Genomic DNA, 230,686 nt, shown 5'->3' with positions numbered 1-230,686 from the left:
AAAGACTGGGTGGAGAGAACCTCCACCGATCTTTCCCGCCGGTTCGACGTCATCCGGGTGGAAGATCTCCGCATCACGAACATGACCCGGTCGGCCCGAGGCACTGTCGACCAGCCGGGCCGGAATGTTCGACAGAAAGCCGGACTGAACCGGGGAATCCTCGCCAACGGCTGGGGTCTCCTTGCCCGGCGGTTGGAACAGAAAGCACCCGGCCGGGTGGAGAAGATCCCGGCCGCCTACACCAGTCAGTGTTGCTCGTCCTGCGGGCATGTGGCGCCCGGAAACCGCGAGAGCCAAGCGGTGTTCCGGTGCGTCGCCTGCGGACACACGACCAACGCGGACGTGAACGCGGCATGCAACATCGCGGCTGGACGGGCCGTGACCACGCGGGGAGGGGCGGCGTCGGTCACGCCCGCGAACCGCGAACCTCAACATTCCACACCTCCTCTGGTGGGTGTGTAGGAGTTGGAATCCCTCGCGTTCACGCGGGGGAGGACGTCAAGCGTGCGGGCTCCTTCTTCTGCTCGGGCTGCTCAGGCGGACAGGACGGGCTGCTGGACACGGGCGCAGGCCCGCGACGAGCCGGGGCGCGGCTGGTGGGTCACTGGGCGAGCAGCCGGCCGCGTGCGGGCCGGTCGCCGTCCGCCCGCCGGCCCCGCAGGTAGGTCGCCAGAACGAGGCCGTCAAGCGTTCGCCCAGCGTAGGGCGTGAGCGGATGGCGGTGGTGCAGCAGGGACGGCTCGACGACGAACGTGGCGTCAGGGTCGAAGATCACAAGGTCGGCGTCGGCGCCGACGGCGATGCGTCCCTTGGTGCCGCTCGGTGCGGCGCCCGCCCCGCCGGTGCCGAGCCCCGGCGCGCCCAGCCCGACCAGGTCGGCGGGGCCGGAGCACATCCACCGGACGACGTCGACGAGGCCGTGCCCGCGGCGGCGTGCCTGGGTCCACACCGCGGCCAGGCCCAGCTGGACGGAGGCGATGCCACCCCAGGCCGTCCCGAAGTCACCGGTCTCGACGGATTTCAGCGCCGGGGTGGCTGGCGAGTGGTCGGTGACGACGCCGGCGAACAGGCCGGCGGCCAGGCCGTCCCAGAGCCGGTCCAGGTTCGCGCGTTCCCGGATGGGCGGCGCGCACTTGAAGACGGTCGCGCCGTCGGGGACCTCCTCGGCGGTGAAGGTCAGGTAGTGCGGGCAGGTCTCGACGGTCATGGGCAGGCCGGCCTCGCGGGCGGAGACGACGTCGTCGAGCGCCTGGGCCGCCGCCAGGTGCAGGACGTGCAGACGCGCGCCCGTCGAGGCGGTGAGCGCCGCGAGCGAGGCCACCGCGGCCTTCTCGGCGGCCGGCGGGCGGGAGCGCAGCCAGCTGGCGAACGTGCGGCCGGCCGCCTCAGGCGCCTCTGCGAGCACGGAGGGCGACTCGGCGTGGACGACGGTGAGGGCGTCCATCCGGGCGGCGTGCCGGGAGGCGGCGGCGAGCACGTCGAGGCTCACGTGCGGGAACTCCTCGACCCCTGAGGGTGCCAGGAACGCCTTGAACCCGAACACGCCGGCGTCGTGCAGCGCGGCGAGGTCGTCGAGCCGGCGGGCGTCGGCGCCGATGATCCCGCCCCAGAAACCGACGTCGACGGCGACCCGGCCCTCGGCCGCCGCCCGCTTGGCGGCCAGCGCGTCCAGCGAGGTGGTGGGGGGGATCGAGTTCAGCGGCATGTCGATGATCGTCGTCACGCCGCCGGCCGCCGCGGCCCGGGTGGCGCTGGCGAAGCCCTCCCACTCGGTCCGGCCGGGTTCGTTGACGTGGACATGCGTGTCGACCACGCCGGGCATGAGCACGAGGTCGCCGAGATCGGTGACGGCGACGCCGGATGGCACCTCGCCCGGCGCGGTGACCGCGGTGATCCGGCCGTCGACGACGTGGACGGCCGCGGGGCACTCGCCGTCGGGCAGTACGACCCGACGCGACCGGATCACCTCGACGGCGTCCGGCGGCGTCGCGATACCGGCCTGCCCACCACTCATCCGCTCATCCGCGTTCCATCTCCCCAGGCTGCCCCCAGGCTGCCTTATTCCCCAGATACGGAGCACCGCCCAGCGGATCGACCGGATCCGCGAGATCGACGAGGTCCACCGGGCGGACCGGTACCCGGCGCAGGTCCCGCCCGACCGCCGCCCGGACGGCGGCGAGGACCGCGGCGGTCGCCGTGCAGGTCGGGGTCTCCCCGACGCCCTTCACCCCGTAAGGCGCGTCCGGCTGCGGGTGGGTGAGTGCCACGAAGTCCAGCGCGGGGACGTCCGCCGTGGTGGGCAGCAGGTAGTCGTGCAGCGTCGGGTTGGTCACCACGCCGCCCACGGTCACCAGCTCCTCCATCACGGCCAGGCCGAGTCCCTGGGCGGTGCCGCCCTCGACCTGCCCGCGCAGCGACAGCGGGTTCAGCACGGTGCCGCAGTCCTGCGCGAGCGCCATCGACACGACGCGGACGAGCCCGAGGTCGAGGTCGACGTCCACCACGGCCCGGTGCGCCGCCGCGGCGAAGGCCACGTGCGGATCGCCCTGACCGTGCGCGTCCAGCGCGGTGGTGCGCCGGTGGTGGAAGGTGTGCTCGGCTTCGACCGGTCCCGCGGCGAGCGCCTCGGCCAGCGTGAGCCGGGTCCCCGTCTCGGCGCCGACGATCTCACCCCCGGTGATCACCAGGGCGCGCCGGGGTGCCTCGACGACCTCCGGCGGCAGGCCCAGCCGACGTGCCACCCGGGCCAGCAGCCGGTCGACCACCGCCACGCACGCACCGCGCACGGCGCCGCCGCTCATCCAGGTCTGGCGGGACGCGCTCGTCGACCCGGCGCTGCCCACCCCGGTGTCGGCGGGGCGCAGCACGACCTCGTCGACACCGAGCTCGGTCCGCGCGATCTGCCCGGCGACCGTGACGAACCCCTGGCCGACCTCGGCACACGCACTGTGGATCGTGGCGACCGGCCGGCCGTCCGCGCCAAGCTCGAGCCGCGCCCGCGCGGTGGAGGAGTCGTCGAAGCCCTCGGAGAACAGAAGGTTCTTGTAGGCCAAGGCGTATCCGACGCCGCGGCGGACGCGGGCGAGGTCCGCGTGCGCGCCGCGCCCCCCGGGACGGGCCGTCACCGGCGAGGCGGCGGTGAGCGCCGCCGGCAGCGGGCGCGCCGCGACCGCCTCGATCGCCTCCCGCGCCGGCAGCGGCGGCCCGAGGACCTGACCGGTGGGCAGGACGTCGCCGGGCCGCAGTGCGTTGCGCACCCGCAGCTCGACCGGGTCCATCCGGAGGCGGTCCGCGAGCCGGTCCATCTGCGCCTCGTGTCCGATCGTGACCTGCGGGACCCCGAACCCGCGCATCGCCCCGCACGGCGGGTTGTTGGTGCGCACGACGAGCCCGTCCAGCCGCGTGTTCGGCACCCGGTACGGCCCGGCGGCGTGCGTGACGGCGTTGGCGATCACCGCGGGGGACGACGACGCGTACGCCCCGCCGTCCATGATGATCCGCGCGTGCACGCTGACCAGGTCACCCGCCTCGGTCGCGGTGTGGCGGAACCACATCCGGGCGGGATGGCGATGCGGATGGCCCAGGAAGGACTCGACCCGGTCGTAGGCGATGCGGACCGGCGTCCCGGTGGCCCGGGCGAGCAGCGCGCCGTGGACCTGCAGCGTGACGTCCTCGCGGCCGCCGAACGCGCCGCCGACGCCGGCGAGCTCGAGCCGGACCAGCTCCTCGGGCAGCCCCAGGCAGGCGGCGATCTGTTCGCGGTCGGAGTGCAGCCACTGGGTGGCCAGCCACATGTCGACGCCCCCGTCGGCGGCCGGCACGACCAGCGCCGCCTCCGGCGCGAGGAAGGCCTGGTCCTGCATGCCGACGAGGTAGCTGTCCTCGACGACCACCGGGCCGGCGGCGTCGGGATCGCCGTGTCTCAGGGTGATCTCACGGAACACGTTGCCGTCCGGGTGGAGCGGTTCGGCACCCGGCCCGGCGGCCACCTCGGGATCGACGAGGGGCGGCAGCGGCTCGTACTCGACCTCGACGGCCGCCAGCGCGCGCCGGGCGGTCGGCGCGTCGACCGCGGCGACGGCGGCGACCGGCTCGCCGGCGTAACGGGTCTCGGTGGCGGCGAAGACCGGCTGGTCGGCCACGATGAGGCCGTAGGTCGCCACACCGGGGACGTCCACCGCCGTCACCACCGCGGCGACTCCCGGGATGCGCAGGGCCGCGGCGGTGTCGACCCGCCGGATGCGCGCCCGCGGGTGGGGCGAGCGCAGGGTCCGGGCGTGCAGCATGCCGGGGGCGCTGAGGTCGCCGGCGTAGACGAACGTCCCGCCGGCCTTGGCCAACCCGTCGGGACGGAGCACCGACCCCCCGACGCCTCGCGCCCGGCCGGTCATGCCCACCCGGGCGGGCCGCCCCGCCCCGCCTGGACGGCGCGGACCGCCGCGAGGATGCGGCCGTACCCGGTGCACCGGCAGATGTTGCCCGCCAGTGTCTCCTGAATCTCATCCTCGTCGGCGCCCGGTCGGCGGGCGAGCAGGTCGGTGACCGCCACGACCAGGCCTGGGGTGCAGAAGCCGCACTGGACCGCCCCGTGCGCGACGAAGGCGGCGCGCACCGCGGCGGCCGGCCCACCCGGGCCCAGCCCGGCCACGGTGACCACGCGGGCGTCGGCGGCGTCGGCGGCGAGGACGGTGCAGGCCGTGACCAGCCGGCCGTCCAGCAGCACCGAGCAGGCCCCGCACCGGCCCTGCTCGCAGGCGTCCTTCACGGAGGTGACGTCGAGCCGCTCCCGCAGGACCGTCAGCAGCGACTCCTCGAGCCGCGCCCCGGTAACGGCGCGCCGGGCGCCGTCGATGCTCAGGTGGTAGGAAAGCCGGCGCTCCCCGCCCAGAGGACCAGGCACGCCGCCGCTCACGGGGCGCTCTCACGCCGCGGCGCCGACCGGGCCGTGAGGCATCGAGCGAAGGCCCGGGCGGCCAGCACGCCGGCCGCGTGCACCCGGTACTCCAGGGGATGGCGCGGGTCCTCTCCCAGCGGCGGCGCCGCGCGGACACCGGCCGCGGCCAGCTCACCGAAGCGCCGTGCCAGGGCGGCCGGGGCCGTCCCGGTGGACCAGTCGACGTCGGCGGCGGCCAGCCGCTCGGCCTCGGCCACCCGCCACGGCCGGGCAGCCACGCCGCCCACGGCGCAGCAGACCCGCTCGCGGACCCGGTCGACGAGCAACGCGCAGGACACCAGCGACGGGAACGCGGCCTGCCGGCCACCGATCTTGAGGTAGGTCTGCGGGCCGCTCGGGCGGGGCACCCGGACCGCCGTCACCAGCTCGCCCGGCAGGCGGCCGGCGCTCAGGAAGTCGTCCAGGCCCGCGGCACGCGACCCGTCCTCGGAGGTGAGCAGTACCTCGGCCTGGGCCGCGGTGAGGAACGTGAGGAGGTCGCCGCGCGGGTTGGCGGAGCCGAGCGCCCCGCCGACCGTCCCGCAGTTGCGGATCTGGACGGACCCGACCACCCGGGACGTCGCCGCCAGGCCGGGCGAGAGTGACCATCCGGCCAGCTCGGTGTAGGTGACCCCGGCGCCGATCGTGAGGGTGTCCGCGCCTGCCCCGCGCACCCGCAGCTCCAGCACCCGGCGCAGCGCGACGATCGCCGCCGGCGGGCGCGTCCCGGTGCGCAGCGCGGGCACCAGATCGGTGCCGCCGGCCAGCAGCTCGACCGGCCGGCCCGCCCGTGCCTCGGCGGCGAGGGCGGCGACGGCCTCGCCGACCGTCCCGGGCCGGTGCAGAGCGGTGGACGGACCGCCGGGCGTCGTCATGGGCCCGACGATAGTGGTGGGACGTTACGTCGATGTTCAACGAACACTGCTCTACGTATCTTTGTGTTCACTGTTGAGAGTCGCCGGAGGCGACCCGGTACGCACGGACGACGACCACCCCTCGAAATGTCACGGAGTGACACACATCGGGCGCCCGCCCGAAACCCCGGATCGCTTCGGTGATGGGATGGCGCCGAGAACCGGAGCCGACCGGAGCCGAGACCGGAGCGAAGACAGGGACGGATACCGGAGCGGGAGATCTGACCGCCGGGAGGCAAACTCGATGACCGGTCGCCTGACCAACACCGACCCGGCGCTGCGGCACGGCTGGCACCCGGTCGCCCGGTCGTCCGAGCTCGCCGACGAGCCGATCGCCGTCCGGCTGCTCGGCGAGCCGTGGGTGCTGGCCCGGCTCGACGACCAGGTGGCAGCCTTCGCCGACCGGTGCCCGCACCGGCTCGCCCCGCTGTCGGCGGGACGGGTCGAGGGCCACGAGATCATCTGCGGCTACCACGGATGGCGGTTCGTCGCGTCCGGGGAGTGCACCGCGGTACCGGCGCTCGGCCCGGGGATACCGGCGCCGCGGCGGGCCCGCGCCATCCCGCCGTGGGGGGTGACCGAGCGGCACGGGCTGGTGTGGATCGCGCCCGCGGAGCCGTTCGCCGACATCATCGAGCTGCCGGAGGCGGCCGAGGACGGGTTCGACGACGCCTGGCTGCCCGCCGCGCGCACGACGGCCTGCGCCGGCCTGCTCGCCGACAACTTCCTCGACACCGCTCACTTCCCGTTCGTGCACGCCGCCACCATCGGCGCCGGCGAGGAGACCGTCGTCGCGCCGTACCGGGTGGACGCCGACGGCGACGGCTTCCTGGTCCGGATGGATCAGGAGGTCGCCAACCCGGAGGATCCGGGGGTCGCGGCCGGGCTCCGCCCGCTCATCCAACGCCGCACGTCGACGTACGTGTACCGCCCGCCGTTCATGCTGCGGCTGCGGCTGGAGTACCCCGACGCCGGGATCACCAACACGATCCTGTTCTGCCTGCAGCCCGAGGACGCCGCCGCGACCCGCGTCTACACCCGCATCCTGCGCGACGACCTGGACGGTGATCCCGCCCGGCTGGCCGAGGCCGTCCGCTTCGAGCAGGCGGTGCTCGACGAGGACCTCGCCCTGCAGGAGCGCTTCACCGTCGACGGACTCCCGCTGATCTCCGGGGACGGGGGGACGGCCGCGGAGGTCAGCATCCGCGCGGACGCGGCTGGCGTGGCGCTGCGCCGGGTGCTGGCCGCTGTCGTCGCCAGGGCAGCCCGCGGCTCTCCCACCAGGGCAGCGGATATCCGACACTGAAGCCGGCACGGCGGACGACGGCACCGACCTACCATGTGATCAGGCAGGTGGCCGACGTGACAGTGGCCGACATGAAGGGGGCCTACGTGACAGTGGCCGACTTCGCCGCGAGCGTCTCGGCGGCGAGCTGGGACGACCTTGACCCACGCGAGTTCGACCGGTTGCGCCGGCTGGTCGGTGCCGCCGGGGGCCGCGGCGACAGCACGCTCGCCGCGATGTCGGACGAGCAGATCGCGCGGTCACTGGGCGTCGCGCTGGTCGAGGACGGCCGCACCCACCTCTGCGCGGGGGCGGTGCTGCTGTTCGGGCAGCCCGAGGCGCTGCGGGCGCACGTGCCGAACCACGAGGCCGCCATCCAGGTCATCGGGCCGGAGACCGGCGAGCCCACGGACGGGATGAACGACTTCTTCCGCTGGCCGCTGCTGCGTCTCACCGAGGAGCTGCTGGCCCGTTTCCGGGCCCGCAATCCCGAGCGCGAGATCCGTTACGAGCTGGTGCGCACCGGCGTGCCCGCCTACGCCGAGCAGGCGTTCCGCGAGCTGCTCGCCAACGCCTTCGTCCACCGCGACTACACCGCGGCCGGTGCCGTCCACGTGCAGTGGACCGGTGAGGGCGTCGAGATCTCCAGCCCCGGTGGCTACGCCGACGCGGTGCACGACCCCGCCGCTCGGCTGCTCGCGCGGCCCCCGCGGCCGCGCAGCCCGCTGCTGGCGGACGCGTTCCGCCGGGCGGGGATCACCGACCGCTCCGGACGGGGGATCCGCCGGGCGCACGCCGCCCAGCTCCGCAACGGCCTGGCCGCGCCGGACCACACCGGCTCGACCGCCGACACCGTGGTCGCCGTGTTGCCCAGGCAACCCGCGGATCTCGCGTTCGCGCTGTTCGCCGTCGGCCGCGAGTACGGCGGACGTCCGCTGGCGCTGCCGGACCTGCTGGTTCTCACCGCCGGGCTGGGCGGGCGCACGCTGCGGACGGCCGACGTCGCCGAGCTTCTCGGCACCGACAAGGACCGGGCACGCCGGCACCTGACGGACATGGTTCACAACGGCCTGATGGACGTCGCCAGCGGAGGCGGCGTGCGGATCTGGGTGCCGTCCGCCCAGGTACGCCGCGCGCTGCGGGATGACGCGAGCCAGCTGCACGCGCGTTCGCCGCGCCCCGCGCGGGGCGGCGAACGCGCCGGGTCCACGACGGCGGCCGCGGACGCGCCGCGCGGCTCCGCGACGGCGGCCAGCGCAGGCGCGCCGCGAGGGTCGGCAGCCGCGGCGCACCCCGCGCTGCGGGGCTGGGCCATCCCGGAGGGCGGCCCGGCGCTGCCGGCGCGGCGCGTCTCGGACGGCTGACCACCGCGTCAGGGCCGGACGTACAGCTCCCTGCCGAGCTGGGCGATCAGACGAAGCGGCGAGGCGAGCCGGCAGCCGAGGTCGCGGGCCGCGGTGTCGACGGCCGCGAGCTGGCCGAGCACCGCCTCCCAGGGGGCGTCGCTCATCAGGCCCGCCACCGGCAGCGGGCAGGCGGCCAGCACCCAGCCGCGCTCGACGACGACGAACCCGCCCCCCATCCCCTCCAGCGCCCGGGCCGCGGTCAGCATGTCCGCGTCGCCGGCACCGACGATCACCACGTCGCCGGGGGCGGCCCCGGCGGTCGTTCCCAGCGCCCCCCGGGTGAGCCCGAGGCCGCGAACCATCCCGACCCGCACGCGGTCGGCCCGGCCGGACCGGTCGAGCACCGCCGACTTGAGCAGGTCTCGGGACGGGTCGGCGACGACGACGCCGTCACGCAGGGTCGGTTCCACCCGGGTGACGGTCACCCGCGGCGGCTCCCCGCCCGCGCCGAGCGGCCCGAGCCCGACCGAGGACGCCGAGACCCTCGAAACCCCGATCGGGGCCGCCGGGCTGGTGGCGACGGCGGGGGCCCGCACGTCGACGATGGTGAGTCGGGTGTCGCGCCGGCCGCTCCAGTGCATGCAGGGTGAGGTGAACGAACCGGTGTAGAGGCCGGCGGGCAGGCGCACCGAGGATGACGCCCACATCGGGGCCACGTCGAAGTTGTCGAACAGCGCGCGGCCGCGCTCGGCCGCGATCCGCCCACCGGCCACCACGACGTCCGGGGGGAGCCGCGCGGTCAGGTCCTGCACGATCTGCAGGTCGGCGAGCCGGGCCGGAGCGATCGAGCCGAGCACGTGGTCGAGGCCGAAGGCGCGCGCGGGGGTGAGGGTGGCGTCCCGGACGACACGGACGGCGGCGCCGCCCGCTCGGATCTCCTCCCGTACCCGGTCGTCGAGGTGATCGGAGATCAGACCGCCGCCCACCGGCGGCATCTCGGCTCCGGCGGGCCCGCCGACGAGATGGGCGGCGCCCGGCAGGAACGCGGCGGGCCCGGCGCTCCCGATGAACGGGCCGGGCACCCCCGTCAGCGGGCTCACCTGCCGGGGGACGGCACGCGCGACGTCCACGGCCTCGACGGCGGCCTGGTGCGGCGCGGTGGCCTCGTACGGCGTGGTCGCTTCATATGGCCCGGTGGTGTCGTAGGGCGCGCTGCCCTCGTGCGGCGCGGCGGGACGGGACGGGCCGGCGAACCCGTCGCGGGTGCCGGCGGGGCCGCGGGGCAGGACACGCAGCGGTGTGCCGGTGCGCAGCACGAGCGAGCGGCCGCGCGGGCCGTGGATCTGCTCGATCTCGGCGAGGTCGGTCAGCACCGTCACCGTGCCGCGCGGGACGACGAGCCGGGCGAGCTCCCCCGGGCCGAGCAGCGTCCGCTCGACCGACGCGCGGGCGTCGACGTAGGCCGGGAGCACGAACCGGCCGGCCGCGTCCAGGCTGCGGCGGGCGCCCACGGCGCTCGGCCGGGTCACCGCGGCGATGTAGCGGCCGGCGATGAGAATGTCGCGCCGCATCATCTCGCCGGACTGGACGACGAAGACCACCCCGCCGCGGATCGCGAAGTCGGCCTCGGCGCGGCCGGTGGCGATGTCGCGCAGCCGCTCGAGCTCGTCCGGGGTGGGGGTGAGGGGCTCGCGCAGCGGAGTGGGCACCGTCACCGGGCGGGGGGCCCGGCTGCCGCGCGCGGCGCCGGCGCGGCCGGGGACGGGCGTCGCCCGGCGGCGGCCGGGCACCCGCGCCACCGCGGGCGCGGCGAGCGGCGGAAGCGACCGCAACGGCCCGGCAGGCACCACCCCCGGCGCGGCCGGCCCTGGTGTCACCGGCACGGGTGCGGCCGGGAGCGCGTGGGAGGGGACGGCGTCGACCGTACGGTCGACGTCCCGCTCAGCGGTCATGACGCCCTCCGGAACTCACCGGTCGACGCCGCCGACCGCCCGGCCACGGACCCGCGCAGCGAGCCCCGCGGCGGCCGGGCCGACCTCGACCCCGCCACGACGCGACCACACCCGCACGTTCCGACGCATTGCTGTACAACCGCATTCTCGTACGGGAGCGACACGTCGCGTGGTGGGGTGTCAGGAAGCAAGCAGTGCCAGGTGCGCCACATCACAGCCCGTGACCTGCGGTTGCGCACTCGGACGGCCGTTGGCTGCCCGCCGCGGGGTGCCACGCCGCTCACCCGCGCCGGGCCGGGCCGGGCCCGTACCGGGCGAGCACGACGGCCTCGGCGAGGCCCACCAGGGCGTGGACCGCGGCACTGGCGGCGGTGATCACGACCACCGAGGCCCACACCCCGCCGTAGTCGAACGTCTGTTGCGCGCGTTGCATGAAGTAGCCCAGGCCCTTGCCGGTGGCCAACCATTCCGCGAGCAGCGCGCCGATGATCGCGCCAGGTACCGAGATGCGCGCCGAGACGAACAGCGCGGGCAGGGAGCTCGGGAGCGCCACCTTGCGCAGCACCGTGAACGGCCCGCCGCCGTGGGCGACGACGAGGTCGGCGGCGGCCGCGGGCCCGGAGCGCAGCCCGAACACCAGGTTCACCAGGGACGGGAAGAACACGACGATCCCGGCGATCACCGAGACCGCCAGCAGGCCGCGGCCGAAGACGAGGGTGAGCAGCGGTGTCATCGCGACCAGGGGCACCGAGCGCAGCATCATCGCCACCGGCATCAGCGACTGCTCGACCGCGCGGTTCAGCACGAACGCGACGGCCACGCCGAGCGCGGCGAGGGTGCCGGCGACGTAGCCGACCGCGGCGTCGCCGAGGGTGTGCCACAGGCCGTCCAGGATGACGGAACGGTTCTGGGCGGCGTCCGGCTCGGTGAACAGGTACTTCCAGACCGCCCCGGGGTCCTTGGCGACGAGGGCGTTGAGGTCGAAGACCTCGATGAAGGCGTACCAGAGCCCGACGATCACCGCGGTGGACGCGACGACCGAGAGCAGGGTCCGCCCGGCCCGCGCGGCAATCGCCCCCGCCACCCGGCTGCCACGGCCGCCGGACGATGCGGTGTCCGGCGTCACGGTGCTCATCGGGCGCCTCCAGGGTTACCGCGGGGGGCCCAGGGCGTCAGCAGCCGGGCCAGCAGCGCGGTCAGGGCGTAGCCGAGACCGGCGATGGTGGAGGCGACCAGGGCCAGCGCCCAGGTGCGCGGCACCTCCAGTGCCTGCTGCGAGTTGACCATGGCGATCCCGAGGCCGCGGTCGGCGCCGAGGAACTCGCCGATGATCGCACCCAGGATCGCGGCCGGCGCGGCGATCTGCAGCGCCGCGAAGGTGCTCGGCAGGGCTGCGCGCAGCCGGACGTAGCGCATCTGGTGGACGACGCCGCCGCCGCTGGCCCGGATCACGTCGAGGCTGGCCGGGTCGGCCGCGCGCAGGCCGAGCAGGGTGCCGACCAGCGTCGTGAAGAACACCGAGATCCCGGCCAGCGCCTTCTGCGGCGTGCTGCCGTCGAAGACCGTGGTCAGGATCGGGCCGATCGCGATGATCGGCAGGCAGTAGGAGGCCACCCCGATCTGGAGCAGCACCCGCTCGACGACGGGGACGCCGAAGAACGGCACCGCGAGGCCGATCGCCAGGCCGTTGCCGACGAGCCAGCCCTGGGCCGCGATCGACACGGTCGACCGGGCGGACGTCCAGAGCAGGCGATGGTCGTCCCCCAGGGCACGGACGACCTCCCAGGGCGTGGGCACGACGCTTCCGCGGTCGAGCAGCGTGACGGCGAGCAGCCACCACACGGCGACCAGGCCGACGACGCCGATCGTCCCGCCGAGCCACGCGGGCCGGGTCATCCGGCCTCCCCTGCCGTCGGGCCGGTACCGGCGAACAGGAGCGTGGACAGCTCGTCGTGCAGCTCGTGGAACCGGGCGGTGCGCAGCATCTCCGGGGTGCGCGGGCGCGGCAGGTCGATGTCGACGCGCGCCGCGATGCGCCCGGGGCGGGCGGTCATCACCGCGACGGTGTCGGAGAGGATGACCGCCTCGGGGATCGAGTGGGTCACCAGGATGGTGGTCGTCGAGCGTTCACTCCAGATGCGCAGCAGCTCGAAGTTCAGGCGCTGGCGGGTCATGTCGTCGAGGGCGCCGAACGGCTCGTCGAGCAGCAGCACCTTGGGCTGCACGACGAGGGCGCGGGCGATCGCGACCCGCTGGCGCATGCCGCCGGAGAGCTGCGCGGGCCGGGCCCGCTCGAAGCCGGTCAGCCCGACGAGAGCGATCAGGTCGCTGATGACCTTGCGTTCGGCCTTCAGGCCGCTGACCTCCAGCGGCAGCCGGATGTTCGCCTCGACCGACCGCCAGGGCAGCAGGGCGGCGTCCTGGAAGGCGATGCCGAGGTGGTGCGCCCGGCGGGCCACCGACGGCGCCTCGCCGTGCACCAGCGCCGTCCCGGCCGTCGGGGCGTCCAGGTCCGCCAGGATCCGCAGCACGGTGGACTTGCCGCAGCCCGAGGGGCCGATCAGGGTCAGGAACGAGCCCTCCGCCGTCGCGAGGTTGACGTCGTCGAGGGCCACGACGCGACCGCGGCCCATGCGGAACTCCCTGCCGAGCCCGGTCACGCTCACACCGGACCCGTCGGGCGCGGCCGGCGGGGTCGGCGGGGTCGGGGCAGAGGCGGGTTCCGGTGTGGGCGTGGCCGATGTCGTCATACGAGATCAGGCTTCTCCTCGTAGAGCTCCTTGATGATGGACAGGTCGAACAGCTCCTCGGCGGTGATGCTCACGCCCGCGATCCCGAGGGTGTCGATGTTCTCCTCGACAAGCTTGTCGGTGACCGTGAACAGGCCGTTCGCCTTCGTGTCGGCGGTGAGGATGAGAGCGTTCTGGTCCTTGCTCTCCAGGATCTGCTCCTCCTCGTCCAGGCCGAGGTCCTTTCCGTAGACGGTCGCCGCCAGGTGCGCGCCGAGCGCGGGATCGGCCAGCGAGTCCTTCCATCCGCGGATCTCGGCGGTGAGTGCGGCCTTGATCTTGTCCCGTTCCTTGTCGATGGACTCGGTACGGACCATGTAGGTCTCGGAGACCAACGGGTAGTTGTGGTCTGCGAGCAGGAAGGTCGTCACCTCGAAACCCTTGACGCGCAGCAGGTTCGGTTCGTTCGTGACGAAGGAGAACCAGCCGTCCACGGTGCCCGTGGTGAGCGGGAGCGGGTCGAACTCGACCGGCACCTTTTCGATCGACTTCGGGTCGACCTTGTTCGCCTTGAGGAACGCCGTCCACACACTCTCATTGGTCGCCTGCACGCCGATCCTCTTGCCGATCATCTCCTGGGGGCCGGCGATGGGCTTGTCCGCCATGGAGACGATCGCGAACGGGTTCTTCTGGTATTGTGCGCCAACGATCTTGATCGGTGCGCCGTTGAGGATGGCGTTGCCGGTGATGTCGGGGGCGGAGATGCCGATGAACGCCTTGCCGGTCGCGACGTCGGTGTCCTGTGGCGTCGCGGACGGGCCGCCGGCGATCATGTTGACGCCGGAGAAGCCGGCCGCCTTGTAGTAGCCCTTCTGATCCGCGATGTAGGCACCGGCGAACTCGGTGTTCTTGATCCAGGAAAAGCGGATGTCGAGGACACCGAAACCGCTGCCGGACGAGCCGCCGTCACTGCTGTCATCACCGCACGCGGCGAGCAGGCCGCCGCCGCCGAGCGCGAGCAGCGCCGCCCCGGCCGTCGCCCCCATTCCCCCGCGCAGGAACCCGCGTCTGCCGAAACCCGTGCTGCTGCCTGTTGCCACCGAACCCCCATCGAACGCGCCCGCGACACCCCGTTCAGCCGTTCCCATCCGACCTGCCAGGCGGTTCCACGGACGCTAGAAAGCAGGAGTATCGGACCTATCGCGGTCACGTGAACAACCAGTTACCAGGCATCGGGACCCACGGTTCCCGGGACATCGGGCCATTTCACGATCCGGGCCACCGAATCCGAAAACGGGGAGATCACCGACGTCATCTCGGCGGCACCGGCGAGAAACACCGGCGAAAAGGGAAACCGGCGGGCGGGCGCACCGGCCGGTCGAAATGACGATGTCCGCAAACCGGCGGCCGGGCCCCGCGCGAAGACGGCACGAAGTGGGCGCGAAGGGACGTCGACAGGGCTGGCACGCGGCCGGGGCGCGGGTGGTTCGGGCCGGCGGGCGGGTGCGTGTAGGCTTCGCGCTCGTGCTGCTGAGCCCGCATGAACAGGAACGCCTGCTCATCCATGTGGCGGCCGGACTGGCCCGGGAACGCCGCGCACGCGGGCTGCGCCTCAACTATCCGGAGGCGACCGCGCTGCTCACCTCGTTCCTGCTCGAGGGCGCGCGGGACGGGCGTACCGTCGCCGATCTCATGGCGGCCGGGCGGGGCGTGCTGACCCGCGACGACGTCATGGAGGGCGTGCCGGAGATGCTGGCCGAGGTCCAGGTCGAGGCCACCTTCCCGGACGGCACGAAGCTCGTCACCGTCCACCAGCCGATCCCTTGATCCCCGGCGACCCCTTGATCCCCGGCGAGATCGTCACCGCGCCCGGCACGGTGCGGCTGAACCCGGGCCGGCCGACCCGGGTGCTGGTCGTGCGCAACACGGGCGACCGGCCCGTCCAGGTCGGGTCGCACTACCACTTCGCCGCCGCGAATCCGGCTCTCGACTTCGACCGCGAGGCCGCCTGGGGCTACCGGCTGGCCGTCGCGGCGGGCACCGCCGTCCGGTTCGAGCCCGGGGTCGAGCGCGAGGTCGAGCTGGTCGCCCTGGCCGGCGCCCGGGTCGTCCCGGGGCTGCGCCCGGAGTGGGCCGGCCCGCTCGACGGTGGCCGCGGTGACCGTAAGGGGAGCGGGGAGTGAGTGAGCTGGAGCGGTCCCGGTACGCCACCCTGTACGGGCCGACGGTGGGCGACCGGATCCGCCTCGCGGACACCGACCTGTTCATCGAGGTCACCGACGACCTCAGCCGCGGCCCGGGCGGCACGGCCACCGGCGACGAGGCGGTGTTCGGCGGCGGCAAGGTCATCCGCGAGTCGATGGGCCAGGCCCGCGCCACCCGCGCGCAGGGCGCACCCGACCTGGTGATCACCGGTGCGGTCGTGCTCGACCACTGGGGAGTCGTCAAGGCCGACGTCGGCATCCGGGACGGACGGATCAGCGCGCTGGGCAAGGCCGGCAACCCCGACACCATGGACGGCGTCCACCCGGATCTGGTGATCGGCCCCGGCACCGAGATCATCGCGGGCAACGGGAAGATCCTCACCGCGGGCGCGGTCGACACCCACGTCCACTTCATCTGCCCGCAACAGGTCCCCGAGGCCCTCGGCACGGGCGTCACCACGCTCATCGGCGGCGGCACCGGGCCGGCGGAGGGCACCAAGGCGACGACCGTCACCGCGTCGCCGTGGAACCTGCACCGGATGATGTCCGCGATGGACGGCTGGCCGGTCAACGTCGCCCTGCTCGGCAAGGGCAACACGGTCAGCGAGGACGCGATGTGGGAACAGCTGCGCGCCGGCGCGGCCGGCTTCAAGCTGCACGAGGACTGGGGCACCACCCCGGCGGCCATCGACGCCTGCCTGCGTGTCGCCGATGCCTCGGGGGTGCAGGTGGCGCTGCATTCCGACACCCTCAACGAGGCCGGATTCGTCGAGGACACCCTCGCCGCGATCGCCGGCCGGGCGATCCACGCCTACCACACCGAGGGTGCCGGCGGCGGGCACGCGCCGGACATCATCACCGTCGCGTCGTTCCCGAACATCCTGCCGTCGTCGACGAACCCCACCCGGCCGCACACGGTCAACACCCTCGACGAGCACCTCGACATGCTGATGGTCTGCCACCATCTGAACCCGTCGGTGCCCGAGGACCTGGCGTTCGCGGAGAGCCGCATCCGGCCGTCCACGATCGCGGCCGAGGACATCCTGCACGACCTGGGCGCGATCTCGATGATCGGCTCGGACTCGCAGGCGATGGGCCGCATCGGCGAGGTCGTCACGCGGACCTGGCAGACCGCGCACGTCATGAAACGCCGCCGCGGCGCGCTGCCCGGCGACACGGTCGCCGACAACAACCGGGCCCGGCGCTACGTCGCCAAGTACACGATCTGCCCGGCGGTGGCGCACGGCCTGGACACCGAGATCGGGTCGGTGGAGGCCGGGAAGCTGGCCGACCTGGTGCTCTACGAGCCGGCCTTCTTCGGGGTGCGGCCGTCGCTGGTCCTCAAGGGCGGTTTCATCGCGTGGGCGGCGATGGGCGACGCGAACGCCTCGATCCCGACCCCGCAGCCGGTGCTGCCGCGGCCCATGTTCGGCGCCGCCCCCGGCCCGGCCGCGGCGAGTTCGCTGATGTTCGTCGCGCCCGCGGCGCTGCAGGACGGCCTCAACGAGCGGCTGGGCCTGGCGAAGCCGATGGTCGCCACGGCGGACGTCCGCCGGCGGGGCAAGGCGGACCTGCCGGAGAACACCGCGACGCCGGACATCCGCGTCGACCCGGACACCTTCACCGTGCGCATCGACGGCGAGGCGGTGGAGGCGGCTCCGGCCGCCGAGCTGCCCATGGCCCAGCGGTACTTCCTCTTCTGATCCTGCCTCTCATCCAGGGCCGGCGGCGCCCGCCGGGGATGGCGCGCGGCCGGGTTTTCGGACCTCCGGGGGCTTGACCCACGGCCGCCGCCGTGCCCGCAGCCTGTAGTGGTCCCGTCTCGGCGTGTCGCCGCCGGAACGCGGGGCCGGTCGGGAATCATGTGCTGTGCCGCCCTGGCCCGGCTCACGAAAGGCACCCCGATGGACGCGACCACGCCCCGAAAAGCCCGGGCCCGGGCCACCGTGCCCATCGTCGCGCCGACCAACTACAACGACTTCTCCCAGCCGGTGGACCGCCTGCGCGACGGCATTCCCATGCTGGTGGATCTCGAGCACGGCGGCGAGACCCTGGAACGCCGGTTCCTCGACTTCGCCGCCGGCGCCGTCTACGCCCTGGCCGGGCACATCGAACGGATCGCCCCGCACGCCTACCTCGTCGTACCGGCGGGCGTGGAGCTGCCCGCCGAGGACGTCCACCACCTGCGGGAGACGTACCTCGGGCGCGGCCACAGCACCGCGCCCGGCATCAGCGTGCGGCGTTCTTGACGAACTGCGGGCGGTAGGACGACTCGTCCCCGGCGAAGTACGAGCCGCGCACGTGCCGGCGCACGGCCGAGTCGTCGGTCGCCCGTGCCGCCGCGTGCCAGGTGTAGGCGTCGTGGAGCAGGACGTCGCCCCGGTCGGCGTACACCGCGATCTCGCCGGGGACCTTCTCGAACCCGAGCGGCATCTCGAACGGCGGCGGCGTGTCGGTGTACCCGCCGGCCGGGCGGGCGTCGGCCGGGACAGCCACACCGTTGATGTTGCGGTACGGGGCGGGTGTGGCCCACTGGTGGCTGCCGGGCACCATCCGCAGGAAGCCGTTCGCCGGGCTCGTCGCGTCGATGTGGATGGTGAACGCCAGCCCGGGCCAGACGTCCAGGCTGGGCATCGCCTGCCAGTCGGAGTGCCACCCGATGCGGCTGTAGCCGGACTCGCGGCCCGGGCGGGCGTCCTGGTAGATGATGCCGGCCTTGTCCGAGTCGTTCAGCCAGATTCCGGGGCCCGCCCCGGGACCGATCAGGTTACGGACGACGTCCACCAGCACCGGATGGGCCGCCGCCGCGCGCACGGACGGCGCGAGCTCCTCGACGTGCTCGACGTAGTTGACGAAGCGCGCGGCCTTGCCGGCGTCGTCGAGGTACTGGGTGGAGCCGTGGCGGGCGGGAAGAGCACCGGAGAGCACACCGGCCTGGGCGGCGGCGCACTCGGTCTCGATCTGGGTGGTGAGCGGCTCGCCCAGGACGCCGCGGAGGATCACGAACCCGTACCGCCGGTAGAACGCCACGATCTTGTCCAGATCGAGCTGGCCCGGATCGAGCCCGGCGGCCGCCACCGGCGGGGCGGCGTCCGTGGGCCGAAAGGCCCCCAGCTCGGCGAACGGTGTGAGCACGGACGATCCCATCGATTGCCTCCAGCGGCACGTCGGACGGTGCCGGACAGATGTCGGGCGGATGACTGGCGGTGTGGCCAGGTGCCTGACGATGTGAGCGGATGCCTGACGGCGTGGTCAGCGACGACCGGACCGGTGCGAGCTGGAGCCGCCGGCGGTGCCGCTCGAGCTCGACGTCCGCCGCTCGCACTCCCACTCGTGGTCGTCATCATCCCATTCGGCCACGTAGCCGGCCCGGCAGCTCGGCTTCGGCGGGCGGTCCGAGCAGGCGGCCAGTCCTGAGGACAGTCCCAGGACCGTGACCAGGGTGAGCGCGACTCGGGCGCGGATGCCCCCGAGCCGCGCGGGTCGCCCCGAGCTCAGAACAGACACGGTCATCCCCCATCTCCGACGCGGCCGGACCGCTGCCGGCCGCACTTCAGGCCTGCCGCCGGCTCCGCGGCGACGGCCGCAAACGCTGCCATATCCGGGAGCTCACGATGGTGGATCTGTCGCCGACGTGACCTGCTGCCGGACCCGGTCCGGCGGTCGATTGCGACGGCGCGCGCGATCCGGACCGGCGGCCCGGGCCGGGAGCACAGGGCGTGGTGGGCAAAGATAGGTGGATGGACGCGGACCCACCAATGACAGGTCACGTGGAGGCACGGGCAGCGCTGCTGCTCCTGGCCGACGGGCGTCTACCCGCCGGCGGGCATGCCCACTCCGGAGGCGTCGAGGCCGCCGTGCTCGACGGGAGCATCACCGGGCTCAGGGACCTCGCCGAGTTCCTTCGCGGCCGCCTCGCGACGTCCGGGCTGCTCGCCGCGTCCTTCGCGGCGGCGGTGTGCTGGTCGGTCCGTGCGGCCGGCCCCGCTACCGAGTTGGCGGCGGACGTCCTCGCCGTCTTCGAGGCCGAGGTCGACGCCCGCACGCCCTCGCCCGCCCAGCGGGCCGCCAGCCGCGCGCAGGGCCGCACCCTGATGCGGGTGGCCCGCGCGGCCTGGGCGGTCCCGGCGCATCCGGCGGCGCCACACCACTGTGTGGCGCTCGGCATCGTCGCCGCCGCGGCCGGGCTCGAGCCGCGGGACGCGGCGCTGGCGGCCGCCCACGCGTCCGTCAACGGCCCGGCGACGGCGGCCGTCCGCCTGCTCGGGCTCGACCCGCTGGCCGTCACCGGTGTCCTCGCCGAGATCGCCGCCGAGGTCGACCGCATCGCGGCGGCCGCCGACACGGCGTCGGCGCTGCGCGCCCCGGAGCGCCTGCCCGCCGGGAGCGCGCCCCAGCTGGACCTGCTGGCCGAACGGCACCGCACCGCCGAGGTCCGGATGTTCACCTCCTGATGGAGCCACCGGGTCAGCGGGCGGCGGGCCGCGCGCTGGCGGCGAAGGCCGCCGCGGTCAGCTCCCGGAAGCAGCGCAGGGCGCCCTCGCCCTCCAGATGACCGGAGATCTCCAGGCTGACCGCGCCGTGGGCGGCGGCGTGCAGGAGACGGGCGACCGGCTCCGGATCGTCGCCGCCGAGCAGCCCGGCGGCCATCGCGTCCCGCACCGCGTCGACGAGGACGGCCAGGCTCGCGCGCGCCACCTTCAGCGACTCCGGGCCGGGCTCGTAACCGGGCACGGCCCGCTCGAACATGACGGCGTAGAACGACCGGTCGGTGAGCGCGCTGCGCCGGTAGGCGTGGGCCAGCTCGTGCAGGCGGACGAGCGGGTCGGCTGCCACGACGGCCTCGAGCCGGGCCCGCAGCCGCTCGAACCCCTCCCGGTAGAGCGCGTCGGCCACGCCGTCCTTGCCGCCGAAGACCGTGTAGAGCACGGTGGTCGACGCGCCGATCGCCGTGGCGACACGCCGCATCGTCAGCGCCTGCGGGCCGGCGCTGACCAGCAGCTCGGCGGCCGCCTCGATCGCCTCACGCCGCAGCGCCTCCCCCGCCACGGCACGGGAACGGCGGACGGCGCCGTCCGCGACGCTCACCGGTCCACCCGCGGGCGCCGGCCGCCACCGCAACCCGACCCGGCCGCTTCGACGGGCGGGGGCGGTGCGGCGCCGGTCTCCTCCGCCTGCCAGTCCGGGAGCGGGCGGTAGATCGGGACGCCGTTCGCCTCCAGCTCGGCCCGCAGGTCGAAGTACTCCTGGCCGAACGGGTCGGCGCCGCGCAGCCGCATCGTCCCGCGCCGGATCGCCACCTGGTGGGGCGCCAGCCGACCCGCCTTCTCGAGGTAGACCGCCGCTGCCTCGATCTGGCCGGCGCGGTACAGATGGATCCCGATGGCGGCGGCCAGCCGGGCGCGCTGGTCGTCATCGGACGGCGGGCGCAGGTGCCGACGGACGTCCTCGGCGCCGAGCCCCGGTCGCCCGGTCGTCACCCATCTGCGCAGCGCCGCGAGCGCGCGGGCGGAGTCGATGCCGTTCATGGACCGGAAGGTGTCCGTCGCGGTCTGCGTGTCGGGCGGCCGGACGAGGCGGCCGGCCTCGTCGATCCAGAACACGGTCGGGACGTTGGTCAGGTTGTAGCGCCCGGCCAGCACCCCGTCGGTGTCGATCAACGCGGGATGGTTTCCGCCGGCGGCGTCGATCCACTCCCTGGCGGCCGCCGGGTCCGCGTCCAGCGCGACCGTGACCAGGGTGAACCCCTGATCGGCGAGCTCGTCGTGCTGGGCCGCCCAGGCCGGCAGGTCGTAGCGGCAGCCGCACCAGGACGCCCAGGCGACGACGGCGACCTTGCGCCCCCGCAGGTCCGACAGCGCGGTCAGTCTGCCCTCCAGGTCGGGCAGCGCCACGTCAGGCGCGACACCGGCGTCAGGCGCGACACCGGCGTCGGGGGCTCCGCCGTCGAGCAGGCCGCGCAGCTCGTGGCTGGCCGCCGCCGGGCCGAGCGCGGCCACCCCCCGCGCCGCGTCGACCATGGCGAGCCGCCCGGTCAGCCCGGCGAACTCGGCGACGTCGATCCAGTCCTCCGCGCCGAGCCCCCGCTCCCCCGCGCCGAGCCGCCGCGCGGCGACGGACGCGGGGATGCAGACGTCGCCGCGGCACCACCCCTGTGGCCGCAGGCGCCACCCGAGCAGCCCGCCGCCCTCGGCCGGGCGGACGAGCACCCGCCCCGACCGGCCCGGGCCACCGGGCTCGACCCGCGCGTGCAGCAGGCTCGTTCGCCCGGCCTCCAGAACCGTCACATCCACTGTCTCGATCTCGTCCACCCATCGACCGTAACGCCGTTCCCAATAAAAAACAACGTTATCGATCTTCCGTTTCCATACTGTCGCAGCACGGGGCTACGCTGCGCAGGCCGGGCTGTGGTGCCAGCCCGGGGCGCGCGTGACTGCGCCGATCAGCACAGACCAGCGCCGACCAGCAAGACCCAGCGAGACGAGGAGCGACCGGTGCACCTGGAACACGATCGGCCTCTCGGCGGCGGGGGCGCGCCGGCCGCGTCCGGGGGCGCGGGCCCGCGCTGGCAGAGCCCGCCGGGCACGCCCGCCGGGCCGGCGCCCACCGACCGGGCCCTGCGGGTGGGGGTCGGCGGCCCGGTGGGAAGCGGGAAGACGGCCCTGGTGGCCGCGCTGTGCCGGGCGCTGGCCGGGCGGATCAGGCTCGGCGTGGTGACGAACGACATCTACACCACCGAGGACGCAGACTTCCTGCGCTCGGCCGGGGTCCTCGACCCGGGGCGCATCCGCGCGGTGGAGACGGGATGCTGCCCGCACACGGCGATCCGCGACGACATCACCGCCAACCTCGACGCGGTCGAGGATCTCGAGTCCGACCTCGGCCGGCTCGACCTCATCCTGGTCGAGAGCGGTGGCGACAACCTGACCGCGACGTTCAGCTACGGCCTCGTCGACCGGCAGATCTTCGTCATCGACGTCGCCGGCGGCGACAAGGTGCCCCGCAAGGGCGGGCCGGGCGTGGCCGGCAGCGACCTGCTGGTCGTCAACAAGACCGATCTCGCTCCGCTCGTCGGCGCCGACCTGGCCGTGATGGCCCGGGACGCGGCCGCGATGCGCGGCGGGCGCGCCGACCGCCCGGTGCTGTTCACCAGCCTCCGCTCCGACGCGGGAGCCTCGGACGTCGCCGACTGGGTCCTCGCCCAGCTGCCGTCGCCCGCCCGCCCGCAGTGAACTCGTCCGCAGCGAGCCCGCCCGCGGTCAGCCCGCACGTGGCGCCGTCCCGCACGACCGTTCGGGCGCGCGCCGCGCTCCAGGTCGAGCTGGACGGCGGCGGGACGGCCAGGATCACCGAGCTGCGCGCGGCGGTGCCCGTGCTGCCGCGGCGCACCGGCGGGTCGGGGCGCGTCGTGGTGGTCCACCTTGTGGGTGGTGCGGGTGGCCCGCTCGCCGGCGACGACCTGGGCCTGGACATCGTCGTCGGCGCCGGGGCGCACCTGGTGGTGCGGTCGGTGGCCGCGACCGTGGCCCTGCCCGGCCACGGCGCCGGGCCGTCGACGTTCGCGCTGCGGGCCCAGGTCGGGCCGGCCGCGACGCTGTCGTTCCTCCCGGAGCCGACGGTCGTCGCCCGGGGAGCCCGCCACCGGATGACCACCGAGATCATCCTGGCGGCGGACGCGCGGCTGCGGTACCGCGAGGAGATCATCCTTGGCCGCTTCGGCGAGCCGGGCGGCGACCTCGAGACCTCCCTCCGGGTGGACGTCGACCAGGCACCGGGCCCGGCGCCCACCACCGACGCCGGTACCGCCCCCGATCCCGCCCCCGGGCCGCGGAGACGGCCGCTGCTGCACCAGGAGCTGCGGCTGGGCCCGCACGTCCCGGGGGTGGCCGGGCCGGCGGTACTCGCCGGCGCCCGTGCCGTCGGGTCAGTCCTGGTCGCCGGGCCGGCGACCGGTCTCGAGCCGGTCACCGCCGCGGTAGGGGACAGTGTCGCCCTGATGCCCCTGGCCGGACCGGGGGTCCTCGTCTGCGCGCTGGCGGACGACGCCCTCGCCCTGCGCCGCCGTCTCGACTCCCTGGCCGGCGTCCTGACCGGCTCCCTGACCGACCCGCTTCCCGGCGGGAGCTGAGTAGGTGCGCCCCTTCCAGGCGGCGCCCCGGCCGGCGCGGTGCCGCCGGGCCGAGTCCATGGTCATGGCCAGGTAGAGGGCCGCGGTGAACGGCAGCGCGAGCGAGGAGAGCACGGGCTGGTCGTAGTACCGCAGCATCGGTCCGAACGTCGTGATCATGACCGACCAGGCGAGCAGCCCGGCGGCGGCCACCGCCACGTTTCCGGCGGCGATGCCGGCGATGGTCGCGACGACCGGGGCGACGAAGACCAGGCCGAGCCCGAGAACCGTGCCCACGAGTAGCAGCGGCGACCAGAACAACTGCGCGTAGGCGGTGCGCGCCACCATGTGCCACAGGTCCGCCAGCCGCGGGTACGGCCGGTGGCTGGAGACGTGGTCGGCGAGCCCGAGCCAGGTCCGCCCGCCGGACTTCTTGATCACGCGGGCCAGCGCGACGTCGTCGATCACCGCGTCCCGGATGGCGTCCAGCCCACCGGCGTCGGCGAGCGCCCGGCGGCGGACGAGCGAGCATCCCCCGGCGGCGGCGGCGACCCGCGAGTCCGGGTCGTTGGACCACCGGAACGGGTAGAGCATCGCGAAGAAGTAGACGAAGGATGGCACGATGAGGCGTTCCCATCCGGTGTTGACCCGCAGCCGCGCCATCTGCGAAACGAGATCAAGCCGGCGGGCCGTCGCCGCCCGGACGAGCTCGCGCACCGAGCTCGGATCGTGCGCGATGTCGGCGTCGGTCAGCAGCAGGAACTCGGGCGCGCCGGCCGCGGCGATGCCGTGCCGCAGCGCCCAGAGCTTGCCCGTCCAGCCGGCCGGCGGCTCGCTCGACCCGATGACGGTGAGCGCCACCGCCGCCTCGGGACGGGCCGCCGCCGCCCGCGCCGCCAGCTCCCGGGCCAGCTCGCCCGTCCCGTCGGTACTGGCGTCATCCACCAGAATGATGCTCAGGCACCCGGGATAGTCCTGCGCGAGCAGTGAGGGAAGCGTGTCGGGAAGGACGTCCGCCTCGTCACGCGCGGGGACCACGGCGACTACCGCCGGCCACTGTTCCGGTGGCGGTCCGTCGCCGGCGGGCAGCCTTTGATCGGTCCGCCAGAAGAATCCTCGGAACAGCGCCAGGAAAATCCAGGACGCGAGCGAGATCAGCGCAATCACCAGCAGTGGAAGCACGCCAGGGAGGATGCCACACAGCCGGCGCCGCCGGTATCCGAAGAAAGAATCGAGGGGTACCCGCCCGAATAATGTGGCAGGATGCGGCGAGCCGGGTCCGTCAGGCTTCCAGCCGATATCCCATCCCACGTACGGTGGTTATACAGTCCGCGCCGATCTTGCGGCGTAGATATCCGACGTAGACGTCCACGACGTTACTGCCCGGGTCGTAGTCGTAACCCCAGACCGCGGAGAGCAGCTGTTCGCGGGCCAGTACCTGGCCGGGGTGGCGCAGGAACGTCTCCGCGAGCACGAACTCCCGGGCCGTCAGGTCGACCGTCCGGCCGCCCACCTGGGCCCGGCGGGTACGCAGGTCGAGGCTGACCCCCCGGACCCGCAGGACGGTCGCCTCGGGCGCCCGGTCCGCCCGCAGCCGCAGCCGGATGCGCGCCAGCAGCTCCTCGAACCGGAACGGCTTGGACATGTAGTCGTCGGCACCGCCCTCGAGGGCGGCCACGGTGTCACGCACGCCGTCGCGCGCCGTCAGGACCACCACCGGCACGTCCACCCCGGCTCCGCGCAGCCGCCGCAGGACGGAGAAGCCGTCCATGTCGGGCAGGCCGAGGTCGAGGACGATCAGGTCGACCTCGCACCGCAGGGCGACCTCGAGCGCGGACGCGCCGTCACCGACGCAGACCGGCAGGAACCCGTTCGCACGCAGGCCCTTCTCGATGAACGAGGCGATCCGGTACTCGTCCTCGGCAATCAGCACCCGGTTGGCCATCTCAGTCCCGCCCCCCGGCCACAGCCCCGGCCCGGCCCGCGCCGCCTTGGCCGGCACCTGCCCGTCCCGCGCCGCTTTGGTCAGCCCGTCCCGCGCCACTCTGGCCGGCACCTGCCCGCGCCGTACCGGCCGGGCCACGGCGGGGCACCGTCAGCTCGAAGGTCGCTCCCTCGCCGGGCCCGCCGAGGACCTGGACGTCCCCGCCGTGTGCCACCGCGATCGCCCGCACGATCGCCAGGCCGAGCCCGGCGCCCTCGGACGTCCCGCGGCCCGGCCGGCCACGGGCGAACCGCTCGAAGATCCGGTCCCGGTCCTCGGGGGCGACCCCTGGACCCGAGTCGGCCACCCAGAAGCAGACCACGCCGGCACGCGGCCGGCAGCCGAGGCGCACCTCGTCACCCTCGCCCGTGTGCTGCACGGCGTTCTGCGCCAGTTGGACAAGCGCCTGCGTGATCCGGTGGCGGTCCATCACGGCCGTGCCCGAGCCGGCTTCCGCCAGCCGCCACCGCCGCGGCGCCAGCGCGCCGACCCTCGACAGCAGATCGTCGGTGAACGCGACAAGGTCGACATCCTCGACCCGCAGGAAGTCGGGCTGCCGGGCCTTCGCCAGGGTCAGCAGGTCGTCGACCATCCGGCTCATCCGGTCCAGCTCGTCGGTGACCAGGGCCACGGTCTCGATGCGCTCCGCCGGATCGTCGGAGAGCAGCTCCAGGTGCCCGCTGATGATCGTGATGGGGGTGCGAAGCTCATGGCCGGCATCATCGACGAACGCGCGCTGGGTCGCGAAGGCGTCCTCCAGGCGGTCGAGCATGCTGTTGAAGGTGCGCGCCAGTTCGGCGATCTCGTCCCGGCCCGCCACGGGGATGCGCCGGGAGAAGTCCGTGTCACTGATGGCCTGGGCGGTGCGCCGCAGCTCCCGCACCGGCGCGAGCACCCGGCCGGCCACCAGCCACCCGCCGGCACCGGCCAGAGCCAGGGCCGCGAACCCGGCGATCGCCAGCACCCGGACCACCTCCTGTACCTCGGCCCGCTCGCGGTCCACGAAGACGGCAGCGGCGAACACGCCCCGCTCCGGGGCCCCCGCCACCTGGACCGGGACGGTGGCGAACCGCACCTCACCCGCCGGCGTCGTGATCGTCCCGTACCGCGGCTGCGGGCCCGCGACGAAGGCCGCGACCACCCGCGGGTCGTTGTCCAGCCGATAGACAGGCTCCTCGGCGCTGCGCCGGAACGGCCGGCCGTCGACGAGCGCGAGCATGGTCTCGTTGGACCCCGGGATGGTGCGCTCCAGGTGCGCCTCGAGCAGCTCGCGCACGTCGGAGAAGGGCCGGGACGTCCGCGGGTCGACGCTGGCGGTCGCGAGGCGGCGCAGCTCGGCGACCTGGCGGGCCAGGCCCCGGTCGACCCGCTCGTCCGCCCTGGCGAGGAGTACCTCGCGCGAGACCAGCACCGACCCGGCGAGCGCGACCGCCACCAGCAGCACCTGCCAGCCGAGGATGTGCAGGCGTGCGGAGGTCGCGACATGGCGCACGACGCGGCGCGTCCGGGACAGCCTCACGACCTACCAGCCTGGTCGACGGATCCCCCGGCACGCATGTGCGCTGGATGAGAATCTCCTCATCTCGACGGCGACGGCGACGGCGTGGCCGGGGCGGACGGCGCCGGCCACGCCGTCGCCGGTACCGACGAGACCTCGGTGGTCACCGGCTCGCGCCCTGGGGCCGGCTCCGGCTCCGCGGCCTGCGCGGGGTCCGCGCTCGGTACGTCCGCCGGCAGCGGGCGGTACGTCACCGCGGGGACCCCGGTGGGGTCGGCGAACCCCTCCGCCCCGGGTCTGAGCCGGCCGGCCTCGACCATGGCCGCGAGCCGGCGCCGGGCAGCCAGGTCGCTCTCGACACGCGGCGCGGGCTCGGTGGGAACGGGCATCGCGGACGGCGGGCTGGGCGATGCCGAGACGCCCGCCGGCAGGAGGATCGGTCCGCCGAGGTCGGGTGGCGGCGGCAGGCTTCCGCCGGTCACGGCGACCCCGAACCCGGGCGCGGCGATCGCGGCCGCGACGACAACCGCCAGCACGACACCGGGGACGGCGACGAGCAGCCGGCGGACGACGTCCGCGGAGGTGACACGGGCGGGGGTGATCCGCCGGTGCCGCCGGTCCCGCCGGATGGGCCTCACGGTGACTAAGGCTAACGGGGGTCTCCGGCTCCCGGCGCGGGCCGGGCTCCACGGCCGATGAGAAGGGTCTCACCCGCGTCTCACCGCGAGCCCACGATCGGCGACGAGTGTCGCTTGCGCGCCGCGGGCTCGCCGCGGCGCGCAGGCACCGAAGCGAGGTCACAACTCCATGGGTCACATCGCTCACGATCACGCGGCGCGGGGACGCCAGGCCGCCACCCGCCCGGCCGCCACCCGCCGCACCGCGGCGCCCGGGTCCAGGCTGCTGGGCGCGGTCGGGCTGGCCGCCGCGCTCGCCGGCGCCGGCGCCACCGGCACAGCGTCCGCGGCCAGCACCCCGGCCGTGCCGACACCGGCACAGTCCACGCCGTCCGCGGCACCCGCGCCGTCCGAGACACCCGCGCCGGTCCCCGCTGTCCCGGGCGACCCGACGGCGCCGTCCGCCGTGCCCGATCCCACGCGGCCGGGTGCCTCCTCGGTGCAGGGGGCGCCCGTCCCCGACTGCGAGCACCTGCCGGCGACGGTGACCCGCGAGGAGCTGATCGAGCTGCGCCGGCGCTGTGACGCCGCGGCGGCCCGGGACGGCGACTCCGCCCTTCCCGCCGGCGGGATCGACACGGGGGCCGGCGGGACCGCGCGCACGGCCGCCGCGCTCGGCACCGGCGGGGCGGGCCAGGCCACCGCGGCCCGGGACGAGAGTGGGCAGGGGCCCGGACTCGCGCTCGCCGCGGGCGGCACCGGCATCGGGGCACTGGCCGGTCTCGGCGTGCTGACCGGCCTCGGCGCGCGGCGGCGCCGGGCGCGGGCCGAGATCTGACCAGGGCCCGGTCCGGAGACGGATACCGGATCGAGACCCGGGGCGGGACCGGGCCGTTCGGGCGGCGGGGTCGGCGGGGGCGACGCGCGTTGCTGCCGGCCGCGGCCCTCGTGCTGCTGTTCCCCTGGTCGGTGTCCTGCGGGCCACGACCGGACCGGCCTGCCTCGACGCCGGCGACCCCGCCCGCGGCCGCCGACCGGTCGACGCCGCCAGCGGTGACGTCGTCCACCGTGGGCACGGGCACCGGAGCCGGCACGGGCACCACGGCCGGCACGGGCGCGGGTTCGACCCAGGTCGCCGACCCGGTACGGGTCCGGATCCCGGCCATTGCCGTCTCGGCGCCCGTCGTGCCGTTGTCCCTCGACGGTGGCGGGCGGCTGCAGGCACCAGACGGGTTCAGCGAGACCGGGTGGAACGCCGCCGGTCCCGAACCGGGTGAGACGGGCACCGCGGTGATCGCCGGACACGTGGACTCGCGGACGGGCCCGGCGGTCTTCTTCCGCCTGCGGGAACTCGCCGCCGGCGATCGGGTGGAGGTCGACCGGGCCGACGGGTCGTCCGCGGTCTTCGTGGTACGCAGGCTGGCCCGCCTCCCGAAGGACGCAGTGCCCGCCGACGTCTACGGCTCCACGGGGGCGCCCGCGCTGCGGCTCATCACCTGCGGAGGTGTCTTCGACCAGGCCCGTTCCAGCTACCGGGACAACGTCGTGGTGTTCGCCGACCTGGCCTGACCAGCGGCCGGGCGGGAGTCGGGCGGCCCGCTGCCGACCGCTCCCACCCGGCCCCGGGAGCGCAAGCTCACACCCCTGCGGGGAGAAATCGGCGCGGGCCACTCCCCAGGACCCCCCACCTCATGCTTTACTAAAATTTAGTTGTAACAACCAATCAACAGGCGAACCAGTGACCAGGGGAGCAGGCCACGTCGACCTCGATGACGCCGCCCCCCGGCTTGCCGCCGGGCGGCCAACCGCACGCCGTGACCCGCGCACCGGGATCGGACCATGACTCAGCCGAGGAGCGGCGCCAGCGCCGGGCCAGCCCGGCAGGCCTGACCCACCGCGAGACCATGCGGGCCCTCTCCGGCCTGCTGCTGGCCCTGTTCGTATCGATGATCTCCTCCACCATCGTGACGAACGCGCTGCCCAGGATCATCTCCGACCTGCACGGCAGCTCGACCAGCTACACCTGGATGATCACGGCGACGCTGCTGGCGATGACCGCCACCACGCCGATCTGGGGCAAGCTGGCGGATCTGTTCAACCGTAAGGTGCTGGTCCAGACGGCCCTCGGGATCTTCGTGGGCGGATCCCTCCTGGCCGGGCTGTCGACGTCCACGAGCATGCTCATCGCGTTCCGCGTGGTGCAGGGCGTCGGCGTCGGCGGGCTGTCGGCGCTGGTCCAGATCGCGATAGCCGCGATGATCGCGCCGCGTGAACGCGGGCGCTACAACGGCTACCTGGGCGCGACCTTCGCCGTGTCGACCGTCAGCGGCCCGCTCATCGGCGGCGTGATCGTCGACATCCCAGGCCTGGGCTGGCGCGGCTGCTTCTACCTGAGCCTGCCGATCGCCATCGTCGCGTTCGTCATTCTCCAGCGGACGCTGCGGCTGCCCACCGTGCGCCGCGAGATCTCCATCGACTACGCGGGCGCGACCCTGATCGCCGCCGGCGTGAGCGCCCTGCTGATCTGGACGTCGCTGGCGGGGTCGAGCTTCCCGTGGGCGTCCGCGCAGACAGCACTGCTGCTCGGCGGGGGGCTGACGCTGCTCGCCGTGGCCGTCTGGGTCGAGACGCGCGCCACCGAGCCGATCGTCCCGCTGCGGCTGTTCCGTAACCGGACGATCGTGCTGGCCGTGGCCGCGAGCGCCTGCCTCGGCACCGTCATGTACAGCGCGAATCTGTTGTTCAGCCAGTACTTCCAGCTCGGCCGTGGGGAGAGCCCGGTGCTGTCGGGGCTGCTCACGGTGCCGATGGTGGGCGGCCTGGCCGTCTCGTCGCTGGTGGTGGGAGGTGCCATCAGCCGCACCGGCTACTGGAAGCGCTACCTGATCGCCGGCACGATCCTGATCGGGACGGGCCTCGTCCTGCTGAGCACAATCAGTGAGCACACGAACCTCGTCGCGGTGTCGGTGTTCGCGAGCCTGGTGGGAGCCGGACTGGGCATGACCCAGCAGAACCTGGTGCTCGCCGCGCAGAACTCCGCCGACGCCGCCGATCTCGGGGTGACCAGCTCCACAGTGGCGTTCTTCCGCAGCGTCGGCGGGACGAGCGGCGTCGCGGCACTCGGCGCGCTACTCGCCCATCGCGTCAGCGTGTCGTCCGTCTCCGGACTGCGCTCGCACGGCCTGCCGGCCGACACTCTTGGGGACGGCCGCTCCGTGCCCGATCCCACAGCGCTGCCCGGCCCGGTCGCCGACGTCGTGCACCACGCGTACGGGCTCGGAGTGTCCGACGTGTTCCTCGCCAGCGCGCCACTCGCGCTGCTCGCGCTGGTAGCGGTGCTGTTCGTGCCGGCCACACGGCTGCGTTCCAGCGCGGGGGTTGCGGGCGGCGAGCGTGTAACGCCCGAGCGCGCCCACCCCGGAGGGGCCGTGACGGACCTCGACGAGGATGTGGAACGGACCGCGTGGCGGGCAGCCGCCGGTGTCTCGGCCGAACCTGCACCATAATCAAGGGGTGACACGCAGCCGTCGGCCCGAACAGACGGCCGATACCCGACAGGCACTGCTGGCCGCGGCAAGGCGCCGGTTCGCCGAACAGGGCTATGCCGCGACCGGCACCGAAGAGATCGTCGCGGACGCGCGGGTCACCCGGGGAGCTCTTTACCATCACTTCCGCGACAAGGCTGACCTGTTCCGCACGGTCATGGAGCAGGTCGCGATGGAGGTCGCGGAGCAGCTGGTCGCGGGTGAACTGGCCCGCGGCGCGGAGCTGCCCAGCGACGCCTGGACGCAGCTGCGCACGGGCTTCCAGTCGCTGCTGGACATCTCCACCACCGACAGCGACTTCCAGCGCATCGTGCTCATCGACGGCCCGGCTGTCCTCGGCAACGACGCCTGGGACCAGCTCGTCGAGCAGCACGGCTACCGCCTGCTCTCGGAATGGCTCGAGCGGGCGGTGGCCGAGGGCCGCATCGACCCGTTGCCGGTGGCACCGCTGACCAGGCTCGTCGCGGCGCTGCTGTCCGAGGCGAGCCTGTACACCGCGCGGGCGGCGGATCCCGACCGGGCCCGCACCGATGTCGGGATCGTGCTCGACCGTCTCCTGCGCGGCCTGGGCCGGCGCGGCGGCGACCTGGCCGACCAGCCCGCCGTCAGCGCCGGCGCTCCTCCCGCGTCCGACTGACCGACCGACTGACCGACCGACCGACGGCGACAGCACGACGGACCGCCGAGATCCGGCGGCCGCTACGAAGACACCCGGCCGCCTACCGCTGTCCCGCGGGCACGTCCCGCGGGACAGCACGACGGCCCGCGGGACAGCACCGCAGTTCGGCATCGGGTGCGGTAGGTATCGGGTGCGGTTGGCCTCGGGTACGGAGAACGACAAACGCCGCCCCGACCCGTTTCCGGGTCGGGGCGGCGTTGTCGTCAACGCGCCGATCTGGGTGTCAGGCACCCATCCGCGCGGCCCGGATGGACTCCTTGAGCGAGCCCATCGTCGCCAGCACGGCGGACGTCTCGTAGCCGCAGTGCGCCATGCAGTTGGCGCAACGCGGGTCCTTGCCGCGACCGTAGGCGTCCCAGTCCGTCGTCTCGACGAGCTCCTTGTAGGACGTCACGTACCCGTCCGACATCAGGTAGCAGGGCTTCTGCCAGCCGAACAGCGAGTAGCTCGGAATCCCCCACGCGGTGCAGGAGAGCTCCTTCTTGCCCTCGAGGAAGTCCAGGAAGACCGGCGAGTGGTTGAGGCGCCACTTCTTGCGCCGACCGTCGCCGAACACCTTCGAGAACATCTGCCGGGTCTCCTCGACCGCGAGGAAGTGCTCCTGGTCAGGAGCCTTCTCGTAGGCGTAGCCCGGCGAGAGCTGGATCTGGTCGACCTTGAGGTCGTCGTTCAGGAAGTTGATGATGTCGATGACATCCTGCGGGCTGTCGTTGTTGAAGAAGGTCGAGTTGCTGCCGACCTGGAAGCCCGCGGCCTTGGCCGCCTTGAAGGCCTCGATGCACTCGTCGAACGTGCCAGGCTTCTCGACGATCGCGTCGTGACGCTCCTTCAGCCCGTCGATGTGCAGCACGAAGGTGAAGTACGGCGACGGAGTGAAGTTCTTCAGCTTCTTACGGAGCAGCAGCCCGTTGGTGCAGAGGATGACGAACTTCTTGCGCTTCACGAGGGCGTTGACGATCTCATGCATCTGAGGGTGCATCAACGGCTCGCCGCCCGCGATCGCGACGACGGGCGCGCCACACTCCTCGACTGCGGCGAGCGCGTCCTCGACGCTCATCCGCTGCTTGAGGACGGATGCGGGGTGCTGGATCTTGCCACAACCCGTGCAGGACAGGTTGCAGGCGAACAGTGGTTCGAGCTCCAGAACGAGCGGAAAGTGCTTCCGGCGGAGCAGCTTCTGCTTCGCCAGATACGTTCCAACGCGGAGTGAGTACCGCCAGGCGACAGCCACGGCTCACGCCCCCCTTTCGTCGGCCGCTCAGAGGCGACCCGAGGTCTTGGGAAGACCATACAGTGTGTACGTACAGGCTGCATGTGGATCAGCGAATGAGTTCTGGCACACACCACGGGCAAACAGGGGGCAGTCCCGGCGAGTGTGTCCTCGAGAAGTCCGGCAGCCGACATGGCGAACACCGGCCATAGACCGGGGATCTCGAACGCGCTACTGGCGGTAACCATGACCAGGGCATTTACCGGGCTCTGGTCACCCTGCGCGAATTGACTCCGGCACCCGGTCCGCTAATCCCGGAGGAGGCGGCGGGCCGTTCCCGGTGGGTCGCCGGATGAGTGGCTTCCGGCGCCGGCGGTCCACTCTCCGGGCTGACATTCACGCGACACGTACGCGGCCGAGCACATACCCGAACGGGCCGTCCGCCCCGTGGCGGTGTCAGGAATTGACCGCACGGCGCGCCCGATGTCAGGAACCGGCCGACAACGCCGGCGGCCCGGGTTCCGATGAACCCGGGCCGTCGGCGCTGGAACTGACGCGTGCCTGCCTGACCGCGCGTCATCTCCGTTCGGAGAGCGGTCGACGGACCTCCTTCGGCAGGTGGAAGGAGATCGACTCCGAGCCCACGGAACGGACCGACACCGACGCCGACCCCAGCCCCGACAGTGCCGCCGTCAGCTCCTCGACGAGCAGCGGCGGCGCGGAGGCCCCGGCGGAGATGCCGACGGTCCGCACCCCCTTGAGCCAGTCGAGCTGGACGTCCTCGACGCTCTCGACGAGGTGCGCGGCGACGCCGTCCCGCTCGCTGACCTCGACCAGCCGGCGCGAGTTCGAGCTGTTCTCCGACCCGACGACCAGGACGAGCTCCGCCTCGGCGGCCACCCGGCGAACCGCGTTCTGCCGGTTGGACGTCGCGTAGCAGATGTCGGCCGAGCCGGGGCCGACGACGGCCGGGAAGCGGTCGCGCAGCGCGTCGACGACCTCCTCGGCCTCGTCCACGGCGAGCGTGGTCTGCATGAGGTAGGTGACCCGCTCCGGGTCGGCGACCTCGAGGTCCTCGACCGCGGCGGCGGACTCGACCAGTTGGATCCGCCCCGGTGCCTCGCCGAGCGTCCCGTCCACCTCCTCGTGGCCGGAGTGCCCGATGAGCAGGACGGTGTCGCCGCGCGCGGTGAACCGCCGCGCCTCGGCATGCACCTTCTCCACCAGCGGGCAGGTGGCGTCGATGACCGCCAGGTCGCGCTCGCCCGCCTCGTCCCAGATCGCGGGGGCGACCCCGTGCGCGGAGAAGACCACGGTCGCGCCGGGCGGGACCTCGTCCAACTCCTCGACGAAGACCGCGCCGCGGCTGGCCAGGTCGGCCACGACGTGGGTGTTGTGCACGATCTGCTTGCGGACGTAGACCGGTGCGCCGTGGATCTCCAGCGCCCGTTCGACCACCTCGATGGCGCGCTCGACCCCGGCGCAGAAGGCGCGCGGCTCGGCGAGGAGCAGCCGACGGCTGCTGACCGCCTCCACCCACGCGCGGATCGCCGGGCCGAGCTGGTTGATCGTGCGCAGCCCGGCCACCCCGCGCCGGACCAGGTCAATCCGGCCCAGCGGCTGGTCGGGGGTGTCCACGATCACCCGGATCACCGCGAACGGGCGGGTGCCAGCACCGGGGGCGAGGGCGGCGGACTCCATGTCCACGGCGATGGCACCGGTCGCGGCCAGCTCGGCGCGGGCCGATCCGACCGCCACCTGGGCTACCGACACGACCGGTCCGACGTGCACCCGGAGGCCGGCACGGCGCAGTTCGCCGGCCAGCAGCGGGGCGGTCGGGCAGGTCCCCGTCACTGTGCCGTCGGCGAGGCGCACCTCGCTCGCGACGACCACGTCGCCGGGCTTCGTCTCGACGGTGAGCCCACCGGCGAGACCGACGACGGCCACCGCGTCCGGCCGGGCATCGCGGACCACGCGGTTCGCGCGATGCGCCTTGTCCGGGCCCATCCCGGTCCGCACGATCACGGTGCCGGGCGGCAGGTCGGCCCGGCCGATCGCGAATCCCTCGAGACGCAGCGGGGCGGCGACGACGAGACGCGGGGTGCGGGGTGCCGGCTGGACCGGCGACCCCTTCGCGCTCACCGTGCGTACCCGGGCCGCGGCCGCGGCCCCGTTCGGGGCCGGGCTCACCGCCGCGGGCACCGCCCGGGTCACCAGCGGGCTCGCGGCCGAAGCCGCCCCCCGCCGCGACCCGACCGACGGCAGCGCCGAACCGGCCCGCGACGGCCCGCCGGCCGGCGGCACCGCGCCGGCCTGCTCGGGGATGGCCGCCCTCGGCACCGCGGCCGCGGGCACCGCGGCACCCGCGGGCACCACCGGTGCCGCCGGTACCACAGGCACGACCGGCGACGCGGGCGCGACGGGCGACGCGGGCCGCACGGCGGCCGGGCCGAAGCCCGGCGATCCGAGGCTCGGCGCCGTGGCGTCGCGCGGGGTAACGGTGGGCGAACCGCCGTGGTCGGCGTCGCCCCCGTTGTCTGCTGCCGGGATGCTCATGACGTCGACCTGCCGGTGAGGGTCACGTACCGACCGAGTGCCGTCACGGGAAAGACCAGCCGGTACAGGTGATAGTTGATGGAGAAGTCCCAGGGGAAGCCCGTGCCGGTGAACTGCGGCTCGTCCCAGGTGCCGTCGGGGCGCTGGGTGTCGCAGAGCCAGCGCACGCCGCGTTCGACCGCCTCCCACTCGGCGGTCCCGGACGCCGGTTCGGCGGCCAGCAGCGCCAGCAGCGCCCAGGCGGTCTGCGAGGCCGTCGGCTCGCCGCGCCCGATCCACTCGTCGTCGCGGTAGGAGCGCAGGTCCTCGCCCCAGCCGCCCTCCGGCGTCTGGTGCTCGACGAGCCAGTGCATCGAGGAGACGATCGCCGGGTGCTCCGCGCTGACACCCGCGGAGATCAGCGCGGGCACGACCGCGCCGGTGCCGTAGACGTGGTTCACGCCCCAGCGGCCGAACCACGACCCGCCGGCCTCCTGGTTGTCCAGCAGCCAGCGGACCCCGCGCTGGGTGATCGGGTGGTCGGAGCGACCCAGCAGGGCGAGCATCTCGACCATGTGCGCGGTGACGTCCGCCGACGGTGGGTCGACCACCTCACCGAAGTCGCAGAACGGGATCTTCGTGACCAGGGTGCGCACGTTGTCGGCGTCGAACGCCGCCCAGGCACCGTTCGACGAGCGCATGCCCACCGACCAGTCGACGCCCCGCTCCGCGGCGGCGCGCAGCCGGGCGGCGAGCTCCGGGTCCGCGGCCGAGCCGGGGCCGGAGCCGTCGGAGTGGTCCACCGGGCCGTGACCGTCGCCGAGCAGGCGGCGGATGGCGATGACCACCTCGGCGGTGTCGTCGACGTCCGGGTAGAAGTCGTTGTCGAACTCGAACGCCCAGCCGCCCGGCGCGAGGGTGGGACGGCGCACCGCCCAGTCACCGGCGACGCGCACCTCCTCGTCGGCGAGCCAGCGACCGGCCCGGACCATAGCCGGGTGGTCACCGCCCAGACCGGCGTCCGCGAGCGCGACGACGGCCAGCGCCGTGTCCCAGACCGGCGACTGGCACGCCTCGATACGGCGCACCGTGCCCTCCGGTGTCTCCTCACGGATCGTGAACCGGTCGAGGGCGCGGAACGCCATCGAGATCACCGGGTGGTTCAGGGGGTAGCCCATGAGGTGCAGGGCCATGATCGAGTAGACCATCGGCGGCTGGATGCCACCCCAGCAGCCGTCCGCCTCCTGGCGGGCGATCACCCATTCGGCGGCGCGGCGCAGCGCGAGCCGGCGCAGCGGCTGGAAGGGCCGCTTCTCGTAGCGGTGCAGCACGGAGTCGAGCCGCTCGAACGCACCGGCCCAGCTCCGCAGCGGCGCCCTGGCCGCCTTGGGCGCCGGGACTCGCAGCTCGTCCAGGGTGAACCCGAACGAACGCACCGGCCGCAGCGAACCGACGATCGTCAGCGCCACCACGGTCTGGCGAGCCCAGCAGGCGAAGTCGTAGATGTTCAGCGGGAACCACGGCGGAAGGAAGGTCATCTCCGCCGGCAGCACCGGGACGTCGTCCCAGGACCACTCGCCGAACAGCGCCAGCCAGATCCGGGTGAACACCCGGGACGCGGCGATGCCGCCCGCGGAGCGCACCCACTCGGCGGCGGAGCGCATGTGCGGGGCGTCCGGGTCGTCCCCGGCGAGCCGCAGCGCGACGTAGGCCTCGATGGTGGTCGAAAGGTCGGACGGGCCGCCGTAGAAGGTGGCCCAGCCGCCGTCGGAGAGCTGTTGGGAACGGATCCAGCGTCCGGTCTCAGTGGCCGTCGACGGGGTCAGGATGCCGAGGAACTGCCGAAGCATGAGGTCCTCGGCGTCCATGGTGACGTTGGTCTCCAGCTCGCCCTTCCACCAGCCCTCCTCAGCCTGCAGGGAGAGCAGATGGTCGCGGCCACGGCGCATCGCGCCCACCACCGGGTCGACCGGCGTGCCGGTCGACACCGTGCCGGTCGACACCGAGTCGATCGACAGCGAGTCGGTTCGCACTGCGCCGGCGGTCTCGAAGGACCCGGCGTCCACCGACGGCCGTGCCACCGACGGGTTCGGGATCTTCGGGCTCTGCGCCGCGGCCGTCGGGGCAGCCGAGGACTGGTCCGAGGTCAGGCTCATCGACGACTCCCCTCGTCGTATATGTACTGGTCGTGCGGATGACCGCCGGGCGACCGGCGGGCGGGTACTGCCACCTCGCTCCCCCTCAGCGATCTCGTTCGGTCACGAACCGCGCCATCGCCAGCAGCTCCGCCTCGGCCGACGCCGGGATCGAGATCGAACGCAGCGCGTTCTCACACGCCTTGAGCTGGCGGTCCGCCTCGGCCGTGGTCCAGTCGCGGCCACCGGCCCGCTCGACCAGGGCCGCGATGCGGTGCAGGTCGTCCTCGGAGGCCTCACCCTCCTCGGTGAGGAAGGCCCGCAGCTCGTCGGCGTCGTCTCCGCCCGCCTCGAGCGCGACGACCACCGGCACCGACTTCTTCCGCGAGCGCAGGTCGTTGAGCACCGGCTTGCCGGTCACCGCCGGGTCGCCCCAGATGCCGAGCAGGTCGTCGATGAGCTGGAAGGCGGTGCCCAGCCGCGAGCCGTACTCGGCGAGGCCGTCGACCACCTCGTCGGGCGCGCCGGCGAGGACCGCGCCGAGGGAGGCCGAGCAGGCCAGCAGGGCACCGGTCTTGCCGTCCTCCATGTGCAGCGTCTCGGCCACCGAGACGTCCGAGCGGCTCTCGAAGAGGAGGTCCTCGGCCTGCCCGCGGACCAGGTCCTGGACGCCGGCGCCGAGGATCACCGCGGCGCGGCGGCCGGGCTCTCCCTCGACCTCGAGCAGGACCTGGGTGGCGAGGCCGAGCAGCGCGTCGCCGGCGAGGATGGCTCCGTCGGCGCCGAAGACCGTCCAGGCGGTGGCCCGGTGGCGGCGCTCGCGGTCGCCGTCCATCAGGTCGTCGTGCAGCAGCGAGAAGTCGTGCACCAGCTCGACCGCGACCGCGGCCGGCAGGCCGACCTCGGCCGGGGCGCCGGCCGCCTCGGCGGAGAGCAGGGCGAGCGCGGGCCGGACGAGCTTGCCGCCGTTGCCGGGCACCGGCTCACCGGCCGCGTCCACCCAGCCGCGGTGGTAGGCGACGACGTGGCGCAGCCGGGGGTGGAGCCGGTCCACCGTGGCGCGCAGCGCGGGCACCGCCAGGGCGCGCCCGCGCTCGATCGCTTCCGGAACCGTTGTGGTCATACCGGGAATCCCCCCGTGGACTTAGACGTCTCTGTCTGGGCCGTCGCTGTGTGTGGCGTCGCTGTGTGTGGCGCCGCCGGTTCAGCCGCTGTCGCCGCGGCGCTGACCGTCCGCACGTCCACGGTGCCTGCCTCCGTCGCGACGGCGGAGGCCGGGGTGAGACCTTCGATGTCCCCAGAACGGGTCGGTGCCTCGCCGCGCGACTCGCCGCGTTGCCCGGGCGGACCGTGACCGACCACAGACAGTGCGCTTCCAGCTACCCCCATGCCGGCGAGCGTCTCACGGGCCGCAGCGATCCCGCTACGCACAGCGCCTTCCATGGTCGCCGGCCACCCGGTGTCCGTCCACGTGCCGGCCAGCGCGAACCCGGGCAGGCTGGTCGCCTGACCCGGGCGCAACCCGAGCGAACCGGGCGCCTGCCGGAAGGTCGCGGTGCGCTCCCTGGTCACGAACACCTCGAGCAGCTCGGCGGCCCGGGCGGCCGGGAACAACCGACGCATCTCCTCGACGAACAGCTTTCGCAGGTCGTTCGCGGGCTGGTCGACCCATTCCTCCGCCGCCGACTGCGACAGCGCAAGGTACTGCGCCCCGGGCGGGCCCACCTCGGCCAGGCCGGAGGAGACCGTCCGGTCGAAGATCCACTGGATGGGTGAGCCGACGACCGCGAGCATCGGACCGTCGAGCACCGGCCGATCGAAGATCATGTGTACGTTGATGATGGGCGAGACGCCGAGCTCGCGCAGCTTCGCCGGGTCGACGCCGGAGCCCTCGGGCAGCAGGCCGGCGGCGGCCGGCGGCGGAACCGCCAGCACCACCCCGTCCGCGACCAGGACCTCGCCGCCGTCCAGAGTGACCTCCCAGCCGGCTGCCGACCGGGTGATGGCCCGGGCCTTGGTCGCCGTGCGGACCGTGCCGCCCACCGCCTCCAGTGCCCGCACCGCCGCGTCGCCGTGCAGTTGCTGCAACGGGGCCTCGGGCCAGCCCAGGTCACCCGCATCGGCCCCGTCGAGCAGGCCGGTGCGGACCACCTTGGCGGCCAGGCCGAGTGAAGCCTCGGACGCCGGCGCGTTGAGGGTCGCGACGGTCAGCAGCTCCCAGAGGGCCTCGGTGGCCGCGGCGCTCTGGCCGTGCCGGCCGAGCCAGCCGCCGAAGGAGTCGCCGTCCACCGAGGGGTCGCGCTGGTCGAGGCGGCCGATACGGAAGGCCGCCAGCGCCGCGCGGATCCGGTCGGCGGGCGGGATCGCCCGATACCCCAGCAGGGCCGGGGCGAGGTGCAGCGGAGCCGGCAACGGCACCCTGGTCCGGCGCAGCCTGGTCCGGGTCAGCGAGCCGGCGATCAGCACCTCGACGTCCAGCCGCGGCTGCAGCGTGGTGAGCTGCGTCACCCCCAGCCGGGCCAGCAGCCCGCGGTAGGCGGTGCAGCACCGCATGAACACGTGCTGACCGGTGTCGATCCACAGCGTGCCGTCCTGGAACTTGCGCTGGAACGAGGTCGTCGCCCCGCCCAGACGCGGCCGGGCCTCCAGCAGCACCGCCTCGGCGCCCTCGTCCGCCGCGACCAGCGCGGCGGCGATACCGGCGAGGCCGCCGCCGATGACGACCACCCGCCGTCCCCGCGCCGCCGCACCGGTCCCGGCCCGATCTCCCGGCCGGTGACCCGGCCGTGTGTCCCCCCCGGCGCTCATGCCGCTCTCGCCTCCGATCTGCCGGCGAGGCTGCGGGCGGCCACGACCGCCTTCTCCCAGCCCGGCAGTGACAGCCGGCGTTCCAGGACCGCGGTGGGGTCCTGCCGGATGCGCCGGTTCAGGCGCAGGTAGATCCCGGCCATGGCACCGCAGCAGGCGGCGCTGCGCCGGTCGAGCAGGCCGAGCAGCGCCAGGCCCCGCGTGTACCACTCGTCGGCGCGCGCGGCGCAGTCGCGCATGTAGTCCACCAGTGCGTCCTCCGGCCCACCGAGGCGCCCGGCCGGGCTCACCACCAGGGTGACGCCGGCCTTCTCCAACTCCGTCGAGGGCAGGTAGATGCGGCCGTTGAGGAGATCTTCGCGGACGTCGCGCAGGATGTTGGTCTGCTGGAGCGCCACGCCGAGCGCGTCGGCGATCTCGGCCGAGCGGGCGTCGCCGGCCGACCCGTCCACGCCGAAGATGCCCAGCGAGAGCCGGCCGATGGTGCCCGCCACCAGCCGGCAGTACCCGACCATGTCGTCGAACGTCTCGTAGGGGACCCCGTGAACGTCGCTCTCGACCCCGTCGGCGAGCTCGATGAAGGCTTCCATCGGGACGGGGAAGCGGCGGGCGGTGTCCGCGAGCGCCACCATCACCGGGTCGGAGCTGTTGATGTCCAGCGCGCGGACGTCGGCGCGGACCTTCTCCAGGCCGGCGAGCTTCTCCTCATCCGGCAGGTCGCCGTCGCCGATGTCGTCGAGGCGACGCGCCAGGGCGTACACCGCGGACAGCGCGCCCCGCTTCTCGGCCGGCAGCAGGCGGATGCCGTAGCTGAAGTTCCGCGCGGCCTCCCGCGTCAACGCCTCGCAGGAGGCGTAGGCCTCGGCGACGGTGGAGCTGCCCGGGACACCCGCGCTCATCTGGCACCCTCCGGGACGTCGACGTCGGATCCGGCGGGCGCCGGAGCCGGGACGGCACTCGCCACCGCGGCGCCCCCGCCGGGGGTGGTGGTGGGAATGGTGCCGCTGGGAACAGGGCCGCTGGAACCGGTGCCGCCAGCAGCGGCGGCACCGGGAGCGGTGGTGCTGGGAGCAGTGGTGCTGGGAGCGGTGGTGCTTGAAGCGGTGACGGCGGTGCCGGCGGCACGGGCGGCCGCGGCCTGCCCGGGCACCAGCGACCGGGCCCACGCGGCCGCGGCGAAGGCCGCCATCCGGGGCTTGGGGGCCTTGGGCGCGCCGCCGAGCATGTCGTAGTCGGCGCGGCGGATCGCGTCGAGCGCGGCCCGGCCGCCCCCCACGAATCCGGCCATCGCCAGTCGCAGCCGGCCACCGACCAGGTTCACCAGCGGTGCCCCCTGGTCCAGCAAGGTCCGGGCCCGGGCCACTTCGAAGGCCATCAGGTGCCGCACCGCGGGCGAGGCGACCGGCGCGGCCAGGTCGGCCTCGGTCACCCCGAACGCCTCCAGGTCCTCCAGCGGCACGTAGATCCGGCCGGCCGCGAGGTCCTCGGCGACGTCCTGGAAGTGCTCCGCGAGCTGCAGCGCGGTGCAGATGCGGTCGGACAGCGCGATCCGCGCCGGAGTCGCCAGACCGAACACCCCGAGCACCATGCGGCCGATCGGATCCGCCGAGAGGGTGCAGTACTGCACGAGGTCCTCGTAGGTGTCGTACCTGGTGACGATCTGGTCCTGCCGGTTGGCCTGCACGAGCCGCCGGAACGGCTCGGCCGGCAGGTCGCAGGCCCGCACGGTGTGCGCGAGCCGACGGTGGACGGGCAGCTTCGGCTCGCCGCCCGACCAGATCAGCTCAAGGTCGGCGGCAAGCTCGTCGAGCAGCGCCAGACGGTCGCCGGGGGCCTCGTCACCGATGTCGTCAACGAGACGTCCGAAGACGTACAGCGCGTTGAGGTGATCCCGGGTCGCGGCGGGCAGCAGCCGTGAGGCGACCGGGAAGTTCTCGGCGGGCGCGGCCAGCAACACCTGCTCGGTGGGCGTGGTGAGGTCGGTCGTGCCGGGGTGGGCAGACGGTCGCGGTGGGCCGGTTCGGGCGTCGATTGCGGTCATACGCCTCTCCTTAACGTGGCGGTCTGCGCTCCGGGTGCGCGGTGCGGTGTGCGTCGTGTGCGTCGTCCGTGCGGTGGTGGCACGTGCCGGTCATGGCGCGTGCTGCCGCCGGTACGCGCCGTGTCGCCGCCAGCCGCCTCCGGTGACCGGGCGGGCACCGGCCGGATGGGCACCGGCCGGGTTGCCGCCGCGAGGGCCGGAGAAGGCCCGGTCCCGATGGCGGAGCCCGGTCGTTGTGACGGAGTCCGGTCTCGGTAGCGTGACCGGGTCACCCGGTTCGGTGGCCCATCCCGGCTCCGCTCCGGATCCCGCCGCCGGCTCCCCGCCGCCGACGCACCCACTCGATCAGGTGACGACGCGACGAGCCACTCGACAGGCACCTCCGGGGACCTCCCAGGTTGTGTTCGACGGCGACCTGGTCAGCGTGTCGGTCAGGCGGAGCGCGAACCCGAGCGGTGGTCCACCCGGGCAGAGCACGCCATGGTCAGGGGCGCGGCGGGCGGCATTCCCGGAGTCGGGTGCCCGGGGCAACGGGCACACCTCCCGGTCCGCGGGCGGACCCGCCCCCACCGCCGGTGAGACGGCGGCGACGGGCCGCGCCGCGGCTGCCGCCTCGCCGCCGGTGGGGGTGCCACCGGCGGCGACTCAGTAGTCGACCTGCTCACTCACCTCCCGGGCCGGCCTCGGGCTCATCCGAAGACACCGGCCAGGCGGCGGTACAGAGAAGGAGCCGCGCCGTGCACGCGCGCGGCCGCGGACAACCACCGTGGCACCCATACTTCGGCGTCTCCCCGACCGGCGGCAGCGATCATGCGCTGCGCCACCAGACCGGCCGGGATGGGACGCGGCCACCGGCGCACATACGGTGCGCCACGCCGGTGGAAGAAGGGGGTGTCGACCACTCCCGGTAAACACAACGTCACGCTGATGCCACGTCCGGATACTTCGGAGCGAAGCGCATCAGCGAAGCCGATCATCGCCGCCTTCGTCGCCGAGTACACGACCTCACCCCGCACGCCGAGCGCACCGGCGACACTGCCGACCAGGAGGATTCGCCCCTCCCCGCGGTCGAGCATCGCCGGCAGCATCGCCCGGACCAGCATCATCGGGGCCAGGATGTTCACGGCGACGAGATCATTGATGGCGGACGGGGGCATCACGTCGAACGGCCCCGCGGCCCCCAGGCCCGCCGAGCAGATCACCAGGTCCACGTCGCCGAGCAGCTCCGCGGCGCGGGAGGCCACCGTGACCTCGGAGCCGGGACGTGCGAGGTCCACGGCGATCCGATGGCCCTGCGTAGCGGCCGCCACCTCGTCCAGGGCCGGGCCGTTCCGCCCGACCAGGAGCGATCGGCAGTTCTGGTCGGCCAGCAGGAGCGCCGCCTCCCGGCCGATGCCGGAGCTGGCTCCGGTCACCACGGCTGTCCGTGGCGGCCATCCCCCCGGCGAGGCGGATCGCGCACCGCTGGACACGACGGTCAGGCCCCCCTCGCGGGCAGCTGCGCGGGGCCGGGTGTTCACGGCCCACCACCTCGGGTCACACGGTCCCCCCCGTGGTCCCGTTCCGGCACAGGTTTCACGTCACCTACTGCTTCCGTTTATGTCGCCCTCCACCATCGGCGTTCCACGTGTGACGGGATCAGACCTGCGCTCCCGCCCACCGCCGGCTCGCTTCGAGCGGCTCCACCATTTCATCGTCCCGAGGCCGGGTCGTCCATCGTCAGATGGACGACATCGGACCTTGCTCCCTTACCACACATTCCTGAGACCAGCGGCAGACCAGATGCGGATTCACCTCACCGAAGCCACCAGTCAATTCCACCCTGGTTTTCGGCGTGGAATGACACAGCATTGACATCTACCGGACATCGAGACGTAGCTCACGCCCGCGGGAGCCACCACATCTGCCGACCATCGGCTACACCCTGCCGTCAGTCCGAACCGATCGCCACCGGATCACCGATGGCGACTCCGGCGAAGGTGTGTGCCGGCGCCTCCACTGCGTGTGTGTATGCCCCGCCCGGGTAGTAGACCGGGCAGGCCGACGGATCGTCGCCCGAACACGGCGTCATCTCCCGCACGCTGACAACCCTACCGTCTCGGACAAACATGATCGAAAGAGGCAGCAACGTCCGGAACATGTAGAAGCCGGACGTCGTCTCACCGCCAAAATCAAAGATCATGCCGTGGTCGGGCGGAAGCCAGGTTCGATACATCAGGCCACGGCGCCGCTCGTCGTCACTGTCGGCGACTTCTGCCGTGACCGTCCGGTCGCGAACCCGCACGGTGACGGTCTCGGTGACCGCCTCCGGTGCTCCCGCGCCCGCCGCGTTCCGGGCAGCCACCCCGGGGGGCTCGGGCACCGGCACGCTCCCGGCACCCGTGAGCCCGGCGCACGCCGCCACGGAGGCCGCCAGGGCGACCACCACCAGCACGCCGGCCGCCTGTCGTCCGGCCGACATCCGGCCAGCCGACGTCCCGCCGGCCGATCTTCCGCCGGCCGACGGCCCGCCGGGGTTGTGACGCGGGGGGACGACGCGCCCGGAGGGCACGTCGTCCCGCCTCCCGTCACCGCGCGGGCGGGTCCACGGGCTGCTCGGATCCGAGCGCGGCAAGAGCAGCCTCCACGATCACACGCTGAAGTTCTGTCGGCAGCAGCGGCGCGAGTGGGGACAGCGCACCGACGCCGCCCGGAGCGCGGACACCCCTGTCTCGTGCACGGGTGTCAGTCGCGGTGCGCACCGAGCGGGCGTCGCCGACTGTCTGGATGCCGTCCGCCGCGGGAGTGCCCGGCTGCGATGCCGGGTCCGCCGCGCCGTCCGGAACAGCCGCGCCGCCGCATCCAGTAAAGCTGCTCAGGGCCCGGATGCCACGCGCGATCCCCACGCCGGTGGTGGTGACGCTGGTGGCACGCCCGGCACCGGCGGCCTCGGGCCCGCCCGCGGCGCCCCGGACCCGCTCGACGGCGGTGCCGAGGACACCGCTCTGGATGCACCCGAGCGCGCAGCGGGCCCGCAGCATCCGAGCCGGGGTGGGATCCGGCCCGGCGATCGCCCGGACGATCACCTCCTGCTGGGAGGTGATGTCGTCCTTTCCGATTCGCCGGTGCAGCACCGACGGATCGTTCGCGAAGGCGCAGAGCACTCCCCCGGTCTCCACCAGCAGGGCGACCATGCCCTCGAGGATCGCCCGCGGCGGCGGTGCCGGATCCTGGCGGGCGAGCTCGACCAGTTGCTCCAACCTGGAGACGAACGGGGAGATCAGCGCGTCAAGGATCGTTTCCTTGGACGAGAAGTGGTAGTAAAGCGCGGCCTTCGTCACTCCGAGTCGCTCAGAGATGTCGCGGACCGAGGTGCCCGCATACCCTCGTTCCGCGAAGAGCTCCACAGCGGCCGACAGGATCCGCGCTCGAGTGTCCACCCCCTGCGGACGCACGTGCCCAGCGACCACCAGCTCTGCACCCCCAGAGGACGAGTCAGCCGCGAATGTTACTCTGACTCCTATTACTCTGACTCCTACCTACTGAACGATCGGTAAGTTGGCGGGCGGCCAGATCCCCCCGATCAGGTCCACGACGAACGCCGCCGCCGATCAGTAGGCCGAGTGGCAGACCAGCCACAGACCGGCACAACCAGCATCTCCGAGGGGAAATCGTGGCAACGCTCGCGCGCTGGTGCTTCCAGCACCGCCGGCTCGTCCTGTTCCTGTGGATCGCCGCCCTCGTGGGGCTGACGGCGCTCGGCCGGGTGACGGGCAGCGACTACAAGGACGCCTTCTCCCTGCCTGGGACCGACTCCCAGAAGGCCATCGACATCCTCGAACGCGACTTCCCGGCGCAGTCCGGCGACAGCGCGTCCATCGTGCTGCACGCCCGCACCGGTGCGCTGAGCGATCCCGCGGTCGAGCCCCGGGCGACGGAGATGTTGGCGAAGATCGCCGACCTGCCCCACGTCGCCGAGGTGGTCAGCCCGTTCACCGCCGACGGCGAGGGCCAGACCAACCCCGACGGCACCACCGCCTTCGCGACCGTCGCGCTCGACCTGCCCGGCAACGAGCTGCCCCTCGACGACATCGAGCGCCTGGTCGACACGGCCCGCTCCTATGACTCCGGCGCGCTGCAGGTCGAGCTCACCGGGCAGGTCGTCGCGATCGTCGAGCAGCCGCAGCAGAGCGCGAGCGAGCTCATCGGCGTTGTCGCCGCCGCGGTCATCCTCTTCCTCGCCTTCGGCTCCCTGCTCGCGGTGACCCTGCCCCTGATCACCGCCATCATGGCGCTCGGCGTCGGCATGGCCCTCATCGTCCAGGTCTCGCACCTGACGACCGTCGCCGAGTTCAGCACCATGCTCGCGACGTTGATCGGCCTCGGCGTCGGCATCGACTACGCGCTGTTCATCGTGAACCGCCACCGCATCGGCCTGCGCGCCGGCCGCACGCCGGAGGAGTCCGCGGTCACCGCGGTCAACACCTCCGGCCGCGCCGTGATCTTCGCCGGTATGACGGTCTGCATCGCGCTGCTGGGCCTGTTCGCACTGGGGGTGACCTTCCTCTACGGGGTCGCCCTCGCCGCGGCCCTGACCGTCGCGATGACGATGCTCGCCTCGGTCACCCTGCTGCCCGCCCTGCTCGGCTTCTACGGGTCGAAGGTGCTCAGCCGCTGGCAGCGGCGCCGGATGGCCGAGCACGGCCCCGAGCCGGAGCAGCCCTCAGGGTTCTGGTGGCGGTGGGCCAAGGGTGTGGAGCGCCGCCCGGCGGTGCTCGCGGTGCTCAGCGCCGGTGTGATCGTCCTGATCGCGATCCCGTTCCTGTCCCTGCGGCTCGGCTCGTCCGACCTCGGGAACGGCGCCGACACCAAGACCAGCAAGCGCGGCTACGACCTGCTCGCCGACGGCTTCGGCCCCGGCTTCAACGGGCCGTTCATGCTGGTCACCGAGATCAACTCGCCGGCTGACCTGCAGACCATGAACCAGGCTGTCGAGGCGGCCCGCAAGGCGGAGGGTGTCGCCTCGGTGACCCCGCCGCGCCAGAGCCCGAACGGCCACGCCGCGATCGCCACGCTCTACCCGACGACGAGCCCGCAGGCGGCCGAGACCGCCACCCTGCTCGACCGGTTGCGCGACGACGTCATCCCGGCGGCCACCGGGGGCGCCGCCTCGCCGGTCTACGTCGGCGGCATCACCGCGGTCTTCGAGGACTTCTCCGGAGTGCTGTCGAGCAAGCTGCCACTGTTCATCGGGATCGTCGTGGTCCTCGCGTTCCTGCTGCTGGTCGTGGTCTTCCGCAGCCTGCTCATTCCGCTGACGGCCTCGCTGATGAACCTGCTGGCGGTGGGCGCGGCCTTCGGCGCCGTGGTGGCCGTGTTCCAGTGGGGCTGGCTGTCGGACCTGCTCGGCATCAGCCCCGGGCCGATCGAGTCGTTCCTTCCGGTCATGCTCTTCGCGATCCTGTTCGGGCTTTCCATGGACTACGAGGTGTTCCTGGTCAGCCGCATGCACGAGGAGTGGACGGCCCGGCGGGACAACCGCATCGCGGTCTCCCTGGGCCAGGCCGAGACGGGCCGCGTCATTTCCGCCGCAGGCGCAATCATGACCCTGGTGTTCGCCTCGTTCATCCTCGGCGACGACCGGGTCATCAAACTGTTCGGCCTCGGCCTGGCGCTCGCCATCCTGCTGGACGCGTTCGTCATCCGCACGGTTCTGGTGCCGGCCCTCATGCACCTGTTCGGCCGTGCGAACTGGTGGCTGCCGAAGGGCCTCGACCGGGTCCTGCCACGGGTCTCCGTCGAATCCGCGGAGGACATCGAGGAGATCCGCCACACGCCGCTGCCCGCGGACGCGGTCGGTGACACCGTTCCCGCGCAGCCGCACGGCCCCGCCGACGGCCGGGACGCCACCGAGCCCGAGCGCGCCCACTAGGCGGTCGAGCCGACTCGCTGGTTCCGAGTCGGCTCGGTGGTCCTGATTCCCAGCCGGTGCCCGGTCTGGTTCGCCCTCCGACAGAGGCGGACCAGGCCGGGCATCCGCCGTTCAGAGCCCGGCCGGCTCCGCCTCCGTCCTCGGCCGACCGATGCCCCGGTCACCGGGCACCGGTCACCGGGCACCGGTCACCGGGCACCGGTCACCGGGCACCCGGTGTAGTAACCGTCCGCGACGGTCAGGGCCTCGTCCAGGATCGACAGACCGAGCGAGACGTCCTCGGGACCGGTGGTGCACGGCGGCACCACATGCACCCGGTTGAAATGGATGAACGGCCACAGGCCGCGTTCCCGGCAGGCCGCCGTCACAGCCGCCATCGGCGCGGCCGCGGCACCCGTCGCGTTGAACGGAACCAACGGTTCCCGGGTAACCCGGTCACGGACGAGCTCGACCGCCCAGAACACCCCGAGCCCGCGCACCTCACCCACGCTGGGATGCCGCTCGGCGATTTTCGCCAGCTGCGGCCCGATGACCTCGGACCCGAGCGCGCGGGCCCGACCGAGAACATCCTCGGATTCAAAGGATTTTATGGACGCCACCGCCGCCGCGCACGCGAGCAGATGCCCCGAATAGGTCAGCCCGCCGGGATACGGCCGCCGCGCGAACAGGTCCGCGATCCGCTGGGAGATAATCACCCCGCCGAGCGGCACATAACCCGAGTTGACGCCCTTCGCGAAGCAGATCAGATCAGGCACCACATTCCAGTGGTCGATCGCGAACCATTCCCCGCACCGCCCGAAACCCGACATAACCTCGTCGGCGATCAGCAGAATCCCGTGCGCGTCACACAGCTCCCGGACGCCGGCGAGATACCCGTCCGGCGGCACCAGGATCCCGTTCGTCCCGACGACCGGCTCGAGGATCACCGCGGCGATCGACGACGGCCCCTCCAGCTCGATCACCTCGGCGAGATGCGCGAGCGCCCGTTCCCCCTCCTGCGCCGCGTCGGCGGCGTGGAACGACGACCGGTACGGATAGGGGCCGAAGAAGTGCACCACACCCGGGATGCCCGGTTCGCTCGCCCAACGCCGGGGCTCCCCGGTCAGCGTGATCGAGCCGCCGGTCGAACCGTGGTACGACCGGTAGGCGGCGAGGATCTTGTTCCGCCCGGTGGCGAGCCGGGCCAGCCGCACGGCGTTCTCCGTGGCCTCCGCTCCACCGGTGGTGAAGAACACCTGGTCCAGATCGCCGGGAGCGCGCTCGGCGATCAGCCGCGCCGCCTCCGAGCGCACCGCGTGGGAGTGCTGTGGCCCGACCGTGGTCAGCTCCCGGGCCTGCGCCACGACCGCCTCGACCACCGCCGGATGCTGGTGACCGATGTTGGCGTTCACCAGCTGAGAGGAGAAGTCGAGGTACCGCTTGCCGCCCTCGTCCCAGAACCAGCTCCCCTCGGCCCCCGCGACCACGAGTGGGTGCATCGTCTCCTGCGCTGCCCAGGAGTAGAACACATGCCGCCGGTTCTCCGTGTTGGCCGTGCTCGCCTGCGTCATCATCGTCTCCCTGTCCGCGGACCGACTCGGCTGGCGGCGGTCGTCCCCCGCGCTCACCGCCTGGCAGTATGTCCCGCCACCAGGGCGGCCGGAACGGACCGCCCGCGGCAGGGCGAACACTGGTGCGAACCTCTCCCGGAGTCCCATGATCTCTCCATCCGGCGCGGCCGACCCTCCGCGCACCGCCTTGGCCGAGGCTGAGTCCACGGCCGCGGCCGTGGACCCGGTGGCCGCCGTTGTCGCTGCGGCTCCGGCGTCCGGCCCGGCGGAAGCGCCAGTGTCCGACTCTGCGGACTCCGGTGGTCCGCTGCGAATCGTCATCGCCCCCGATTCCTTCAAGGGTTCGGTCTCGGCGACCGAGGCCGCGGCGGCGCTGGCGCGCGGCTGGCGCGCGGCCCGTCCGGACGACGTCGTGCTCACCGTCCCGATCGCCGACGGCGGCGAAGGCACACTCGACGTCTTCGCCGCGGCCGCCCCGCAGGCCGTCAGGAACAACGTGGACGTCACCGGACCGGACGGCCGGCGAGTCACCGCCTCGTGGCTCGCCCTGCCCGACGGGACGGCCCTGGTCGAGCTTGCCCAGGCAAGCGGGCTTCCCCTGATGGCCGCACCGGATCCGCTGGGTGCCCACACCGTCGGGCTCGGCGAGACCATCGCCGCCGCCCTCGACGCGGGCAGCCGCCGGATCCTCGTGGCGCTCGGTGGCTCCGCCTCCACCGACGGCGGGACCGGACTGCTGACCGCCCTCGGCGCCCGCTTCCTCGACACCACCGGCCGGCCGTTGCCCCCCGGCGGCGGGAACCTCCTCTCGCTGGCCACCGTCGACCTGACCGGCCTGCGTACCCTCCCTCCGGACGGTGTGCGCTGTCTGGTGGACGTCGACGCCCCCCTGCTGGGCCCGACCGGAGCCGCGGCCGTGTTCGGACCGCAGAAGGGCGCCGGGGGCGCGGAGATCGCCCGCCTCGACGCGGGCCTGGCCCGCCTGGCCGAACGCATGGAGCACGCGGGCGCGCCGGCGGGCCTCACCGTGCTGCCCGGCGCCGGCGCGGCCGGCGGCACCGCCTACGGGCTCGCGGCGGCGTTGCGCGCCGCGCTGGTGCCCGGCGCGGCCACCATCGCCGACCAGGCCGGGCTGCCGGCGGCCCTCGCAGACGCGGACCTGCTGATCACCGGCGAGGGACGTTTCGACCAGACCTCCCTGGCCGGGAAGGTCGTCGGCGCGGTGTCGGTGCTGGCTGCCAGGGTCGGGCTGCCCGTGGCCGTGGTCGCCGGCCAGGTCACCGCCGACCCGCCGGCAGGGGGCGACGCGCTCGCGCTCGCCGATCTGGCGGGTGGGACGAGTGCGGCGATGGCCCACCCCGCCCACTGGCTGGAGCGGGCAGGCACTCTCCTTGCCCGGCGCAAGTCGGACGGCCTGGCGAGGGCTACCAGCCGGCAGCCGTAGGCTTCGTCGTGGCGCAGGGGACCCCCCGGACCAGGCGCGGTATCCACGTGATTCGAGCCGGAACGGACGGAAGCGAGCGAGACATGAGCGACGGACCGATCGAGATCGAGTCGGCACTGCCCGACCTCTCCGATCTTGATCTAGACGCTCTCGACGGGCTCAAGATCCCAGCCCTCACCCGCGCCACCGAACGGCTTCGGAAGGTGGCGGACGGCCCGGACACCTTCTGGGCCGGATTCCAATCCAGCGCCCAGCCGTAAGCCTGTTCGGTGCGAGCCGACATTGCGGCCGTGGCCCTCGGCGCAGATAGCGAGACCTCCCCGGCGCTCCGCCCGATGGAGGCCGCTCAGAAGGGAGGAGGATCGATGTCCAGGTCGACTCTTTGACCGTCCCGCAGCGCCAGGACAACGGGATGTTCGGCGCCCAGCCTTCCTCCGATCTGACGGAGGACGCCTAACCGCTGGGCCTGAGCGATCTCCGGATCCCCGCCGCGCTGCTCGTCCGCCGCCAGATTCACCGCTGCTATCAGCGTCGCCGGATGGTCCTCTCCCAGCTTGGCCTGCAGGAGATCCCAGGCCTGCTGGTCGAGTTCACGGGCGGCGACGATCCGCCCGGCGTCGACGCGGCAGTTCGCGACGTTCATCGAGCAGTAGACCGTGAACGGGTGCTCGGTGGAGAGCGCGGACCGCAGGCCGTCCAGCGCCTGCTGGCCCAGTGTCTCGGCGGCGGCCGGTTCGCCGCACCGGCGGAGGGCTATGACCAGGCTGTTGGCGGCAGCCAGCGTGTAGATATTCCTGTCGCCCAGCCTGGACCGGGCCCGCCGGTAAGTCTCGTCCGCCAGCCTCCGCGCCGCAGCGGTCTCACCCACCTGCAGGAGAACGCCGACCAGGCAGATGGCGACTGCGAGCGCGTCTGGCTGCCCGGAATCGGCGTGGGCGCGAAACCTCATGTGGGCGTCCTCCGCGATCTCCCGGGCACGATCCGGCTGGCCGGCCCAGCGGAGCGAGACGGCGTAGTTCGTCATTGTCCGCAGCCTGTCCGGGTGGTCGTCGCCCAGCGCTAGGCGAGACCATTCGAGTGAACCTTCGAGAAGAGCCAGCGAGGCGGGGTACCTACCGTTCTCTCGAAGGTCCCGAGCATAACTTTCCAGGTACACGAGCTTCGAGATGTCGTTGGTCTCAGGAAGCCTACGGTGGCGCTCGTAGACCTCCTCGCTCATCTCGAGCGCCAGCTTGAAGTCCCCCAGGAAACGCAGGGAAACGGCCAGGTTGTTCGCAGCCTTGAGCGTCTCCGGGTTGTCGAGACCGGCCGTCTCGCGATAGCGGGCGTAGGTGTCCTCGTCAAGCAGCCAGGCGGACTCGTAGTCGCCGATGCCCCGGTAGTCGCCGCCCAGCGCCATCGCGGCGCGCAGGGCGAGCGGATGGTTCGGGCCGAGGAGGGGGATCAGCCGCTCCCGCGCGCGCAGGTCGAGCACCCGAGCCTGTTCGGCGTCGCCGAGCGCCCGGTGGCTGTCCGCCAGGTCCAGGGCGAGCTCCAGGGTCCGCTCGTCGTCGTCCCCGAAGCGCTCTCGCCACAGAACGAGCGTCCTGCCGGCGAGATCACGGCAGCCGATGTGATCCCGTTGCATGTACAGACATCGCACCTGGTTGCGGACGAGACGGGCGACGTCCTCGCCGCGAGCGGTCGGCGCCCGGGTGGGTTCCAGGTGCGGCCGGATCAGCGCGTAGCGCTTCCAGTTCTCGGGATCGTCCGGGTTCCCTGGGTCGGCGGCCGCGAGGATCGCGTACACCCGCGCCCGGACGCCGGCCCGCTCGGTGGGGGTCAGCTCGTCGCGTATCGCGGTCTGCACGAGGCGGTGCATCACCAGGCTTCGATCCCTGGAGTCCACCCGCGCGAGCGCGTGCTCGCTGATCTGCCGTACGGCCTCGGCCAGCGTGAGGTCGTCCCGCAGCGTCTGGTCCGTGACGTCCGCCAGAACGGCCAGGCCGTCGCCCGCGAACAGGTCGAGGCTGATCGGTTCCGGCCCGAAGAAGGCGCACAGCTGCGCCAGCCGCGCCGACGTGGGAGCACGGGAACGCAGCCGCTCCATCGACAGCAGCCAGGTCATGGCGACCGGCCGCGGGTAGGTCGGGACCTCGCCCTCGAGCAGCAGCGGGCCGGGGCTGCTCTCGAGCAGCTGCAGGTAGCGCTCCGCCGGCATCCCGGTCTCCGCGTGCCAGGCGCCGGCGTGCTCGAGCGCGAGGGGAAGGTCACCCAGGGCCTCTGCGAGCCTGGTCGCGACCTCGGTCGTCAGCGCGGGCGAGCTCCGCTGGAGCAGCTCGACGCTCTCCTCCCGGTTGAACACGTCGATCTCCACCGGGGACTGCCGCCCCCGCCAGCGCTGGTTGCGAGAAGTGATCACCACGTGCCCGAAGCCGTTCGGGATCAGGGGAAGGATCTCGTCCGGGGTGTCCGCGTTGTCGAACACGAGAAGCCAGCGGCGGTACGGCACTCCCTTGCGCAGCGCGTCGACCAGGCTGTCCACCGGGTCCCGCCCCTGTCGGACGGGCAGGCCGAGAGTGTGGGCGAGTCGGGTCATGTCGCTGCGTGCCAGCGCCGCCTGATCGCAGCCGATCCAGCAGACGAGGTCGTAGGTGGGACCGAAACGGAAGACATACTCGGCGGCGACCTGGGTCTTGCCCACGCCGGCGAGTCCCTGCAGCACCAGGGCGTGGGCCGCGGGCTTGTCATCGCCCACGAACCGGTTCCGCATGTCCATCAGCAGCGCGTCACGACCGACGAACATCGGGTTGCGCGCGGGCACACCCTCCCAGATCCCCGGGGGGGAGCCGGGATAGCGGACATCCGTCGTGTCCGCGGGCCGCGGGCGCGCGGTGAGCGCCAGGCGTGACGGCCTGCCGGCCGCGGCCACCAGGGCACGGCGGGCCGGCGCCTCGGCGAGACCGACGAGATCCGCATGATCACGTGCGGCGCCCTCCGGCGGCATGCGGACCTCCTCGACCCGCACCGGGACGAGGAGCCGCTGGGCTCCGTCCGGGTCGAAGGTCAGGCTCCGCCGCCACCGTTCCATCGCCTCGGCCGACCGGAGATAGGCCGCCGACACGATCGCCACCGTACGGCGGATCGGATCCGCCTCCTCTCCGTCCTTCCACGCGGCCCCGGGCTGATCGACCTGTTCGAGGATCACCTGAAACCCGGCCGTCTCCAGCTCGGCGGCGACCCACTCCGCCCAGGGGCGGTCGGCCGAGGCGTGGCTGACGACCATGTCGGTCGGGATCGACACCCTCGAACGCTCGAAGACCGCGAGAGTGCGCCGGCGCCGCGACTCGTCCTGTGGGGGAAGCGCGGCGACCGCTCCGCCCGTCAGATAGGACGCGAGCCTCTCGTACGCGGCGAGCAGGGTGCCCTCCTGCAGCGGCCGGTCACCGAAAACCGCCAGGATCTCCTCGTACGCGTAATAGGGCTTGTAGGGGATCTCGACGTCGCCCCAGTAATGCTCCTTAGTACGCTCGTCAAAGCCGCGCAGGAACGGGTCGAACGCCACCCGCGCCACATCGCGGCCGAGCTCCAGTTTTCGCTGCTCACCGTCCTCGACCCGCATCGGGACGGGAAGCTGTCGAATTTCACGGCCCTCCTTCTGTGCCGCGATGGAGCGGGAGACCGCGACGGCCCCCTCAATGCTCTGCGTGCTGAGGGTAAAGCAGTTGACCACGATGTCGGGCAGCTGGACCGTGCAGATTCCGGCGGTGTCACTCAGCCCCGTCCGACTGTCGATCAGGATCCACTCGTACGAGGACCGCATGTCCTGGCGAAGCGCGTCAACGAAGTCACCCCCGCCCTTGTCCGCGTAGAAGGCGTTCCAGTCGAAGGTGCCGACGCGCTGGGCGTAGGCGGCGTCGTGCCGGCCGGAACAGACGAAGTCCACGGTTCCGCCGTCGGGGAAAGGCCAGTTCAGTGATGCCGCGTACGGCGTGATCGCGGTGGACCGGCTGAACCAGTCGGCGTCGTCCGGCCCCTGCGGCGACATGACCGTCACCGTGAACTCCCAGATCATGTCCATGATCCCAGGAGTCGAGCGAAGGTCGGGATCGTGCAGGAAGGGATGGAAGTAACGGTGGAGGCCGGGCGCCTCCAGATCCCAGTCCACGACCAGTACTCGGCAGCCGCTGCTCGCCAGCAGCCAGGCGGTGTTGGCGAGAGCCATGGAACGGCCGGTGCCACCCTTGTAGGAGTAGAAGGTGACGACGGTCCCGAAATCCGTACCAGACACCGACACCGCCTAGGGGCCGTTGAGCCGGGGAAACCGCCGGGGGTTGTCCCCGGTCGACCGCAGGGCCTGCCGGTACTCGAAGATCCGCGCCTGCGACTCGACGATGATCTGTACCAGGGCCAGATCGAACTCCTCACAGGACCGCACATTCATGCGAAACAGCTTGTCCCGGCGGACGAAGTTGTTCCGCAGCGCGGTCGCCAGGACCGCGATGAGCTGCGCGGAGTTCGCGTGGGTTTCCGTGTCGTGCGGGTTCGCCGGCACCAGGACACCCGACGTCGGCTCGTTGCGGACGTCGTACGTGACCAGCGCCTGGTGGACATTCGCCAGCTTGGCCGCCCACATGTCCACGATGAGGATCACGATTTCGTTGCGCTCTCTGGACCTCTCCAGCAGATCGGAGACGCCGTGGTCCAGAGGAACAATCTTGGAGATGAGCTTCTGTCTCGCCGCGACCATCTGCGCGATCACACACACCCGGTCGTGGTCACGGGGCTTGTACGGCGTCCACTCCTCGAACGTGTCGCCATAGCAGTCGAGCTGACGGCGCAACGCGGCGATCTCCTCGGCCGACGTCGAGGCGAGCACGAAAGTCACGTGGCCAGGCCCGCCCGCGACGGGCCCCGGCGTCGCCGGGGGAACGCTGGGCGGAGCCGGTGGCCGGGGCGGGTCCGGTGACGTTCGCGACTCACCGGACTCCCCGCTCCCGAGGACCTCGTCCTCGACCGGGTCGACCCGTAGCGGACCGGAGGCGACCGCCGCCGGAATCTCAGGCGGCGGATCTTCCTGGTCCGGTATGGTCGGCGGCCCGGCAAGCAGGCGGAATGCGTCGGGCACCTGGTGAAGAGCCGGGATCTCGGGCTCCGCGGTCAACGGCGAGTCGTCAGCGAGCTGGACGATCCGGGCCGCTAACGTCAGCACGAACTCCTGATACTCGTCATGATTGCGTTTCAGCTGCATGAGGTACCGCAGACCGAACTTCGTATACGCCTTCCCCAGTGCGCTGTGATCATACTGCAGCCGCGCGAGCGGCTCGGGCGGATCGCGTAAGGGAGTCCAGATCACGGGGAGCAGCGCCGCCGGAACCTGGCCCGACGCGGCGGCGGAGCGCAGCCGCCCGTCGAACATCCCCCATTCCCGGCCGCAGTACTCGCTGGCGAAGAACGAGGGCGAGCACATCGCCACGAAGGTTCTGCATCGGCAGAGCGCGGCGCCGAGCTCCGCCGACCAGGCCTCCCCCGGCTGGATGCTGCGCAGGTCGAGGAAGCCGACAGTGTTCGGGTCCGGATCGCCCACCCTGCGGCGCACCTCGTCTCTGAGGTCGCGGAAGAACTGCTCGAGCAGCGGGTCGTCACGGCTGTCCGCCCGCGCATAGCTGAAGAAGAAGTACAGCGGCCGCGCGCTCCAGGCCTCAGGCATGCCGGCCGGCGCCAGCCGATGTCTGCGCATGGGTGACCCGGCGAAACCCCTCGGGGTCGCCTCCCGTATGGGATCGGCCCTGGGCAGGCTCCCGCCCGACACTCTCCCCCGACACCGAGTGGCCCCTCTCCCGCGGCCCGCCGTGGCCCGCGCCCCGTAGGCCGGCTCAAGTAGGGTTCACTCGGCCGGATCATCCTCCCGACGGGCGAGAACAGATTCTACGTCGTCTTCCGGGTACAGACCGACCGCAGATTACCGATCGACACCGTTACGGAAGACGCAGTCCACCATGACCGGGAGCGAGCCTTCCCCGCGAGGCGGCAACGATAGGCTACGAAACCAGCAAAGGACGGGATCGCTTCCGTCATCCACAGGCCGCGGGAACCCGCCGTCGAAACGACGGACTTCGACATGAGCGAAGCGCCTGCGGGCGGCACCGGCTAGATTAGAGGATCGGGGACGGCCGAGGAGGACACCTGATGAACGACTCGTCTTCCGACATCGAGACGCGTCTGCCCGACCTGGGCACGTTCCGGCTCGACGAGGTGGTCGCGACGGCGAACCGCACCCTACGGCAAGTCGCCCGCCGCCTGACCAGAGAGGCTTCGGGATCTAATCCGCCGCTCGCTGGATTCAACTCCAGCGCCACGATTTTCAACGAAACCGGCACGCCGGGCAGTCGGATCCCGCGGACCGACCTTCGAACAGAGGAGGAATCCGCCGAAATCAAGCAGGCACCAACAGGGTTCTCGTCCTCTATCGCCGCAGCTTTCTAACGCCGGACAGCGAGACCGTGTGATCGACCTCCTCGACACGACCTACGGAGATCGGGCGGCCGAATGGCCGGCCAACGAGCTCGACTTCCACCGACTCTCCGCCACGGGATGGCGGCCAACACCCTTCCGCCAGATCGTCTTCAAGATCAACAGTAGATGCAATCTTTCGTGTACTTACTGCTACGTCTACCACCAAGCCGACCAGAGCTGGCGGGGGCAGCCCGTCACGATGAGCCCGGCGGTGGTGGAGGTCACCGCGCGCAGGCTCTCCGCGCACGCGAGGAAGCACGAGCTTCCGCGGATGCAGATCATCCTGCACGGCGGCGAACCGCTCCTGGCCGGTCCCGGCTACCTCAGGAACGTCGTGGAGCGCCTGCTCGCCGCGGTCGGCGCCGACACCACTCTGGAGTTCGCCCTCCAGACCAACGGCACCCTGATCGACGAGGTGTTCCTCGAGCTCTGTCGGGAGTTCGGCATCCAGGTCGGGGTCAGCGTCGACGGCGATCCGGCGGTCAACGACCGGCGACGGACCCGTCGCAACGGGACCGGAAGCCACGCCGAGGTCGCCCGGGGGCTGCGGCTACTCACCTCGGAACGTTTCCGCCCGATCTTCGCCGGGCTGCTCTGCGTCGTCGACCCCGTGAGCGATCCACGAGAGGTGTACGAGAGCCTGCTGGCGTGGCGACCGCCGAACGTCGACTTCCTGCTTCCTCACGGGAACTGGACGGCCCGTCCGCCCGCCCGGGGCGGCGACGAGACGTCGACGCCCTACGCCGACTGGCTCGGCGACGTGTTCGACCGCTGGTATCCAGCCCCCGAGCACGAGACAGACGTACGCGTGTTCCTGGAGATCATTGCGCTGATCCTCGGCGGCCACAGTCACATCGAGACGGTCGGGCTCTCGCCCTCGTCCGTCGTCGTCATCGAGACCGACGGCTCGATCGAACAGGTCGACGCGCTCAAGTCCGCCTATCATGGCGCGGCCTCCACCGGCCTCGCCGTGCAGCGGAACGACCTCGACGAGGCGCTCCGCCATCCGGGTATCGTCGCCCGGCAGATCGGTCTGGCCGCGCTCGGCCCCGAGTGCGCGCGATGTCCGGTGCGCCGTGTCTGCGGAGGGGGATATTACCCCCACCGGTATCAGGCCGGCAGCGGCTTTCGGAACAGATCCGTCTACTGTCCGGATCTGTTCGCACTGATCACGAAAATCGGCAGACAGATCCGGGCAGACGTCGAAAAGGCAAAAGCGCAGGGTGAACATTGACTTCCATCGGCTCGCACTGGCCGACTTCGACGACCTCGCGGCCGGTGGAGGTCGCACGGGGCTCGTGCTCGGCCTGCGCAGGACGCAGCTGAGCAAGCGGCTTCTCGCGCTCCACGCGGTGATGACGGACGCCGCCGAGCGTGCCCCGGAAGCCGTCGCCGCCAGTGGCCTGACGAACTCCTACGGAGTGCTGGCGGCATCCCAGCGGACGGTTCCGGAGCCGACGGAGGCGATCCTGCTGTCACCGGGCCTCGGCCTGTGGGCGATGCACTGCCTGCGCCGGCTGCACGGCAAGGCCAGCCCCTCGAACCCCCTCGAGGAGGATCTCGGGATCCTCGGTGGCTTCGCCGTCGCCGCCGCGCTTCGCGCCGGCCTGCACGCCACGGTGGCCGTCCCGCTCCAGGACGGAGACCTCCTCATACCGGCTGTCGGCCGGGTCCGGGTCGGCCGGACCGGCTGGGCCACGGTCCGCATCGAGAGGGCGTGCCTGCGTCTGACTGTCGGCGACGACGAGACAACGGTGCTGGAGGTGCCGAACGCCACCGCCACGACGCCGCATCTCCCGGCCGGGCCACAGGACAGCCGCTGGCGCATGGTCCCGGAGCTGGTCAGCGTCGTGAACGGCCGGCGCATAGCCCTCCTTCTCGACGACGTCGACCCGGCTCGACGACTGCTCGACCTGCCGATGGCGCGCGGCACCGTCACGGAGGACGTCGACGCCTGGCAGCAACGTCTCGACGGCGGCTGGCGCATCCTCGACGACTACGACCCGCTGATCGCGGAGGCCGTCTCGGCCGGACTGGCGACGATCTTTCCGCTGGCAGCCTCGTCGTGGGCCGAGGAGCTCAGCGCCTCCTCCGGCGAGGCCTTCGGCGCGGTAGCCCTCACCCTCCCCCGGGACGGGCTCTCCTTCGCCGCGGCGCTGGTCCATGAGTTCCAGCACACGAAGCTCTCGGCGCTGCTTGATCTGGTCGCCCTGCTCGAGCCGGCCGACGAACGGCTGTTCTACGCACCGTGGCGACGTGACCCACGGCCCCTTCCGGGATTACTGCAGGGTGCCTATGCCTATCTCGGGCTGACCGGCTTCTGGGATTACCGGCGACTCGCGGAGAGCGGGGACGACTTCGCGCACTTCGAGTTCGCGCGGTGGCGGGACGAGGTCTGGCGGGTCCTGAGCACCCTCCGTCTCTCCGGAACGATGACCCCGCTCGGCATGCGCTTTCTGGACGGCATGCGGACCGCCGTCTGGGCCCATCGGCAGAAGCCCGTTCCCAACGGACCCGGTGAACTCGCCCGCCAAGCCGCCGACGACACGCGAATAGCCTGGCGGCTCCGTAACGTCGAACCCGCACCGGCCCAGATCGCAGTGCTGGCCCAGGCCTGGATCGAGGGCGACCCGCCGCCGATCACGCGAATCCCGATCCGGATCATCCCGGGGCACCGTGGCCTGGTAACCAGCTCACGGCTTTTGCTCACCCATCTTCGCCTGCTGGACCCGAAGCGGTTCGAGGCCGCCCGGCAGGGCGTCCCCCACGTCCTCGACGCCAAAGTCTCCGCTGCCGATCAGGCTCTCGCCTTCGGCGATGCCCGTACCGCGGCACAGGCCTACAAGGAAGAACTGGAGCATGAGCCCGACCTGCTCGACTCCTGGGCCGGTCTGGCGTTGTGCCGGCGGCAGCGCCTCTCATCGGGATCGCGTGCCCTGGTCACCCGGCCGGAAGTCGTCCACCGACTGCACAGGAGAATCGAGGAGCTGTCCGGGATCCGCACCGACCCGGATGCTCTGGCCGCCTGGCTACCCGAGCTGGTGCCCTGACCAGAGCAGACCAGGCGGATCATCGCGGCCCACGGAAATCTCCGGCGACCTACAGGGGCGGCGGCTCGAAGTCGAAGTCGAGCCGCTCGCCCCGCTCACCGGCCCTGACATCAGGATGCTCCGGGCCCAGGACCCGGCGGTAACGGGTGACGGTGTCGGCGGAGAGCTTCTGGGCCTCGTCGTCCCGGCCGAGCTGAGCCAGGTCCAGCGCGACGTTGGTCGCGCAGACCAGGGTGTGAGGGTGATCAGGCCCCAGGAGGTCACGGAACGAGCTCAGCGTCTGTTCCCCGATCTCCAGGGCCTCGCCGACCGCGCCCTGTGCCGACCGTGCGGTGGCCAGGTTCGCCCGGCAGGTCAGCGTGAAGTGGTGATCCGGGCCGAGTCTGTTTTCCAGTCCCGCGAGCGCGTCCTTGAGCAGGCGCTCCGCCTCGTCGATCCGGCCGAGCTGGCGATGGACCAGGGCGAGGTTCAGATAACAACCGTAGGTATATGGATGGTCCACACCGAGAGCTTCTCGATACCGGCTGACAGTCTTCTCGATGCGCTCCGCCGCCTCGTTGGGATCGCCGGCGACCCGCTGCGCGTTCCCCAGGTTGATCGCGGCCGCGAGGGCTTCAGGGTGTTCCTTCTCGAACTGCCGGCTCTCCGTGTAGCGACCGTAGACCTGCTCGGCGAGCGTCAAGGCCTCGAGGAAGAGCCCCGCCTTCCGCCGGGCGACCGAGAGATCCTTCGCCTGCGCGAGGACGTGTGAATGATCGGCGGCGAGCTGCCCGCGGTCGACAAGATCTTCAAAAGCCCGGTAGGCGTGTTCCGCCGCATCCCTGGCCTTCAGATAGTGTCCCGCCTGCCGCAGATCGCGGGCAACAGCGGCGAGAGAGATAGCCACCCAGGGGTCCGTGTCACCGCCCGAAAGGTCCCTCCTGTTGGCGAGATTCTCCTGATCCCGCTGCAGCGCGAGCTCGTAGGAGCTGTTGAGGCTGTAGTCCACCGCGAGGTTGTTGACGCAGAGAGATGTTTCGTGGGCGTAGGGGCCGAAAACCCGTTCGTGCCGGGGAAGAGCGTCCTCGTCCAGTTCGAGCGCGGTCCGGAACTCGCCGCGGGCGCGTAGGTCGGCGCCGTGGCCGTTCAGGATGAGGAGGGTCTCCTCGTGGTCCGGCCCGAGGACCTCGGTGATCGCCGCCAGAGTCGGCCGCCGCAGGTCGTAGGCGTCCTGAGATCTGCCCAGCGACCAGAGGATGTTCGCCTTGATTCCCTTCAGCACGAGCACGTCCGGATCGCGCTCGCCGGAGTCCTTCTCCCACCGCCCCAGCGCGCGGTCCGCCTCGTTCAGGCCCGTGGTGAAGTCGCCGACGTTGTACAGGTACCCGATGAGGTGCTCGATGAGCTGGCGGGCCGGGACCTCTGTGGACTCGAAGACACCAGACGGCACGATGTGCGGGAGCAGGTTCTCAAACGCCGCGCGGTTCTTGGTTTCGGAGTCTCCGGGGTCTGCAGCAATGAGCAGCGCATGCACCTCATCCCGCATGCGTGCCTGTTCCTCGACGGGAAGCTCGTCGCGGATGAGCATCTGGACCAGGCGGTGGACCTGCACCGTCTTCCGGCTGGTGTCGATCTTCGCCAGCGCGTAGCGGCCGAGTTCCCGCATGGCGCGGCTCACCAGCAGCCGGTCCTGCATCAACCGGCCGAAGTCGGAGCTCAGGGTGTACTTGCCGCGGTCGAGCATCTCCAGCGAGATCGGCTCCGGGCCGAAGAAGGCACACCGCCGCAGCAGTTCGAGCGCGAAGGGCGCCTGATCGCGCAGCCGGGTCACCGACAGGCTCCACGCGGCCGCCACCGGCTTCGAGTAGTCGGATGGCGGGTTCTCCGCCAGCAGCCGACTCGACGCCTCCCCGAGCAGGTCCAGGTACTCCTCGACGCCCATCCCGGTTTCGAACTGCAGCGCCCCGGCCTGCTCCAGCGCCAGCGGCAGGTCCCCGAGCGCCTCGGCCAGCCGGTTGGCGTCGAACTCCCCGATGCCGGGAACCCGACGATCGAGGAACTCCAGGCTCTCGCGGCGAGCGAAGACGTCGACCTCGATCGTGTCGACGATGCTCTGCCATCGCCGGTTACGCGAAGTTACGAGTACATGGCCGGGGCCGTGGGGCATCAGGCTGCGGATCAGCTCGGGCTGGTCGGCGTTGTCGAAGATCAACAACCATCGGTGGTAGGGCTCGCCCCGGCGCAGGGCGTCGAGAACGGCGGCGACCGAGTCCTCGACCCGTAGCAGGCCGCCCTCGGACAAACCGAGCCGTGGCGCCAACGCCGCCAGGTTGGAGCGGACGAGCGCCGGCTGGTCGGCGGGGATCCACCAGATCAGGTCGTAGTGGGACTGGTACCGGTACGCGTACTCGATGGCGAGGTGAGTTTTCCCGACACCACCCAGGCCCTGGAGGGCGTGCGGCAGGACGGCGGTGACGTCGGTCTGCTCGGAGGAGACACGGCGACGGAGCTCGGCGAGCTGGCTTTCTCGCCCGGTGAAGTTCTTGTTCCGCTGGGGTACACCACCCCAAATCATCGGAACGCCTCGACTCGGCCCGCTCGCCGAGTCGAACTCCACCACCGAAGCCACCTTCGACCGCCCCCGCCCGACTGTCGGTACAGAACAGCCGCCGAGCATACGAGCCGCGCACACTGGCCCAGCACATGCGTCGACGGCGCGCCGCAAAATCTTCGTAGACTCTTCGATGATAACATCGGCTAGTGGCTCTGGCGCCATTCCGCAAGCCCGCCCGCGAGTCGGTCGGGCGATGCTCCCGGCCTTCTTCCGGCCCAGGCCAACCTACCAAAGCCCGGCCCGAATGTCGGGTGCACGACACCCCGGCTCCCAATGACGAACGAGCGGGGCAACGAGGGCCACGTGGTGACTCCCCGACGCGCACCTCCGTACACATCGGCCCACGACGGCCCGCCGTTCCACGGCATCTCCTGAACTGCGCGTTTTCGCAGGTCAGAAGCTATTTCCAGCATTGGGCGGCGAGCACCACACCGACGGTGGGCATCCACGCGGCCGGTTGGTGCGGGGTCAACGGGGTCTCCTTCCCTCCAGATTGGGTCTCGGGCCCTCGGCCGACGGAGTGGGCCGGCCAGGCGCCGGATACCGCGATCCCGCGCCGTACCGGCCGGCAGGTTCCGGCCAGTCCGGACTATGCCCACCGATCAGGAGGAGCGACTCCGGAACGAGGACAACGAAGCGCACACACTCGATCACCCGGACCGTGCCACCTCGACCGAGCCCGCGGCGGCGATGACTCCCCGTCCTGCGAAAATCTTGTCATGTGCAGAGGTCGGCTCACAGTGGCCGCCAAATGTCGGAGAATGATGCGGACGGTCCAGGAGCGCGCGGCGGCAGAGCCGGGCCGGGCCGGGTGGATACCATTCGCGGGCACGGTCGCGTCAACGCCGAGAGGCTATCAGTACTGTTGAATAACTACTATCCAACCCTCGCCACCAAATTTCCGCCGAAAGGCGCAGGAAACGCTCAGATCTCCCCAGGCCAGCCGGCAACAGCGGCAAACCCGCCGTCGGCCACCTCGACCGGAGACGAACCCGGTGCAGGTGGCGTACCCGCGCCCGCCCAGTGCGAAGTGCCCTCGCGGCCGGCATCTTCCACGACGACCTGCCCTCGGGACATGTCATCACGGCGCCAGTGGGGCCGGGCCGGCGGATGGTGACCCAGCTGCGGGCCGATCTCCCCTACGTCGGGCTGCGCCCGTTCGAGGAGGAGGAGGCCGGTTCGTTCTTCGGGCGGGACGCCGAGGCCCGCTCCCTGTCGGCCGCATGGCTGCGCAGCCGTCTCGTGATCGCGCACGGCCCGGCCGGTGCCGGCAAGACATCGCTGCTGCGGGCGGGCGTCCTGCCGGACCTGGCCAGGGCGGATGCCGACGTCCTCCCGGTCGGGCGGATCACCGGCCCCGGCCTCACGGCCGCGGGTCCTGACGGGCTCGAGCCGGTTGTCGGGCCTGGTAACCCATTCACCCGGGCGCTGCTGCGGTGCTGGTCCCACGACGACGAGTCGGCGTCCCTGCTGGACGCGCTCCGGGAGCGGGCCGAGCGGCGGCGGCCGCGCGGTGCGTCCCGGCCGGTTCTGCTGGCCATCGACCAGTTCGAGGAGTTCCTCACTCCGCGCTCGCCCCGGCTGGCCCCGCTGCGGTCGCAGTTCGTCGAGGCGCTCGCCCTCGCGGCCACGGCGCTGCCGAACCTGCGGATCCTGCTGGTGCTCCGTTCCGACCATCGCACGGCCCTGCTGCCGTACCGGCGGACCCTGCTCGCGGCCTGCGCCGATCAGGCCGGCTACGAATCAGCCGTGCCGGTCACCGAGGTCGCCGTCGCCCCGCTGAGCCCGGAGTGCGCCGTGACGGCCCTCGTCGAGCCGCTGCGCGCCGCCGGGATCCGGTTCGCCCCGGGCGCCGCCGCGGCCTGCGTCGACGATCTCACGACCAGCCGGACCGTCGACGCGACCGGCGCCGAGTCGCTGCTGGTCGCGGAGACCGTCCAGCCCGTGTTCCTGCAGCTCGTGGCGACGGCACTGTGGCGGTCCCGGCCCGTGGCGGACGCTCCGGTGACCGCTTCCTGGCTCGGCCCGGTCGGGAACGTCACCGCCGTCCTCGAGGACTACCTGACCCGGACGCTGGTCACGATCGCCCACGAGCACAATCTCGACGAGGACGAGCTGCGGGCCTGGCTCACCCGGACGTTCGTGACCGAGCGCGGGCGTCGCGGTGTGGTCGACGAGGGTCTCACCACAACCGCCGGCATGCCCACGCCGGTGCTCGACGCCCTGACCGAGCGCTATGTGCTGCGCTGCGAGCACCTGTCCGGCTCCCGCCGTTTCGAGCTTTTCGACGACCGGCTGCTCGAACCACTGCAGCGGACATCCACCCCGTGGGCGGGCGCCAGCGGACCGGCCGCCGAGGTCGGGGCGGACGACTACCTCCGCGCGGCGCAGGTGAGTTTCGCGGACGGCGACGTGGCCACCGCGTGCGCCCATGTCGAGGAGGCGCTGCGGCGCGACCCGGCGCCCTCGCTCACCCGGGCCGCGACCCAGGCGTTGCGGGCACAGCTCTTCCAGGCCGAGGGACGGCTGGAGCAGGCCGAGGCCTGCCACCGCGAGGCTGCCGAGATCTACGAGTCGCTGTCGGACACCGAGGCCTCCGGGCGGGTGCTGGCCGCTCTCGGCCGGCTCCTGCTGGACGCCGGCCAGGTCGGGCGGGCGGTGGAGGAGCTGCAGGCCGCCGGGGAACGTCTGCCGGGTGACGCGGACGTCCAGTCGGACCTCGCGCATGCGCTCTGGCGGGCCGGTCAGCCGTGGGCGGCCGCGGCCATCTTCTCGGCGGTGCTCACGATCGCCCCCGACGCGGTAGCGGCACTGGCCGGACGGGCCCAGCTGCGGGTCGAGCTGGCCGACGACACCGGGGCGATCGAGGACTTCGACCGGCTCGCCCGCACAACGTCCACGAAGGCGGGCAGGGTGTCAGCGGTAGGCGGGGTCTCAGCGGCGGGCGGGCTCTCGGCCGCGGCAGGCGCGGCGGAGCTGCGGGCGGCGCGGGCACTGTCGCTGGCCCGCCTCGGCCGGGTCACCGAGGCATCCGGCGAGTCGACGACGGCGCTGCGGGACGCCCCGGACAGCGGTCCCGTGTTGTGGCGGGTGGCGGAGGTGATCCGCGCTGCCGGGGACGAGCACGGCGCCGACGACCTGCTCCGCCGTTCCCTCGGTGCCTCGGAGCCCTCGCTCGCCCCGGACCAGCGGGCGCAGGTGTCCCGTCTGCTGCGGCGTTCCGGTGCCCTGACCTGACACACGGGTGCTCCGCCCGAGGCACCGGCGGCCGGCCGTGACCTGGCCGGCCGCCGTCGTCACAGCGGGCCGGCCGGGTGCCGGTCACCGCGGGCGGGGCTTCGGTTACCGCGTCTTCGCCTGGACGGCGTCGGTGATCGCCGGGATGACGGTCTCGCCGTAGGCCTCCAGGGTGGCGCGTTTCGCGTCGTGCTGGAGGTAGACCGCGAACTGGTCGACGCCGAGGCCGGCGAGCTCGGTGAGCCGCTCGATGTGCGCCGCGGGCGGGCCGAGCAGGCAGAACCGGTCGATGACCTCGTCGGGGACGAAGTCGGTGTGGGTGTTCCCGGCGCGACCGTGCTCGTTGTAGTCGTAGCCGTGGCGGCCGGTGATGTAACTCGTCAGGGCTGACGGCAGCGCCGTGCCGCCTGCCGGAACAGGGCCGGCCGCGGCCGGGGTGCCGTAGCGGGCGACGAGGTCGGCGACGTGGTTGCCGACCATCCCGCCGAACCAGCGGCACTGGTCGCGCTGGTGGGCGAGGGACAGTGGGTCGGCGTCGCCGACGTAGGCGGGCGCGGCGACGCAGAACCGCACCGACGCCGGGTCGCGGCCGGCCTTCTCGGCGGCCTCGCGCACCACCCGGATGGTCCATGCGGCGATGTCGGGGTCGGCGAGTTGCAGGATGAACCCGTCGCCGATCTCGCCGGCCAGCGCCAGGGCTTTCGGGCCGTAGGCGGCGATCCAGACGTCCAGCCGGCTGTCGGTGCCCCACGGGAAGCGCAGCTTCGCGCCGTTCACCTCCGCCTCCCGCCCGTTGGCGAGGGCGCGGACGACGGCGACGCACTCGCGCAGGGTGGCCAGTGTCGTCGGCCGGCCGTTGAGGACCCGGACGGCGCTGTCGCCACGGCCGATCCCGCAGATCGTGCGGTTGCCGAACATCTCGTTGAGCGTGGCGAACAGGGAGGCGGTGACCGTCCAGTCGCGGGTCGCCGGGTTGGTGACCATCGGGCCGACCTTGACCTTGCGGGTAGCCGCGAGGATCTGGCTGTAGATGACGAACGGCTCCTCCCACAGCAGGTGGGAGTCGAAGGTCCACACGTGGCTGAAGCCGAGCGTCTCGGCCTGCCGGGCGAGTTCGACCACCCGGGACGCGGGCGGGTTGGTCTGCAGCACCACTCCGACATCCATCAGGGACCTGCCTTCCGACTCGCCACCGACACGCCCGCCACCGGCGTTCTCATCGCAGGCACGCCCGCCACCGTCACGCTCATCGCAGGTACTGGGACAGGCCGCGGCGCAGGTAGCGCCCGTGCCCGGCCCGCCCGTGGAACTCCCCGCCGGCGACGACGACCGTGCCGCGGGAGAGGACGGTGTCGACCTTTCCCGCGACCTGGAAGCCCTCCCACGCGGAGTAGTCGAGGTTCATGTGGTGCGTCGACGCGGAGATGGTCGTGCTGGCCGCCGGGTCGTAGATGACGATGTCGGCGTCCGAGCCGGGGGCGACGATCCCCTTGCGGGGGTAGAGGCCGAACATCCGCGCCGGGGTGGTCGCGCAGGTCTCCACCCAGCGTGGCAGGGAGAGTCGCCCGCTGGCGACGCCCTGGTAGACGAGGTCGATGCGGTGCTCGACGGTGCCGATCCCGTTCGGGATCCTGGTGAAGTCGCCGCGGCCGAGCTCCTTCTGGTCCCGGAAGCAGAACGGGCAGTGGTCGGTGGAGACCACGGCGAGGTCGTCGGTACGCAGGCCGCGCCACAGGTCGTCGTGATGGCTGGCCGTGTTCGTCCGCAATGGTGGCGAGGCGACGTATTTCGCGCCTTCGAAGCCGGGGGCCCCGAGATGTTCCTCGAGGCTGAGGTACAGGTACTGCGGGCAGGTCTCGGCGAACACGTTGTGGCCGGCGCCGCGGGCCGCCGAAACGACCGCCAGCGCCTCGGACGCCGACATGTGCACGAAGTAGAGCGGGCAGTTTCCGGCGACCCGGGCCAGCACCGCCGCCCGGTTCGTCGCCTCCCCTTCCAGCTCGGGTGGACGGGTGTAACCGTGGTGAACAGGGCCCGTCCCGCCACGGGCGAGCGCCTGGGCGGCGAGGACGTCGATCGCGATGCCGTTCTCCGCGTGCATCATGACCATCGCGCCGGATTCGGCCGCCCGTTGCATGGCCCGCAGGATCTGGCCGTCGTCGCTGTAGAACACTCCGGGGTACGCCATGAACAGCTTGAAGCTGGAAATGCCCTCGTTGGCGACGAGGTAGTCCATCGCCTTGAGCGCCTGGTCGTCGACACCGCCGATAATCATGTGGAAGCCGTAGTCGATGGCGCACTGACCTTCAGCCTTCGCGTGCCAGGCGGCCAGCGACTCCTCGACCACCTCGCCGGTGCGCTGCACCGCGAAGTCGATGATCGTCGTGGTGCCGCCCCAGGCCGCGGCGGCCGTCCCGGTGGCGAAGGTGTCGGACGCCGAGGTGCCGCCGAAGGGCAGCTCCATGTGCGTGTGGACGTCGACGCCGCCCGGGATCACGTACTTCCCGGTGGCGTCGATGACCCGGTCGACCGAGGAGTCGGGGCCGTCGCGCAGGCTGCCGCGCAGGTCTTCTGGCAGGCTGCCGGGCACGAACAGAGCCGTGACGGTCTCGCCGTCGACCAGGATCTCGGTGGGCGTCGCGCCCAGCGGGCCGACCAGCGTCCCGCCGGTGATCAGCGTCCTCACGTCGTCTGCCCCTTCACCGGACCTGCTTCCCACCTGGCTGCCGACCCGGGTCGGGACGGCACGCGACCGGTCACGGCGCGGTGAGGTCGCCGTAGGTGTCCGGCCGTCGGTCACGATAGAACGCCCACCGGTCGCGCACCGTGGTCAACAGGCTCATGTCCAGGTCCCGGACCAGCAGCTCCGGTTCGTGCGCGTCCGCGGTGCCGTCGACGAACGTCCCCTCGGGGTCGACGAAGTAGGAGGTTCCGTAGAAGTCGTCGTCGCCCAGGTCCTCGACACCCACCCGGTTCACCGCGCCGACGTAGTACTCGTTGGCGACCGCGGCCGCGGGCTGCTCGAGCTTCCACAGGTAGTTCGACAGGCCGCGGGAGGTGGCGGACGGGTTGAACACCAGCTCGGCCCCGTTCAGGCCGAGCGCGCGCCAGCCCTCCGGAAAATGACGGTCGTAACAGATGTAGACCCCGATCCGGCCGACCGCCGTGTCGAAGACCGGATATCCGAGGTTCCCGGGCCGGAAGTAGAACTTCTCCCAGAATCCGGCCACGTGCGGGATGTGGGTCTTGCGGTACTTGCCGAGAAAGGAGCCGTCGGCGTCCACGACCGCCGCCGTGTTGTAGAGGATCCCGGGTTGCTCCTGCTCGTAGACCGGCAGAATCATCACTATCCCGAGCTCCGCGGCGAGCGCGGCGAACCGGTCGACGATCGGCCCCGGCACCGACTCCGCGTAGGAGTAGAAGGCGGCGTCCTGAACCTGGCAGAAATAGGGCCCGTAGAAGAGCTCCTGGAAGCAGATGACCTGTGCGCCCAGCGCGGCGGCCGACCGCGCGTGCTCCTCGTGAGCCTTGATCATCGTTTCTCGGTCGCCCGTCCACCGCGCCTGGACAAGCGCCGCTCGGATCGTCCTGGACATACGTCACCCCTGTCAGCCGCGCTGGCCGGGTGCAGACGACCGCCTGCCGACCGTCCGCGAGCTGGCCCGGTGCCCTGGGGGCCAGCTCGACAGCCGTCAGCCACGCGTGGCGAACGCCGTCCCGTGCCGGCATCATCGCCCCCCGCGGCCCGGCCGGCATCTCCGCGCGCGGAGGGACCGTCGCCGCGGATGCGGCTACTCCCCGGAGCCGTCCGCGGCGAGCGCCGGATCGGACGGCACCAGGTACCCGCGCTCGAGATAACCGGCGCCGTCGCCCTGCCCGCGCCGCTCGGCGGCGGCCCGGACCCGCCGGGCGTGCATGACGGGCAGGACGTCATCGACCTCGGAGATCGGGGTGAAGGCGCAGTTGATGATCTCGTCCATGTCCACCCGGATCCGCTCCCGCCACGGCTCCGGCAGCAGTCCGCCGTCGAACACGAACAGCAGCATGTCTCCGGCGATCTCGTCGGAGGCCCAGTCGACCGCCAGCAGCGGTCCGATCGGCGGGACGATGCCGATCTCCTCCTCGACCTCGCGGACGCACGCCGCGTACGGCGACTCGCCGGGTTCGATGAAGCCGCCGGGGATGTCCCACCCCGGCTTGTAGGACGGCTCGACCAGCAGGACCCGGCCCTCCTCGTCGAAGAAGAGCGCCCCGGCGGCGGCCCGTGGCCGCGCCATCGGCGGCACACCGCCCAGGATCCCGTTGCCGGCGGCCGGCGCGTGTGTGCTCCCCGTGACCTCACCGGGCCCGGCCGCCACTTCCGCGGGCCTGCCGCCCGGGCCGTCCTCGGCACGGCGCGCGCTTTCGGCGCCGCGCGCGCTCTCAGCGCTCCCCGCGCGCGTCCCCACCTCGGCGGGAATCCCGGTTCGGGCACGGGCCTCGCCTCCCCCGGACACGACCGACGGCTGGCGGGGCACCGCGGCGGTCTTCCCGGGCATGAACGTCGAGCCGGCTGCGGATGACGTGCGGTCAGGCTGACGGGGGCCGGCAGTCATGATGGTCCCTTCTGCTACGGGCGAAGTAGCTGGTACTGGGCTTATTACACGAAACAAGGAAGATTTCCGACGTCAGGTCGCGCACGGTCGGCCGGGTAGCCGGCCGCGGCGCCGATCCGGCCCGGCGATCGGCACCGGAGCCAGGCTCCCAGGGCCGCCTGGAAACATCGACAGGACGCCCGCGTCGGGCAGAGCGGGTCGCCTACCTCGGGAGGATCCCGTCCGCCGGCTCTCCGTGTGGCGAATACTTGAATTGTGAGCATCGGCACTGTGGGGGCGGGCGGTCTCGTGACGGAGTGGACAACGATCCGGGAGAGCCGGAAGATCTTCGAGGACGAGGCGGTGCTCGCACTCGACAAGCCGGTGGGCGTCTCGGTCATGGGCGAGCGCCACGACACCGACCTGGTGTCCATGGCACGGGACGCGGGTGAGGAGCTGTTCCCCGCGCACCGCATCGACAAGGTCACCTCCGGCGTCGTCCTGTTCGCGAAGGAGCTGCGCTTCCACGGCGACCTGACCCGGCAGTTCAACCGGCGCACGGTGGAGAAGACCTATCTGGCACTGACGCGCACCCGCGGGCTGCCGGCGCTGGCCACGATCGACCTCCCGCTGAGCGTCGGGCGCAAGAACCGGGTGCGGATCGCGGCCAACCGGGCCGACATCGTCGCCTGGCCCGGCCCCGCCGGAACACCCACCCCGGACGGCCCCGCCGGCCCGACCGGCCCCGCCGGCCCGACCGGCAGCGGCGGCCGCGGCCCCGCGAGCTGGACGGTGCCCGCCGCCCGGACGTTCCCGAACGTCCGGTCCTACCCGTCCGTCACCCGCATCGCCCGGGTGTGGGAGGGCGCGGAGCACACCCTGGTCGCCGCTTACCCGATCAGCGGACGGCGCCACCAGATCCGGGTCCACCTGGCCTGGGTCGGACATCCCATCGAAGGCGACCCGCTGTTCGACCGTGCGCCGGTGACCCGGACGTTCCTGCACTCCTGGCGGCTGTCCTTCGACGCGGCCTGGGCCGACGGCCGCAGGACACACGCCGAAGCCACACCGGGTGCGGACTTCTGGTCCTCGCTCGGCGCGGAGGAGGCCGCTGCCGCCGCGGCCGCCCTCACGGCGTCCGCCCTGGCGCCGACACCTACACCGGCGCCGGCGCCGGCGCCGTGACGATCTGACGGAACCGGCCCCGAGCCGGCCGGCCGCTCCTGACCGAGTGAGAGTGGAGTCTTCCGGGCATACTGGCCGGGGTCGCGACAACACCGCGACAGCGAAGACCCAGGAGACCACCAATCCCCTGCTTCGGGCCCGCGCCGTCCGGTGGAATGACGGTGTTCACCCCCTGGCCTCGGTGTGACGGCGTCCCCGGGCTGTTCCGAGGAGACGACCAGACGATGGCGTGGTGGCAGCGCCCGATGGCCGTGCTCGATTTCGAGACGACCGGAACCGACGTGGAGACCGACCGGGCTGTTCAGGTCGCGCTCCTGAAAGTCGGCCCGTCCGGGGTGCTGAACCAGCTCTGCCAGATCATCGATCCGGGCGTCGACGTCCCGGAGGCGGCGGCGCGCATACACGGGATCACAACGGAGCGTGCCCGCCGCGAGGGTCGTGATCCCGCCGAGGTGCTCGGCCGGGTCGGCCAGGTGCTGGAGGGCGTGTGGCGCGACGGCATCCCCGTCGTCATCATGAACAGCTCGTTCGACCTGACGCTCCTCGACCGTGAGCTGCGCCGCCACCACGGCCGCGGCCTCGCCGAGGTTGACATGCTCGTCCTCGACCCCATGGTGATCGACCGTGAGCTCGATCCGCGCCGGCCCGGCAAGCGCACGCTGACCGCGCTCGCCACCCACTACCGCGTCCGCCAGGACGGCGCCCACGACGCGCTCGCGGACTGCCTCACCACGGCCAGGATCGCCTGGCGTCTTCCCCGGCTGCATCCCGACTGGGCCGCGATGGGCCTGACCGCGCTCCAGAACTGGCAGGCCGACGCGCACCGCCGCTGGGCCGAGGACTACCAGTCGTACCTGCGCCGCCGCGGCGGGCGGCCGGACGCCGTCATCGACACCAGCTGGCCGTGGCGCCCACCGGGTGTCACCGCAGGGGTCTGATCGGACCCGGGCGCGGTCTACACCATCTCACTCGAGGCGGAAATGTTGGTCCAGGCCTTCACCACGCCGTCGGCGGTGACCGGATAGTCGTCCCGGCGGTCGCCGTCGATGTCGGCGAACCGAAAACTCGTCCCGCGACGGGTTTCGACCCTTGAGAGGCTTCGACAGACGTGCAGAACGAATCGAGTGTCCTCCCGGGCGCCGCCCGACAGTCATAGTGGCTCCATGTCCGATGAGTTGGTCTCGGCAATAGTCGATCTTCTGGATCGCGAGCAGCTACTTGCCGAGCCAGTGAGTCGGAGCCTGCTGCTCCGGTTGACTGACGCCGAACTCGGTTGCCAGCTGCAGGTGTCCCAGCTTCCGTTTCGGCGGCAGTGGCTGTTCGCCTTCGTCGGCGAATGCGCGGCGCAGGACGGCGGCCTCGCGGCGCTGGTCTCGGCCATCGGGAGGATGGACGGCCGTGGACGGGTCCACCGGGCTGTCGACCTGCTGGTTCGGGGCTCCGGTGCGACAGTTGCGGTCCCTGCTGAGGAAGCGGGGCCACCAGCTGGGCCCTCTCCGTTGACGGAGCTCGAGGCGACCGCGCTCGCCGAGGTGTACAGCGACCCCGCAGCCGCCAGGCGCCTGCTGCACCGTTCCGGTCTCCCCTACCACCGCCATCCCGTGGTCGAACAGGACAGCGCCGCTTTCTGGGCTGAGGTCAATCGGCTCCTCGCCGCCGGAGCTCTGCCCGACGGCCGGGTACGAATTCTTCGGGAGGCGGCGCGTGACTTCCCGGCGAATCGGCGGTTCTCCACTGGCTGAGCATCTCCGTCGCACCCTTGGATACCCAGCCGACGATGACACCCGCCGCGCGCCATCGGTCGTACCGAGGGATCGTTCGGACGAACAGCATCCAACGACGGTCGCTTCACCGGCCAGAAGCCCGGAAAGTATTGTGGAACCGGAGACGACTCGGGGTGGCCTCTTCGCGCACGCCGAGAACCGCGCGCTCGGGGGATCGGTGTCGGATCTGAATGCATGGGTGACGCGATGCGACAAGCTCCGGCTCGAGCTCGAGGACCAGATCGTCGATCTCCTTGACCGGACGCCGGCCTTCCGGTCGGAGTCGTCGAGGCGCCAGCTGGTCACGCGGACCGAGAGACATGCGGCGGTGCCCCTGCAGGTTCCGGAGAACCCGCTGCGCCGCCAGTGGTTTCACGGATTCATCGAGGAATGCTCCCGGTGCCCTCGGGGGCTGGCCGCGCTCCGCGACGGCGTGCGGGCGCTGGCGGACACCTCGAAGCTGACGGCACGGGTCACCCATCTCGTCGAGTGCTGGGACACCGCCGACACGGCCGCCACCGCATTCGTGCTGTGGCCGACCAAGGCCGGGGACACCCAGCCGGTCAATGTCTGGGACGTCCTGCACGACGCGCTCCAGCCCTGGCCAGCGAACGACGTCAAGGTGGAGTTCCAGCTGGCCACCGGGGACCGCGAGGCAGCCCCGCCGTGGCACTGCGCCACCGGGTGGCAGGTGTTCGTCCACCTCGTGAACAGGACCACGTCGCGCGGCCTGCCTGCGCCGTACCTGATCTTTCTGGACCAGTTGATCCACAACAACCGTCTCGATCGCACGCTCGAGCCGCTGGCCGAGGCATGGGTCCGGCAGGTCGCGACGGAGCACGGCTGCCTGGCCGAGCTCGACGGGTTGCGCCGGCGGCGCGCGGACCCGCTCGACGGCCGATCGCCCGTGCACATGGTGCTGCGCCTCGAGGGGGCCGGACCGGCCCGGGACCAGTTCGACCTCACCTGGCGGCTCGAGCGCTACCGGCCCGGGCAGATCGTCGATGCGGGGGAACAGCGCGAGCGGCTACCGCGCGACCAGCTCGAACGTGCCGTGAGCGGAGCTGTCCGCAAGGCGGAGCGCATCCTGTCGCACACGGCGGACGAGCTCTCACTTGAGTTCGTCCTGCCGTTCGACCTGCTCGACGCCGAGGTCGAGTGGTGGCGCAAGGAAGACAGGTTCGGACCTCCCAGGCCACTCGTCCTGGACTACTCCGTGACCTTACGGAGCCTCGAGCGGGTGGAGTCACCGGAGCTGCACCGGGTGCTGCGTGAGCGCTGGCGGTACGTCGACCAACCGGCGGACTCCGCGACGTACTGGTGTGCCGCCCACCCGCACGCGGGCGCGCTCAGCCTGGAGGCCGCCCTGCGTGCTGACAAACGGCTGATCGCACTCGTTCTCAGCGGGCCGCCGCACAGCGGGAGCCGCGCCATGGGCGAGCTCCTGGCCGGCCTGCGTACCGGTATCGCCGGCATCCTGTGGCGACGGACTCACGGCCTGGACAAGGCCGATCCTGACGAGAGTCTCCGCGCCGCCCTGGCCCACCAGCGCGCCGCGGACCTACCGCGGGCCACCCGCCACCTGCGGCTCGACGCGCAGCTGCTCCCGCCGGAGGAGCAGCTGCTGCACCTGGGCCGACAGGTCGCGCTGTTATGGGATGATCCTCACCGAATCGCTGACGTTCCAGGGGAGAACGGCCTGTGAGCACCGAAGACGACGCTGCGGCGCGCAGCCCGAAGTGGTGGCTCTTCCAGGGCACCGGTCGCCCGATGGATCCAGCGGAGCGGGACGCCCGCTGGCCCGCTCCCCCGCCGTGGCGAGCCTTCGACGGCGCGCCCTTGCTGACCCCGCCGACCGCTGACCTCCGGGAGACCGAACGGCGCCTCGGACGCGTCCCGTCCCGGCTCCTCGACCCGGTGCACATCTCGCTCGTGAACGCGGCGGTGTACCTTCGGCGTCCCCTGCTGGTCACCGGTCCGCCGGGTGTCGGCAAGTCCGGCCTGGCCTACCTGATCGCCAGCGAGCTCGGTCTCGGTAGGGTGCTGCGGTGGCCGATCACCAGCCGCACCACCATTCAGGAGGGGCTGTACGAGTACGACGCGATCGGGCGGGCGCAGGCCATGGTGCAGGCCCGGGGTTCGTCCCCCTACCGTCTGAGAGTCCGCTCGGAGGACGCCGTCCCCGGGGGCCGCGACTCGGGCGCCGCCTCGATCGGGGACTTCGTGCGGCTCGGCGCCCTGGGCACCGCTTTTCTCCCCCAGCGGCTGCCGCGAGTGCTGCTTGTCGACGAGCTCGACAAGAGCGAGTTCGCGTTCGCGAACGATCTGCTCAACATCTTCGAGGACGGCGAGTTCCTGCTCCCCGAGCTGGCGCGGCTGAGCGCCCAGACGCCCGAGGTGCAGGTGCACACCGCGGACCGGCATCGGACCGCTGTTCTCACGCAGGGCGTCGTGCGGTGCAACGCCTTTCCCATCGTCGTGATGACCAGCAACCGCGAGCGGGAGTTCTCACCCGCGTTCCGGCGTCGCTGCACGCTCCTGGATCTCCCCCACCCCGACACCGCCAGGCTGGCCTCATTGGTCGCCGCGCATTTCCCCGCGGAGTCGGCGGCGCGGGCGGAACTCATCGAGAAGTTCGAGCGGCGCCGCCAGCTGGTCGGCGGGCTGGCCGCCGACCAGCTGCTCAACGCGGCGCACCTGGCCGCAGCCGGCGCGTTCGACGGCGACGAGGAGACCTGGCATCACCTCCTGGACGCCGTCTGGCACGAGCTGTCGCCGCCGCTGGACACCTGGTGAGTGGGCTCGACCGGCACGGTTCCCCCGAGGACGGCGACGCAGGGCTCGGCGATCTCGCCCTGGGAGTCGCCGAGACACTATGGCTGTGGGACAGGGTGGACCCGGCCATCGCCGCGGACGGCGGAGAGGAGACGAGCCACCCGAAGCCGCCCGGATCAGGCCCACCCGGCCAGCCGGAAGCCGACCTTCCGCCGGACCCGGATCCGTCCCATCCACGGACGTCCACAGCGCGCACCGTGCGGGTGGAGCTTTCGGCGGCCCGCCACCAGCTACCCGGGCAGGCCGATCGGCCACGGTCGGGCACACAGCGTTACAAGGCCGAGGTGCGCGCCGAGCCGGCGGTGGCGGATCCGCTGTCCTTCCACCGGGCACTGCGCGGCCTGGACCGCCAGGTTCCCTCGGTCGACCGGTGGGAGCTGGACGAACTGGCCACCGCCGAGCGGTTCGCCATGGATGAGCTCGGTATTCCGGTCCGGCGGGCGGAGAGCGAGCCGTGTTACGAGATGCATCTGGTCGTGGACGACAGCCCCTCCATGACCCTGTGGCTCGACATGGTGCCCGGGCTGGCGAGGCTGCTGGAGCAGGCACGGTTCCGCGACGTCCGGGTCAGCTACCTCGACACCACGACGCAGCGTCCGGAGCAGGTGCTGCTGCGGGCGACCCGCACGGGCGAGGGCGCACCAGCGACGTCGAGCCATGTCCCGTCCGGCCGGCAGATCGTCTGGATCGTCACCGACACGCTCGCACCAGGCTGGCACGCCGACGCGATTGCCCCGGCCCTGCACCGCTGGGCCCGGTCCGGGCCGGTCGCGTTGATCAATCTGCTGCCGGAGCGAATGTGGCGCTGGGGCGGGCTGCGCACCCACCGTGTGCGGATGGTGCCCGCGAGAGGCGGCACCGCTGGTACCGCTCCCCGGTGGGTCTTCAGCCGGCCGTGGGGGCGCGCGTTGACAGGAGTGCCGGACCTGGAGCTGGCCCGTGCGCTGCCGGTGCCGATGATCGAGCTCGCTCCCGAGTGGCTCGCACCCTGGGCGGAGATGGTGGGTGCCGAGCCAGCCCGGCCGACCGAGCTGCCCGCGGTGCTGGCCGGGCCACTACCGCGGTCGCGGCCGGCCGACCAGCACCCACCATCGCGCACGGCTCGCCTGCAGCTGGACCGGTTCCGGCAGCTGGCCTCGCCGGTCGCGTTCGAGCTGGCTGTTCACCTGGCCGCCGCGCCACTTACGTGGCCGGTGCTGCGGCAGGTGCTGGACATGGTGCCGGCGGCCGGTCGCCGGCACCTCAGCGAGGTTCTCGCGAGCGGCGTCGTCATCCCGGTGCGCAGGCGCCGCGACGGCGCGAGCTCCGGGGTCACAGCCGGCGCACAGATCGCCCTCGAGTTCGCCGACGGATTACGCGAGGAGCTTCTGGCTCATGGTGACCGGGCGTCGGCGTTACGCGTCCTCCACACAGCCGCCAACACCCTGGGCGATGATGTGGATGCTTTCCGAGAGATCGATCTCGTGCTGACCAGCGAGCACCCGGAGGAGGTCGGCCTGCCGGCGGTCACCGAGGCCAATCGCCCCTTCCTGGCCGTGGAGGAGACGGTGCTGGCGAGCGTGGCGGGCCGTTTCCTACGGCGTTCCCGCCGGCTCGGCGCCCTCATCAGTCCCCTTGCGCAGGGCACCGCAGCGCCATCAACTACCGATAGTGTCCGGGGTATGACAATGAGTAGCGACACGCAAAGTGGGCACGCGCCCACACCTCGGCCTGATCCCGATGTTTCCATTACCCCCGGCCACAGGTCTGAGCCGGGCACCCAGAGCCGAGGAGGCAGGGAGTTCGTGACGTCGAGCACTGCGACGCCGCTGGTGGAGTCGCGCCGAGGCCAGACCACCTGGCCTATGGTGCTGGGAGGGGCTGTCCCGCAACGCAACCCGAACTTCACCGGCCGCGCCGACCTGCTGCGGGAACTGCATCGGCGGCTCGGTGAGGGTGCCACAGCCGTGTTGCCGGAGGCCCTGCACGGCATGGGGGGCGTCGGGAAGTCCCAGCTCGCCGTCGAGTACGTGTACCGGTACCAGGCCGAGTACGAGCTGATCTGGTGGATACCCGCGGAACGCAACGCGCAGATCGCGCAGGCCCTGGTCGACCTCGCCCCGTCGCTGCGGCTCGAGGTCGGTGGCGAGGTGAACGCCGCGCTTCCGCTCGTTCGCGAGGCGCTCCGGACGGGCCGCCCGTTCGGACGATGGCTGCTTGTGTTCGACAACGCGGAGGACCCGAGCAGGATCGTCGAATACTTCCCCACGGCCGGCGCCGAGGGCCGGGTGCTCGTGACCTCACGCGACGCGCGGTGGGCCAGCGTCGCCCGCCCTCTCGAGGTCGCCGTCTTCGCGCGGTCCGAGAGTACGGCACTGCTGCGGCGCCGGGACACGACACTCACCGAGGACGAGGCAGACCGACTTGCCGCCGCCCTGGGCGACCTGCCGCTCGCCGTCGACCAAGCGGCCACCTGGCGGGTCGAGACCGGCATGCCGGTCGACGAGTACCTCGAGCTGCTGGAAACCAAGACGAGCGAGCTGTTCCGGGAGGATGAGCCCGCCGAGCCCGGCCGTCGCGCCGAGCAGTCGGTGACGGCCGCGTGGAGCGTGTCGCTCGACCGGCTCGCGGAGAAGAACCCGGCCTCGCTGCGACTGCTGCAGGTCTGCGCCTTCCTCGCACCCGAGGGCATCTCGCGCCAGTTGTTCACCCGTGCCCGCAGCACGATGATCGTGCCCGAGCTCGACGCCGCCCTGCGCGACTCGGTCGCGCTCGGTCGCGCCATCCGTGAGGTCACGCGCTACTCACTGATGAAGCTGGACCACCGGACCAGTTCGTTCCAGATGCACCGGCTCGTCCAGAAGGTGCTGATCGACCGGATGCCCGAGGCCGAACGCGAGACGATGCGGCGAGGCGCGCAGGCACTGCTGGCGGCCAGCGATCCCGCCGACCCCGTCAGTCGGGAGAACTGGCCGCGCTACGGCGAGCTCTATCCGCACGTGCTCGCCTCGGAGACCGTCCGCAGCAGCGACACCTGGGTCCGCGAGCTGTATCTCAACGAGGTCAGATACCTGTACCAGTGGGGTGAGCACCAGGCAGCCCGAGCCCTCGCCCAGGATGGCTACGACATCTGGTCGCGGACCCTCGGCGCGGAGGACCGGCACACCCTCGACATCGGCGGATGGCTCAGCTTCGTGCTGTTCCTCATCGGCCGGTTCCAGGAGGCCGCCGCCCTGAACACCCAGCTGCTCGACATCTGCGAGCGGGCACTCGGCGAGGAGCACGAGGTCACCCTGGAAGCGCTGGGCGCGGTGGCGGCGGACAAGCGGGTCGAGGGTGACTTCGCGGCGGCGCTCACCCTCTCCCAGCAGGTGTACGAGCGATCGGTACGCACCCTCGGGCCGGACGAACCACAGACACTGGAGGCCGCACACAACGTCTCGGTCACGTACCGGCTGCTCGGCCGGTTCGGGGCCGCCCGCGACCTTGCCGTCGAGACCCTGGAGCGGCGGGAGGCCCAACTGGGGGTGGACGCCATCCCGTGTCTGATCTCCACCAGCGGAATCAACACCGACCACCGCGAGCTGGGGGACTACCCGGACGCCCGCGACAAGCAGGAGGAGGTCGTGCTCCGCTTCCGCCAGGCCTTCGGCGACCAGGGCGAGAGCAATCCCCAGCTTCTCCGAGCCCGCCGCAACCTGGCCGTCGCCCGCCGCAAGGCCGGTGATCACCAGGGCGCCCTCGAGGAGTCCCGAGACGTCCAGACCCGTCTGGCCACCCGGTACAACCTGGACTATCCCGACGCGCTGGCCGCCTCGCTGTGCCTGTCCATGGACCTGCGCCACACCGGCGAGCTGGCAGAAGCCCGGGACCTGTGTGAGGACACCCTCGAGCGTTACCGGGCAGTCCTGGGGCCGAAGCACCCCCATACGCTCGCGGCCGCAGTCAACCTCGCCGTGACGCACCGGCTGGGTGGGGACATCACGGCGGCGCACACCATCGACGTGGACGCGCTGGCGGGGCTGCGCGAGGTTCTGGGCGAGCAGCATCCGTCGACCCTCGTCGCGTTGACGAACCTCGCCAGCGACCATTACGCGCTCGGGGACGCCGAACGGGCACGGGAGCTGGATGTCGACGTAGCCGAGCAGTCGACGGCGGTGCTGGGCGACAGCCACCCGGCCACGCTGGCCGCACAGTCCAATCTCGCCATGGACCTGCGCCGCCTGGGGCAGACCCGGGAGGCCGAGAACCTGCACACCGAGACGGTGCGGCGGATGGGCCAGGTGCTCGGGGTGGAGCATCCAGCCACCAGGAACGCCGCCAGTTGGGTGCGGGCCGACTGCGACATCGACCCGATGCCGCTCTGATCGCTCGGCCGGCACGGGAGGGTCAGGCCCCCAGGCCCGCGCCGACCCAGCCGGCCAGCTCCCGCCTGCCTGGCGCGCGGCCGGCGTCGCTCAGCGCCCGGTGCACCGCACGGACGAGTTCCGGGCGCACCGCGAGCGCACGGGCGGCGCTGACGTCGCCGGCGTCACGGGCGGCCAGCCCGAGACCGCTCCAGGCATGCGGGTCACCTGGCGAGGTGTCGAGCGCCCGGTCGAACCCGATCGCGGCCGCGTGCGCGTCCCCCTCCAGCCAGGAGACGTCCGCCGGGATCGCGCCGCGGACCTGACGTCCCAGCTCCATCGCGGGCGGCCACTCGCCGGTCTGACGCCGGTCGTACAGCAGCATGCGGACCAGAGCCTCCCGCGCTTCCAGAGCGGCGACCGACGGATCGGCGGACATCCGCGGCGGGACGTGCAACGCGGCCGCCGGCGGAGGCTGGCCAGCGCTCCAGGCCTCGGTCAGCATCGCCACGGCGCCGGCATCAGGTCGAAGGTGGTGAAGTCGCCACCCGGACCGGTGATCGGCGCTCACGGCGCTCGCCCACCGCGCGGCGGTGCCCGGCACGGGCTCAGCGAGCCAGCCCGCCAGCACCACGGAGATGTTGAGCAGGCAGCGATGCCCCAGGGGAGTGAGGTCGGGGGCAGCGCGGACGTCCTCGATCGCCCGCCAGACGCCAGCGCGCCACAGCGCGAACTCGAAGTGCGCGGCGGTCGCGGCGCCACCCGCCACGACGGTGCGCTGCCGCCGCCAGAACCGGGTGACGCCGAAGAAGGCGAAGATCCCTTGGAGCAGGGCGGCGAGCGGTCGCGGGTCGTCACGCCACGGGGCGTAGAAGCGCTCGCCGTTCCCCGGCGTGTAGAGATCGACAAGATGTAACAGAGCGCCCAGCTTGGCGTGCTGCATCTCGTGGACGAGAGTCGCGGCCAGTTGCAGCTTGCTGTCCGGCATGGACAGGAGTGCGCCGCCGAAGCCATCGCCCGACGACGCGCTGCGGGGCAGGAAGCGCCGGGCACGAGCCGTCGGCACGACAGCCTGCAGAAGCTCGGCGACCTCCGTGGCCTGGTCCGGGTGTTCACGCACCAGGACGCGCCACGCCCCGTCGATCAGCTCCCGCCAGCGTTCCAACTCACGTCCGCGCAGTGGGACCGGCAACGCGGTGTGGACGACGTGCCGGTACGGATCCGCGTCCTCGACCGTCACCCGCAGCCTGCGGCCGCCGTGCTCGGCGCTGAGCACCGACAGCGGGGACCAGGCCCCGTGCGGCCCCCCGTCACGGCGGATGGTGACCACGCCCCAGGGCCCACGCAGGCGGGCCGGACCCTCGTCGACAACCAGTTCCGCGGCCTCCCACGGATCACCGCACGGGACTCGTGTGTGCCCCAGGGTGGGTAACGCCACGTTGCCTCGGCGCACCGGCAGGACGGCACGGAACGAGATCCCCGCCCGCATCGCGGCCGCGGCGGCGATGGCGTGGAAATATCCGACGTCAACCCAGAGAGGAGCATCGTCGTGGCGCAGTCCGCGCAGCCGCCGCAGCGTCAGCGCGGCCCACAGGCCGGTTGTCGGATAGTCGAGAACGGCGGCCACCTGCTCGGCGTCACTGTGCTCGGCCCGAACAAGCAGGTCCCAGGCATGGTCGGCGGTGGCCAACGGCCCGCGGGCGGCCGGCCGGCCGCGGGCCTCGTCGAGCAGGGCGCGGAGCAGCACGAGCCGCTGGCTATGCTCGGACGCCCACAACAGCCGGAGCACAGCGGCACCCGCATTCCCCGAGACGAGTGCGTCGAAGTCGCGTTCGGCAATACGGTGCGGGGTTAGAAGAGAACGATCCGGTGAACTGGAACGGACCGTTTCCGGACCCATCAGCGCTGACGCTGCTTGTTGTAACCGCCAAACCGGTTGTCCGGGTCATCGATATGGTCGATGAGGCGGGTAACCGCGTTACGCAGGCCGTCGCCGTCATGGTTGCGCAGGTCCGCGAGACTGGTCGAACCCAGGTCGACGAGCGGCGACTCGATCAATCGCTCGGGCATGAGACCTCACTTCACCACGGTCCCGCGCGACGAGCCCGCCCGCGGGCGTTTTTCGCGTTCCGGATAGCCAGCTGGCTCCGGCCGTCGATTCGACCCCTGACCGCCTGACAAGTGTCGCACATGTCCTGTCGTGATGCGCCGACTTGTCGTCCCGCTCCGCGCGGGCGCCGGGCCCGCCGGCTCTGCCGCGCAACGGTTGGCGGGTCACCGGAGCCCGCCGTGTCCGGAGGCGCCTCCTGCCCCACCCCGTCCCGGACCAATGGCGGGATCGAGCGACAGCGGTACCCGTTTAATCCGTCCCGGCCGGTCCCGGCGTTCGACCAAAGCCTTCCAGCGTGCCGCCGGAAGATGGCCGGGAGGCCGCGGTCCCTGATGCCGGCGGAAAGGAGTACGAGGTTATTGTCCGCAGCCGCCGGGTGGACATCACCCGTGTACCGAATACTGACACTGGAGCAAGGCGGTCGAAACAGGCGGTGGCCGGACGGCGGGCCGCCGCCAACGCTGACGCCGGGGCGCCGTACTCGACGGAACACGGGTGCCGACCATGCGGATGCCGTCGGCGCGGCTCAATGATGTCGATGACGCCCCGCTCCGGCGGCTTTCTCCCCGGCGCTTCGGCGAAACCGACGAGCGCCGGGCCCACCGCAGGGCCTGATTGCGCCGATGCGACCGCTCCCGCCCGGGTTTCGGACGGTAGCGCCGCGGGTGGTGAGCGAGACCTATCGGGGTATCAGCCGAGCCTGGCGTCACGGGCGGCCACCACTGCCTGTGCACGGTCGCGCAGGTCGAGCTTCGCGAAAATGTGCCGGACATGCGTCTTCACTGTGGCCATGCTGATGAACAGCTCGCTGGCGATCTCGGCGTTCGACCTCCCGGCCCCGATCATGGCCAGAACCTCCCGTTCGCGGTCGCTCAGTTCGTCCAGGCCGGCTGGGAGGCGGGGCTGCTCGGGCGGGCGGGTGGCGAAGTGGTCCATCATCCGGGCCAGGACGGCGGGCGCGACGACCGGCTCGCCGGCCTCGGCGCGCCGCACCGCGTCGACCAGCCCCTCCGACGTGACGTCCTTGAGCAGGAACCCGGCGGCACCCGCGCGCAGGGCGTCCACCACGTTCTGATCCACGTCGAACGTGGTCAGCGCGATGACCCGAGCGTCACCGGCGGCGACGATTCGGCGGGTGGCCTCGACGCCGTCCATTCCGGGCATCCGCAGGTCCATGAGGACGACGCCGGGCCGGTACCGCGACGCCGCCCGCACGGCGCTGTCCCCGTCCCGTGCCTCGCCGACCACCTCGATCCCGGCCAGCTCCAGGATCATCCGCAGTCCCTGCCGCACGAGATCCTGGTCGTCGACGATCAGCACGCGGGTCACCGCGGGCTCCCCGCCACCGTGGCGCCCCGTGCGCCCCGTGCGCCCGGGTCGGCCTCCCGCGCCTCCCGCGCCTCCCGCGCCGCCGGCCCGGTGGTCCCCGTGGCGGCCGGATCGGCGGTCGGTGTGGCCGGCCCGGCGGTCTGCGTGGACTGGCCGGCCGCGGACGTCGGTGACGCCGCTGGCAACGTCACCCGGATCTCGAACAGCCCGTCGTGGACTCGGGAGTGGAACGCTCCGCCGAGCAGGTCCGCCCGGTGACGGATCCCGGAAAGGCCGCGGCCGGGGGTCGGCGGGCGCGTGGGCGCGCCCGGGTTCACCGCCTCCAGACGGACCTCCCGAGCGGTCCAGTTCACGGTGAGGCTGACCCGCTCCCCCGGGGCGTGCCGCCCCGCGTTGGTCAGGCACTCGCGCACGATCCGGCCGACCGCGAGCGACGCGGGCGACTGAGCGGGCCACGGATCACCCGTGACGACGAGCGTGTTGGCGATGCCCGCGTCCTCGGCGCGGCGGGAGATCTCGGCGATGTCCTCCCGCGCGGGCTCTCGGCCGCCCCGGCCATCCCGGCCGCCGGGCGCGAGGATGTCGAGGACGGAACGGATCTCCGCGAGCGTCCGGTGCGCCGTGGCCCTGATGGCCTCGACCGGCTCGGCGGCCCGCTCGGGTCTCACCCGCAGCGCGGACGCGGCGGCTTCCGCCTGGATCGCTATCAGAGTCACCTCGTGCCCCACCACGTCATGCAGTTCCTGGGCGATGCGGGCACGCTCGGCGCCGACCGCCGCCTCCTCGGCGTTGAGCCTCTCGCGCCGCAGGTCCTCGGTGAGCCTGGCGAGTTCGGCGTTCTGCCGCCGCAGCCGCGCGACGACCTGACCGACGCCCACCGGCGCGGCCACCGCGAGGGCACCGCCGATGGCGGCAACCGGCGCCTCGGGACCGAGCAGGGTGCCGACCACCGAGACCGCGCACGCCCACAGGGTGGCCAGCGCGACCGCGGCGCGCGGGGTCCCGCGACTACCCAGGGCGAAGAACTGAAGGATCACCACCACGTAGCCGAGCAGCGGGTAACCCTCGAGCGGGATCAGCCAGAACGCCGACGACACCAGCGCGGACTCGACCGGCCGGCTACGGCGCCAGGCGAGCGGCAACGTGGAACCGAGCACATACAGCGGGCCCAGCGCGCCGCCCGCCATCGGGTAGATCGCCGTCTGCGCGAGCCCGGCGAGAGTGAACCCCGCCGCCATGGTGGCGTCGGTCCTGGGCGTCCGGAGCCATCGCGGCAGGCGGTCCTGGGCACGGTCCACGATCGCGAGCGTACGGGCGCGGGGCGGCCGTGGCATCAGCCCGAGGGCTGAAACCCACGTCATCCCGGATGAGCCGCGCGTCATCCCGGGCTGACTCCACGAGCAGCCCCTCGGTCGATGTGGGGCCGGGCGCCCGACTCCTACCGTTCTGGTGTCGGCGCAACGGCCGGCGAAACCCGGCTCGATCCGGCTCCGGACGGGCCAGCAGAAAGGTGGATCATGACCACGGTCAGCCCTGTTATGGCTGTTCTGGAGGACGCCGCGTCCCACCGTCACGCCCCCGACCGGGCTTCCGGTGGCCGACCGGCCCACGCCCGCCCCGGCGCCGGCCTGGACGTCGGTCGGCTCAGCGCTCGCTTCGGCATCGCCTTCACCGTCTGCCAGCTCGTCGTGATGGTCTGCATGGCGGTGTTCGTGCTGCCACACGGTGGCTCGCCGGACGATCCGGCCCTCGAACGCGGCACAAATGTGCTCGACGCCGAGACCGCCTACCGGACCGGCAACTACGTGTTCATGATCTCCGGGTCACTGCTGCTGGGCTTTCTCGGTGTGGTACACCTGCGCCTGCGCCGGGTGGACGGCACCGGCGTGCTCGCGGCGGTCGCCGTCGCCGCGGGCACCCTGCTGGCCCTCATCTGGCCGTTCGCCGGGGTGCTGCACGACATCGCCCTGGAAACGGCGGCCACGGGAAGCGACGTGAGGATTCTCGCCGGATGGGACTCGGCCGCGCCGTTCGCCCTGGCGTTCTCGGCGCTGCCGCGCGTGTTCTTCGTTGGCGCGATCCTGCTCGGCCTGGGCGCGGAGGGTGTGGCGCCGTGGCTGCGACGCACCGGCGTCGCGCTGCTGCCGGTCAGCCTCGTCGGCAGCGCCACCCTGCTGGTCGGCGGCCTGTTCCCGCTGCTCGCCCTGAGCACGCTCGGCTTCGAACTGTGGCTGGGGGCCCTCGCCTGGCACTGGCTGCGGCAGGGCCGCGACCAGTGAAGTGATCTCAGCGGTCAGGCCGGTAGGCCTGACCTCCGCTTCGCCCCTCGGAGCCCGCGGCCACCTCTGGCCGCGGGCTCCGACTAGTCGGGGGAGTGTCAGCAGCGTTCGATGAGGGGGGCCAGGCCGTCGAGAAGGCGGGCAAGGCCGAAGTGGTAGGCGTGGTCGGGATCGTGGGCGCTGCCGCGTGCCTGGCCTGCGGCCGTGCCGACTCGGCTGGCGAGCGGATAGCGCTGCTCGTCCAGCACGCGGGCCAGGAGGGGGCCGACCCGCGCCCACCACCGCGTGTCGTCACCGTCGGGGCCAGCCGCCGCGCCGGTCGCTTCGTGGGCCGCACGGGCGTTGGCCTGGACGAAGGACAGCAGGTAGGTCAGGCAGTCGTCCATTTCGGTGTCGGAGAGGCCGAGGGCGTCGAAGGCGGACAGTTCATGCTCGTACTTGGCCATGAGGCCCGGTCCCAAGGGAGGGCGCAGGGTGGAGACCTCGGCCGCCCAGGGATGCGCGGCGAACAGGGCGCGGTTCTCGTCGGCGACGGCGGTGAGCCGCTCCCGCCACGGCGCGCCGGCGGTGTCCGTACGCGACATCCGAGCGTAGGCCGCGTCGAGCATCAGGTCCAGCAGCTCTTCCTTGCCCGGCACATAGGTGTAGAGCGTCATGGGGACCACGCCCAAGGCACGGGCGACAGCCCGCATCGTCACCGCGGCGAGGCCCTCCTGGTCGGCAAGATCGGTGGCGGTCCTGACCACGGCGGCGAGGTCCAGCGCCCGGCTCGGCCCCCGGCGGGATGCCGTCGACGCCTCTCCCCACAGCAGAGCCAGTGTGCGGGCCGGATCACCGGCGCCCGATCGTTCAGCCGTCACGTAGCCATCATCGTCCGCGAAACTTTGTACTGTGTATTATGTACTACGTACAGAGTTAGTCGCACCAGGTCTCGGAGGATCCCCCATGAAGATCAGTTCGTCCGCGGTGTCGCTGAACGTCGACGACGTCGCCGCTTCGGCGGCCTTCCTCGCCAGGCACTTCGGCTTCACGGAACTGATGGCGGCCGACGGCTTCGCCTCCCTCGGCCGCGATGACGCCGGCATGAACGTCGTCTACCTGCGCCGCGGGCTGCCGACCCTGCCCGCCGACCAGCGCGACGACCACGCGACAGGGCTGATCCTCGCGTTCGTGGTGGACGACCTGGAGGGTGAACTCGCCCGACTTCAGGGCGAAGGCGTGGCCATCACGATGCCACTGACGGTCGAGGAATGGGGAGAGCGTGCCTTCCAGGTCCGCGATCCCAACGGCATCATCGTCCAGCTCGTCGACTGGAACGGCCCCGGCGGCCACCCCACCACCGAGAACGCCTGACCCGCGCCGGGCATTGCGCGGCCGACCGGCGGTGCGGTGTCTGCGGCAACCCGCCGGACCACGGTTGGCGACCTGCCAGACGGGTTCTGGGCATTCCGGTCCACACCTCGGTCGCGCGCTTTCAGGAATCCTCGTCGCCTCGGCCTTCAGGGGACCGTTCTTCGACAGCTTCGACGAAGACCGAGGCGACGAGGGCGACAGTGCGGTCGCCGTCGTGGGTCAGTTGGCGCAGGACCTCCCGCGCGGCGGTCCCCGGCAGCTCGACCAGCGCCTGGGCCAGGCGTATCCGCACCGCGGAGTCCGCAGCGTGCGCGGCGAGTTCGTCTACCAGCGCGCTGATGATCCGGTCCGCGCAGCCGGGGTCCAGGGACAGCGTTCCCAGGACCTCCGCCGCGTCGACGTCGTTGACGCCCTCGACCACCATGCCGACGAGTACCGGCACGGCCGCGGTCCCGCCGCGCCTGCCCAGCGCCAGCGCGGCGTGCCTGCGCACCGTTGTGTCCGGATCCCCGAGCGCGTCCGCAAGCGCAGCGGTCGCATCCGGGGCCTCGGAGATCTCGGCGATCGCCCGCACCGCGCGCTGCCGGATGCCGACATCCTCCGAGTGCACGCCGGCGGCCAGCGCTGCCACGCCGTCGGCGCCCGATCGGGCGAGCGCCCAGCGCAGAGCGCCCGCGACGTTGGGGTCGGATTCGGCCAGGACCGCCTTGACCAGCAGTTCGGCGGGAACGGACACGCCCTCCGGTCGGGCCAGGACGGACTGCTGCCTGCGCGCAGCGCTGGTCGAGTCGAGCCCCTGGATGAGCTCGACAATGCGCAGGACGTCCTGCCAGCCGGTGGGCGCCGACGCGTCGATCGCGCGGAGCCGCTCGAGCAGCTCCTGTTCCCGCTCCAAACGGTCTTCGGTCCACCGGATGAGATCGCTGACCAGGGCGGACGGTGTGAAGGCCGGATCCTCCAGCGCACGCCCGATCTGCTTGAGCGAGAGCCCGAGGGACCGCAGGCTCTCCACGTGGAAGATCCTCCGGACGTCCTCGGCGGAGTACTCGCGGTAGCCGCCGAGGGTGCGACCGGTCGGTCGCACCAGGCCGAGGGCGTCGTAGTACCGAAGCATCCGGGTGCTCACCCCCGAGTGGCGGGACACGTCGCCGATCAGCAATCCACGGCCTCCACGGCATCCACAGCATCCACAGCCCCCGTCGATTCGGTCGTCTCCGTGGGCTCGCCGATCGCCGCGACGCAGGCAGCCTTCGAAGGCTCGGCAACCTCCGAAGGCTCGGCGACTCCCGCCGCGGCGGCAGCGGCAGCAGCGGCTCGTTCCGGGCCGAGTGCGATGACCCGCCTCGCCTCATCGATGGCCGCGTTGAAACCGGTCTCCGGGTCCCGCAGGAGCAACTCGGTGGCACGGGCATGCGCGGCCACAGCCGGGTCGGGATTCGCCGCGGCCTTCTCCAGGGCGGGCTCGATCACGTCGCCGAGGTCGACGAGTGCCCGGCTCAGGCTCAGCTGCACACTGCGGTCGCCGCGGCCGAGCTGCACAACCAGTTCGTCGGCCAGGGCCTTCTTCTCGCCCTCGGGCACGAGGGCGACCGCGACGCGCCACGCGGTCCGCGCGACCTCGTCGTCGGCGTCGCGCAGCATGTCGCGCGTGATCCAGGCCCACGCACCCTTGTCGCCGATCTTGCCGAGCGTGTGCAACGCCTGACTGCGGGCCTGAGCGCGCTCGGAGTCGAGTTCCTGGCGGATCCGGGGCAGGGTGATCCGCGGCGAGAAGCGGGTCAGCGCCCAGGACAGCATGTCTCGCACGAAGAAGTCCGGCTCGACCGCGCACCGCTCGACGAGCGTCTCCAGGAGGCCGGGGTCGGGGTTCGAGCCGACCGCCAGGGCCGCCTGAAGCCGGACCGACGAGTCCTTGGCGCCCAGAGCATTGGCCACGCGGGTGTTCAGCGGGGTTCCGCTTGTCGTGTTGATCAGGACCACCTCCGGTACCCAGTGGAAGCCCTATCACCATGTCAAGGTCAAGCCCGTGACCGACGGATCACACGATCGCCTGACCCGGGTGCACCGGCATGGTGGGTGACGCTTGGCGAGGCGCGGCTGGTGACGTGGATGTGAGCGCGTCCTCGGCGGCGAGGCGCTCGCGACGTCGCGTCCCCCACTCACCCAGCGGACGGAGGGCCTCGTTGAGCGATGTGCCGTGCTCGGTGAGGGAGTACTCGACCCGGGGAGGCACCTCGCGATACATCTCGCGGTGGACCAGGCCGTCCTCCTCCATCTCGCGCAGGTGCTGGATGAGCATTTTCTCGCTGACGCCAGGAAGGCCGCGCCGCAGCTCTCCGAACCGCCGGATTCCGTGGTTGTTCAGCTCCCAGAGGATCAGCGACTTCCACTTCCCTGACACCACGTCCATACCGGCATCGATGCCGCAGACGTAGGGACCGCGCCGCGTGCTCGTCACCATCAGACCCTCCACCTGGCCCCAGCTGGACACTAACTTCCGGGTAAGTATTGAACAAAATAGTAGGTACTTGCCGGTGGGAAAGGTTAGCGGGGAGGGTCGGGACAGCGCGCCAGTCAGACCACCGAGCGGAGCAAGGGACGATTTGATGACGACCCGTACGACCTTCCTGGGCCTGGGTGCGATGGGCAGCGCGCTCGCCGCCGCGGCTCTCGACGCCGGCCGACCCTCCGTGGTGTGGAACCGCACCCCGGGCAGAGCAGGAGCACTCGGCGAGCGCGGCGCCACCATCGCCAAGACCGTCGGCGAGGCGATCACCGGCGATGGACTGATCATCCTGTGCCTGCTCGACCATCAGTCGGTGCACGCCGTGATCGATCCGGTCGCCGCCAGCCTGACCGGACGTGCCGTGATCAATCTGACGACAACAACACCGAACCAGGCCCGCGAGCTCGCGGCCTGGGCGACGGAGCACAGCATCACCTACCTGGACGGCGCGATCATGGCCGTACCTGAGATGATCGGCCGTCCGGATGCGGTGATCTTCTACAGCGGTGCCGAGGCCGCCTTCGAAGAGAACCGGGAACTGCTCGATCTGTGGGGGCAGAGCGACTACTTCGGGACCGACCCCGGTATGGCCTCGCTCCGCGACATGGCGATGCTCGTCGGGATGTACACGATGTTCGCCGGCTTTCTGCACGGCGCGGCGATGGTCGGTGCCGAAGGGGTGTCGGCTGCCGAGTTCACCCGACGGCAGACACCTTTCCTCGCCGCCATGACCGGCCAGCTGGCCGGTCTCGCCGCCACAGTGGACGCCGAGGACTACGCCGGGGCGGGCCAGCAGAGCCTTGAGTTCACCGAAGCCGCACTGGCCTCACTGGTGACGGCCAGCCTCGAAGCGGGCGTCCATGTCGACGTGCTGCGGCCCGTCCACGACATCGTTCGCCGGCAGATCGCTGCCGGCTACGGTCGGCAGGGCACCGCCCGCATCTTCGAAGAGCTCAGGAAGTCCCGATGAGCGGCGAGGACGGCCTGTCTCCTGTGACGGTCATCGGCCTTGGCCCGATGGGCCGAGCGATGGCCGCGTCCCTGCTGCGGTCCGGCCATCCGGTGACGGTGTGGAACCGCACCGCGCGGCGCGCCGACGACCTCGTCGCCGGCGGCGCCACGCTCGCACCCACCCCGACGGCCGCGGTCGCCGCCAGTGGGCTGACCATCCTCAGCCTCACCGACTACCGGGCGATGTACGACATCCTCGGCCCGGTCGCCGAGAGTTCGGGGCCCTCCGGTGTTCTTGACGGCAAGGTCCTGGTCAATCTCAGCTCGGATACGCCCGACGCCTCCCGGGACGCGGCGGCATGGGCAGCCAGACACGGGGCGACCTTCGTGACCGGAGGCGTGATGGTGCCCGCGCCCGCTGTGGGCGGCCCCGGGGCGTATGTGTTCTACAGCGGGCCGCGCGCGGTGTTCGACGTCCACGAACCGACGCTCGGACTGATCGGCGAGCCCAGGTACCTCGGGGAGGACCCAGGCCTGGCCCAGCTCTTCTACCAGGCGCACCTCGACGTCTTCCTCACCGCCCTGTCGAGCCTGCTCCACGCGACCGCGCTCGTCACCGCCGCCGGTGTCCCGGCCGCCGACTTCCTGCCCGGCGCGCTGAACATCCTCACCGCTATCCCGGCGATGATCGGAGACGGGTGGGACCTCGCCCGGCGCCTGGAGGCCGGCGAACACCCCGGCGACCTCAGCACAGCGCGGATGATGGGCGCCACAGCAGACCACATCGTGTGGACGAGCAAGAAGGCGGGCATCGACACACGGCTGCCCAAAGCCGTCAAGGCGCACTACGACCAGGCCGTCAGCGCCGGCCGCGGCACCGAGAACTGGACCGTTCTCTACGAGATACTCAAAGCTGGCGGCTGAACAACGACCAGAACCGTGGTCCTACGACCAGGAGACGAAGCTGCATACCTGGCGCCGACCGGCCCCCTGTCACTACGCCGTGTAGTCGAGGTCTGTTGGTGCACTTGGGGAATCGAACCAACCGATCAAGACCCCGACCTGGACATCTTCTATTCGATCAACCTCTGATCTCATAGGGTTCATCAATTTGCCCAGGTCAGGGCATTGTTACGCATCGTGGTGGAGGTGGCGGGAATCGAACCCGCGTCCTCCGGCCCCGACACAGGGCTTCTCCGGGCGCAGCCTGCTTGTTTTTTCTCAGCCCCGCCGGTCCCGCAGGCAAGCCGGCGCAGGCTCAGTCGCTGTTAGATTTCCCGACCTACCCCGCGACCGGGTGGGACGGTGATCCTCCTGTCGACGCCAGATCCTGGGCCGGAGGAACTCCCAGGCTGACGGCTAGTTGGTCTCTACTCAGGCCGCGAGGGCGAAAGTGGAGCTAGCAGGCTGCGTCTTAGTGGCAGCTGTGTTCTGAACGGATCGTTAACGAGATAACCGCTCATCCTCGGCCCGCTTCCCCTGCCTCGACGTCCGGAGTCGAAGCCGGTCACCCCCTGGTATGTGCCGTGTTGGTGCATGCGTGCTGTTCTGTGCCAGCCGGACCCGCCGACGACTCGCCAGCGTGCCCAGACGGTTCAACGTCGACCGCCGACCACATGTTCCCACACGGCGCCGCGGCTCGACCACCCGATTACGGCGCGGCGGCCCGCGGGCGGCACCGCCGCTCGCCCGCGGGCCGGGCGAGCGCACCACCACCGACGGCCGACCGGAACGGGTGGCGAACGGGTGGCGAACGAGCGGCGGGAGGACGGAACAGACCAACCGTCCATATAGTTGAACGTTCAAGACAGAGGCAATGTGATCAGGGGGAACGCAATGGAGATCAAGGAACTGGGACATCTCGTGCTGTACGTACGCGAACTCGAGCGCTCCGTCGCCTTCTACCGGGACGTCCTCGGCTGGCGGCAGGTCTTCCCCGAGGTTGGCGGGCCGGCCGGTCTGGGCATCCCCGCGGCGGCGTTCTCCTCAGGCCGCACGCACCATGAGCTGCTGCTGATCGAGGTCGGGGCGGATGCGGCCGCGCTGCCGCCCGGTCGGCGCGTCGGGCTCTACCATTTCGGGCTGAAGGTCGGCGACAGCGACGACGAGCTTCGGGAGGCGCTGGAGCGCATCGAGCGGGCCGGTGTGCGGCTCGTCGGCGCGTCGGACCACACGGTCACCCACAGCCTCTACATCTCCGACCCGGACGGGAACGAGATCGAGCTGTACATCGACGTGCCCGGGGTCGACTGGCGCGGCAACCCCGCCCTGATCGCGGCGCCCATCCGTCCGCTCCGCCTCTGAGCGGCCCGGGCGCCGGCGGTCACCGCGCGTCACGGCCCGGGCCCGGCGCGGATTCAGGACACTGGCCGGGTGCCCCCCGCAGGCGAGCGCGCGACGGGCTCCGAGCGACGGACGGTCGTCCTCCTCCTCGCGATGACCTCGCTGACCGGTCTGGTGGACTCGTTGACCTTCCTGGGGCTCGGCGAGGTCTTCGTGGCCAACATGACGGGCAACGTCGTCGTCCTCGGCTTCTCGCTGGCCGGGGCCACCGGGATCTCCGGAATCCTGTCGTTGACCTCGCTTGGCTGCTTCGTTCTCGGGGCGCTGGCCGGCGGACGGGTCGGTACCCGGCTCGGCCGGCGCCCCCGGCTCTGGCTGGGAGCGGTGACCGCCGCCCAGGCCGTCCCGGTGGCCGCGGCGCTGGTGGTGGCGGCCCGCTGGCTCGGTGACGTTCTGGCGCTGACGGTGGCCGCCGGCGGCCGGTCGGATCGGGCGCATCCCAGCGGCGCCGAGTACGCGATCGTCTCGATGCTGGCCGTGGCGATGGGCCTGCAGCATGCGACGGCGCGGCGCCTGGCCAGGCCGGAGATCCCGACGAACGTGCTCACCACCGCGATCACCACGTTCGCCGTCCAGACCCGGCTGGGCGGGGGCCGGGGTCGGGTGGGCCCCGGCAGCTGGCCGGGCCCGTGGTGATGTTCGCGAGCGCCGGCGCCGGCGCGCTGGGTTTCCTGCGCGTGGCGCCGCTGCTGCCGCTGTATGCCGGGCTGACGCTGGTCGCACTCAACCTCGCGCTCGCCACCGCCGGCTCCGCGTTCAGTCCCTGGCCGGACCGCCCCGGGCCCCAGCCGTCCGGTCCGCCAGATCCGGCGGATCCGCCCGCCCGGCCCGATCCGCCGCATCAGCCCGATCGGCTTGATCCGCCCGAGCGGTCTGCGTGACGTCGGTACACAGAAGAGCCCACGGCTCGTCCCGCACCCGGGTCATCACCACCGTCATGGTGCGGCCCCCCGGGACCAGGTGCCGCCGGGCCGGCATCAGCCGCCGCCGGATGGCGTCCACATCCCCGGCGAGTCCGCGCCGGCGCACGTCGAGTGCGCCGATGCCGGCCTCGCGCACGGCCGCCGCCACCCGGCGCACGTCGAAGGCCATCTCGGCCTCGACCCGCAGCGTCCGCGCGAACGGGGTCGCCAGCGGCCGGTCAGCGCCGAGAAACGCGATCCTCGGGTCGATCTGCCACCCGCCGACCAGGCGGCCGAGCGTGCCGACCAGCCCGGCCCGGGTGACGGCGGGATTGGGGTCGAAGAGGTACTCCCCCGGCGGCCGGACCGGGAGCGGGACGGGCCCGCCACCGCCGCTGTGACCGCCGCCCGGGCGGCCGTGGTCGCGGTCGTCACCGACGGGGTCCGGCTCACCGGTCAGCGTCACCACCCGTGGCCCGGTGGTCCCGGGCACCGACCGGTCACCCGGGCCGAGCAGCACCGTCGCCCGCCGGGACGCCGTCGCGAGCGCGGGCGAGAACAGCACGGACTCCTTGAGGCCACGTCTGTCCGCGACGAACTCGATCTCCCAGCCTGGCGGGACGAGCTCCACCGGGAGCCCCGGAGCCGCCTTGACCGCGACGGCCTCGACCCGCTCGGTCAGCCCGAAGCACCAGGCCAGCGGGGGCTCACCGGCGCCGGCGGACATCCGCCGCTCGCCGCCCCGCCGCGCGGGATCGACGAAGACGCCGTCGACGCCCGTCAGGCCGACATCCCGGACGTCCGCCGCAAGGGCCTCGACCCCACCGGACCCACCCTCCCGCCCGCCGCCCCGGAGCGCGTGCGCGTTGTGGACGGCCATCCGCAGGTGCAGTGGGTCGCGGTCGACGGCGAGGACCGGGTGCTCGGCCGCCAGGGCGAGGAGGTCACCGCCGATGCCGGTGCACAGGTCGGCGAGGCGGCCCAGGCCGGCGAACCTCGCCGCCCGGTGCGCCGCCGCCCGTTCGGACGAGGCCTGCTCCAGCCCATCGCGGGTGAAGAACATCCGTTCGGCCTGGCTGAACTTCGCCGCGGCCCGGGCCCGCAGCTCGGCCTGGGCGAACGCGGCGGCGACGAGGTCGGGAGGATGGCCGGCGGCGCGCAGCCGGGAGCCGGCGCGCAGCTCCGTGCCGTCGGCATGCGCCACGGCCGCCGCGGCGAGCAGCTCCGCTCCCGTGGGGGTCAGCAGCGCATCGAAGGTGGCGAGCGGACGGGCCGCCTGTTCGCCGTCATGGTCCGGCGCCGCGGGTCGGTCAGACACGGCCCTTCGCCTGCCGGCCCATGATCCGGCTCATCTCACGCGCCGCGTCCCGCTCGGCGAGGGCGTGGCGCTTGTCGTAGTTCTTGCGGCCGCGGGCCAACGCGATTTCGACCTTCGCCCGCCCGTCCTTGAAGTAGAGCGAGAGGGGGACGACGGTGAGGCCGCCCTCGCGGGTCTTGCCGATCAGCTTCTCGATCTCGGCGCGGTGCAGCAGCAGCTTGCGCCGCCGCCGCGGGGCGTGGTTCGTCCACGTGCCCTCGGTGTACTCCGGGATGTGCACGTTGTGCAGCCAGATCTCACCGTCGGCGATCTGCGCGAACCCGTCCACCAGCGAGGCGCGGCCGGCGCGCAGCGCCTTGACCTCGGTACCCATGAGGACCAGCCCGGCCTCGTAGGTGTCGAGGATCTCGTAGTCGTGGCGGGCGCGCTTGTTCTGCGCGATCAGCTTGCGCCCGGTCTCCTTCGGCACTGCTCCTCAGCCCTGCTTCCCGTCCGTAACGTTCCCGTCCGTCGTCCCATTGTGGGGCGCCGTGTCGTGGGACGCCGTCACACCCGCAGGTGCCGGCGCAGCGCGACGGAGGCCATCCCCGCCGCGGCGGCCACCCCGACGGCGAGCACCACCGCGACCGCCGTCCACACCGCGTCCCATCCGAACAGAGGGAACATTGTCTGATGGGCGAATCGTCCGTCCACCAGATATATCTTGGCCAGCACCAGGGCGGCTGCCGCGAGTAGCCCGCCGAACAGGCCGGCGAGGGCGCTCTCCAGCACGAACGGCGCTCGGATCGTGGCGTTGGTCGCGCCGACGAGCCGCATGATCGCGGTCTCCTTCCGGCGCGCGTGGGCGGAGATCCGGATCATCGTGTAGATCAGCGTGAACGAGGCCACGGCCTGCGCCGCCGCCAGGGCGAAGGCTCCCAGGGTGAACGCGTCGAGAAAGCGGTAGAGCGGCCCGAGGAGGGCACGTTGATCCCGAACGGCCTCGACGCCGTCCCGGCCAGTGTACGCATAGACGATCTCTTCGGCATCCCGTGGATCGACCAGGGTCAGCCGGAAGGAGGCGGGGAGGTCGTCGGGGCCGATCCCGGCCACGACGTCCGGGGAGCTCCGGAAGTCACGGCGGAACCGCTCGTAGACGTCCTTCTTGGTCTCGTAGGTGACCTTCGTTACCAACGGGTCGGCGGCGAGCTCGGCGCGCAGCGCGGAACGGTCGGCGTCGGTGAGGCCGTCCCGCAGATCCACGACCACCTCGATCTGGTCGAGCAGGAACCGGTCGACGGTGCGTGCCTGAGCGCGCAGCAGCAGGCCGGCGCCGAGCAGGGCCAGGCAGATCGTCACGGTCACGACCACCGCGCAGGTCATCGCGAGGTTGCGGCGCAGGCTGGTGGCCAGCGCCGCCAGGAGCGGGCCGGGCCGCATCAGCCCGCCGCCCCACCGGCCGGGCGGACGGGCTCGGTCCGCTGGTCGGGGATGGTGACCGGCCCCGCGTCGTAGCCGCCGCGGCGCTCGTCGCGGACGAGCGTGCCGGCGTCGAGCTCCAGGACCCGGCGGCGCATCGCGTCGACCAGGCCGGCGTTGTGCGTGGCCATGAGCACGGTCGTGCCGGCCTGGTTGACGTCCTCCAGCAGCTCCATGATCTCGGAGCCGGTGGCCGGGTCGAGGTTGCCGGTCGGCTCGTCGGCGAGCAGGACCCGCGGGCGGCCGACGAACGCCCGGGCGATGGCGACCCGCTGCTGCTCGCCGCCGGACAGCTCGTCCGGGAAGCGTTTCTCCTTGCCGGCGAGGCCGACCAGCTCGAGCACCTCGGGGACAACGGTTCGGACCACATGCCGAGGCCGGCCGACGACGTCGAGCGCGAAGGCGACGTTCCCGGCGACCGTCCGGTCCGGCAGGAGCCGGAAGTCCTGGAAGACGCAGCCGACGGTCCGCCGCAGCTGGGGGACCCTGCGGTCGGGGATACGCGCGACGTCCCGCCCGGCGACCTCGACCAGGCCCGCGGTCGCCCGTTCCTCACGCAGCAGCAGCCGCAGCAGGGTCGACTTACCGGAGCCGGAGGGGCCCACCAGGAACACGAACTCCCCCACGCCGATCTCGAGGGTGACGTCCGAGAGGGCAGGTCGGCTCCCGGTGGCGTAGCGCTTGGTCACGGAGGCCAACCGGATCATCAGGACCTCCCCATCCTCAGCGCAGCAGACCCATCACGATACGTAGTCGGATGGGCCAGGTCCCGCATCTCGGGGCGCGCGCGTCCGTGGTGGCCCGTCCCGCCCGGTGGCTTACCGCGGCGCAGCGCATCAGCCGGGCGTACCGTGGAGTCGTATCGCGTCCAGCCGGTGACGGACCAGCGTGCGCTGGTCCGTCGGTTGCCGGACCGGGCCGAAGGAGGACGGCATGTGCTGCGATGACCTGGTCTGCGCGAGGTGTGCCGCTCCAGTCGCCGAGGGGCGCTGCCCGGCGTGCCGCGCCGCCCGCGAGTCCCTGCACCACTCCTCGTTCACCGTCTCGCCACAGCTGCTGATCGCCCTGCTCACGGTGCTGCTCGCGCTGATGCTCCTGGCCGGCTACCGCGTCTGAGCCCGCTCGGCGGTAGCGGTCGGCCTGCCCTGGGACGTCGCCGTCCGTAGCGGTGGTCCGGTCGCTCGATGTGGCACACGGGGCCGGGCGGGCACGCTCGGCGGCTGGTGACCGTTTCAGGTGTAGAGCCCGCCCGCCGATACCGCCGTCAGGCCAATACCGCCGTCAGGCCGATACCGCCGTCAGGAGCATCATGCGCGTTCCGTCCGGTGCCCAACGGCTGCTCGCGGCGGTCGTCGCCGTGCTCGCTCTGCTGGTGGGCTGCGGCTCCGCGGACACGGACGGGCCGGTGGGTGCGGGCGGCCCGGGGGAACCGGAGCCGTCCGCGACCGGGCCCGCCGGCGGAGCCTCGGCTGCGGCTCCCCCGGCCGCGTCCGCGGGCGGCGCGGGCGGGCTCGGGGAACCGTCACCGGTGGTCACCGGTTTAGCGGCGCCGTGGGGCCTGGCGTTCCTACCCGACGGGCGGGCCCTGGTCGGGGAGCGCGACAGCGGCCGCGTCCTGCTGGTGCCCGCGGGCGGCGGCACCCCGGTGGACATCCTCACACTGCCCGTGACGCACCGTAGCGAAAGCGGTCTGCTGGGCCTCGCGATCTCCCCACACCACGAGACGGACGGCCTCGTCTACGCCTACTACACCTCGGCATCGGACAACCGCATCGCGCGCTTCCGCCTCGACGGCGCCCGCGCCGGCGCCGTCGAGGACGTGCTCACCGGTCTGCGCGCCGCGCCGAACCACAACGGCGGGCGAATCGCCTTCGGGCCGGACGGCCTCCTCTACGCGGCCGTCGGCGATGCCGGGAACCCGGGCGCCGCGCAGGACCCGTCCAGCCTGAACGGGAAGATCCTGCGGATGACGCCGGAGGGCGCGGTGCCCGCCGGCAATCCGACGCCGTCCTCGCTGGTCTACAGCCTCGGGCACCGCAACGTGCAGGGCCTCGCCTGGGATGCCGGCGGCCGGCTGTGGGCATCGGAGTTCGGCCAGAACACCTTCGACGAGATCAACCTGATCACCCCGGGCGCGAACTACGGCTGGCCGGCGGTCGAGGGAACCGGTGACACCGACGGCGGCCGCTACACGAACCCGCAGGTCACCTGGACCACCGCGGAGGCGTCCCCGAGCGGGATCGCGATCCGGGACGACATCCTCCACGTCGCCGCGCTGCGCGGGGAGCGGCTGTGGGTGGTGGAGCTCGCCGACGGCCGGGTCACCGGCGAGCCGAAGGCGCTGCTCGCCGGCGAGCTCGGGCGGCTCCGCACGATCGTGACGGCGCCCGACGGCGGGCTGTGGCTGACGACGTCCAACACCGACGGCCGTGGCAGGCCCGCCACCGGCGACGACCGGATCGTGTCGCTGAGATGAGCGAGCGCGTCGCCAGCGCGGCATCCGATCACGACCCGGGCACCGGATGGTCGATGGTCGTTCCAGCCGGCGGCGTCCTGGTCGTCGCGGGCATCCCGGGCGCGGGCAAGAGCACACTGATCCAACGGCTGTACCACGGTGCCCCCGGCCGCGGTGCCGGGCCGGCGGGCGGGCGGGCGGACGACCCGCTCGTGCTGGATTCCGCGCAGGTGCGGGCCGCGCTGGCCCGGCGGCTCGGGCATCTCCCGTACGCGCTCTACCGACCGGTCGTGCACACCGTCCACTACTGGCGGATCGCGGCCTGGACGGCCGGTCCGCGCCGCAACCTGGTGATCCACGAGTGCGGCACCCGGACGTGGGCCCGGCGCACGGTGGCCGCCCTGGCACGGCTGCGCCACCGTCCCGCCCACCTGGTCTTCCTGGAGACCTCGCCGGCCGCGGCGCTGGCCGGGCAACACGCACGCGGACGGGTCGTCCCCCACCGGTCGTTCCGGCGGCACGAACGGTCGTGGGCCCGGATGCGCGCCGCCCTGCAGGACGGGTCGCTGGCCCGGGAGGGCTGGACGTTCGCGCGCGGGATCAGCCGCGAGGAGGCCGCCCGCCTGACCGAGATCCGGTTCGAGTGAGCCCTGCTCACCCCACCTGACCGGGGCCGTCGTCCCGGGCAGGGCCGTCGTCCGCGCGATCCGGGATGCGACCCACGGCGAGCTGGTCGCGCAGGGCGACGACCTCGCCGATGACGATCACGGCCGGCGAGGAGACGTCCGCCGCCAGCGCCAGCCGGGTGATCTCGCCCAGCGGGCCGGTCACCAGCCGTTCGTGCTCCGTGCCGCCGGCGTGGATCACCGCGGTCGGGGTCTGCGGTGACCGCCCGCGCTTGATCAGCTCAGCGCTGATCCGGGGCAGCGCCGCGACCCCCATGAGCACTACCACGGTGCCGGGACCGGTCGCGAGCGCGTCCCAGTCCGCCGTCGAACCGGGGTGGGACGGGTCGAGGTGGCCGCTGACGATCGCCACGTCCTGGGTGATGCCGCGGTGGGTGACCGGAATCCCGGCCATCGCGGGCACGGCTACCGCGCTGGTCACCCCGGGCACCACCTCGCACGGCACGCCGGCGGCGGTGCAGGCCAGCGCCTCCTCACCGCCCCGACCGAAGACGAACGGGTCGCCGCCCTTGAGACGGACGACCCCGAGGCCACGCAGCGCCCGTTCCACGATGAGGGCGTTGATCTCGTCCTGGGTGAGGTTGTGGCCGTGCGGTGCCTTGCCGGCGTCGACGATCTCGACGTCCGGCCGTAGCTCGTCCAGCAGCTCACGGGGAGCGAGGCGGTCGACGACGACCACGTCGGCGCGCCGCAGCAGGCGCAGGCCGCGCAGCGTGATCAGATCACCCCGGCCCGGCCCGCCTCCGACAAGCGCTACCCATCCCGCTTGTGCGTCCACGCCCACTCCCCACCTCGCGTCGTCCCACCTCGTGTCGCCCCGCGCCGCGTTGCCCCACCGGGCGTCGCGCCGCGTCACGTTGCGGACCGGGCGCGGTGGCCCGGCCGCGGAGGCCGTGTGGTCAGTGTGCGTCCTGGCCGACCTCGGCGGCGACCGGTCGCCGCACCGGCAGCGGGTGTGACAACTCCGGCCCGCCTCGCGCGATGATTCGGTCGTACAGATCGTCATCGCCGTCGACGACGACGATCTGATCGGGACGGTGTTCCTGAGCCGCGAGCGAATCAAGCGCCCGGATCAGCAGGTCCCATCGCTCGACAAGATGACAGCAGACGATGACCGCCGTTCTGGGCGGCCCGCGCTCACGCAGTTTCCACACCCAGGCGCCACCGGATCGAACGGTAGGCACGCCATCCGGCCCGGAGCCTGCGCCGCGCGGCGAGAGCCGCGTCGCGATGCCCCTCCGTCACGAGCCGCAGAATGTCGGCCGCGCCGACTGACCGGCCGACGATCAGGCGGCTGACCTGGAAACGCGAACGGCTCCGGCGATGGATTCTGTATCCGACCTCGCACGCCGAACCGAATCCGGCACTTTCGACGATTTGTCGGACACCGGGTGAATGGTAACCGAACGGATAGCAGAAACTGTCCGGACGGTGACCGGTCTCCTCCGCGATCGTGCGCATGCTCGCCGTGACGTCGTAACGCGCGATCGCGGGCGGCACGACGTCCAGCTCCACGTGCCGGTGGCCGTGGGCGCCGATCTCGATCCCCCGGTCGGCCAGCGCGGCCAGCGCGGGCCAGTCGAGCAGGGCCAACTCACGCTCGGCGTACGCCTCCAGCCAGCGCGCCCGCTGACCGACGTAGGCCGTCGGTACGTACAGGGTCGCCGCCGCGCCGAACTCGGCGAGAACGGGCAGCGCCCTGGTGACGAAATCCTCGAAGCCGTCGTCGAAGGTCACCGCGACCTGGCGCTCCCGCGGGTTCGCCAGCGCGTCGGACAGGCTGGTGACGGTGTAGCCGTGCTCCACGAGGCTGCCGAGCTGCTCGGCGAAGACCCCCGCGGGCACCTCCCACCTGCGGAAGTCGGCGCTCACCGAGTCACCGATGCTGTGGTACATCAGCACGGGGAGCGCGGACCGGCACGGCGCCGACGGCGAGCCGTCGCCCGGGGAGCTTGTGGGCCACGTTCCGTCCGGCGAAGCCGCCGTGGCCGTCGACATCCCGGTCATCGGTTGTCACGCCCCGAAGCGACTACCGTGAGTTCGGACATTCCACCCGCCGTATCGTCGAAGAAGCTCAGTCGGCAGTACGTGGAACGACAGTACTTCGACCGGGTGTGCCACGAGCGGCAGAACCGCGAATCCACGTGATGCCCCCATCCCGCGCCTACCGACCGGTCCGAGGGAACCACGTCGAGCGATGACGCCAAACGGAGCGTCACTCTACACGCGCAGGGCCGGAGAGCCAATCCCTCGATGTCCACCTCGACAGGGTGGAGGGTAATGGTCCGGTACGCAAACGTGGCCGGCCAAAGATCCGCTTCCCGTGCGGTGACCGATCTGTTCACGCCAGTGAACGGGATTGGCTGGGAAAAGTCCGCAGCTTTCCGACTGATAACGACCGGTGGGATTACCGAATCATGGCCGGAAGCCACGGAAAAGACCTGTCAGCCCTGCTTTTCGGTGGCCCTGCGCCACCTGATCTCACCGTCGATGAAGTCGTCGATATCCCCGTCGAGAACGGCGTTCGTGTTCGACGTCTCGACCTCGGTCCGCAGATCCTTGACCATCTGGTACGGGTGGAGCACGTAGTTCCGGATCTGTGAACCGAAGGAGACATCCTGCGGGCCGCCGGTGAGGCGCTGCTTCTCCGCGGCCTCCTCGGCGCGGCGCCGCTCGAGCAGCTTGGCCTGCAGGACCATCATCGCGGCGGCCTTGTTCTGCAGCTGGCTGCGCTCGTTCTGGCAGGTCACGACGATGTTGGTGGGCAGGTGCGTGATCCGCACGGCGGAGTCGGTGGTGTTGACGCCCTGGCCACCCGGTCCGGAGGACCGGAAGATGTCGATCCGGAGCTCCTTCTCGTCGATGTCCACGTGGTCGGAGACCTCGACGGCGGGAGTCACCTCGACGCCGGCGAACGACGTCTGGCGCCGGTTCTGGTTGTCGAAGGGCGAGATGCGCACCAGCCGGTGCACACCGTGCTCGCTGCGCAGCGTTCCGTAGGCGTAGGGGCACTTGACCTGGAAGGTGGCCGACTTCAGACCGGCCTCCTCCGCCTCGGAGGTGTCGAAGACCTCGGTGGCGTACCCGTGCCGCTCGGCCCAGCGCAGGTACATCCGCAGCAGCATGGCGGTCCAGTCGGCCGCGTCCACCCCGCCCGCGCCAGCCGAGAGCTGGACGATCGCGTCACGCTCGTCGTACTCGCCGGAGAGCAGGGTGCGGACCTCGAGCGTGGAGATGTCACGCGCCAGCGCGGGGAGGTCGGCGGCCGCCTCGGTGAGCAGGTCGTCGTCGCCGAGGTCGAGGGCGGCGATGAGGTCGTCGAGCCTGCGGCGCAGGCCCTCCACCCGGCCGATGTCACCCTTCACAGCGGACAGCCGCCTCGTCACCGCCTGGGCGCGATCCTGGTCGCTCCACAGGTCCGGGTCGGCCGCCTCCTGCTCCAGCGCCTGAGCGCGGCGACGCAGACCCTCGACATCGAGCACGGTCGCGATACCTGTCAGCGTCGCGTCGAGATTCTTGATCTCCTCGGAGAGGTCGACGGCCATGTGACCCAGCCTACCGGCGTGCACGCGGGAGCCGACGAACGGTTGATCCGGGCCCTCCACCAGCCCGCCCACGGGCTGCCGCGATCAGCCGGCACCTCGGCCCGGAGCGGCTCTCCCGCGTCTCCCACGCGCGGGACCGGCGGCACCACCGGGCCGGATCCGCACCGCGGTGCCGGCTCCGCACCGCCGCGGGACGCACCGCCTCCGCGCCGTCGCGCGGCGGTACCACCGCCCGTCGGCGGTCCCGTCGCGCCCGGGACGGACGGTCCGTTGGGACCGCCTTTCGAACCATCGAACACCCCGAGAAGCAGGTCACGGGGAAGAAACATGCAACGGCACGCCGAAATATTCGGTTAACATCGCGGCTCCGAGGTCACATCAAGCGCACTAAATCGAGCGCGATGTTTCCTGGACGGCAACGGGCAAGGTGCGTTCCACATCACGCCCCGCACCCGAACCACTCCCGAGACAGCGCGAAGCGATATCGTCGATTGCATCGCGGCGCGGTGAGAAGCCCGGGTACAGCTGGTGGAGCCTCGGTCCGACTCGGCAGATGGTCCAAACGGATCAGATCCGAACGGATCAGGGCGGCCTTCCGGGCCCACCCGGGCGACGCACGGCGCGGCGGTTCCCAAGCCGGTGGACAACGAGGTCCGCGGGCCCACGGAACCGCCGGGCGACATGGTGCCGGGGGGGAGCCCGCGCCGGTTGATGCCTGCACCGCCGCGGGCACCGTTCCGGTGGGTGACGGCATCGTGCACGGGCGATGAAGCCCTGGCGGCGACGAAGCCGCCGGATCGGCCAATGCGTCGAGGATGACGCCGACCCTTCCTTACTCGCGACATCGTGGGTTCTCGCGGCATTGTGGGACGCCAGGTGTTTCGGACAGCGCGCCGCGTTTTCGGACGGCGGCGCCGTCCGCGACGGCGGCGTCCGACGACAGTCGCAGCGGCCGGCGACAACAGACCTACCGCATCGGCAGCCGGCATCGGTCGGCGGCCACCGGCGGCGCCCCGTCATGGCGCGGCGCCTCCGTCACCGGCGACGGGACATGCAGACGACACAACGGCGACAGACGTGAGGTCAGCGGATATGCGCACTCGCAACAGCCGGCCGCCGACGCCCGGAAGACACCCGAGCGGGCACGGGCGAGCGGATTGCGAACGGAGGGTCCCCTCGTGTCGATTGGCGTCGATCGACGTGCGGTCCTGCTCACGACCGGCGTACTGGCCGTGGTCCCGATGAGCCCCGAGAGCCCGACACCGGCCGCCGGTCACGAGACCGCCTCGAGCCTGCATGACGCGTGCCTCGGGGCACTGCGCGCGGCCGTCGCGAACTACGAGACCGTCGATCTCGCCACCACCGCGTCCACCCTCGAGCCGCTCGAGGAGACCAGTCGGACCATCCCGCAGCAGTACCGGCTGCGGGGGCGCGCCGCCATCGACTGGATGTGGCTGCACGCGGCGGTCACCACCGCTGCCGCCACCGCCTCGTACGACCGGGGCCGGCACGGCGAAGCCGCGGCCCGCGCCGACCGCGCCGCGTCCCTGGCCCGCGCGGCCGGGGACGGCCCGCTCGCCGCCCGCGCACTGGCACTGCGCGCCCGGGTGGTGCGCCCGCACAGCCCGGCCGTCGCCCTGCAGATCGCCGGCTCGGCCGCGCGGATCGCCGGCCGCAGCCCCACCCGGGCCCTGATCTCGGGCAAGGTCGCCGCCAGCGCCTGTGCCGCCGCCGGTGACGCCGCGGGCGTGCGCGACTCCGTGACCCGGGCCTGGGCCACCATGGCGGAGCTCGGTGAGGACGTGCACGGACGTCCCGGGTTCAGCCTCGACACCTATTCACCTGCCGACCTGGCCCTCGCCTGTGCAGAAGCGCTCACCACCGTCGGCGCGGCCGACGAGGCGGCTCCCTACCTCGACCGGGCCGCGTCGCTCATCGCCCGCAGCGGCCAGACCGGCATGATCGTCTCGGTGCGGATGGCTCAGTCGCGGGCCGCGATCGCCCGCGACTTCCCGGACCGGGACGAGGCGGTCGAGCACGCCTCCGACGCGGTCGCCCTGGCCGCCCGCCGGCCGGCCGAGTGGGTCGCCCGCCTGGTGCGCGACGTCTCCGACCTCGCCGAGATCCGGACAGGTCACGGCTTCGACGATCTCGTGGCGGCCACCGCCGGGTGGATCGCGCTCCCGGCAGCGGCACCGAGCCCCGGCGACGAGGCCTGCCACGACGTGGCCCTGACCCACGCCGGCGGGTCGACGGCCGTCCCGTCGCCGCGCGCCGAGATGATGTCGGGCCGCAAGGACCTCTGAGCCGCGGCCCGGACCGCGGACTCGGTGCTCGGTGGACTCGACGCTCGGCGGGCTCAGGGCCGGCGAGCTCAGGGCCCGGCGGGCGGTCTGACCAGCGACCGGGCCTGCGCGCCCGCGCGCACCGTCACCGGGCCGACACCGAGGAAACCGACCACCGGCAGCTCCACCGTCCGGCTGCCCTCCACCCGGACGGTCGTCGCGTCGACGAGAGAAGCGTCCAGGGCGGTCCGGCCGGACGGGTCCGCCTGCGCCTCGTACTCGTCGACGGCGTCGACGATGTCCGACAACGGCAGTGCCTCGAAATCCTCGGTGGCGGTGTAGATCGCGTTCTCGTCGATACGCTGTACGGCCGCGAGGGCGGCACCATCGGCGGCCGACGCGACGGACCGACGGGCGAGATACAGCGCGGACACGTCGGTGACCACCACGGCGAGCATCGCGGCCAACATGAGATATCCCAATGTCAGGATGAGAATCGTCCCGCCGTCACGGTCGACCGGTTCGCGCGCGTCAGCCATCCCATGCTCCCCAGGTGCCATCCGCCGGTCGACGGATTCCCGGACCGGCCGCGGTACCGACGCCGGCCACCGCCGGGACGTCCGCCGCGCAGGAAACGAGCCGGACATCCACCGCCGTAAAGAGACGTGTCTGGACTTTAACGCCGCGGCGGCACGCACACGGCCCGCACCGGTGTGCCGGGTGTGCGCCGGCCCGAGGACAGCAGCCGGATTCCGGCGTTCAGCCCACCGGTCCTATCCACACCGGGATGCCGTTGAGCACGGCGGTACCGGAGAGCGGGTCGATCCGCGAACTGTCGGTGAGAATGTTCGTGTTCACTCCGGGGTGTCCGGCGGCGACCGACATCCGGGTGCCGGCGAGGCCGTGGCCCCAGCCGTGCGGCAGGCACACGACACCGGCCATCATCTCGTCGCTGACCTGCACCCGGACGTCGAGGGAGCCGGCGGTGGACGTGATCCGGGCGGACCCGCCGTCGCGGACGCCGTGGCGGGCGGCGTCGTCGGGGTGCACCAGCAGGGTGCAGCGATCTCGTCCCCGGGCCATCGCCGGGACGTTGTGCAGCCAGCTGTTGTTCGTCCGCAGGTGACGCCGGCCGATCAGGGTCAGTCCCGGGCTGCCCGGGCTCTCCGGTGCCTCTGGGGAACCCGGGGTCATGGAGGGCTCGCGGCCCTCAGCCGCCTCGTGGGCGTCGAGGGCGGCGCGCAGGCGGGCGGCGTCGGCCACGATCGGGTCGGGGCACAGCTCCACCGTCGCGCTGGCCGTCCGCAGCATTGCCGGGATCCGCGGCTCGAGCGGTCCCAGATCGATCCCGTGCGGGTTCGCCCGCAGCGTGGCCAGGCTCAGCCCGCCGGGCCGCGCACCGAACGCGTCACCGAAGTGCCCGGTGCGAAGCGCGATGTCGAGCAGGCGTTCCGGTGCGCCGTCGCCGTCCACGAGAGCGCCCAGTTCGGCGACGTCCCGCCCGGCGACAGGTGAGCCGGGCTCCGTGACCGCCCGCCGCAGTGCCTCCTCGATCAGGTACTCGTGGAAGGCCGCGACGGCGGTGTCGGTCCAGACCGCGGCATCGGCTGGCCGGGGGTCCTCGACCGGCAGCTCCGCGTCGGTTGTCGCGTCGGCATCGGCCGGCTCGGCGGCGAGAGCCAGTGCGATGAGGGTGAGGCGGGCCAGGATGTCGTGCTCGGCCATCCCGCCCGGGTACGGCGGCAGCGCCGGCGGCGAATAGGTCGCCACGGTGCGCACCGCCAGCGCGCCGAGCGCGAAGTCGTAGTGCCCGACCCGGGCCGGATCAGCCGGCGGCAGCACCACGTCGGCGTGCCGGGACGTCTCGTTGAGGTACGGATCGACGCTCACCATGAAGTCCAGCTGGGCCAGTGCCGCGGCGAGCCTGGCGGAGTCCGGTGTGGAGAGCGCCGGGTTGCCCGCGATGGTGAACAGCGCCCGTAGGCGGCCGTCTCCGGGGGTGTCCATCTCCTCGGCCAGCGCCGCGGCCGGCAGCTCGCCCATCACCTCCGGCAGACCGCGGACGCGGGTGTGCCAGCGCCCGGTGCGCCACCCGCGCCCACCGCCCCGCCCGCCGGGCACCCGGTCGGCGCGGCCGTGCGCACCCCGGCCGAACATGGCGCCGCCCGGGACGTCGAGATTGCCGGTGATCGCGTTGAGGGCGATCGTCAGCCAGCTGGTCAGGGTGCCGAACTCGACCGTGGTCGTGCCCATCCGCCCGTAGACGGCGGCTCGCGGCGCGGCGGCGAGCTCGCGAGCAGTCCGCCGGGTCGTCTCGGCCGGGATTCCGCAGCTCGCGGCGACCCGCTCCGGGGTGAACGGCGCGGCAAGCTCGGCGACGCTGTCCGCTCCGGACAGGTGCGCGGCGAGCGGGCCGAGGCGGACGAGCCCTTCGGCGGCGAGGACGTTGACGATCGCGAACAGCCACAGCGCGTCCGTCCCGGGCCGGATCGGCAGGTGCTCGTCGGCGAGGGCGGCCGTGCGGGTGCGGCGTGGGTCGACGACGACGACCCGCCCGCCACGCGCGCGGATTCCAGCCAGCCGGCCGGGGAAGTCCGGCGCCGTGCACAGACTGCCGTTGGACACCGCCGGATTGGCACCGAGCATCAGCAGGTGGTCGGTGCGGTCCAGATCGGGCACCGGGATGAGCGAGGGGTGGCCGAAGACGAGGCCGCATGCGACGTGCATGGGCATCTGGTCGACCGTGGAGGCGCTGAACACGGCGCGGGTCCGCAGCGCCCGGGTGAACGCCGGCCTGTGCTGGGCGCCGGCCATCGAGTGCGCGTTCGGATTGCCGAGATAGGCCGCGACCACGGCCGGGCCATGGGCGGAGACCACCCGCCGCAGCCCGGCGTGGACGGCGGCGAACGCCTCGTCCCAGTCGACCTCACGGTGCTCACCGGTGGCCCGGTCGCGCAGCAGCGGACGGCGAAGCCGGTCGGGGTCGCCGAGTAACTGCGGCAGGGAGGCTCCCTTGGCGCAGAGGTAGCCACGGCTGAACACATGTTCCGTGTCGCCGCGGGCGGCCGTCACCCGGCCGTCCGTGATCCGTAGCTCCAGCCCACAGGTCGCCTCGCACAGCGGGCAGACCCGCAGGGCAGTCACCGAGCCGGCGGCCGTACCCGTACCCGCGCTTGTTCTCTTCATCATGTCCGGCAGGATCGCATATTCCCGGCGCACATTCCGGGTGGTGCGCCCTGGTGTACGGACGCTTCCGATCAGGCGGATCCGACGAGGAACGAGTACGTGCCGGAACTCACCAACCAATGGCCGTCGACGCGGACGGCTACCACCTCTCGTCTGATCTGGTACCCCCATTTCCTGCCGAGTTGGGGGTCGGTGTGGGTGAGGATGATGGTCGCTCGGGCCTGGTTGCCGGCGATCAGCGTGATGTTCTCAAGCTGTACCTTGAGGTTGCCGACGACACCTGGATAACGCTGGATGAAACCCCGTGTGATGTCGCGGTACCGCTCGCCGTTCTGGACGTAGGCCAACCCGTCGTCGATGTTGTCGTCCCCGTCGAATGCCTCGGTGAACGCCGTCGTGATCTCGTCCACGGTGGCCTGGTCCGGCGGCACGGGGGCGGCTGGCGGGACGGTTGCCACGCCGGCCGGCGGAACGCCCGGATGCGTGGTCGCGCCGGTGGCCGGTCCGGGGAGCGGGCTTCCGGCCGCCGGTGTGATGACGTTCAGCCCGCGGTCGGAAGGGAGGTGTCTTTCGACGGTCAGGCCGCCGATGATCACTGAGCTCGTGGCCAGCGCCGCCGCTACGAGCACGAGTGCTTTACGCCCTCCTCGCTGATGACGCGGCGGAGCCGGTGCGCACACCCTGACGGTCAGGTCGGCCGGTGCCACGACGGACCGTGTGGCCCGGTCGAACAGTTCGCGCAGCGTCTGTTCGAAGGCCAGATCAGATGCGGAGGTAGACCCGGACCCGGACCCGGAATCGGAATCGGAATCGGGGCCGGGGCCGGGGCCGGGGTAAGCGTTGTCGGCCGGCATCAACGCCTCCTCTCGATTCGGACGCGGACATCCCCCAGATGCTGGCTCCCACGCAGCCGGGCCAGCGCCCGTGACGCGTGGGTCTTCACCGAGCCGACGCTGCATCCGAGGATCTCGGCCACCGCGGCTTCCGGCAGGTCGTCGAAGTAACGCAGGACGACCACCGCGCGTTGTCGTTTCGGTAGTTCGCGCAGGGCCCTCAGCACCTGGTCCCGCATCGCCAGATCCGGCATGCCGTCCGCACCGGCCCGTTCGGCCGCCGCGTCCAACGGCTCCTCCCGGAACTGTCGCGACCGCCACCGGCTCGAGGCCGCGTTCACCAGCACACGGCGGACATAGGCCTCCGGAGCGATGATGCGTTCCCTGCCCCAGCGCTGGTAGGTGCGCTCCAGGGCACCCTGGAGCAGGTCCTCGGCCGCGTGGCGGTTACCGGTCAGCAGAAAGGCCGTCCTCATCAGACGGTCGGCCGAGGCAGTGACGAAATCCTCGAACGACTCGTGGGACGCGTCGTCCATCCAATGCCCCCATTGATTGGCCCGCGCCGCCCAGCACCGCTGCGTGCACGTCGATGGGGCGGCGGCCCGCCATGACGCGAGCCGCCGCCCCGCTGGGCGCGCCGAGGCCGAGAGTCGGCCGGCAGTCACTGGCTCCGGCGGCGCGGCGCCCCCTGGCCGCGCGGCTTCCGGGGAGCCGCCGGTCGACGGGCTAGGCGGGAGCGCTGCCGAGCAGGGACGCGAACCCCAGCACGCTGTGGTAGGTCTCCTCCGAGACCTTCCACGAGCCGTGAGTGAAGACCGCCTCGCCGGTGCTGCCGATGGAACCGGACCGGCCCTGGTAGGTGTAGGCGACCGTAAACCTGACCGAGGCGTGGTCCTGCGCCCAGAAGTAGATCTGGTTGACGGTGACCCGCGCGCTCAGCCCCGGGTAGGTGGTGCGGAACTTCTCCAGCACGCCGACCAGGCGCTGGCCGTTCTCCACGGCGGCCAGCGGCACCCGCGGCGGAGCCTCGGAGCTGTTGAGACCGACCGCGAACGCGACGCGGATCAGCGGCTCCGACAGCCTCTGCCAGGCCGTCGGCGTCGGCGCCGGGCCGACGGTGAGCGACTCGGCGATTCGGAGCAGGTCGGCCTCGGGCAGCAGGCCCGGCGGGGTGGTCCCGTTCTCACCGACCCGGCCGCTTACGGTCAGCACGACGGACGGGTCGCCTTCCACCCAGGTCATCTCGGAGATACCGCCGCCGCTGGCCAGCAGGGTGACAGCCTCGGTGCCCCGCAGCGCGACCCGTCCACGCTGGCTGCTGGGGTAGTACTGCGCGTAGGCGCTGGCCACGTCATCGAGCGTCGCCTCGGGCGTATCCCGCTGGACTGTCAGACGAACAGTGGTGCCGCCACCCTCGAACGTGCCGATGATGACTTCGCTCTCGATCCGGGTGCTCGGCACGGCGCTGGTGAAGCTGACGCCGCTGGGCAGCCAGCCAACCCTCACCCCGTCCACACTCGGAGCCGGCCTCCCACCGCCATCGCTTCCCGGGCCGCCTCCCGGACCGCCTCCGGGGCCGGCGGCCGTCGCCGGGCCGGCGACCGCCACGGTCACGAGCCCGGTCAGGGCCAGTGCCGTCAGTCTGCCGAGGGTGCGGGACAGCCGACGTGCCGTGGGACGCCGCCGGGATCCATGGGATCCCTCCTGATTGATCCCTCGCGCCGCGTCATCCGGCGGGACCGTTCGCTTCGACAGGATGGTGGAAGGGCCGTCGGAACAATCCGTCATTGACGCTCCTGCTCTGGTAGGCGCTGGCCACGGCGGCGCCACGCGCCGAGATAGCCCAGCTGCCGTTCGGGTGTTTCCCCCTCCTAAGAGCGGCGGTTGACGTAATTAGGTTGACGCGTTCGACCAAACCTTTCCACAACACCCGGCGTCACTACGCAACAACTCGACAACCGCGAGGGTGCTCCCGGTTACGCAAGGTTCACCCCCACGCGTAGGTCAGACGTTGTCACCGAGATTGTCTCGCCAGCGGGTGGTCCTTAGGTGAAAGCCGGGCGCGCAGACGGAAGGTGGAGGGACACACCATTGCCACTGCCGTACCCGTGAGCTGCGCCTTAGCGTGATCCGGGGTGTTCTGGGCGGGGCGCCGCAGCTCGGCGGGGACCGGGCGGCGCTGTTTCCCGGCACCACACTCGGATTCATGTCGGATAATTGTTCGTGGGGCCGTACACGGCGCCGGTTACCGCGGCCCCAGGCCCCAGGCCCCAGCGATAACGACGCCGGGAGCACCCACCGCATCCCGCCGGGTCGAGGTTCTCAAATCTGGGCTGGTAGAGCTATGTCGCCGGCCCGGATCGAGCAGCGGGTCCACTTCAGCGTCACGGCGACCGAGGCCGGTGGCCTGAGCGGCGTTGACGAACGGCGAGCCGTGCGAATCCGCGACCGGGTCGAAGCCTCGGGCGGCCGGGTTCGCTTGGACGGCGCACCTTGACGGGCGACCTCCCGGTCTGACGCGGCCCGGTGCCCGGCGGGGTCGTACCCGCGGGCGGGTGCCGTCGCGCGGTTCAGCCGCACCACGGCGGAGGGTGGACGCCACCGGCCCGCTGCCCGGCGCCTACGACAGGATGCCGCTCCAGGCGCCCGTGCGCTCCAGGCCGTCGGCGGTGGCACGCTGGTCGCCCTCGCCGCCCTGGACGGGATCACGGACCTTCGGGCGCCGCTCCCCGGACCCGGGCGATAACCGGGCTCGACAGGCGGGAGTGGCCGCAGTGGCGGTTCAGGCCGGAACGCCGGAGGAGCGCTTGACCAGGGCGTCGAAGGTCCGGTCGGGCAGGATCTTGCTGAGGAAGATGAGCGGCCGGGCACCGAAGCCGACGCGGTAGCGGGTGTGGGGTCGGCGGGCGGTGGCTGCCTTGGTGACGGCTTTGGCGATGACGCTGGTCGGTGAAGTCATCCTCGCGTCAGGGCGTGAGCTGGACTCCAGCGACGCAGCCATGGCGTTTGCCTGCTCGGCGTACGGCCCCTGGCCGGAGGTGGTGCGTAGCTTCTCGGCAGCGATCGCGCCCCACTCGGTCCGGATCGAGCCCGGCTCGATGAGCAGGACAGCGATGCCGAACCGCTTGAGCTCCAGGCGCAACGCGTCGCTGAGTCCTTCGACGGCGTACTTACTGGCGTGGTACCACGCACCCATGGGTGTGGCGAACCGTCCACCCATGGAGCTGATGTTGATGATGGTGCCACTGCGCTGGGCACGCATGGCTGGCAGCACCAGCTGAGTCAGATGGGCCAGACCGAACAGGTTGACCTCGATCTGCGCGCGGGCCTCGCGCATCGGGACGTCTTCCAGCGCGCCGTATGAGCCGTACCCGGCGTTGTTGACAAGAACGTCAATGCGGCCTTCAGCGGCGAGGATCTCAGCGACCGCGTTCTTGGTCGAAGTCTCATCGGTGACGTCGAGCGAGAGCGTACGTACGCCCGAGGCCGCCAACGCCGTCATCCGGTCGGCTCGGCGAGCAGCGCCGTAAACGATGAAGCCGGCCTCATGGAGTTGACGGGCGGCGGCCTCGCCTATGCCGGAGGAGGCGCCGGTGACCAGAGCTACCTTCTTGGTCATGTCAGTTCCTTTCGCCGTGTCGTGGTGTTGCACTCCGGCCAGGCCGGGGGCGCTGTCCGAGCAGGTACTGGCCGACACCCAATCGGGTCGGGAAGCATCTATCAGACCATCGGTCTCTACTGTAAGAGACCGATGGTCTCCAGTCAAGAGACCGCCGGTCTGTATCGCGTCGTACAGTTCGAGGTCGGCGCCGCAGGCGGTTCCTGTCGGCCGTCGTCAGTGGCGGGACGTGGGTCCCGACTTCGGGCGCGCACCCTCGAGCCGGCTCAACCGTCGCGAGTGAACAGTGGAGCGCGCGCCCCGCGAGTGCGTTGAACGCGCGACCCGACAGGGCGCGACGCAGGGCGAGGAGGGTTCGGCGCCGTAGCCGACGGCATAGCTGCGACGATCTTCGTGCCGCACGCAGGGAGGGGTCCGTGCGATCGGTTGCCGTTGCCCGCCAACGGGAGGTGCGCCTCCGACCGGCAGCCCTCGACCCTCGATCGGACCACCGACCCCCGAAGAGTAAGAGACCGACGGTCTATAGCCAAGAGACCGGCGGTCTCCTAGAATGGGTGGTGTGACAGCTTTCCAACGCGCCAGGAGCGAGGAGCAGCGCACCGTGCGGCGGCAGAGCATCCTCCAGACTGCCGCCACGATGCTCGATGAGATGCCCGTCGCAGCGCTGAGCCTGAACGAGCTGAGCCGCCGCGTCGGACTGGCGAAGTCCAACGTGCTGCGCTACTTCGAGTCGCGTGAGGCCGTGCTCCTCGACCTCCTCGACCACGCCGCCGCCGAACTCCTGGCAGAGATCGACGAGGCACTGCAGTCGAACGTCGACCCATCCGCCCCGCCGCACAGCAGGGCCCAATCCGTGGCCAGCGCACTCGCCACCTCGTTTGCAACTCACCCGATGCTCTGCGAACTGCTCAGCGCACAGGCCGGAGTGCTGGAGCACAACGTCTCCATCGAGGTCGCAACCCGGTACAAGCAGGGTGCACGCGACAGCCTGGTCGGACTTGCCACGCTCCTCCAACGCCTACTCCCCGAGCTCAAGGAAGAACGTTCCGCCCGAGCAGCCAGCATGATCATAATCCTCGTGGGAGCCCTGTGGACCCACAGTCATCCCGCCCCCGCCGTCCTCGCCGCCTACGACGCCGATCCGAGCCTGGCATTCATGCACGTTCCTTTCGCCGAGGCACTTGAACAAACAGTCGCGACCTTCCTGGTCGGCATGCTGATTGAGGGCGCCCACACTCCATAACCGCTGATTCCGAAGGCAGTGTTGCGTTCGGAGGGTCGGTAGCCCGGCGGATGTCTCACCCGAGACCGACAGGGAGGGCCCGTCCCGCGGCGCCCCATGCCCTCGGCGCCACCCCAACGCGGTCCGGGCGTCCGTGTGTGGAGCGGGCTCCACCATCGCAACCGGGCGGCCGACAGGGAGAAGAGCGTGGAGTCGTTGAATGCCGGGGAGGAAGTCATTGTTGCAGGGCTTCCACTTCCACCGATGCTTGCCGCAGTCAGGTGTGAAACGGGGAACTGCGCAGGAGCGCATCAGCGGCGGGACGTGCACCGGTGGCGGCGCGGCGGTGAACGCCTCGTAGGCGGCGCTTTCGCGGGCGAACCGTTCCCGCCACGGCTGTGCCTGGTCGGTGAGTACCTTCAGGACGGCCGGTTGATCCCGATAGGTGCCGGCGAGCAGAATCGCCTTCTCGGTGGCCCTTGACAGCCAGCGTCTGCCGGGGGTGGAAGTCCGGGTAGCAGTGAGCCCGGCTGTTCCCTCCCAGCAATCCGGATCAGCAGATCGCGCAACGTGTTCGGGTGGAGCACGCTGGCGTCGTAGACCACCACCGTGAAGGCCATCGGTCAGTGCATCCCCAGCTCCTGGGTCAGCCCGGTCAGGTCGTCGGCCGCACCCCCGCGCTCCAGGTCGTCGCGGCTCCGGTACTCGTGGAGGTCACGGAACCTGACCCGCCGATGGGTACCGACCAGACAGAACAGGATCTCGCCGGACTCCAACAGCCTGATCGAATAGGGCCGGGACACGGTCAGGAAGTCAGCCGCCTGCTGTGTGGTCACCTCAGCGGAGTCGGGCATGACGTTGATGCGCTTCCCCTCCGTCAGGTACGACGTCGCGCAGCACGACCTGGAGGCAGTATGACCACCACCCCGGCCCGCATCCGGCTGTCCCGCGTCCCGGGGTGGCGCATGCCGGCGGGCGCCGAGAAGGTCGACCGGACCACCCCGTGGGGTAACCCGTTCGATCACCGTGAGTGTGGCCGGGCCGACGCCATCCGGCGGTACGCCGCATGGCTCGCCGGTGAGGGACCGGACGAGCTGCCCGGGGGCCGGCGCGTGGGGATGGTCTCCCGCTCCTGGGTGCTCGACCACCTGCCCGACCTCGCCGGCCATCAGCTGGCGTGCTGGTGCCCGCTGGACGAGCCGTGTCACGCCGACGTACTCGCTCGCCTCGCCACCGAGAGTGCCGGGGCCTGACAGTCCCCGGTGCGGCTGGGTGTCGGCCGCACCCCTGACCACGCTGGCCGCGAAGATGGAACCCGGTCACAGCCGGCTACCCCGCAGCGGGACGCAGATCGGACAGCACCCCGACCTCGATTTCGAGCATCCGGAGCCTGTCCTCGGGAAGCAGCGCGAGGATCGCCTCCACCTGCACCCGCAGGCCGGGATCGGACGTCCACCTCACCGCCGGAGGCTGGCCGGCCGTCGCTGTCGCCCGGCCTCCACGGCTTGCCTGCCGGGCCGCATACCTCGCCGTCCCTCGGTCCCGCACGAACCGCTCAGCCCGATCGTCATCGGACCTTGGAGGATCTTCGACATGAACTGATCATCCGTCAGGCCACCGCGCGCCTCGCGCCCCACCAGGTCCCAGGGGGTCACTTCTCAGGAAACTGCGACACAGGCCCCCGGCGTCATCCACGGTGGCTTCGTGGCCCGCCCGCACATACCACGCACCGTGGGGTTTCCTGCACGACGTGTACGGGGCGCTCGCGGCCGCGCTCGAACCGTCGATCTCCAGGGAGAGCGTGTGATCAAGATCGTGTCCCTCATGAGCCGCAGGCCAGGCCTCACGATGGACGAGTTCATCGCCTACTACGAGGAGAAACACGTTCCCCTGGTGAGCAGGCTGCTGCCCTTCTATTCCGACTACCGGCGCAACTTCGCGGTGGAGGGCACCGAACACCGGACCGGTCACATGGCCCCGGGTCGCGCCACGGAGCGGCTGTTCGACGTCATGACCGAGCTGACCTACGAGAGCGAGGAAATGTACCGGAAGACGGTCGACGCCCTCGCCGGCGAGGAGATCGGGCGGATCATCGCCGAGGACGAGGCCCGTTTCCTCGACCGCTCGTCCATACGCACCTACATCGTCAACGAACGCCGATAGCGACGTTTGGAGCACCCACCACATCCCCGCCGGATCGAGGTTCTTGGTCGTGGTGGGACTCCCCCAGCCAACGACGTCCCCCACAACCGAGAAATACCAGGTAACAGCATTTGCCAATTCTCATGATCCTCGAGACGGGCAGAGGTGCTCTGGTACACCGCCGAGAAAACGCAGGTTAATGCTATGGACGGGAGATCGCGAGTGTGGCTACAACGCCCGCGTGATCGGAAGGCCACAACCCAGAGAGGGTCCGGTCGCGCAGTTTGTTGCCGATTACGGTCGCCCGAACCACCTGAATGTGTCCGGAATCTGAATCTTCGGGACGCATAGAATTGTACAGCACGTAGTCGATGCGCTCGTAAAGAGTTGACGGCACCGTATCAAGGTCTATCTGAGTGGCGGTGAAGCCGCCATCGGGGCCATGGATCGCCGTCCACGCGTCCGTATACCCGTCCTGAGCGAAAAGAGCGTACGGGCCAGTGGGGTCACTGGGCGGTGCGTTCAGATCACCGAGCAGGACCACCGGGTGTGCCGCGGTGGCGAGCTTGGTACGCAGCTCTTCCGCCTGGGCGTTACGGATCTGCGGGCTGTCGGGGTCAAGATGGGTATTGGCGACTCGTACCGTCCGGCCCCGAGCCGTCACGTCGACCGCTGACCAGCCGCGTGGAATCGCGATCGGTCCCGCCGCGGTCGGGATGGTCAACCGAGCCATGTAATCATGCGACTCGGAGTGGCTGACTCGCCACCGGCCGGTGGTGCCGGTTCGCACAAGAATCGCATCGTGATCGGTCAAGCTCACCTGTCGGGTAGGACCGATCGGCGACTGGGCGGTGAAGTTGGTGTTCTTCGCGGCAACCTCGTAGTTCAGGCCCTGTTCCCTGAGCGCCTTGAGCAGGATCGGCAGGTAGTCGACAGTGGTGCGCAGCGGACCGCCGATCGGGCCCTCTTTCCACAGCGCGACCTCCTGCAGGCCGAGCACGTCGGGCCGTTGCCGGGCGAGCAGCCTGGCAATCGCCCGCGCCCGCGCAGGGAAGTCAGCCCACAGCACGTGCCGGTAGGCGATTCTGGTCTGGCGGATCATCTCCGCTAGATTTGGGGCGGTGATGATTGGGGAGAGGTCGGCGCCAAGATACAGGTTGTAGGTGTTGACCTTGAGGTGTTTCGCGGCTGGCCCATCGGCTGGACGGCCGTCGAAGCCGGCCATGGCCGTCCGGATGGGAGTCGTTTCAGCCAGCGCCGGCACAATGAAGGAAAAACTAGCCAGCAGCACCACTACCAGTAGCATGAGGTGCCGCCGCACACGGAGTTCCATATATCCATTCCTTAATTCCGGAAAATGACGCACGGAACAGGATGCGAGCGCAGGGCATCCGCCAGGCGCGGACGGTACCGAAGTCGCGTGAACCACTGAAGCGACGCGCCGTGACGCGAAGAAGAACCGAAAGCAGCTGGATCTGATTGTTCCGCATGAGATTCCGGTAGAAATTTCACAACCCGCCGGAGAAGGCGGTCGTGCTCTGCGCCGACGAGAAAAGCAAGATCCAGTCCCTCGACCGCTCCCTGCCGATGATGCCCGGCATGCCCGAACAGCGCACCCACGACTACCTGCGCCACGGCATCACCAGCCTGTTCGCCGCCTTCGACATCGCCGACGGCACCGTCGTCGGCGAGCTCCACCGTCGCCACCGCGCCATCGAGTTCCGCCGCTTCCTGACCCTCATCGACAAAACCGTGCCGGCCGACCTCTATGTCCACCTGGTCTGCGACAACTACTCCACCCACAACACCGCCGAGATCAGGACCTGGCTGGGCCGTCACCCCCGCTTCCACGTCCACTTCACCCCGACCGGCTCCTCCTGGCTCAACCAGGTCGAACGCTGGTTCGGACTGCTCACCGACAAACGATGTCGAGATCACCGGTGATGTTGGGAGAACCCTGCAGACGGGTACCGACCCCACCGACGATCACATAGCTCGCCTGATGGTCGGCGAGGCGTCGCAGCAGACCGCGAAGACGGAACCCGGTCACGGCCGGCTACCCCACAGCGGGACGCAGATCGGACAGCACCCCGACCTCGGATTCGAGCATCCGGAGCCTGTCCTCGCCCTACCCGTGCCAGCCGCCTCCGACAGAACGCGACACCCACCGGGCGAGAACGAACGCCCCCTACCCGTCCATCGATGGCAGGCGCGGCGACCCAGGACCGCCCCAACGCGGACTCGGCCGACGTGCATCAGCTCTCAGGCGCCGGAGCGGCCGGTGGCCTCCCAGCGCCGGAGCATGTCGGTGAGTTCCCGGCGCATGAAGTCGAAGAAGGCCAGGGACTCCGCCAGCCGTCGGCCGGCGACGCTGTCCGGCCCGGCGACCTCGATGCCCGCCCGGATCTGCTCCTCCCAGCGGGCCAGCGCCACGTCCCGGCTGCGCATGATGTTCAGCCACACGTCGGCGTCGACGCGAAACCGATCCTGCCGTTCACCGGCCGGCCGCTCGCGCACGATGATGCCTGCTCCGGTCAGCATCCGCACCGCGCCGGAGATCGACGCGAGGCTGACGCCGAGGCGTTCGGCGAGCTCCGCGGCGCTCAGGCTCTCCGCCTCGGACGCGTACAAGCAGACGAACACCAGGGCCGGCATCCGCGGCAGACCAGCCTCGCGCAGCACGCCGGCGAACCGCTCGGTGTAGCGGAGCACCGCCTTACCGTCGGGCTCGGCAGGCGTCTTCCTGGTCGGCACAGCAGGACTCCGTCCGCGCTAAGTTTTCAGAAATTTTCAAAAAATTTGATACAACCAGCAGGCAGTGGCCTCGGAACCGGTCACACCCGCCGTCACTCCGCCCGGCACTCCGCCCGTCGCTCTCCGGCCGTCCGATGGAGGATCATCGCAGGTGAGTCGCTACCGACGAGACCTCGCAGCCGCACGCCGTCGGCTCGCCGCCCCACCCGCGCCGCTGCGCACCGTCTCGACACCGCAGGGCGCCGTGGAGTACCTCGATCTCGGCGAGGGAACACCGGTGCTGGTCGTGCACGGCAACAACGGCGGCTGGGACCAGGCGGCGGACTGGTCACGCCGGCGCCTCGGCCCCGGTCACCGCACGATCGCGGTGTCCCGGTACGGCTACCTGGGCTCCGAGCTGCCCCCGGGCGCCACCACCACCGGCCAGGCCGACGCGCTGGCCGCGCTGCTCGACGCCCTGAGCCTCGACCGGGCCCACGTCGTCTCGCTGTCCGCCGGTTCGATGGCCGCGGCGCGGCTGGCCCTCAGCCACCGGGATCGGGTCGAACGACTCGTGCTGGAGTCCCCGGTGCTGCCCGCGGCCAGGCCGCTACGGCTGCCCCCGACGTTCGTCCTGCGGGCGATGCTGCGCTCGGAGCGGCCGACCTGGCTGACCACCGTCCGCCCGTCACTGGTCGCCCGCGCCAGCGGCGTCGGCTGGACGAACCTGGACGCCGACGGCCAGGCCGAACTGGCCGAGATCATGACCACCCTGCTGCCGGTGCACCCCCGCCGCGCCGGCATGATCTTCGACAACGTCGTGACCGCACCCGAGATGCTCGCCGACCAGCTGCCCTGGGAGGAGATCAGCGTCCCGACGCTGGTCGTCACCGCCGAGGACTCCCCGCTTCCCCGGCCCGCCGCCGCGCGGGCTGTCGTCGACCGCCTGCCGCGCGGGAACCTGCTCGTCCTGCCGCGTGGCGGGCATCTCCTGCTGGGGAACATCGGGCCGCTGCGCGCGGCGCTCGCCGCCTTCCTGACGGACATCACGCCCAGGTGAGGAGGGATCACCCGGCGGATTCGGTCACGTCCGCGGCGGTGAGACGTCCGGCGATCTCGTCGGGCTGCCAGACGCCGTGGGCGCCGGGCAGCCCGGCCAGGTAGGCGGCGATCCGCGCCGGCGGCCAGCCATTGCCCTCCCGCAACCCGGCCGCCAGCATGTCCAGGTAGGCCCCGGAAGGAGCGGTGAGAGCGACGTCGGCCAGCCCCCACGGGGCGGTGAACGTCAGCAACGGCACCGGACCCCAGTGGCCGACGAGCAGCACCGTCTCGTACCGGCCGGGCCCGAGAACAGCCCGGCCGGCGCCGAGCAGAGCGGTCAGGTCGAGGTCGAGGTCGAGGTCGAGGTCGCCGCCGGGTTCCCGGTGCATCTCCTGCGCCGCGATGTCGACGAACTGCTGGCGGCTGAGCAGGTACGCGCGGGCCGCGGCCAGACCGGGCACCGCCGGGTCGTAGAACGCCATCCCACCACCCCAGACCTTCGACTCCAGGGCGAAGTACACCGATCCCGGCAACAGGAGCGGCGCGGTGGCACGCGGCGGACGACGGTCACGGCAACCCGGGTAGACGTGGGTCGTACCCGGCATCGTCCCGCCCGCCAGGTAGTAGGCCAGCCGCGACGACCGCAGGTTCGACCCGTAACTGACGTACCAGACCAGTGGCGTGCCCGCCCGATCCACCGCCACCTCGGCCTCCTCGACCACCGCTCGCCGCCCGGCTGACGTCCACGCCCGTCCCATCCTGGACCGTCGACAGTTCTCACCCCCGTCTCACCCCCGGATCAACGCCCCTGCGGAGACGACGGCAGCCCAGGCTGGCGTTCCTCAGGTGGTGGTAACCCAGGCGGGTGACCAGCTGTACCGGGCTGGCCGGGTAGCGGACCTGGGTGTCGGCGCGGCACACGACGGTCCGGCTCCGACCACCGAGTCCCTGTCCGCCGCGCTCAGCACCGCTCTGAACCCCCGAGACCCGCGCACGCGCGACAGCCCTGGGCTGCACGATTCGCAGCGACGGGGTGACCGTGGCCGCAGCGCTGCTGCTCGACGCGGTCAGCCGAGAAAGGCCTTCCGTGTCCGTGTGAACCCCCCGAAGCAGCCGGCAGGTCTCGCCGCGCGCCCGCCGGGCGTCGTGGACTACCGAGACCGCCACCGCGATACCCTGACGGGCATCAGCTCAGCCCACGCCGTGCGCTCGTGGAGGTCCCTCCTGACCGAGATGATGGCGCCCACGTGGATGCGTGCGGTCGCCGGCTCTCGGCCGCGCACACCGATCAGCGGCCGCGCTCGTCACACGCGCACGAACAAGGCACCTCGCCGGAGTCCGAGCTCGCCGGGGCCGGCGCTTGACCCGGCGACCTGGATCGCCGAGGCACGCGGGCGCGCTGGCAGGGGTCCTGAGGGCCGGCAGGCGGAGTTGACCTACTCTCTCGTGACGCCACGCCGCACCGCATGAGCGTCGTCGACCAGTGCCCGTGCGGCTCCCACCGGGAGTACGCGGAGTGCTGCGAGCCTTTCCATCTCGGGAACCCGGCGCCGACCGCCGAGGCGCTCATGCGATCCCGCTACAGCGCCTTCGCCCGCGGCCTCGCGCCGTACCTGCTGCGCACCTGGCATCCCTCGACGCGCCCCAAGCGCCTGGACCTGGACGCCGGTATGACCTGGCGCGCCCTGCAGATCGTCGACACCGTGAACGGCGGCCCGGGCGACGACACCGGTGTCGTGGAATTCCGCGCGATCGCGCGCTCGGCGGACGGCGAGCGTCGCGTGCAGCACGAGCGCAGCACGTTCACGCGGATCGACGGCCGCTGGCTCTATGTGGATGCCGGGACGGGACCGCTGGTCCGCGACCGGTGATCATGCGGCCGCCTCCAGCCCGGCTTTACAGCCTCGCCAGTGCTGCCCTCGAGCGACACTGGCAGAACAAGGGTGCCGGTCCTTCGGTGCTGCGGCTACGCGATCCTCGCACCCTCCCAGCAGGTCCGAACGGGGGACCGAGGAGAAATGGCGGCGGCGCCGGTCTGATGACGGTCCGCCAGATGCCCGCGACCGCAGCAGGGAGAGCCACCCATGAGACCGCTCCGATACTCGATCAACATCACCCTCGACGGCTGCTGCGACCACCGGGTAGGGATGATCCCGGACGAAGAGTCGCATCGCTACTGGGCCACCAATCTGGAACGAGCCGATGCCCTTCTCTTCGGCCGGGTGACCTACAAGATGATGGAGGCGGCGTGGCGGCAGCCGGCGACGGGAACGTGGCCTGACTGGATGGCTGACTGGATGGTCCCCTTCGCCCGGACGATCGACGGGGCGAAGAAGTACGTCGTGTCGGGCACCCTGGACCAGGTCGACTGGAACGCGGAGCTCGTGCAGGGTGACCTGGGGAAAGCTGTTCAGCAGCTCAAGCGGGAGCCTGGAAGAGGCCTGTTCGTGGGAGGCGTGACGCTCCCGCTGGCCTTGGCGGATCTGGGATTGATCGATGAGTACGAGTTTGTCGTGCAGCCCATCCTGGCGGGCCACGGGCCGACGTTGTTCGTCGGTCTGAGCGAGCGACTCGAGCTGAAGCTCGTGGGGCGCCAGGAGTTCCGGTCGGGGGCGGTCGCTCTGCGGTACCAGCCCGGTCGAGTCTCGGCTTGAAGGTCGGCTGCCTCTGGGCACGCGGGCCTGGCAACTCCGCCACAACGCCGAGGTCGACACAGGCGTGCCCTCGAACGCCGGGTCCGTGACCACCGTCGTCATGGAGTGTGCAGGTCAGAGACCTGAACGATCTTCTCTGTAAGCGCCGATGACCACGGTGAACTGGCCGTTCATTGCACGTTCTCCGCCGTGCTGAGCAGCGAGGACACCGATCGGACGCGAACGGAAGTGCGCCAGTTCACCGTGGTGTCGTCGATCTTCCATCAGCGTCATCCTCCGAGCCGGAGGGTGGAAGATCGACCCTGAGCGCGGCCGCTCCGAGCTCGTAGTCGTCGCCCTGTTCGACGAGACGCGCCGCCGCCCTCCAGAGGCCGGGTAGCGCAAGCCAGCCCTTGCCGCGACCCGCGGCCCGCGCGGTTCCGCCACGGCCACGCCCGCTTCTCGACCGTGGACGACATCGCGGCATGCCTCAACCAACATCGTCCGTCCACGTGCACCAGGCCAGCCCTCACCTGAGAGGAGACTAGAATTCTGGTCTATGCAGACGCTACCGCTGTCCGACGTGAAGGCCCGGCTGTCCGAGATCGCCGACGAGGTCGATCGGACGCACGAGCGCGTGCACATCACCCGTAACGGCCGCGACTTCGTCGTGTTGATGGCCGCCGAGGATCTGGAGCGCCTGGAGGAGACAATCGCGATCTTGAGCGACCCGCTGACGATGCGTCAGCTCGCCGAGTCGGACGCCGAGCTTGCTCGCGGCGAAGTCGTGACGGCAGAGGAGATCGCCGAGGACATGCGGCGCAAGTTCGGCGCCGCATGACCGACCCCGTCGGCCGCTACGTCCTCCAAATGTCTCCAGCGGCCCGCCGCGCACTCAACGAGAGTCTCCCCCACACCGTGGCCGCAGCGGTCTACGAACTGATCACCGGGCCGCTCCTGGACGCTCCCTACCGGGTCGGGAAACGGCTCATGCCACCGCTCGATGACCGGTTCAGCGCGCGGCGGGGGACCTACCGGGTTATATACCGCATCGACGACAAGGCCATGACCGTCACGGTCGTCGCCATCGACCACCGCCGCGACGTCTACCACCGCTGACCGCCCGAAGAGCACTGGTCAGACGCCGGACCGATCGGCCCGGTAAGCGCCGATGACCACGGTGAACTGGCCGTTCAATACACGTTCTCCGCTGTGCCGAGCTGCGAAGTCACCAATCAGAGGCGAACGGAAGTGCGCCAGTTCACCGTGGTGTTATCGATCTTCCATCCAGGTCGCCATCCGGGCCGAAGGGTGGGCGGTCGACGCGGAACCAGGCTTGCCCCCGACAAGGTGAGCAGCTTGTCGTGCGTGCTCGGCGGCGCACGCCACGTCCTAGACGTCCGCGCCTGGTGGGCGGACCGCGCGGGCGTTCCTGCTCCTCGTGCCGTGCTTCGGCGCGTTCCTGACCGCGATGGCACCTCGCGGTGGAGTCCACGGACGTGAGGGGGACGGCCAGCAGTCAGGCCACCGGTCCCCACGCCGAACGCTCTCCCCTCCGAGGCAAAGGGGAGAGCGTTCGGCGTCTTCGCGTGAGCGCGGCTCGTTATCCGCTCGAGCAACGTTACCGGCGGCTCTACCAGCTGAACCAGTAGAACCAGACGGACAGCGGTGCGACGTTTGCACCTGTCGACGGGAATTTGTTGTGCCAGACCGTGGCCGGACCGAAGGAGTAGTAGTTGCTGACGCCGGCTACCCCGTACTGCGACTGAGCGACCCACGCGACGAGGTCGGGATACGTCGGCAGCCAGCTGATGACGTCGTCGCGGCCGTCACCGTTGAAGTCGCCGGCGCGCGTCCCCGCCCCGGAGACACTCGCCGCGTCGGCAGTGCCGACGAAGCCCGAGCTCACGGCCGCGGCCACGAGGACAGCAGGCCGATCCGTCGGATCCAGCCCCGATTCATGACGCCATCCTTGCTGTCGTAGATCCGCTCACGGTGGAGTCAGCAGCCGGTGGAAGTGGTGGCGGCGGTGCGGGCGTTCGCCGCACGGCCAGTGCGCCGAAACCGATGACAGCGGCGATGCTGTCCGCGATACCGAGCGCAGGGACGTCGCCGATGTTCGCGACCGGGAACGCCAGCGCAGCCAGCCCGATCAGGGACACCGTCCATCGCGGCGCGACACCTCGCAGTGCGATCGCGCACAGGAGGAGCATCAGCGGGAAGCCCAGGCCGAGCGGTTTGATCAGGGTGGCCGCGCCGTCCCGATCGACGAGGGAGACGTCACCGAGAGCGACGTGGATCGTGTCGAAGCCGTAGGCGACGTTGCCGGCGATCCCGATCGAACCGACGGCCAGCAGCACAGCCGTCAACGTGCCGGATGTCCAGGTCGCGACCCGGACCAGGACGAGGGTGTAGGCGGTGGCACCGAGCACGTGGAAGACCCCGCCCGCGGAGTCGGACTCCCAGCCGCGCAGGGCGTAAAGAATGTTGGCTACCAGGTAGAGGACGGGCGCGACGACGAGTGACGCCGTCAGCAGCCGGTCGGCGGATGAGCCGGGAACGGCGTTCACGGGACGCTCCTCGGGGACTGACCGAATCGGACCCGATCACGGTCGCGGTTCGGCCGCGGCGACACATCCAAGCCGACCCGGCGGGATGGCAAGGGTTGTCCCTGTTCCGCACGGCGAGTGCCCGGTACACCATGTCGCAATGCTTCGGATCCCGCCACGCATGTCGGGATCGGCGGCCGCCGCCGCTGTGACCACGCTGGTGGCGGGTGGGTTCGCCCTCGGGTTCCGGCTGGACGACCTGCACAACGGCCTGCTCGCCGTCGTCTTCACCGCCGTCGGGCTCTACGTGGTGCGGCAGCGGCCGGTCAACCGCGAGGCCTGGCTGTTCGTCGCCACCGGGGTCGCGCAGGCGGCGATGTTCGCCGCCCGCCAGTACGGCCTGCACTCTCCCGCGTTGCCCGCCGCCTCCTGGATCGGCTGGCTCGGGGTGTGGCCGCTTTCGCTGGTGTTCGTGCTGACCGCGGTGACTCTCATGAGCTTCCCGACCGGGCGGCTGCCCTCGCCGGCCTGGCGGGCGGCCGTCTGCGCGCTGGCCTTGCTGGGCGCGGTACTCGCGGCGATGTCGGCACTGTGGCCGGTCGAGTACGGACGGGTGCCGCTGGCCGCGCCGCATCCGCTGCACGTCCCGGGCGCCGCGACCGCGGCCGCCGTCCACCCCGTCGCGATAGCGATCGGCTACCCGGCGTTCCAGCTCGTCTGGGTGGTGTGCGCGATCGGGCGGCTGGTACGCGCCGACGGCGACGAGTCCCGACAGCTGCGCTGGTTCGTCCTCGCCGTGGCGGCGACGGGGATGGTGATGGCCGCGGGGCTGATCGGGTGGGGAACACCCGTACCCGGGCTGCTGGCAGTACCGCTGGTGCCGCTGGCTGCGGGGGCGGCGATCCTCAAGTACCGCCTTTACGACGTCGACCCGGTGATCAACGCGACGCTCGTCTGGGGCGCGATGGCGGCGGTGGTGACCCTCGGGTACGCCGTCGTCGTCGTCGCTGTCGGCAGCCTGATCGGCGGTTCCGGCACTCTGCTCGCGCTGCTGGCCACCGCGTTGGTAGCCGTGGCGTTCGAGCCGTTGCGCCACCGCGCCCAGCGGGTGGCGGACCGGGTCGTCTACGGCCGCCGAGCCACCCCGTACGAGGCCCTGTCCCGGCTTTCCGCCCAGCTGACGGGCCCGGCGAGTGGGCTGCTCGACGGGCTGTGCGCCACAGTCGCCGAAGGCACGGGCGCACGGCGGGTGGTGCTGTGGACGGGACCAGCCGACGGGCTGCGCGCCGTGTCGGCGTGGCCGGCGGGATACCCGGACGAGGTCCGGACCCTCGACGAGCTGACCCTCGGCGGGCATGCGGTACCGGTGGCGCACGGGGGCCGAACCGTCGGCACGCTCGCCGTGACCATGGGGGCGCGTGGTGCGCTGACCTCCCAGGAGCGCGGCCTGCTCGCCGACCTGGCAGCCCAGGCGGGTCTTGTCCTCGAGTTGCGCGCGAGCGCCCAGCGGCTGGTCGTCGCGGGCGACGAGGCCCGGCGCCGGTTGGAACGCGACCTGCACGACGGGGCCCAGCAGCGGCTGGTCACCGTCGCGCTGGAACTGGGCGCGCTCGCCAAGGCCGCCGACGGCGCCACCGCGTTCGCCGAGCGGGCCGAGTCCGCCCGCCAACAGCTGCTGGCGGCCACCGCCGAGCTGCGCGAGACCGCGCGCGGGCTGCACCCGGCCGTGCTCACCCAGGACGGACTGGAAGCCGCGCTCGACTTCCTCGCCGACCGGTCGGCCGTTCCGGTACGGCTGCACGTCGCCGTGGACCGCCGGCTGCCACCCGCCGTGGAGGCGACGGCGTACTTCGTCGTCAGCGAGGGCCTCACGAACGCCGCCAAACACGCCCAGGCCCGGATCACGACCGTCACCGCGCGGCTGACCGGGCGCGGGCTGCTGCTCGAGGTCGGCGACGACGGCGTCGGCGGAGCACAGGCCCGCCCGGGATCCGGCCTGGAGGGACTCACCGACCGCCTCGCCGCCCTCGACGCCCGGCTGATCGTCGACAGCGGACCCACCGGAACGCGGCTGCGGACGGTGATCCCGTGCGGGTGATGCTGGCCGACGACGCCATCCTGTTCCGCGAAGGACTGGCCCGCATCCTGACCGAGATGGGCTTCGACGTTACCGGCCGGTGCGGCGACGGGGACACCCTGGTCCGTATGGTGCACGGCGACCCACCCGACGTGGCCGTGCTGGACCTGCGGATGCCACCGGGTTTCGCCGACGAGGGCATCGAGGCGGCGAGAGCCGTCCGAGCCGCAGCACCCTCGGTCGGGCTGATGGTGCTGTCACAGTACGTGGAGGTCCACCACGCTCTGCGGCTGATGACCGACTTCGACGGCGGGGTCGGCTACCTGCTCAAAGACCGTGTCTCCGACCTGCACGTCTTCGGCGCCGAGCTCCGCAAGGTCGCTGCCGGAGGCACCGTGATCGATCCTGACCTGGTGGTCCGCCTCGTCGCACGGCGCCGCGAGGACGACCCGCTGGGCAGGCTCACCGAACGGGAACGGGCGGTACTCGCCCTCATGGCACGCGGACACTCCAACACCGCCATCGCCACCGACCTCTACCTCGCCGTGAAGACGGTCGAGGCGCACGTGACCTCTATCTTCGCCAAACTGGACCTGGCACCGGGCGAGCGCGAACACCGGCGCGTACTCGCGGTCCTGCGCTTCCTACGCGCATGGGCCCCGCGCCAACGGCCAGGGCCATGGGTGCGGGCCTGCTATGTCCACCACTCACGCCAGATCGGGGCGTGCTGGACGGATCGGGACCTGCTCGCCGCGCTCAGGTATTTCGCTTCGGCCACCGGTCTGGAATCGCTGCACGGCCTCGACCGGTGACCCACCGCAGACCACAGCGGCTGGATAGCCTCTCCAGATCGTCGTCCCCGCGGAGAGGCATTCCCGTGTTCGGACCGCCCACCATCGTCATGACCTTCGCCGACGATCCGAGGAGTCCGCACGCCGGTGGGCCGGCGTCCTCAACGCCCCGGTGCACCTCGACGTCGACGGCGACTCCGTCTACGCCTGGCTGAACGTGTCCGGCATCGAGCTCGGATTCCACCAGGCCGACGACGACCGCAACCCACGCGGCGGATCCCCCGTCATCTACTGGTCCGTCACCGACCTCGACGCCGTCCGCGGGCAGCTCCTCGACGCCGGCTGCCGGCACCACCGCGGACCGCTCACCGTCACCGAAGGACGACAAATCTGCCAACTCGTCGACCCCTTCGGAACCATCATCGGCCTCGAAGGACCGTGATAGCGAGCCAGCGGGGAAAGGGCGGGTGCTGGTAGGCCAACCACCCTGCCCCCCTTTGGCCCTGCCTGCTGTCCGATGACCGGCGGATGGGGACCGCGAAGGGTGGCTGGCGTACCGGTGCGGTCGCCGTACATCGACCGCATCCACGTAGTGCAGCCTCAAGACTAGCGCCACGCACGCGCCGCGGGACTGGATCCCGCCGACGGACATATGGTCGACGCGATCCGATCGCGGTCGAACGCAGCGCTATCCACTGGCGCCTTCTTCTGGGTGGACGGGCCGGAGATGGCTGCCGCGAGCCGGGCGAGGTTGTCAGGAGTCGGTTCCGGAACGATGTCGAGATCACCGGTGATGTTGGGGGAACCCTGCAGACGGGCACCGACCCCACCAACGATCACGTAGTTCACCCGATGGTCGGCGAGGCACCGCAGCAGACCGCGAAGATGGAACCCGGTCACAGCCGGCTACCCCACAGCGGGACGCAGGTCGGACAGCACCCCGGCCTCGGCTTCGAGCATCCGGAGCCTGTCCTCAGGAGGCAACGCGAGGATCGCCTCGACCTGCACCCGCAGGCCAGGATCGGACGTCCATGGCCGCCCGACATAGCGGCGTGCACGCGCCATCGCCTCAGCGGCCCGTGCACGGTAGTAGGCGGCACGTTCGCCGTTTGCTCGCTCGCTGCCCGCCGTGGCCGACGTGGCTGGTGAACGGGAAGCGAGGGCATCCGCCGGGATCTCCACCCGGTAAGGATGCCAGCTGCCACCGACAGAACGCAGCGACCGCCAGGCAGGGGTGCCCGCCTCTCCATCAGAGGCGGGTGGCGACAGCACGGGTGACCTCGACGGCGAGGGGACGGAGACGGTCCAGGCGCGCGGCGAGGGCCGGGTGCCGGTCGGCCTCGTCACGGTGGATGCGGATCTCCCGGGCGAGCAGGACCGCCGCGTTGAGCCAGAAGGCGTCCCCGTCGAGGCCGGAGGCGGTCCGGGACTGCAGGTCCGGGTCGTCCACGGCGAGGACCCACAGCAGGGCGTGGTCGTAGCCGGGCAGGTAGAGCCCGGCGTACTCCCAGTCGAGTACCGCTGAGACGGCGTCGTCGTCGAGCAGCACGTTGGCAGGCAGGAGATCCCCGTGGGCGAACTGCCACCGGGCCCGAGCGGTGACGCGCCGGTACAGAGCGAGCAGTGCCATGACGCTGTCAGCGCCGAGCACGCCATGTCCACCGGGGCCGTAACGGAGAATGCGCTGCGGATAGTCGACCACAGGAGTGAAGACCACCGGTGCCGTCCAGTCCGCGAGCGTGTCGGCGGCGTGCAGGAGCGCGTCGGCAGCGGCCGCGGGCAGGGTCGCGTCCAGGTAGCGATGGCGGGCCACCGGTAGGCCGCATATCCGCTCGACGAGCAGCAGCCCAGGGGAGGGTGGCGCCAGCAACACCGGGACACGCACCGGTGGAGGTGCGACGGTGAACACCTCGTAGGCGGCGCTCTCACGGGCGAACCGCCCCCGCCACGGCCGCGTCTGATCGGTGAGTACTTTCAGGACGGCCGGTTGATCCCCGTAGGTGCCGGCCAGCAGAACCGCCTTGCCGGTGTTCGCCACCGTCCGCCGGGGACGAAAGTCCGGATAGCACCGTCGCGCATGCCGCAGCTGATCGGCGTTCAGACCGCTTCTCCCCCACCCTGCCCGCACCTCGGTGTCCGCCATGGGATCCTCCGCGACTCCAGCCCGTCACCCACCCTTGTTCCAGCAGGCACCCCAGCAGTAATCCCCACCGATCCCACCCACAGCCCGAAGATCAGAACTCGGCGTGGTAGCCGACAGCCATCCACCACGCCGACCGCAGTTCACTCCCGCGGCGAGCGCAGTGCCACGAGACCCGGAAGTCCCGAACCAGGAAAACACTGGTCAGGCACCCGACCTGTCGGCCCGGTAGGCGTCGATGACCACGGTGAACTGGCCGTTATTTTGACGTTATCGCTGTGCTCAGCTGCAAAGACGCTGATCCGGCGTGAACGAAAGTGCGCCACTTTACCGTGGTGTGAAAGATCTTCCTTGAGCGTGGCCTCGCCAGACCGCTGACCCGGCTGTCCGCGACACCAAGAGGTACATCGGGACGATCATCCGTCGCCCCGCCATCCGGGACGGTTGAGGTCTAGCCAGTGCTCGACGTCGCCGCGGTGCCAGAGCCTCAGCTTCGGATGATCCAAGATCGGATCCGGGAAGCCCTTCGTGGTCGCGACCCGCACCGCGTACGCGCGGGATACCCGCTGCCGCTGGCGTGAGCCGCGCCCGATGAGGTCGCGTAGCGCGTCGACGTCGACCGCGTCGGCCAGCTCCGCCAGCGAGATCGTCTCCCGCCTCGGCCACGACTCCATGTGCGCGCACGCTAGCGACTACGCTAAGTAACCTACGCGCATTGGTTATTCATGGCGGTTACGTGCGTCACCTACTCGCGGTACCCTTACCTCCCGGTCGACCGCGACCAGGGGCCAGAAAGACGAACTCGCCCGGACGCCGCATGTCCGGGCGAGTTCTCGGCGATCGCCTTCACAGAAAGGATCACGCCGTGCCCCACAGCCAATCAGCCAGCCCTCACCCCCGGGTACCGGCCGCAACCACACCCGACTCCCATCCGGCCGACCTGTCCGCACCTGGAGGTGCCTCCGATCCGGCAGCGGTGCGGGTCCGCGAGACGGGCACCGGGCCGTTCCGGTACGTCGTGGTCGACGTGCCGGCCGGCGCGCATCCGGCGAGTCTCGCCGCGGCTCTGCGGGGGCTGCCGATCGGATGCGAGTTCGCGAGCATGGCGGACCTGTCCGGTACGCGTTCCGGCGGCGAGCTGCACTTCAGGGTTCACGACCAGCACCCGCGCGCGACCGGCGGGCTTGCGCCCCGTTTGCTACGGCTGGCCGATGACGACCCGTTTACCGAGAGCGGGAGCGTCTTCGGCGGAGGCGACGGGTCATGAGCGCGCGGATGGTGCTGCCGGTCACCGGCGCCCACGGTGGCCTGGTGACGCGTCGGCGAGTGGTATCCACGACCGGGCGGCGCCCGTTGATCTATGGCCTGGTGGTGCTCGACGGCGCGGGCGCGCTGGTCGAGGTGGTGAGTCCGTTCGGGAGTGAGACTGCGGCGCGGCAGTGGGCTGACCTGTACGGCGTCGAGTCGTACCAGGTGCTGCCGGCCCGGATCGCGGGCGGACGACGCTGAGCCCGTCCGTCGCCTGCACTCGGCCCTCTGCCCTGTTGGGCGGGGGGCCGTTCGCGTGTTCGGGGGCCGTTCGCGTGTTCGCGGGTCGCCGCGGGGTTCCGGCCGGTCGGGACGGGGTTGCTGGTGCCGGCGCGCTCGGCCTGCCGGTCTTCCGGTGCCGTGGTTGGCCCTCGGTCCGGCGCCTGGGAACGATCGTCACGTGACGATCGTCCGGGATTGGCCTAGCATGCCGGTCATGGGCGATCGTCACGTGATGACCGATCCGGTTCCGGCGGACGGGCTGTGTGGGTGTGGCTGCGGCCGGACATGTCCGGCCGCGCCTGCCAGTGGGGGCCGGGTACCGCGGTACGCCTCTCGCGGCTGTCAGCAGCGCGCCTACCGAGTTCGCCAGGCCGCCCGCGCCACTCCCCCGGTGGACCCGGCGAGCGTCGCCGGGCTGCTCGACGCCATCCGTGCTCTGGCCGGGGTGCTGGACGCTGGTGGCCGGCCCGACGATGCGTTGCTCGCCGTGGTGCGGGACGGCACGACGGCGCTGCTTGCCCGCGTCGCTCCCGCGCCGACGGCACCTCCGTCGGATACTGACCGTCTCGCGCCCCTCCCACCGGCGGCACCGTCGTCGGGCACGTCGCCCGATCTACGATCGTCACGTGACGATCGTTCCGAGCAAAGCGGTCCCGCTCCCGCGGCTACCGTGCCGGCCCTTCCCGACGATCGTCACGTGGCGACCGCGCCGGCGAGGCCGGTAGCCGGCCCGGAGGAGGTTGCACCACGGCCGGCCGGTTCCCGTCGACGGCGGGAGCGGCCGGTGGTGATCCGGACAGACCGCGGGGACAGGCCGCTGTCCCCCGAGCTGTCCGCGGCGGTCCGCGCCGTCGCCAACGCCTCGGAAGGAGACACTCCCGTCGTCCGCCGCGTGGACTCCGACGTCAGCGGCACGCAGGACGTCCACATGGGCGGTGTGCTTCTCGGGACGGTGCGTCCCGATTACGGCCCTCATGGCGGGAAGGCGTGGCAGGCCCGTGACGTGGCGGGCAGCGTGGCACGGGCCTGGCGGAAGGGTCGGATGTGTGAGACCCATCCCCGCCGCGGTGATGCGGTCGACGCGCTTGTCTCCCACCTTGCTTCCCTCGCCGAGCGGGCCCGCCGCGCCTCCCTACGCCCCCGGGCCGTTGCCTCGACCGACACCGCCCCCACGATCGTCACGTGACGGTCGACGGCCACGCGGGGGGGTGTCCCCACCCGCACTCGGATGTGGCCAAGCCGCCGAGCGGCCCTCTGCCCGCATGGGTGGAGGGCCGCTGACGTTGTCCGGCTGTCACCCCGTTACCGTGCGGCCGGTCACGCGGGGCGCAGGAGGACATTCTGGCCGGTCAGGGCCGGGGTGGGGTGTCCTGCTTCGGTCTGGCGCGGTTCTTGCGTCGTGCCTGCGCCGAGCGCAGTGCGAGCGCGGAGAAGTACGCGCGGCGGGCGTACTCAGCTCGGCGGACGCGTTCGGCGGGTGGGAGGGTGCCGTCCGGGTCGACCTGGCGGTCGAAGCGGTCCAGGAAGGCGGCGCGTCCGCGGGCGGTCCGCGCGGCCCGGTCGGGGGTGTTCGCCCACGAGGCGTGGGCGGCGAGCCGGGCGATGAGTGCCCTGTCCTCGGGGTTACTAGCGGCCATGGTCAGCTCCTGAGCGGTTCTGTGACGGTCGTGGGCGACTCGGGAAAAGGTCCACCGGGCTCGGGAGCGGAGGGGCCAGTCGCAGGAAGCTCCCGCGGCTTTGGTTCGGGTTCACGGACCGCGGCGAGCAGGACCGCGGCCCGGTCGGTGGAGCAGCGGTGCCCGCGCTGGCGGACACCGCGGGCAAGTGCGGTCCGGGTGACCGGTCGGCCCTGGCGGGTCAGCTCGACGGCGACCGCCCGCCCGGCCGCCAGGAGATCGGCCGGCAGGGCCGCTGGTGGCGGACCGGTGGCATCGACGTAGGCCGTCCGGTCAGCCTGCGGGCCGTCGCCCGCCGCCCGGTCACCGACCGGTGGTGCGGGGCCGCGGGTGGGGTTGATGGCCGTCGCCGGTGTGGGTGCCGGGTGGTCGGGCCGGGTCGCTTTGAGCCCGGCGACCAGGCCGAACGCCGCGACTGGCCACAGCGCCATCGTGGGCACCCAGACACCGGGAGCACCGGTGAGCGCGTCGGGTCCGGCGGCGGTGAGGTTCGCCGCGCCGGACATCCCGACACCCGCAACCAGGGTCGTGACGGGCCAGCGGACCCGGGCGCCGCTGCGGTGCCGGTGGCGGATTTCGATGATGGACGCCAGCGCCATCAGCTCGACGGACACGGCGATCAGCCAGGCGGCCCAGTCAGGTTGCCCAGCCCAGGCGGCGACATCGTGGACGTGAACAAACGCGACGCAGAACACCCCCACCGCGAGCACCACCGGCAACGCCGCGCCGAGCACACGTTCCGCGCGTCCCTGCCTCCCGGACGTGGTGTCGGCGGGGACAGGCCCGGCCCGCGCCGGATCGTCGCCGCTTCCGGCCGCGGTGGGGGTTGTCGGGGTGGCCGCGGCCGGGTCTGGTGCGTCCTGGGCGGCGGAGTCGGGGGTCACGGTCATGTCGAGCTTCTCCGTTCCGGGAATTATGCGGCTCGGGTGAGGGATTCGGGAAGTGCGAGGCTGGAAAGGACGGCGGCAGCGAGAGCGGGCGGGACCGCGTTCCCGGCCTGCACCTGCCGGCTACTGGCGGTTCCCTGCCAGGGGTAGTCGCCGGGAAAGGACTGCAACAAGCCGAACTCGGCGAAGGTGAAACGGTCCGTTGGTCCGATCCACCGGCCGTTCTCCATCGCCGCTCGGAGGTTTTCGCGGACGCTGGCACCACCCCAGGAATTCCCACGGGTAGTCACGGTGAACGCCGGCCGGTCGATCAATCCTCGACCGATCGCGTCGGCCATGCTGCGCCACGACTTGAGAGGCGGCGTGAATCGTGCGGCGCGCTGCCGGTAGCGGGTGTGGGTAGGCTGCGGCGGGCCCACGGTGTCCTTGGTGCGGGAGGCGAGGAGGAAGGCACGGCGGCGGGTCTGCGGCACGCCGTATTCCTCGGCGGACAGAATTCCGGTCCAGGTGGCGTAGCCGGTTCGGCGCAGTTCGTAGGCGAAGCGGTCCCAGATCGGCAGGACGGCGGGAACCTCTTCCATCGCGATCCAGGCCGGGTGAAGCGCCCGCGCGAACCGCATAGGCTGGTGGATGAGCCGGCCGCGGGGATCGGCGAGCCACATCCTGTTTCCCGCCACGCTGAATGGCTGGCAGGGCGGGGAGGCAATCAGCCCGGTTACTCCGATGTAGTCATCGGGGCGTAGTGCCTCGACGTCGCTTTCGATGGTGGGCAGTCCGGCGGCGCGGCGGGTTTCGCAGGCCTGATGGTCCCACTCGACACCGATTTCGTGGAGGCCGAGTTGTGCGCAGGCCAGGGACCATCCGCCGGCACCGGCGAAGAGGTCAAGCACGGTCGACATTTTCTTTCTCCGGTTCAGAGGAAGACACGATGGATAGCACAGAAAGGCACGGAACGGCGATCGAAAGAAAGGCCGGCGGGGAGCCGACGAGAGCGGTTACCACGGCATTCTGTGGCATTCCCGGAGGCGCGGGGGCGTCGTGGCCGTCGAGCGGCTTCCAGCTGCGACCGCGCGCTTCGATCACGCAGAGTGGCGCAGGTCGGTGGGGAGTGGCGAGAGGGCAAGCGGGAGGGCGGAGGGGGCCTGGGAGGCCGGTTTTCGCGGGTTTCGGCGCCTGCTGCGACCAGGCCGCTTACCGGTGTTCTCCCTGTTCAACGGGCATTTTTGGCGCTTACAGGGGGTGCTTGCGCAAGCAGGGAGGCCGCTTGCGCAAGCACCCGCCTGACCTATCCGCGGACCCCGTTTCGGTCACGTTCAGCCACCACGGCGGCGACGTCGTGGCGGACGATGCCGCGCCGGTTGACGACCTTCCCGCGCACTCGCCGGTTGATCTGGCTGGTCTCGATGCCGTATGGCTTCAACACCACCGCGAGCTGTTCCGGACCCCATCCGCCGTACAGGTCCGGCCGCAGCTCGGCGAGCCGGGCGACGACGGTTTCCGACCACACCCGGTTCTCGGCGTCGGCTATGACGGTAAGAATGTCGTCGAGCAGGGAAAGCGTCACAGGTTCCGCCGCCGCAATCTCGCGTGGGGCATGCTCGGCGAGCCGCCCGGCCGCTATCCGCGCGGCCCGCGCCCGGTCCGCTATTTTCTCCGCGGTGGGGGTGTCGATGTAGGCGGCGCGGACAATCATCGGCTCATCGGTCGCACCGACAAGATAGCCGATTCCCTTGTCCGATGGCCGCAGGGTGGACGCCTGGATACCGTTCTTGTACATCGACGTGCCGAGAATCATGTCGTTCTCGACCTGTCCCATCACCCGCAGGCAAAACCGGATAGATGCGTTCGATGACACCCCGGTGGGCAGTGATGCGGCGTCGGGTCGTTGTGTGGCGAGGATGAGGACGACGCCGAGGGCGCGGCCGAGTTTGATGATGGCGGTGGCGAGTTCCCCGGCTTCTTTGCCGTAGTCGGGGTGGGAGAACAGGTTCTGGCATTCATCGATGATCGTGACGAGTGGGTGCAGGCCCTGGGAACGTAGCCCGGCTATCTGCCGGGTCACTTTCCCGTCCGGACACAGATCCTTCGGCAACCGGCGGATAGCCTCCGCGCGACGGGCAATATCGGCCCGCAGCTCTCGCAGCGCTGCCAGTGTGGTTTCGGCGGTGGCGTCGTCGAGGCCGGTGGCGTAGCGAGTGGCGAACTTCTCCGCCGCGTCGAGGTCGGCGGTGCCTTTCAGGTTGAACACCCACAACTCACAGGTCGGGTCCAGCCCGCAGCCGAGCATGAGCACCCGCACCGCCGACGTCTTCCCCGCCCCGGGCAGCGACCCGACCAGCACATTGTTTTCCACCAGCGAGATGGACACCGCCCGGCCGCGCGGATCAGACCCGAACGGCAGCGGGGCGAACACGTCGACCAGGCCCCGTTGCGCCAGCGGCCACGGCGCGGCCGGGGCCTGCGACATGTCCTGGTCCCCCACCCACAGGATCAACCGGCCGGCGTGCGCGTCATGCCCCGCTTCCGGCCAAACACAGCCGAGGGGGCGGCGCAGGCCGGAGGCGAGCCGTTCGCGGCGTTCCAGGATGTCGGAGACGGTCACCCCGTAGGGCAGGTCGACCTCTGCCCGCCAGCCCGGCCCGTCGCGCATGATCGGTGATGGGTAGGTGATCCCGCCGCCTTCCCGGCGGGCCCGGTTGATCTCCGCGATACCGAGTGCGCCGAGCGCGCGGGTGACGACGTCGGCGGTCAGCCGGCCGACCCGGGTCGGGACGACGGCCGGGCTCATCAGCGGCCGGTCCGCCGGTGCCCCCACCACCCCCAGCACCGCGATAGCGGCCGCGAGGATCGGCAGATGTGCGCCGGTCGGGGCGGCGACCCACCACCACACCGCCAGCACCAGCGCCGGAAGGCCGACCAGACCGGCCAGGATCGCCCGGGTCCGGGTACGGGTGTCGTGGAGACGAGCAAGCCGCAGATAGGTGCTGGCGTCCTCCTGGCGGATCGCGGCGGCGATCACCGGCCGGGCGTCACGGTCGACCAGCCAGCCCACCGCCCCCGCGACCAGCCGTCCCGCACCCCGCGGCGCACGGGCAGCCAGCCGGCCAGCGTAGAGCGGGAGACGCACCGCGTGGTAGGCGGCGGTGTAGGAGTAGTGCCCGGCCGCCCACCGGGCCGCGACCCGCAGCGCCACCCACGAACGCAGCCACGACGGGATGATCGGCCGCCGGGCACCCGGCCGGGGCTCCAACCGCCGGCGCCGCGGCGGCCGGGGCGGATCCACCGGAACCAGCACCTCCCCGGCCGCCTCGACACCCTCGACGGCCATGGGCACCGGGAGCGGTTCGGGCGCGGGCAGGGGGACGGGGTGTCGGTCGGCGGGCAGGTAGCGCTCCAGCTCGGCGCGGACCGCGTCGAGGTCGGGCACCCACCCACCCGACGCCCCGTCGGCACCCGGGCCGTCCGGGGGTGGGCTCGCGGGTTCGTCGGGCGGGGGGTGGCTGTGATCGGACATGATGGTGGTCCCTTCTCCTTGCAGGGGTGGGGAGCCCGGGGCGCGGTGTCTGTCTTGGCGGTCAGGAACCGCGCCCCGGGGCGAACTCAACGAACCGGCCGGATCACGCCCCGGCCGCGGTGGTGCTGCTGCATTTCCGCCAGGCGGCGGGCGTCACCGATCTCGCGGTGTTCCTCGGCGAGCCGGAGCAGCAGAACCACCAGCAGCGCACCGTTCGACAGCAACAGCGCCGCCGACGTCAGCACCAGGAAAAGCGTCATCATCGAAACCGCATCCTTTTCTGGTCACACACCGATGGACGAGACGACGCCGATCACCTGATTGATGATCTGCTGAATCATCGGTGCCAGCCCGGACGCGGCCAGGTAGAAACCGAGCACGATGCACAGCAGCGCCGACGCCAGACTCAGCCGGTAGGAACGGACCAGTACCACCACCGCGAACATCAGCAGCACCACAATCGAGATACTCATCATCGGACGGGATTCCTTTCCTCGACGCGATTGGATTTCAGGCGTGCGGGTCGTACGGGTCGTTGCCGAGCGGGGCGTCGTCGAACTCGTCGACGTGCGCGAAGCTCTCGCTGTCCACCACGCCCGGGTCGGCCGGCACCGGGTCCGCACCGGCCGGAATCGCCCAGGCGTTGTACGCCTGCCGCCATTCCGTCCGCGTCCGCACCCGCCACAGCTCCAGCCGCGCCAGCACCAGATCCAGCGCGCCCCGAAGCTCCATGTCGTCGATGCCCTCGGCCAGGTAGAGGCGGTGCAGGACGGTGCCCGCCGTGTAGCCCTCCAGGTGCTCGGCGTGCGCTTTCTCCGCACGATTGGCCAGGTCCGACAGCGCCAACGGCCCGAAGTCGTTCTCAGGCGTGCGCTCGGGGGATGAAAGATTGGACATTGTTTACTCTCCTCGGTAGCCGCTGGATGCGGGTTTTCCTGTCGACGGGCGGGAGGAAACGGGATGACCTGGATTCGATGGACAAGAATTTAAGGCTGCACCCCCGGAGTTTGCGGATGCTCCCGCTCATATGCTGCAGGGCGCGGCAGGATTTCGAACTGGTCTAGTTGCTGCGGCCCCGGCTGATCAGCCAGAAGACGACCAGGCCCAGAGCGAACACCGCGAACGCGCCGAGCATCGCCGGGGCCATGCTCGTGACCGCCCACTGCACCGTCGAGGCGCACACCGCCAGAACGGCGAACCCGAAAAACCAGCGGATCATCGTTCCCAGCAACGACCGGCGAACAACGTAGTACCGTGCCATCACAGAACCTGCCACTTCCGTCGCGACGCCCAGAGGACCATCGCGACCTGCGCTCCCGGAAGAGCCTTCACTTTTCAGGGAGGCGCGGCGCCTTGCCGCTGCTGGTTCCCAGTATCCGAAAAGTAGATGGCAGAAAACCGCCCACGAAATCGGCCAAATTTTCGGCCACGAAACCCGGCAGGAAAACAGGCAGCGAAACGGGCAGCACATCGGGCATTGAACGTGGCATGAGCACGGTTACGCAGCCGGACTCTGCGCAGGTCACACCGGCCGCCCCGCCACCCGGCAGCGCCTCACCCCGAGACGGGCCCTGTCAGCTCGCAAGCAAACAGTCGAACATGGACCCGGCGACCACCAGTGCCGCTCGTTGGACGTCATCGCAGGCAAACATGGCGATCATGCGGCCAACCTGGCATAGTCGTCCGCGTTGCCCGTTACTCCCCGCACCAGGGCGACGCCAGACGAGGAAGGAGGCTTACGGCGGGGGAAGCGGGGGCCGTCGAGGCCCCTGCCGGAACCCCACATGTCTACGAACCGCACGCCGGACATCGACACGGTGGAGAAGCTGCTACGCAAGGCCCGGCGCCACGGCGCCCGCGGGCCCGAACTCGCGCAGCACCTCCCTGCCCTGGTTGACCTCCTCGTCCCGCCCAACGGCGCCAGCCCACGGGACCGGGCAGCACACGCGGAGCAGATCATCAGGAAGGCCATCGACACCGCGCTCGACGATCCCGCCAAGACCGCCATCAAAGTCCTGTTCGGCCTTGCGGCCGGTACCCGACGCACCAGCGTCGACTACCGACGCGAACACGCCGCCGGCCACATAGGCATCACCCCCGGCGCCTTCCGCCGGCCCCACCAGGAAGGCACCATGATCCTCGAAATCGCGTTCGAGATCGCGACCACCGTCTGACCCCGGTGGCACGACGCGAGAGGCCGCGCCGGAAATCCCCGGCGCGGCCTCTGAGCTGGTCAAACCGTGTCGATAGTCCGTCGTCCCCCTGCTGTCTCACCAGCCCGATGGCCCGCAGGGCCGCGCCGGGCGGCGAGAATCAGCCGGCATAGTGGACCATCCTGTGGTTGAGTTAGCCCCGGCCGGATAGCGAACATTGGTCGGAGGGTATGGATGGCACCCACGCCGCGGTTTCATCGCGTCGCCGCCCTGCAACGGCGGTTCGTCGACCGCGCACCGGTGCTGGCGGCGTTCACCGATGAGCTGTCACGGATCGGCACGGGCCCACGGATCTTCAATCCAACTGGCGTCGGCGGTATTGGCAAGTCGAGGCTGTTGCGGGAACTGAAAGACCGCGCGGCGGAGGAATACCGCACAGCCTCACTTGACCTCCAGGTCCACACGCTACGGCAGCAGGAGGACGCACTCGCGGTTCTCCGCAGCGAGTTGGGAGCGCAAGGCGTCCACTTCGACCGGTTCGATATCGCTTACGCAGTTCTCTGGCAGCGTCTGCATCCGCATCTGCGGCTGAGCCGATCGGACCTGGCGTTCGTCGACGACAGTTCGATCCTGACCGACATCGTTGACACGGTCGCCGGACTCCCCGTGTTCGGTACTGCCCGCGGGCTCCTCAAACTCCTCGAAAGAGGAGGCGCGGACATGCGCCGACGCATGCGGGTACGACGTGATCCCACCCTCACCGTGCTCGACGAACTACCGAACAGCGAACTCGCGGACGCAGTCACGTTCCTGTTCGCAGAGGATCTCCGAGCTTCCAGCGATGACAAGCCATACGTCATCATCATCGACAGCCACGAGGCCCTCGTCCCCAACCCGGTCCGCGCCGGACGGGGCCAACTCGCCGACGTCTGGCTCCGCGACCTCGTCGCCCAGTTCGACCGCGGCCTGGTCGTCATCGCCAGCCGGGAACCCCTGCGCTGGGAACTCACCGAACCCAGCTGGGAAGACCACATCACCGTGTGTGGAATAGACGGCCTTCCCATGGAAGCACGCCTGGAGTTGCTCGACGCCGGCGGTATAGCGGACCCTGTCCAGCGGCAGACCATCGCAACCGCGAGCGCAGGCCTCCCTTTCTACCTCAATCTCGCCGTGGACACCCATCTACAGACCGGCGGACGCATCAGCGGTGACCCCGTGTCTCAGCAAGAAATCCTTGCCCGTTTCCTCCAACACGTCGAGTCGACCGAAATCCGCACCCTGGAAATCCTAAGCCCGGCACGGATCTTCGATTACGACATCTTCCAGACCCTGGCCGCCACCTTTAATCTCCCCAGCCACCGCATCGCCTGGGAATCGGTCAGCGCGTACTCCTTCGTTTACCCCGCCGCGGACGCGCTCCGCTTTCACCAGCTCATGGCCACAGCACTCTGCGAACGGCTCTCGCCCGCCACCTCGACAGACATTCATTCCCTCCTTCGCCGTCGCTGGGAGGACCGGGCCGACGATATTTCCGGCCGAGACAGCGGAATCCTCTCGGCCCGCGCGCTACGAGAGGCCGCCTACCACGCGCTCCGCAGTGGACAGGCCACCAGCGAGACTCTCCTCAGCTACACCGACCGCGCCGTACTCCGCGGCGGCCACAGCGCCGCCCACGGCATCATCGAAGACCTCCGCACGAACCTGCCCGACCGGCCCGGCCACGACGGCCTGACGGACGCACTGCGATGCCTTCAAGCCGACGCAGCCGTCCGCCTCGGCGACGCTGCCACCGTCACCGCCCTGATCCCCGAACCGGTCACTGCGCTCGGCCTCGATAGGGCCGTCGGCGCACGACTCGCCGTCGCAGCCGGACACGGCCGACGCATCGCCGGAGACACCCGCGAAGCACTCGACATCTACACCCGCGTGTGGAACCGCGCCACGGGCGCTCCCAGGCTCACCGCAGGGCTGTGGGCCGCAGACCTCCACATGGCCCAAGGGCGCTTCCGCGACGCCGAAGCCCTAGCGGCCGAGCTGAGCACCTCCGCGCCCACCCAGGATGCCGAGTTCCTCGGCGACATCGCCCGCCTACGCTCCCTCGCCCACCGCTTCGCCTTCGACTTCACCACCGCCGCCCGCTACCTCGACGAGGCAACCACCCACTACACCGCGGCCGGCAGCGTTCTGGGCCTGGCCAACATCCAGACCAACCGCGCCGAGCTACTCGCGCACACGAACCCGTCCGCCGCCGTCATCGAAGCAGGGCGTGCCATCGAGGTTCAACGCGACATCGGCGCCCGCCATGAACTCGGCAAGGCATACACCGCACTCGCGATCGCACAGCTACACGGCGGAGACCTCGACGAAGCCGAAACCTCCCTCCACTCCGCGTGTGAAGCCCTCGACGCCGCCAACTACCGATCCGGCCGCGCCCGCGCCGAGTTCTACCGCGCCATCCTCCACACTCGCCGGGGCCGACTCGACGAGGCTTACGAATCACTCCGATGGACTGTCCGGGAACTTGAAGCCGCCGACGTTTACCCAACAATTATTCTGTGCGCGACACGAGCCCTGGAAGTCATCGGTATCGAGGACGAACAGATCATCCGCAGTCGGGAACGTGCGATCCGGGAAATTCAGCCAATTGATAACCTCAGCCGGCTGGGTGAGCAGGTCACCCGCTTCGTCGAAGCTCTAACCGGCGGTCGGGAGTGGAACCCTGACGACTACTACCGGCAAGCAGCGGGGAGACCTGACGCGGAAGCGGGTTTCTACAACCACAACGTCCGGATGACTACTCCGACGGGCGATGTCATCGTGCGGATACCCATCGCAGGCAGCGACATGATGGACCTGAAGATCTGGCCCGAATCTCACGTGCTCCGTGCCATTCGCGGGACGGTCACTCACGCGCCGCGACTGCTCTTCGCCAATGCTCAGAGCGAATACCAGATTCTCGAATGCCTACCAGGCCGGGTACTCGACGATACAGCCCCACGCGGGACGGCTGTGCCAGCTCACGTCATCGGCGACGTTGTCGAGATGTTCACTCAACTCGGACACCTACCACCCGGCGCCGCACCGGCACCACCCGCAGATTGGCCGGCCGACGGGGACACCGCAGGCTTCGCCAGGCGCCTCTCCGCGATCACGGCGGACGTACACTCACGATTCCTACCTGAATTCGGCGATGTCTACTCTGCCTTCGGAATCCCCGCTGACGCCCTCGTCGAGATCGAGAATAGATGGCAGACGCTGCGACCACGCCCGTTTCGCCTGCTCCACACCGACGTCCACCGCAAGAATATTATGATCTCGGAGGGCCGGTCGAGCTTCCTCGACTGGGAACTCGCCCTATGGGGCGACCCCGTGTACGACCTGGCCGTCCACATACACAAGATGGCCTACCAGCCCGACGAGCACGACACACTTCTCGACGAATGGTCCTCCGTCGTCACCGGGCCCCATTCCGAAGGATGGCAACCAGACCTCGACACCTATCTGTCCCATGAACGAGTGAAGTCCGCGATCGTCGACACGGTCCGGTATACAAAGATGATCGCCTGCGGGAATTTGAGCGAGAGCGAGAAATACGCTCTTATTGAAAAGCTAGTCGGGAAGATCTCCGCTGCTCACGTGGCACTTCGAAGTTCCGTCTCCGTCGATCACGCAACCGCCGCGACTACGGTTTCTCGCTGGATAGACAGAAACGGACAGGAATCATAATGTCCAACGAGAGCGACCGTCGCTACAGTAACCACGATGACTCCGGAAGAGAACGCAGCCTTAGGCGCCCAGTTCAACGCCGATGGTTTCCAAGATCAGGCCGATGCGGCAGCGACCGAAGCTCTCCGTACGGGTGCCGCCACCGCCCTCACCGACACCGCGGTCCCGACCTGTGGCCCGACCAAGCTGTCCGACTCCCCCCTGTGGCGCACGCTGGTGCTGTGGCAGCGTGGGGCGGCCTCGATGTGGCCCCAGGCCACTCCCCGCGGCCCCGGTCTTCCTGGCCTCGTGGCGCCCTGGGCTGGTGTCCTGCCCCGAGTGTTACCCGTCTCTGCCCCGGTTTCGCCGTACAAACCCCCGGGCGCGCACCTGCTCCGTGCGTGGCAGCCACACCCTGAACAAGATCTACGAGATCACGTTCATCTTCCAGCCCGATCTCCTACGCCTACGCTGCGCGCGGTCCCTGCCTGCCGTCCACGTCGTGATGTGGGGACGGTAGGATCACCCAGCAGGGGGTGGGATAAGGATGGTTTGCCCGAAGTGTCGGACCAATACCTCACGTATTATGCTTACGCAGGGCTTCTTCCGCTGCACTAATCAACAATCCTACCGGCGCCCTACCAGCGCACATCCTAGCGGGGCTTTCGGTCCAGCATTCGAGGATGTCTGGGTTGCGTGTAATACCGAGTATTATGACGGACCAGGGCAGCCGGGTCAGGCTACGTGCGCCACACACTCGCTATTCGATATCGGGGTTTGCAGGCGTTGCCAGCAGAATCCAATTTGCGGTGATTGCCCAGGGCGGACATGCGGTCTTTGCATTGCAGAAGAGGTGCGGGTTGAGGCCGAAGCGACGGTCCGGGTCCAAGCCGATCGTCAGGCAGCAGAAAGCGCACGATGGTCGGAACATCAAGCTCAGGTTAGAGCTAATTCCGTCAACTATCCCAAGCCTCAGGAATTCTATCTCGATAAGATCAAGAAATTAAACTCAGATCTGAGTCGAGTAGGCCGCAAAGCGGCTCGCGACCAACGGGGAGTTTCTCTCTTTGAGAAAGCAGTCATAGTAACGATAGGAACGACCTTCCTTCTGTGGATAGCGGGAGGGTCACCGACCAACACGCCCACGATCAGACTACTTTCGGCAGTGGGCTTGATAGGGATAATCGCGTTGTCGTGGCGAAAGACTTCGGCGGTAGTCGCAAGATCCAAAGAGGTATCGATCCGTAGAGAAAGAGACGAGACTTACCAGGCTCTCGGGTGCGGCCTCCACTGTCAGTTCGGTTGCAGGGCTCGCGCGTATGAATGAGACCTGGAAGCGCTACACGTAGCCACGAGAACGCTGGTTCACTGAAATTCCCCAAGCCTGCGGGTTAAAAGATCATCGGCGGCTCGTCCGCCGGTATCCGTGGACGTCCGCCGGCGGCGGTCACGGGCTCGACCTCGTCCGCCGACGTCCGCTGCTGTTCGCGGGCGTGGCTGCCGTCCACTGCGACCCACACTCCGCAGCGGACGGCGGAGGAACCTCGTGTGCTCCGCCCACCGGAGTCCGTCAGGTTCCTTGGTCTTCAGTCCGCTGAAGCGTCGCGCCGGAGGACAAAACGAACTGAGACAACGGCCACGATCGCCCGCCAACTCCGTCGACACCTACACCACTTGCGCACCCAAAGTACTCACTCCGCTACCTTGCGCACTGTCGTTGATCCAAAACACCTCGACCGGCTTCGCGAGGCCGAGCGTGAGCCGAGACACATGAGCACCATTGCATTTTCTTGCTTAGTAGCAAGACATCGTGTCGGGGTGCATCACGTACGCTAGGCGTGCGAGTTCGGCGGATGCGACTTGGGGGCCATCGGATGGGCTACGGCGACCGGTCTGGAGATTCAGCGCGGAGTACGTCGGCGAGATCTTTTGATGAACAAATTGCTGCGCTTTCTAGGGCCGGATCTACGCAAGGTGGCCATACCGAACTTCGCCGGATTGAGGCCGAAGCGACTTTGGGTGGCGGCGCGGCACTGCTCCTCCTGAGAGGGAATCGCGATATCGCATCCCTCCTCCTCGAAGTTGAGCGCGTCATTCCCGAATATGACCGCGAGAACGAGAGCCGCGATATCTGGCTCGAAGTGCGGCCAGAGGCCATACTTCGCTTCTCTGGCGCAACAGACAAGATTAGAGAAACGCTCGTCGAATTCGCGAATCGCAAAGGTTATGGGATTGATTGGGTAGGGATTCGAGAGATTCTTCCCGATATTGGGCCAGACTGGAGAGAGCAACTACGCGAAAGACTAGACGGAAAGCGCCCTACGAACCAGGGGCGACGGGCTCGTGTCGACGCGCCGCGTCACGTTGACGACGGCCTGTCGTTCACAAATGCCGGCGAACTGAAAGTCTATCGTGCGCTAAAGCGAATCCAAGAGCAGGATCTGCGCAACGACGAGACTATCGGAATCTTTCCTCTGGCAGGTGGGCGAGTCCTGGGGCGAACCTGGGAACCCGATCTAATTGTGACATATAAAGGAAGAGCCGGGGTCCTGGAAATCGACGGACCCTACCACAATCAACGACGCGCCATGGATGTCACTCGCGATCATATTTTCCGGGATTCTGGTGTGGCTTTCATTGACCGGATACCGGTTGAGGCAGTCGATGACGATGGTGAGCTGATGGGCGCCCTTCGGCGGTTTCTACGACGACTCGGCGAGACGCGATAGCCTGTCCGCCTAAGCAGGCCATCTAGATCTATCGATGGCTGGTAGCTCATATCGCGCACAGAAAGCATCGATAAACTCGTCGACAGCAGTTCCACCGTTCTCGTCGACGAATTCATAGCCACCAAAACGATACACATCGTACCCGGCGAGGCGCAGCTTTCGATCCTCGGAAACCATCTCTGCGTAACGCCGAGGATCTGGCTTCTCTCCTGATGAATAGTGGTGAGATCCGTCAATCTCGATGACAATTCTGATTTCACCTGGAAGCAGTAGAAGGAAGTCCATCCGCTGCCTTATCAGCGGGCCCGGGTTTGAACGAGATGCTTTCGTATATGGATCGTAATGCATGTAAACTTGGGGGATCAGAGCAGGCCAATCCCAGCCTTCAGGGTTTGCGTAGGCACCACAGTAGCGATTAAAGAAGACTCGCTCGGGATCCGATGCGAGAGATCTACTCAAGCGTTGATATAGATGGCGTCCCGCCATCATAGAATCTTCGATTCTCGTGACTCCCTGCCACCAATTGACGAGCTTTGCCCAGGTAAGCCCCTGCGATTCGATTGGGCGGTCGTAGACCAAGCAAAATTGCTCGTTTTTAGTGATCTTAACAACATTGTTTAAGGCGTCCGTCAAGACTATTTCAGGCTTTGGACCATCTGCCGAGAATATAAGGTTCCTAAAATCTCCGGATGCGCCCTGAGCGCCGGATCTCTTGATGAGATCCTCAAGTTGCGAACTTGCATGGTCATCAAGGACCCTTCGCGCAAGCGCGACAAGCTGTGCGCGATTATGCTTCTCTATCCTCGACAGCACGTACCAACGCTTACTCGCAAAGGCATCGCTTTCCGTTCCCGGTTCTAGACCGTACGAAACGCAAGCTTCGGGAATTTCGTAGGCCCGCAATGCGTCTCGCAGCGTCTCGGCAATTGCGTTCCGCAGCTCATATAGCTTCACCGGTCCTGGCATGTGTAGATGTTACGTGGCATCGGAGTCCTTACGCTGAACCGAGGTCTCTCGGGCAAGACTCCGGATCCGGCAACGTGCCAGCGAGCATGGCCCGCTAGGACCACGCGCAGCCGCCGCCCGGCGCGAACCCAAGTCGGACCCTCTTGATTCTAAAGCGGCGGCTTCGGCAACATGTGACGGATAGCGAAGGAGGCCGGAGGGATCAGTGATCCCTCCGGCCTCCTTCGTGCCGAGGTCGACCTACTCTCCGTTCATAATGCGATCGCAGGTCCCGATGGTGCGCTGTCGTGGCGGCTTGGCTGTCATCGGTAGGCACGTGCGGATTGGCTACCGTTCCATGACCCGACATCCGGCCAAGCTGCTCCCGGCGGCGGCGCCAGAGTGAGATCGGCACGCGACCTCGCAGACCCGGACGGCGCGGCGGCCGTCTCGTTAGAAACGATCTCCCAGGCTCATCTTGCGGTGCGCTTCGCGGGCGCGCTCGTCCGCCAGCGCGGACCCGTAGCGGCGCATCACCGTGTGGGAGCGCCAGCCGCCGAGCCGCATGAGGTCGTCCTCGTTCCCGCCCTCGGCCTTCCAGGTGTGCGCGAACAGGTGGCGCAGCTGGTGCGGGTGCAGGTCGAATCCGAGAGCGGCGGCGCGCTCCCGGACCATGAGTCCGATCATGTGGTACGACAGGCTCGACACACGCTGCTCGGTGAGCCACAGATCGTCGAGACGCGCCCCCTTGTGGCGGGACCGGACCCGCAGGTACCGGTCCAGAGCCTGGGCGGTCTTGGCACCGAACGGGCAGACCCGCGGCCGGTTGCCCTTCCCCGTGATGTACGCGACCTGGGCGTCCAGGTCGATGTCGGCGACCTTGAGCGCCGCGCACTCTCCACGGCGCATCCCGGTATCCGCCAAGAGCCGGATGATGGCGTGATCTCGGCGTGAGCGGAAGTCTCGCCCGGCCGTCGACTTGAGCAGGGCGGTGACCATGTCCGCCGCGGGTACCTGCACCGGCTTCTCGGGGACGCTGGGCCGCTCCAGCCCCGCCATCGGGTTCCCCGGCAGCTCCTCCTCCGCGACGCACCAGGCGAAGAACCGGGAGCACGCGGCGAAGCGGACGGCGACGGTCGCCGGGGCGTAGCCCGCGCCGTTCAGCTTGGCAAGCCAGTCGACGGTCGCGCTTCGCAGCCCGCGCACGTCGAGATCCTCGGTCTGGCGCTCGGCCAGGAACTGGTCAAGTCCGGTGACGGCGATCCGGTACTGCTTGATCGTCGTCTCGGGTTTGGCGGCGGCCCGCAGGCTTCGCAACCAAGATCGAATGAGCGGCGCCAGGGGTCCATCGGCGGTAGCCACAAGACGCCACTTTACCGTGGTAGCAGCGTTGTGCAACAAGATATTTGATCTGCTTGGCAGCATAACCGCAGGTCAGAGGCCCGAACGATCTTCTCTGTAGGCGTCCACGACCACCGTGAACTGGCCGTTCACGGTTACGTCGGCGAGGCCGCCCGCGACGGCGCCCACCCCGGGCAGGTCGACGTGCGCGCGGACGCACACGACGAAGCGGGCGCCTGGTTCGAGAGTGGCGGCGCCGTCACCCGGGTTGCCCGCGCCGCAGTCGGCTCCCTGCGGGGCGAACCTGACCTCGGGCGCGCCGTCGATGCCCTGGTCGGTGAAGGCGAGCTGGGCGGCGAGCCGGGCGCGTTCGAGACCCGCGGTCTCGCTCTGCGAGGTCGCGAAGGCGCGCCCGGCCTCCCGGGCAGCCTGCGTCACGCCGAAGGCCGAGCGCTGGACGGCGAACACGGCCAGAAAGAGGTAGACGAACGGGATGAGGAGCACGATCGAGAGCCCGACAAACTCGATCATCGCCGAACCCTGATCGCGGTCGGCACGCCCCGCGACGTTCGTCAGGTCCGCGGCGTGCGCCGGGCCCGCGGCGTGCGTACCGGCGGCGGTCGGTTCGGGCGTCACGGGGTCTCCTTGACCGCGTGGCCGGTCACCGTCACGGTGACGCCGTCGCCGAGTGGGACAAGGCTGAGCGGCACCACGACCGTGCAGGTCACCTGGACCAGGGGGATGTCACCAGGGCCGACCTCGTCCTGCCCCGTGCAGACGGTGTCCGCGCGGCCGGGGAGCGTCTCGGCGATGAGCCGCTGGGCGTAGGTTCCGCCCTCGCTCGCCGGTACCTCCAGGTTGGCGGCGTGGCGCGCGCCCTCGGCGGCGTCCGCGGCCAGGGTGTTGCGCACGTGCAGGACCAGCCCGACCTGGATGACGCCCAGGATGAGCATCAGCAGCAGCGTCCCGACCAGGACGAACTCGACGATCGCGGACCCACTGTCACCGTCACCGGTCACCCGATCCGCGGGGACGTTCGGGACGGCCGGCCCGCCCCAGCGCCACGGGAACCGTGGCGGCCACCTGCGCACAGCCGCGATCGTTCAGTCGCCGGCGATGCCGGTCACCTGTTCGATGGCCGAGGTGAACAGCGTCTGCAGGGCCGGCGTCGCCAGGGTGGCGATCGCGACCACCAGCGCGGCCGTCATGACGGTCACCATCACCCAGCCGGGCACGTCCCCGCGGTCGGCCCCGCGCAGGGCCAGCCGCTCCCGCCGCGCCGCCCAGCGCGACACCGCTCGTGCCGCGACCCAGCCGCCGTCCCGGGCCCTCGCTCCGAACTTTCTCATGGTCCCCTCCCTCATTTCGATCTGATGCCGCTCGATCTGATGCCACAGGTCACTGCGCGATCACCGTGAAGCTGACGAGCGCCGGGTAGAAGGCGAAGATCACCGTCGTCGGCAGGATGAGGAAGACCACCGGGATCATCATCGCGATCTCCTTGCGCCCGCCCGCCTCCAGCAGCTGACGCTTGCCCGCCTCGCGGACGTCCACCGCCTGCGCTCGCAGGACGTCCGCCAGAGGCGTGCCGCGCTCGATCGCGACGGCCATGCCGTCGACGAACCTGGCCAGCGGCGGCAGTGACGTGCGGGTGGCGATGCCCTCCAGGGCCTGCACGAGCGAGGCGCCCGCGTGCGCGTCGGCGAGCGCGAGCCGCAGCTCGGTTCCCAGCTCGCCGTGGGTCAGGCGGCTGACCCGCTCCAGCGCGCCGATCGCGGACTCCCCCGCGGTGACGGCGAGCGCCAGCAGCTCGGCGACGGTGGGGAACTCCATGAGCATGCGGTCCTCGCGCTCGCGGATCGCCCGGGTGAGCCACCAGTCCCGCGCCAGGATCCCGCCGGCGGCGCCGGCGACCACCAGCGCGATCCCGACAAGGGCGGGCGGCCCGACCCCGAACAGCGTGCGCATCGCCAGGACGAGGGCGCCGAGCAGGGCACCGGCGACCGCGCAGATCACCTGCTGCACCCGGAACTCCTCGACGGGGGTGCGCCCACCAGCCTGGACGAGCCGCCGGTTGAGGGCCACCCGGCCGCCGAGGAAACCGTCGAGGCGGCGGGCTGCGTCCTCGACGAACGGTCGGACCAGCGCCTCCACCGCTCCGAGCCCGAACCGCCCCGCCGTGCCTCCCGCCATGATGGGACGTCCGCCCGCCGGGCCGGAGGAATCCGACTCGGAGTGCCCGCCGCGCCGGGCGCCGTCCGCCAGCAGGCGCGACGGGACCGGCGTGTCGCGCAGGTACGGGTCGAGTCGGTCGGCCAGCCGCACCTTCCGCGCGGGTGGCGACCGGTAGATCACGATGACGAGACCGACGCCCAGGACGAGCCCGAGCAGCGCGCCCGCGGCCACCGTGCTCACCGAGCCGCCCCCGGCTCCCAGCCCACCCGTCCGTCCGAAGATCCACTCATGGCCGCAGCACCCGCCCCTCCTCGGGCAGGCGCCCGATCCGCTTCATGAGCACGTACGCCAGGACGGAGACCCCGGCGCCACCGAGGAGCACCAGCACCCCGGTGGGGCTGTCGTAGGCCTGGATGTTCTCGCCGCGACTGGCGAGCAGCAGCAGGACGATCCACGGCGCCGCCATCGCGAGGCGGGCGGCGTTGACCGTCCAGGCCTGGCGGGTCTCCAGCTCCGCGCGGGTGCGGGCGTCCTCGCGCAGGAAGGTCGACAGGGTGCGCAGCAGGCGACCGAGGTCGGTGCCGCCGACCTCTCGGGCCATCCGCAGCGACTCGATGATGCGGTCCGCGACGGGATCGGCGAGATCGTCGGCGAGCCGGTCGAGGCAGGTCGAGAACGAGCCGGTCGCGCGGTAGTCCTCGCCGAACCGGGTGAACGCCGGGCGCAGCGGCGCCGGCCCGCGGACGCCGACCGCGGCCAGCCCCTCGGGCAGCGACATGCCGGCGCGCACGGCGCTGGCGAGGTTGTCGACGACGTCCGGCCACAGCTCGCGCAGGTCGTGGATGCGGGCCCGGCGCCGGCGCAGCACGAGCTGGCGCGGCAGCACCGAGGCGAAGGCGGCGAAGGCCACGGCCAGCGAGAACGTGCCGGAGAAGACCAGGATGACCAGGCCGGCCACCAGTCCCAGGGCGGCGCTGATGAGGACGAACTGGTGCGCGGTGACGCCGCGGATCCCGGCCTGGGCCAGTGTCTCGCGCAGGTTGCGGGCCCAGGAGGCCTCGGCGCGCGCGCCACCGGCCCGCGGACGCCCGCTCGCCACGATCAGGAAGAGGCCGAGACCGAACAGCAGGCCGAGGAAGATGCCCATCAGCGCTCGACCGCGATCTGCGCGTACGCCCGCTCGTGCTCGCTGGGAGCGAGCAGCGCCGGCAGGTCGAAGCCGGCGCGCAGGTACCGCTCGGGATGGGGCGGGAACCCGTCGGCGCGTACGAGCATGTTGCCGCGGGTCCGGAAGATCTGGGCGACCTCCACCGTGTCGCCCTCGGTGCGGCCCGGCAGCGCGGCGATCTCGGTGACCCGCCGCCGGCCGTCCGCCTCCTTCGACAGGTGAACGACCAGGTCCACGCTGGAGGCGACGGTGGGGACCACGAAGGAGTGGGTGACGTTCTCGCCGGCCAGCAGCGGCAGGGTGCACAGCTTGGTCACCGCCTCGCGGGCGGAGTTGGCGTGCAGACTACACATTCCGGGCAGGCCGGAGTTGAGGGCGATGAGCAGGTCGAGCGCCTCCTCCTGGCGCACCTCGCCGACCAGGATCCGGTCCGGGCGCATCCGCAGCGCCTCCTTGATGAGCCGGCGCAGCCGGATCTCCCCGGTGCCCTCCAGGTTCGCCTGCCGGGTCTGCATGGCCACCCAGTCGGGCGCGCGCAGCCGGAGCTCGAAGACCTCCTCGACGCTGATCACCCGTTCCCGGGCGGGGATGGCGGAGCCGAGGCAGTTGAGCATGGTCGTCTTCCCGGCCTGGGTGCCGCCGGCGACGATGACGTTGAGGCCGGAGATGACCGACGCCTCCAGGAACATCGCGGCGTTCGGTGTGATCGTCCCCAGGGCGACGAGCTCGTCGAGGCTGCCGGCGGACAGAACGAACTTCCGGATGTTCACCGACCAGTGCACCCGGGTGACGTCCGGGATGACGACGTGCAGGCGGGAGCCATCGGGAAGCATGGCGTCGACGAACGGGGTGGAGAGGTCGACCCGGCGCCCGGACGACTTCAACATGCGTTCCACCAGGTCCTGCACCTGGTCCTGGGTGAGAATCGTGGTGGTCAGCTCGCTGCGCCCGTGCCGCGCGACGAACACCCGGCCCGGCTCGTTGATCCAGATCTCCTCCACGGCCGGATCGTCGAGATGGCGTTGAAGCGGCCCGAAACCGGCGACGGCGTCGTAAACCGAACGAGCGGTCGCATCCCGGTCGACGACGGGTGGGAGATCACTGGTGAGCGCACGTTCCTCGTAGTCGACGAGAACCGCGTCCACAAGTTGACGAATGAGGACGGGTTCCCGCTCCGGGTCGAGGGAACGCCGCCGGATCAGTTCACGGACCTCTCCTTCCACGTGAGAGGTCGCGTCCGGCCAGTTCCCGCGTGCTGCCGCCACGGAGAATCGCCGCTCCTCTTCCATATTCACGCGGCCAGCCCCCCACGCTTCGGACATCAGCTACGAAGCGTAGGAAGCGGGTCACTCGACATCAACCCTTCCAAGCAGGTACGCAAGCAACAACGTTCGCACAACCTCGGACGGCCGTCGGCGCCGGGTCGGACCACTACCAGCCACGCAGCGCGCGAGATCCCACCACCCATCGAGGGGGCGACTACCCTCTGTAACCGATCTTCGGTGTCACTCTCGGCGCTGGTGTCCGCTCCGCGGTGGCCCACCATCCCCTCCCGGCGGGTACCCGCGACCGCCGCGGCCCTGTCCCGATGAATGGATACGGAAATCAGATCGGCGCCGAAACGCCGACCGCGTGCGCCACCATCGATGCGCCGAAGCGGTAACCTGCCGGCGGTCAGAAACCCGTACGTCGCACCACCACACAGGAAACCGACAACGCGCGGTCCGCGCCGACCGGTGGAACTCCCCCACACCACCTTCCAGGTCGCCGACCGCCGCCGACGCCTGCCTCGGGGGTCATTCACGTGCCCGGTCAGCCAACGTCCCGCCCCACCGAACGCCCACCGGGCACAGCTGTTCCATCGTCACCACCCATACCGGCCGCGATGCCGGCCCCCCGACCGACGCCTTCCCGGGACCTGCGATGAACGCCGACCACGACGCGAACCCCGCCGATATGTTCGCAACCGCATGGGACGTCTTCCGGCGAATTGTCGACAACTGCCCGGTCGGGATATTCACCGCAGATGTCTCAGGCCGGCACGTCTTTGTGAACCGGCAGTGGTCCGTGCTGACCGGAGTTTCCCGGGACAAGGCGGTCGGGCGAGGCTGGGAACGAGCCGTGCATCCGGAGGACGTCCGGGCCGTCACCAGCCAGTGGCGCCAGCTGGTCACTGAGGGTGACGAGTTGACGGTTCAGATCCGGCTGCTCCGTCCGGACGGATCCGCCCGGACGGCGATACTGCGCGCTGCGGCCGTCGTCGGTGAGAACGGCCACCGCCGCTTCGCCGGAACCCTCACAGCCGTGCCGGACGGCAGCGCCTCCGCTCCCACGGGTATCCCCGCCGACGGTCTGGACGCGGTGGCGTTCGAACGGGGATCCGGGTCGGCGCTCGGCGAGCAGGGCTCCGCGGCGCCGGAGACCGCCGGGATCGACTCGCCGATCGGTGACGACCTCGACGACCTCGACAGTCTGTGCTCGGAAACCATCGAGCTGCTACGTGACGAACTCGAGCGCTTCGACGTGGTCACCGACGATCTCTGGTACCCATCCGACGGCGTCAGCGACCACGACAGACCGGGCTGGGCGGTGCCCGCACCCCGCCGCCCGCTGTCCGCCGAGTTCGATCCGCCGTTCGTGGACCCGCCGTTCGATCGGCCCTTCCCGGAGCCACCGTTCAAGGACCCGTTCAAAGAGCCGCCGTTCGCGGAGCCGCCGTTCACCGGGCAGCTGCCCGGCCCGGCGCGGGCCCGGTCGACCGGGCCGGGCTCCACCGGTCCGGTGGTGAACGGCGGACGGGACGGCGCCGACCCCGCAGGTGCCGACCCCTCTCGTGCTGACTCGGCCGGCGCTGACGGACAGGGCTTTCCCTCGTACGTTCCCCGTTCGGGGTCGGCCCGGGGCGGCGCCCTGCCGCCCGGAGCCGAATGGCGGGCGGCGGTCAGCCCGCACGGAGCACTGCCGGGGCCACCACCTCCGGTGCCGGGCCGCGCGCCGGAGGCTGGCGGCCGGCCGCCGGGGGCCTTCTGGCGCCCGGTACCCCCGCAGCGGTCGGAGCCCCTGATCACGGGGCCACCCGGAGCCCACCATGCCAGCGGCGACGGTGCGTGCGGGTGCGTGCTCTCCGAGGTCCGGCGGCTCTCCGACGCCTGTCATGAGCGCGAGCGCTGGCTGACCACACTGCTGGCCGAGCTGCCCTCGGCAGTCCTCGTCGCGGACGCGGACGCCCAGGTGGTGGCCGTGAACCAGGCGTACTGCGACCTGTTCGAACTGGCCGAGTCGCCGGTGGACCTGGTCGGCACGGACTGCCGGACGCAGATGCGCCCGATACCGGGCCTGGTGGAGGACCCCGCAGGCTTCGCCAGCCGGCTGGACACCCTCCTGCGTCGGCGCCGTACGACCCGCCGCGAGGCCGTCATGTTCGCCGACGGCAGGGTGTTCGAACGCAGCCACATCCCGCTCGCGGGACCGAACGGCTACCACGGCCACCTGTGGCTGTACGTCGACGTGACCGATCGGCGCATCGTCGAGGCCGAGATCGAGGGTCTCATCTCGGGGCTCTGACCAGCCGCCAACTGACGGGACGAGTGGGCTCGGGCGTCGGGGCCCACTCGTCCGGTGCGTCGGTGCGAACGGCGCCTCAGGCCAGGCCGCTGTGGTGCCGGGCCTGAAGGTCACGCGCCTGACCGACCCAGTCGTCGGTGACGATCCGATCGCCGAACCCGTCCAGCTTCTTCGCCAGCCGGTCGACGTCGGTGTCGCCCATCGTGGCCAGCTGGCGGAACGTCGTGATGCCCAGGACCCGCAGCCGCGACTCGGTCACCGGCCCGACCCCGACGATCTCCTTGAGGTTGTCGGTGGACAGCACGGGCTCGGCCGGGCCTCCCCACGACGCCCCGGAGAGGTGGAACCGGCCCGCCGACTCGGGACCCGCGTTCCATCCGCCGGCGAGCGTGCCCACCGCCGGGCGCCCGGTGACGCCCGCGGAGGCCGCGGCGCCGACCAGCGCCGCGCCGATCAGTTCGAGGTCGTCGTCACGGGACCCCGGGATGACATGGACGAACGGGCCGGCCTCGAAGGCTCCGGGCCCCGTGGAGGTCAGGTGCTCCGCCTCGATCGACTCCCTGGCCCAGGTGAGCTCGACCGAGGATGATGCCGGCTCCTCCTCGGTCGGCTCCACCTCAACCGGCTCGACCTCGACCGGCTCCTGCTCGGTCAGTTCCTGCTCGGCCGGCGCCTCGTGCACCGCATAGACCTCCTTCGGCTCGTCCGCGACCTGGTCCGTCTCGCTCTCGGCCTGAACGGGCTCGACCGTTGCGATGGCCTCGGGCTCATCAACGGATACCGGGGGGAGCGATGCCGCCGGCCGAGTCTCCTCGGCCTCGGCGATCCGGGCGAGGAGCTTGATCCGCTCTGCCGCCCACTCGGCCTGGTGCCGGTCGAGGCGGGTGCTCATCGTCGCGACCTGCCGCTGCGCCGCCTCCGCGTCGGTGCGGACCATGGCGAGCCGGGAGGAGAACCGGGCCGCGCGCGACTCCGCCTCCTCCAGTTGCTCACGCAGCCTGACCGTCTCCCGGGCAAGGTCGGCGACAGTTGTGACATCACCGTGGTCGGCGAGTGCGGCTGCGTCCGGGGTGACGGGGGCGTCCTCCGGCTGGGCGACGCCGGCGGTGCCCGCGTCGACGGCCGGTGCCGCGTGCAGCGCCGCTTCGATCTCACCGATCCGCGCCTGCGCGATCGCGACCTGGTACTCGGCCGCCGCGACTCGCTGCTCGGACTCGATGGCCTGCTGTTCCGCGGCGGCGAGCCGGGCCGTCAGGCTCGCCTTCTCCGCGGCCCACCGCTCCTCCTGGTCACCCAGGCGCGCCATCAGGTCGGCGAGATCCGCTTGTTCGACCCTGGGCGCCAGCGGCGGCCAGGTGTCGTCGTCGAGAGGCTGCCCGAACCCGGCATTCGTCTCGGTCACAGGGTCGGCTGCAACGAGGTCGGGGTGGCGCGCGCCCCGGTCGCTGTCGACGCCGGGATCACGCGCGGGCGCGCCGCCGGATCGACCGGGGGTGGAGGCCGAGGTGGCGCCCCCTCCTGCCGACTCGCCCCGAGCGGCCCGCGCCCGGGCCGCCCTGGCCGCACGGGCCTGCGCGGCCTGCTGGCGCCGAACCGGCGCGGCGAGGAAGACCCAGGCGAGCGCCGCACCGACGATCATCGCCAGCAGCACGAATACCAGAATCTGCCCAGCGAGATAGAGCACGGTTCACCAGCCTCCTACGTCACGCCACAGATGCACCGAGATCAAGGAACGCACGACGGAACGCCCACGTCGACCCCGGGGAAGCCGCGGAACACGCGACGGACCAGCCGAAACCGGACCATGCACACGCTCCGCAAGACGAGCTATTGGGTGAGCAACCAGCTCAGCAACAACACTATTCGGTGCGTTGATCGATGCCCGCCGCGGGGAGTCATGGGCAACGTGAGGACGACAAGTCACCTCAGACCCGCCGCCTCGTCACCCACTTACGACAACGCCCGACCAACAGATCTCGTCAACTCATCTTCTCTACATCAATCCAACGACAAACATCGCCTCTTGGTTGTTGCCCGATTGTCATCATGCCGACTCCGGCTCGTCCCGCAACGACGTCCTGCGTGGGTGTTAGGCGTGGGTGTTGGGTGTACGCGGGCCCGCGGGCCCGGTCAGAGCAGGTCCGGCAGCTCCTGCGTCGCGAACCAGAGGAGCTCGAACCCCTCCGCGCCGTCGACGACGAAGGCCGCGTCGTCGCTGCCGAGGTCGGCCTCCAGCACGGCCGCGACGGCGGCCCGCACCGCGGCCTGGGCCTCGGCGTCCGACGGGTCGTCGGAGTGAACGGCCCGGACGGCGGCCAGCGGCACCGACTCGAGGACCTCGACCGCGCCTCGATCCAGGTCGTCGCGAACGCGCACCAGCCGCTCGTCGACGTCCGCGGCGAAGACGAAACGCCGCGGCGGCGACTCGGGGTCGGCGTCGAGCAGCCGCAGGCTCGCCCGGGCCGCGTCCTGCAGCGCCGCGAACTCCATCTCCTCGACGTCGGACTGGCTGTACCACTCCCGCACGGCGGGAGTGACCGCGAACGCCATGCCGGGTGGCACCTTCCGCTCGTGCAGCACCGCGCGGGCGGCCGTCAGCGTTGAGGGAAGGTAGACACGCATGTGCCCAGTGTGGCAACCCGCTGTCAGCCGACCAGACCGAGGTCCGCCTTCTGGTCCGCGGCGGTGGTCGCCGCCGCGCGGCCAAGTGCCTCCCGGCCACCGGCGCGACGTCCCGGACCGCTCGCGGTGGCACCGGAGTCACCCGGGCCAGCCGTTGTTCCCGCCGTCGCTGTTCCCGCCGCCCGCGTGGCGCGGATGGGACGGGTGGGGCGCGTGTCGGCGCCGAGCGCGGTTCGCAGGGCGGCGGCCGAGGTTCGCAGCGAGGTCTCGAACACCTCCGCGCGGCGTGTCAGGTCCATGACGTTCCCGCCGATCACTTCTAGATCCTCCGGACCCGGGCACAGCGCTGTCACCCGGGTGCCGGCAGCCTCCAGCAGCTCGATCTCGCGGGCCAGCCGTCGCGTCGCGGCCCGGCGCACCTGCCGCTCCACCCGGGCGATGGCGCCACGCGGGCGGTCACTGTCGAAGGAGCAGGCCGGCGCGAGCACGAGCACCTCGTCCAGTTCCTCCTCGACCAGCAGGTCCAGGGACGCCGGTGATCTGGTGCCGCCGTCCACGAAGCGCCGGCCGGCGATCTTGACCGGCGCGTACCAGCCGGGGATGGCGCACGAGGCCATCACCGAGTCGGGCAGGGCCGCCCGCGGCGCGTCCGGGGAACCGAAGAGCACCCTGCCGCCCGAGTCGAAGTCCATCGCGACGACGCGCAGCCGGGGGGACCGCGGCCAGCCGTTCGCCGCCAACGAGACGGGCTGACGTCCCCGGCCCGCGCCGGGGGGCACCGCGGCCGAGCGCTTGGCGGCCAGCGCGTCCAGCGGATGCTCGATCCGGGCGGCCGTCTCGGTCACGAGATCACCGATCGCGGCGATCTGGCCACGGCCCTGCGGGAGCAGCGCCGCCAGCGCGACCATCGGCGTCGCTTGGCGGGGATGCAGAGCGGTCGTGGTCAGCAGCCGCGGCGAGCCCATCCGCATCCGCGGCCTGGGCGGCAGGGACGCTCCGAGATCGCGGTAGTCCAGCACGGGGTAGCCCGGCTCGAAGATCCCACGCTCGGAATTGACCATCACGTCCGCGCCGACCCCCAGGCCGAGCAGCGCCGCGATGACCGATCCGGCGGATGTCCCGAGTACCAGGTCGTGATCCCGGACGTCGATGGCCTGTTCGGACTCGACGGCCCACAGTGCGCCGATCATCCAGGCTGAGCCGAGCACTCCGCCGGCGCCAAGCACCAGCCCCCTGCGCGAAGCCCGCTTCCTCGGCATTGCGTCACCTCCCGACGCGGTGCACCCGGCCACGCACACGGGTCGTGGTGCGCGTACGACACCGATGTCGCCGCTCCCGCGCGCGGGCCGTCCGCGCCCCATCAGGTACAACCGGGCCGGCCCGGCAGTTGTGCCGGCCCGCAGCCCGCCCCGGCCCGCGTCGACGCGGGGTGCCGTGGCCGGCGCCGCGATGCCTACTCCGGCGGCTCGCTCTCCTCGGGGAAGCTGGTCTCGAGCACTCCCCAGGCCCGCAGCCGCTCGGCGAACTCCTGTGGCGTCGTGTCGTGCAGCAGGGCCAGGGCCCGGACGTCGCCGTCTCGGATCGACAGCACATGCCCGGCGTAGTCGTCGCGCTGGCGCTGAATCTGCGCGACCCATCTGCGTACCAGTGCGGACGAATCGGGCGGCGCCTCGGCGAGCTTCTCCAGATTCAGCACGGTACGGGGCCTGCGTTCCCGCGGCGGCAGCTGATCCTCATTTGGTAGGAGCGCTGACACCGGAACACCGTAGAAACCGGCGAGCTCCGACAACTGATGAACGCTGATCATTCTGTCGCCGCGCTCGTAGGAGCCGACCGCGGCGGTCTTCCACCGACCGCGCGACTTCTGTTCGACGCCCTGCAGCGACAACCCCTGCTGGATCCGGATTGCCCGCAGGCGACCACCCACGGCCTTCGCGTACTCCCGGCTCACCCGACACACCCCCAGCCGTCTCGAACGAGCATCGACGTGCCCCCGTCACCACGCTGAGCTGGGTGGCGACGTTACACGCACACACTAACTTAACGTCCCCGAAAGCAACGGTTCACCATCCGACAGGTCATTGATGCGGATCGCGGCGAGTCCGCCACTCAGGCTGGATACGATTTGCACGATTTGCAGCAGGTCGCTCACCGCTGGACGTGGTTCCCAACCCCCTTATCACCCAATGCCAGGGCTTCGCCACTACTCGCGGGGAACCGTTCGACAATTCGATGCCCCCGAATCGCTCCCCGTAACCGCAGCGGGCGCAGACCGCCGCCGCCGAGGGCCACCGAATGTCACAGCAGCCATAGCTGGACGGACGAAATCCCCCGGACTGGGCCAAATGTCACCTGAGAGATTCGTGATGCCAGTTAGGCACACTCCGGAGGAACGACTTCCGGAGACCGCCCACGGCCGGCGCGTCGGGGCGTGTCGGGACGACACGCGAGGAGCCGGGCGGGGCCGAGTGGGCCGGACCTGAGGCGCGCCGGGCTGGGGCACGCCGGCTTGGGGCACGCCAGGCTGGAGCGGTCAGCGCTGAGCGCGGCGCAGCGCGGAGCGCCGGCGCCGCCCCGAACCGGACACCCCCGCCAGGAGCGCGGCCAGATCCCGCACCGCAAGCCGGGCCGGCGATGCCGGGGCGATGTCGCGCAGGAGCTGACCGGACGCGGCTGCCGCGTCCAGGCCCGCCAGATCGTAGGGGACGAGCGCCACCGGCTCGCGGCCGGTGTGCCGGGCCATCGCCCGCGACACCTCACGACGCGGGTCACCGCCCACCACCGAGCCCCGCAGCTTGTTGACCACGATCAGCGGATCGACGTGCGGAACCACCTCCCGCAGCTCCGACAGCCCACGGACGAAGCGAACCAGCCCGACCGGCTCCGCGGACGCGACGGCGAGCACCGAGTCGGCCGCGCCGAGCACGGCCAGTGTGGCGCCGTTGCGCCGCGGCGCGGCCGTGTCGAACGACAGCTCCTCGTCCGTCTCCAGGCAGAAGCCGCAGTCGACGATCACGAACGACGCGAGCCGGCGCGACAGCGCCAGCACCGTCTCGATGGAGGCGGGACGCAGCTCCGGCCAGCGGGACGGCCGCGAGATACCCGGCAGCACCCGCAGACCGCCGCCGAGATCCCGACACAGCACCGCCAGGCGAGGGACGTCCAGCAGGCCCTGGTTCGCCGAGCGCGCGGCTGCCGCGAGGCCCGGCGCCTCCTCGAGCAGCCCGACGTGCTGGCCGACCGAACCGCCGTACGAATCCGCGTCGATGAGCAGGGTCGGGGTGCCGAGAGCGGCGAGCTCGGCGGCCAGGCCCAGCGCGATCGTCGTGCGCCCCGGCGAGCCCACCGGCCCCCAGACCGCGAGCACCCGGCCCTCACCGGGCTCGCCGGCCTCGGTCTGGTCGGCCGCCGGCACCGCCGGGGCGAGTGGGTCGAAACCCATCAGCGGCTCGCTGAACGCCGCAGGCAGCGCGGGCGGACCGGCGAGGTCGGCCAGCGCGCGCGACGCCTCCACGACCGCACCCGCCACCGCCTCCGCGGTCGCGTCCGCCGGGATCACCGCGACGACGCCGAGCTGGCGCAGCCGGCGGTCGGCGTCCTCGTCCCCCGGCGCGATCAGGCCCACGACGGCCACACCGGACGCCGCCAGCCGCACCAGGGCGTCCCTGTCGAGGCGGCGCAGATCGGCCGACAGCAGGGCGGCCCGGGCGGCCCCGGTCGTCGCGGCGGCAAGCAGGTCGGGCAGGTCGACACACCGGCGGACGACCGTCACACCGAGATCACGACGGTCGAACGCCGAGACGAGGCCGGCCTCGACCACCGAGTCGGTGACGGCGGTCAGGATCGGCAGGCTCACCGACCGTACCCCGGAGCGGAGGACGGGCCGCCCGATCCGACCTCGCCGCGGGCGTCCCGCTCCAGCTTCACGACGTCGACCCGCTCGCTCTGCGACGCCGCCACCGCCCGGATGGCGTCATCCACCGGAACCCGCAGGGACAGCGACCGGTCGCCGCTGTTGAGCCTGTCCTGCGCGACGAACTCGACGTCGTGCAGCACCTGGATCTCGACGCCCGCGCCGGCCACGGCCTGCCCCTCCTGCGCGGGCTGCGCCGGGTCGCCGCCTGTCTCGGGCGGCGCGGCGGCTCCCGGCTGGTACACGAAGACGTCCACGTGATCGCCGGGGGACAGGTCGGGGACCCGCCCGGCCTTGACGATCACCGGGACGAGCCTGGTCGCGGCGGCGCCCTCGCCGGCGAAGTCGGCGCCGCTCAGGAGCTCGCCCGAGCTGACCGGACGGGCCAGGGTGGCGCCCAGGAGTTCGCTGCGACGGTCACCGGGGTAGTAGCGGTCCGACGTCGCGCCGTCCAGGTGGGCGGTGGCCGTGGTCAGGTCGCCGTCGACGACGATGTGGCCGGCCGGCAGGTCGGCGGCGGCGACCACCCACTGCCTGGTCCGGTCCGCGGTCGCGAACAGGCGCGCGCCGGCGACGACGGACACCAGCACCAGCAGGACGCCGATCAGCAGCCGCGAGTCGCGCCAGCGGCGGCGCCCGAGCCTGCGCGCCGGGGGTGACGGCGGCACCGGGGGGGTCGGCTCCGGTCGCGCCGGCGCGACGGTCAGCTCGGTCACCGGGCCCTCCTCACTCCTCGCCCGCGGCGATCTTCACCAACGGTCGTCCTCACCGGCGGCGGCATGTGCCGTGCCGGCGACGTCCTATGACGGCCACCGAAGAACACACCCCGGTCGCAGAGCGTACGTGGCCGACGATCCCGAACCCAGTCGAAACGGTGATACAGCATCAAGCCGTCACCGTCGCCGCGTTACGGCCTTTCCCCACATAGGACGCCTGGCTGGGCCCCGGCGATGCGCGGCGGCGGCGACGGGCATAAGGAGGTCGCCCGCCGGCCGCGCGCGTCTGGGCCTGGCGGCCGGTACCGGTTGCCGGTCCCACCGATCGGTATCGCGAGCAGTTATCCACAAGCCGAGGCATTCGAACGCGATGCGAGGCGGGAAGTCTGATACACAGGTAAGACGCGCCGACCGTCACCGGAGAGGAGGCGTTGATGAACGACCGCTTCCTTCAGCTCAGCGACGTGGCAGAGATCCTCAACATCTCTGCCAGCCAGACGTACGCTCTCGTTCGCTCCGGTGAGCTGCCCGCCATCAAGATCGGCGGGCGGGGCCAGTGGCGGGTCGAGCGCAGCGAGCTCGAGGCCTACATCCAACGCGCGTACGAGCAGACCCGCGCCTTCGTGGCCGCCAACCCGATGAGCCGCAACGAGACCCTGCCCGAGGACTGACCACCCCGAACACCCGCACCCGGGCCGGGCGTCTGGACGTCCGGCCGTCGGTCGCCGGGGTTTCAGCCGCGCCGGTCGCCGTGGGCTCAGCCGCGCCGGATGAACGCGAGGCCCTCGAGGGGCACCGTCCAGCCGGAGCGCACCTCGCCGCGGCGGGCGAACTCGCCCAGCGGATGTTCGGCGAGCTCGACGAAGTCCGCGCCAACGCGCAGCAGCGTCCCGGTCAGCTGCCCGCCTCCGAGCAGGGCGACCGCGCAGGCCGCCCGGTCGCGCACCAGGCCGCGCAGCACGTGGCGCAGGTCGAGCCGGGCCGCGAGACGGCCCTCGTGCCCAGGCTGCGCCGACACCGTCGGCAGGCCGCGCACCGCGAGCAGCGACGATCTCGGCACCAGCACCTCCGCCGGGCCGGACTCGGACAGCAGGAGCCAGTCGACCCCGAGCGCGGTGAGCCGCCCGGTGACGGCTGCGGGGCCGGCCGTCGGCCCGCCCCGCAGCAGGCATCTCACCTCGGCGCCCACCGCCGGTCGCAACCGGTCGAGCAGCCGGAGGTAACCGGCCTCCCGCCGCGTCCGGTCAGCGATCTCCGCTTCGAGCTCGGCCGCCTCGACGGCCTCCCACTGCAGCTCAAGATCGGCGAACAGGTCCTCCCAGCGCATCGCGGCGCCAACCTCCATTTCTACAGGTCAACCGTCACGACCCCGATCAGACGAAGCAGGACGGATTGACATACGCCTTTCGGCGGGTTACACAAGCAAACGTAACCAAACGGCCTCTGCCGTAGTTCGGCTCCCTGACCCCGAGCCAATCCGGAGGCCGACATGGCTACCGATAGCAGCCATGCCGCCCATGAGCGATGTACCCCGACACAGCCGGTACATCGCCCATGGCCGGCACCGCTCCCATACCCGGACGGACGGTCACCAAAGATGATCTCAGGGGCGCGGCGGGACGCGGCCGCCAGGGTGGGCAGCGCCGTGCTCGCCCTCGGTGTCGCGGCGGTGCTGATCCTGCTGGGCCCGCGGCTGACGGACCTGCCGTCGAGCCCCGGCGACATCCCCACGTGGTTCGCCGACGAGCCGGAGCTGGCGTTCGCCAACTGCCTCGGCATCATCGCCTGGATCTGCCTGCTGTGGCTGTGCGCCGGAGTGGTGCTCGGCGTCCTGGCCGCGCTGCCGGGCGCGGCCGGCCGGGTGTTCGCCGCGCTCGCCCGCCGGGTCCTGCCCAGCGCGGTGCGCCGGATCGTCGAAATCGGCCTCGGGGTGACCCTCGTGGCCGCGAGCGTCAGCCCCGTTCTCGGCGCCAGCCCGGCTTCGGCCGCCACCGGCCCGCCCGCCGCCACGGCGTCGGCGAGCGTGTCAGCGGACGCTTCGGCGGGCGCCCCGGCTATCGGGCCGACGGGCGGGCCGGCCGCGTCCCAGCGCGGCTGGCCCTACCTGGGCCACCCCGACGCGGCGTCCGGCGCCGGGCGTGGCCTGCCGGACGACGTCCAGGTCGTGCCGATGACCCCGGTCAGCGCGGCCGATCCACCCACCCGTGCGCAGCAGCCGCCGGATCCCGCCACGGCCGCCCCTGACCCCGGCGCCGCGCCCACGGACCGATCGGCCACGGCGACCGCGCGCGGATGGCCCTTCCTCGGCCATCCCGACCGGGCCGAGCACACCGATCAGCCGGGCCAGGCCGGCCAGCCGTCCAGCGCCAGCACGCCACGGCCCACAAACCCGACCCCAGGTGCACCGGCCCCCAGTGCGCCGAGCACCACCGCTCCGACGCCCGCCGCCGCAGCGCCCAGTGCTTCCGCGCCTTCCGGCAACGGCGGGGGTGATCCCCTCGTGCCCTCCGCGCCGCTCGGCACGGGCACGCCGGGCACGGCGCCCGGCGCATCCCCGGGCACTCCCCCGACGAATCCGGGCGCGGCCGCGGAGGTCGTCGTGCTGCGCGGAGACAGCCTGTGGACGATCGTCGCCCGTCACCTCGGGCCTACCGCCACGACCGATCAGATCGCGGCCGAGTGGCCGCGCTGGTGGTCGGCGAACGCCGACGTGATCGGGCCCGACCCGGATCTTCTTCTTCCCGGCCAGCGGCTCCTGCCGCCGCCCAGTCCCTGACCCCGGCTACAGCCACCTGCCCGGCCCAGGTCCCTCGGTGCCTGGGCGATGACGCCCCACCATCCCCCGAAAGGTCCGCCGTGACCGCGACGACCGCCCTGACCCTGCCCCGTCGCCTGCGTCCCCATGTCGCCACAACGCCCCGGTTGATGCCCGTGCGTCCCATCGACCCGCCCTACGACGACGAAACCGTCTCACCCGAGCAGACCGCGCCGGCCGGGCGAGCCCCGGGAACCGACCGGTCCGCGGGTGCCCGGTATTCACGAGTAGCGGCGCCGACCACCACGCCAAACGCCCCGTCGACCGCCATGGGCGCGCCGGTCAGGACGGTGTCCCGCGCCGAACGCGGCGCCGCCCGCCACCTTCTGCCGGACCAACGGACCCTCCCGTGGCCGCGGCCCGCCCGAACGACCCGCACGCCGGCGCGCCAGTCGGCGGACGGTGCCACCGCGGCGGACGGCGCCACCGCCGCCGCGGTGGCACCGCGGCTCGCGGCACGGGCACCGACGGGCCCGGGGACGTCACCGGACCCGCGCCGCACCGCGGCCGTCGTCGTACGAGTGATCGTCGAGGTGTTGTCCGGAGCCCGCCCGGCCGCGCATCTGGCCCCCTGGAGCACGGCCGCCCTGCAGAGCGACTTCCAGCGGACGGCCTCGTCCCTGGCCACCCGCCAGCCTTCTCAGGTGCGCAGCGTGCGGGTCAGCGAGCCGCTGCCCGGGGTCGCGGAGGTCAGCGCCGTGGTCAGCAGGGGTCCCAGGGTGCGGGCGCTCGCGCTGCGGATGGAGCACGCGGCCGGCCGCTGGCAGGTGACGACCCTCCAGCTCGGCTGATTCTCCAGCTCAGCCAACCGGCCAGAGGCGGGGCGGAGAGCTCCGGCGACGCACCCGCCCCACCTCTGGCTTTCCGGTGGTTCCGTCAGTCGTTGCGGCGGGCCGGATCGCCGTGGCAGCGCTTGTACTTCCGCCCCGAGCCGCAGGGGCAGGGCGCGTTGCGTGCCGGGCGGGCCGTTCCGCCCTCGCCAGCGCCGCGGGACACGCCGCCGCCGGCCGAGCGCGGCCCACCACCGCCGGCACGGGACAGCTCGGACCCGTTGTCGACGGTCGTCACCGTGGACGAGCCGCCGTCGACGGACGGCGCCGTGTAACGCAGTCCGCCGGTCGGGCGGTGCGGTTCGAGGCCCTTGACGAAGACGGGCGGCGGGGACGCCGGCACCGGGGCCGGCGGAGGCTCGGGAGCGGTCCGCGCGGGCTGCGCCGGTGCGGGCGCGGCCGGGGTGACCGGCGGCACCGCGCCGACGGACACGGAGCCGCGCTCGGCCGGGGCGGCCGGCGTGGGCGTCGTGCCGGCCGGGGCCGCGGGCGCTCCTTCGGGCGCGGTGCCGCTCTGGTCGGTGTCCCGCCCCGCTACCTGCACCTCGACGTTGAACAGGAGGCGGACCGACTCCTCCTTGATGCCCTCCATCATCGTCTGGAACATGTCGAAGCCCTCGCGCTGGTACTCCACGACCGGGTCTCGCTGCCCCATCGCCCGCAGGCCGATGCCCTCCTGCAGGTAGTCCATCTCGTAGAGGTGCTCACGCCACTTGCGGTCGAGTACCGCGAGCACCACCCGGCGCTCCAGCTCACGCATGACGGCCTCGCCGTCCGGCTTGTCGCCGAGGTCGGCCTCACGCCGGTCGTAGGCGTCCTGCGCGTCCGCCTGAAGATCCTCGAGCAGAAGGTCGGAGGTCAGCCCCTCGCGGTCGTCGGTGCCCGGTGCGTCGACGCCGACCGGGTAGAGCAGGCCCAGGCCCGACCAGAGGGTTTCGAGGTCCCACTCCTCCGGGTACCCGTCGGCCGTCGCGCCGCGCACATAGCCCTCGACGGTGTCATCAACGAAGTGGCGAACCTGCTCGTGCAGGTCGGCGCCCTCCAGGACCTTGCGGCGCTCCTCGTAGATCACGGTGCGCTGCTTGTTCATGACTTCGTCGTACTTGAGGACGTTCTTGCGGATCTCGAAGTTCTGGCCCTCGACCTGGGTCTGCGCGGAACGGATCGCGCGAGTCACGATCTTGGACTCGATCGGGACGTCGTCCGGGATGTTGAGGCGGTCCATGATGCCCTCGACCGCCGCGGCGTTGAACAACCGCATGAGGTCGTCACCGAGGGAGAGGTAGAACCGGGACTCGCCGCGGTCGCCCTGACGGCCGGCACGGCCGCGCAGCTGGTTGTCGATCCGGCGGGACTCGTGCCGCTCGGTGCCGAGCACATAGAGGCCACCGGCGTTGACGACTTCCTCGTGCTCGGCCTTGACCGACGCACGGGCCTTCTCCAGCGCCTCGGGCCAGGCCGCCTCGTAGTCGTCCGGGGTGTCGATCGGAGACAGGCCGCGCTGGCGAAGCTCCGTCTGGGCGATGAACTCGGGGTTGCCGCCGAGCATGATGTCGGTGCCTCGGCCGGCCATGTTCGTCGCCACGGTGACCGCGCCGCGCCGGCCCGCCTCGCCGATGATCATCGCCTCGCGCTCGTGGTGTTTGGCGTTCAGCACCTCGTGCCGGACACCGCGTTTGGTGAGCTGCTTGGACAGGTACTCCGACTTCTCCACGCTGGTCGTGCCGACCAGGACGGGCTGACCGTTCTCGTGCCGCTCGGCGATGTCCTCCACGACCGCGTCGAACTTCGCGATCTCGGTCTTGTAGACGACGTCGGCCTGGTCCATGCGAGCCATCGGCTTGTTGGTCGGGATCGGCACCACGCCGAGGGCGTAGATCTGGTGGAACTCGGCGGCCTCCGTCATGGCCGTACCGGTCATTCCGGACAGCTTGTCGTAGAGCCGGAAGTAGTTCTGGAGAGTGATCGTCGCCAGGGTCTGGTTCTCCTGCTTGATCTCGACCTTCTCCTTGGCCTCGATCGCCTGGTGCATTCCCTCGCTGTAACGGCGGCCGTGCAGGACGCGACCGGTGAACTCGTCGACAATGAGGACCTCACCGTCGGTGACGATGTAGTCCTTGTCTCGCTTGTAGAGCTCCTTGGCCTTCAGCGCGTTGTTGAGGTAACCGACGAGGGGGGTGTTCACCGACTCGTACAGGTTCTCGATGCCGAGCTGGTCCTCGACCTTCTCCACGCCGACCTCGCTGATCGAGACCGTCCGCTTGCCCTCCTCGACCTCGTAGTCGACGTCCCGCTCGAGCAGGGGGGCGATCCGCGAGAACTCGGTGTACCAGCGGGTCGGGTTGTCGGCCGGGCCGCTGATGATCAGGGGCGTACGTGCCTCGTCGATGAGGATGGAGTCGACCTCGTCCACGACGGCGAAGTGATGGCCGCGCTGGACCAGTTCCTCGGCGCTCCAGGACATGTTGTCGCGCAGATAGTCGAACCCGAACTCGTTGTTCGTGCCGTAGGTGATGTCGCACCGGTACTGCTGGCGGCGCACCGACGGCGGCATCTGGGGATGGATGACACCGACCGTGAGGCCGAGGAAGCGGTGGACACGGCCCATGTTCTCGGCGTCGCGCTGGGCCAGGTAGTCGTTCACCGTGACGATGTGGACGCCGTTGCCGCTCAGGGCGTTCAGGTAGGACGGCAGCGTGGAGACCAGGGTCTTGCCCTCACCGGTCTTCATCTCGGCGATGTTGCCCAGGTGCAGCGCCGCGCCGCCCATGATCTGGACGTCGAAATGGCGCTGGCCGAGCGTGCGCCGCGCCGCCTCGCGCACCGCCGCGAACGCCTCGGGCAGCAACGAGTCGAGGGTTTCCTCTTCGCTGGCCAGGCGCTGGCGGAACTCGTCGGTCATCCCGCGCAGCTCGGCGTCGGTCAGACCGGTGAAGTCGTCCTCGATGAGGTTCACCTGCTCGGCGATCGCCTTGAGCTTGCGCAGAATCCGGCCCTCACCGGCACGCAAGATCTTGTCTAGAACCACGGCGAAACTCCTCCGGCAGGCATGTCGGCGAGGCTCACCGACAACCAAGATGCTAGCCCCTCGATCGCCACCCACGGCCCGTCCTCGGACCGGCGGCGGCGCGCCGGGATCGGGAGCCGCGCACCGCGCCCAGGTCGCCGCGGCGTCTCCCTCCCCCGCGAGTACACAACGACCGAGCGGCGGCGCCCGTGCCCGGCCTGGCAACGCGCGCCGTGGCCCCCGGCCATCGTCGGAAACGTCTCGCGCCCACCACCGAATCGGGTGGCGACGGCGGACCGCGAGCACGCCGCCGCGGCCCGGGGTGCTGGCATCGTGGCGGTATGCGTTCCGACACCGGATCCGGTCCCGGCCCCGTCCCCGGTCCCTGGCTGCCCCCCGCGCGCCGGCCTGGGCCGGGCGCAGAGCGCGCCGTCCAGCGGATTCCGCTCGAGCCCGTCGAGATCACCGCGGGTGCGCTGCACCTACGTCCCTGGAAGGCCTCGGACGTCGACGCCGTGTGCGGGGCCTGTCAGGATCCCGAGATTCCGCGATGGACGCGGGTCCCCGTTCCCTACACGAGAGACCACGCGGAGGACTTCGTCTGCCGGCAGGCGCCGGAGGCGTGGGCGACGGCGACGGGCACGCCGCTGGCCGTCGTCGACGCCACCACCGAAGCGCTCCTGGCATCGGTGGCCCTGCAGGACCTGACCGACGAGGGGGACGCGGAGATCTCCTACTGGTGCGCCGCCGACGCCCGCGGCCAGGGCGTGGCCACCCGGGCGGCGGCGGCGCTGCTGCGTTGGGGGTTCGGCGCCCTTGGGCTGGAACGCGTCGAGTGGCGCGCGGCGGTCGGAAACCACGCCTCCCGCCGGGTGGCGGAGAAGCTCGGGTTCACCCTCGACGGCACGCTGCGCAGCGCGATCGTCCTGGGGGACGGCGTCCGCCACGACTGCTGGATCGGCACCCGGCTCGCCACGGACCCGCCCGTCTGACCGCCGCCCTGCGGCTCGCCAACGGATCCGGCTGACCGCCGCCGCGCGGCTCGGCGGACACCGACCGCGGGCCCGCCGGGCGCGAGGCCGTCAGGTGATCTCGAGCAACTTCTCCCGCACCGCGTACACCACCGCCTCCATCCGGGAGTGGAGCTGGAGCTTCTCCAGGATGTTCCGGATGTGGTTCTTCACCGTGTTCTCGCTGATGTAGAGCTGCTTGGCGATGTCCCGGTTGTTCAGCCCCTTGGCGACCAGGCGGAGGACCTCCATCTCCCGGTCGGTCAGCCGCGGTGTCGGGAGCTGCGGGCGGTCGTCCTTCGTCTTGATCATGGCTGCGAACTCGCTGAGCAGCTTGGAGGCCATGGACGGGCTGATGAGGCTCTGGCCGTTGTAGACCGCCCGAATGTCCGCGGCGACCTCGTCGATCGAGATCTCCTTGAGGAGGTAGCCCATGGCGCCGGCCTTGATGGCGTCAAAGAGGTCGGCTTCCTCGTCACTTATCGTGAGCATCACGATCTTCGCGCTGGGCACCTTCTCCTTGATGGCGCTCGTGGCGTCGATCCCACCGCGCCTGGGCATGCGGACATCCATCAGGACGATGTCCGGCGCCATCTCGGCGGCCATCGTGACCGCCTCCGCCCCGTCGGCGGCCTCACCGACGACCTCGATGTCGACCTCCTGCGCCAGGACCATCTCCAGGCCGCGCCGGAACAGGGCATGGTCGTCAACGATGAGCACCCGGATGGGATTCGCCTCCGATGGCGTACGCAGCGCCTCCTCGGAACGCTGCTCGTCCACCGTCATCTCCGACCTCCCCTGGAACCGCTCCCGCGGGGTTGTGCCCCCGGCGTCGCGACGCCGGGGGCACAACCCGTGGAACGTGCCGTGTGCACCGATGCCGGGAGTCCGACACCCAAGGCAAATGGTCCCACGCCGGCAGGGGGGATCGACCGTCACACGGCGGAAATGACCGCCGCCGTTCGTTCCCGGGCGCCGATCATGCTGTCTCCGGCCGCTCCCTCGAGCCGGATGACGCCGTAGTCGTAGCCGCATCGGCGGTACACGACGCTGGGCAGGCCGCTAGCGGCATCGAGGAAAAGGTAGAAGTCGTGCCCCACGAGCTCCATGTTCGACAGGGCGTCGTCGAGCGTCATGGGCGCGGCCGCGTGGGTCTTCTCGCGTACCACCATCGGTGAGTAGTCGGAATCGTCGCCGTCGCCATCGTCGGCCGTCGACCAGCTCGGCCGCTTCGCGCGGGTCTCGGATCCGACGGCGGCGAGGCCCGCCGCGCCGTCCTCGGCGCCCGGGACCGGCGGGCCGGCGGTGTCCGTCTCCGGCTGGCGGCCGGTCGGGACGGCGGGGATGTCCGGGACGGCACCCGCCCAGCCGGGAACCGGGTGGTTCGCACCCGCGTGGTTGGCGTGGTGGCGGACCCGCCGGTCCGAAGCGCGGCGCAGGCGCTCCGCCAGCTTGGCGGTAGCGCGGTCGAGCGCGGCGTAGGCGTCGGCCGCGGCGGCCTCCGCACGGATCACCGGGCCCCGCGAATACACGGTGAGCTCGACACGGTCGCAGGTGTCCGACAGCCGAGGGTTGTGTTCCTTGGAGAGTTCGACGTCGACCAGCATGACCTTGGAGTCGAGCCGCTCGAGCTTCGCGAGTTTGGCCTGGACATGCCTGCGGAACCGTTCCGGAACCGCGGTGTGCCTGCCCTTGACCACGATGTCCACGCGATCCACCTCCCGTTCACCTGGCCCGGCCGGCCGATCCGTGCGGGATCGACGCGACCGGCGAGTCGGTACCTCGGGCGGCCGTCGATGGCTGACCTCGGCGTGCCGAGGTCACCTCGTGTGCCGCCGTAGGTTGTCAACGTTCCTGGTGCAGTACCTGGTTGCAAATCAGCTGGTGCTGGCTTCTGGCGCTGCCGGACGGCTCCTTCCATGGGCGCGCCTCGCTGTCCGGTGACCACGGCATCGGCGGTGTTTCCACCGACCCGCCTCGCTCGGCTCCTTCCCCTCGCCGGTCGGGTCTATGCCGGAACGGCCCTACCAATATCGGGAGATTCCGGACCGGCATCCTGGGAGCGGCCGGCCGCGCCGTGAAGCCGGTCGGCGCGTTCCGAAGGCCCCGCCTCGCGCGCTCCTCGACCGGGCCGGCAGCCCCGGGACGGCGGCCCGGGACGGGGGGCCGTGCGCCGCATCCGTCGCGTCGCGACGGTGGGCCGCACGCCGACCTCGTCCAGGACGACGGCACCGCGCCGAGCAGTGACGGTCATTGCCGGCATCAGCTTGTCGCCGTCGGCTCCGGGGGCGGAGCGCTCGCGCCCAGTGTCCCCCTTCCACCGCCCGGACGGCGGGCAATCCCGAAGGATGGCGCGTCGCGCCCGTGCTGGAGCGGTGTGGCGGCCACCGCCGCGCCGGCCGCCGGCGCCCAGCCGCCCGCGCGCAGCGCGCGCACCGCCTCCCGGACAGTCGCACCGGTGGTGACGATGTCGTCCACGACGACCGTGATCTCCCAGGGACGCGGCGAAGGCACGCCGGTGCGCAGCGCGAACGCCCCCGAACGGTTGCGTGACCGTGCCGCCGCCCCGAGGCCGGCCTGGTCGGCTCCGGGCCGCGACACCCGTAGCGCCGCGCTAACCCGCGCCCGGAGCCCGCGGTGGGCGAGGGACCGGGCGGCGACCGCCGCGAGCCGGGCGACGTGGTCGACCCCTCGGCGCCGCCGCGCCGCGGCCGTCGTCGGGACCGGGACGAGAAGTACCGGTGGGGGCCGGCGACCGCCGGGCGCGGCCGCCACCAGCGCGGCCGCCACCGCTCGCGCGAGCGCCTGGCCCAGCACAGCAGCGAGGTCGACCCGCCCACGCTCCTTGTAGGAGAGCAGAAGGACCCGGGCGGCACCGGTGTACGAGGCCGCCGCGAAGGCTGGGGGCATCGCCGGCCGGAGCGCCGGCTGTAACGAGGGACCACGTGGCCGGCCGGGCCGCTGGGAGTGACTGGCCGGATGGTGGCCTCGCCGCCCCGGGCTGGCCGTGGGACCCGGGGCGGCGAGAACTGGGGGACCCGCCAGGGCCGCCGCGCAACGCGCACAGGCGGCCTCGCCGGGCCGGCCGCAGCCCGCGCAGGCGCGCGGCAGCACGAGATCCGCGAGGATCGTCAGGGCCTCGGCGAGGTGGCGGAAGCGGGTCACCGGACGAGAATGACCGGTGATCGACCGGCTTCGCCATCGCCGGACCCGAGTTGTGGACAGACAGCACCGCACGCGGCGGCTGTGGACGACGCGGGCCGGACCCGGCCAGACCGGCACCCGGCACCCGGCACGGGGCACGGGGCACGGGGCACGGGGCACGGGGCCATGAACTGCCCGCTGCGCCGCACCGGCCACGCCGGCATCAGCGGCACCCGGCGCACATCGACGACGCCCGGCGCATCCGGACCGGCCCGTCTGCCAGACCTGCGCGTCCGCCCGGCACGGCGGTGGCCCGTCGCCGGGCCGGCGGCGGGCGATCGCCCCGCGTCGACAGGGCGCCCGGTCGGGAGGTGTCCGTACTCGGTCTGCAACGATGCGGTCGCCAGGAACGTTGGTCGACACGGGACGGCAACTAGTACAGGGAGACCACGATGACGGACGGAGCCGGTCAGACCCCTCCCGGCACGCCCGGACCGGAACAGCCCGGCTCGTGGGGTGCGCCCTCCCCGGGCCCGCAGCACCCACCCCCCGGTTCGTGGGATCAGCCACCACCCGGCCCCGGAGGCGGCGCGCCCGCGCCCGGCGAATGGCCTGCGCCCGGCGGCTGGCAGGCCCCCGGCAGCAACCCCGCCGCGGCGCCGGTCCCCGGGCAGGGCGCTCCCCCCGGCTACATCCCGAACAGCCCGAACAGCGGGTACGGGCCGCACGGTGGCTACGGCCAGCAGCCCGGCCCGGCCCGGGGCTACGGCGCGTGGGGCCCGAACGGGTGGGGCGGTCCGCCGATCGCACCAAAGCCCGGTGTGATCCCGCTGCGCCCGCTGGCGGTCGGCGAGATCCTCGACGGGACCTTCGCGACGATCCGGTCGAACCCCGGCGCCACCCTCGGCCTCACCCTCGGCGCCACCGCCGTGGTCGAGACGATCAGCACGGTCGCCGCGATCGCCGCCGAGGAGATGTCCAATACGGCGGCAACGGTACTGACGCTGCTGCTCTTCGGCCTGAACGCGGCGCTCGGGATCTTCCTCTCCGGGGTGCTCGCGGTGGTGGTGAGCGAGGCCACGCTCGGCGGGCGGATCACCGCGGGCGACGCCGTCCGCCGGGTCACCCCCCGGCTGGGCGGTCTGCTGATGCTGACCCTGGCGGTCACGCTGTTGAGCGCGCTCGGCCTGGTCGCGCTGATCGTGGGGGCGGTCGTGGTCGCCGTCTACCTGAGTCTGGCCACGCCGGCCTACGTGCTCGAGGCGCAGTCGACCGGCGACGCGCTTCGGCGCTCGTGGCGGCTGGTCAAGGGATCGTGGTGGCGGACGCTCGGCGTTCTCCTCCTCTCCGCGGCGGTCGGCGGGGTCCTGATGTTGATCTTCGCGATCCCGACCAGCGTGATCCTCATGTCGTCCGAGCAGACGTTCGGCAGCCTGGTCGAGGGAGACCTGACCGTGGCCGGGCACATCGTCAACGCGATCGGCAGCCTGCTCGCCACGACGGTCGCGACTCCGGTGATCTCCGGGGCCGTCGTCCTCCTCTACATCGATCGGCGCATCCGCCGTGAGGGGCTGGACGTCACCCTCACCGAGGCGGCCCGCCAGCGCGCGGCCACTCCGTGATCACCGGCCACCTGTCCGCCCCCTTCCTGCCCTCGTTCCTCCCCTCCCTCGTCGCTCCGGCCGTCGCCCCGGCGGCGGCCGGCGGCCCGCTCGGGGGGCCGGTGACGCGCGAGGGGGCGCAGGACGAGGCTCGGCGCGAACTGTCCAAGAGCGTCTACCAGGACGCCCAGCCCGACTGGTTCACCCGGGCCATCACCTGGATCAACGACCGCCTCGCCGATCTGTGGAACTGGCTGACCCCGGACACCGATGCCGGCGTGGGCGGTTTCAACGGACTCGGTGTCCTCGCCGTGCTCCTCGTGCTCGTCGCGCTCGCCGTTGTGATCCGGCTGTGGCTGGGCCCCGTCCGGCGGACCGCGCGGGACCAGGCGGAGGAGACCGACCTGTCCAGTCCCCTCACCGCCGACCAGCTCCGCGTGCTGGCCCGGGACCAGGCCGGCCAGGGCGCGTACGCCGAGGCGGTGCGGTCCCGGCTGCGGGCGATCGTGCGGATGCTGGAGGAGCGTGGAGTGCTGGACCCGAGACCTGGACGCACGGCCGGCGAGCTCGTCGACGCCGTCCGCGCGGCCATCGACCGCGACAGCGATGCGATCGGTGCGCTGGTCGCGGCCGTCGAGGTGTTCAGCGAGATCTGGTACGGCGGTGGGCCGGCCACCGAGCGGGCCTACGAGGTTCTGGTGCGGGCGGACGAGCAGCTCACGGGCGTGCGACGCCGCCTGGGCCATGGCCGGTCCGACGACCGGTCCGACGACGGATCCCGCCCGGTCCCGGCATGACCGCTCCGCCGACTGACCGCCCGCGCCCGGCGACACCGGCCTCCGGGCCCTTCGGCACTCCAGCGGGACCGCGCCCGGGCGCAGGCGTGGGCCGAGGCGGGGGTAGCTCGACCCACGTCCGCAGCGGTCCCCGGCCGCCGGCGGTCCGGCGCGCGGTGCGGCTCGGCGCCGTCCTCGGCGCACTGGTGATCGCGTACGCGGTGATCACCGCTGTGGTCAGCCGCCCGGCCGGCCACGGCTACCTGGACATCACCTCCGCGGACGGATACGGCACCCGGGCGGTCGCGGAGATCCTGCGCGCCCGCGGGGTGACGGTGACGGCCGGCGAGCAGGTGCCGACGGCAGCCCCGGCACCCGGCCCCGCGGGGACGTCCGCAGGGCGGACGGTGGTCGTCACCAACCCCGACCTGCTGTCCCAGGCCGAGCTCGACGCGCTGGTGACCAGCACCCGCGCCGGCTCGGACGTCGTTCTCGTCGCCCCGGATCCCAGCGTGGTGGTCGCGCTGGGCCTGCCGGTCACGACCGGGCAGCCGGGCGTAGGTGACTACGGTGACGAATCCCCCCCGGGGTGCACGCTCCCCGAGGCAGGCGCGGCCGGGTCGACCACGGTCGGCGACTCGGTGACGTTCGCCCGCACCAACGGCCAGGACGGCCAGGACAGTCAGGACGGCCAGGGCACCCCGGGCGGCCGGAGCGGCGCCACCCGCGTCGAGCTCTGCTACGGCGACCCCGGCGCGGCCCGGCTGGCGGTGCTCACCCCCACCCGGTCGGACGTCGGCAGCGGGCCGACCGGGCGCCTGGTGCTCCTGGGCGGCGGCGGCTTCCTCACCAACGAACGCCTGGACGAGACCGGGAACGCGGCGCTGGCCCTCGGGCTGCTCGCCCGCACCCCCCGGCTGGAGTGGGTGACCCCGGTCGTCGCGGCCGAGGACGCCGTGGGCACGAAAGGCCTGTCGGAGCTGCTCCCCGACGGTTTCTGGTTCGGCTCCCTGCAGCTCCTGCTCGTCCTGGTGTTCCTCGCCCTGTGGCAGGGACGGCGGCTCGGGCCACCGATCGAGGAGCCGCTGCCCGTCGTGGTGCGCTCCACCGAGACCGTCGAGGGCCGGGGCCGGCTCTACGCCGCGGCGCACGCCCGCGAACGGGCCGCCGCGGCGCTGCGGGCGGGGCTGCGGGCCCGGCTCGCCGACCGGCTCGGCATCGATACCGCCGCGGCCGGCTCGCCGTGGCACACCCGTGGCCCGGATCCGACCGTCCTCGTGGCCTCCGTCGCCGAACAGACCGGACGGTCACCCATGGAGATCGGGCCACTCCTGTACGGTTCGGACATGGCGCCCACGGGCTATTCCCAACCACCCTGGCCGGCCCACCAGGGCCCGCCCGCCTCATGGGCATCACCGATCCCGCCGAGCCCGGTCGACATCCAGGCTGCCAGGACGAGGCGGGATGCCGAGGGTGACGTCGCGCTCGTCCGGCTGGCCCGCACACTGCACGAACTCGATCGACAGGTGGGCAGAAGGTGACATCCCCGAACCTCGGCGCTCCCCCGCCCGGATCGGAGACGCTGCGCAAGCCGCTGGCCGCTCCGCAGGCGCCTCCCCCCGCCGACGCCGAGGCCGCCCGCCGGGCGCTGGTGACGCTGCGCGACGAGGTCGCGAAGGCCGTCGTGGGCCAGGACGCCGCCGTCAGCGGCCTCGTCGTGGCGCTGCTGTGCCGCGGCCACGCGCTGCTCGAAGGCGTCCCCGGGGTCGCGAAGACCCTGCTCGTACGAACGCTGGCGGCCGCGTTGTCGCTCGACACCAAGCGGCTGCAGTTCACCCCGGACCTGATGCCGGGTGACGTCACGGGTTCGCTCGTCTACGACAGCCGGACCAGCGAGTTCACGTTCCGTGAGGGGCCGGTCTTCACCAACCTGCTGCTCGCGGACGAGATCAATCGGACGCCACCGAAGACCCAGGCGGCGCTGCTCGAGGTCATGGAGGAACGACAGGTCACCGTCGAGGGCGTGCCACGCCCGCTCCCGGCGCCCTTCGCCGTCCTGGCGACCCAGAACCCCATCGAACACGAGGGGACCTACCCCCTTCCCGAGGCGCAGCTGGACCGTTTCCTGATCAAGGTGACGCTGCCGCTGCCGCCCCGCGACGACGAGGTGCGGATCCTCGCCCACCATGCCGGCGGGTTCGACCCGGGCAACCTGGCCGCCGCCGGGGTGTCGCCGGTGGCCGGCCCGGCCGATCTGGCGGCCGCGCGGGCAGCCGTGTCCCGGGTGCAGATCCACCCCGAGGTGCTCGCGTACATCGTGGACCTGGCGCGGGCCACCCGGGCGGCTCCGTCGGTGCAGCTCGGGGTGTCGCCGCGCGGGGCGACCGCGCTGCTGGCGACCACCCGCGCGTGGGCCTGGCTGTCCGGGCGCACATACGCCACGCCGGACGACGTCAAGGCGCTGGCCCGGGCGACCCTGCGCCACCGGATCAGCCTGCGGCCGGAGGCCGAGCAGGACGGCGTCACCGCCGACACCGTGCTCGACCAGGTGCTCGCCGTCGTGCCCGTCCCCCGGTAACGGGCAGCTGTGGCGATCACCGGCCGCGCCGTGGCGCTGGTCGCGCTCGGCATCGTCGTGGTGGTTCTCTCCCCGGCGCCGGGCGCGACCTTCGTGCTGGTGAACCTGCTGGTCGTCGCGCTGATCTGCGTCGACGTGTGGCTGGCGGGGCAGGTGCGCGCGTGCACGTTCGCCCGCTCCGGACCGACCGCGGCCCGGCTGGGTCAGCCGGTTCCGCTCGTGCTGACCGTCGCCAACGACGGAACCCGCACCGTGCGGGCCCGCATCCGCGACGGCTGGCCGCCGTCCGCCGGCGCCCGACCGCGGGTGCACCGGGTGACGGTGCCAACGGGCGAGCGCCGGTTCCTGGAGACCACGCTGAACCCGACCCGGCGCGGTGACCGGATGCCCGTCCGCATCACCGTGCGCTCGCTGGGCCCGCTGGGCCTGGCCGGGCGGCAGGGCCGGCACCACTGCCCGTGGCGGGTGCGGGTGCTGCCGCCGTTCTCGTCCCGCCGGCACCTGCCGGCCGCGCTGGCCCGGTTGCGCGAGGTGGAGGGCGAGGTCGCGATCCGCGGCGGCGGCGCCGGCTCGGAGTTCGACAGCCTGCGGGAGTACGTCGTCGGCGACGACGTGCGGACGATCGACTGGCGGGCCACCGCCCGCCACCACGGCTCGGTGGTCGTCCGCACCTTCCGGCCCGAACGGGACCGCCGGGTCATCTGCGTCCTCGACACCGGCCGGACGTCAGCCGGCCGGGTCGGCGACGTCCCCCGGCTGGACCATGCGTTGGACGCCGCACTGCTGCTCACCGCCGTCGCCCTGCGGGCCGGGGACCGGGTCGGGCTGGTCGCCCACGACAGCACCAGCCGGATCTCCCTGCCGACCTCACGGGACAACGGCCTGCTGGCCCGGATGAGCGATGCGATGGCCACCCTGGAACCGGCCCTCGTCGAGGCCGACCACGCCGGGATGGCCTCGGCGGTGCTGCGCAACGCCTCCCGGCGTGCCCTCGTCGTCATCTTCACCGAGCTTGTCCCGGCGGTGATCGAGGACGGCCTGCTGCCGGCGCTGCCCACGCTGACCTCCCGGCACACGGTGCTCGTGGCCGCGCTGCGCGACCCCCGGCTTGACGAGCTCACAGCCGGGCACGGCGACGTCCACCAGGTGTACGCGGCGGCGGCGGCGGAGCAGACGCTGCTGCGGCGGCGCGAGCTGACCGAGGCGCTGCGCCGCCGCGGCGTCGAGGTGGTGGACGTGGCACCGGCGCACTACGCGGCGCTGGTCACCGACACCTACCTCACGCTGAAGGCCCGCGGGCGCCTGTGACCGCGGCCCGCGCGGCGGCCCCCCGCGCGAGATCCGGGGTGCCCGGACGCTCCCGGGGCTCCGCGGCGGCGTCCAGGCCCGTCTCGCGCACGACGGCACGCAGCTCCCGGACGACGCGCAGCGCCCGCTCCCCCGGATCGACGCGCGTGGTCGCGTAGACCTCCTGGGTCAGGTCGACACCGTCGCGGCGGACCGGGACCCAGCGGAACGAGCCCGCCCGCGTGCCCGCGAACGAGCTGCCGCTCTTGAACGGCAACGCGATGTCGGACGGGACGACGACGGTGCCGTGACCGTCCTGGCCGAACGCGACGAGCACCTTGGTGCCATACGCCTCGTGCGCGACCCGGGCCGCGATCCCCGGATCGTCCGCAATGTGCTCGGCGATCTCCCGCTCGAGCATCTGACGGGAGCGTGCGGGCAACGGCGGCACCAGCAGCCGGCGCCGGACCAGATCCCGAAGCTCGATGCCGTGCTCGGCCTCGGCCTCGGCCTCGGCCTCGGCGGAGTCGATCATCGCCTCGAGCCGGGATGTGTAGAGCCGGTGCCGGTCGAGGGCGGGCGGATCGCCCACCCGCCTGGGCGGCGGGCCGATGACGAGGTCCGTCGCGCCGTGCAGGAGCGACCCGATGACGTTCTCCTCGAACACGACCATCGACCGGTCCTGCTCGCCCAGCACGTTGGTGGTGCACTCGATGTGGTCATCCGACCGGCCGTCACGCCCGCCGGCGTCACCGCCGGGACGTTCGTCGGCGACCGTCACGCGCAGCCGGCGCATCACCGCGGAGACCAGGTGCGCGTGCTGCGGGAGGAACGTGATGCGCAGCGTCGACGAGCCGGCGTCCGACAACGCGCCCCAGCGGTCCATCATCTCCCGCGCCTGGCGGTACACCTCCGTCCCGAACACCGAAAGGCCACGCCGGTCCTGGGCGAAGAGGCTGCGGCCGGCGAAGGCCGACTGGAGCAGGTCGAGGTTCTGCCGGACGGCGTTCGGGGTCTGGCGGAGCTCGTCCGCGGCCCGGCTGACCGAGCAGTCGAGCTCCGCGACCGAGACGAAGACCCGCAACCTGGCAAGGGTGATCCGGGGGTCGGGACCGCGTCCGCGCTCGTGCTGAGGCACAAGCTGAGCTTGGCACAGCTCAGAAGATTTTGTGTGCCTCAGAGCAGCGCAAGTTCTGTGGGTACGGAAATAAAGCTGCTCTTGCTCACGGTCGAGGACGGCCGGCACGATAGGCGGGTGGACATCCTTGATCCGGATCTTGCGGCACGCATCGGCGCGCTCGGCGCCGCGGATGCCGACGGCGTAGGGCGCGAGGCGTGCGCGCTGTTCGCCGCCGGATACGGGCGGCGCGACGCGCGCGACCTAGCCCGAGCCCTGCACTGGCTGCTGCGCGGCAATCCACTGGTCTGCTCCAGCACCCAGATCATGCACGCTCTCGCGAACGGTGCGGGCAGCGCGCGATCCGGCGCGATGATCCCCAGCCCGACGCTTCCGGACGAGCCGCCCGCCGCCGGCACGCTCCCGGCTCGGGCGCCCGCCGCCCCGCCACGCGGCGCGGTGCCCTCGCTCGCCGGTCTCGCCGGGCTCCCCGCGCTTTCGGACGCCCAGTGCGCCGCGCTCGCCGTCGCCCTCGATCTCAACCACGGCCTGGACCAGGGCACGGCCCGCGCGGACGGGTCCCTGCCGCCCCACGGCGCGACCGCGGACCTCATCAAGCTGCTGGCCCTCGGCCGCCGGCTGGCGCTGGCGCTCGAGCTGCTCCGCCGTCCGGACTATTTCCTCTCCGAGATGTACCGGGGCGAGGAACTCCTGATCGGCTAGGACGGCCGACCGAACCGGCGGCCGACCCGAGCCCGAGCTGGACGGCCGCCGCCGCGCGGCGTCACAGCGCCAGGGCGTCTGGGGCGTCCAGGGCGTCTGGCGCGTCCAGGGCGTCTGGCGCGTCCAGGGCGTCTGGCGCGTCCAGGGCGTCTGGGGCGTCTGGGGCGTCACTACGCTCACGACGTCACGGCGGCACTAAGCCACGGGCACGAGATCCGCGGCCAGGGACTCTTCGAGATCGCCCCGTTCTCCGGCGGCGACCGCGCGACTCCCGTAGATCCACACGTAGGCGACGAAACCCGCCCAGGCCAGCGCACCGATCCCGATCCGGATCGCGGTGGGCAGGGACGACGGTGTCACGAACGCCTCGATGACCCCGGAGATGGCGAGCACGACCGCCATCCCCAGGACAATCCCGATCGCGGCCCTCCCCTCGGCCGCCAGCGCCTCCACCCGGCGCCGAGGCCCCGGGGCGATGATCGACCATCCCAGCCGCAGGCCGACCGCGCCGGCCACGAAGACCACGGTGAGCTCCAGCATCCCGTGCGGCAGGATGAGGGAGAAGAACTGCCCGCCCTCCCCGCAGCTGCCCATGTAGCCGCCGACGATGCCCAGGTTCACCGAGTTCAGCAGCAGGACGAGAAGCGTCGGGATGCCGAACAGGACACCGAAGGCCACCGCCTGTGCCGCCACCCAGGCGTTGTTGGTCCAGACCTGGCTGGCGAACGACGAGGCCGGGTTCTCGGTGTAGTAGCTGGCGAAATCCGACCGGCACAGGTCGGCCACCTCGTCGGGCGGGACGAGGTTCGCCCGGGCGTCCCCGTTGTTCATGATCCAGAGCGCGAACGCGAGCGCGACCAGCAGCGACATCACCGTGGTCGCGATCACCCAGTAACGGCGCACGTAGACCGCGGCGGGGAACGTGACGGCGAAGAACCTGCCCACGACATGCCAGCCCTGGTCCGGCGCACCGACGACCGCGGCCCGGCCCCGGGTGACCAGACTCGCCAGATCGTCGACCAGGTTGGGGTCGTGGGACCGGCCGCGGATCACCGACAGGTGGGTGGCGGCGCGCTGGTACAGCTCGACCATCTCGTCGAGCTCGTCGGCGGACATCCGCCGCGGCCGGCCGGCCCGGTCGACCAGCTGGCCCAGCCGAATCCATTCCGGACGGTGGACGGCGACGTACGCATCGAGGTCCATGGGAGGCTTACTCTTCCAGACCGGTCCGCGCCCCGCGCGTGCCGGGCATGATCGGTCGTGACCGGAACGGCTGCAGGCGCGCGGGGAGCGGCGGATGAACCAGGTGGTCACGGGTGAGGCCGTCGCCATCGACCTGCGGGTCGCCCGGCTGGGCTCCCGCATGATCGCCGGGCTCATCGACCTCGCCATCCAGAGCTACGCCCTGTACACGATCGCCATCGCGGGCTTCCTCGTGGTCCAGCCGGGCGACGAGGCCCTGACGGCCGCCCTCTTCCTCGTCATCTATGTGGGTGTCGTCCTCGGGTATCCCGTCGCGTGCGAGACCTTCATGCGGGGCCGCACGGTCGGGAAGATGGTGCTGGGCCTGCGGGTCGTCCGTGACGACGGTGGTCCGATCCGCTTCCGGCACGCGCTCACCAGGGGGCTGATCGGCACGGTCGCCGAGCGGCCAGGGCTGTTGCTCGGCCTGCCCGCCGTGATCTGCATGCTCTGCTCGAGCCGCTCCAAGCGCCTCGGTGACGTCTTCGCCGGCACCGTCGTCCTGCAGGCGAACGTGCCGCGTACCATCGGCGCGCTCCCGACCGTCCCGCCGCCGCTGGTCGGCTGGGTCAGCACCCTCGACCTGACCGGTGTGGACGACGAGCTCGCCGTGCGCGCCCGCCGCTTCCTGGCCCGGGCACACGAGCTCTCGGACGATTCCCGGGAGCGGATCGGCGGTGCCCTGCTGTACGAGATCCGCGCGGCGGTAGCACCGCAACCCCCTTCGGACGCGCCCGGCTGGGCCGTCGTGTCCGCCGTGCTCGCCGAACGAACTCGCCGCGCGTACGTACGGCTGACGGCAGGCCGCCAGCCCCATGCCGGGGTCACGGGATATCCACCCGGCGGACCGGCGGGCTGGTCCCCCGGCGGTCCGAATCCAGGACCGGCGGAATACCCGCCCTTCCACGCCGTGCCCTACCCGAGCGCCCCGTTCCCGGCGGCGCAGCACCCAGGCGCGCCGTTCCCAGCGCAGCACCCAGACGCACCGTTCCCGGCGGCGCAGCACTCAGGCAGCGCCCCGTTCCCAGCGGCGGCCTACCCGGGTTTCCCGTTCCCGGCGACGCGACACCCAGGCGCATCTTTCCCAGCCGCGCACTACCCGGGCGCGCCGGGAGCACAGGTCCCTGCCGGGCCCCAGCCGGACGCGGCGTCCCCGACCGCGCCCTACCCGGAGGCACCCGTCCCAGCTACTCCCCAGCCCCCCAACACCCCACCGCCACCCCCCACACACCCTCGGTGACGCGAACGAGGCCGCGGCCCGGGCTGCGGCTGAGTGCGGCGGCTCGCTGAACTGGGGCGGGGCGCTGAAGTGTGGCGGCTCAATGAGTCCCTGGACCCCGTCAGCCGCCACACATCCAGCCCATCCCACTTTGGTGCCAACTCGGGCAGCTCGAGCCAGGGAGGAGGCGGATGGGCCAGGCCGGCCGAGCGTTCCGGGAACTCGGTGGGGCGGACGGGTGACACCGGTGGGCGCGCAGGGTGACCGGGGTGGGTGAGCGCAGCGGCGGTGTGGGGCAGCGCGGGCCGGATGGGCGCGGCCCCACTCGCTCGTCTAGCGTTCCTGGGAGTGGGATCCACCGGGGTGGACCGTGACGAACCGGATCCGTTACCCCTGGGCCGCGTGGCGGTGCGCATCCGATGACCTTCTCGGGTCGGATGAGCGACCTTGCGCGGCGTCACGCATGCTTGACGGGTCCGGCAGGGCAGGGCTCCGGCACGCACAGCCGGGCCCGCGAGGGTTGGGGGTGACAGCGACGGTACAGGGACAGGAGTCGGCATCCCCGGTCCGCGGTGACGCCGCGTCCGGTCGGGCCGGACGCAAAAGAGGCCCGCAGGTCCGTATGGCGGGCAGGCCGCGGGGAGGCATCACCCATCCGGACGAGACGGGTGGTCCCGCCGGCGAGACGAGTGGGCCCGCCCGGCGGTCCCGCGGTGGGCCTGACGGGCCCGGGCGGCTCGGGAGGTCGGTGCCGCGTCCTTCGGGAAGCCGTTCACGCGGCACGTCGGCGCCGCTCGGCAGCGCCGACGACCTGCCGTTCGGGCCACCGACCGGCGGAATCCGCCGTCCGGTCGACCGGCGGCGGCACCTCACCCGGATGGGGCTCGTCGCCACCGCCATGGGTGTCGCGGTCGGGCTCATGGCGCTGCCGTTCCTGAGCGCCGCGGGGCTGTTCGCGAAGGCGTCCGCCGACCACTTCCTCGAGCTTCCCTCGGACCTCGTGACCCCGCCGCTGCCACAGAGATCCACGATCCTGGCAGCGGACGGATCCGTGATCGCCACGCTGACCGGGGCGGAGGACCGGCGGGTCGTCACCGGCGACGAGATCCCGAAGATCATGCGCGAGGCGATCGTCGCGATCGAGGACGCCCGCTTCTACTCCCACAACGGCGTCGACCCCCAGGGGGTGTTGCGGGCCGCGGCCCGCAACAGCGAGGCCGGCTCCACCACCCAGGGCGGCTCCACGCTGACCCAGCAGTACGTGAAGAACGTGCTGCTTCAGGACGCCACCACGCCCGAGGAGCGTGACGCGGTCGCCGGCGACTCGCTGGACCGCAAGCTGCGCGAGCTGCGCTACGCCGTCGCGATCGAGCAGCGGTTCAGCAAGGACGAGATCCTCACCCGGTACCTGAACATCGCCTACTTCGGCGACGGCGCGTACGGCGTGGGGACGGCGGCCGAGCACTACTTCGGCATTCCGATCTCCGAGGTCAGCCTCGAGCAGGCCGCCCTGCTCGCCGGGCTCGTCCAGAGCCCGTCGCGCTACGACCCGGTGAACCACCCGCAGGCCGCGCTCGAGCGCCGGAACATGGTGCTCACCCGGATGGCCGACGAGAACTACGTCAGCCGCACCCAGGCGGACGCCGCCCGGCAGATGCCGATCGACGTCATCACCGACCAGCCGACCACGCAGGACTCCTGCGAGATGTCGAGCGCGCCGTTCTTCTGCGACTACATCCGGACCCAGCTGAGCGCCAACCCCGCGCTGGGCGCCACCAAGGAGGAGCGTGACCGGCGGATCCACGAGGGTGGCCTCGTCATCAGGACCACGCTGAACCCGCAGGTGCAGCAGGCGGCGCAGATGGCCGTCAACTCGATCATCCCGCCGGACAACCGGGTGGCCGCGACCGAGGTCGTCATCCAGCCGGGCACCGGCGCGATCCTCGGGATGGCGGTCAACCGCGTCTTCGGGACCAACGAGGCGGCGAACCAGACGAAGCTCGAGCTGCCGACCCGACCGCTCCAGCCCGGGTCGACCTTCAAGACGTTCACCGTGGCGGCCGCGCTCGAACAGGGGTACGGCGTGGGGACGGCTTGGCACTCCCCCGCCTGCTACTCGACCCCCGCGTTCCCGCTCGACCGCGGCGAGGGCGACTGCCCCAAAGGCTTCCAGAACGCCGACCCCGCCGAAGTCGGCGTCTACCGGATGGACGACGCGACCTGGGACTCGGTCAACACCTACTTCATCCAGCTCGAGGAGGAGATCGGGGTACCGGCGGTCGTCGAGATGGCGACCCGGCTCGGTGTCTCCCCCGACAACCTCAAGGACATCCCGCCGACCGAGGGTGACGTGACCATCGGCGGCGAGCCCGTCAGTCCGATGGACATGGCGCTCGCCTACTCCACGCTGGCCTCCGGCGGCATCCGGTGCGAGGCCCGCTTCGCCACCTCGGTGGTCGACTCCGGCGGACAGCAGATCGACGTGGGCAACACGCCGAAGTGCGAGCGGGTGCTGTCCCAGGGCGTCGCGGACACCACGACCAGCATCCTGGCCGGTGTGCTCACCAAGGGGACCGGCGGGAACGCCCGGTTCGACCACCCCGCGGCGGGCAAGACCGGCACCAACGACGGCTTCTCCAGCGCCTGGTTCGTCGGCTACACCCCGCAGATCGCGGCGGCGGTGGCGGTCGCCGACCCGAACGGCCCCGGGCACCCCCTGCGCAACGTCGTCGTGAACGGCCGCCCCTGGCCCCGTGTGTTCGGCGGCGACCTGCCGGCGATGATCTGGGGCGCCTCGATGCGGGGCGCGCTGGCCGGGCAGCCCGTGCAGGCCCTGCCCGGCGCGGACCCGGCCGTGGCCCGGGGAACCAAGGGCGGCCGGATGATGAACACCGCGCCACCCGCGCCGACCCCGACGCTGCCGAGCCTGGAAGATCTGCTGCCGGGCGCGGGCACCGGCCAGACCCCGGGGCTGCCGGGGTTCGGGCAGGGCGGCGGTGGTCAGGGGCAGGTCGTCGTGCCGCAGACCAACCAGGGCGCCGGCCAGGGCCAACCCAGCCGCAACAACCAGGGCCGCTAGGCGTCCCACGGCCCGGGACCCGAGCGGAATACCGCCGACAGGTCCCGGGCCGGGTGACCCCCAGGTGGCCCGTCCGGGAAAACCGGTGGCGGCGGGCGGGCCGGACCGGGACAGTGGACCCACTGGCGGCGTTGGCTGGGCGCTGGCGGGTTTCGGCCGGCACTGACGTAACCCGGGTAGATGAACACGGCGCGGGGCGGTGACGTGACCGAGGATCTACCACCCGAGCCGGTCGCGTCGCTACTCGCGGCCGGACACCCGGAGCGGGTGTGGGAGCTGCTTCCGAGCCTGACCTTCGGTGACGCGCTGCGGGTGGCCTCGCTTCTGCACCGAACCGGCTGGCGCCCCGGCGGCCGGGGCGACGGGCACGGTGACGCCCACGCGAGGCGGAGCGCGGCGCTGTTCGACCTGCTGGTGCGCACGAACCAGCAGGTGGGCCTGGGCCGGAGCGGCCGAGATGCGGCCTCCGCCCTCAGGTTCCCACCCGTCGCCCGCGGGCTGACCGGGCTCGGGATCGCCACCGCGGCACAACCGTCACTGGCGCCCGATACAGGCCTGATCGCCCTCGTCCACCGGGACGGGTCGTTCCGGGTCGACCACCTGACGATCTGGGATCCGTGGAGCTGCCGGCGGGTGTGGTGGCATCCGCTGCCCCGTGGGCTCGGTGGCGGCCGGTTCACCCGGCTGCTGTTCGCCGCCGACGGCCAGATCTTCGCCTGCCACCGGCCGGACCGGTTCCCGCGCGAGCCCGAGCGCCTGCTCGTGTTCGGCTACGACGCCGGCTCGTTGGTCGTCCGCGAGCTGGACTCCGCCCCTTCGGGCTTCTACGCGCTGGCACCCATGCCCGCCGGACCGGACAAGGCGGTCTGCGCCGTGCGCGCGGACGGTGAAAGACGGTGTGGCCGGCGGTGCCGGACGGCGCGCCTGGCCACCCGCGGCCGCCGTCCGTCCGCCTGCCCATACCGGCCGGCCACGAGCTGGACGTCGGACTGCGCCCCGACGCCAACCTGGCCGTCTCCGCGGACGGCGAACGGATCTGCCTTGTCACCCGACGGCGCCCCGGGACGGCGCGCCAGGTCACTGTCGCCGATCGGCGGACGGGAAAGGAGCTCGCCGCCGCCACGCTCGAGTCCGCCGTGGCGGAGGTCTCCTTCCTCCCCGACGGCGAGACGGCCGCGTCCCGCGCGGGGAGCACCGTGTCGTTCTTCGGCGGGAGCGCGCCGGTCGCGGACTGGCCCGTCGGGCCCGCCCAGCGCGTGCTCTTCCTCCCGGATGGCGAGCATGTGCTGGTCGCGCACGCGAGCGGGTCGATCGAGGTCCACACCTGGCCGGACCGCGCACTGGTCGGCTTTCTCAGCGGGCCGGAGTTCCTGATCACGCTGACCGTCTCGCCCGCCGGGGACAGGGTCGTGGCCCTCGGCGAGCGGGGGCGGGTGCAGACCACCGTCTGGGACAGCGCGGTGCTACGCCTGTTGCACCGACCACTCGCCGAGGCCGCCCCGCGGGCGCCGGCCCTCGTCCGGGCGATGTCCGCGCAGGCGGCCGGTGACCGGTGGGAGCTCCAGCTGCGCGCGCTGGCGGCACTCCTCGAACACCGACCCCAACCGGGCCGTCGGGAATAACAGCGGCAGTCAGCCGTCCAGCAGCCAGCGGTTCAGCGGGGGGTGCCGAGCTCCCGCAGCCGCAGCGCGGCGCCGGGGTCGACCCCGAGTGCGAGTCCTACGTAGCTGCCCGCGAAGTCGATCAGGCCGATCAGGGAGGCCAGGCGCTCCAGCGGCGCCGTGCCCTCCGCCCGCAGCTCGGTGACGCCGACGCCGTGCTCACCCGCGAGGACGACAGCCCGCTCCGCCGCGCGGGCGATCTCGGGATGCTCGCCGGCGGGATCACGCAGCAGGATCAGCCGAAGCCGCACGACGGCCTCGTCATCGACCCGGTCGCGGAAGAAGTCGGCCAGATCGTCGTCTGCGGCGTCGCCGTCACCGTCGCCGCCGGCCGACCCGGCCCCGCCGTCGCCGGACCCGAAAGCTCCGCGGAACAGCGCGACCTGTTCCTCAGCCGGATGCGGCAGCGCTCCGACCAGCGCGGGGTAGCCCGCGCTCACCGCGAGCACACCCGCGGCCCGGGTGGCGGCGACCTCGGTCAGCCGGGTCGTCCCCCACCACAGTGGCAGGGCGCCGGCCAGCTCGAGGGCCAGCGTCTTCGCCGGGTTGACGAACGACTCGCTCGTCGGCCGGCACCTGCTCGCCATCGCCTCCAGGCGCACGGCGGCGGCCTCGATCGCGGCCTCGCCCTCACGGTGCACCCCGAGCGCCGCCGCGGCCGCGAGCAGCGGGACGGCCAGCGACCACAGTCCGGTGTACGCCGGCCGGGCTTCGGGCAGCGCCACGAACGGCGCCCTGGCCAGCTCCGCGAGGTGGGACAACGGAGAGTCCGCGGGGCCGACGACGGCCAGCCGGCAGCCCCGCCGGTGCGCCTCCTCGACGGCCGAGAGGGTCTCCGCGGAGGTACCGGACACGGACACGGCGAGGATCACGTCGGCCACCCCGGCCCAGCCGGGAAGCCCGTGCCGATGGTGTGTGATCACCGGCACCGGTGCGGCCTGCCCGGCGACGGCGTCGAGCACGTCCCCGGCGAGCGCCGAGGCGCCCACCCCGACGACCACGACCGCGCGGGGCCGGCCGTCGGCCGCGAGCGACCCGACACCGGCCTCCTGCGCCAGGCGCCAGCTCTCCCGGACCTGGCGCGCCGCCGAGGCCGTGTTCGGGAGCAGGTTGAGCGTGTCCGCGGCCTCGAGCCTGCGCGCGTCGTCCAGGATGGGCTCGTCGACGTTCACGCGGGCCGCGCGGCGCCGGTCAGGACGAGGATCCGGCCGCGGCCGGGAACGGCTTCGCCTCGTCGAGCAGCATCACCGGGATGTCGTCGCGGACCGGGAAGGCCAGACCGCACGACTCGCAGACCAGCACGGGAGCGCCGTCCAGCGTCTCCTGCCGCAGCGGAGCATGCTCCGGGCACGGGCAGGCGAGGATCTCCAGCAACAGGGGGTCGAGGCTCATCAGGAGTTCTCCCTTCCACCGCGGATGCAGACGAGGATGTCGTCGCGCAGCCGGCACATCGTGGCATCATCGCGCCCTTCGACGTTCAGGCGCAGCAGTGGCTCGGTATTGGACGGCCGGAGGTTGAACCACGACCCGTCGGCCAGCGACACGGTCAGCCCGTCCATGTGGTCGATGTCGACCGCCTGGGCGGCGTAGGCCTTCTCGACCTCGTTCATCGCCACGTCGGCGTCCGCGACCTCGGAGTTGATCTCCCCGGAGGCCGCGTAGCGGGCGTAGCCGCCGAGCAGGCCGGACAGCGGGCCGCCCTGCCCGCCCAGCGCGGCCAGCACGTGCAGGGCCGCGAGCATGCCGGAGTCCGCGCGCCAGAAGTCCCGGAAGTAGAAGTGACCGGAGTGCTCGCCGCCGAACACCGCGCCGGTGCGGGCCATCTCGGCCTTGATGAACGAGTGGCCGACGCGGGTGCGCACCGGCGCGCCGCCGCGCTCGGTCACCAGCTCGGGGACGGCCCGGCTGACGATCACGTTGTGGATGATGGTCGCGCCCGGCTCGCGGCGCAGCTCGCGCTCGGCGACCAGGGCGGTGATGACCGACGGGGAGACGATCTCGCCGCGCTCGTCGACGACGAAGCAGCGGTCGGCGTCGCCGTCGAAGGCGAGCCCGATGTCCGCGCCCGAGGAGCGCACGGCGGCCTGCAGGTCGCGCAGGTTCTCCGGCTCGATCGGGTTGGCCTCGTGGTTCGGGAAGGAGCCGTCGAGCTCGAAGTACATCGGGGTGACGGTCAGCGGCAGCCCGTCGAACACCGCCGGGACGGTCAGACCCGCCATGCCGTTGCCGGCGTCCACGACGACCTTCAGCGGGCGGATCCGGCTCAGGTCGACCAGCGAGCGCAGATGACGCGCGTAGTCGTCACGCAGGTCGCGGGTGGTGACGGTGCCCGGCCGGCCGGTGTACTCCGGCACGCCGGCCTCGATCAGCGCCCGGATCTCCGCCAGGCCGGTCTGCTGCCCGATCGGCGCCGCGCCGGCCCGGCACAGCTTCATGCCGTTGTACTTCGCCGGGTTGTGCGAGGCGGTGAACATGGCACCGGGCAGGTCCAGCGAGCCGGCCGCGAAGTAGAGCAGGTCGGTCGACCCGAGACCGGCGGCGATGACGTCCGCGCCCTGGCTGGTGGCGCCGTCCGCGAAGGCGGCCGCCAGCGGGACGGAGGACTCGCGCATGTCGTGGGCGGTGACGATCCGGCCGGCTCCGAGCAGGCGGACGAACGCCGCGCCGGTGGCCCGAGCCACCTCCACGTCGAACTCGGACGGCACCACACCTCGCACGTCGTATGCCTTGAAGATCCGTGAGAGGTCGTGCACCCCGTAACCACCTTCCCTGACCGGCGTCGATCGACCGGGTTGACCTTATCCGGCCGGGGTGACATCTCCGTCAGCGCCTTGCCGCGCGGGACGGGTTCGGCGCGGGACGGCGTCACGAGGCATGGCAGGCCGGCGCCGGTGCGCCGGTGCGAGGTACCGCGGCGGCGGGCGGGTCAGACGCGGGCGGGTCAGGCGGACGTCACGACGGGCGCGGACGTCACGACGGGCTCGGCACCGCACGCAGGTGGCCGCGGCCACGGCCGCCGGGACCGCCGGGCGGCACCGCACCGGGACCAGCGGGACCGGCCGGACCGGGGGGCGGCTCCGACCCACGGCGCGGGGCGGAGTCACGCACGGCGTCGGCGAGCGCCTCGATGTCGTCGGACGTCGGCTCCTGGCCGGCCTGTTGGTGTTCGGCCTGCTCGGCCTCGATCCGGACCACGGCCCAGCCGAGCGGCACGGTCAGCCGGTCGGCGTGGACCCCACACAGGTCATACGAGTGCGGCTCGACGAACGGCGACAGCGGACCGAGTACGGCGGTGGACTCCGCGTAGGCGTAGGTGAGCGTGGCGATCGCGGCCGCGGAACAGGCCGAGCGGGAGCAGCGCCGAGGCTTCACGTTCCGGACGGTAGACCCCGGAACGGGCGACGGCCACCACCGCCCGCCGTGTCGCGCACCGACAGAGGTCACTGTGACGCAGTGGTTATCGCTCGGTTGCTCCACGCACACAATTACACCAGAACGTCGCACACGCTTCGACCAAAACCGCCTTCTGACGCCGTGTCGATCCTGGTCGGGCCCCCCTAGGTGGGGGTGTGGGTGGGGGTCCGGGGCCGACTTGCCCGGTTCGCCACGCGCCGCGGTGATCGCCGGACGGACCCGGCGTTACCCTGGCACGATGGCCGAACCAGCCAGCACGCCCAGGGTGCGCTTCCCCGCGGCCGGACGCCCGATCCCCGCCCGTCGGCGGCGGGACAGACGGGGCCGCGGCATGCGTGGCACGCTCCTACCCCCGGACGTGCCCGCCTACGCCACCCGCGGTGAGCGTTTCGACGACCTCGTCCTGGACGCGGTCGAGCACCTGGACCACCGGTGGTCCGCCGAGCTCGCCGACGTCGAGTTCGCCGTCGAGGACGTACCGCCGATCACGGTGACCGACGACAGCATCCCGCTGGCGCACTACCAGCCGGCCACCGGAAAGGGCCGCTCGGCCACGCCGCGGCGGATCGTCATCTACCGGCGCCCACTCGAAGCGCGCGCCGTCGACAACGAGGACCTCGCCGAGCTGGTCCTCGACGCGATCATCCACGAGGTCGCCGAGATGATGGACGTCGACCCGGCCGTGATCGACCCCGAAGGTCATGGCTGGGGCGACGACGAGGAGTAGGGCCCACCACGAGAGCCACCCGACGGGCTCAGAGCCGCTCACGACCGCCGACGCGGGGACGGAGACACGTGTGACCATCGGGGAGACCACACCAGCCAACACCGGGACGTCCGTTCGGAGGTGGGACGCGCGGACCGGTCGACCGGCGGGCGCGCCACGCGGGGCACCGCCGCCGCGTGCCCCGGTCCGCATCCTGGAGCTGCACGGCCGGGCACAGCGCTACGCCTGGGGCTCGCCGACCGCGATACCCGACCTCCTGGACGTCCCGTCCGACGGGGAGCCCGTCGCCGAGCTGTGGCTGGGCACCCACCCCCAGGCCCCGGCCGAGGTCGTGGACACCGGAACCTCAGGCCGGCGGGCGGCCGCCGACCTCGTCGGCGAGTTGCCCTTCCTGCTGAAGGTGCTGGCCGCCGACAAGGCCCTGTCGCTGCAGGTCCACCCGAACGTCGAGCAGGCACGCGCCGGCTTCGACGCCGAGCAGGCCGCCGGGATCGCTCCCGACGACCCGCGCCGCCGCTACCGGGACCGCAACCACAAGCCCGAGCTGATCGTGGCCCTGACGCCGTTCCGGGCCCTCGCCGGCATCCGGGCGCCCGGCGCCACCCTCGCGATCGCGCGCGGGCTCGGCCATCCCGGCCTGATCGCCGCGTTCGCGCCCCTGGCGACCGATCCGGCCGGCGGCGCCACCCAGGTGCTGCGCAGCCTGCTGACACTCCCCCCTCAGGCCGGCGAGGAGCTGGCCGCCGGGGCGGTCGCCGCCGCCGAGCGGGTCTCCCCCGACGCGGACGAGCAGTTGCGTCGCGCGGCCGAGCTCGTCCTGCTGCTCGCCGAGACCCACCCCGGGGACGTCGGCATCGCCGCGGCGCTGCTGCTCAACGACGTCACGCTGCGCCCCGGCGAGGGCCTGTTCCAGCCGGCGCGGCTGCTGCACGCCTACGTCCAGGGCGTCGGGATCGAGATCATGGCCACGTCGGACAACGTCCTGCGCGGCGGGCTCACCCCGAAGCACATCGACGTCGACGAGCTGCTGCGGATCCTCGACCCGCGCCCCACCAGCGCGCCGGTACTCACCCCGCGCCCGCTGGCGACCGGCCCCGGCGGCCAGCTGCGGGCCTGGGATGTGCCGGTGGACGACTTCGTCCTGCGCGAGGCTGTCTGCGCCGGTGGCAGCGTGGCGGTGCCCGACACGTCCGTGCTGCTGGCGGTGGAGGGCAGCGTCGAGGTCGCGGGCACGGACCTGGCGGGCTCGCCGCTGGCGCCGCTGACCCTGCGCCGCGGCGGCTCGGCCCTGGTGACCGGCCCGGCAGCCCTGACACTCACCGGCACGGGACGGGTCTTCGCCGCGGGCTCCCGCGTCTGAGCCCGGCCAGACAGAGAGCACACGCAGACCACTACACCTTCGTCCGGGCGGGGCGAGTGCCGCTCACCAGGCGACGCGCGGATCGGCCAGCGACGCCGGACCGTACCGGAGGCGCCACGCGCCGGTAAGCGGCACGACGGCCGAGACGGTCCACGGCACCAGCGCGGTCGCCACTCCCGCGGTCGGCGGCGCGGTGCCGAGGACCTGGCTCGCGACGAGCGGGCCGCCGGTGCCGACGACACGCGCGCCGACGCGGCCCGCCGGCAGCGGCGCCAGCACCGCGCGGCCCGCGCCGACCTCGAACCGGCGGCCGTCGACCCAGACGGTGGCGGCCCGCCCGGGCGCGACCAGGACGAGCGCGCCGGCCGTCCAGGCCGGTACCGGCGCCGCCGCGACGACCAGACCCGGCGGTGTCGGCCCGGCCGCGCCCGGGTCGCCGACGACGACGCCCGCCCAGCGGGGCCGCTCCGGAACGACCCCGGCGACCCAGGTACGCCCGTTCGGCGGACCGCCGCCCGACGCCGCGGGAGCCGCCGCGGCCACGCCGGTGGGCAGGCCGAGCGCCGCGACGATCCCGCCCCCGTCCGTCGACTCGACCAGCAGGGCGGACGGACCCGCCGGAGTCAGCGTGACCGGGCGGCGCAGCGCCGCGCCGGCCGGGATCCGCACGGCCTCCAGGCCGACCGGGGTGTGGCGACCCGAGGCCGTGATCACACTGACGCGTACGGTCGCCGCCGCTCCGGGAGCGGAGAGCACGAGATCGGCCGTTGGCGGGCCGGCGGCCGGTGCCCCCGCACCGCCGGACCCGGCAGGGGTGAGGAACCCGCCGAGCAGGACCCGGGTGGCCGGACCGGCGGTCGGCGGCACGGGCGTGGCCGCCGCCGGCCCGGAGCCGCTCGCGCGGTCGACCAGCCAGCTCAGAACCCGGCCGGTGTGCACATCGACGTCGACGGTGGTCACGGTCGCCTCGGGGGCGAGCTCGGCCAGGCGCCGGCTGACCGTGCGCCCGACCGGAACGGTCACCTCCACCCGGGGCGCCGTCTGGCCCGACGACACGGCGCCCACACTGACCCGGGCCGGCCGCGGACCGGTGTTCGTCCAGTACAGGACGGGATCGCGGCCGGCGACGGTGGCCGGGCCGGCGAACCACGTCCGCGCGCGGGACTGCTCGCAGCGGGCTCGCAGCGGTCCCGCTCCCGACCCGGGGGAGGTCACGGTCGCGGTGAGGCCGGCCGCGGCGGACCCGGTCGCGACAAGCCGCAACGGACCGCCGGCAGGCCCCCGCGCCACCGACTGGCCGCTGTCCGGGCCGCCCGGAGTTGGGCCACCCGAGTCCGGACGCGGCAGGTAGAGCAGCTCGTCGTGCTGGCGGTCGCCACCGAGCAGCGCGCCGCCACCGGATGGCCGGACCACCCCGTCGGGCCCCGAGCCGCGCACGACGTCCAGCAGCTGGGGCACCTGCCCCCTCAGACCGAGATCCGGGCAGTCCAGGGTGGCCGCGGTGACCGCGGTGACCGGTCTGGGGACGGCTGCGGGCGGACGAGGCCCCGCCGTGGCGAGCAGGGCCGCGACCACCCCGACCAGGCACGCCACCCCGGCCGGCACGACGATCCGCTTCACGTGGTCTCCGCCCGCGTGGCCACCGCGCGGCGGCCGCGGCGCCGGCGCGGGACGGCGGCCAAGGGGCCCGCGGCCAGCAGGAGCGCCCCGGCTGCGGCGGTCGCCAGCACGGCGGCGCGGTGGCGGTGGTGATCGTAGGAGACCTCGAGCAGGCCGCCCTCGGCCGGCAGGACGAACGCCTGCGCCCAGCCGTCCGCGACCGCCGCGGGCAGCGGCGCGCCGTCCAGGGTCGCCCGCCAGCCGGAATCGGCGGGTTCGGCGAGCACCACCCGGCGCCCCGCGGCGCCGCCGGGCAGCCGGGTCGGTCCGGCCGGACCGGGCGAGCCGAGCCGGAGCGGGGTCGTGCCCTCCCCGGCACCGGGGGCGGCGGCGACCGGGCGCCACAGCAGCACGTCAGGACCGCGCCTCTCCCGGGAGAGGCCGTCCACCGCGTCGAGCGCGGCCACCAGCGCCGGGTCGGCCGAACCCGCCGGGACGACGACCGCAGCCACACCGAACGCCGGCAGCGCGTCGGCGGCGTCCGGGGGACCGGCGGAGATGTCCGCCACGAGCGTCGCGAGCGCCCGGTCGGCAGCGGAGGGCGGCCGGTGTGGGGCGGCGGCGGGGAACCTCGGCCCGCCCTGGGCGGCCAGGCTGTACGCGACCGGCCCCGACGGGCCGGACCGGCGCAGCACCAGGACGCGCGCGCCTGGTCCGCCCGTCCGGCTCAGCGCGGCGACCGCGCGGGCCGGGCTCTCCTCCTGCGCGGGACCCGGGATCGGCGTCGCGGTGGCCAGGCCGGCGGCGAACGCCAGCACACATCCGCCGAGCAGGACCGCCCCGACCCGGGCCGTGGCCGGCGCCCAGCCGGTGGCCACACCACCGACCCCGGAGGACGCCCGACGGCCGAGCAGGCGGGGGTAGGCGGTGAGCAGCAGGCACAGCGCCGCGAAGAGGCACAGTGCCACGAAGAGGCAGAGCACCGCGGCCTGCCCCTCGTCACCGGGAGCGCCGGCCACCAGGCCGGTCAGCTCCGAGCCCGACAGGGACGACACAGCGGCGGGCCACCACCCGACGCCCCCCGTGACGAGGCCGGGCAGCAGGGGGACGGCTCCCGCGATCAGCACACCAAGTACCGGCACCGGCCCGACCGGCGGCGGTTGCGTGCCCGGCGGCCGTGATCTCCGGACGGCCCAGGCCGCCGTGGGCAGGCCGACCAGCGTGATCGGTGCCAGCACCGGCGCGCACGCGACGACGAGGGCCAGGGAGACGGCGAACCGCCAGCCCGCGCGCCCGCGCCCACCGGCGTCGGCGTCGGCGTCGGCGTCGAGGCCGGTTCCGGAACCGGAACCGCTCGCTCCGGCCCGGACCGTCCGGCCACGGAGGAACTCGTCCCCCGCCGCGAGAACGGCGGGCAGCACCGCCAGGGCGACGGCGGTCTCGATCCGGCCGGCCAGCACTGATCCCGTGACCGGCGGGGACACGCCGTACAGGGCCGCCAGGCCGAGCCTCGGGCCGCGCGAGCCGACGAGCCGTCCCGAGGCCCGGTACGCGAGGTAGGTCGCCGCGGCCGGAGCGACGGCGAGCACGATCGAGCAGGTCGCGGCCACGCTGAGACCGACCGGGGCGGCAACGGACGACAGCGCGGCGAGCAGAGCCGTCCAGGGCGGTGCGGAGCCCGGCCAGCCGAGCACGCCGCCCACGGAGCCCTGCCAACCGGACCACACCATGGACCACAGGTCACCGGCGTACTCGGGCATTGGCACGCCGCCGCCGACGGCGTCCGGTGGCAACCGGCGGACGGCCAGGCCAGCCGCCCCGAGGAACAGGGCCATCACCACCGCGAGCGCCCGCGGCGGGGCGACCGCGCGGGGACCACTCGGCGCCCGGTCGGCGACCGCGCGGGGTCGGGCCGACAGCAGCTCGCGCACGGCACGCCGCGGCACCGCCACGCACCGGCCGAACCGCACGCGCATCCGGAACAGGGGCCGCGGGCTGGCGAGGACGGCACCGGCGATCCACAGCTCGGTCAACGCGTCGCGCCACCGGCCGCGGGAACGCGGGCCGCTCGGATCACCGCTGTCCCGGGGCGGGAGGAGCAGGCGGGCACCGGCCCGCGCCGCGCCCGCGACCACCAACGCGAGCACGGCCGGTACGAGGAAGGGCGCCGCCGTCAGCGCGAGCCGCACCCGCGCTCCCGCGACCCTCCCGACACGGTCGCCCGCGCGAGACGCGCCGGACGCGAGAGGCCTGTCAGCGAGAGGCGCGTCGGTGCGTGCGGGCGGCGCGAGCAGCACCGCCGCCGGGGGCACGACGACGACCCGCAGGCCCGCCCGCGCCGCGCGGGCGCCGAGATCCAGATCGAGGCCGGCGGTCATGTCCGCGGCCAGGCCGCCGAGCCGCTCCCAGGCCGAGGCTCGCACGAGCATCCCCGTGCAGGAGACGGCCAGCACGTCCCGCACGGCGTCATGCTGACCGTGGTCGGGCACGCCCGGGACGACACCGGTGATCCGCCGGCCGGCCCGGTCGACCGTCACACCCGCCTCGAGCAGGAATTCCGGTCGGGCGGCGTCGAGCACCTTGGGACCGAGGACCGCCGCACCCGGGTCGACGCGGGCGTAGGTGAGCAGCCGTTCCAGGGCGTCGGGCCGTGGCAGGACGCCGTCGTGGATCAGCCAGTAGAAGGTGTCGGGCGCGCCGCCCAGCCCGCCGTGCCGGATACCGGCCGCGACCGCGACACCGAAGGACGTCCCGGCAGGCAGGCTCAGGACGTCCCCAGCGGGAAGGCCCGGGACGTCTCGGGCGGGAAGGCTCGGGACGTCAGGGTCCGGGCTCGGCTGCGTGGGGCCGTCTGCCGCCGGAACCCACTGCGCCGGGATTCGCTGCGCCGGGATCGCGGGGCCGCCGAGCGCGGGGCCGCCGAGACGGACGACCACGATCCGCTCGGGCGGGCGGGTCGACGCGGTCAGCGCGACCACCGGACCCACCGGACCCACCGGGCCCGCAGCGACCGTCGGGCCCGCAGCGACCGTCGCAGGCGCCGCAGCGGTACCAGTACTGCCGAGACCGTTTTGTCGCGGGTCGTGGCCGCCGGGCGCCGCGGGCTGATCCCGCCGCGTCACGACGACCGCTACGACCCGCTGACCGGGACGAACGGCTCCTCGGGAACGAACCGCCCACCGGTGGTGGTCGGCGTCCCGCGTTGGTCTCGTCATCGCGGGCGCCGCCTGGTGGATCCGCCGTCAGACTGCCCGGCGGCGCTGCTTGCGCCGTTCCCGCTCGGACATGCCGCCCCAGATCCCGAACCGCTCGTCGTTCTCCAGCGCGTACTCGAGGCACTCGACCCGCACCTCGCAGCCCGAACAGATGCGCTTCGCCTCCCGGGTCGACCCACCCTTCTCAGGGAAGAACGCCTCCGGGTCGGTCTGCGCGCACAGCGCCCGTTCCTGCCATTCCATCGCCTCGCCGAGCAGGTCGCCGAAGCCGATGTCGATCACCTGGGCGAGGGAGTCGGACAGCGAGCCGTCGCCTCGGGGCAGGGTGACGCCCCCGGGGCCGACCAACGCGCCGTCCCGCGCCTCGTCCTCGTCCTCGTCGCCCTCGTCGTCCACATCGTCGTCGAGGTCGTCGGTCGCGGAGTCGTATCCGGTCTCGACGAGCTCGGGCCGGCCCCGCCCGGGCATGACCGGCGGCGCGACCGCCATGGCGGACGCCGCGGCCGGGCGCGGGTGCACCGCTCCGGCCGCGAGTGCCGGCGGCCCGGGAACGGGAACGGGCAGCGGACGTGCCACGGGCCCTGACTCCCCGACCGGACCCGTGTCGTGCTCAGCGGGACGCTCGACGTCCGCCAGGACGGTGTGGACGCCCGCGTCGGTGTGCTCCATATGGACTCCTCCAGACCCGTCGCGGTGCGGTCGGCCACCCCCCCGGACGCCGGCGCACGGCGCCTGGGATCCATTCCGACCGGACGTCGCCTACCGCACGAGTCCCGTCGACGGGGGGAATGACACGCCGGTAATTACACGCGCCAGACTTGGCCGCGTCAACCCCACCGACGCAACATCTTCTACAACCAGCGATGAGACCATAGCTCACAGTCACTGGGGCTCGTCACGGAGGGTCCCCGTGGTCGCACCCTCCAATACGGAGAGTGACGATCGGGCGGACGCGCCGGAGGCCCTCCGGTCACACAGGACCGGACGAACACCCCATACCGGACGCCGAGATTCTCGGACATCTCACCCGAACCTACACCGATCACCAGCGCCGACCGCAGGCCACCGAGACCCCGGTCACAGACCGTCACCACATAAGCGAGCTGTGACGAGCTCTCAGGTCACGACAGTCAGCATGGTGCGCGCCGCGTCACCACGTGCGGTACCAAGACGCTCCGCGGAGACCACGCCATATGTAGTGGTCCGTTGCCGAGCGGGACGGCCCGCGGCCTGCGCGACCTCCTCCAGCTCGGCTATGGAGCGCCGTGAGCCGTGTTGCGAGCCCGCCATCCGGCTGATCGTCTCCTCCATCAGTGTGCCTCCGAGGTCGTTGACCCCACCGGCGAGCACCTGGACGCAGCCCTCCGTACCGAGTTTCACCCACGAGCACTGGATGTTGTCGATCGCTCCGTGCAACAGGATCCGGGCCATGGCGTGCACCGCCCGGTTCTCCTGAACGGTGGGGCCCGGTCGGGCAACCCCGGCTAGATAGATCGGGGAGCTGTGGTGCACGAAGGGCAGCGCGACGAACTCGGTGAACCCGCCCGTCTCCTCCTGGATGCGGCGCAGCAGGCGCAGGTGGGCCACCCAGTGCGCCGGGGTGTCCACGTGGCCGTACATCATCGTCGCCGAGGAGCGCAGGCCGACGCGGTGCGCGGTGGTGACCACCTCGACCCAGGCGGCGGTGGGCAGTTTGCCCTTGGTCAGCACCCAGCGGACCTCGTCGTCGAGGATCTCCGCGGCGGTGCCGGGGATGGTGTCCACCCCGGCCTCCCGGGCCGCCGTGAGCCACTCCAGCGTCGACAGCCCGGTGCGGGCGACCCCGTTGGCCACCTCCATCGGCGAGAAGGCGTGCAGGTGCAGCCCGGGTGCCTGCTTCTTGATCTCGCGGGCGAGCTCGAAGTAGGCGGTGCCCGGCAGGTCCGGGTGGATGCCGCCCTGGACGCAGACCTCCGTCGCGCCGACGGACCACGCGTCCCGCGCGCGGGAGCCGACCTCGTCCAGGGAGAGCGTGTAGGCGTCGGCGTCCGCGCGGCGCTGGGCGAAGGCGCAGAAGCGGCAGCCGGTGTAGCAGACGTTGGTGAAGTTGATGTTGCGGTTCACCACGTAGGTCACGTCGTCGCCCACGGTCTGGGCGCGCAGGGCGTCGGCGAGGCCGCACAGCTCTTCCAGCGCGGCACCCGTCGCCCCGAACAGGGTCAGCGCCTCGGCGTCGGTGAGTCCGGCCGGGTCGGTGCTGGCCCGCCGCAGCGCCGCGAGCACCTCCGGCTCCGCCCGGGTGATCGCGCCGCACGCGCCGTCGGTGGTTCCCGTGGTGGCTGTGGTCTCTTCGGACCCGTCCTCGGACGGGACGCCGCCACCGGCCGCCGTGCCGACCGGGACCACCGTGCTGACCCGAGCCGTGTCCTCGGTGGTCTCCTCCCCCGCGGCGGATGCCACGGCTTCCGCGGCACCGGCGCCCGCCCGGGTGCCCGTGCCGTAGATCCCGTCCACCCCGGTGCCGGCGGCGCGCACCTGCTCGCGCAGGCCGGCCCAGTCGCCGTAGACGGAGTCGAAGTCGGAACGGGTGGCGGAGTGTCGTCCCTCGGTGTCCACCGCGGTGTGCAGGTCGGTGCGGCCGCTGTTCCCCAGGCCGCCGTCGGGCTCCTGCCACGGCAGCCCCGCCGCCCGGGCGCCCTCGGCGAGCAGCCCGTCCGGACCGGCCAGCGCCGCCACGTGCCCGGACAGCCGCGGGTCGATCCACGGCTCGTCCAGGTGTGTCGGGTGGACGGTCAGCCGCGGCCGCAGCGTGAAGCCCGCCGCCGCGGTCACCTCCCGCAGGACGTCCAGATCAGGCCAGGGCCGCTCCGGGTTGACGTGGTCCGGAGTCACCGGCGAGACACCGCCCCAGTCGTCGAGGCCGGCGGAGAGCAGCAGCGCGCACTCGGCGGTGTCGACGAGGTTCGGCGGCGCCTGCACCCGCATCCGCGGGCCGAGCACCAGGCGGGTCACCGCCACGGCCGCCGCGAGCTCCTCGGCGCCGACGTCCGGCTCACCGCGCATCGCGGTGTCATCCTTGGCCCGGAAGTTCTGGACGATGACCTCCTGGACGGACCCGTACTCGCGGGCCAGCCCACGCAGCGCGAAGATCGTCTCGGCGCGCTCGACAGCCGTCTCGCCGATGCCGAGCAGCAGGCCGGTCGTGAAGGGGATGGAGAGCCGCCCGGCGTCGGCCAGCACCCGCAGCCGGACGGCGGGCTCCTTGTCGGGCGAGCCGTAGTGGGCGCCGCCGGGCGTCGACCACAGCCGCGTCGCGGTCGTCTCCAGCATCATGCCCATCGACGGCGCGACCGGCTTGAGCCGCGCGAGCTCCGACCAGCTCAGCACGCCGGGATTGAGATGCGGCAGCAGGCCGGTCTCCTCCAGCACCGCGATCGCGACGGCGCGCAGGTAGCCCAGCGTCGAGTCGTAGCCGTGGGCGTCGAGCCACTCCCGGGCGGCCGGCCAGCGGTCCTCCGGGCGGTCGCCGAGGGTGAACAGCGCCTCGGCGCACCCCGCCGCCGCCCCCGCGCGGGCGATGTCGAGCACCTCGTCCACCGTCAGGTACGGCGCGGGCAGCCGGTGCGGGACGGTCGCGAACGTGCAGTAGTGGCAGCGGTCCCGGCACAGCCGGGTGAGCGGGATGAAGACCTTCGGCGAGTAGGTGACGACGCCGGGCCGCCCCAGGGAGGCGAGGCCGGCGTCACGCACGCGCGCCGCGGAGGCGCACAGGTCGGCGAGATCCTCGCCGCGCGCCGCGAGCAGGATCGCGGCCTCGGTGACGTCCAGGGTGACGCCGTCGCGCGCGCGGCGCAGGGCGCGGCGCATGGCGGCGGCGGACGGCGGCGGTTCCTGCCGGTGCCGGCTCCCCTGTTCCGGGGCCACCGCCTGCCCGGGTCGTGATCCGTCCGGTACCGCCGCCGTACTCGTCATGCGTTCACCCTGGGTAGTCGATGGATGATCGTAGGTGGATGTCCCCGCGGGGCCGGGCCGCCGTCAGGGCGGGTCGGCGCGGGTCCAGGTCAGACTGTGCCGGCGCCGCGGGTGGCCCGGGGGCCGGCCGCCGGGTTCCGCAGCCGCTCGAGGGTGCCGATGAGCAGGTTCGTCCGCCTGCGGGCGGCCAGCGTGTCGGTTCGCGCGGCTCCCGGCGCGGACGCGCCGCCGCGCAGGTCCGCGTGCCGGGCGGCCGCGACCTGTGGCGCGCGGGCCCCGGCGAGGGCTCGGTTGAGGGTGGCGGAGAGGGCTTCGAGGCTCTTGGTCGTGCGGGGGCTCCTGGTAGTCCGGGGGGTCCTGATCGCGGACATGGCGGTCCTTCCAGCGACGTGGAGAGCTAGGTCCATCTCACAGCTCTCTCTAACCAGAATCAAGAGATGGCTCCTACCGGCGCGGATCGTCACGCGCGGCTACCGTCCATCCCCTCCCCGCGACACGGGAGCCGCATGACGGAGCGGGCGGGACGACGCGGGTACCGGACAATCCCCTCCTGCCCCCCGCCAGGGTCGTTACGCTGATCAGGTGCCACGCAACCGCCAGGAGGTCCCGCGCGAGGAACGGATCGACGCGCTGCTCGCGGTCGCCGAGCAGCAGTTCCTCGCCCGCGGGTTCGCCGGTACCTCCATCGCCGAGATCGCCCGCGCCGCCGGCATCGAGCCCGGCTCGGTGTACTGGTACTTCCGGTCCAAGGACCACGCGTTCGCCGCCGTCCTGAACCGCCTGCTCGACGGCGAGGTGGACCGCATCGCGGAGCTGCCCGGCGAGGCGGCACAGAAGCTCTTCGCCGCGCTGGACTCGGTCGAGCGACGCCGCACGCTGCACCCCTGCGTCGCCGAGCGCGCCCCGCACGCCCCGCCGATCATGGAGTACCACGAGCGGCTGCACGAGTGGCTCCACGGCCTGGCGCTGAGCGCCGTGGCCGACCTGGTCCCCCAGCCCGACCACGAGATCGCCGCCGACGCCGTGGTCGCCACGATCGAGGGTGGCCTGGCCAATCCGGCGCCGAGCCGGCCCACCAGCCATCTCGTCCGCTACCTGCTGGCGTCACTCGCCGCGGTCGAGCACTCCCCGAACGCTCCGGCCACCGAGGTCACCACCACCAGCTGAACCACGACATCCGAGGGCGGGGCCGGGGGCCCCGGCCGCCGAGTCGGTGTCCGCGAGGCCCGGGGTTGCCGGCCGGGGTGCCGGGGTGTCGGGGCGGTGCGGGTGCCAGGATGATGCGACGTGAAGGTCACCGCATTGGCCGGCGGCATCGGCGGCGCGCGTTTTCTGCAGGGTGTCCGGGCTGCCCGCCCCGACGCCGAGATCACCGTGATCGGCAACACGGGTGATGACATCACGCTGCACGGCCTGCGCATCTGCCCAGACCTGGACACCGTGATGTACACCCTGGGCGGCGGGATCTCGGCCGAGCGCGGCTGGGGCCGGGAGGACGAGACGTTCGTCGTCTCGGCCGAGCTGGCCGCCTACGGGGTGGGTCCGAGCTGGTTCGGGCTCGGCGACCGCGATCTCGCCACCCACCTCGTCCGCACCCAGATGATCGAGGCCGGTTACCCACTCTCCGACGTCGTGACGGCGCTGTGCGACCGGTGGAAGCCGGGGGTGCGCCTGCTGCCGATGTCGAACGACCGGGTCGAGACCCATGTGATCATCACTGATGACGAGGGACGTCGGGCCGTCCACTTCCAGGAGTGGTGGCTGCGGATGCGGGCGCAGGTGCCCGCCGAGGCGATCCTGTCCGTCGGTGCCGCCGAGTCGAAGCCGGCGCCGGGTGTGCTGGACTCGATCGCGGACGCCGACGTCGTGCTGATCGGGCCGTCCAACCCGGTGGTCTCGATCGGGACGATCCTGTCGGTGCCGGGTGTCTCGGACGCGCTGCGGGTCACCCTGGCCCCGGTCATCGGCGTCTCACCGATCATCGGGGGATCGGCGGTCCGCGGGATGGCCGACGCGTGCCTGAAGGCGATCGGTGTCGAGACGTCGGCGCGCGCGGTCGGCGCGCACTACGGCGGCCGGCACCGTACCGGCGGTGCCACCTCCGGGGGAACGACCGAAGAGCTTGGTCACGGTCTGCTGGACGGGTGGCTGGTGGACGTCGTGGACGCGGCGATCGCGGCGGACCCCGACGCCATACCCGGAGCTACCGTGAAAGCCGTACCGCTTCTCATGACCGATCTGGAGGCCACTGTGGCGATCGTGGAGGCGGCGCTGGAGCTCGCCGGTGTCTGACCTGTCCCCGGTGGGGACATCCATGTCGAAGGACGGACCGGAACCCGCGGAGGCGTCGTTCCCGGGCGTCGCCGCACCCGAGGCGGAAGGCCCGCCCCCGGTCGGCGGCGAAGCCCCGGTCGGGGAACCTCCGGCGGTGGAGGACGCGCTGCCGGCCGAGCAGTCCGAGAAGTCCGAGAAGTTCGAGAACTTCGGGAAGTCCGACGAGCAGGTGGGCACGGGCGCGGCGGAGCAGGTCGGCGAGGAGCCGCTGGCGGAGCGGGAGCTGCGGATTCTGCCGCTGGGCGGGATCGGCGAGGTGCGGCCGGGCGACGACCTCGCCGCGCTGATCGCCGTGGCCGCGGCCACGGGCGCCGGGCCCGGAGGCGGCCCCGGGCTGCGTGACGGTGACGTCCTCGTCGTGACGTCCAAGATCGTGTCGAAGGCCGAGGACCGGCTGATTCGGATCGAAGGCGACAGAGAGGCCACGCGCCAGGCCGCCATCGACGCCGAGTCCGTGCGCGAGGTCGCGCGCCGCGGCCCGACCCGCATCGTCGAGACGCACCACGGCCTCGTGCTGGCGAGCGCGGGGGTGGACGCGTCCAACATCGCGAAGGACTCGATCGCGCTGCTGCCGGTCGATCCCGATGCCAGTGCCCGCACGCTGCGGGACGGCCTGCGCGACCGGCTCGGCGTCGACGTCGCGGTGATCATCAGCGACACGGCCGGGCGGCCCTGGCGGCGCGGGCTGACCGACATGGCGATCGGCGTCGCCGGGATGGCGGCGCTGCGCAGCCACATCGGCGACATCGACTCCTACGGCAACGAACTCGGGATGACCGAGATCGCCGAGGCCGACGAGCTGGCCGGCGCGGCGGACCTGGTGAAGGGCAAGCTCGGCGCCACACCGGTGGCGATCGTCCGCGGGTTCGCGCGCCGGCCCGACGACGGGAGCGGGTCACGCGCGCTGCTGCGGCCCTGGGACGAGGACATGTTCCAGCTCGGCACGGTCGAGGCACGCCGCTCGGCCCCGTTCGCGCGGCGCACGGTGCGGGAGTTCGCCGACCTCCCGGTCGACCCGGCGGCGGTGCACCAGGCGATCGCCGCGGCGATCACCGCGCCCGCTCCGCACCACACCACTCCGTGGCGGTTCGTGCTGGTCGAGGCGCGCCGGCACGCCCTGCTCGACGCGATGGCGATGGCCTGGACGGACGACCTGCGCCGCGACGGGTTCGACGAGGACTCGGTGAGCAAACGGCTGCGCCGCGGCGACGTGCTGCGCCGGGCGCCGGTGCTGATCGTCCCGATGATGGTGACCGACGGCGCGCATCCCTACCCGGACGAGCGTCGGGTGCGGGCCGAGGAGCGGATGTTCACCGTGGCGCTCGGCGCCGCCGTGCAGAACCTGCTGGTCGCGCTCGCGGCCGAGGGCCTGGGCTCGTGCTGGGTGTCGTCCGCGCTGTTCTGCGGGGAGGTCGTGACCGACACGCTGGACCTGCCGCGCACCTGGACGCCGATGGGCGTCGTGGGTGTGGGGCACCCGGCCGCACCAGCGCACCCGCGGCCGACCCGTGACATCGCGGCGTTCGTCGTGGAGCGCTGAGCCGGGGCCGGCGCCCGGTACGGCCGCGCCGACGTCCGCCGGCGCGGAGCGGCTGGGGCCATGGTCAACGGCGCGGGGGCCTTCCGCTCGCCGGCCGGAAGGCTACGATGGCATTCACTTAATGGTCATGTTGAACTACGTACGGCTACCGTCCGGTTCATAGGACGTCCGGTTCGCGCGATCTCCGCCTGTCGGCGGACAGGCCCCGATCTCGCCGATAGTGGCGGTCGGCGGCGGGTCGGGCGGACCGCGGCGGCTCAGGCGTGTTCGACACTTCGTAGGATCGGGCCCCGTGGGGAAGAAGAGCGTCGCGCGCAACGCCCGTCTGGAGGAGCTCCGCCGCGAGCAGAAGCGGAAGGAGCGCCGGCGGGCACTGCTGATCTACGGCACCTCCGGCTTCGTCGCGCTCGCCCTCCTGGCCGGGATCATCGTCTACAGCGTCTTCGACAATCGGTCGAAGAACAAGGAGCGCAGCGTCGGCTACGTCGCCGCCGCCTCCCCGGCCGCGGTCACCGCGAACTGCACCGGGATCCGCAACGACCAGTCGTACGGCAACCAGCACGTGGGAGCCACCGACACGGTCGAGTACAAGGACTCCCCGCCGTCGTCGGGCAACCACGAGTCCGACCCGCTGCCCGACGCCATCCGGTTCTACAACCCGGACTCGGGCATCCGCGCCGAGCGGGCGGTGCACAACCTGGAGCACGGCTTCGTGGTCGGCTGGTACGACGCGAAGCTGCCCGCCGACCAGGTCGAGAAGCTGCGCACGGTCGCGGCCGACGCCGGGAACCGCTTCATCGCGATGCCGTGGACGCGCAACGACTTCGCGGGCGACCAGCACTTCGTGCTGACCGGCTGGGACCGCACCCAGCGCTGCGGCACCGTCTCCGCCGACGTGGTGAAGGAGTTCGTCCAGAAGTGGGCGAACCCGCCGCTCGACGGCGTGACCTGGGACTCGCCGACCGCGGCGGAATCCGGGGCCGCGGGTGGGACTCTGAACGTCACCGAGGACGGCCCGATCGACCCGGCGGCCGCGGCCGCGGGCGGGGTGGTTCCCGGCGCCGGCACGATGACCCAGGCCCCGACCGCACCCTGAGCCGGCGCTCCGGCGCGCTCGGGGGCGCGCCGGAGCGGTCAGGCGGTGCCGGTGCGGATCGGCATGAGCAGGTAGCGGTAGTCCTCACCGTCGTCCTTGCCGGTGAGGACCGCCGGCTTGCTCGAGGCGATCTCCGGGTCGGCGGTGGCGAACCCGATGATGGCCTCGTCGCCCTCGACCGCCGCCAGGCCGTCCAGCAGGAACGCGGGGTTGAACAGCACCGACAGCTCCGGGCCGTCGTACTCCACGGGCACCAGCTCGGACGCCTGGGCGCCCCCGCCGTCCCCCGCCTCGGCCACGACCTGGCCGGCGGAGAACGTGAACCGCAGCGGCGCCGTGCGCGTCGCCACCAGTGCGACCCGGCGGACGGCGGCCGCGAGCACCGCCGTCGGCGCCGTGACGGTGAGCTCCGACGTCTCCGGCAGCAGCCGGCGGTAGTTCGGGAAGCTCCCCTCCAGCAGCCGGACGATCGTCTGCCGGCCGTTCACCGACAACCCGAAGCGCGGGACCCCGGCCTCGTCGACCCCCATCCCGAGCATGACCCGGGACGCGGTGGTCGGCAGCTTCGCCACGTCGGCGAGCAGCCGGGCCGGCACGTGCGCGACCGCGTCGGGGTCGTCGACGGTGGGCTGCCACGGGATCGTCCGGACGGCGAGCCGGTACCGGTCGGTGGCGACCATCGTCAGCCCGCCCCGGGCGATCTCGAGCCGGACGGCGGTGAGCACCGGCAGCGCGTCGTCCCGGCCGGCGGCCGGGGCCACCTGCGCGACCGCCGCGGCGAAGCCGAGCGTGTCCACCTCGCCGACCGGCGGCGGGAACGCGGGCAGCACCGGGTAGTCCTCGACGGCGAGCGCCGGGATGCGGAACCGGGCCGCGCCGCACTCGATGATCACCCTGGTCTCGGTGGCCTCGACGACCACCGGCGCGTCGGGCAGGTTGCGCACGACGTCCGCCAGCAGCCGCCCGGGCACGACGACCCGGCCGGGCTCGGTGACGACGGCCTCGACCGGGGCCCGCGCGGCGACCTCGGAGTCGAACGCGGAGACGGTGAGCGCCGGGCCCGGCGCCTGGGCCTGATCCCCGGCCTGGTCCTGGTCCGGGGTCGGCATGGTGGCTTCCAGCAGCAGGCCCGTCAGCACCTGCTGGGCGCCGGCGGTGGGCTTCGGCACGTACCGGGCGGCCCAGCCCGTCGCGTCGGCGAGTACGTCGCGTTCCACGCTGAACCTCATGCAGGGATTGTCGCGCCGGACAACGCCGAATCTCCGCATTCCGCAGACCGCCCACCGCTCGCGGCGGCGCGGCAGGCCTGTCACCAGGGCCGTTGATGCGACATCCCGGGGACGTGGGCGGGGCGGGAGCCGGCCGCCGCCGCCCTGCCGCCCCGCCGGCTCGACGCGCCGCTGCCCCGTCCGCTCGACGTGCCGAGGGCTCGACGGCTCGCATGGCGTGTCACGCCGCAGTTCGCGCACGCGGCGGACCAGGTTATCCGCGACGACATTGCGCCGGCTATTGCGCAGCACCTTCAGGTACCCCCGACGAGGTGGGCGCCACTGATCGAAAAAGACCCGTCTATCGTTTCCAGTCAGTGCTACCCGTACTGCTGGGACCTGTGGGGGGAACCATCGTGGATAAGCTGACCGAAGATGCGAGCCGCGAACCGGCGCCACCGGCACGGAAGGTTCGACGAGCAACCATCGGCGGCCATAACCCCGCGCTCGACGGACTGCGTGCCCTGGCCGTCCTGACGGTGCTCTTCCACCACATGGACCTGGTGCCGGGCGGCTACCTGGGCGTCGATCTCTTCCTGGTACTCAGCGGGTTCCTCATCACGGGCCTGCTGCTGGCCGAGCGCGACCGGGAGGGCTGGATCTCGCTGCGCGCCTTCTGGGCCCGCCGTGGTTTCCGACTCCTTCCCGCCTTCTACATCTTTGTAGCAGCCGGCATTCCGCTCGTCCTTCTCGTCAAGGACACCGACGACCAGTGGCAGTTCCTTCGCAACGGGCTCGCAGCCCTCTTCTACGTCGCCAACATCCAGCGCACTCTGAATCCTCCGGACAGCGGCGCATGGTTCGGGCACGTGTGGACGCTCTCCCTCGAGGAGCAGTTCTACCTGCTCTGGCCGATCGCCCTGGTGCTGATCTGCCGCAGCGAGCGCTGGCGGCGGCGCCTGCCGGAGATCCTCATCAGCGCCGTGATCCTGGTGTTGATCTGGCGGGAGATCCTGATCGGCAGCGGCGTGTCGAACTTCCGCATCTACTTCGCGCCGGACACCCGCTTCGACTCGCTGCTCGTCGGCTGCCTGCTCGCCACCTGGCGCCACGAGGCGCTGCGTTCGGCGGCGGACGGCACCGCCGTGGCCGGCGACCTGTCCCGGGTCGCGGGCAGCCGCACCGCCCAGCTCCTGGCCCGGGCCGCTACGTTCGGCCCGGTGGGCCTGCTGGGCCTGGTGATCCTCTTCTTCACCGGTCCCGATCTGCACGGCCCGCCGAACTGGATGGCCCGCGGTGGCTACCTGCTCGTCGCCGTGCTCGCCGCCGTCGCCGTCCTGGGTGCCGACCAGCACCGGCCCGGCTGGTACGACCGGGTGCTCAGTGCCCGTCCGGCCGCCTGGGTGGGGCGGATCTCCTACAGCCTGTACCTGTGGCACTTCCCCGTCACCGGGGTCGCCAACGACTCGCTCGTCCCCCGTTTCGGCCGCGTCCCGGCGGCCGGCGCCGCCCTCGTCGTCAGCCTCGGGCTCGCGTCGGCGTCCTACTACTTCGTCGAGCGGCCCGTGCAGCGCCGCCGGCCGGCGTGGGTGAACGCCCGCGGCACCGCGCCGCGCCGCGGCCGGACGTCGATCGTGACGCCGTCCGCCGAGCCGCTGCTCGCCACCACCCAGCCGCTTCCGGTGAACGGCGATTCCGAGCCGGTTCGGCGCATTCACTCCTGAACCACCACCGGCCGCGGACCAGCCAGCCGCACGCCAGGTGAAATGAGCCAGCCGGCCGCAGGTGACGACTGTCAGTAATGACGTCGCCCACGGCCGGCTGGTCGTCGTTTGGGTGCTAGCCGCCTGACGTGGCAGAACGGAACGGCCCCGCGCGGCGCGCGATTGCCTTCCGTGACGGCGCTCCAGAGGCAGGGCTTTCCGCGCCCCAGCATGCCCGGCCCAGGTGCCAACTTCTTCACAGCTTGCCCTAATATGGCCGGCTGCACATCCCTCGGTATCCGGATCGTCGCATTGCGCGCACATTGATCTGCAGGCCGTCGGCTGTCGCGGACGTCGGCGACCACTCGCGACGCGTCCTGATCCTGCGTGTCCGAGGGAGTAACCGGCGTGTCCGGAAACAGCGCACCCACGCCGAACGGCGCCGAGCCCGACCCGTTCACCGATCCGTTCGCCGATCTGGTCCTCGACGAGGCCTTCATCGCCGGAGCCACCCGATACGAGGCCCCAGCCCGGACGAGAGCCGCGGTCGCCCGCTTCGGGCCACTCGAAGACGGTTCGACGCCCTGGCGCTCGTACGGCGGCGGCCGGCCACGGCGGGCGGGAGGTGCCTCCGGACCACTGCTGGGCCGCGGACGGGCGTCCCAGCCGATTCCGGAGATCTCGCCGCGGCCGCGGTCCCGGGGGCGGATCGTGCTGGCGCTGATCAGCGTCGTGCTGCTCTCGACCACCGTCTACGGGTTCGTGGCCTCGGCCGTCGACAGTCCGCCGTCCACCACGCTCTCGGCGGACCCGCCGACCCCGGCAGGTAGTGCCTCCGGCCGCGACGCCATCGCCGAGGAATCGCTACCGGATCTCTACCGGCGGGACTGGACGGCCGGTCACTGCTACACCTGGCTCCAGCGGGACGTCTCGACCGCGGTCAACGACGTCCCCTGCGCCGGCCCGCACCTGTTCGAAGCGGTCGGCCCACTCGACGTCGGCTCCGCCTATCCCGAAGGGGCGACGTACCCGTCGCCGGCCGAGTGGGTAGTGCTCGGCAGGCGGCAGTGCGAGCCGCTCATCACCGCGTATCTCGGCTACGGGCTCGACCCGTTCGGGCGCTTCGGCACGAGCGTCCTCCACCCCAAGGAAGCGGAGTGGGACACCGGCGAGCGGGACATCGTCTGCGGCCTCTCACTCCATCCCTCTCCCACGGCACCGTACGAGGTGCCCGACCTCGAAGGACAGGTCCGCGGAGCCGACCAGGCGCTGACCTATCCCACCGGGACCTGCTTCCGCACGAACGCCGAGGGCCGCAACGAGGTGGTCCCCTGCGAGCAGAGCCACCATTCGCAGAGCGTGGGCACGGCGACCCTGGCAGACACCGCCGAGGGCGCACCGAACAGCGCGCCTCTCTCGGCGGAGCGGCTCGACGAACTCATCGACGCGGCCTGCGCACCCCGCATCGCGCCCTATCTCGACCGGGGATTCGGGGGCGCGTCCGTACAGGGCGGATCGCATTCCCTCCCCCCGGCAAGCCGGTGGGTGGGAACCCGATCCACCACCTGCACCGTGAGCCTCGTCGACCGGAACGGCAGAAAACTGGAGACGACCGGCCTGCTCAGCCCGGACGACGACTCGGGGTCGTTCAAAGCGAACGTATGACAGCGGATCCCCTACCTGCTCCGCCCGAGCCGGAATCGAGCGGTGACCGCACTCGAACGTTACAAAAATTCTGGAGAAAAACGTCATGAGAAAAACCCGGAGGCTTACGGTAGCCGGGCGGAGTCGGCCGTTTCGGCCCGACATCGCAGGCCGCCCACGCCCACGCTCCGGCAGCCGCGGGCGGGCGGGCATCGTAACCGGACTGGCATGCCTTGTCCTCGCAGGCTGCGAACCAGGTTCACCGTCCCGGCCCGCCCCGATCAGCGCGCAGGTTGACGGAACACAGCATTCCGCACGGGGCGGTCCGGCGACGACGGCACCAACCTCCGGAACGCCGCACGACTTCCAGGTCGTCATTCCGGGTCAGACCTCGGCCCACGGCACTGCCGGAACTCCAGAACGGCCCTCGACCCCGGGTGCTCCCGGAACCATGTCGCCCTCGGGGGCGGTGGCGTCCCCTTCGCTCCCAGCACCTGGCCCTACGGCGCCAACTGGTCATGGACCAGTCCCGCCGCCTCCCCCGGCTCCGACGGTCCTACCCAGGTCGGCACCGCCGCCGGTGCCCGGCCCGGCACCCCGCCCGACGACCCGAGCGGCGACGACACCACCGGCAGCTAAGGCCACAGTTCCGAACGTGCGCGGCCTAACCCGACCGGAGGCGACAGACACTCTTCATCGGGCCGGGTTCTACAACATCTCCTTCTCCGAGGGATGCAGCACAAACGGAGAGCACGAAAAAGTCAATGGCCAGACTCCGGAGGCGGGCACTCCGACCACCTTTGACGCCCCGGTCGGCATGCATATCCATATTCTCAACTGCGTATCGATCCCGGACGTCGTGGGCATGCCGATGGGTAGCGCCGTCGACTATCTCGGCAGGCTGGGTTGGACACCCGTGGCCGGCCAGGGATGCGCCGTGGGCGACAACAGCGTGGTCGCGGCGATGACCCCGGCCAGTGGTTCCTACGCCCGACCTGGATCCCGAATCCAACTCGATCCGAAGTGCCGCTGAGCCATTCAGTGTGTCCGAAGGAGTAACCGGGGTGCCCGGAAGCAACAACCGCAACAGGTTCACATCGGTGGGCAACCGAGCGGCCCGGCTCTCCCGGCGGCTCCTACGACTCCGACAGCTGCGGGCGGCCAAGTGGCGCGATCACCTCACGACCATCGCGATCAACGCTGTTCTCCTTGGCGCCGTGATCTACGGGCTGGTCGCGCTGCACGGAGACCGCGCCGCGGACCGCGGGTCCGACGCGGCGGAGCAGACCGCCCCGGCGACCATCGACCCGATCGGACCGTCGACGACGGCATCCCCGAGCGCCGACGCCGGCGTCGAGTTCCTGCAACAGGACTACCAGCCCGGCCGGTGTTACTCCTGGCAACAGCATGTCGACTCGACCTCGACCCAGGACGTTCCCTGCGCGGGTGTCCACTACTTCGAGGCGGTCGGCGACACCCGCATCCGGCCGGATCATCCGAGCGACGGCGCCTATCCCACCCCCGAGGAGTGGGATGCCGTCACCGACAAGCACTGCCTGCCCATGATCGAGAAGTATCTGGGCGGCCCGCTTGACCCCGCCGGGCGTTTCTCCGCCGGCCTGATCCGACCCCAGAAGCCCGGCTGGGAGATCGGCCAGCGCACGATCACCTGTGGCATCACCGCCGGCATGACCGAATTTGATCCGCCCGCGTTCCGCCCGTTCGAAGGAAGCGCCCGTGGCGCCGACCAGTCCATGACGCACACCGCCGGAAGCTGCTTTCGCCGTGCCGGCGACGACGGGCTGGTCGAGGCTCCCTGCGAACTCCCCCATCACGCACAGAGCGTAGGAGCGGTGAGCGCGCCGGAGACTCCGGACGGGGCCGCGCCGTCCGATACCTGGCTCAACGAGAAACTCGGGCCGCGGTGCGGCGACCTCGCCGCCCCGTACCTGGAGATCGGCCGCTTCGACGGCGCGCTCGTCGAGCCGCAGTGGAACCTGATCGCGCCGGAGAGCTGGCGTGCCGGGAGTCGCCGCACCACCTGTTTCATCGGATTCGCCGACGAGGCCGGTTCCCCCATGACGGTCACCAGTGTCATGACCACGCCAGTCGTCTGAGCACAGCCGCGACAGCCCATCATTCCGGACTGCTCGGACCGCACTCGTCGTGCAGTCCGACGCCGGATATCGATCTGACCCCAACATCCTGGAGAAAGAATGAGAAGGCTTCTCGCCGATTCCCGGAAGAGACCGGTTCGAACCGGTAGACCAGGGGAACCAGGCCGTCCCGGCCGATACCTGGTCCGATGCAGGCAGGTCGGCGTCGCCGCCGGGCTGGCCTGCCTGATCCTGGCGGGCTGTGAACCGGTCGCCGGCGGAGGGCCCGCTCCCTCGACGAGCGGAACCCCCGTCACGACCGGCTCACCCGGCCCGACGCCCACGAACACCGCGCCCCCGACGCAGTCCTCACCGTCCGCTCCGGCCTCACCGGAGACCACACCCTCGCCCGGCCCCACAGCAGACCCGACCGAAACGACACCGACGAGCTCGCCCGGGACGACGGACATTCGAATCACGCCAAAGCTGACCGTCTCCTTCATGTACCACGCGTCGTACATCAATACCCACATCACCATCGCGAATCCCGACAATCCCACCCAGGGCCCGATGCCCACCGGCACGGTCACGATTTACCAGGAAGCGGCGGCCATCGCGACGGTCCCCCTGGAGCACGACCCGTTTTCCGAGTTTCAGGACGCGGTCGCGCGGTGGAACAAGGACGTGGTGACGGGAAACCATGACTTCCGTGCCTCATACAGTGGCGACGAGCATTACCATCCCGGAGCCACGGAGTTCACCCACGAGGGACCAGCATCGGCGCTACAGGTCACGGTGCCCGAAAAGGTGATCACCGGGCAGACCCTGGTCGTGGACATCTCCCTGGACAAGGGTGTTCAGACCGCTCCTGCGACGGGCACCTTCGAGGTCCGGTGGGGCTTCGAGACCAGAACCGCTCCCGCGTCCGCGGACGGAAAAGCACAGGTCACTTTTCCCGTGTTCGCGGCCAGTCCACCTGGGAGCGCCTGGTGGGTTGACGTCAAATACATCGACGACCCGGTCTATCAGCCCACGCAGGCCCAGAAGCCCATCCTGATCTATCCGGCTGACTGACGCCGACCTGGTGCCGCGCCGCCCTCGATATCCCTGGACGGCGCGGCGCCTCGCCGGCACACCGATCGAATGCCCGCCGTTGGGCTCCAACAAAACCAATCTCCCGAGGAGACGCCGGCATGCCCGGGGACAGCGCGCCGCCCGCGCCGAAGAACGACGGCAGCAGCAACAGCGACGGCGGCAAGGACGATGGCGAGCGGGATCCGTTCGCCGGGCTCGTCCTCGACGAGACCTTCGTCGCCGGAGCCACCAGGTACGAGGCACCCGCCCGCACCAGAGCCGCGATCGCCCGCTTCGGACCGGTCGAGGAAGGACGCCCAGCCTGGCGACCGGGCCCGTCGCCTCGCCGGCGGCGAACACCATCCCGACAATCGCTCGCGACGACCGCACGCCCCCGGGCCTGGTCACCCGGCCGCATCGTCCTCGCACTGATCAGCATCGCGTTGCTCGGCTCCACCACCTACCAGTGCGCCAGGTCGAAAGTCGACAACCCACCACCCACCGCGCTGTCCGCCGACGCCCCGAGAGCGTTCTCTTCCCCCGGCGATCCGGCCACAGACGCCGACATCAGCCCAGACCTGCACCGGTGGGACTGGAAGCCCGGCCGGTGCTACCGCTGGCCCCAGGCGGCGGTCGACGTCCCCGTCGACGACGTCCCGTGCGCCGAGCCGCACCTGTTCGAAGCGGTCGGCCCCCTGGATCTGGAACCCGCCTACCCACAGGACGCCCCGTACCCGTCGGTGTCGCAGTGGACCGACATCGGGGAACGCCACTGCGGCCCGCTCATGACGCCCTACCTCGGCCGCCCGATCGACCCCTTCGGGCGCTTCGCCGCGAGCCTGATCCGCCCGCCGAAGTCCGGTTGGGAAGCCGGTGACAGAAAGGTCGTCTGCGGACTGATCTTCCGGGGCAGTAGCAAAAGCGACAACGTGTGGATCCTGAGCACGTTCTCGGGCAGCGTCAGGGGCGCCGACCAGGCACTGACCTACCCGCCGGGCACCTGCTTCCGCCACAGGGTCGACAACCATCAGGATCAGGTCCCGTGCGACCAGAGCCACCACACGCAGAGCATCGGAACGGCAACGCTGCCCGACACCACCGACGGCGGCCCGCCGTCACCCGAACGTTTCGACGAACTCGCAAAAGCCGCCTGCATGCCCCACGTCGCGCCCTACCTCGCCCATGACTTCGGCGGCGCTGCCGCCCAAGGCGGATGGCACCTGATTCGTCCCGAAAGCTGGCGCGCGGGAACACGATCCACCACCTGCACGGTCGGCCTCGTCGACCAGGCAGGCAAAGAAGTAGAGACGACCGGGCCCCTCAGCCCCACGGACACCTCGGGGACATTCACCGCATAGCCGTGGTGGGCCCTCGCCGCCGGCCAGGTCGTCGACACCAGTGGTGCCGGAGTCCTTCATCCAGCCGGCCGGCACCAGGCCCCGCAGTTCGCCGTCGCTGTCGGTCAGCTGTACCTGCCCGTCGACGGGGCCGCTTCCGCGATCCCGAAAGCCGCTGAGACACCTTCCTCGATCTCGAGCCGCGCCAGTTGTGGGTCGCTCGCAGTAGGTGCGAGATCGGTGGAGACTTCCGTCGCGGCCACGCGCAGTCGGCCCCGGTCTCCAGGCACCAGGGTGGTATCGATCTTCCGCCACCTTCCGGTGCCATCCCGGAAGTTCGTCGGACCGAGCGACATCTCTGATGTGCACGTACCGTCCGGGTTACGGAAGACGCTCGTCGTCTCGGTTCGCCGCTCCGCGACTTCGACCCGACCGGCCTTCGGGGCCGCGGTTTGCCCCGCGTCAGGCGCTGGCGGGTCCTTGACGACTGCCTCGTCGATCGGACCGATCTTCGCCGTCACCGAGGTCGGGGCCGCTCCTCGCTCGTTCCTCGCAGCCGGCTTCTCGAACGTAAGCGGCTTGTCGACGGTGGTGGGTACGGCGCCCGGCAGGTCGGGGACGGCCTTGTCGACCGCCGCCGGGGCCGGGGCCTCGACGGACTGGGTCGCCTCGGTCGGGACCTCGTGGTCGCGGCCGTCGGCGGAGCCCGAGCTGCTTTCGGGCAGGCCCATGTCCCGGAAGGGGTTCTCGAGTGCGACCGGGCGGCGGCCGCCGCCGGTGCGCTCGACGACGACCATCGCGACGACCAGGATCACCGGGATCAGCAGCAGCGAGATCGCCCGGAGTCGGCTCGGGCGGGCCCGGCGACGCCGGCGGCGGTGCGCGCGCTTGCGGGTCCGGGTCCGGGCGGGAGGCGGGGTCGGGGGCAGGCAGGTGCCGGCCGGGCATGGAGGGCTCCGAGATCGTGAGGGTGTCCGTGTGCGCGGACGTCCGGGAGTGGGCACGGTGACGAGCCGTGCCGGGAGACATCGCGGGCACGGGTGAGACCCGTGGCCGCCGCGTGTGCGGTACGCGGCGGCCACGGGGGCCGGGACGGCGGGCTCGGATGGCACCGGCCGGTCACGGCGTCGCCGAAGGTGGGCATGCGGCGGCGCCGTGACCGCCCGCCGGGAGGGGAACCCGGCAGGCGGCACGCATCAGGGACGGGAGACGGCGGGAGGACGGAACTCAGGGCGCGAGCAGTCGACGTGACGAGCCGGGAAACGTGACGGGTCGGGAAACGTGACAAGTCGAAAAGCGGTCCGGCGGAAATCACGCCGGTGACCTGCGACCGCGAAAGCAGGCGCAGCAGAGATCACGGGCAGTGCGAACTACGACGGGCGACGGGAATCCCGAGCGAGCCACCGCGCTGTGGGCTGGACGGGCGACACGGACCGCGTCCCGGTGGGCTCCGGAACGTGGTCCGTCGACCGGGAGCCGGCCAGAGCCGACATCCGGTGTCCGAATGTTTGCGGAGCGCAGCATTGCACAACTTTTGCTGCCCTGCCAAGCGGTCAGTGCAGGATCAAATACCTCTGGTAGGAGGATTTACGGACGGTGACCGGCCCGGATATTCCACGCTCATGCGCACGCCTGCGCGACGCGGCGCACGAGCCACGCACGGGCCGGCCTGGGCCAGCGGGCCGACATCGGCCCAGCCCAGCCCTCCTCCGGATGACATTCGACCGCAGATGCACCGATGATCAACAATGCGCGATCGTCGCGCCGAGTCACAGACAGCCCAACCAGGCAACTCTTTCGACCTAAACTGTTATCAAGATAACAGTCAGCGCCGAACCCTCCCGTTTCGGTAGCGGATAGTCCGGACTTTCTGTCACAGTCCTGTCTCACAACGCATCGTTCCGGCACCAACGTGGCTCGTAGTCGGCGGTCCGCCGCCGTGAGCACCTCAGAGTTCCTCACGGAGAGTGATGACCTAGAGAGCCGGCAGCCCGCTCCGGGCCGGTCTCGTGTGCCGGTCCGTGGCCCTCGAGCAGCCGTGCGGCTTCCGTCACAGCCGCACGGCGCCCGCCTGGTCCGGTGGTCGGCGAGGTTTCGCCTCCGCCGGACCAGGCCGTCCACAGACCCTGAACAGGTATTTCTTTCTCACGCGCCCCCGCGTCCGGTAGGCCGAGCACTGTCCGTCGGACGCCTCCGATCCCAGGAGTAGCGTGCCGGTGAGCCGTCATCGCCGACCTCATGAATCCCCGACCGGTCCTTCCTCTGTGCGCGAATCATCAGGTCAGCGTGTTCAGTTCAACGAGCACGGAAAGTCACGCGCACCCAGGCAGGACGCGGGTCGTCATCGTCCGCCGGGGAAAGCAGTCGCAGAAGCGGGGGCGGGCATTTCTTTCGCCCGGACCGGGGTTTTACCGGCTGTCGTTTCGGGCTCGGCTACGACACCGACACCGACACCATCACCAGCGCCATCCCCGGCACGTGGACCAGGACCGCGCCCGGCCGGTTCGGCTCGGAGGCGGGGCGGCCCGGCGGCGCGGGGCGGGTCGACCAGTGGAACCGCCCGGCACCGACGCCCCCCGCCATCCGACGAGCCTGCCTCCAGGCCCCGGGGCGCCAGGCACGCCAGGCCACCCCGACAGGCGCCGGCGCATCGGAGCCGGCGGTCGGGTGTGGTCCGCATGACGATGCTGCCGACCGCGCTCGCGGCCGCCCTGCTGTTGTTCTGCACCGCGGGGACACCCCGCGACGACGGCGGTGGTGGTGGCGACCGCGACCAGCTCGGCACCACCAGTCCGCCGCCGGTCCGCCCGGGCGACTGGGCCATGCCCGAGCTGGTCCCCAACGGTTCGACCGCGGCGCCCGACCCGGCCACCCTCACCTCGCGGTCGCTCGCCGAGGATGCCACCGCCGACCCGGCCGACGTCCATTCGACGATCACCCTGACCGCCGCCGCACGGGGCGTCCCCGCCCGCCTGCTGGCGGCCTACAAGGAGGCGGCGGACCGGCTCGCCGAGGACGCGCCAGGCTGCCATCTGCCCTGGGAGCTCCTGGCCGCCATCGGCAAGGTCGAGTCCGGGCACGCCTCCGGGCGGCCCATCGCCGCCGACGGCACCGTCACCCGCCCCATCATCGGCCCGCCCCTCAACGGCGGCGGCGGCACCGCGCTGATCCGCGACAGCGACCGCGGCGCCCTGGACGGCGACACCACCTACGACCATGCCGTCGGGCCCATGCAGTTCATCCCGACCACCTGGCGGACGGCCGGCCGCGACGGGAACGGGGACGGGCGCAAGGACCCGCACAACATCTACGACGCCACTCTGGCCGCGGGCTACTACCTCTGCGCCCACGGCCGGGACCTGGCCGACCCCGACCAGCTCCGCGCGGCGATCCTCGCCTACAACCCGTCGGACGCCTACGTCCGCACGGTCCTGACCTACCTGAACGGCTACCGGCAGGGTGGCGCAGCCGTGCTGCCCCCGTCCGCACCCGCGCCTGCGCCCGGATCCGGGTCAGGGTCAGGGTCAGGGTCAGGGTCTCCGACCCTTGACGGCGTCCCGATCGTGGAGATGACGCCGAACGGTCAGGGCGGCGAACCGTCCAGCCCGCCGGGCACGCCTCCGCCCACTGCGACGCCGAGCCCGACGCCGCCACCGCCGGCGGGGTGCGAGCCACTGCGCGCGGCCGACCTCACCGTCACCCTCACGGACCTCGATCCCGACGTCGCGGGCTACGAGTCGCTCGATCTCGCCGCGAGCCGCACGCCGTGGACGGACGTCGACGTCACCGTCGAGACGGAGGCGGACACGACGGCCGGCACGGCGATCACGACGAGCCGGCGGACCGTGCCGGCCGGCAGTGGGAGCACCGCACCGGCGCTGCTGGTGCGGATCCCCGGCCCCAGCCTCGCCGTCGCCAAGCTGGCGGACGACAGCATCGTGCTCACCCTCACCGTCGAGCCCGCGGACGGGGCCTGTCCCGCGGTCGTGCGCCTGCGCATCCGCAACGTCCATCCGGACTCGTTCGCCCCGCCGGCCGCCCCGCCACCGACCAGCGCGCCGCCGACCACCGCACCTCCCCCCGCCACGCCGCCGCCCGCCGGCACGCCATCCACCGCGCCGCCCACCACCACACCGCCGACGGCCCTGCCGCCCACCACGCAGCCCGCGACCACGCCGCCCACAGCCGGGGAACCGGCCACCGCGCCGCCCGGCGAGGCACCGCCCGCCACGACCCCGCCGGCCGGTTCGCCGCCGGCTGGCGCGCCGTCCACCGCACCGACCCCGAGCACCGTGCCGCCGGACAGCACGCTCCCGAGCACGGTCCCGACAAGCACCATGTAGAACAAGCCCGCCGGACGGCGCGGCAGCGGCCGGACGGTGCAGTCACGCGCACTTCGCCGTAAGTAGTCCCAGAACCACCCGGCGCGGTCCAGACTTGCGATCGTGCCGGCTAACGCCCTCCATGCACTCGACACGGTCATGGTGCGCGCGTTCGCGGTTCTCCGTGTGCTGAACGTCGTCGTTCTCGTCGGCTACGTCATCGTGTGGTGGTCCTGGTATGCGGAGCATCCGGCCGGGCTCGCCGCGGCCGTGGTCACCGCGGCCTGGGGTGTCGTCTTCGTGGTGGTGTGCCTCACCCGGCAGGCGCTCCCCCGCCGCCTTGTCGCCGGGAACGTGGCCCTCGCGATCGTCACCGGTGCCGGCGCGGTGCTCTGGCTGCCTCCGGATTCGGTAGGCGGCTTCGGCACCTGGGTGTTCTCCACCGCGACCCACGCGGCGGTGGTCGCCGCGGCTGTGTACGGCCGCCGCACCCACGCGGTCGTGGTCGCGGCGATGGTCGCGGCGCTCCTCGGCGGCGCGGCGGTCGCTCAGGCCACGTTGGACGATCCCGCCCTCGGCGGGAACCACACCCCGCTGAAACGAGTGGTCATCGGAGTCGTGCTGCTCGCCGGGCTCGCGCAGCTCTTCCGGCTGGCCGTCGCCCGACTGCGGGCGATCGCGCTCGACGCCGATGCCCGGCTGACCACGGCCGCGGCCGAGCAGGAGGTGGCCACGGTAGCCGCGGCCCGGCTGCGGGACGAGCGCGAGCGGGAGCGGGTGCTGCACGACACCGTCCTGAACACGCTCACCGGCATCGCCTGGGGCGGCGGCGCCCCCCAGGACGGGTCGGGCGGGGCGCCGGTGGGGCCCGGGCACCTCACCGGTGAACAGTGCCGCCACGCGATCGAGGCCGTCCGGTCGATGCTGGACGGCACCGCCGCCGGAACGCGCGACCTGGCCCAGCCGATGCGGCGGGTGGTCGCCGTCGCGCGGGCCCGCGGCCTGCGTGTGGACGTCCGGGCCCTGCCCACGACGGATCTTCCCGACGAGGTGGTGGCGGCGCTGGCCGGGTCGGCCCAGGAGCTCCTCGCCAACGTGCGCCGGCACGCCGGGACGGACCGCGCCGCGCTCGAGGTGCGCTGGCGGCGCGCCGACGGGGCGGTCACCGTCATCGTGTCGGACGAGGGGATCGGGTTCGCGGCCCGGGCCGTCCCCGGCGACCGGCTCGGCCTGGCCCGGTCGGTGCACGCACGGATGACGGAGATCGGCGGGCAGGCCACCATCACCTCCGAGCCCGGTCGCGGGACCACCGCCCGGCTGACCTGGAGCGGCGGGGAGACAGGCGGTGGACGGCCGGCGGGCCACCACGCCGCCCGTCCGGCCAGCCGCCGGCCAGCCCACCGCAGGGGCATGCGCCCGCGGCCGCGGGGACGGTGGGCCGGGTACCGGTGGACAGCGGTCCGCGTCGCCTCACGAGCCCGATCCGCCCTACCGGGCAGATCCGCCGCACAGACCCGAACCGCCTCGCGGGTACGGGTTCCGGCCGGCACCACCGCGGCCGAACTCCGGGACTCCTACGCCGCCGGCCTGCGCCGGACGGTCGCCGCCGTGACGGCGATCTGGTTCACCAGCACCGTCTTCGTACTGGTCCTCGTCGCGCCGTCCAGCCGGTCGGTGCCCGCCGCTGTGCTGCACTGGCTGTCGATGGCCCTCGTCGTGCTGCCTGCCGCCTGGACCGCCTACCGCCGGCCGCTGCGCCGCGCCGAGGCGATCATCCTGATGGTGCTGGCGCTCGCGGTGACGGCGGCGGTCGGCTTCAACATCGCGCCCACCCACACCGACGCCGCCGCGGGGACGGGCGGGCCGCCGAGCAGGATCAGCACCTGGCCGGTTCTCATCCTGCCGCTGCTGCTGGCGCTGCTCGCCGTGTCCCGGCTGTTCGTCGAGTGGATCGTGGCGATCGCCGCCACCGTGACGGTGCTCGACCTGCTCGTGCTCAGGGGCGCGGGCACCGGGCCGCTCGCGCTCGCGCAGCTGCTGACCGCGACGAACGGTCAGATCGCGATCCAGGTCATGGTGTCGATGGGCGGTCCGCTGCTGCGGCGCACCGCGGACCAGGTCGCCCGCGCCGTGGAGGCGGAGACCGCGCAGGCCGCGGCCACGCGGTCCACGGCCGCGATCCGGCAGGACCGGGCCCGCGGCCTCGCCACGGTCGAGCGGGAGGTGCTGCCGCTGCTGGAGGCGGTCGCCGACGGGCTGCTCGACCCCGGTGACCCGGCGGTGCGCGAGCGGTGCGGCCGGCACGCCACGGCCGTCCGGCGGGCACTGGTGACGGGTGCGACCGGGGCGCTGGGCAGTCTCGCCGAGCCCGTCTTCGAGGCGCGGGCGCGCGGGCTGGACCTTGAGGTGCAGGTGGTTGGCGAGGCACCGCGGATTCCCGCGCGGGTGAGCGAGCGGCTCGCCGCCGTGCTGCCCGGGCTGCTGCGCGCAGTCCCGGCGGCGGGGGCGGAGCACGCCGTCCTCACGCTGATCTGCGAGGAGGGCGACGGGCGGCTGTTCCTGACCTATCCGGCGGCGGCCCCGCCGGAGCTGACCGCGCTGACCGGGATCGCCGGTGGCGAGGTGTTCCCGGTCAGCGAGGTGCTCTCGGTCAGCGCGGACGCCGACGACGGCCAGGTGTGCGTGGAGGTCGCCTGGTCGGCCGGCCGGGAGGTCAGGCTCGGTCGGAGCTGAAGCCGCCCGGTCGGCCGGGAGGTCAGGCCCGGTCGGAGCTGAACCGGACGGCGCCGGCGCCGAGCACCGCGCCCGGGAACACCCTGGCCCCGGCGCGCAGCTCGTTGCCCGGCTCGATCACGGCGCCGTCGCCGATGACGACGTTCTCGAGCACCACCCCGTTGCCGATCACCGCCTCGCGTCCGACGACGCTGTCGCGCACATACGCGCCCGCCCCGACGGACGCCCGGTCGAACAGCACCGAGCCGTCGATGCGCGCGCCGGTGCCGACCGAGGCACCCGCCCCGATCGTCGAGCCGCCGCCGATCTTGGCGTCGGTGGCCACCGTGGACCCGGGCAGCACGAGGCGGTCCCCGACCGGGCCGGGCAGCGCCGAGGACGGCATCCGCCCGGTGACGAGGTCCCGCGAGCCCAGGACGAACGCCGCCGGGGTCCCGAGGTCGAGCCAGTAGGTGTCGTCCGGGTAGCCGACCACCGGCACCCCGGCGGCGAGCAGGGACGGGAAGGTCTCCCGCTCGACCGAGACCGGACGTCCCGCGGGAATGGTGTCGATGAGCGAGCGGCGGAAGACGTAGCAGCCGGCGTTGATGAGGTTGGTGGGGGGATCGGGGGTCTTCTCGAGGAAGGCGGTGACCCGGCCGGCGGGGTCGGTCGGGACGACACCGAAGGCCCGCGGGTCCTCGACCCTGGTGAGGTGGAGGGTGACGGCCGCGTCGGCGGTGATGTGCCGCTCGACGAGGGCGCCGATGTCGAGGCCGGAGAGGATGTCGCCGTTGAAGATGACCACCGGCTCGTCGGCGCCGGAGCGCAGCCGGCTGGCGACGTTGCGGATGGCGCCGCCGGTGCCCAGCGGCTCGGTCTCGGTGACGTATTCGAGTTCGAGGCCGTGCCCGGAACCGTCACCGAAGTGCTCCTCGAAGACCTCGGCCCGGTACGAGGTGGCGAGGACCACCCGGGTGATTCCCGCGTCGCGGGCACGGGCGAGCATGTGGGCCGTCACCGGCACGCCGGCGACCGGCAACATCGGCTTCGGCGCCGACATCGTCAACGGGCGGAGACGGGTTCCCTGCCCGCCGACCAGCATCACTGCGTCCATGAGGCGTCAGTGTCGCAGAGCACGTCCGAGTCGGTTGCGTGTGCCCGGCCGGGTGACCCCCATGCTCAACGAGAGGCCACAGGCTGGACACGCATCGTCGGGTCGACGTTCATGTCCCGCAGTGGCCAACGTGGCCTCAGCGTGGCTTGCGGGCGGAGGTGAGCAGCTCGGCGGACCGGGTCGCGCGCGCGCCGGCGCTGTCGCGCGCGAACGCCAGCGCCAGCGCCAGCCGCGCGCCGAGGCCGACGGTGAGCGCCACGCGCAGCGGCAGCTGGCCCGGCCTGTCGTACTGCCGGCACAGGTAGCGGATCATGCTCCGGTGGTGGGCGACCACCATCTTCCGCGACGACCGCTTCGTCGAGTGCCCACCGAGGTGCTCGACGACCGCCGACGGGACGTAGACGAGCTGCCGGTCGGCCAGCCCGATGCGCCGGCCCAGGTCGACGTCCTCCATGAACATGAAGTACGACTCGTCGAAACCGCCGACGCCCTCGAAGACCTCCCGGCGCAGCAGCTGGCAGGAACCGGAAAGCCAGCCGGCCGTCATCTCCCGCGGGGCCCCGCGCTCGCGGCGGTAGGACGCCGTCCACGGGTTCGTCGGCCAGCACCAGCCGAACAGGGCGTGGCCGATGCCACGCCCGAGGGAGGGCAGGTCGCGGGCGGAGGGGTAGAGGGCACCGTCCGGGTTGGTGATGCCAGGGCCGAAGGCGCCGCCACCGGGCCAGCGGTCGGCGGCGGCGATCAGCTCGTCGAGGCTGCCGGGCGCGAAGGCGATGTCGGCGTTGGCGACAAGCAGCCAGGGAGCGGAGGCTCCGGCCGCCCCGCGGTTCGCCGCGGTGCCGTAGCCGAGGTTGCGGCCGGGGCGCAGCAGGGTGACCTCGGGCCGCTCACCGGCGGCGCGGGTGCCGACATCCACCTGCGGCGAGTTGTCGACCACGACGACCTCGTAGGGGCGGGTGGTCGACTTCGTCAGCGAGTCCAGGAAGGTCCCGATGATCTCCCCGGAACGGAAGGTGACGACGATGACCCGGATCTCCGCCTTGTCCACCGGGGAACCGTAGCGCGTCAGCCGCCGGCCGCCGCACCGGCCCGGTAGGCCGGGTGGTCAGGCGTCGGACCGGGGTGGTTCAGGCGTCGGCCACCGCGCGGGCGTAGCTCGCCAGGTGGGCCTCCGCGGAGGCCGCCCAGGTGAACTCGTGGGACCGGGCGAGCCCGGCCGCGGCGAGCTGGGCGCGACGCTCGGCGTCGTCGAGCAGCGCGCTCATCTCACGGGCGATCGAGTCCGGGTCGGGCTGGGTGTAGGCGACCGCGTCGCCGCCCACCTCGGGCAGCGAGAGGCGCGGGGTCGTCAGCACGGGGGCGCCGCAGGCCATCGCCTCCAGCACCGGCAGGCCGAAGCCCTCGCCGTGCGACGGATAGGCGACCAGCTCCGAACCGCCCAGATAGCCCGGGAGATCGGAGAAACGCAGGTAGCCGGGCCGGATCACCCGCAGATGGCTCGGCACCGAGGCGACGGCCGCGTCGACGTCGTCATCCCAGCCGGAACCACCGGCCAGCACGAGCGCCGGGGGCTCGTCGCGCCAGTGCACCGCCTCCGCCCAGCCGCGAATCAGGTTCGGGACGTTCTTGCGCGGCTCGAGCATTCCGAGGAAGGCCACGTAACGGGTGTCACCGAGACCGAGGCGCAGCCGCACCCGGCGCCGGTCCTCCTCCGTCGGCGGGTGGAACGTGGTCGTGTCCACCCCGTGATAGGCGACGTCGGTCGTCGTCGACTCGCCCTCGAGGACGCGGACGAGCTCGTCGCGCGTTGCCTTCGACGGGACGATGATGCGGCTCGCCCGGCGCACCGCCGTCCGCATCGCCGACCGGAAGAACGTGCCCTTCACCGCCGTGTGCATCTCCGGCTCGGTGAAGAAGGTGACGTCATGGATCGTCACGCACACCGGCCGCTGCGCGCGCAGTGGCATCGTGTAGTGCGGCGAGTGGATGACGTCCGCATTGACCTGTTCGGCGACGAGCGGAAGACCTGTCTGCTCCCACGCCAGCCTAGCCGGCCGGTGCGCGATGGCCGCCGGGCCCGACAGGACGGTCGCCCGCGGCGCCATCCGGCTGTAACGTTCCTCGTCCGATCGCTGGCACACCAGCGCCATGTCGGCGCCGGCCGCGCCCAGAGCAGCGACGAGCCCGTCGACATACCGCCCGACACCACCGCGGTCGGCCGGAACCGAGGTCGCATCAACGAGCACCCGGGGTCCCACGGCGCTCCTTCCGAGACGTGCCGCCTGATTCAGTGTGGCCGCTTGCTTCTCAACGGGGGCAACACTACGCCCGCCCGTCGTCGGCGACGGACACGGCAGGGGAGCCGCTGATTCGACGGTAGAGCTCCCAGCACGATCGCGCCGCCCCATTCCAGGTATATCCCGCCGCGCGGACCCGTCCGGAACGCGACAGACGACTGTGTAGCCGGGGATTCTGGACGATACGCGCGAGCGCCTCGGCGAAGCCGGCCGGATCACCGATCCGGGCCACCAGTGCCGCGTCGCCGGCGACCTCGACAAGAGCCGGCGTGTCGGAGACGACCACCGGCACCCCGTGCGCCATCGCCTCGATGACCGGCAGGCCGAAGCCCTCGGAACGGCTGGGCGCTACCAGCATCGTCGCCCGCGAGAGCACGACGGCGAGATCTTCGTCACTGATCCGGCCGAGACCAAGGAATCGCCCGGACGCGGCAAGATCGGCGAAACCCCCCGGCCCGGTCGCGTCGGGACCGAGATCACCCCATCCGGCGGCCCCGACGTGCACCAGCGGAAGGTCGGGGGCGTCCGGATGGCGCAGGGCGGCGAGCAGGGTGTCCAGGCCCTTGCGCGGCTCCATCGTCGCCAGGGTGAGCAAATACCCCCGTTCGGGAAGGCCCAGCCGGGCGGCCCGGCGGTCCGCGTCCGGCGGCACCCGCAGCACCGCCTCGGCGACCCCCTCACCGATCACGTGCAGCCGCTGCGCGTCAATCGGCAGATGTTCCCGGATGTCAGCCGCGACGGCCCGGGTCGGCACGATCACCGCGTCGGCGTGGCGGGCGACCCGCTCCCCCATCTCCCGGTGCCAGCGGACCCCGTGCGGCGTCAGGGTCTCGGGATGGGTCCACGGGACGGCGTCGTGCACGGTGACCACCAGCCGCGGCCGGGCACGGGTGACGCGGGTGGCACGGTCCCACCGGACGGGTGGGGGCACGAGCAGCGTCGGCGCGTGGACGACGTCCACCCCGGTCGGGCCCGGGCCCGCGCCGCGCGCCCAGGCGGCGGCGAGCGCCCGCCGCGGCAGGCCCAGGCGCAGCGGCCCGAGGACGCCCGGCAGGGCCGCCGCGGAGGTGTCACGCCGGAAGGCACACCACCCGACGACGCCGTCCCCGGGATCCGCCGTCCGGGCCAGGGCGGCGGCGAGCTCCGCGGAGTACCTTCCGGTCCCCCCGGGGACCGGCGCCAGAATCTGCTCGACCAGGAAACCGACCCGCATCCCGCCAGTCTCCCCCCCCCCCCCCCCCCC

195 protein-coding genes, 1 other RNA gene and 5 pseudogenes (1 of these 201 cut by a window edge) are annotated in these 230,686 nt (G+C 71.9%); 85 read left to right on the top strand and 116 right to left on the bottom strand.

From position 1 onward, the window contains the following. Positions 1 to 462, top strand: partial view of an RNA-guided endonuclease TnpB family protein gene (locus E0504_RS33965; RefSeq protein ID WP_131626597.1) — the 3' portion only. The gene continues 735 nt to the left of window position 1, outside the view; only the last 462 of its 1,197 coding nucleotides appear in the window; its start codon lies beyond the left edge, outside the window; the stop codon is at positions 460 to 462. Positions 463 to 601: 139 nt separating this feature from the next. Here the strand turns inward: E0504_RS33965 and allB are convergent, their stop codons facing one another. Genes allB through E0504_RS33945 form a run of 4 tightly spaced genes read right to left on the bottom strand, consistent with a single transcriptional unit; the run spans position 602 to position 5,808 of the window. Next, complete coding sequence (gene allB, locus E0504_RS33960; protein WP_112109351.1) at positions 602 to 2,014, bottom strand: allantoinase AllB; 1,413 nt, start codon at positions 2,012 to 2,014, stop codon at positions 602 to 604. A gap of 4 nt (positions 2,015 to 2,018) precedes the next feature. Continuing rightward, positions 2,019 to 4,391, bottom strand: coding sequence for a xanthine dehydrogenase subunit D (gene pucD / locus E0504_RS33955; protein WP_112109364.1), 2,373 nt, complete (start codon positions 4,389 to 4,391; stop codon positions 2,019 to 2,021). Continuing rightward, the gene (locus E0504_RS33950; RefSeq protein WP_235015103.1) at positions 4,388 to 4,912 is read right to left on the bottom strand and encodes a (2Fe-2S)-binding protein; all 525 of its coding nucleotides are present in this window, start codon (positions 4,910 to 4,912) and stop codon (positions 4,388 to 4,390) included. The genes pucD and E0504_RS33950 overlap by 4 nt, the downstream gene beginning before the upstream one ends. Then, a complete protein-coding gene (locus E0504_RS33945) occupies positions 4,909 to 5,808 on the bottom strand; it encodes a xanthine dehydrogenase family protein subunit M (protein ID WP_112109350.1) in 900 nt (299 codons plus the stop codon). Before E0504_RS33945 ends, E0504_RS33950 begins: the two co-directional genes overlap by 4 nt. 283 nt (positions 5,809 to 6,091) lie before the next feature. Between E0504_RS33945 and E0504_RS33940 the strand changes: the two genes are divergently transcribed. Both E0504_RS33940 and E0504_RS33935 read left to right on the top strand, forming a co-directional pair. Then, the gene (locus E0504_RS33940; protein WP_112109349.1) at positions 6,092 to 7,153 is read left to right on the top strand and encodes an aromatic ring-hydroxylating dioxygenase subunit alpha; all 1,062 of its coding nucleotides are present in this window, start codon (positions 6,092 to 6,094) and stop codon (positions 7,151 to 7,153) included. Positions 7,154 to 7,209: 56 nt separating this feature from the next. Then, entirely contained in the window at positions 7,210 to 8,496 is a 1,287-nt protein-coding gene (locus tag E0504_RS33935) for an ATP-binding protein (protein WP_131626596.1), read from the top strand. A gap of 8 nt (positions 8,497 to 8,504) precedes the next feature. On the opposite strand, the gene E0504_RS33930 is transcribed toward E0504_RS33935, so the two are convergent. The 5 genes from E0504_RS33930 to E0504_RS33910 form a co-directional block, all read right to left on the bottom strand. Next, positions 8,505 to 10,430: an adenine deaminase C-terminal domain-containing protein gene (locus E0504_RS33930; RefSeq protein WP_131626595.1), complete on the bottom strand. Its 1,926-nt coding sequence runs from the start codon at positions 10,428 to 10,430 to the stop codon at positions 8,505 to 8,507. A gap of 280 nt (positions 10,431 to 10,710) precedes the next feature. Beyond that, a complete protein-coding gene (locus E0504_RS33925; protein WP_131626594.1) occupies positions 10,711 to 11,565 on the bottom strand; it encodes an ABC transporter permease in 855 nt (284 codons plus the stop codon). Beyond that, entirely contained in the window at positions 11,562 to 12,326 is a 765-nt protein-coding gene (locus E0504_RS33920; protein ID WP_131626593.1) for an ABC transporter permease, read from the bottom strand. Before E0504_RS33920 ends, E0504_RS33925 begins: the two co-directional genes overlap by 4 nt. Beyond that, entirely contained in the window at positions 12,323 to 13,180 is an 858-nt protein-coding gene (locus tag E0504_RS33915) for an ABC transporter ATP-binding protein (RefSeq protein ID WP_131626592.1), read from the bottom strand. Before E0504_RS33915 ends, E0504_RS33920 begins: the two co-directional genes overlap by 4 nt. Beyond that, positions 13,177 to 14,205: an ABC transporter substrate-binding protein gene (locus E0504_RS33910; protein ID WP_131626630.1), complete on the bottom strand. Its 1,029-nt coding sequence runs from the start codon at positions 14,203 to 14,205 to the stop codon at positions 13,177 to 13,179. Before E0504_RS33910 ends, E0504_RS33915 begins: the two co-directional genes overlap by 4 nt. A 478-nt stretch (positions 14,206 to 14,683) precedes the next feature. On the opposite strand from E0504_RS33910, the gene E0504_RS33905 reads away from it, so the two are divergent. The 4 genes from E0504_RS33905 to E0504_RS33890 all read left to right on the top strand — a co-directional run bounded on the left by E0504_RS33905 (position 14,684) and on the right by E0504_RS33890 (position 17,612). Next, positions 14,684 to 14,986, top strand: a complete 303-nt coding sequence (locus E0504_RS33905; protein WP_026239939.1) for an urease subunit gamma — start codon at positions 14,684 to 14,686, stop codon at positions 14,984 to 14,986. A 14-nt stretch (positions 14,987 to 15,000) separates the two neighbouring features. Further along, the gene (locus E0504_RS33900; protein WP_071060462.1) at positions 15,001 to 15,342 is read left to right on the top strand and encodes an urease subunit beta; all 342 of its coding nucleotides are present in this window, start codon (positions 15,001 to 15,003) and stop codon (positions 15,340 to 15,342) included. After that, a complete protein-coding gene (locus tag E0504_RS33895; RefSeq protein WP_131626591.1) occupies positions 15,339 to 17,066 on the top strand; it encodes an urease subunit alpha in 1,728 nt (575 codons plus the stop codon). Before E0504_RS33900 ends, E0504_RS33895 begins: the two co-directional genes overlap by 4 nt. A 201-nt stretch (positions 17,067 to 17,267) precedes the next feature. After that, positions 17,268 to 17,612, top strand: coding sequence for a cell division protein SepF (locus tag E0504_RS33890; protein ID WP_071060395.1), 345 nt, complete (start codon positions 17,268 to 17,270; stop codon positions 17,610 to 17,612). On the opposite strand, the gene E0504_RS33885 is transcribed toward E0504_RS33890, so the two are convergent. Beyond that, entirely contained in the window at positions 17,593 to 18,510 is a 918-nt protein-coding gene (locus tag E0504_RS33885) for a phytanoyl-CoA dioxygenase family protein (protein WP_112109342.1), read from the bottom strand. The genes E0504_RS33890 and E0504_RS33885 overlap by 20 nt on opposite strands. 105 nt (positions 18,511 to 18,615) lie before the next feature. Continuing rightward, complete coding sequence (locus tag E0504_RS33880; protein WP_071060393.1) at positions 18,616 to 18,876, bottom strand: hypothetical protein; 261 nt, start codon at positions 18,874 to 18,876, stop codon at positions 18,616 to 18,618. A gap of 245 nt (positions 18,877 to 19,121) precedes the next feature. On the opposite strand from E0504_RS33880, the gene E0504_RS33875 reads away from it, so the two are divergent. Beyond that, complete coding sequence (locus E0504_RS33875) at positions 19,122 to 19,817, top strand: urease accessory protein UreF (protein ID WP_235015099.1); 696 nt, start codon at positions 19,122 to 19,124, stop codon at positions 19,815 to 19,817. A 13-nt stretch (positions 19,818 to 19,830) separates the two neighbouring features. On the opposite strand, the gene E0504_RS33870 is transcribed toward E0504_RS33875, so the two are convergent. Together E0504_RS33870 and E0504_RS33865 are read right to left on the bottom strand one after the other, a co-directional pair. Further along, positions 19,831 to 20,451: a TetR/AcrR family transcriptional regulator gene (locus tag E0504_RS33870; protein WP_112109362.1), complete on the bottom strand. Its 621-nt coding sequence runs from the start codon at positions 20,449 to 20,451 to the stop codon at positions 19,831 to 19,833. A gap of 86 nt (positions 20,452 to 20,537) precedes the next feature. Beyond that, positions 20,538 to 21,656: pseudogene (locus E0504_RS33865) on the bottom strand (redoxin domain-containing protein); the annotation flags it as partial. Between the two features lie 201 nt (positions 21,657 to 21,857). Here E0504_RS33865 and ureG point away from each other — a divergent pair. Next, positions 21,858 to 22,595 carry an urease accessory protein UreG gene (gene ureG, locus E0504_RS33860; RefSeq protein WP_020463153.1) on the top strand — a complete coding sequence of 246 codons (738 nt, stop codon included), beginning with the start codon at positions 21,858 to 21,860 and terminating at the stop codon, positions 22,593 to 22,595. Further along, positions 22,592 to 23,491, top strand: a complete 900-nt coding sequence (locus E0504_RS52490) for an urease accessory protein UreD (RefSeq protein WP_160144388.1) — start codon at positions 22,592 to 22,594, stop codon at positions 23,489 to 23,491. Before ureG ends, E0504_RS52490 begins: the two co-directional genes overlap by 4 nt. Before the next feature lie 57 nt (positions 23,492 to 23,548). Here E0504_RS52490 and E0504_RS33850 read toward each other — a convergent pair. The 4 genes and pseudogenes from E0504_RS33850 to E0504_RS33835 form a co-directional block, all read right to left on the bottom strand. Continuing rightward, positions 23,549 to 24,637 (bottom strand): annotated as a pseudogene (locus E0504_RS33850) (glycosyltransferase); the annotation flags it as partial. 115 nt (positions 24,638 to 24,752) lie between these two features. Further along, positions 24,753 to 25,415 carry a response regulator transcription factor gene (locus E0504_RS33845; RefSeq protein WP_112109361.1) on the bottom strand — a complete coding sequence of 221 codons (663 nt, stop codon included), beginning with the start codon at positions 25,413 to 25,415 and terminating at the stop codon, positions 24,753 to 24,755. Between the two features lies 1 nt (position 25,416). After that, positions 25,417 to 26,973: a cell wall metabolism sensor histidine kinase WalK gene (locus E0504_RS33840; RefSeq protein WP_235015097.1), complete on the bottom strand. Its 1,557-nt coding sequence runs from the start codon at positions 26,971 to 26,973 to the stop codon at positions 25,417 to 25,419. A 59-nt stretch (positions 26,974 to 27,032) separates the two neighbouring features. Next, positions 27,033 to 27,590, bottom strand: a complete 558-nt coding sequence (locus E0504_RS33835; RefSeq protein ID WP_112109338.1) for a hypothetical protein — start codon at positions 27,588 to 27,590, stop codon at positions 27,033 to 27,035. Positions 27,591 to 27,759: 169 nt separating this feature from the next. Between E0504_RS33835 and E0504_RS33830 the strand changes: the two genes are divergently transcribed. The 4 genes from E0504_RS33830 to E0504_RS33815 all read left to right on the top strand — a co-directional run bounded on the left by E0504_RS33830 (position 27,760) and on the right by E0504_RS33815 (position 31,751). Continuing rightward, positions 27,760 to 28,407, top strand: coding sequence for a hypothetical protein (locus tag E0504_RS33830; protein WP_112109337.1), 648 nt, complete (start codon positions 27,760 to 27,762; stop codon positions 28,405 to 28,407). 89 nt (positions 28,408 to 28,496) lie between these two features. After that, entirely contained in the window at positions 28,497 to 29,138 is a 642-nt protein-coding gene (locus tag E0504_RS33825) for a class F sortase (RefSeq protein WP_235015095.1), read from the top strand. Between the two features lie 200 nt (positions 29,139 to 29,338). Continuing rightward, positions 29,339 to 31,075 carry an MFS transporter gene (locus E0504_RS33820; protein WP_112109336.1) on the top strand — a complete coding sequence of 579 codons (1,737 nt, stop codon included), beginning with the start codon at positions 29,339 to 29,341 and terminating at the stop codon, positions 31,073 to 31,075. A 7-nt stretch (positions 31,076 to 31,082) separates the two neighbouring features. Beyond that, positions 31,083 to 31,751 carry a TetR/AcrR family transcriptional regulator gene (locus E0504_RS33815; protein WP_020463162.1) on the top strand — a complete coding sequence of 223 codons (669 nt, stop codon included), beginning with the start codon at positions 31,083 to 31,085 and terminating at the stop codon, positions 31,749 to 31,751. Between the two features lie 265 nt (positions 31,752 to 32,016). On the opposite strand, the gene hpnH is transcribed toward E0504_RS33815, so the two are convergent. The 10 genes from hpnH to E0504_RS33765 form a co-directional block, all read right to left on the bottom strand. Continuing rightward, positions 32,017 to 33,024, bottom strand: coding sequence for an adenosyl-hopene transferase HpnH (gene hpnH / locus E0504_RS33810; protein ID WP_018503788.1), 1,008 nt, complete (start codon positions 33,022 to 33,024; stop codon positions 32,017 to 32,019). 555 nt (positions 33,025 to 33,579) lie between these two features. Further along, positions 33,580 to 35,559, bottom strand: a complete 1,980-nt coding sequence (ispH, locus tag E0504_RS33805; protein ID WP_131626589.1) for a 4-hydroxy-3-methylbut-2-enyl diphosphate reductase — start codon at positions 35,557 to 35,559, stop codon at positions 33,580 to 33,582. Further along, positions 35,556 to 37,694 carry a squalene--hopene cyclase gene (gene shc, locus E0504_RS33800; protein WP_131626588.1) on the bottom strand — a complete coding sequence of 713 codons (2,139 nt, stop codon included), beginning with the start codon at positions 37,692 to 37,694 and terminating at the stop codon, positions 35,556 to 35,558. The genes ispH and shc overlap by 4 nt, the downstream gene beginning before the upstream one ends. 85 nt (positions 37,695 to 37,779) lie before the next feature. Next, on the bottom strand, positions 37,780 to 38,796 hold the full coding sequence (locus tag E0504_RS33795; protein ID WP_020463166.1) for a polyprenyl synthetase family protein: 1,017 nt from the start codon (positions 38,794 to 38,796) through the stop codon (positions 37,780 to 37,782). Then, entirely contained in the window at positions 38,793 to 40,481 is a 1,689-nt protein-coding gene (gene hpnE / locus E0504_RS33790) for a hydroxysqualene dehydroxylase HpnE (RefSeq protein ID WP_131626587.1), read from the bottom strand. Before hpnE ends, E0504_RS33795 begins: the two co-directional genes overlap by 4 nt. Next, positions 40,478 to 41,380 carry a presqualene diphosphate synthase HpnD gene (gene hpnD / locus E0504_RS33785; RefSeq protein WP_131626586.1) on the bottom strand — a complete coding sequence of 301 codons (903 nt, stop codon included), beginning with the start codon at positions 41,378 to 41,380 and terminating at the stop codon, positions 40,478 to 40,480. Before hpnD ends, hpnE begins: the two co-directional genes overlap by 4 nt. Further along, positions 41,377 to 42,522 (bottom strand): squalene synthase HpnC, encoded by a 1,146-nt coding sequence (gene hpnC / locus E0504_RS33780; protein WP_112109331.1) that lies wholly within the window; start codon positions 42,520 to 42,522, stop codon positions 41,377 to 41,379. The genes hpnD and hpnC overlap by 4 nt, the downstream gene beginning before the upstream one ends. 689 nt (positions 42,523 to 43,211) lie before the next feature. Then, complete coding sequence (locus E0504_RS33775; protein ID WP_083390780.1) at positions 43,212 to 43,940, bottom strand: SDR family oxidoreductase; 729 nt, start codon at positions 43,938 to 43,940, stop codon at positions 43,212 to 43,214. 512 nt (positions 43,941 to 44,452) lie between these two features. Continuing rightward, complete coding sequence (locus tag E0504_RS33770; protein ID WP_243657742.1) at positions 44,453 to 44,983, bottom strand: DUF192 domain-containing protein; 531 nt, start codon at positions 44,981 to 44,983, stop codon at positions 44,453 to 44,455. A gap of 106 nt (positions 44,984 to 45,089) precedes the next feature. Then, positions 45,090 to 45,941, bottom strand: a complete 852-nt coding sequence (locus E0504_RS33765; protein ID WP_255565781.1) for a TetR/AcrR family transcriptional regulator — start codon at positions 45,939 to 45,941, stop codon at positions 45,090 to 45,092. Between the two features lie 233 nt (positions 45,942 to 46,174). On the opposite strand from E0504_RS33765, the gene E0504_RS33760 reads away from it, so the two are divergent. Beyond that, a complete protein-coding gene (locus E0504_RS33760) occupies positions 46,175 to 48,433 on the top strand; it encodes an MMPL family transporter (protein WP_131626584.1) in 2,259 nt (752 codons plus the stop codon). A gap of 188 nt (positions 48,434 to 48,621) precedes the next feature. Here the strand turns inward: E0504_RS33760 and E0504_RS33755 are convergent, their stop codons facing one another. Continuing rightward, entirely contained in the window at positions 48,622 to 49,986 is a 1,365-nt protein-coding gene (locus E0504_RS33755; protein ID WP_373693969.1) for an aspartate aminotransferase family protein, read from the bottom strand. Positions 49,987 to 50,260: 274 nt separating this feature from the next. Between E0504_RS33755 and E0504_RS33750 the strand changes: the two genes are divergently transcribed. Together E0504_RS33750 and fxsA are read left to right on the top strand one after the other, a co-directional pair. Further along, positions 50,261 to 51,427: a glycerate kinase gene (locus E0504_RS33750; RefSeq protein WP_243657741.1), complete on the top strand. Its 1,167-nt coding sequence runs from the start codon at positions 50,261 to 50,263 to the stop codon at positions 51,425 to 51,427. 83 nt (positions 51,428 to 51,510) lie between these two features. Next, entirely contained in the window at positions 51,511 to 51,687 is a 177-nt protein-coding gene (fxsA, locus tag E0504_RS33745; RefSeq protein WP_112109327.1) for an FxSxx-COOH cyclophane-containing RiPP peptide, read from the top strand. Between the two features lie 86 nt (positions 51,688 to 51,773). Here fxsA and fxsT (E0504_RS33740) read toward each other — a convergent pair whose 3' ends face one another. Continuing rightward, a complete protein-coding gene (gene fxsT / locus E0504_RS33740) occupies positions 51,774 to 55,697 on the bottom strand; it encodes an FxSxx-COOH system tetratricopeptide repeat protein (protein ID WP_235015090.1) in 3,924 nt (1,307 codons plus the stop codon). Positions 55,698 to 55,706: 9 nt separating this feature from the next. Beyond that, positions 55,707 to 57,146 (bottom strand): TIR-like protein FxsC, encoded by a 1,440-nt coding sequence (locus E0504_RS33735; RefSeq protein ID WP_131626582.1) that lies wholly within the window; start codon positions 57,144 to 57,146, stop codon positions 55,707 to 55,709. Positions 57,147 to 57,595: 449 nt separating this feature from the next. Here E0504_RS33735 and E0504_RS33730 point away from each other — a divergent pair, with 449 nt between their 5' ends. From E0504_RS33730 to E0504_RS33720, 3 genes are read left to right on the top strand one after another with little or no spacing between them, the layout of a single operon-like run. Beyond that, positions 57,596 to 57,892 (top strand): hypothetical protein, encoded by a 297-nt coding sequence (locus E0504_RS33730; RefSeq protein ID WP_131626581.1) that lies wholly within the window; start codon positions 57,596 to 57,598, stop codon positions 57,890 to 57,892. 19 nt (positions 57,893 to 57,911) lie between these two features. Further along, entirely contained in the window at positions 57,912 to 59,156 is a 1,245-nt protein-coding gene (locus E0504_RS33725; RefSeq protein WP_112109324.1) for an FxsB family cyclophane-forming radical SAM/SPASM peptide maturase, read from the top strand. Continuing rightward, positions 59,146 to 60,972, top strand: a complete 1,827-nt coding sequence (locus E0504_RS33720; protein ID WP_131626580.1) for an HEXXH motif domain-containing protein — start codon at positions 59,146 to 59,148, stop codon at positions 60,970 to 60,972. Before E0504_RS33725 ends, E0504_RS33720 begins: the two co-directional genes overlap by 11 nt. Before the next feature lie 49 nt (positions 60,973 to 61,021). Here E0504_RS33720 and fxsT (E0504_RS33715) read toward each other — a convergent pair whose 3' ends face one another. After that, the gene (fxsT, locus tag E0504_RS33715) at positions 61,022 to 63,526 is read right to left on the bottom strand and encodes an FxSxx-COOH system tetratricopeptide repeat protein (RefSeq protein ID WP_112109322.1); all 2,505 of its coding nucleotides are present in this window, start codon (positions 63,524 to 63,526) and stop codon (positions 61,022 to 61,024) included. Between the two features lie 1,149 nt (positions 63,527 to 64,675). Here fxsT (E0504_RS33715) and E0504_RS33710 point away from each other — a divergent pair. Next, positions 64,676 to 66,802, top strand: a complete 2,127-nt coding sequence (locus tag E0504_RS33710; RefSeq protein ID WP_112109357.1) for a tetratricopeptide repeat protein — start codon at positions 64,676 to 64,678, stop codon at positions 66,800 to 66,802. A 105-nt stretch (positions 66,803 to 66,907) separates the two neighbouring features. Here E0504_RS33710 and E0504_RS33705 read toward each other — a convergent pair whose 3' ends face one another. The 4 genes from E0504_RS33705 to E0504_RS33690 all read right to left on the bottom strand — a co-directional run bounded on the left by E0504_RS33705 (position 66,908) and on the right by E0504_RS33690 (position 71,397). Continuing rightward, positions 66,908 to 67,969 (bottom strand): TIGR03842 family LLM class F420-dependent oxidoreductase, encoded by a 1,062-nt coding sequence (locus E0504_RS33705; RefSeq protein WP_112109321.1) that lies wholly within the window; start codon positions 67,967 to 67,969, stop codon positions 66,908 to 66,910. Positions 67,970 to 68,048: 79 nt separating this feature from the next. Beyond that, positions 68,049 to 69,488, bottom strand: a complete 1,440-nt coding sequence (hydA, locus tag E0504_RS33700) for a dihydropyrimidinase (RefSeq protein ID WP_112109356.1) — start codon at positions 69,486 to 69,488, stop codon at positions 68,049 to 68,051. 70 nt (positions 69,489 to 69,558) lie between these two features. Further along, positions 69,559 to 70,398: a nitrilase-related carbon-nitrogen hydrolase gene (locus E0504_RS33695; RefSeq protein WP_131626579.1), complete on the bottom strand. Its 840-nt coding sequence runs from the start codon at positions 70,396 to 70,398 to the stop codon at positions 69,559 to 69,561. A 195-nt stretch (positions 70,399 to 70,593) separates the two neighbouring features. Continuing rightward, positions 70,594 to 71,397 (bottom strand): NUDIX hydrolase, encoded by an 804-nt coding sequence (locus E0504_RS33690; RefSeq protein ID WP_243657739.1) that lies wholly within the window; start codon positions 71,395 to 71,397, stop codon positions 70,594 to 70,596. A gap of 288 nt (positions 71,398 to 71,685) precedes the next feature. On the opposite strand from E0504_RS33690, the gene E0504_RS33685 reads away from it, so the two are divergent. The 6 genes from E0504_RS33685 to fxsT (E0504_RS33660) all read left to right on the top strand — a co-directional run bounded on the left by E0504_RS33685 (position 71,686) and on the right by fxsT (E0504_RS33660) (position 81,505). Continuing rightward, complete coding sequence (locus E0504_RS33685; protein ID WP_131626628.1) at positions 71,686 to 72,561, top strand: RluA family pseudouridine synthase; 876 nt, start codon at positions 71,686 to 71,688, stop codon at positions 72,559 to 72,561. Positions 72,562 to 72,785: 224 nt separating this feature from the next. Further along, entirely contained in the window at positions 72,786 to 73,499 is a 714-nt protein-coding gene (locus E0504_RS33680) for a 3'-5' exonuclease (RefSeq protein ID WP_112109354.1), read from the top strand. Positions 73,500 to 73,724: 225 nt separating this feature from the next. Further along, positions 73,725 to 74,303: an effector-associated domain EAD1-containing protein gene (locus E0504_RS33675; protein ID WP_112109319.1), complete on the top strand. Its 579-nt coding sequence runs from the start codon at positions 73,725 to 73,727 to the stop codon at positions 74,301 to 74,303. Between the two features lie 220 nt (positions 74,304 to 74,523). Then, complete coding sequence (locus tag E0504_RS33670) at positions 74,524 to 76,029, top strand: hypothetical protein (RefSeq protein ID WP_131626578.1); 1,506 nt, start codon at positions 74,524 to 74,526, stop codon at positions 76,027 to 76,029. Positions 76,030 to 76,094: 65 nt separating this feature from the next. Beyond that, on the top strand, positions 76,095 to 77,120 hold the full coding sequence (locus tag E0504_RS33665; protein WP_112109353.1) for an AAA family ATPase: 1,026 nt from the start codon (positions 76,095 to 76,097) through the stop codon (positions 77,118 to 77,120). Next, positions 77,117 to 81,505 (top strand): FxSxx-COOH system tetratricopeptide repeat protein, encoded by a 4,389-nt coding sequence (gene fxsT / locus E0504_RS33660; protein WP_112109317.1) that lies wholly within the window; start codon positions 77,117 to 77,119, stop codon positions 81,503 to 81,505. Before E0504_RS33665 ends, fxsT (E0504_RS33660) begins: the two co-directional genes overlap by 4 nt. A gap of 22 nt (positions 81,506 to 81,527) precedes the next feature. On the opposite strand, the gene E0504_RS33655 is transcribed toward fxsT (E0504_RS33660), so the two are convergent. From E0504_RS33655 to E0504_RS33645, 4 genes are all read right to left on the bottom strand, one after another. After that, complete coding sequence (locus E0504_RS33655; RefSeq protein WP_160144386.1) at positions 81,528 to 83,273, bottom strand: HEXXH motif domain-containing protein; 1,746 nt, start codon at positions 83,271 to 83,273, stop codon at positions 81,528 to 81,530. Between the two features lie 110 nt (positions 83,274 to 83,383). Next, entirely contained in the window at positions 83,384 to 83,554 is a 171-nt protein-coding gene (locus E0504_RS50665; protein ID WP_160144385.1) for a hypothetical protein, read from the bottom strand. Between the two features lie 730 nt (positions 83,555 to 84,284). Beyond that, positions 84,285 to 84,923, bottom strand: a complete 639-nt coding sequence (locus E0504_RS33650; protein WP_112109315.1) for a response regulator transcription factor — start codon at positions 84,921 to 84,923, stop codon at positions 84,285 to 84,287. Continuing rightward, on the bottom strand, positions 84,920 to 86,284 hold the full coding sequence (locus tag E0504_RS33645) for a sensor histidine kinase (protein ID WP_131626577.1): 1,365 nt from the start codon (positions 86,282 to 86,284) through the stop codon (positions 84,920 to 84,922). The genes E0504_RS33650 and E0504_RS33645 overlap by 4 nt, the downstream gene beginning before the upstream one ends. A 156-nt stretch (positions 86,285 to 86,440) precedes the next feature. Between E0504_RS33645 and E0504_RS33640 the strand changes: the two genes are divergently transcribed. Then, positions 86,441 to 87,202: a hypothetical protein gene (locus E0504_RS33640; protein WP_131626576.1), complete on the top strand. Its 762-nt coding sequence runs from the start codon at positions 86,441 to 86,443 to the stop codon at positions 87,200 to 87,202. 98 nt (positions 87,203 to 87,300) lie between these two features. Here the strand turns inward: E0504_RS33640 and E0504_RS33635 are convergent, their stop codons facing one another. Further along, a complete protein-coding gene (locus E0504_RS33635; protein ID WP_131626575.1) occupies positions 87,301 to 88,062 on the bottom strand; it encodes a TetR/AcrR family transcriptional regulator in 762 nt (253 codons plus the stop codon). Positions 88,063 to 88,147: 85 nt separating this feature from the next. Here E0504_RS33635 and E0504_RS33630 point away from each other — a divergent pair, with 85 nt between their 5' ends. Beyond that, entirely contained in the window at positions 88,148 to 88,555 is a 408-nt protein-coding gene (locus E0504_RS33630; protein ID WP_112109311.1) for a VOC family protein, read from the top strand. A 121-nt stretch (positions 88,556 to 88,676) separates the two neighbouring features. Here the strand turns inward: E0504_RS33630 and E0504_RS33625 are convergent, their stop codons facing one another. Genes E0504_RS33625 through E0504_RS33615 form a run of 3 tightly spaced genes read right to left on the bottom strand, consistent with a single transcriptional unit; the run spans position 88,677 to position 91,016 of the window. Beyond that, a complete protein-coding gene (locus E0504_RS33625; RefSeq protein WP_071060364.1) occupies positions 88,677 to 89,714 on the bottom strand; it encodes a HEAT repeat domain-containing protein in 1,038 nt (345 codons plus the stop codon). Beyond that, the gene (locus E0504_RS33620; RefSeq protein ID WP_131626574.1) at positions 89,708 to 90,535 is read right to left on the bottom strand and encodes a HEAT repeat domain-containing protein; all 828 of its coding nucleotides are present in this window, start codon (positions 90,533 to 90,535) and stop codon (positions 89,708 to 89,710) included. The genes E0504_RS33625 and E0504_RS33620 overlap by 7 nt, the downstream gene beginning before the upstream one ends. A 58-nt stretch (positions 90,536 to 90,593) precedes the next feature. After that, a complete protein-coding gene (locus E0504_RS33615) occupies positions 90,594 to 91,016 on the bottom strand; it encodes a helix-turn-helix domain-containing protein (protein ID WP_071060448.1) in 423 nt (140 codons plus the stop codon). A gap of 145 nt (positions 91,017 to 91,161) precedes the next feature. Here E0504_RS33615 and E0504_RS33610 point away from each other — a divergent pair, with 145 nt between their 5' ends. Further along, on the top strand, positions 91,162 to 92,031 hold the full coding sequence (locus E0504_RS33610) for an NAD(P)-dependent oxidoreductase (RefSeq protein WP_112109308.1): 870 nt from the start codon (positions 91,162 to 91,164) through the stop codon (positions 92,029 to 92,031). Continuing rightward, positions 92,028 to 92,936, top strand: coding sequence for an NAD(P)-dependent oxidoreductase (locus E0504_RS33605; RefSeq protein ID WP_112109307.1), 909 nt, complete (start codon positions 92,028 to 92,030; stop codon positions 92,934 to 92,936). Before E0504_RS33610 ends, E0504_RS33605 begins: the two co-directional genes overlap by 4 nt. A gap of 217 nt (positions 92,937 to 93,153) precedes the next feature. Here E0504_RS33605 and ssrA read toward each other — a convergent pair. Continuing rightward, positions 93,154 to 93,527, bottom strand: a transfer-messenger RNA (tmRNA) gene (gene ssrA, locus E0504_RS33600). A gap of 321 nt (positions 93,528 to 93,848) precedes the next feature. On the opposite strand from ssrA, the gene E0504_RS33595 reads away from it, so the two are divergent. Beyond that, positions 93,849 to 94,316: a VOC family protein gene (locus tag E0504_RS33595; RefSeq protein WP_071060361.1), complete on the top strand. Its 468-nt coding sequence runs from the start codon at positions 93,849 to 93,851 to the stop codon at positions 94,314 to 94,316. 69 nt (positions 94,317 to 94,385) lie between these two features. Next, positions 94,386 to 94,991 carry a YoaK family protein gene (locus tag E0504_RS33590; protein WP_243657738.1) on the top strand — a complete coding sequence of 202 codons (606 nt, stop codon included), beginning with the start codon at positions 94,386 to 94,388 and terminating at the stop codon, positions 94,989 to 94,991. A 120-nt stretch (positions 94,992 to 95,111) separates the two neighbouring features. Here E0504_RS33590 and E0504_RS33585 read toward each other — a convergent pair whose 3' ends face one another. The 4 genes from E0504_RS33585 to ftsE form a co-directional block, all read right to left on the bottom strand. Next, positions 95,112 to 96,575 (bottom strand): class I SAM-dependent methyltransferase, encoded by a 1,464-nt coding sequence (locus tag E0504_RS33585; protein WP_165938689.1) that lies wholly within the window; start codon positions 96,573 to 96,575, stop codon positions 95,112 to 95,114. After that, positions 96,568 to 97,044 (bottom strand): SsrA-binding protein SmpB, encoded by a 477-nt coding sequence (gene smpB, locus E0504_RS33580; protein WP_071060358.1) that lies wholly within the window; start codon positions 97,042 to 97,044, stop codon positions 96,568 to 96,570. Before smpB ends, E0504_RS33585 begins: the two co-directional genes overlap by 8 nt. A 77-nt stretch (positions 97,045 to 97,121) precedes the next feature. Then, positions 97,122 to 97,994, bottom strand: coding sequence for a permease-like cell division protein FtsX (gene ftsX / locus E0504_RS33575; protein WP_020463238.1), 873 nt, complete (start codon positions 97,992 to 97,994; stop codon positions 97,122 to 97,124). Then, positions 97,994 to 98,740 carry a cell division ATP-binding protein FtsE gene (ftsE, locus tag E0504_RS33570; protein ID WP_020463239.1) on the bottom strand — a complete coding sequence of 249 codons (747 nt, stop codon included), beginning with the start codon at positions 98,738 to 98,740 and terminating at the stop codon, positions 97,994 to 97,996. Before ftsE ends, ftsX begins: the two co-directional genes overlap by 1 nt. Before the next feature lie 226 nt (positions 98,741 to 98,966). On the opposite strand from ftsE, the gene E0504_RS33565 reads away from it, so the two are divergent. The 3 genes from E0504_RS33565 to E0504_RS33555 all read left to right on the top strand — a co-directional run bounded on the left by E0504_RS33565 (position 98,967) and on the right by E0504_RS33555 (position 101,135). After that, positions 98,967 to 99,149, top strand: a complete 183-nt coding sequence (locus tag E0504_RS33565) for a hypothetical protein (protein WP_020463240.1) — start codon at positions 98,967 to 98,969, stop codon at positions 99,147 to 99,149. A gap of 193 nt (positions 99,150 to 99,342) precedes the next feature. Then, a complete protein-coding gene (locus E0504_RS33560; protein WP_112104740.1) occupies positions 99,343 to 100,509 on the top strand; it encodes a sorbosone dehydrogenase family protein in 1,167 nt (388 codons plus the stop codon). Beyond that, the gene (locus E0504_RS33555; protein ID WP_112104741.1) at positions 100,506 to 101,135 is read left to right on the top strand and encodes an AAA family ATPase; all 630 of its coding nucleotides are present in this window, start codon (positions 100,506 to 100,508) and stop codon (positions 101,133 to 101,135) included. Before E0504_RS33560 ends, E0504_RS33555 begins: the two co-directional genes overlap by 4 nt. A 7-nt stretch (positions 101,136 to 101,142) precedes the next feature. Here the strand turns inward: E0504_RS33555 and cobA are convergent, their stop codons facing one another. From cobA to E0504_RS33540, 3 genes are all read right to left on the bottom strand, one after another. Beyond that, positions 101,143 to 101,958 (bottom strand): uroporphyrinogen-III C-methyltransferase, encoded by an 816-nt coding sequence (cobA, locus tag E0504_RS33550; protein WP_071060355.1) that lies wholly within the window; start codon positions 101,956 to 101,958, stop codon positions 101,143 to 101,145. A gap of 115 nt (positions 101,959 to 102,073) precedes the next feature. Beyond that, positions 102,074 to 102,328 carry a glycosyltransferase family 2 protein gene (locus tag E0504_RS33545; RefSeq protein WP_200835139.1) on the bottom strand — a complete coding sequence of 85 codons (255 nt, stop codon included), beginning with the start codon at positions 102,326 to 102,328 and terminating at the stop codon, positions 102,074 to 102,076. Beyond that, on the bottom strand, positions 102,312 to 103,046 hold the full coding sequence (locus tag E0504_RS33540; protein ID WP_373693963.1) for a polysaccharide deacetylase family protein: 735 nt from the start codon (positions 103,044 to 103,046) through the stop codon (positions 102,312 to 102,314). Before E0504_RS33540 ends, E0504_RS33545 begins: the two co-directional genes overlap by 17 nt. 10 nt (positions 103,047 to 103,056) lie before the next feature. Here E0504_RS33540 and E0504_RS52485 point away from each other — a divergent pair, with 10 nt between their 5' ends. After that, a complete protein-coding gene (locus E0504_RS52485; RefSeq protein ID WP_241831266.1) occupies positions 103,057 to 103,212 on the top strand; it encodes a hypothetical protein in 156 nt (51 codons plus the stop codon). Between the two features lie 406 nt (positions 103,213 to 103,618). Here the strand turns inward: E0504_RS52485 and prfB are convergent, their stop codons facing one another. Beyond that, positions 103,619 to 104,719 (bottom strand): peptide chain release factor 2, encoded by a 1,101-nt coding sequence (gene prfB / locus E0504_RS33535; RefSeq protein WP_071060442.1) that lies wholly within the window; start codon positions 104,717 to 104,719, stop codon positions 103,619 to 103,621. Between the two features lie 1,178 nt (positions 104,720 to 105,897). Between prfB and E0504_RS33530 the strand changes: the two genes are divergently transcribed. Beyond that, positions 105,898 to 107,025 (top strand): hypothetical protein, encoded by a 1,128-nt coding sequence (locus E0504_RS33530; RefSeq protein WP_112104742.1) that lies wholly within the window; start codon positions 105,898 to 105,900, stop codon positions 107,023 to 107,025. A 68-nt stretch (positions 107,026 to 107,093) separates the two neighbouring features. Here E0504_RS33530 and E0504_RS33525 read toward each other — a convergent pair whose 3' ends face one another. The 6 genes from E0504_RS33525 to E0504_RS33500 form a co-directional block, all read right to left on the bottom strand. Beyond that, the gene (locus tag E0504_RS33525) at positions 107,094 to 107,543 is read right to left on the bottom strand and encodes a pilus assembly protein TadG-related protein (protein WP_112104743.1); all 450 of its coding nucleotides are present in this window, start codon (positions 107,541 to 107,543) and stop codon (positions 107,094 to 107,096) included. Positions 107,544 to 107,763: 220 nt separating this feature from the next. Next, entirely contained in the window at positions 107,764 to 110,193 is a 2,430-nt protein-coding gene (locus tag E0504_RS33520; RefSeq protein ID WP_112104745.1) for a molybdopterin-dependent oxidoreductase, read from the bottom strand. Between the two features lie 68 nt (positions 110,194 to 110,261). Continuing rightward, on the bottom strand, positions 110,262 to 111,044 hold the full coding sequence (locus tag E0504_RS33515) for a hypothetical protein (RefSeq protein ID WP_131626573.1): 783 nt from the start codon (positions 111,042 to 111,044) through the stop codon (positions 110,262 to 110,264). Then, entirely contained in the window at positions 111,044 to 111,559 is a 516-nt protein-coding gene (locus E0504_RS33510) for a SigE family RNA polymerase sigma factor (protein WP_131626572.1), read from the bottom strand. Before E0504_RS33510 ends, E0504_RS33515 begins: the two co-directional genes overlap by 1 nt. Before the next feature lie 190 nt (positions 111,560 to 111,749). Continuing rightward, the gene (locus tag E0504_RS33505; RefSeq protein ID WP_235014926.1) at positions 111,750 to 112,529 is read right to left on the bottom strand and encodes a hypothetical protein; all 780 of its coding nucleotides are present in this window, start codon (positions 112,527 to 112,529) and stop codon (positions 111,750 to 111,752) included. Positions 112,530 to 113,805: 1,276 nt separating this feature from the next. Next, positions 113,806 to 114,642 (bottom strand): oxidoreductase, encoded by an 837-nt coding sequence (locus tag E0504_RS33500; RefSeq protein ID WP_131626570.1) that lies wholly within the window; start codon positions 114,640 to 114,642, stop codon positions 113,806 to 113,808. 550 nt (positions 114,643 to 115,192) lie between these two features. Here E0504_RS33500 and E0504_RS33495 point away from each other — a divergent pair. Next, complete coding sequence (locus E0504_RS33495) at positions 115,193 to 115,885, top strand: TetR family transcriptional regulator (RefSeq protein ID WP_200835446.1); 693 nt, start codon at positions 115,193 to 115,195, stop codon at positions 115,883 to 115,885. Positions 115,886 to 116,487: 602 nt separating this feature from the next. Here the strand turns inward: E0504_RS33495 and E0504_RS33485 are convergent. Then, positions 116,488 to 116,718: an excisionase family DNA-binding protein gene (locus E0504_RS33485; protein ID WP_112108536.1), complete on the bottom strand. Its 231-nt coding sequence runs from the start codon at positions 116,716 to 116,718 to the stop codon at positions 116,488 to 116,490. A gap of 60 nt (positions 116,719 to 116,778) precedes the next feature. Between E0504_RS33485 and E0504_RS33480 the strand changes: the two genes are divergently transcribed. Further along, on the top strand, positions 116,779 to 117,117 hold the full coding sequence (locus E0504_RS33480; protein WP_112108535.1) for a DUF4326 domain-containing protein: 339 nt from the start codon (positions 116,779 to 116,781) through the stop codon (positions 117,115 to 117,117). A 76-nt stretch (positions 117,118 to 117,193) separates the two neighbouring features. Here the strand turns inward: E0504_RS33480 and E0504_RS53615 are convergent, their stop codons facing one another. Continuing rightward, positions 117,194 to 117,325: a hypothetical protein gene (locus E0504_RS53615; protein ID WP_306769286.1), complete on the bottom strand. Its 132-nt coding sequence runs from the start codon at positions 117,323 to 117,325 to the stop codon at positions 117,194 to 117,196. A 342-nt stretch (positions 117,326 to 117,667) separates the two neighbouring features. Between E0504_RS53615 and E0504_RS33475 the strand changes: the two genes are divergently transcribed. After that, positions 117,668 to 118,027, top strand: a complete 360-nt coding sequence (locus tag E0504_RS33475; RefSeq protein ID WP_112108533.1) for an EthD domain-containing protein — start codon at positions 117,668 to 117,670, stop codon at positions 118,025 to 118,027. Positions 118,028 to 118,208: 181 nt separating this feature from the next. Here the strand turns inward: E0504_RS33475 and E0504_RS33470 are convergent, their stop codons facing one another. Next, positions 118,209 to 119,339, bottom strand: a complete 1,131-nt coding sequence (locus E0504_RS33470; RefSeq protein WP_131626569.1) for an endonuclease/exonuclease/phosphatase family protein — start codon at positions 119,337 to 119,339, stop codon at positions 118,209 to 118,211. Positions 119,340 to 119,518: 179 nt separating this feature from the next. On the opposite strand from E0504_RS33470, the pseudogene E0504_RS33465 reads away from it, so the two are divergent. Then, positions 119,519 to 119,938 (top strand): annotated as a pseudogene (locus tag E0504_RS33465) (IS630 family transposase); the annotation flags it as partial. A 330-nt stretch (positions 119,939 to 120,268) separates the two neighbouring features. Here the strand turns inward: E0504_RS33465 and E0504_RS33460 are convergent. Next, positions 120,269 to 120,760: a GbsR/MarR family transcriptional regulator gene (locus E0504_RS33460; RefSeq protein ID WP_071064623.1), complete on the bottom strand. Its 492-nt coding sequence runs from the start codon at positions 120,758 to 120,760 to the stop codon at positions 120,269 to 120,271. 151 nt (positions 120,761 to 120,911) lie between these two features. Between E0504_RS33460 and E0504_RS33455 the strand changes: the two genes are divergently transcribed. Further along, positions 120,912 to 121,799 (top strand): alpha/beta fold hydrolase, encoded by an 888-nt coding sequence (locus tag E0504_RS33455; protein WP_160144343.1) that lies wholly within the window; start codon positions 120,912 to 120,914, stop codon positions 121,797 to 121,799. A gap of 7 nt (positions 121,800 to 121,806) precedes the next feature. Here the strand turns inward: E0504_RS33455 and E0504_RS33450 are convergent, their stop codons facing one another. Continuing rightward, on the bottom strand, positions 121,807 to 122,538 hold the full coding sequence (locus E0504_RS33450) for a histone deacetylase (protein WP_207974633.1): 732 nt from the start codon (positions 122,536 to 122,538) through the stop codon (positions 121,807 to 121,809). 46 nt (positions 122,539 to 122,584) lie between these two features. Here E0504_RS33450 and E0504_RS54475 point away from each other — a divergent pair. The 3 genes and pseudogenes from E0504_RS54475 to E0504_RS33435 form a co-directional block, all read left to right on the top strand. Beyond that, positions 122,585 to 122,879, top strand: a pseudogene (locus E0504_RS54475) (nucleotide disphospho-sugar-binding domain-containing protein); the annotation flags it as partial. 367 nt (positions 122,880 to 123,246) lie between these two features. Next, entirely contained in the window at positions 123,247 to 123,651 is a 405-nt protein-coding gene (locus E0504_RS33440) for a YchJ family protein (protein ID WP_112108530.1), read from the top strand. A gap of 213 nt (positions 123,652 to 123,864) precedes the next feature. Beyond that, positions 123,865 to 124,434 (top strand): dihydrofolate reductase family protein, encoded by a 570-nt coding sequence (locus tag E0504_RS33435; RefSeq protein ID WP_131626567.1) that lies wholly within the window; start codon positions 123,865 to 123,867, stop codon positions 124,432 to 124,434. Between the two features lie 114 nt (positions 124,435 to 124,548). Here the strand turns inward: E0504_RS33435 and E0504_RS50660 are convergent, their stop codons facing one another. Further along, positions 124,549 to 124,707, bottom strand: a complete 159-nt coding sequence (locus E0504_RS50660; RefSeq protein WP_165938688.1) for a hypothetical protein — start codon at positions 124,705 to 124,707, stop codon at positions 124,549 to 124,551. A gap of 265 nt (positions 124,708 to 124,972) precedes the next feature. Here E0504_RS50660 and E0504_RS33430 point away from each other — a divergent pair, with 265 nt between their 5' ends. Both E0504_RS33430 and E0504_RS33425 read left to right on the top strand, forming a co-directional pair. Then, positions 124,973 to 125,254, top strand: coding sequence for a type II toxin-antitoxin system Phd/YefM family antitoxin (locus E0504_RS33430; protein WP_112108529.1), 282 nt, complete (start codon positions 124,973 to 124,975; stop codon positions 125,252 to 125,254). Further along, positions 125,251 to 125,532 carry a type II toxin-antitoxin system RelE/ParE family toxin gene (locus E0504_RS33425; RefSeq protein WP_131626566.1) on the top strand — a complete coding sequence of 94 codons (282 nt, stop codon included), beginning with the start codon at positions 125,251 to 125,253 and terminating at the stop codon, positions 125,530 to 125,532. Before E0504_RS33430 ends, E0504_RS33425 begins: the two co-directional genes overlap by 4 nt. 514 nt (positions 125,533 to 126,046) lie before the next feature. Here E0504_RS33425 and E0504_RS33420 read toward each other — a convergent pair. Together E0504_RS33420 and E0504_RS33415 are read right to left on the bottom strand one after the other, a co-directional pair. Continuing rightward, a complete protein-coding gene (locus E0504_RS33420) occupies positions 126,047 to 126,322 on the bottom strand; it encodes a hypothetical protein (protein WP_131626565.1) in 276 nt (91 codons plus the stop codon). A gap of 49 nt (positions 126,323 to 126,371) precedes the next feature. Then, entirely contained in the window at positions 126,372 to 126,983 is a 612-nt protein-coding gene (locus E0504_RS33415) for a hypothetical protein (RefSeq protein WP_131626564.1), read from the bottom strand. A gap of 160 nt (positions 126,984 to 127,143) precedes the next feature. Between E0504_RS33415 and E0504_RS33410 the strand changes: the two genes are divergently transcribed. The 3 genes and pseudogenes from E0504_RS33410 (at position 127,144) to E0504_RS33400 (ending at position 130,272) form a co-directional block, all read left to right on the top strand. Further along, positions 127,144 to 129,060 (top strand): histidine kinase, encoded by a 1,917-nt coding sequence (locus E0504_RS33410; protein WP_131626563.1) that lies wholly within the window; start codon positions 127,144 to 127,146, stop codon positions 129,058 to 129,060. Then, positions 129,051 to 129,689, top strand: a pseudogene (locus E0504_RS33405) (response regulator transcription factor); the annotation flags it as partial. The gene E0504_RS33410 and the pseudogene E0504_RS33405, both read left to right, overlap by 10 nt. Before the next feature lie 313 nt (positions 129,690 to 130,002). Continuing rightward, a complete protein-coding gene (locus E0504_RS33400) occupies positions 130,003 to 130,272 on the top strand; it encodes a VOC family protein (RefSeq protein ID WP_235014721.1) in 270 nt (89 codons plus the stop codon). Positions 130,273 to 130,436: 164 nt separating this feature from the next. Here the strand turns inward: E0504_RS33400 and E0504_RS33395 are convergent, their stop codons facing one another. The 4 genes from E0504_RS33395 to E0504_RS33380 all read right to left on the bottom strand — a co-directional run bounded on the left by E0504_RS33395 (position 130,437) and on the right by E0504_RS33380 (position 132,644). Continuing rightward, the gene (locus tag E0504_RS33395; protein ID WP_243657736.1) at positions 130,437 to 130,679 is read right to left on the bottom strand and encodes a hypothetical protein; all 243 of its coding nucleotides are present in this window, start codon (positions 130,677 to 130,679) and stop codon (positions 130,437 to 130,439) included. Between the two features lie 57 nt (positions 130,680 to 130,736). Further along, a complete protein-coding gene (locus tag E0504_RS33390; RefSeq protein WP_235014717.1) occupies positions 130,737 to 130,895 on the bottom strand; it encodes a hypothetical protein in 159 nt (52 codons plus the stop codon). A 184-nt stretch (positions 130,896 to 131,079) separates the two neighbouring features. Further along, complete coding sequence (locus E0504_RS33385; protein WP_131626562.1) at positions 131,080 to 131,973, bottom strand: phosphotransferase; 894 nt, start codon at positions 131,971 to 131,973, stop codon at positions 131,080 to 131,082. Positions 131,974 to 132,386: 413 nt separating this feature from the next. After that, positions 132,387 to 132,644 carry a hypothetical protein gene (locus E0504_RS33380; RefSeq protein ID WP_131626561.1) on the bottom strand — a complete coding sequence of 86 codons (258 nt, stop codon included), beginning with the start codon at positions 132,642 to 132,644 and terminating at the stop codon, positions 132,387 to 132,389. A gap of 191 nt (positions 132,645 to 132,835) precedes the next feature. On the opposite strand from E0504_RS33380, the gene E0504_RS33375 reads away from it, so the two are divergent. From E0504_RS33375 to E0504_RS33365, 3 genes are all read left to right on the top strand, one after another. After that, on the top strand, positions 132,836 to 133,237 hold the full coding sequence (locus E0504_RS33375; protein ID WP_243657735.1) for a hypothetical protein: 402 nt from the start codon (positions 132,836 to 132,838) through the stop codon (positions 133,235 to 133,237). Continuing rightward, positions 133,234 to 133,479: a hypothetical protein gene (locus E0504_RS33370; protein WP_131626560.1), complete on the top strand. Its 246-nt coding sequence runs from the start codon at positions 133,234 to 133,236 to the stop codon at positions 133,477 to 133,479. Before E0504_RS33375 ends, E0504_RS33370 begins: the two co-directional genes overlap by 4 nt. A gap of 805 nt (positions 133,480 to 134,284) precedes the next feature. Next, on the top strand, positions 134,285 to 134,686 hold the full coding sequence (locus E0504_RS33365; protein WP_131626559.1) for a hypothetical protein: 402 nt from the start codon (positions 134,285 to 134,287) through the stop codon (positions 134,684 to 134,686). A 163-nt stretch (positions 134,687 to 134,849) separates the two neighbouring features. Here the strand turns inward: E0504_RS33365 and E0504_RS33360 are convergent, their stop codons facing one another. The 9 genes from E0504_RS33360 to E0504_RS50650 all read right to left on the bottom strand — a co-directional run bounded on the left by E0504_RS33360 (position 134,850) and on the right by E0504_RS50650 (position 141,055). Beyond that, positions 134,850 to 135,137: a hypothetical protein gene (locus tag E0504_RS33360; protein ID WP_131626558.1), complete on the bottom strand. Its 288-nt coding sequence runs from the start codon at positions 135,135 to 135,137 to the stop codon at positions 134,850 to 134,852. Between the two features lie 2 nt (positions 135,138 to 135,139). After that, on the bottom strand, positions 135,140 to 136,066 hold the full coding sequence (locus E0504_RS33355) for a DUF2637 domain-containing protein (RefSeq protein ID WP_131626557.1): 927 nt from the start codon (positions 136,064 to 136,066) through the stop codon (positions 135,140 to 135,142). A 23-nt stretch (positions 136,067 to 136,089) separates the two neighbouring features. Continuing rightward, complete coding sequence (locus E0504_RS33350) at positions 136,090 to 136,962, bottom strand: DNA cytosine methyltransferase (protein WP_131626556.1); 873 nt, start codon at positions 136,960 to 136,962, stop codon at positions 136,090 to 136,092. A gap of 386 nt (positions 136,963 to 137,348) precedes the next feature. After that, complete coding sequence (locus E0504_RS33345; RefSeq protein WP_131626555.1) at positions 137,349 to 139,577, bottom strand: cell division protein FtsK; 2,229 nt, start codon at positions 139,575 to 139,577, stop codon at positions 137,349 to 137,351. Positions 139,578 to 139,663: 86 nt separating this feature from the next. Continuing rightward, a complete protein-coding gene (locus tag E0504_RS50655; RefSeq protein WP_165938687.1) occupies positions 139,664 to 139,840 on the bottom strand; it encodes a hypothetical protein in 177 nt (58 codons plus the stop codon). 21 nt (positions 139,841 to 139,861) lie between these two features. Beyond that, on the bottom strand, positions 139,862 to 140,053 hold the full coding sequence (locus E0504_RS33340; RefSeq protein WP_131626554.1) for a hypothetical protein: 192 nt from the start codon (positions 140,051 to 140,053) through the stop codon (positions 139,862 to 139,864). 34 nt (positions 140,054 to 140,087) lie between these two features. Beyond that, positions 140,088 to 140,474: a hypothetical protein gene (locus tag E0504_RS33335; RefSeq protein ID WP_207974632.1), complete on the bottom strand. Its 387-nt coding sequence runs from the start codon at positions 140,472 to 140,474 to the stop codon at positions 140,088 to 140,090. Between the two features lie 163 nt (positions 140,475 to 140,637). Then, the gene (locus tag E0504_RS33330) at positions 140,638 to 140,838 is read right to left on the bottom strand and encodes a hypothetical protein (RefSeq protein WP_131626553.1); all 201 of its coding nucleotides are present in this window, start codon (positions 140,836 to 140,838) and stop codon (positions 140,638 to 140,640) included. Between the two features lie 67 nt (positions 140,839 to 140,905). After that, positions 140,906 to 141,055: a hypothetical protein gene (locus E0504_RS50650; RefSeq protein WP_165938686.1), complete on the bottom strand. Its 150-nt coding sequence runs from the start codon at positions 141,053 to 141,055 to the stop codon at positions 140,906 to 140,908. 306 nt (positions 141,056 to 141,361) lie between these two features. Here E0504_RS50650 and E0504_RS33325 point away from each other — a divergent pair, with 306 nt between their 5' ends. The 3 genes from E0504_RS33325 (at position 141,362) to E0504_RS33315 (ending at position 148,164) form a co-directional block, all read left to right on the top strand. Then, positions 141,362 to 141,751 carry a hypothetical protein gene (locus E0504_RS33325; protein ID WP_131626552.1) on the top strand — a complete coding sequence of 130 codons (390 nt, stop codon included), beginning with the start codon at positions 141,362 to 141,364 and terminating at the stop codon, positions 141,749 to 141,751. Positions 141,752 to 141,964: 213 nt separating this feature from the next. After that, positions 141,965 to 145,456, top strand: coding sequence for a phosphotransferase (locus tag E0504_RS33320; RefSeq protein WP_131626551.1), 3,492 nt, complete (start codon positions 141,965 to 141,967; stop codon positions 145,454 to 145,456). A gap of 1,853 nt (positions 145,457 to 147,309) precedes the next feature. Beyond that, positions 147,310 to 148,164, top strand: a complete 855-nt coding sequence (locus E0504_RS33315; RefSeq protein ID WP_131626550.1) for a hypothetical protein — start codon at positions 147,310 to 147,312, stop codon at positions 148,162 to 148,164. 9 nt (positions 148,165 to 148,173) lie between these two features. Here E0504_RS33315 and E0504_RS33310 read toward each other — a convergent pair whose 3' ends face one another. From E0504_RS33310 to E0504_RS33275, 8 genes are all read right to left on the bottom strand, one after another. After that, a complete protein-coding gene (locus tag E0504_RS33310) occupies positions 148,174 to 149,130 on the bottom strand; it encodes a hypothetical protein (RefSeq protein WP_131626549.1) in 957 nt (318 codons plus the stop codon). 432 nt (positions 149,131 to 149,562) lie between these two features. Next, entirely contained in the window at positions 149,563 to 150,426 is an 864-nt protein-coding gene (locus E0504_RS33305; protein ID WP_165938685.1) for a tyrosine-type recombinase/integrase, read from the bottom strand. A gap of 117 nt (positions 150,427 to 150,543) precedes the next feature. Beyond that, on the bottom strand, positions 150,544 to 150,981 hold the full coding sequence (locus E0504_RS33300; protein ID WP_131626626.1) for a hypothetical protein: 438 nt from the start codon (positions 150,979 to 150,981) through the stop codon (positions 150,544 to 150,546). A 101-nt stretch (positions 150,982 to 151,082) separates the two neighbouring features. Then, a complete protein-coding gene (locus E0504_RS33295) occupies positions 151,083 to 151,541 on the bottom strand; it encodes a TadE family protein (RefSeq protein ID WP_112108522.1) in 459 nt (152 codons plus the stop codon). 12 nt (positions 151,542 to 151,553) lie between these two features. After that, positions 151,554 to 151,799, bottom strand: coding sequence for a hypothetical protein (locus E0504_RS33290; protein ID WP_071064611.1), 246 nt, complete (start codon positions 151,797 to 151,799; stop codon positions 151,554 to 151,556). Positions 151,800 to 151,848: 49 nt separating this feature from the next. Next, a complete protein-coding gene (locus E0504_RS33285) occupies positions 151,849 to 152,865 on the bottom strand; it encodes a type II secretion system F family protein (protein WP_071064609.1) in 1,017 nt (338 codons plus the stop codon). A 46-nt stretch (positions 152,866 to 152,911) separates the two neighbouring features. Next, on the bottom strand, positions 152,912 to 153,772 hold the full coding sequence (locus E0504_RS33280; protein ID WP_071064603.1) for a type II secretion system F family protein: 861 nt from the start codon (positions 153,770 to 153,772) through the stop codon (positions 152,912 to 152,914). Next, positions 153,772 to 155,058, bottom strand: coding sequence for a CpaF family protein (locus E0504_RS33275; RefSeq protein WP_112108539.1), 1,287 nt, complete (start codon positions 155,056 to 155,058; stop codon positions 153,772 to 153,774). The genes E0504_RS33280 and E0504_RS33275 overlap by 1 nt, the downstream gene beginning before the upstream one ends. Before the next feature lie 658 nt (positions 155,059 to 155,716). Here E0504_RS33275 and E0504_RS33270 point away from each other — a divergent pair. Beyond that, positions 155,717 to 157,357, top strand: a complete 1,641-nt coding sequence (locus E0504_RS33270) for a PAS domain-containing protein (protein ID WP_131626547.1) — start codon at positions 155,717 to 155,719, stop codon at positions 157,355 to 157,357. A 76-nt stretch (positions 157,358 to 157,433) separates the two neighbouring features. Here the strand turns inward: E0504_RS33270 and E0504_RS33265 are convergent, their stop codons facing one another. The 6 genes from E0504_RS33265 to E0504_RS33240 form a co-directional block, all read right to left on the bottom strand. Beyond that, positions 157,434 to 159,041 (bottom strand): hypothetical protein, encoded by a 1,608-nt coding sequence (locus E0504_RS33265; RefSeq protein ID WP_131626546.1) that lies wholly within the window; start codon positions 159,039 to 159,041, stop codon positions 157,434 to 157,436. 446 nt (positions 159,042 to 159,487) lie between these two features. Continuing rightward, on the bottom strand, positions 159,488 to 159,979 hold the full coding sequence (locus E0504_RS33260; protein ID WP_020463276.1) for a hypothetical protein: 492 nt from the start codon (positions 159,977 to 159,979) through the stop codon (positions 159,488 to 159,490). 23 nt (positions 159,980 to 160,002) lie between these two features. Further along, positions 160,003 to 161,238 (bottom strand): patatin-like phospholipase family protein, encoded by a 1,236-nt coding sequence (locus tag E0504_RS33255; RefSeq protein ID WP_112108519.1) that lies wholly within the window; start codon positions 161,236 to 161,238, stop codon positions 160,003 to 160,005. 194 nt (positions 161,239 to 161,432) lie between these two features. After that, positions 161,433 to 161,930 carry a transcriptional regulator gene (locus E0504_RS33250; protein ID WP_020463278.1) on the bottom strand — a complete coding sequence of 166 codons (498 nt, stop codon included), beginning with the start codon at positions 161,928 to 161,930 and terminating at the stop codon, positions 161,433 to 161,435. 582 nt (positions 161,931 to 162,512) lie between these two features. Next, positions 162,513 to 163,835, bottom strand: a complete 1,323-nt coding sequence (locus E0504_RS33245) for a chromosome partitioning protein (protein WP_020463279.1) — start codon at positions 163,833 to 163,835, stop codon at positions 162,513 to 162,515. Continuing rightward, entirely contained in the window at positions 163,832 to 164,608 is a 777-nt protein-coding gene (locus E0504_RS33240) for an SAF domain-containing protein (RefSeq protein WP_112108518.1), read from the bottom strand. The genes E0504_RS33245 and E0504_RS33240 overlap by 4 nt, the downstream gene beginning before the upstream one ends. Before the next feature lie 434 nt (positions 164,609 to 165,042). Between E0504_RS33240 and E0504_RS33235 the strand changes: the two genes are divergently transcribed. After that, a complete protein-coding gene (locus E0504_RS33235; protein WP_020463281.1) occupies positions 165,043 to 165,279 on the top strand; it encodes a helix-turn-helix domain-containing protein in 237 nt (78 codons plus the stop codon). 86 nt (positions 165,280 to 165,365) lie between these two features. Here E0504_RS33235 and E0504_RS33230 read toward each other — a convergent pair whose 3' ends face one another. Beyond that, a complete protein-coding gene (locus tag E0504_RS33230) occupies positions 165,366 to 165,935 on the bottom strand; it encodes a hypothetical protein (protein ID WP_112108538.1) in 570 nt (189 codons plus the stop codon). Between the two features lie 270 nt (positions 165,936 to 166,205). On the opposite strand from E0504_RS33230, the gene E0504_RS33225 reads away from it, so the two are divergent. Next, the gene (locus tag E0504_RS33225) at positions 166,206 to 167,384 is read left to right on the top strand and encodes a LysM peptidoglycan-binding domain-containing protein (RefSeq protein ID WP_112108517.1); all 1,179 of its coding nucleotides are present in this window, start codon (positions 166,206 to 166,208) and stop codon (positions 167,382 to 167,384) included. Between the two features lie 80 nt (positions 167,385 to 167,464). Continuing rightward, a complete protein-coding gene (locus E0504_RS33220) occupies positions 167,465 to 168,214 on the top strand; it encodes an Rv3235 family protein (RefSeq protein ID WP_112108516.1) in 750 nt (249 codons plus the stop codon). An 85-nt stretch (positions 168,215 to 168,299) separates the two neighbouring features. Here E0504_RS33220 and secA read toward each other — a convergent pair whose 3' ends face one another. Next, complete coding sequence (gene secA, locus E0504_RS33215) at positions 168,300 to 171,281, bottom strand: preprotein translocase subunit SecA (protein ID WP_112108515.1); 2,982 nt, start codon at positions 171,279 to 171,281, stop codon at positions 168,300 to 168,302. Between the two features lie 320 nt (positions 171,282 to 171,601). On the opposite strand from secA, the gene E0504_RS33210 reads away from it, so the two are divergent. Then, complete coding sequence (locus tag E0504_RS33210; protein WP_235014714.1) at positions 171,602 to 172,252, top strand: GNAT family N-acetyltransferase; 651 nt, start codon at positions 171,602 to 171,604, stop codon at positions 172,250 to 172,252. Between the two features lie 90 nt (positions 172,253 to 172,342). Here E0504_RS33210 and E0504_RS33205 read toward each other — a convergent pair whose 3' ends face one another. From E0504_RS33205 to E0504_RS33195, 3 genes are all read right to left on the bottom strand, one after another. After that, the gene (locus E0504_RS33205) at positions 172,343 to 173,056 is read right to left on the bottom strand and encodes a response regulator transcription factor (protein ID WP_018505454.1); all 714 of its coding nucleotides are present in this window, start codon (positions 173,054 to 173,056) and stop codon (positions 172,343 to 172,345) included. 149 nt (positions 173,057 to 173,205) lie between these two features. Continuing rightward, entirely contained in the window at positions 173,206 to 173,979 is a 774-nt protein-coding gene (gene hpf / locus E0504_RS33200) for a ribosome hibernation-promoting factor, HPF/YfiA family (RefSeq protein WP_112108514.1), read from the bottom strand. A 553-nt stretch (positions 173,980 to 174,532) separates the two neighbouring features. Beyond that, positions 174,533 to 175,180, bottom strand: a complete 648-nt coding sequence (locus tag E0504_RS33195) for a ComF family protein (protein ID WP_243657734.1) — start codon at positions 175,178 to 175,180, stop codon at positions 174,533 to 174,535. Positions 175,181 to 175,866: 686 nt separating this feature from the next. Between E0504_RS33195 and E0504_RS33185 the strand changes: the two genes are divergently transcribed. From E0504_RS33185 to E0504_RS33165, 5 genes are all read left to right on the top strand, one after another. Beyond that, the gene (locus tag E0504_RS33185; protein WP_165938684.1) at positions 175,867 to 177,036 is read left to right on the top strand and encodes a glycerophosphoryl diester phosphodiesterase membrane domain-containing protein; all 1,170 of its coding nucleotides are present in this window, start codon (positions 175,867 to 175,869) and stop codon (positions 177,034 to 177,036) included. Further along, complete coding sequence (locus E0504_RS33180) at positions 177,033 to 177,812, top strand: DUF4129 domain-containing protein (protein WP_131626544.1); 780 nt, start codon at positions 177,033 to 177,035, stop codon at positions 177,810 to 177,812. Before E0504_RS33185 ends, E0504_RS33180 begins: the two co-directional genes overlap by 4 nt. 155 nt (positions 177,813 to 177,967) lie before the next feature. Then, positions 177,968 to 179,332 (top strand): DUF4350 domain-containing protein, encoded by a 1,365-nt coding sequence (locus tag E0504_RS33175; RefSeq protein WP_235013626.1) that lies wholly within the window; start codon positions 177,968 to 177,970, stop codon positions 179,330 to 179,332. Further along, on the top strand, positions 179,329 to 180,369 hold the full coding sequence (locus E0504_RS33170; RefSeq protein WP_071064572.1) for a MoxR family ATPase: 1,041 nt from the start codon (positions 179,329 to 179,331) through the stop codon (positions 180,367 to 180,369). Before E0504_RS33175 ends, E0504_RS33170 begins: the two co-directional genes overlap by 4 nt. Positions 180,370 to 180,378: 9 nt before the next feature. Continuing rightward, positions 180,379 to 181,677 (top strand): DUF58 domain-containing protein, encoded by a 1,299-nt coding sequence (locus E0504_RS33165; RefSeq protein WP_131626542.1) that lies wholly within the window; start codon positions 180,379 to 180,381, stop codon positions 181,675 to 181,677. Here E0504_RS33165 and E0504_RS33160 read toward each other — a convergent pair. Beyond that, positions 181,649 to 182,794: a LysR family transcriptional regulator gene (locus E0504_RS33160; RefSeq protein WP_131626541.1), complete on the bottom strand. Its 1,146-nt coding sequence runs from the start codon at positions 182,792 to 182,794 to the stop codon at positions 181,649 to 181,651. The two genes, E0504_RS33165 and E0504_RS33160, sit on opposite strands and share 29 nt — an antisense overlap. A gap of 57 nt (positions 182,795 to 182,851) precedes the next feature. On the opposite strand from E0504_RS33160, the gene E0504_RS33155 reads away from it, so the two are divergent. Then, positions 182,852 to 183,496, top strand: a complete 645-nt coding sequence (locus E0504_RS33155) for a hypothetical protein (protein WP_131626540.1) — start codon at positions 182,852 to 182,854, stop codon at positions 183,494 to 183,496. A gap of 195 nt (positions 183,497 to 183,691) precedes the next feature. Here the strand turns inward: E0504_RS33155 and E0504_RS33150 are convergent, their stop codons facing one another. Next, positions 183,692 to 184,699, bottom strand: coding sequence for a stage II sporulation protein M (locus tag E0504_RS33150; protein ID WP_071064564.1), 1,008 nt, complete (start codon positions 184,697 to 184,699; stop codon positions 183,692 to 183,694). 94 nt (positions 184,700 to 184,793) lie between these two features. On the opposite strand from E0504_RS33150, the gene E0504_RS54470 reads away from it, so the two are divergent. From E0504_RS54470 to E0504_RS52480, 3 genes are all read left to right on the top strand, one after another. Next, positions 184,794 to 185,978, top strand: coding sequence for an RDD family protein (locus E0504_RS54470; RefSeq protein WP_373693962.1), 1,185 nt, complete (start codon positions 184,794 to 184,796; stop codon positions 185,976 to 185,978). A 601-nt stretch (positions 185,979 to 186,579) separates the two neighbouring features. Next, a complete protein-coding gene (locus E0504_RS33140) occupies positions 186,580 to 189,036 on the top strand; it encodes a transglycosylase domain-containing protein (RefSeq protein WP_160144253.1) in 2,457 nt (818 codons plus the stop codon). Between the two features lie 896 nt (positions 189,037 to 189,932). Beyond that, on the top strand, positions 189,933 to 190,658 hold the full coding sequence (locus E0504_RS52480; protein WP_243657733.1) for a WD40 repeat domain-containing protein: 726 nt from the start codon (positions 189,933 to 189,935) through the stop codon (positions 190,656 to 190,658). A 32-nt stretch (positions 190,659 to 190,690) separates the two neighbouring features. Here the strand turns inward: E0504_RS52480 and E0504_RS33130 are convergent, their stop codons facing one another. From E0504_RS33130 to E0504_RS33115, 4 genes are all read right to left on the bottom strand, one after another. Then, entirely contained in the window at positions 190,691 to 191,869 is a 1,179-nt protein-coding gene (locus E0504_RS33130) for an SIS domain-containing protein (RefSeq protein ID WP_112105834.1), read from the bottom strand. 19 nt (positions 191,870 to 191,888) lie between these two features. Beyond that, positions 191,889 to 192,089, bottom strand: coding sequence for a Trm112 family protein (locus E0504_RS33125; protein WP_018501528.1), 201 nt, complete (start codon positions 192,087 to 192,089; stop codon positions 191,889 to 191,891). Further along, positions 192,089 to 193,450 carry a phosphomannomutase/phosphoglucomutase gene (locus E0504_RS33120; protein ID WP_071064560.1) on the bottom strand — a complete coding sequence of 454 codons (1,362 nt, stop codon included), beginning with the start codon at positions 193,448 to 193,450 and terminating at the stop codon, positions 192,089 to 192,091. Before E0504_RS33120 ends, E0504_RS33125 begins: the two co-directional genes overlap by 1 nt. A 217-nt stretch (positions 193,451 to 193,667) precedes the next feature. Continuing rightward, positions 193,668 to 194,069 carry a DUF3499 domain-containing protein gene (locus E0504_RS33115; RefSeq protein WP_112105835.1) on the bottom strand — a complete coding sequence of 134 codons (402 nt, stop codon included), beginning with the start codon at positions 194,067 to 194,069 and terminating at the stop codon, positions 193,668 to 193,670. 373 nt (positions 194,070 to 194,442) lie between these two features. Between E0504_RS33115 and E0504_RS33110 the strand changes: the two genes are divergently transcribed. Further along, positions 194,443 to 194,838 (top strand): metallopeptidase family protein, encoded by a 396-nt coding sequence (locus E0504_RS33110; protein WP_041254899.1) that lies wholly within the window; start codon positions 194,443 to 194,445, stop codon positions 194,836 to 194,838. 70 nt (positions 194,839 to 194,908) lie between these two features. Continuing rightward, on the top strand, positions 194,909 to 196,198 hold the full coding sequence (gene manA, locus E0504_RS33105; protein ID WP_131626539.1) for a mannose-6-phosphate isomerase, class I: 1,290 nt from the start codon (positions 194,909 to 194,911) through the stop codon (positions 196,196 to 196,198). A gap of 63 nt (positions 196,199 to 196,261) precedes the next feature. Here the strand turns inward: manA and E0504_RS33100 are convergent, their stop codons facing one another. From E0504_RS33100 to E0504_RS33080, 5 genes are all read right to left on the bottom strand, one after another. Further along, on the bottom strand, positions 196,262 to 197,818 hold the full coding sequence (locus E0504_RS33100) for a DUF5719 family protein (protein ID WP_131626538.1): 1,557 nt from the start codon (positions 197,816 to 197,818) through the stop codon (positions 196,262 to 196,264). Then, positions 197,815 to 200,784 carry a glycosyltransferase gene (locus E0504_RS33095; RefSeq protein ID WP_243657732.1) on the bottom strand — a complete coding sequence of 990 codons (2,970 nt, stop codon included), beginning with the start codon at positions 200,782 to 200,784 and terminating at the stop codon, positions 197,815 to 197,817. Before E0504_RS33095 ends, E0504_RS33100 begins: the two co-directional genes overlap by 4 nt. Before the next feature lie 255 nt (positions 200,785 to 201,039). Then, a complete protein-coding gene (locus E0504_RS54465; RefSeq protein WP_020463309.1) occupies positions 201,040 to 201,681 on the bottom strand; it encodes a WhiB family transcriptional regulator in 642 nt (213 codons plus the stop codon). Between the two features lie 447 nt (positions 201,682 to 202,128). Then, a complete protein-coding gene (locus tag E0504_RS33085) occupies positions 202,129 to 204,963 on the bottom strand; it encodes a bifunctional FO biosynthesis protein CofGH (RefSeq protein WP_112104947.1) in 2,835 nt (944 codons plus the stop codon). A gap of 89 nt (positions 204,964 to 205,052) precedes the next feature. Beyond that, positions 205,053 to 205,334: a hypothetical protein gene (locus E0504_RS33080; protein WP_112104946.1), complete on the bottom strand. Its 282-nt coding sequence runs from the start codon at positions 205,332 to 205,334 to the stop codon at positions 205,053 to 205,055. Between the two features lie 211 nt (positions 205,335 to 205,545). Between E0504_RS33080 and E0504_RS33075 the strand changes: the two genes are divergently transcribed. The 4 genes from E0504_RS33075 (at position 205,546) to E0504_RS33060 (ending at position 209,933) form a co-directional block, all read left to right on the top strand. Further along, on the top strand, positions 205,546 to 206,130 hold the full coding sequence (locus E0504_RS33075) for a TetR/AcrR family transcriptional regulator (RefSeq protein WP_071064544.1): 585 nt from the start codon (positions 205,546 to 205,548) through the stop codon (positions 206,128 to 206,130). A 120-nt stretch (positions 206,131 to 206,250) separates the two neighbouring features. After that, a complete protein-coding gene (cofD, locus tag E0504_RS33070) occupies positions 206,251 to 207,255 on the top strand; it encodes a 2-phospho-L-lactate transferase (RefSeq protein WP_131626536.1) in 1,005 nt (334 codons plus the stop codon). 22 nt (positions 207,256 to 207,277) lie between these two features. Next, positions 207,278 to 208,837, top strand: a complete 1,560-nt coding sequence (locus E0504_RS33065) for a coenzyme F420-0:L-glutamate ligase (protein ID WP_112104944.1) — start codon at positions 207,278 to 207,280, stop codon at positions 208,835 to 208,837. Between the two features lie 292 nt (positions 208,838 to 209,129). Further along, positions 209,130 to 209,933 (top strand): DUF3105 domain-containing protein, encoded by an 804-nt coding sequence (locus E0504_RS33060; RefSeq protein ID WP_112104943.1) that lies wholly within the window; start codon positions 209,130 to 209,132, stop codon positions 209,931 to 209,933. A gap of 38 nt (positions 209,934 to 209,971) precedes the next feature. Here the strand turns inward: E0504_RS33060 and dnaN are convergent, their stop codons facing one another. Then, the gene (gene dnaN, locus E0504_RS33055; RefSeq protein WP_112104942.1) at positions 209,972 to 211,162 is read right to left on the bottom strand and encodes a DNA polymerase III subunit beta; all 1,191 of its coding nucleotides are present in this window, start codon (positions 211,160 to 211,162) and stop codon (positions 209,972 to 209,974) included. A 395-nt stretch (positions 211,163 to 211,557) separates the two neighbouring features. On the opposite strand from dnaN, the gene E0504_RS33050 reads away from it, so the two are divergent. The 6 genes from E0504_RS33050 (at position 211,558) to E0504_RS33025 (ending at position 219,016) form a co-directional block, all read left to right on the top strand. Further along, positions 211,558 to 212,865, top strand: a complete 1,308-nt coding sequence (locus E0504_RS33050; protein ID WP_071064536.1) for an acyltransferase — start codon at positions 211,558 to 211,560, stop codon at positions 212,863 to 212,865. Positions 212,866 to 213,252: 387 nt separating this feature from the next. Beyond that, entirely contained in the window at positions 213,253 to 214,509 is a 1,257-nt protein-coding gene (locus E0504_RS33045) for a septum formation family protein (protein WP_112104941.1), read from the top strand. Positions 214,510 to 215,143: 634 nt separating this feature from the next. Next, complete coding sequence (locus E0504_RS51485; protein ID WP_207974631.1) at positions 215,144 to 215,521, top strand: PASTA domain-containing protein; 378 nt, start codon at positions 215,144 to 215,146, stop codon at positions 215,519 to 215,521. 31 nt (positions 215,522 to 215,552) lie between these two features. Then, positions 215,553 to 216,605 (top strand): septum formation family protein, encoded by a 1,053-nt coding sequence (locus tag E0504_RS33035; RefSeq protein ID WP_235013655.1) that lies wholly within the window; start codon positions 215,553 to 215,555, stop codon positions 216,603 to 216,605. Positions 216,606 to 217,085: 480 nt separating this feature from the next. Further along, complete coding sequence (locus E0504_RS33030) at positions 217,086 to 217,658, top strand: Ig-like domain repeat protein (RefSeq protein WP_112104939.1); 573 nt, start codon at positions 217,086 to 217,088, stop codon at positions 217,656 to 217,658. Between the two features lie 119 nt (positions 217,659 to 217,777). Then, positions 217,778 to 219,016, top strand: a complete 1,239-nt coding sequence (locus E0504_RS33025; protein WP_112104938.1) for a septum formation family protein — start codon at positions 217,778 to 217,780, stop codon at positions 219,014 to 219,016. Positions 219,017 to 219,120: 104 nt separating this feature from the next. Here the strand turns inward: E0504_RS33025 and E0504_RS33020 are convergent, their stop codons facing one another. Both E0504_RS33020 and E0504_RS50640 read right to left on the bottom strand, forming a co-directional pair. Continuing rightward, complete coding sequence (locus tag E0504_RS33020; RefSeq protein WP_112104937.1) at positions 219,121 to 219,810, bottom strand: hypothetical protein; 690 nt, start codon at positions 219,808 to 219,810, stop codon at positions 219,121 to 219,123. 1,618 nt (positions 219,811 to 221,428) lie between these two features. Then, complete coding sequence (locus tag E0504_RS50640; RefSeq protein ID WP_160144229.1) at positions 221,429 to 221,578, bottom strand: hypothetical protein; 150 nt, start codon at positions 221,576 to 221,578, stop codon at positions 221,429 to 221,431. 95 nt (positions 221,579 to 221,673) lie between these two features. On the opposite strand from E0504_RS50640, the gene E0504_RS51480 reads away from it, so the two are divergent. Next, positions 221,674 to 223,338 carry a lytic transglycosylase domain-containing protein gene (locus tag E0504_RS51480; RefSeq protein ID WP_243657731.1) on the top strand — a complete coding sequence of 555 codons (1,665 nt, stop codon included), beginning with the start codon at positions 221,674 to 221,676 and terminating at the stop codon, positions 223,336 to 223,338. Between the two features lie 102 nt (positions 223,339 to 223,440). Next, positions 223,441 to 226,050 carry an ATP-binding protein gene (locus E0504_RS33010; protein WP_243657730.1) on the top strand — a complete coding sequence of 870 codons (2,610 nt, stop codon included), beginning with the start codon at positions 223,441 to 223,443 and terminating at the stop codon, positions 226,048 to 226,050. 22 nt (positions 226,051 to 226,072) lie between these two features. Here E0504_RS33010 and E0504_RS33005 read toward each other — a convergent pair whose 3' ends face one another. The 4 genes from E0504_RS33005 to E0504_RS32990 form a co-directional block, all read right to left on the bottom strand. After that, on the bottom strand, positions 226,073 to 227,146 hold the full coding sequence (locus E0504_RS33005; RefSeq protein WP_071067010.1) for a sugar phosphate nucleotidyltransferase: 1,074 nt from the start codon (positions 227,144 to 227,146) through the stop codon (positions 226,073 to 226,075). A 136-nt stretch (positions 227,147 to 227,282) separates the two neighbouring features. After that, positions 227,283 to 228,194: a glycosyltransferase family 2 protein gene (locus E0504_RS33000; RefSeq protein ID WP_071067009.1), complete on the bottom strand. Its 912-nt coding sequence runs from the start codon at positions 228,192 to 228,194 to the stop codon at positions 227,283 to 227,285. A 79-nt stretch (positions 228,195 to 228,273) separates the two neighbouring features. Beyond that, positions 228,274 to 229,404: a glycosyltransferase family 1 protein gene (locus E0504_RS32995; RefSeq protein ID WP_020463323.1), complete on the bottom strand. Its 1,131-nt coding sequence runs from the start codon at positions 229,402 to 229,404 to the stop codon at positions 228,274 to 228,276. 64 nt (positions 229,405 to 229,468) lie between these two features. Next, the gene (locus E0504_RS32990; protein ID WP_112108868.1) at positions 229,469 to 230,656 is read right to left on the bottom strand and encodes a glycosyltransferase family 1 protein; all 1,188 of its coding nucleotides are present in this window, start codon (positions 230,654 to 230,656) and stop codon (positions 229,469 to 229,471) included. Between the last annotated feature and the right edge of the window lie 30 nt (positions 230,657 to 230,686).

The organism is Parafrankia sp. BMG5.11 (assembly GCF_004337455.1).
The sequence above is the reverse complement of the archived record's forward strand: the minus strand, read 5'-3'. Positions and strand labels throughout refer to the sequence as shown.

Coding starts and splice junctions, on each gene's coding strand:
- allB (WP_112109351.1), bottom strand. CDS start 2,014: ATGAGTGGTGGGCAGGCCGGTATCGCGACGCCGCCGGACGCCGTCGAG.
- pucD (WP_112109364.1), bottom strand. CDS start 4,391: ATGACCGGCCGGGCGCGAGGCGTCGGGGGGTCGGTGCTCCGTCCCGAC.
- E0504_RS33945 (WP_112109350.1), bottom strand. CDS start 5,808: ATGACGACGCCCGGCGGTCCGTCCACCGCTCTGCACCGGCCCGGGACG.
- E0504_RS33940 (WP_112109349.1), top strand. CDS start 6,092: ATGACCGGTCGCCTGACCAACACCGACCCGGCGCTGCGGCACGGCTGG.
- E0504_RS33930 (WP_131626595.1), bottom strand. CDS start 10,430: ATGACCGCTGAGCGGGACGTCGACCGTACGGTCGACGCCGTCCCCTCC.
- E0504_RS33925 (WP_131626594.1), bottom strand. CDS start 11,565: ATGAGCACCGTGACGCCGGACACCGCATCGTCCGGCGGCCGTGGCAGC.
- E0504_RS33920 (WP_131626593.1), bottom strand. CDS start 12,326: ATGACCCGGCCCGCGTGGCTCGGCGGGACGATCGGCGTCGTCGGCCTG.
- E0504_RS33915 (WP_131626592.1), bottom strand. CDS start 13,180: ATGACGACATCGGCCACGCCCACACCGGAACCCGCCTCTGCCCCGACC.
- E0504_RS33910 (WP_131626630.1), bottom strand. CDS start 14,205: ATGGGGGCGACGGCCGGGGCGGCGCTGCTCGCGCTCGGCGGCGGCGGC.
- E0504_RS33890 (WP_071060395.1), top strand. CDS start 17,268: ATGGACGCGACCACGCCCCGAAAAGCCCGGGCCCGGGCCACCGTGCCC.
- E0504_RS33885 (WP_112109342.1), bottom strand. CDS start 18,510: ATGGGATCGTCCGTGCTCACACCGTTCGCCGAGCTGGGGGCCTTTCGG.
- E0504_RS33880 (WP_071060393.1), bottom strand. CDS start 18,876: ATGACCGTGTCTGTTCTGAGCTCGGGGCGACCCGCGCGGCTCGGGGGC.
- E0504_RS33875 (WP_235015099.1), top strand. CDS start 19,122: ATGACAGGTCACGTGGAGGCACGGGCAGCGCTGCTGCTCCTGGCCGAC.
- E0504_RS33845 (WP_112109361.1), bottom strand. CDS start 25,415: ATGGCCAACCGGGTGCTGATTGCCGAGGACGAGTACCGGATCGCCTCG.
- E0504_RS33830 (WP_112109337.1), top strand. CDS start 27,760: ATGGGTCACATCGCTCACGATCACGCGGCGCGGGGACGCCAGGCCGCC.
- E0504_RS33820 (WP_112109336.1), top strand. CDS start 29,339: ATGACGCCGCCCCCCGGCTTGCCGCCGGGCGGCCAACCGCACGCCGTG.
- ispH (WP_131626589.1), bottom strand. CDS start 35,559: ATGAGCATCCCGGCAGCAGACAACGGGGGCGACGCCGACCACGGCGGT.
- shc (WP_131626588.1), bottom strand. CDS start 37,694: ATGAGCCTGACCTCGGACCAGTCCTCGGCTGCCCCGACGGCCGCGGCG.
- E0504_RS33795 (WP_020463166.1), bottom strand. CDS start 38,796: ATGACCACAACGGTTCCGGAAGCGATCGAGCGCGGGCGCGCCCTGGCG.
- hpnE (WP_131626587.1), bottom strand. CDS start 40,481: ATGAGCGCCGGGGGGGACACACGGCCGGGTCACCGGCCGGGAGATCGG.
- hpnD (WP_131626586.1), bottom strand. CDS start 41,380: ATGAGCGCGGGTGTCCCGGGCAGCTCCACCGTCGCCGAGGCCTACGCC.
- hpnC (WP_112109331.1), bottom strand. CDS start 42,522: ATGACCGCAATCGACGCCCGAACCGGCCCACCGCGACCGTCTGCCCAC.
- E0504_RS33770 (WP_243657742.1), bottom strand. CDS start 44,983: ATGTCGGCCGGACGACAGGCGGCCGGCGTGCTGGTGGTGGTCGCCCTG.
- E0504_RS33755 (WP_373693969.1), bottom strand. CDS start 49,986: ATGATGACGCAGGCGAGCACGGCCAACACGGAGAACCGGCGGCATGTG.
- fxsA (WP_112109327.1), top strand. CDS start 51,511: ATGAGCGACGGACCGATCGAGATCGAGTCGGCACTGCCCGACCTCTCC.
- E0504_RS33735 (WP_131626582.1), bottom strand. CDS start 57,146: ATGCGCAGACATCGGCTGGCGCCGGCCGGCATGCCTGAGGCCTGGAGC.
- E0504_RS33730 (WP_131626581.1), top strand. CDS start 57,596: ATGAACGACTCGTCTTCCGACATCGAGACGCGTCTGCCCGACCTGGGC.
- fxsT (WP_112109322.1), bottom strand. CDS start 63,526: ATGATTTGGGGTGGTGTACCCCAGCGGAACAAGAACTTCACCGGGCGA.
- E0504_RS33710 (WP_112109357.1), top strand. CDS start 64,676: ATGGTGACCCAGCTGCGGGCCGATCTCCCCTACGTCGGGCTGCGCCCG.
- E0504_RS33705 (WP_112109321.1), bottom strand. CDS start 67,969: ATGGATGTCGGAGTGGTGCTGCAGACCAACCCGCCCGCGTCCCGGGTG.
- E0504_RS33695 (WP_131626579.1), bottom strand. CDS start 70,398: ATGTCCAGGACGATCCGAGCGGCGCTTGTCCAGGCGCGGTGGACGGGC.
- E0504_RS33690 (WP_243657739.1), bottom strand. CDS start 71,397: ATGACTGCCGGCCCCCGTCAGCCTGACCGCACGTCATCCGCAGCCGGC.
- E0504_RS33680 (WP_112109354.1), top strand. CDS start 72,786: ATGGCGTGGTGGCAGCGCCCGATGGCCGTGCTCGATTTCGAGACGACC.
- E0504_RS33675 (WP_112109319.1), top strand. CDS start 73,725: ATGTCCGATGAGTTGGTCTCGGCAATAGTCGATCTTCTGGATCGCGAG.
- E0504_RS33665 (WP_112109353.1), top strand. CDS start 76,095: ATGGATCCAGCGGAGCGGGACGCCCGCTGGCCCGCTCCCCCGCCGTGG.
- E0504_RS50665 (WP_160144385.1), bottom strand. CDS start 83,554: ATGCCCGAGCGATTGATCGAGTCGCCGCTCGTCGACCTGGGTTCGACC.
- E0504_RS33645 (WP_131626577.1), bottom strand. CDS start 86,284: ATGACGTGGGTTTCAGCCCTCGGGCTGATGCCACGGCCGCCCCGCGCC.
- E0504_RS33640 (WP_131626576.1), top strand. CDS start 86,441: ATGACCACGGTCAGCCCTGTTATGGCTGTTCTGGAGGACGCCGCGTCC.
- E0504_RS33630 (WP_112109311.1), top strand. CDS start 88,148: ATGAAGATCAGTTCGTCCGCGGTGTCGCTGAACGTCGACGACGTCGCC.
- E0504_RS33615 (WP_071060448.1), bottom strand. CDS start 91,016: ATGGTGACGAGCACGCGGCGCGGTCCCTACGTCTGCGGCATCGATGCC.
- E0504_RS33610 (WP_112109308.1), top strand. CDS start 91,162: ATGACGACCCGTACGACCTTCCTGGGCCTGGGTGCGATGGGCAGCGCG.
- E0504_RS33605 (WP_112109307.1), top strand. CDS start 92,028: ATGAGCGGCGAGGACGGCCTGTCTCCTGTGACGGTCATCGGCCTTGGC.
- E0504_RS33595 (WP_071060361.1), top strand. CDS start 93,849: ATGGAGATCAAGGAACTGGGACATCTCGTGCTGTACGTACGCGAACTC.
- ftsX (WP_020463238.1), bottom strand. CDS start 97,994: ATGCGGCCCGGCCCGCTCCTGGCGGCGCTGGCCACCAGCCTGCGCCGC.
- ftsE (WP_020463239.1), bottom strand. CDS start 98,740: ATGATCCGGTTGGCCTCCGTGACCAAGCGCTACGCCACCGGGAGCCGA.
- E0504_RS33565 (WP_020463240.1), top strand. CDS start 98,967: ATGTGCTGCGATGACCTGGTCTGCGCGAGGTGTGCCGCTCCAGTCGCC.
- E0504_RS33560 (WP_112104740.1), top strand. CDS start 99,343: ATGCGCGTTCCGTCCGGTGCCCAACGGCTGCTCGCGGCGGTCGTCGCC.
- E0504_RS33555 (WP_112104741.1), top strand. CDS start 100,506: ATGAGCGAGCGCGTCGCCAGCGCGGCATCCGATCACGACCCGGGCACC.
- E0504_RS52485 (WP_241831266.1), top strand. CDS start 103,057: ATGCTGTGGTACATCAGCACGGGGAGCGCGGACCGGCACGGCGCCGAC.
- prfB (WP_071060442.1), bottom strand. CDS start 104,719: ATGGCCGTCGACCTCTCCGAGGAGATCAAGAATCTCGACGCGACGCTG.
- E0504_RS33525 (WP_112104743.1), bottom strand. CDS start 107,543: ATGGCTGACGCGCGCGAACCGGTCGACCGTGACGGCGGGACGATTCTC.
- E0504_RS33520 (WP_112104745.1), bottom strand. CDS start 110,193: ATGATGAAGAGAACAAGCGCGGGTACGGGTACGGCCGCCGGCTCGGTG.
- E0504_RS33515 (WP_131626573.1), bottom strand. CDS start 111,044: ATGCCGGCCGACAACGCTTACCCCGGCCCCGGCCCCGGCCCCGATTCC.
- E0504_RS33510 (WP_131626572.1), bottom strand. CDS start 111,559: ATGGACGACGCGTCCCACGAGTCGTTCGAGGATTTCGTCACTGCCTCG.
- E0504_RS33500 (WP_131626570.1), bottom strand. CDS start 114,642: ATGACCAAGAAGGTAGCTCTGGTCACCGGCGCCTCCTCCGGCATAGGC.
- E0504_RS33495 (WP_200835446.1), top strand. CDS start 115,193: ATGGGTGGTGTGACAGCTTTCCAACGCGCCAGGAGCGAGGAGCAGCGC.
- E0504_RS33485 (WP_112108536.1), bottom strand. CDS start 116,718: ATGCCCGACTCCGCTGAGGTGACCACACAGCAGGCGGCTGACTTCCTG.
- E0504_RS33480 (WP_112108535.1), top strand. CDS start 116,779: ATGACCACCACCCCGGCCCGCATCCGGCTGTCCCGCGTCCCGGGGTGG.
- E0504_RS33470 (WP_131626569.1), bottom strand. CDS start 119,339: ATGGAACTCCGTGTGCGGCGGCACCTCATGCTACTGGTAGTGGTGCTG.
- E0504_RS33450 (WP_207974633.1), bottom strand. CDS start 122,538: ATGGGACGGGCGTGGACGTCAGCCGGGCGGCGAGCGGTGGTCGAGGAG.
- E0504_RS33440 (WP_112108530.1), top strand. CDS start 123,247: ATGAGCGTCGTCGACCAGTGCCCGTGCGGCTCCCACCGGGAGTACGCG.
- E0504_RS33435 (WP_131626567.1), top strand. CDS start 123,865: ATGAGACCGCTCCGATACTCGATCAACATCACCCTCGACGGCTGCTGC.
- E0504_RS50660 (WP_165938688.1), bottom strand. CDS start 124,707: ATGACGCTGATGGAAGATCGACGACACCACGGTGAACTGGCGCACTTC.
- E0504_RS33430 (WP_112108529.1), top strand. CDS start 124,973: ATGCAGACGCTACCGCTGTCCGACGTGAAGGCCCGGCTGTCCGAGATC.
- E0504_RS33425 (WP_131626566.1), top strand. CDS start 125,251: ATGACCGACCCCGTCGGCCGCTACGTCCTCCAAATGTCTCCAGCGGCC.
- E0504_RS33410 (WP_131626563.1), top strand. CDS start 127,144: ATGTCGGGATCGGCGGCCGCCGCCGCTGTGACCACGCTGGTGGCGGGT.
- E0504_RS33390 (WP_235014717.1), bottom strand. CDS start 130,895: ATGGCGCGTGCACGCCGCTATGTCGGGCGGCCATGGACGTCCGATCCT.
- E0504_RS33385 (WP_131626562.1), bottom strand. CDS start 131,973: ATGGCGGACACCGAGGTGCGGGCAGGGTGGGGGAGAAGCGGTCTGAAC.
- E0504_RS33380 (WP_131626561.1), bottom strand. CDS start 132,644: ATGGAGTCGTGGCCGAGGCGGGAGACGATCTCGCTGGCGGAGCTGGCC.
- E0504_RS33370 (WP_131626560.1), top strand. CDS start 133,234: ATGAGCGCGCGGATGGTGCTGCCGGTCACCGGCGCCCACGGTGGCCTG.
- E0504_RS33360 (WP_131626558.1), bottom strand. CDS start 135,137: ATGGCCGCTAGTAACCCCGAGGACAGGGCACTCATCGCCCGGCTCGCC.
- E0504_RS33355 (WP_131626557.1), bottom strand. CDS start 136,066: ATGACCGTGACCCCCGACTCCGCCGCCCAGGACGCACCAGACCCGGCC.
- E0504_RS33350 (WP_131626556.1), bottom strand. CDS start 136,962: ATGTCGACCGTGCTTGACCTCTTCGCCGGTGCCGGCGGATGGTCCCTG.
- E0504_RS33345 (WP_131626555.1), bottom strand. CDS start 139,577: ATGTCCGATCACAGCCACCCCCCGCCCGACGAACCCGCGAGCCCACCC.
- E0504_RS50655 (WP_165938687.1), bottom strand. CDS start 139,840: ATGATGACGCTTTTCCTGGTGCTGACGTCGGCGGCGCTGTTGCTGTCG.
- E0504_RS33340 (WP_131626554.1), bottom strand. CDS start 140,053: ATGATGAGTATCTCGATTGTGGTGCTGCTGATGTTCGCGGTGGTGGTA.
- E0504_RS33335 (WP_207974632.1), bottom strand. CDS start 140,474: ATGTCCAATCTTTCATCCCCCGAGCGCACGCCTGAGAACGACTTCGGG.
- E0504_RS33330 (WP_131626553.1), bottom strand. CDS start 140,838: ATGGCACGGTACTACGTTGTTCGCCGGTCGTTGCTGGGAACGATGATC.
- E0504_RS50650 (WP_165938686.1), bottom strand. CDS start 141,055: ATGCCCGATGTGCTGCCCGTTTCGCTGCCTGTTTTCCTGCCGGGTTTC.
- E0504_RS33325 (WP_131626552.1), top strand. CDS start 141,362: ATGTCTACGAACCGCACGCCGGACATCGACACGGTGGAGAAGCTGCTA.
- E0504_RS33320 (WP_131626551.1), top strand. CDS start 141,965: ATGGCACCCACGCCGCGGTTTCATCGCGTCGCCGCCCTGCAACGGCGG.
- E0504_RS33315 (WP_131626550.1), top strand. CDS start 147,310: ATGGGCTACGGCGACCGGTCTGGAGATTCAGCGCGGAGTACGTCGGCG.
- E0504_RS33310 (WP_131626549.1), bottom strand. CDS start 149,130: ATGCCAGGACCGGTGAAGCTATATGAGCTGCGGAACGCAATTGCCGAG.
- E0504_RS33300 (WP_131626626.1), bottom strand. CDS start 150,981: ATGATCGAGTTTGTCGGGCTCTCGATCGTGCTCCTCATCCCGTTCGTC.
- E0504_RS33290 (WP_071064611.1), bottom strand. CDS start 151,799: ATGAGAAAGTTCGGAGCGAGGGCCCGGGACGGCGGCTGGGTCGCGGCA.
- E0504_RS33280 (WP_071064603.1), bottom strand. CDS start 153,772: ATGGGCATCTTCCTCGGCCTGCTGTTCGGTCTCGGCCTCTTCCTGATC.
- E0504_RS33270 (WP_131626547.1), top strand. CDS start 155,717: ATGAACGCCGACCACGACGCGAACCCCGCCGATATGTTCGCAACCGCA.
- E0504_RS33260 (WP_020463276.1), bottom strand. CDS start 159,979: ATGCGTGTCTACCTTCCCTCAACGCTGACGGCCGCCCGCGCGGTGCTG.
- E0504_RS33255 (WP_112108519.1), bottom strand. CDS start 161,238: ATGCCGAGGAAGCGGGCTTCGCGCAGGGGGCTGGTGCTTGGCGCCGGC.
- E0504_RS33235 (WP_020463281.1), top strand. CDS start 165,043: ATGAACGACCGCTTCCTTCAGCTCAGCGACGTGGCAGAGATCCTCAAC.
- E0504_RS33230 (WP_112108538.1), bottom strand. CDS start 165,935: ATGCGCTGGGAGGACCTGTTCGCCGATCTTGAGCTGCAGTGGGAGGCC.
- E0504_RS33225 (WP_112108517.1), top strand. CDS start 166,206: ATGATCTCAGGGGCGCGGCGGGACGCGGCCGCCAGGGTGGGCAGCGCC.
- E0504_RS33210 (WP_235014714.1), top strand. CDS start 171,602: ATGCGTTCCGACACCGGATCCGGTCCCGGCCCCGTCCCCGGTCCCTGG.
- E0504_RS33205 (WP_018505454.1), bottom strand. CDS start 173,056: ATGACGGTGGACGAGCAGCGTTCCGAGGAGGCGCTGCGTACGCCATCG.
- E0504_RS33195 (WP_243657734.1), bottom strand. CDS start 175,180: ATGCCCCCAGCCTTCGCGGCGGCCTCGTACACCGGTGCCGCCCGGGTC.
- E0504_RS33185 (WP_165938684.1), top strand. CDS start 175,867: ATGACGGACGGAGCCGGTCAGACCCCTCCCGGCACGCCCGGACCGGAA.
- E0504_RS33150 (WP_071064564.1), bottom strand. CDS start 184,699: ATGGACCTCGATGCGTACGTCGCCGTCCACCGTCCGGAATGGATTCGG.
- E0504_RS54470 (WP_373693962.1), top strand. CDS start 184,794: ATGAACCAGGTGGTCACGGGTGAGGCCGTCGCCATCGACCTGCGGGTC.
- E0504_RS33140 (WP_160144253.1), top strand. CDS start 186,580: ATGGCGGGCAGGCCGCGGGGAGGCATCACCCATCCGGACGAGACGGGT.
- E0504_RS33125 (WP_018501528.1), bottom strand. CDS start 192,089: ATGAGCCTCGACCCCCTGTTGCTGGAGATCCTCGCCTGCCCGTGCCCG.
- E0504_RS33110 (WP_041254899.1), top strand. CDS start 194,443: ATGCGTGGCACGCTCCTACCCCCGGACGTGCCCGCCTACGCCACCCGC.
- E0504_RS54465 (WP_020463309.1), bottom strand. CDS start 201,681: ATGGAGCACACCGACGCGGGCGTCCACACCGTCCTGGCGGACGTCGAG.
- E0504_RS33085 (WP_112104947.1), bottom strand. CDS start 204,963: ATGACGAGTACGGCGGCGGTACCGGACGGATCACGACCCGGGCAGGCG.
- E0504_RS33080 (WP_112104946.1), bottom strand. CDS start 205,334: ATGTCCGCGATCAGGACCCCCCGGACTACCAGGAGCCCCCGCACGACC.
- E0504_RS33065 (WP_112104944.1), top strand. CDS start 207,278: ATGTCGAAGGACGGACCGGAACCCGCGGAGGCGTCGTTCCCGGGCGTC.
- dnaN (WP_112104942.1), bottom strand. CDS start 211,162: ATGAGGTTCAGCGTGGAACGCGACGTACTCGCCGACGCGACGGGCTGG.
- E0504_RS33030 (WP_112104939.1), top strand. CDS start 217,086: ATGTACCACGCGTCGTACATCAATACCCACATCACCATCGCGAATCCC.
- E0504_RS33025 (WP_112104938.1), top strand. CDS start 217,778: ATGCCCGGGGACAGCGCGCCGCCCGCGCCGAAGAACGACGGCAGCAGC.
- E0504_RS50640 (WP_160144229.1), bottom strand. CDS start 221,578: ATGGCGGGGGGCGTCGGTGCCGGGCGGTTCCACTGGTCGACCCGCCCC.
- E0504_RS51480 (WP_243657731.1), top strand. CDS start 221,674: ATGACGATGCTGCCGACCGCGCTCGCGGCCGCCCTGCTGTTGTTCTGC.
- E0504_RS33005 (WP_071067010.1), bottom strand. CDS start 227,146: ATGGACGCAGTGATGCTGGTCGGCGGGCAGGGAACCCGTCTCCGCCCG.
- E0504_RS32990 (WP_112108868.1), bottom strand. CDS start 230,656: ATGCGGGTCGGTTTCCTGGTCGAGCAGATTCTGGCGCCGGTCCCCGGG.